Here is a 214,753-nt window from a genome sequence, read left to right as displayed (position 1 = left end):
CCATCATCGTGGTTTGGATTGTTCAGGATGTTCCTATCCTGGCCTTCCACACGGTGCATATAGTTATATTTTACCGTGTTATCCCAGCGAATGTTCAGGTCTGAATTGTCGACATTGATTACTGCTGCGCTCGCAGATGTTGCCACCAGAGAAGCCATCAACGTCACACTAAGACGCTGAAAATAGCGCAACTGGGGCAATGAGGCTGTTTTTATCTGCTTCATTGATCATATCCTTCTACCGGTCACAGCCGGCTGATTATTGTTATTACCGAAGCCCATGCCATCCATTCATGCATGGCGTGCACCTGAACATTACTGATTTTGTTTTTTGCATCCCCCCCCAACCAAGAGGGGGCATAGAGATATCAATGGGGGGGGGACGAAAAGGAATGGCAATGAGTGCATGCTCGCTACCAAGAAACAGGAAACTTTTAGACCCGGGTTCAGGCTCAACTGCCTACTCTATTCATGATCCGGTTGTGCACAACCGCGCGTTATGGTTTCCTTAGAAACTCCTTATAGGAATCTTCCAGCTGTACACCCAAAGAGTTGAGTGTCATAGATACCAGCTTGTAGTGTCCCGCCAGGAAAACAAGATCTATCATTTGCTGGGTATTGTATTTTCCTGAAAGCACCTTCCAAGTTTGATCGCTGATAAACGAGTCGTCATTCAGCTCATCCACAGCACGTATGAGAGCTGCATCGAAAGGAGGCAAGTTGGTCGCGTCAGCCCCAGAGACAATGCGATGAATGTCAGCATCACTGAGACCTACCTGCTTACCAATCGCCACATGATGAGCAAACTCATATTCCGACTGGCTGAGCCAGCCCATGCGCAAGACAATTATTTCACGGTCGCGAGCGGGCAATGTTGAGCCGAGTAACAACTGCTCGGCGAAGGGCACCCACCGCTGTACTAACTCCGGATGGTGCGCCAAGGTTGTAAAAATATTAGCTATCGTTCCTTCTACGCGAGCATGATCCATCAATCGCAGCGTACTCTCACCCAGCTCAGCTTCTGTCATAGGGGAAACTCGCGGCTGCGCCATGCGAAATGAGGGAGTCATGTACATATCAGCAGTGTGAGCTTGTGCGTCCAAAGCTGGCCCAGGCTCCACCTGAGCCTGAACACCGGCCACTTGCATTACCAAAAGACTCGCAGCCAATATGCTTATTTTTTTCATTATGTCTCCAAGGCTTTCGAAAGAAATTGGCAGCGCCTTCCGCTGCCAATCCAGACCGGCTCTCCTCTCAGCGCGTGAAGAGGTTGACCGTGACCACGGCTTCTTCATAGCCGATCGAACCACCGCCATTCTCCTGCAGCGCCACTTTGGCTCCTTCAACCTGTCGGAGACCGGCCTCACCACGCAATTGGGTTACCAACTCGTGAATCTGACCAAGCCCTGTCGCGCCAATGGGATGCCCCTTGCTCTCCAGACCACCTGAAGGGTTGACCGGAATACGTCCGCCAATCGACAAATCACCTGCCTCGGCAGCCGCCCCTGCAGTGCCCATCGGCACCAGGCCGAGGTATTCCACCGCCATGATCTCACCCACGGCACTGGCGTCATGCACCTCGACAACAGACACCTCATCAGGACCAATTCCTGCCTGCTCGTAGGCCCCATTGGCCGCGCGACGACATACAGCCTGATCAAAGGCATCCGGCGCCCGTGGAGTGGCGGTTGCGATAGAGGTAGCCGCAACGCGAATCGCACGGCGTCGGTCGATAGACAACCGCTTCAAACCCGCCTCGGTGCATACAATCACAGCCGCCGCCCCATCAGACAGCGGTGAACACATGGGTAGAGTCAACGGATAGGTAATGGGTGGCGCAGCCAGCACTTCATCGATGGTGAAAGACTGGCGGTACTGCGAAAAGGGGTTATGTACCGAATGGTGATGGTTCTTTGCAGACACCGCAGCAATCTGCCGCTGCGTCGTACCAAACGACTTCATCCAGAACCGGCACATCGCTGCGTAGATTGCCATGAAGCGGCTGTAGGGGCGGTCTGATTCGCTACCTGGCGGCACCTCAATGCCGTTACCCAACTCCAACAGTCTTGTCGCGTTTTCATCAGCAGTGAGCACATCCCATCCACCTTCGAACAAGGCCAACGCCCTGCTTTTGTCTGGAATATTCATCTTCTCGGCACCCAGCGCCAATGCTATATCGCAAGCCCCAGAACGCAGTGCCTGCACTGCCAGCTGAAATCCACTGGTTCCGGAAGCACAAGCATTCTCGACGTTCCAGACCGGCAAGCCGACCAAGCCAAGCTTGTGCAGCAGAACCTGACCGGGAACGGCTGTCTGCCCCATGAAGGGCCCTTGTGTTACGCCTGTATAGAAAACCTGTTCGATATCATCTTGAGCGGCACCGGCATCCCGGAGCGCGGTCGAAAGCGCCTCATCAGCCAATGATTGAAGGGAACGTTCTATATGACGCCCGAACTGGGACATGCCGACGCCAACGACATAAACGGGGATGCTCATCTTATTGTGATACTCCATGCAGGGTATTGAAAATCCTGGAAACCGTCATGGCCATCCCGACAGCTTCTGAAAATGCATGGAGATCAAGGTACGAGATCAGCTACATTATCTCCCCCCTCTTCAAGAGTGGGGTCACCTTTACCTCAGTCAATCAGCCCCAGCATGCGTGCACGAGCGACAACGTGCTTGCGGTTAGCGGCATTGAGCTTACTGAAGAGGTTTTTCATGTGCCACTTTATGGTTTCCTCCCCAACCTCCATCGCCCGGGCTATTTCCTTGTTGCTCATGTTCCGGTTCAGCAGCGCCAGGACTTCACGCTCTTTAACCGTCAATAACGCTGTCCCACGCACGTAAGACTTGTCTGCAGTGGGGGGCGGTGCCTGATCGCGCCTGTTGCGCTCAAGCTCAACCTCTAGCTCATGCTCACGCGTCGGATGTAATTCCTGCAGAACCCTCAGCATGCCGTTAGCGCGAGCCAGACTTACAGCCTCAAGCCGCAGCCTGTGTGCATCGCTTCCCCCTTGCCGCCGACATGCTTCCGCCTGCAGCAAGCGTGCCTCCGTCTCTTCGCCGCCACGCTTGAGCCCCTCCGCCAGACGTATGGCGGATTCTGCCGCAGTCAGAGCCGTGACCAATGAGGCCTCATCTTGATGAGCAAGCATCGCATGCGCCCGTGCCAAATCAGCATGCAAATCTGCCCAGGGTATGAAGGGGACGGGAATATGGGCGCGACAATCGCGAATCAACTGATCCAGCCCCCTGCTGAGAGCAAGAGCCGACTCTGCCCGCCCATGTTGTGCATGCAGCCGTACCAGCTCAAATTTAGCCAGAATCTGAAAGCGCAATATCGCACGGCCCTGACCAATTGCGCACAGCGACTCGAGAAGATTCAGTGCCTGATCCTGGCGCCCTTCCCGCACAGCAACACGCGCCAGCACCCTGTAAGCTGCAAGAAGAGCGTCCGGCAAGCCGTTCCGTTCAAGTGCAACCAAACGCCCCGCCAGAAGCGCGCTTGGCTCATCTTCTCTTCCAGCATCCCAACAGGCTTGCGCCAGCAAGGTCGCTAGCATACAGGTAACAGGATTCATGCGACCGAGACGCCCTTCCGCACGGGCTAGGGCAGGCCGTAGTACCTGTTCTGCAAGAATATATCTGCCTTCCCACAGGTAGCTCAGCCCAAGAGCATAGTCCGCCAGACCGTATGATACCGGCGAATAGACCACCTCCTGGTCGAGGCTGTCTATTTGAGCGAGCGTCAGGCGCGCCTGTTCCGGCTGTCCGCGATACAAGGCCACAAAGGACGTGCTGATAAAGTAGATCGGCACATGAGTCGGGTGCGCATCTGAAGGCGGTTCTGGCCAGCGGTCCAACCTTTCAGAAATATCATCTATACGATCCGAGAATCCTGCAGCTGTCATTTCAATCAAGGCCGCTTCAAACTTCTCCCCAGGCGCAATTCCGGGCTGCGCCAGTATCAGATCCACCAACACTTGGGCTTCTCCATTATATTGGCTCATCGCCAACGCCCAAGCGGTCGGCGCCCAGAACCCCGGATGCTGGTGAAGCTCCTCTTCAGGCAGCCGCCGATACCAGGAGAGCACCGTCACACTCTTGCCTTGAACCGTCATCTGGTACGTGCTGCGCTCGACCAGATCGAAAGCAGTGGTGACATCCCCCGCCAAAAATGCCTGCTGCGCAGCTTCTTCATATAGTTCATTGGCGGCGTACCAAGCAGACGCTTTTTGCGCTATCAGTTTACGCTCTGCAAGCGGTAACTGGATCCAGCGCTCACGCAACACCTCATGGGCAAGCGGGTGCAGCCGCATCCATTCATTGCCTTCTACCTGCGATAATAACGGCGTCTCATCCTGAATCCTGAGAAGCTCATCGACGAGTTCTACTTTATCGAGAACAGCCAGGCATAGATCCGGATGAATCAGATCGAAACCGGCCAAACGCTCCATCATATAAACTGCATCGGCAGACTGGCTGTTGATGACGGTATCGATAAAGTAATGCCGAATGTCGGCAGTTGCCGCTCCGATGAGCCCCTCCAGGTCGCCACTACGGTAGAGCGCGGCAGCGACCAGCTGAATGCCAAAAGGCCAGCCTTCGGTCAAATCATGCAGCGCCGCCGCCGTATCCAGGTCCTCCCCTCCTTTCAACACCGATGACAATACAGCCAGGGTTTCATCAAGACGAAAACGCAAGTCGGAGGCGGTCAGACGAACCATTCTAGCCATCCGCAGTGCTCCACTCGCAACCAATGCGCCGGCAGGTCGCGCAGCCAGGGCAACTTGCAGATTGGCAGGAGCGTTATTCAGCAAATAGGTCAGTATCTCGTTCCGACTGGGCATGGGCAGGCGATCAAGCTCATCCAGCAGTAAAACCACCTCAACTGCGAGGTTGGCAACTTCAGCCAACCAGCCAGTAATGGCTTCGCGGGGATCAGAACAGTCATCGATCCACTGCAGGAAGTGCTCATCAAAACCATGCTTCCCACAGGACAACTGCGCAGAAAATGCCAAACCGCGAACTAGACTCAGCGGCTCATCATTGCTATCCACAGTGAGCCAGAAAGCCAGCCCACCGCGGGCAAGCACCTCCCTACGCCAATGATTCAGCTGGGCAGTCTTGCCGAACCCGGCAGGCGCAAGAAGAGCGATCACTTGAGCTCCGCTCGCTTCGATACGGCCCAGCTGCAGCCGTTCACGATCAAGGAAGCCCCGAGTAGCCCGCGGGGGCATGGATTTAAGTAGAAGAGAGGGAGCTCGCTTAAATGCCATCATTCTTCTCCATGGTTGCTGCACCCAGTCGTCACCCCTCCCTGGATGGCTACACCTGGATCACCCCGAAGGAGTCTTATCGGGGTCAGCTGGTTGTTATTGTTTTGGCATGTGCCGAGTACAGGAGCCATAGCTTTAAAGCGGCTACCCTTCCTGCATCAGTCTACAACGTCTCATGGGTGCTGGCTCTTTGCCCTTGAGACGCTTGCCTATCAAAGGCCCCTTGCATTTTGGCCATACCCTTTGCTCAGCACTGTATAGAAAACTGTGAAAGCATGAAACCACTTAACATTAACAAGCTTTCCCGGAACAGAAAGAACAACAGCCCATTTGCGTGCGGCACAATGTAGTTTTTCCGGTCTGGTTCCGCTTACGAACGACCAGAATCACTATTTTCAATGTGTCGCGGGGTTGTAAAAGCAAAATGGCTGGCATCGATTTTTTTGCATTGACGAGTCAGAACGTATGTCATAGCATCTTGAAAATTAGTTAATTATGTTAATCATAATGAAATCCAGTGGCGCCGCCGCACTTGGGTAAATTAACCAGAAAACGAGGTATTGTAGTAGCCATGAACTCTCGCGGACTGTTCTGCGCATTCGAAGACGCGCTCCTTGTTGATGCGGTCCGCTCCCCATGGGTCGATTATCGCGGAGCCCTGGCCGCTGCCTCACCAACAGACATGGGCATCAAAGTAGCCAGGGAGCTACTCAAGCGTACCGAGTGTACTCCTGACCGTATTGATAGCGTGGTAGCTGGCAGCGTTGCTCAGGCCAGCTTCGACGCCTATATGCTACCGCGCCATATAGGTCTCTACACCGGGGTGCCGCAGACAGTTCCGGCACTCGGCCTGCAGCGCATCTGTGGCACCGGTCTGGAGCTTCTACGGCATGCTGCCGAGCAGGTCGATCGCGGCCAGGCCACCAGCGTCCTGTGCGTTGCAAGCGAGTCGATGTCACGTAACCCTATCACCAGTTACAGCCACCGCAGCGGCTTTGCCCTCGGACAACCGGTAGAGTTCAAGGACTTTCTCTGGGAGGCTTTGTTTGACCCTGCGGTGAACTTGAGCATGATGCAAACCGCAGAAAACCTCGCCCGCCGCTATGCGCTCAGCCGCGAGGAAGTGGACAATTATGCATTGCGCAGCTTTGAGCGGGCGCTGGCCGCCCAGCAGCAGGGTTGGTTCGCTGACGAAATCGTCCCTATTGAAAGGGAGTGTTTCGAGCAGCCCGGCCTACAGCCGCGCACTCTAGCTCTCAATGGCCGCCAAACCCGTGTCTGCGAAGACACCCACCCACGCCCTACTTCAGCTGAGGCCCTCGCCCGCCTGACCGCCCTTTACCCTGAAGGCGTGCAGACTGCTGGTAATAGTTGTGCCGTAGTCGATGGCGCAGCCGCTGCACTTGTCATGTCCACCTCAACTGCTGGCTCACGTCCAGTTCTGGCCCGGTTACGAGCGGCTGCGGTAGTAGGCGTACCTCCGGACATCATGGGCATTGGGCCTGTTCCAGCGATATGCAAACTGCTGGAGGGAAGCGGACTGCGCATGGAGCAAATAGGTAGTTTTGAGATCAATGAGGCTCAGGCCGCTCAACTCCTCGCGGTTCAACGTGAGCTTGAGATCGAAGATGATCAACTTAATCGCCATGGGGGAGCAATTGCCCTGGGCCACCCTCTGGCGGCTACCGGATTACGCCTGGCCCATACTCTGGCCCGGCAGCTGAAAGCCAGCGGTCAACGTTATGGTATCGCCGCCGCCTGCATTGGTGGCGGCCAGGGTATGGCCCTACTGCTGGAAAACCCACGTCCACACTGAAAACCTTCGGAGTAAATCCATGCCGTATTACCAAGCGCCCTTACGCGACATGCGCTACGTCATCGAAGACTGGTTGCAGGCGCCCAACGCATGGCAGCAAATGCCAACCCTGGCCGGTCTCGACAGCAAACTCGCCGAACAGATTCTGGAAGAAGCAGCACGCTTTGCAAGTGGTATTCTGGCACCACTTAATGCCCCTGGTGACCAGCAGGGCTGCCGCTACGAGGACGGCAGAGTGTACACACCTGACGGCTTCCCGGCTGCCTATCGAGCTTTCACTGACGCGGGGTGGCCAGCGCTGACAGCACACCCGGACGATGGTGGTCAGGGCTTGCCACAATTGCTCAATGTCGCGCTGCTGGAGATGCTCTATGCCTGTAATCATGCCTGGTCGATGTACACCGGCATCGCCCATGGCGCTTATGAATGCCTGCGGCACCATGCCCCGGAGTGGCTTCGCGAACGTTATCTCCCAGCCATTGTCAGCGGTGAAATATTGCCCACCATGTGCCTCAGTGAGCCCCAGGCCGGTAGCGATGTCGGCCTGCTGCGTACCCGGGGTGAACCTGCCAGCGACGGCAGTTATCGCATAACAGGCAACAAGATCTTCGCGTCCGGTGGCGAGCATGATCTGACCGATAATATCCTCCATCTGGTATTGGCCAGATTACCCGATGCTCCAGCCGGCAGCCGCGGCATCTCCCTGTTCGTAGTACCCAAGCTGCTGGATGATGGCAGTCACAACGCGGTGCACTGCGATGGGCTTGAGCACAAGATGGGAATTCACGGCAGTGCTACCTGCGCTCTGCGCTTCGACGGTGCCAAGGGCTGGTTGCTGGGTGAGGAAAATCAGGGCCTGGCTGCCATGTTCGTCATGATGAACTCAGCGCGACTGTATGTCGGCATGCAAGGGTTGGGGCATACCGAGGCAGCGTGGCAAAGTGCTGCCGGCTACGCAGCTGAACGGCATCAGATGCGGGCAGCGAAACGTCCAGCCAACGCAGCCATTGCAGAGGCTGACCCAATCCATTTTCATCCGGCGATGCGCCACACTCTGCTTGGTCTGCGCGTAAGCAGTGAGGGCATGCGCATGCTGGGATACTGGGTCGCCCACATGCTGGATGAATCCGAGCATGCGGCAACACCAGAGCAGCGCTCAAGCGCTAACGAGCTATCCATGCTGCTGACTCCGTTGGTCAAGGCGCACTTCACAGAACAGGGTTTTCAGCAGGCCAGCGCAGCTCTGCAGGTTTTTGGTGGATACGGTTACAGTCAGGAATACCCTATCGAGCAAACGCTCAGGGATAGTCGTATCGCCATGATTTATGAAGGAACCAACGAAATTCAGGCCAACGACCTACTGCTACGCAAGATTCTGCGCAACCCTACCGCCCTACCCGCTCTACTGACGCAGTACAGCCAGGAGGCGTCGCTCAGCTCAGCAAATCCGACATGGTCCGGCGCAGCTGACTCACTGAAAGAGCATTGCTCCAGAATAGAGGAAGCGGTAGAGGCGATACGCCGGGCAGAAGTCGAAGACGCCGAAGCCCCCTATCGGGTCGCGGGATCTTTCTTGCGCTGGATGGCGCTGGTAAGTATGGGGTACGTCTGGTTACGCGCAGCACGTATCAGTAATGGACGTAATGATGACCCCGTGCATAGCCAAAAACAGGAGTCCGCCGGCTATTTCTTTGATTACTGCCTGCCACAGGCAACGTCCCATGAGGCTCTGGTTCAAGCTGGACTAACCGCCTGCCTACCTTTTATCGATATCTGACGAGCAAACAATGCTTCGATAACAATACAAACGGCCACCCAGCTATACCGGATGGCCGTTTGGAAGATTCAAGGATTCAGCTCCCCCTTACCTTGAGCATATCCTCTTCAAGATACAAACGATTGATCAGGCTTGCCCTAGCATTCAGAATTGCCCGCTGATTCAACGACCCCTTATCCGTAATCTCGCCCCTATCAAGAGAAGGCCCCTCCTCCGCCAATGCAGCCCAGGTAATATAGCTCGCGCTTCCCGTGGACTCGCTGTTGATCTGCCGCAGCCACTCCGAAAACCAGGCACGTACCGGCTCACTGGCCAGAACCTGAGCATCGCTGGCCTGCTCCCCAAGCTCCGAAAGGAGCCGACATTCAGCCATCCGAGGAAAGACCAGTAGCGCCAGAGCCGGGCGCTCGGGTGCCAGCACTACCACATCCTGCACATAGCGCGAGCCCATCAGAACCGCACTGGTACGCAGCGGACCGACATTGATGAAAACGCCGGAAGACAGTTTGAAGTCCTCAGCCAAGCGGCCATCGAACATCAGGCCCAACTGCGGATTGGCCTCGTCTACCAGACGCAACGCATCACCGGAGCAGTAGAAGCCCTCCTCATCGAAGGCCTCGATGTTCTGTTCAGGGCTGCGCCAGTAGCCCTGCATCAGGTTCGGTCCGCGGTAGCGCGCTTCCAACTTGCCATCCTGAGGCACCAGCTTGACCTCGCAGCCCGGCGCCGGGAGACCGACGTAGCCCGCGACAGATACAGGCCCAGTGGTAAAAGTGCAGGACGGCGCGGCCTCGGTCATGCCCAGGCCTGCCATCATCCGGATGCGTTCACCACAATGGGCCTCGGCCAAGTGATCAAGGCGATCCCAGATATCCTGGGAAAGCCCGGCAGCAGCAAAAAAGAATAGGCGGATGCGAGCGAAGAAGCGCTCACGCAGCTGCGCGTTCTGCTCCAGCGCGCCTACCAGCTCCTCCCAGCCACGCGGTACGGTAAGGTAAGCGGTGGGTGAGATTTCTTCGAGGTTGCACAGCGTCTCGGCAAAGCCTTGGGGTGTAGGGCGACCGCCGTCGATATAGAAGCTACCACCGTTATAAAGAACGATACCGAGGTTGTGGCTGCCGCCGAAGGTGTGATTCCACGGCAACCAATCAACCAGCACCGGCGGCTCCCTGGCAAACTCGGGAAAAGTCTGCAGCAACATCTGCTGGTTAGCGCAGAGCATACGCTGGGTGGTCGGCACTGCTTTCGGCAGTCTGGTCGAGCCGGAGGTGAAAAGGAACTTGGCGATGGTGTCACCATCCGTGGCGGCGAAGGCAGCGTCCGCCTCACCGCAGTCCGGTGCAACCAGCAGTTCGGCAAAAATACGGTGACTGCGACCGGACACTTCTCCACGCTCGAATACCAGCGACACATCAGCACCGATCACCGTTTCGATGGCACGGCAGAACGGGCCAGCATCGGTGGCAAATACCAAGCCCGGCTTCAGCAAGTCGACGATATGACGCAGCTTAGCCAGATCTTTGGAAAGTAATGAGTACGCTGGCGACACTGGGCAATAAGGAATACCCGCATACAGGGCGCCGAAGGCCAGTTGCAGGTGCTCCAGATCGTTGCCTGAAAGAATCAGCAAGGGGCGCTCGGCACTGAGCCCATAGCCCAGCAAATTCTGAGCGATACGCCTGGTGTTATCAAGCATCTGCGCGTAACTGATACGGCGCCACTCACCATGCTCGTCACGAGCTGCGGCGAAGGTCTGCTGCGGTCGCTCAACAGCCCAATGCAGCAAGCGCTCCAACAGGCGTTCAGGTAACGGCGCCAAAGCCTCGCGAGCATGCATATAAATGGTGCCATCGGCCTCACGGCGTATCTCCACCTCGGGATGGCCAATGGCAACCCGTCGATAACGTGCCCGTGGATAACGCTCTGACGCCAAAGGGTATTTTTTAGCACCTTTCATCTGAAAGCCCCCACCCATAAATTATTATCATCATTAATTATAAAAACACATCCCAAAGGGATAGCAGAGTCAACCACATCGGAATTATCAGCGCAATACGGGACGAACAGCGCGTAAAATTGACCGACGAACTGCATGGAAACCCAAAATAAGTTAATTGACATAACTAATTTGAGGCGATAGATTTTACCCACTATCAAAAAACGCAAGGGTACGCTTATGAGCAAGTACGAAGATCGTTGGCAGACTGTGAAAGTGGATGTAGATGGCGGCATAGCCTGGGTAACCCTAAACCGTCCAGAGAAGCGCAACGCGATGAGTCCCACTCTCAACCGCGAAATGCGCGACGTGCTGGAAACTGTAGAGCAGGACGCCGACGCCAAGGTGCTGGTTCTTACCGGCGAGGGTTCCGCCTGGACTGCCGGTATGGATCTGAAGGAATACTTCCGTGAGGTCGATGCCGGTCCGGAAATTCTTCAGGAACGCATTCGCCGTGACGCTTCAGAATGGCAGTGGAAGTTGCTGCGCATGTACACCAAACCGACCATCGCCATGGTCAATGGCTGGTGCTTTGGCGGCGCCTTCAGCCCGCTGGTAGCGTGCGATCTGGCAATCTGTGCCGACGAAGCCATCTTTGGCTTGTCCGAGATCAACTGGGGTATTCCTCCGGGCAATCTGGTCAGCAAAGCCATGGCCGATACCGTAGGGCATCGCGAATCGCTGTATTACATCATGACCGGAAAAACCTTCGACGGACGTAAAGCCGCAGAGATGGGACTGGTTAACCGCAGCGTACCGCTGGCGGAACTGCGTGATGCAGTACTGGAACTGGCTGCTGACCTGCTGGATAAAAACCCGGTCGTCTTGCGTGCAGCGAAAAACGGCTTCAAGCGCTGCCGCGAGCTGACATGGGAGCAGAACGAGGACTATCTGTACGCCAAACTCGATCAGTCGCGCCTGCTCGACACCGAAGGCGGACGCGAAGAAGGGATGAAGCAGTTCCTTGACGACAAGAGCATCAAACCCGGTCTGCAGGCCTACAGCCGCTGACCGGAACAGCCACGAGGCCAATAACCTCGTGGCTGCAGCAGGGAAGAAAGTAGCCTCTCTACCTTCTCGCCAGACACAATCCGAAACGAAGTTCCGCAGCATCCTGCAGACTGTATCTCGGTCGAAATGCACGGAAATCGTCTGTCTTCGAACCTGAATGAATGCACCGAAGCGGTCAGCTCCAGGCCGCTCGCAAGGAGAATAAAATGACCAGCTCACACACTCCCCCTTATGCGGTTTCCGGATCCCAATTCATTGCTGGTGGCTGGCGACCGGGCCGCTCAAAAAAAAAGCTCGATGATATCGACCCATTCACTGGCAAACAGTTACTGAGCATGCCTCTGGCATCTGCCGCAGATGTTAACGACGCTTACGAGGCGGCCCAGAAATCGCAGAAGGATTGGGCCAATACAGCGCCAGCAGAGAAGACCGCGCTACTCAACAAACTGGCCGAGGTAATGGAGCGCAGGGCAGACGAGATTACCTCATGGCTAATCAAGGAATCGGGTAGCACTCGAATCAAGGCCAGCTTCGAGTGCCACAGCACCCTCGGCCTGGTACGAGAGTACGCAACCATGCCATTCCAGGTCGAAGGACGAATCCTCACCAGCTATAAACCCGGTGAGCAAAGCTTCGTGTTTCGTGAGCCGCTCGGTGTAGTCGGTGTCATCAGCCCGTGGAACTTTCCTCTTTTCCTCAGCATGCGCTCGGTCATCCCTGCCATTGCATTAGGAAATACTGTTGTACTCAAACCCGCCAGCGATACCGCAGTCACCGGCGGCTTGCTCATTGCTCACTTATTCGAAGAGGCGGGCTTTCCGGCCGGAGTCTTCAACGTAATCGTGGGTGCTGGCTCAGAAATTGGTGACGCCTTCGTCGAGCACCCTATTCCCAGCTTTATCTCCTTCACCGGCTCGACGGATGTCGGCAGGAATGTAGGACGCATTGCCACTGGCGGAAAGCACATCAAACGAATTGCTCTGGAGCTTGGCGGCAATAGCCCCTTGGTGGTCCTGGACGATGCTGACCTCGAAGTAGCAGCCCATGCAGCAGTTGTAGGTCGATTCCTGCATCAGGGACAGATCTGCATGAGCGTCAACCGCGTCATCGTCGATCGCTCGGTCTATCGCGAGTTCAGTGCACTGGTCACTGAGCGCGTCAGCAAGCTGAAAGTTGGCGACCCGAATCAACCCGATACCGTTATCGGCCCAGTGATCAACCAGTCCCAGCTCAGCGGCCTATTGCGTAAAATAGACAATGCTCGCAGCGCCGGACTGACGGAGTTGGCTGGTGGCTCCGCCTCCGGTCTGGTGCTGCCGCCCCATGTATTCGGTGACGTTGAATTCGATCAAGAACTGGCCGCCGAGGAAACCTTTGGCCCAATCCTGCCACTGATCGTCGCGGACAACGAGCAGCATGCCCTCGACCTGGCCAACGCTGGCGAATATGGCCTTTCCAGTGCCGTATTCACAAGGGATATGGCCCGTGGTCTGGCCTTCGCACGCAACATTGTTGCCGGCATGACACACATCAACGATATAACAGTTGACGATCAACCCAACGCCCCGTTCGGCGGCGAGAAAAACTCGGGGCTGGGCCGGTTCAACGGGCACTATGCTTTGGACGAATTCACCCGCGCCCATTGGGTTACCTGGCAGGAAGGCGGCCACCATTACCCGTTCTGAGTTCTCTTTTCAGGATCGGTTTTCAAGGCAGAAGATAAGGTTCCAAACGGCGGCGCCAGTGACAAAACTGGCTCCTCCTCCAACAGATACAAGGACTATACAATGACGCTATGGCTACAACGCCCCAGCCTCGATGCGCTCAACAACTCGCTAAAAGGCAGCATTAGCGAGGGCTTGGATATTCGCTTTGAATTCATTGATGACGAATCGATCAGCGCCAGTATGGTTGTTGATTCCCGCACCCATCAACCTTTTGGCCTACTGCATGGAGGCGCCTCGGTGGTACTCGCCGAAACACTGGGCTCCACTGCCAGCTACCTTTGCATCGACAACAGCAAGTTCTACGCTTTGGGCCTTGAGATCAATGCCAACCACCTCCGCGGTCTGAGTAGCGGGCGAGTCTATGCCGTGGCACGAGCAGTACATGTGGGCCGTACGACCCATGTCTGGGATATCCGCTTGAGTGGCGAAGATTTCAAACTCAGCTGCATTGCACGCCTGACCATGACCATCGTGCCATGGGGCGATCAGCCAGCGAGATCGCTTATCTGACTCCCCTGCTTGCACCAGCCAACCGGGTTGATCGTACATAAGTCGCATCAAGAAAGTGCAAAAAAACAACAAGGAGACCCGCCATGATTCGTACACAGCCTCTAGCGGGCCGGGCCGCCCTGTGTGTCGCACATTGCGCAGGCCTGGTTGATCTGGTCGCGCTCCCCCTATGAGTGGGCGCACTGATCCAGCACTACCGCTTCGATTCGCAACAAGCCGGCCTGCTCGTGACGCTGTTTCTGGCTGGCGGCATGCTGGCCAGCCTGGCCGTTGCGCCCAGTTTCCACCGATTCACATCAGGACGTTGGCTGGCACTGGCTGGCTTTACCGTCGCGGCGCTGGCCTTCCAGCGCATGGCGGGCGCCGAAGGTTTCAGCGCCATGGCCCTGCTGCATATCGTGGGTAGCGCGGCCACCGGCATCGCTTTGAGCATGACGCATGGCACTGTGGCTCGCAGTGCCAACCCCCACCGCCTATTCGCTTGGTGCGGCACGGCCCAAGGGGTGTTTGCGCTGATATTCCTATCCACCATGCCCGGAGTCATGAGCCGCCTGGGCGCGCCTAGCGTGTTTTTGGCTTTCGCAGCCGTGATAGCGTTCGGCGCATTCGTGACCTTGTTCATGTTCCCAGCGCCGGAGTCGGCGGTTGTCCGGACCCCAAACCCCAACGTGTCTAGCCGCATACCTCGCATGTTCTGGGCAGGTGTACTTGGCGTGTGCTGCATGAGCATGGTGCAGTCCATGGCCTTTGGTTTTCTGGAGCGCGCTGGAGCCGACCGTGGCTTCGGTGCCGAGCGCATCACTATCGTGCTGGTAGCGCTGGGGCTGGTCAACCTGTTCCCGACTGCCATCGCCGCGTTACTGGAAAAGCGGGTGGCCGCGCGCAGTGTTCTAATGGTCGGACCGGTGGCACAAGCAATGGTAGTTATCGTCATATTTGCCTCCAACAATTACCTGCCCTATGCGATGGCGGGCTCGCTGTTGGTGGCCACTCTCCTGTTCACGCACGTATTCGCCTTCGGGCTGTTGGCTCGGCTGGATCTATCTGGCCGCGCACTAGCGGCCACGCCGGCGATGATGATGGCCGGCGCAGCCATCGGGCCGGTACTTGGCGGCACACTTATCAAGTTCTTTGGCTATCCGGCGCTGGGGGCCGCAGCAGCAGTGGCGGCGCTGATGGCGGTAATGTGCTTTCGTCTGTTGCCGGAAGAAGCACCTGCGCGGCTACAGGTGCCGGCCCTGGAGTAATCAGCCCATGGAAGTAACTGGTCGCAAGGCTATCCGGCGGCCAGCACCAGCATTTGCTGGCCACCAGTGGTGGCCGCTCATGACGTCACTTTTTCTTTACAAGTACAGTAATCGGTGAAGATCAGCGTTTAAGCAGATCCAGCGCCACATCCACAATCATGTCTTCCTGGCCGCCGACCATGCGGCGTTTGCCCAGTTCGACCAGTATGTCCACGGTCTTCAGACCGTATTTGTCCGCCGCCACCTCGGCGTGGCGCAGGAAGCTGGAATACACCCCGGCATAGCCGAGGGCCAGGGTTTCCCGATCCACCCGCACCGGCCGGTCCTGCAATGGCCGGACGATGTCGTCGGCCGCGTCCATCAGCGTGTACAGATCGGTACCATGGTTCCAGCCCAGGCGTTCGGCAGCGGCGATGAACACTTCCAGCGGCGCATTGCCCGCCCCGGCGCCCATGCCCGCCAGGCTGGCATCGATGCGGTCACAGCCCTCTTCCACCGCGACGATGGAGTTGGCCACGCCCAGGCTCAGGTTGTGGTGCGCGTGCATGCCGGTCTGGGTCTCGGGCTTGAGCACATCCTTCAGTGCCCGGAAGCGGTCACGGATATCCTGCATACCCATGGCACCGCCGGAATCGACCACGTACAGACAGGTGGCACCGTAGTCTTCCATCAGCTTGGCCTGCTGGGCCAGGCCCTGCGGGGTCTGCATATGGCTCATCATCAGGAAGCCGACGGTGTCCATGCCGAGCTTCCTGGCATGTTCGATATGCTGCTTCGACACATCCGCCTCGGTGCAATGGGTAGCGACTCGCACGATGCGCGCACCGGCACTGTAGGCGTTGTCCAGGTCGTGGGTAGTGCCGATGCCGGGCAGCAGCAGGGTGGCGATCTGCGCATGGCTGATGATATCCGCCACCGCCTCGATCCACTCCAGGTCGGAGTGAGCGCCAAAGCCATAGTTGAAGGAGGAGCCCTGCAGGCCATCACCGTGGGCCACTTCGATGGAGTCGACCCGGGCCTTGTCCAGCGCACGGGCAATGTCCTGCACATTCTGGATCGAATACTGGTGACGGATGGCGTGGCTGCCATCGCGCAGGGTCACGTCGGAGATATAGAGTTTGCGTTGCGGATCGAAGCTCATGCGGCACCTCCAGCAGTGAGCATGGACTGGGCCATACACTCGGCGGTGGCCAGCGCTGCCGAGGTCATGATGTCGAGGTTGCCGGCGTAGGCTGGCAGGTAGTGTGCGGCGCCTTCGACTTCGAGGAACACCGAGGTCTTCAGCCCGCTCATCCGGCCCACGCCGGGTACGTTGACCGGGGCGGATTCAGGAATCACATCGAACTGCACCTGCTGTTTCAGGCGGTAACCGGGCACATAGCGCTGCACCGCGGCGGCCATTTCCTCGACCGAGGCGGCGATCTGCTCCTGGTCGGCCAGCTCCGACAGCACGAACACGGTATCGCGCATGATCAGCGGCGGCTCGGCCGGGTTCATGATGATGATCGCCTTGCCCTTCTGTGCCCCGCCGATCACTTCAATCGCCTTGGAGGTGGTCTCGGTGAACTCGTCGATATTGGCCCGGGTGCCGGGGCCAGCGGATTTACTGGAGATCGAGGCGACGATCTCGCCATAGTGGACTTTTGCTACCCGGGACACCGCCGCGACCATGGGAATGGTCGCCTGGCCACCGCAGGTGACCATATTGACGTTGGTCTGGTTGAGGTGTTCTTCCAGATTGACCACCGGCACACAGTAGGGACCGATGGCCGCCGGGGTCAGGTCGATCATCCGCAAGCCGGGTTTCAACTCCCGCAGCAGCGCATCGTTACGCACATGGGCGCCAGCGCTGGTGGCATCGAACACGAAGTCGATATCGGCGAACTCCGGCATCTGCGCCAGCCCATCCACGCCCTGGTGGGTGGTGGCCACACCCAGGCGGGCGGCGCGGGCCAGGCCATCGGATTCAGGATCGATACCGACCATCACGGCCATCTCGATATGCTGCGCGTTGCGCAGGATCTTGATCATCAGGTCGGTGCCGATATTGCCCGAGCCGATGATCGCGGCTTTGAGTTTCTTCATGCTGTGTTTCTCCGTGGCGCGGCTCAGGCCGCGCTGAATTCGACGCCCACCTGACCGATGCCGCTGATGACGGCTTCAAAGCGGTCACCGGCCTGCACAGAAGCCATCGGGCCCAGGGCGCCGGTGAGAATGATGTCGCCGGCCTTCAGAGGATCGCCCAGGGAGGCCATCATCCGCGCCAGCCAGACAGCGGCATTCAGCGGGTGACCCAGGCATTCGGCGCCGCTGCCGCTGGAGACTTCTTCGCCGTTGCGGGTCATGTGCATGCTCGCCTGGCGCAGGTCAATGCCATCGAGACGGCGCGCCGGACCGCCCAGCACAAAGCAGCCGCTGGAGGCGTTGTCAGCAACCGTGTCGACAAAACGGATATCCCAGTTCTGCACCCGGCTACCGACGATTTCCAGTGCCGGCAGCACCCAGCCGGTAGCCGCCAGCACGTCGGCAAAGCTGGTATCAGCGCGCGGCAGATCGGCATCGAGGATCAGGGCGATTTCCGCTTCGATCTTCGGCTGCAGCACCCGGCTGATCGGCACTACTTCGTTATCGCCGTAGCACATATCGGCGAATAAGGTACCGAAGTCCGGCTGATCGACACCCAGTTGCGCCTGCACCTTGGGGTTGGTCAGGCCGATCTTGCGCCCGACCACGCGAGCCCCGGCCGCCACCGCATGGGCCACGTTGAGACGCTGGATGGCATAGGCGGCCTCGGTACCGATCTGTTCACGCAGCGGGGCAATCGCCTCGCCGCTCAGCTCGGCCTGCCGCAGCGCGGCGGCCAACTGTTCAAGAGTCTGTTGGTTGACGCTCATCATTCACCTCGCAACCGTGGCTGGATCAGTGGGTCAGGAAATCCAGTACCAGGCGGTTGAACTTGTCGGCATGTTCCCACTGGCACCAGTGCCCGCACTTGTTGAAGACGTGCAGCTGCGAGTTGAGAATGCCGGCGTTCAGGCGGTAGCCGGTATCGACCGGTACAAAGCGGTCATTGCGACCCCAGACGATCAGGGTCTCCGCCTTGATCTCGCCCAGGCGGGGGCCCTGATCCGGGAACTGCTTGAGGTTGGCTTCCAGGCTCTTGACGAAGTTTTCCAGGTGGTCCCTGCGCGCCAGCACGTTATCCAGCCGCGCCTTCATCAGGTCTTCAGTCAGATCGCTGGGGTCATAGACGAAGACCTGCATCATGCGATTGAGGTTTTCCAGCGTCGGCTCGCGGTACATGCCATTGAGCAGCTTGATGCCTTCGGTAGGCATGGACACGAACGGCGATACACCACCGGTGCCGCCACCCATCAACACCAGCTTGTCGATATTGCCGGGATTGTCGAGGGCGAAAGCCACTGCGGTATGTCCACCCATGGAGTTACCCAGGATGGAGATTGTCGGGATATCCAGTTGATCAATTACGGCCTTGAGCACCCGTGCATTCAGCTCCGAGCGCGACTGGGTGGAGACGATCGAGTCGCTCTTGCCCCAACCCGGGCAGTTGACCAGCAGTACCCGGAAGCCGGCATCGACCAGCGGGTCGATATTGCGGTTGAAGTTGGCCCAACCGGTCGCGCCCGGACCGGAGCCGTGCAGCATGACCACCACCCGCTCACCCTGACCGACGTCGTTGTAATGAATGTTCAGCTCAACGCCGCCTTCTTGCACTGTGACGAAATGGCTGGTGCTTTCTTCTGTGTACGTGTTCATCTGATTACTCCTGTTGACTCTCAAGAACCCGTCGCGGCACTCAGCAGCTGCGCGCACTCAGGCCACCGAAGCCGGCGATCCATTCGGGAATTTCGCGGTAATAGCGATGTGAGGTTTGATAAGGGCCAAACTCGGACAGCGCCGCGAAGGCGGCCAGCCAGCATTTGACCTCGTGGGTAGACTTGCCGGCGATGCGCGACAGCTCATCGTTGGGCAGGTTATCGAGTTCCTCGAGGTTGCCTTGCTCCAGCAGATCGAGGAACTGGTTGTCCCATTCCGGGTTCAGCGGATACAGACTGTTCTGGTCTTCCACGAACCGGGCAGCACCGGCAATGGTGCGCTGGGTGCGCAATTCGCGCTCCTCGGGCGGCAGGTTGAAACCCGACCCCAGCAGCCGGTCCCGCATATGTGCGTTGACGGTAGCCAGCTCCGGCACCGGTGGCTGATGCGACAGGCCACCGGAACCGAGGATCAATACGCGCTTGTTCAGTGAGCGGGCAAACCGGCCGACCGCCTCGCCCAGCAGCCGCGTACGCTGGAAGGTTGGCAGCGGCACCGCCACCGAGTTGATGAATATCGGAATCACCGGGCATACATCCAGACCGCCGACAAACTCGTCCAGCGGTTGACCGAAGCCGTGATCCACCTGCATGTCATAGGACACGGCGGTATCGATACCCTGTTCGATCACGTAGTTGGCAAACTGCTCGGCCAACTCCGTCGGCACCGAAATGCGGCCCTTGGCGGTGCCGAAATCGCCGATGGTGTAGGCATTCATGCCCATGCAGAAGGCCGGCATGATGTTGTAGAAGAAGCCGTTGAAGTGATCCGGCGAAAACAGCACCACCAATTCCGGGTCAAAGGCCTTGATCCGCTCATGGGCGGCGGCGACCTGCGCATCCACCTCGGCGCGAATCGCCGGGGCCGGGTCGAAATGGCCCTTGACCGGACTGTGCGACATGCAATGCAGATAGGCAGTCATATCAGGCCACCTGACGCACAGACGACGATGCTGGCTGCGCCACATCGGCCGCCAGTGCGGTGGCCAGCGCATCGGACACCTGGCCCAGCGTCTGCGGGATGGCGACCGCCGCGACAAAACGATCCGGGCGGACCATCGCAATCGAGGCCGGGAAGCGCCCGAACCACTCCTTGAGCCGACCGCTGCTGTCGCCGACCCGGATGACCCCTGGGCTCACGTCAGACGCCGCCTTGAGCTGAACATCGGGCAGCACCTGGATGAAACGGGTTCCCAGATCCGTCCAGAAGCGGACCTGCTCGGGACTCAGCCCCCGGCTCGGATCGGAGCCCCAACCGATCACGGCAAAACCGTCACCGATGATATCGTCGAGCAGCTTTGTCTCACCGGCTTCGGTGAGCACCTTCGGCTGGATGAACATCTTGCCCACTGGCGAGTGCTTAGCCTTGGGCTGCATCGGCACCAGAGCACCGGCGTTGTATTGCGGCATGGGCTTGAAGCGCATTTCCAGGAAGTAGCGCTTGACCGGCGGCAGATAATTCAACAGCCAGGAAATGCCGTCACGCAGGGTACCCTGCCAGCGCTTTGGCGGAGCCAGTACGTGGCCTGCCAGCACCGAGAGGCCAATCATCGACCTGGCATGTTCGCGGCGTTCCTGCTCATAGGTATCCAGCAGTCTCGGATCAGCCAGCTTCTTCGCCACCAACGCCAGTTTCCAGCCCAGGTTGGAGGCATCGCGCATGCCGCTGTTGTAGCCCTGCCCCTGCCACACCGGCATGATATGCGCGGCGTCGCCAGCCAGAATGATCCGCCCGTCGCGGAACCTGTCTGCCAGTCGGGCATTGTGGGTATAAACGCGGCTACGGATCAGATCCACCTTGTCCGGATCGGGCAATACCTTGGCCAGCAGCTTGCGCATGTTTTCCGGACGGCTCAGCTCCTCTTCCGTCTCGCCGGGCATGACCATGAACTCGAAGCGGCGCACGGCGTGCGGCAGCGCAGCCGACACATAGGGCCGCACCGGGTCACAGCACAGGTAGACATGCGGCGTGCTCAGCGGGTCATTGGCCAGATCCACCACTATCCACTGGTTCGGCGCGGTCTTGCCTTTAAAGCCGATACCCAGGTTCTTGCGCACGATACTGTTACCGCCATCACAGGCCACCAGATAGTCGGCGCGGATGCTTTCGGTGGCGCCGCCGGGCGCCTCAACCTGCAGCGTCACGCCGGCGTCATCCTGGGAAAAGCTCATCAGCTCCCGGGAAAACACCGTGCGCACGTTGCTGAAACGGCTCAGCCCGGCGAACAGCGCGGCGTCAACCTGGGGTTGGATGAAGGCATTGCGCCGGGACCAGCCGAACTCGTCGGTCATCGGCTGGATATCGGCAAAGCAGCGCCCCTTGGGGGTCAGAAAGCGCATGGCGTGCCAAGGCGTTGTATGCGGCAGGACGTTGTCGATCAGACCGATGGCCTGGACGGTACGCAGCGACTCGTCATCAATGCCGATGGCACGGGGATAATCGATCAGCTGGTCGAGCTTCTCGATAACCAGGACATCGATACCGGACTGGCCAAGGTAATTGGCAATAGTCAAACCTACTGGGCCGGCTCCCAGAATAACTATCTGGGCAGAGAGATCCGTCGAAGCTGTAGCGCTGGTTGCATTGTTATTCATTGAAAACCTCACGGCTTGATCGCGTGCAAACGTCAGGGTGTTTGCCGGAATCGCCATCCTGCTGAAGATGGCTGTGCTCTTTTGTCGCAGTGAGTATATGAATGGGTTTTTTGACCTACAATGAAAATCAGCCCTCATGTGCACCCAGTGCACAGACATGATTTACATGGAAATTTCGCTGAAAATGACTGAAACAAGCCGTTCCGGCTACAAAACCGTACGCGGACTGACACGCGGTCTAGACCTGCTCAACATGCTCAACCGGATAGATGGAGGGGCCAGCACCGCCCGTCTGGCAGAGTTGACCGGACTGCATCGAACCACCGTTCGACGCCTGCTGGAGACACTCCAGGCCGAGGGGTATGTCAGGCGCAGCGAGTCGGATGACAGTTACCGGCTGGAATTGAAAGTCAGGGAGCTGAGCGAAGGCTTTCGCGATGAACAATGGATTTCCGCCACGGCAGCGCCGCTGCTGGCCGAACTGCTACAGAAGGTAGTCTGGCCATCCGATCTGACCACCCTGGATGTGGACGCCATGGTGGTCAGGGAAACCACCCACCGTTTCAGCCGCCTGTCCTTCCACCGCTCCATGGTCGGGCGCCGCCTGTCCCTGTTGCAGACCGCCGCCGGCATGACCTATCTGGCCTATTGCCCGGATACCGAGCGGGAACAGCTCATCGATATGCTGGCCCGCCGGGCCGATGAGGAATACCAGCTCGCCCGGGAACCAGCCCGGCTGGAAAACCTGTTGCTGCGCACGCGCCACAAGGGCTTTGGTGAAAACTACAAGAACTGGAACCAGGAAGAGAAGGTAGCAGCCATTGCCGTACCCGTGCATAGCGGAGAGCGTCTGCTCGGCTGTCTGAGCCTGGTCTATATGGCCTCTGCCATGAGCATTGAACAGGCCGCCGAACGCCATCTCGGAAGCCTGCAACGCACTGCAGAGCGACTGGAAACTGAACTCTGCCACACTGCCGGCCAGTTCTGACTCTCTCTGGGTTATCGGCCACCGGCTCAACGACAGGGTTGGAGTAGCCCCCCAGCAGGGGGCCAACCCTGGTATAAGACCATCAGGGTAATACTTCAAATAATCCGGCTGCGCCCATACCTCCACCGATGCACATTGTCACCACTACAAAGCGAACTCCGCGGCGCCGACCTTCAAGCAACGCGTGACCGACGAGACGCGATCCACTGACGCCGTAGGGATGGCCTACTGCAATGGCTCCACCGTTTACGTTGAGCCTATCGTCAGGTATACCCAGGCGATCACGACAATAAAGAACCTGAACAGCAAAGGCTTCGTTGAGTTCCCATAGGCCGATATCCTCCACTTTCAGCCCAGCCTTACTGAGTAGCTTAGGCACAGCAAACACCGGGCCGACGCCCATCTCATCAGGCTCGCAACCTGCCACCTGAAAACCACGGAAGATGCCCAGCGGACTCAACCCACGGCGCTCAGCAACCTGCGAGCTCATCACCACGCACGCTGAGGCACCGTCAGACAGCTGGCTGGCATTACCTGCGCTGACAACGCCCTGTGGCAGCACAGAACGGATCTTAGCAACCCCTTCCAGCGTAGTATCGCTTCGTATACCTTCATCATCTGCGACAGTCACTGGCTGTGCACGGATGCTGCCATCTGCCTGCACAACCGCCATCCGTGTAGCCAGCGGCACGATTTCGTCATCGAATAGTCCTTCGGCGCGCGCCCGCGCAGCATTCTGCTGGCTACGCACCCCATACTCGTCCTGCCGTTCGCGGGATATGCCATAGCGCTTGGCGACTATTTCGGCCGTTTCCAGCATGCCCCAGTACACTTCCGGACGGTGTTCCTTGATCCAGTCTTCTTTCATGCTGAAGGTGTTAGCGTGCGACTGAACCAGGGTAATGGACTCGACGCCGCCAGCCACGTAGATATCGCCTTCACCAGCGATGATGCGCTGGGCGGCCAGGGCGATGGATTGCAAGCCTGTAGCGCAGAAGCGGTTGATACTGAACCCGCTGGTAGCGACTGGACAGCCGGCACGCAACGCTGCCAGTCGAGCCATGTTGGTACCTGCAGCCCCTTCCAGGAAGGCACTGCCGAGAATCACATCCTCGACCTCTGCCGCTTCGATTCCCGCACGCTTGATAGCATGGCCGACCACGTGCCCTCCCAGTGTCACTGGATGGGTCATATTGAAGCCGCCTCTGTAAGATTTGGCCAGGCCAGTACGGGCGGTTGAGACGATGACTGCTTCGCTCATGATTTCTCCGATTGATTAAGGGCGCTGGAGGATTGCTCACGCTCGGCAAGCTGGCAAAGCAGTGCAGATGGGCGCCAGAAGTCTTCGCAGCGCTGATAGTCATGTCCCCCGGCGAAATGCCGCATTCTTGCGAACACGTACTTCAGACCGAGCTGATCAGCACAGAACATGGGGCCACCACGCCAGCGGGGGAAACCGTAGCCAGCCGTGTACACCACATCGATATCAGATGAGCGCTGGGCAATTCCCTCTTCGAGAATTTTTGCGCCTTCGTTGATCAGCGCGAACAGCAGCCTTTCGACGATTTCTTCATCGCTGATGATGCGCCGCTGAATACCGAGTCGGCGGGATTCAGCCTCTATAGCGGCGTTCACCTCCCCGCTGGGCTCCGGGGCGCGCTGACCTGGAACATAATCGTACCAACCACGGCCAACCTTTTGACCGAAACGGCCCATACGGGTAATGGCATCGAAGTTTCTGGAATAAACCAGATTCGGATTCTGCGTCAGACGCTGCTCACGAATCTGCGCTCCCAGATCATTCCCCGCGAGATCGCTCACACGGAATGGCCCCATAGCCATACCCCAGCGCTCAATGGCACGATCCACTTGGTGAGGCAACGCTCCTTCGTCCAACAGCAGACCTGCCTGCATCATGTAAGGCTGGAGCATACGATTACCGATGAAGCCTTCGCACACGCCCGACACCACCGCGGTTTTACCTATGCGCCGAGCGAATGCCATGGCGGTTGCCATGACTTCCGGGGCAGTGCGTTCGCCCTCCACGACTTCGAGCAGCTTCATCACCTGGGCTGGACTGAAGAAGTGCAGGCCGAGCACGTCCTGCGGACGTCCGGTGAAGGCTGCGATCTGATTGATATCGAGCATCGAGGTGTTGCTGGCCAGCAATGCTCCCGGGCGGGCCAGCGCATCGATCTGCTCGAACACCTCACGTTTGGCCTGTAAGTCTTCAAATATCGCTTCGATCACCAGATCCGCCTCGGCTACACCCTGGTAGTCGAGTGCTCCCTTGATCAGGCTGAGCTGCTGTTCTGCCTGTTGCGCCGAAAGCCGACCCTTTTTCTGCGCCCCCTCGTAGTGCTGACGCACAGTCATGAGGCCACGATCGAGCGCGTTCTGATCACGCTCCACCATGGTGACTGATAAGCCGCCATTGGCCAGGCTGATGGTAATCCCTGAGCCCATGGTACCGCCGCCGATGACCACAGCACGCTCGACTGGGCGCGGGCTCGTCGCTGACGGCAGGCCCTCCACTTCCAGCGCCTTTCGTTCAGCCAGGAAGACATGACGCAACCCGGCAAACTGCGCAGTGGTGCGCAAGCGGGAGAAGACCTCGAACTCACCCTCCAGACCCTGTTGAAATGGCAGCGTGGTGGCGAACTCGACGCAGTCGACACCGGCTTCCGGCGCAGGCAACCCACGCGACTGCGCTTTGGCTGTCGCTCTGGCATAAGCAAAGAAAGCCGCCGCGTCGTGCATGTGTACGCTCAACTGCCCCGTGCGCCGCAGTGCTGAACCAGACCCCACCTGATCGGCTAGCTTCAGAGCCAATGCCTGAGCCGCATCCAGAGGTGAATCGCTGGTAAGTTGGTCGAACAGCCCGCTGTCACGCATGGTATATGCCTGACAGGTTCTCCCCTGAACAATCAGGTTGAGTGCCGTTTCGACGCCCACCAGGCGGGGTAAACGTTGAGTGCCGCCAGCGCCGGGGATCAAGCCCAGATGCACTTCGGGTAAACCGACCAGGGCCTGCTCATGCGCCACCCTCGCATGGCAAGCCATAGCCAGCTCCAGGCCACCGCCCAGAGCCATGCCGTGTATCGCAGCAACAACCGGCTTTGGACTATCCTCAATCAGACCGAACAGAGCCATAAGCGACGGGGACTGGGTTATGGCTGGCAGATCGAATTCGGTGATATCGCCGCCAGCACAGAAACCACGGCCTGCACCGGAGAGAACAATCGCTCGAACAGCCCGGTCTGCGATGGCGACGCGCAGAGCCTCCTCCAGGCGCAGACGCAGCGCAAGCCCCAATCCGTTGACCGGCGGGTTGTCCAGGGTTATCACCGCAACCCCAGCCACTAACTGATAAGGTGACAATGCTTGTTGGCTCATAATGATTTCACCAGATCAGGTACTGCCGTAAAAAGATCAGCTACCAGGCCATAGTCGGCCACCTGGAAGATCGGTGCTCCCTCGTCCTTGTTGATCGCAACAATGACCTTGGAGTCCTTCATACCGGCCAGGTGCTGGATCGCGCCGGAGATGCCGACGGCGATGTACAGCTGGGGAGCGACGATCTTGCCGGTCTGACCGACCTGCATGTCGTTCGGCACGAAGCCGGCATCCACCGCAGCGCGGGAGGCGCCCACGGCAGCCCCCAGCTTGTCAGCCAGGCTGTACAGCAGCTGGAAGTTGTCGCCGTTCTGCATGCCGCGACCACCGGAGACCACGATCTTGGCACCGGCCAGTTCGGGGCGGTCGGACTTGGCCAGTTCTTCGCCAACAAAGGCGGAGATGCCGGCGTCCTGGGCCGAGGCAACGGCTTCGATGGCGGCGCTGCCACCTTCGGCAGCCACGGCGTCAAAGCCGGTGGCACGTACGGTGATCACCTTCACCGCGGCGTCGGACTTGACGGTGGCGATGGCGTTACCGGCATAGATCGGACGCTTGAAGGTGTCCGGGCTCTCGACGCTGATGATCTCGGAGATCTGGTCAACGTCCAGCAGGGCAGCCACGCGCGGCAGGTAGTTCTTGCCGTTGGTGCTGGCCGGGGCCAGGATGTGGCTGTAACCCTTGCCGATCTCGGCGATCAGCAGAGAGACGTTTTCCGGCAGCAGGTTGGCGTAGGCGGCGTTGTCGGCCACCAGCACCTTGGAAACACCGGCGATCTTGGCAGCGGCTTCCGCTACTGCGCCACAGCCGGCACCGGCAACCAGTACCTCGATGTCGCCACCGATGGCATGGGCAGCAGCCACGGTGTTCAGGGTGGCGGCATTCAGTTCGGCGTTGTTGTGTTCAGCAATAACCAGAATCGTCATGTCAGATCACCTTGGCTTCGTTCTTCAGTTTGTCGACCAGCTCATCAACGGTCTTGACCTTGATGCCGGCGCTGCGGGCGGCCGGGGCTTCGACCTTGACGGTGCTCAGGGTGGAGGCGGTGCTCACGCCCAGTTCTTCCGGCTTGAGGGTTTCCAGCGGCTTCTTCTTGGCCTTCATGATGTTCGGCAGCGAAGCGTAGCGTGGCTCGTTCAGGCGCAGGTCGGTGGTGACGATGGCCGGCAGTTTCAGGTCAACGGTCTGCAGACCGCCGTCGATCTCGCGGGTAACCTTGACCCGGTCGCCTTCGACGTTGACCGCGGAGGCGAAGGTGCCCTGGGCGTAGCCGGACAGCGCCGCCAGCATCTGGCCGGTCTGGTTGTTGTCGGAGTCGATGGCCTGCTTGCCGAGGATCACCAGCTGCGGCTGTTCCTTGTCGACCACAGCCTTGAGCAGCTTGGCGATGGCCAGCGAGTTCAGCTCATCGGCGGACTCGACCAGCACGGCGCGGTCGGCACCCAGGGCCAGGGCGGTACGCAGCTGCTCCTGAGCAGCGGTCGGGCCGACGGAGACCGCAACGATTTCGGTGGCAACGCCTTTTTCCTTCAGGCGTACGGCCTCTTCCACGGCGATTTCGCAGAAGGGGTTCATGGACATCTTGACGTTGGCGAGGTCGACACCGCTGTTGTCCGCCTTGACGCGAACCTTGACGTTGTAGTCAACAACGCGCTTTACGGCCACCAATACTTTCATGGAAATATTGCTCCTTCTTGTTTGTACGTAGCACTCACTACTCTGGTATTGAATAATCCACCGGAGTCTATGAAGAGCAACTTTCCATTTCCATCGCAGGTGCCGTCACCCCCTCTTCGTGGGTGGCCTTTACCCCCTCATAAATGAATAATTTTTCCACGGGCAACCTACCCAACCGCAGAGTACCCCTCTTTGATGGGGGGGTGCTGGCTGCTTCCACTCCTTACTGTGCTCCATATCGAGCATTTGGCGATGGCCACTTGCAGTATGCGATCCCACATAACGGGCGCACGGCCAGCCACGCCGACAAGAATAAAAAGTAAGGAGTACAAATATGAGTACGCGCTATGAAGTTCTCCTGCCACAGGTAGAACTGTCGGGCTTCGACATCACACTCAGCTCTACTTCATAGGGGTGGACTTTATTGCCTGTCTCCCTCGAAGTCCGGTGGGCAAGGTGCTCAAGAAAGAAATCCGGGAACCCTACTGGTGCGCTACCCAGCGTCACATCTAAAGCAAGGATTCTGTATGACAACAATAAGAGTGAATCGCCAGTGGTTACTGGCCCGCCGTCCAGTTGGCAGCGTACGCCCCGACGACTTTGAATACCATGAAGGCCAGATCCCCTCCCCCGGTGCTGGCGACGTGCTGGTACGTAGCCTCTACTTCGGCTACGACGCCAGCCAGCGCATCTGGCTCACCGAAGACGGTGGCTACATGCCCTCGATCCAGATCGGCGAACCGATGCGCAGCATGGGCATCGGCCAGGTGGTGGAGTCCGGCAACCCGGACTACGCCGCCGGCGACCTGGTGGAAGGCTTCATGAGCTGGCAGGACTATGTGATCATGCGCACCGATGGTCCCATGCCGCTGCGCAAACTGCCCAAGGCCGACTATCCCCTGTCCTGGAACCTCGGTGTATTTGGCGTTGGCGGCCTGACGGCCTATTTCGGCGTCAGCGACGGGCTCAGGATCAAGCCGGGCGATACCGTCGTGGTTTCCGCCGCTACCGGCGCCACTGGCTCACTGGCCGGTGGCATCGCCAAGGCACTCGGTGCCGGCAAGGTCATCGGCATCGCCGGCGGACCCGAAAAATGCCGCTGGATCAAGGAGAAGGCCGGCTATGACGAGGCCATCGACTATCTCAACGATGACCTCGCCGAGCGCTTGCGCGAGCTGTGCCCCGATGGTGTGAACGCCTATTTCGACAATGTCGGCGGGGACATGTTGGACACCCTCCTGCTGCACATGGCCCCGCGCGGCCGCGTGCTCATCTGCGGTGCCATGTCGTCGGGTTATACTGACGTCAAGCTGCAGGGTCCGAGCAACTACATGCGCATCTGCACGCACATGCTGACGGTTCAAGGCATCCTTCTGTTCTTCTATCGCGACCGTCTCGAGGAAGGTGCTGCGCAGATGGCGCGTTGGATCTCCGAAGGTAAACTCCACGTAGAAGAGAACGTGTTCGAAGGCTTCGAGAAGGCCCCCGAGCTGTTACCAACCGTTTTCGGCGGCAAAAATCCGGGCAAACTTTTGCTCAAGGTGGCCGACCCATCATGACGCACTCCATAAATACTAAACCAACAGTGCTGGTCACCGAGGTCTCCAGTGGTATCGGTCTGACTATCGCCGAAGATTTGCGTCAGCGCGGCTATCGGGTCTTCGATAGTGCGCGCTGCGCGTCGGATGTCGAGAGCCTCAGTAAGCGTTGAGACATAGCTTGCACCGCTGATATGGTGTCGAACACAACGAGACTACTGCACCCACATATCAGGTACACCGGGATCCGTGAATCGCACCGGGTTTCGTGGAGGCCTCAACTCTTGAGAGAATGAGGCATGAAGAAATCTAATAGCTATTCCCCTGAAGTCCGTGAACGTGCTGTGCGCATGGTTCTGGAGAACCTGAAGGACTACCCCTCCGAATGGGCAGCCATCGAATCCATTGCGCCCAAGATTGGCTGTGTCCCCCAGACGCTGCATGGCTGGATACGCAAACACCAGACTGATATTGGCCACCGCCCCGGCCAGACGACCGAGGAACGAGAACGCATCAAGGCTCTGGAACGCGAGAACCGGGAACTGCGCAAAGCGAACGAGATTCTGCGCCTGGCCAGTGCGTATTTTGCCCAGGCGGAGCCCGACTGGCCGGCACCCCGGCGCCGCAACAAACCCTGAACGCCTTCGTTGACGAGTACCGTGACCGCTACGGAGTCGAGTCGATCTATCGGGTAATCCAGATCGCTCCGTCCGGTTATTACGTGCATGCAGCCAAAGCCCGTCAACCCGAACTGCGAAGCGCTCGTGCCAAACAGGACGAGCTGTTGAGCGATAAAATCCAGCGAGTCTGGGATGACAATATGCAGTGCTATGGCGTCGTGAAAGTTTGGAAGCAACTCAAGCGTGAGGGCATTGATATTGCTCGCTGCACGGTACAGCGGCTGATGCGTCAACTGGGCCTGCAGGGCGTTCGTCGCGGTCATGTGATCCACACCACCATCCCGAATGAGAACGCGATTTGTCCGCTGGATAGGGTCCAACGCCAGTTCCATGCGGATCGACCCAATCAGCTATGGGTGTCCGACTTTACTTATGTTCCAACGTGGCAAGGCTGGCTCTACGTCGCCTTCGTGGTCGATGTATTTGCCCGGCGTATCGTTGGCTGGCGGGTGAGCAACAGCATGCGAACAGACTTCGTTCTGGATGCCCTGGAGCAAGCGCTGCACGCTCGACAGCCGAGCCGCATGGACGGCCTGATACACCATAGCGACAGGGGCAGCCAATACGTCTCCATCCGATACACCGAGCGTCTCGCTGAGGCCGGCATAGAGCCCTCTGTAGGCAGCAAAGGCGATAGCTATGACAACGCTTTGGCTGAAACCATCAACGGGTTATACAAAGCGGAGCTGATCTATCGGCAGTCCTGGCGTAGTCGCGAAGCCGTGGAAATCGCCACTTTGAAATGGGTTCACTGGTACAACCACCAGCGGTTGCTGAGCTCGATTGGGTATATACCCCCGGCAGAAGCTGAGGCAAACTTCTACCAGCAACAATCCGGTCAGACCATGGCGGCCTGACTTAAACGAAATGGCCTCCATAAAACCCGGTACGATTCAGTTACCGTAGCGAGCATCCTTACCTAAAGGGGGGTGTCCAGTTTCACTAGACCGGTGCAAGTACCCCTCTTTGATGGGGGGGTGCTGAGCGCTCCCACTCCTTACTGTGCTTCATATTGAGAATCTGGCGATGGCCGCTTGCAGCATGCGATCCCATATAACGGGAGCACGGCTATTCACGCCGACAAGAATAAAAAAGCGAGGAGTAAAATATGAGTACGCGCTATGAAGTTCCCCTGCCACAGGTAGAACTGTCGGGCTTCGACATCACACTCAGTGAAGAGGAGCAAGGCGTTCAACAGACCATGCACCGCTTTGCCCGTGATGTGATGCGCCCCCTTGGCCAGGAGATTGACCGCCTTCCTGCAGAGCAAGCCTATCTGCCAGGCTCCCCGTTCTGGGAATACCACGCCGAAATGCAAAAGCTCGGTTTCGGTCCTGAAGCCATGGAGGGGCTTGAACCAGCCGCCGCCGCCCGGCTGGAAGGCATAGTGATAGAGGAGCTGGGCTGGGGTGACGCAGGCCTTACCGTCTCTACGGGTGCTGGTGGTTTGCCGATGACGATGGCCCGAGCCAGTGGCCAACAGGAGTTGATAGACCTGTGTGAAGGTAAGCTGGGCTGCTGGTGTGCTACTCAGCCTGACCGTGGCTCAGATGGGCTGATTCTCTATCCTGAAGAGCGTCACCCCGGGTCGAAAGGTAATAAGGGTAACCTGCATGCGACTTTCACCCCCGATGAAATCATCATCAATGGGCAGACCTCGGCATGGGTCTCCAATGGTGCTGTAGCTCAGGTAGCTCTAGTCGATATCGTGGCCGATTATGGCGACGGTTTTTACGATGAACATGGCAATACCTTTGGAACCAACATCATTGTACCGCTGGACATCAAGGGAGTGTCACGCGGTAAGCCGCTGGAGAAGCTTGGCAAGCGTGCATTACCGCAAGGTGAGGTTTACTTTGACAATGTACGCGTACCCAAGCGATTCGCCATCGCCACACGCGACGACTATGAACTCAAACATGCCTATGCCTGGGCCCATGCTGGCACTGCCATGAGCCATATCTCCGCTGGACTGGCTCGCGCAGCGTTCGAGCTGGCCCTGGCTTATGTGCATGAGCGCAAGCAGGGCGGGACTTTGCTCGCCAACCATCAGCTCACTCAGTATCGGCTGGGCGGCCTTGGCATAAAAGTGGAATCCATCCGTGCCATGGCTCGTCATGTAGCGCTCTACACAAAATGCTCTCCGCGACCACATCCTTACTTCACCGCCTCCGGGAAAACATTCTGTACCAATGAGCTGATGGATGTAGTGAACGAGTCGCTGCAACTCTTCGGCGGCGCTGGCCTGACACGTGAATACCCTATCGAAAAGATGATGCGTGATGCCCGAGCAATGCAAATAGAGGATGGCGAAAACAACATCCTGCAGATGCATTACGGCCATCTGCTCAGTCGCCTGCACCAGCAAGAAGGCTGGGGCCGCGCCTGAGGCGTAACCAGTCATTGAATTCGTCTAGCTACAATAAATAATAGGAGTTTCATCTTGAATACCGATTATCCAGTCGTCATTTATGGTGCCAGCGGCTATACCGCTCGCCTGATCGCTGAGCATCTTCGTGATATGGGCGTGCCTTTCATCGCTGCCGGGCGTAATCGCAAGCGCATTGAGGAAGCCATGGCCATCGTCCCGGGGATAGAGAACGCCCGGTATGAAATTGTCGAGATCGAACACAACGTGGAAGCCTTGACCAAGCTGCTCACCGGACGCAAGGTCATATGTAATACGGTAGGCCCCTTCATGCGCTACAACCTGGAGGTCGCGGAGGCTTGTCTGCGTAGTGGGGTGCATTACCTGGATACCACTGGCGAGCAATCCGCAATTCTGCAGCTTGACGAGCATTTCGGTAAGGAGTTTGCCAAAGCTGGGTTGGTCATGGTGCCCTCAACAGCTTATATGTATGGACTGAGCGAGATCGGCGCGCAATTCTGTCTGGAAACCCCTGGTGTTGATTCCCTGCGTCTGCATGGCATAGGCAACGCTGTCCCCACCGTAGCCTCGGCACAAACTATTCTGGATGCCGTACGCCGCCCCAGCTATTACCTCAAGGATAATGAACTAGTTCGCTATCCCGGTATTGAAAACGGCAAGGTCTGCACCCCTTCAGGCGAGGTTCTCATCACCTCCAACTGGGGCGGCTCCTCCAATCCGATCTGGTTCAGCCGCGACGGTCGTGTGCGCAATTGCAAGATGGATGTCGCTATCTGGAACCAGGAACTTTATAAAAAAGAACTGGAAATTGAACGCGCTTACAAAGTGCAGCTGCAGTGGCTACCAGAAGATCAATTGACCCAGGTAATGGATCATATGGCCAAAGGAGTCACGCCTGACACCCCTCCTCGTGAGTCTCGCCAGGTGCATCGCTCAATCGATATCTGTCTAGCCACAGGGAATAACGTAGCAGTTAAAAGCACCATTTACAGCACTGGTGGCTACCTCACGACGGGCCTGTTGCAGGCCTACGCAGCTCGACGGCTGATGTCGGAAACTCCGCGTGTCACAGGTCTACGTTCCCCAAGTTCAGTGTTCGGCCATCGCGAACTGATGGGCGCGTTGCAGAGCTGGGGCTATGCCTCCATTAAGGTCGAACAGCTTGCTGCTCCCGGACAACCACTCTAACCCGAACCTGAGGATCCAGAATATGAATTTCGCCACCCTTTCCGTGAAGCAGGAAGGTACTCTTCTGCATGTCACAGTCAATAACCCTCCCATCAACCTGATGAATGGTCAGATGGTAGGAGAACTGTTCCAACTGGCTGGTTATCTGCATACCGCCCCAGATGTCCGGGTCGTTCTCCTGGATAGCGCCGACCCTGATTTCTTCATAGCGCATTTTGACCTGGAAGATCTGGTTGCGCATGCATCAGACCCATCGAAAGCCAGCAAGTACCCTGACATCAATGCCCTACAAGCCTTAGCGCTATCCTGGCAAGCACTACCACAGGTCACTATCGCCAAGATCAATGGTCGTTGCCGTGGCGGCGGATTTGAATTCGCTCTAGGCCTGGATATGCGCTTTGCTACCCAGGAGTCACTGTTTTGCCTGCCGGAGACCAGCGGTGGGTTTCTTGCCTGCGGCGGCGGCACCACTCGTACAGCGCTGGCGGCTGGACCGAGCCGCGCTCTTGAAGTATTGCTCAGTGCACGTGACTTCAGTGGCATGGAAGCCGAGCGCTACGGATTGATCAACCGCGCACTACCAGCTGATGAAATCAATTCTTACCTGGAAGATTTGGTAGGCCGTCTGATCAAACGCTCGCCAGAGGTAGTAGCAATGGTTCGCGAAGCGCTGCGCCAGGCTTACGCACCAATGGTTGAACCGATGTTCGCAGGGCTGGCGGCCGAAAATGACGGGCTGCGTATCGCCCTGGCTGGTCAGGAAATGCCGGACGGAATCAAAGCGCTGCTCGCTGCGGGCCAGACACGTGAGAACGAACTGGATCTGCCGGCAACACTGGCGCGAGTCCAGTCACCAACACAATAAGCGCATCAGGTAAGCATTATGGCTATTACTGACTTTTTCGATCGCGGCCGCAGCCTTGCCGGCCAAGCTCCAGCATTTGTAATGAATGATCAACAATGGAGCTTTGATGAAGCTTACGACATAAGTTGTCAAGTGGCGCAGGGGCTGACCGCACTGAAGTACCCCAAGGAGACAAAGGTTGCGGTACTGTCGGCCAACCACCCTTTATCATGGATATGCGTACTGGGGTTGTGGCGCGCAGGATTCACCTGGGTGCCGTTGAACCCACGTAGCAGCTTAGAAGAGCAGCAGCATTTACTGCACGGCTTTGATGTTGAAATACTCTTCTTTCAGCAGAGTTTCCTACCCATCGTAGCGCAGCTGCGAGAGTTGTGCCCGCAACTACGCAAGCTCATATGTATCGATGGCGCCGGGCAAAATCACGAATCGCTGCCATCCTGGATTGCCAATCACCCGAAAGCTCCGCCTGCTGTCATCCCCGACTCTGATGACCTTGCGGCTATCATGCCTACCGGCGGGACTACCGGATTGCCCAAAGGCGTGATGCTATCCCATCGTAATCTTGGCGTTTCTATCGCGTTCTCCATCATAAACAACCACTACGAGCCTCATCAGCCGATAGTCAACCTCGCCGCTGCACCGATGACTCATTCAGCTGGTTTCCTGTCTCTGCCAGCGAGCGCACGCGGCGGCACTGTGGTGGTTCTGAACACGCCCGACCCGGAGGCTCTGCTCAACACCATCGAACAGCATGGCGTGACGGAGCTTTTCCTACCGCCTACTGTGATTTATCGACTGCTCGAAATGCCTGGTATTCGTCAGCGCGATTTGTCATCACTGCGCTACTTCATGTATGGCGCTGCCCCCATGGCAGTAGAAAAACTCAAGCAGGCACTTTCCCTATTTGGCCCTGTGATGCTGCAGGGGTATGGACAAACTGAGGCTCCTGGTGGCATCGCCTCTCTGCTCCCAAGTGATCATTTTATAGATGGAGAATTGGCTCCTAACGAGCGTCTCGCCGCCTGTGGCCGCCCTTCTGTGCTCAACACACTGGCCATCATGGACGATGCCGGTAATATTCTGCCCCAAGGCAGCAACGGCGAGATCTGCGTGCGTGGCGACATTGTCATGAAGGGTTACTACAAACAGCCCGACAAGACAGCTGAAACCATTATCGACGGTTGGCTACATACCGGCGACGTTGGTCATCTGGATAAGGAAGGTCTGCTACATATCACCGACCGCAAGCGTGACATGATCATCAGCGGGGGCTTCAATATCTACCCCAGTGAAGTAGAGCAGGTACTGTGGTCTCACCCAGCCGTACTGGATTGTGCAGTAATTGGTGTGCCAGACGATCAATGGGGCGAAGCAGTAAAAGCTGTCATTGAGCTCAAGCCTGACACCCAGGTAAGCGCCGAAGAACTGATCCAGCTATGCAAGCAGAAGCTCGGCTCAGTGAAAGCACCTAAAAGTGTAGACTTCATTGCCTGCCTCCCGCGAAGCCCAGTGGGAAAGGTTCTTAAAAAAGAGATTCGGGAACGTTATTGGAATAATGTAGAACGTAAAATTTAAATAACACTGATCTGCCGTCGGCGCTGAATATACGCCGACGACAGAAAACCAAGCTCACTCTACAGCCATATCCAAGGCGCAGCCTACTGTTTTCAATAAAAAATAAAACCCAGAAAATATAAAAAGGACAACTACAATGTCGATCAGAGATAGGTTTTCTTATTTCCTATTGATCACTCTAATTCCTGTACTGGCCACAACAGCACATGCTAAGGATAGCCGACCAAATATTCTGCTAATAATGGCTGACGATCTAGGTTACTCAGATATAGGTGCGACCGGAAGCGAGATAAATACACCTAATCTTGATGAACTAGCCAGGGAAGGCATGATGCTGAGCAACCTCCGTGTTGCTCCCAATTGTTCGCCAACCCGTGCTATGTTGATGTCTGGCGCTCCGGCTCATCAAGCCGGATTGGGCGCGATGGCAGAAGCCCTGCTGGATAATCAGAAAGGCCAGCCCGGATACGAAGGATACCTGAACTTTCGTGCCGTCTCATTTGTCGAGCTGCTGCGGGATAGTGGTTACCGTACCTACATGGCAGGTAAGTGGCACTTGGGTATGGAGTCCGATCAAAGCCCCAGAGCCCGAGGCTTTGATCAATCCTTTTCCTTATTACAAGGAGGCGCCCACCATTTTGACCAAACAACGGCATATCCAACTACTCCCAAAGCAGTTTATCGTGACAACGGGCGTCTTGTTGAAAAGCTACCAGAAAACTTCAAATTTTCCAGTGATTTCTTTACCGACAAGCTGATCGAGTATATCGAGCGTGACCGTGCTACCGCACAACCATTTTTTGCATATGCAGCCTATACTGCTCCTCACTGGCCAATTCAAGCTCCCTCTGAATATACGTCGCGCTACAAGGGTGAATACGACGTTGGTTACGAGGTCATCCAAGAAAACCGTATCAACAGAATGAAGGAGCTTGGCTTATTACCATCGTCTTTTCCCGTTCAGCAACTTCCTAGTCAATCGCTGTGGCCAAGCTGGGATAAGCTGACACCAGCCCAACGCGAACGTGAGTCGCGCAGGATGGAAGTATACGCAGGAATGGTTGATAACCTCGATTACAATATCGGAAGGATAATTTCCTATTTAAAATCAATAGGTGAGTATGAAAACACCTTTATCGTATTTCTTTCCGATAATGGGCCTGAGGGCAATACGTTCAGTTCGCAGCATCCTGAAGTTAAAAGATGGCGAAAATGGATAGATGATACATTTGATAACAGTCTCGAGAACATAGGCCATAAAAACTCCTATGAGTTTCAAGGACCAGGCTGGGCCAGTGTAAGCGCCACACCCCATCGGCTTTTCAAAGCATTTCCGGCAGAAGGCGGAGTACGTACACCTGCCATCATGACACACAAAGGAGTGATCTCTGAAGGCCAGCGCTCCCACGCCATGATCAGCGTCATGGACCTGGCTCCCACCTTCCTGGACTTGGCTCAGGTTGACTTCCCTCAGGACCGCTATCGCGATCAGGAAGTACTACCAATGCAAGGCAAATCAATATTGCCTCTTGTCCTGAAAGAAACTCAGAGGATACACGACTCCGACTATGCGCTAAGCACCGAACTATGGGGTAGCCGCTCAGTCGTTCAGGACGGTTGGAAAATCCTCTGGATGCCAAAGCCATTTGGACATGCTCGCTGGGAATTATTCAACCTGACAGACGATCCTAGCGAGAGCATTGATTTAGCTGAAGAACACCCTGAAATATTGCAAAAAATGCTAGCACAGTGGGAAAGATACGCTGAAGAAAACGGGGTCATCCTGCCTGAAGTACCTGCCGGCTACTAACCAAAAGAGGCTTTCAACTCATGACTACAGCAACAACTAACCGCCAGTGGTTGCTGGCTCGCCGCCCATCAGAAGCAGTGAAGCCCAGTGATTTTGAATACCAGGAAGGCCCGATCCCCACATTGGCAGACGGTGAGATTCTGGTACGAACTATATATTTCAGCTATGACGCCAGCCAGCGTATCTGGCTCACCGAAGACGGTGGCTATATGCAACCTATCCAGATCGGCGAAGCCATGCGTACTGTAGGTATCGGCCAGGTTGTCCAGTCCCTTAATCCAGAGTATCCCATCGATAGTCTGGTGGAAGGATTTATGGCTTGGCAAGACTATGTGGTTGTCCGTGCGGACGGCCCGATGCCGCTGCGCATACTGCCTGTCGCTGATTATCCTCTATCCTGGCATCTGGGCGTATTCGGTGTGGCCGGACTGACCGCCTACTTCGGTGTTACCGATGGGTTGAAAGTCAAACCAGGCGACACTGTAGTTATTTCAGCAGCGTCCGGCGCTACCGGCTCACTAGCCGGTAGCATCGCCAGAGCTATGGGTGCAAAAATTGTCATCGGTATTGCAGGCGGTGCCGATAAGTGCCAGTGGCTTGAAGAAAAAGCTGGTTATGACGCGACCATTGACTACAAGAACGACAACCTCACCGAACGTCTAAGCACATTGTGCCCCGAAGGGGTTGATGCCTACTTCGACAATGTTGGCGGTGATATGCTCGATACTCTTTTATTGCATATGGCTCCCCAGGGTCGAGTACTCATCTGCGGTGCCATGTCATCCGGATATACTGACGTGCAACTACAAGGGCCAAAAAACTATATGCGCATTTGCACACATATGCTGACAGTGCAGGGCATTCATCTCTTTTATTATCACGACCGGCTTCAGGAAGGTATTGAAGAGCTTGCAAGACTGGTTAAAGAAAACAAGCTGTATGTTGAAGAAAACCTGTACGAAGGCTTTGAGAAGGCGCCCGAGTTGCTGCCGACCATCTTCAGCGGTAAAGCCCCAGGCAAACTCGTGCTCAAGGTGTCCGACCCATCATGACAAAAATAATCGATATCCAACCTGCCGTACTGGTAACCGGCGTTTCCAGTGGCATTGGCCTGGCCATTGCCGAGGATCTTCTACATAAAGGCTACCGGGTATTTGGTAGCGTACGGCGGGCAGAAGATACTGAAAGTCTTGAGGCACGCTGGGGTAAGTCATTTACCTCTCTGGTATTTGATGTCACTGACAAGACAACCCTGGAAAATGCCGTATCCCTGGTTGAATCCGAACTCGACGGGCAGAACCTGGCAGCATTGATCAACAATGCCGGCGTGAGTTTCGCTGGGCCATTGATACACCAACCGCTGGATGAGATACGCCAGACTTTTGAAGTCAATGTATTTGGCGTTCTCACGGTAACACGTGCTTTCCTGCCTTTACTGGGAGCACGTTCCGGCGCAGTCGGTTCACCGGGGCGAATCGTGAACATCAGCTCTGTATCAGGAGCCATTACTGTGCCGTTCATGGCTGCCTACTCTGCATCCAAGCACGCAGTCGAGGCGTTCACACAGGGTTTACGGCGAGAGCTCAAACCCTACGGCATAGAAGTGTCAGCTATCGAACCAAGTTTCATTCGCTCGCAGCTTTTCGAAAAAGCTGCTTTAGCCAAGCCTTTGGAGCGCTATACCGAAACTGATTATGCGGCGGTATGGCAACAGTTCAATAAGTCGCTGTCGGAGCAAGAGAGCAAGGCCAAGCCACCTGAAATCGTAATCAGAGCAGTGTGGCACGCCATCCAGGCTAAAAAGCCTCGCACCCGCTACCCTCTGGATGGCATCTGGTACGTTGGTAAAATATTGCCTGACCGAGTCTTCGATCAGCTAATTTTCCGGGCGCTAGGTATCACCAAGCTTATAAGTAATCGTTTTGGCAGATAGCGGTTGTAGTGGCCTAATAAAATCCGGCACCCCTTAGGCGACAATGCTCGCTGGTTAGCTGGCTGGGCCATGTCCGATGTGGCGGATGCAGAGCTGGCTGTCAAGGCGCGGGATTACGCTTGAGCGCGGGCGCCATGAGAAGCTCATGCTCCACTCGCATCAGGGTTGTCAGGGTGATTCAGCCGTGCGTTCCGGCAAAGACTCTGGCGTTACCGTATGGTCCAAAGCATGAGTCGCCGCGGCAACTGCCGGAATATTGCACTGATGGAGCGACTGTTCCGCAGCTGCGGAATAAACAACAATAATCAAGGATCGTTAAAAATGAAAACAGCAGTGTTGTTTTGCCTGGTATACCTGTTGTGTCCACTAGCCTCGGCGGACGCACGCAGCGTCCAGCAACTGAGTGAAATCAACAGCCGCAGTCAACTACTGAGCGCCAGTGCCCTGCTCTATTTCAACCCGCATGATCGCACGCCCGACCCTCGCGCCCTGACCGCGGTCTTTCACCACCTCAACACTCTGGATACCTATGTCTTGCAGCTTGGTCAGCCAGCTCTGCTGATGCAACCGCTGCTTGCCATGAGCGATCTATTCAATGAGCTGGATGGCCTGCCCCGCGACCAGCGTGAACGTTATCCGCAGCTGGTTCGGCAACTGTTGATAGAACAGCAAAAACTGCAACAGGCTGCCGACGACCAATTCGCTCGCATCAGTACTACCCCATCATTGCAGCCTCTCAATATCCAGAGCCAAGCCCTAGCCCACCTGCTGCTGGACTACCAACTGCGTCGCTACCCGATGCCGGACAAAGCTGACTTCATCCTGCCCCCGACACAGCGACAAACCCTTGATAGCGCCATTGAACAACGTTTCGACGACCTGCTGGCCGAATATGCGGAACATGCCGCAATACTGACCCAGACCAAGAGCAGCTACCAGTTCGTGCGCGTAGCGTTGCAGCAGGAGAAGGGCCGCACGCATGGCGGAGCCGAATTCTATCTAAGCCGCGCCGTGCTTGATCTCGATGAGCTGGCAATGATGCTAGTAGAAGAAGTGCCTGAGGAATGATCCACCTGGTGCGCTCAAGATCGAACTGATCAGAAAAAACGCTGCACACCAGCCTTAAGGCTAGGGTTTCGACAGAGCGATCTCACCATTCAAGCGTATCGAAGCATCCTTCCGGCCTCGTTAGCTCGTGCCCATCCAGAAACTAATAAGCGGCTGATTTACGGGTAAAAATTCTGGGGATAGGTAAAAGAATCCTCTTGGCTCTGGTATGTTTTAGGTGCGAACAAAAAACGCCAGCAACCAGGAGGATCCAGCATGCGAGAGACCCGCAATGCGCAGGCCAGTATATTCGAACATTACTCGAATCACGAGTATGGCAGCAGACTCCAGAAGCTATCGGAGGTCCTGGACAGGCACCCCGAGATACTGGATCTGGTTGCCGCAGACTTAGTAGACGCGTCCGTTTCAGCCGTTGGGCGAACGGGTCTCAGCGCAGAGAGCGTTTTGCGTTGCCTGCTGTTGAGGTGCGTATTCCGGCGAGCGTGACCGGTCATTCCGGGCATCGTGACCGGTTTGCACACGGCCATCGCGCTGGAGTGGGTTTTGTACTTTAAGCGGTCACGATAGGTCAACTGCCGCCGGTGTTTCAGCCCTGGTTTTTCTCAGTGATTCCCCCTTCAGATTGAGTCGGTGGGCACCGTGGAGGAGCCGGTCCAGGATGGCGTCGGCCAGCGTGGCGGAGCCGATGTAGTCATGCCAGTGCTCGGTCGGCAGCTGACTGGCTATCAGAGTTGAGCCCCGGCCATGCCGGTCTTCGATGACCTCCATCAGGTCCTGTCGCTGCTGCGCGGTCACCTTCTGCATGCCCCAGTCATCCAGGATTAACAGGTCGGTTTTCAGTAGCTGGTTCATCAGCCGGGCGTAGCTGCCATCACCGTGGGCGATGCGCACCTGATCGAACAGCCGTGGCACCCGCAAGTAGCGTACGGACAAGCCTTGCCGGCAAGCCTGGTTACCCAGAGCGCACGCCAGCCAGGTCTTGCCGCAGCCGGTGGGTCCGGTTATGCACAGGTTCAGCGACTGCCTGACCCAGTCGCAGCTGGCCATTTCCGCCATACGAGAGCGCTCCAGTCCGCGTGGGTGGCGATAGTCGATATCTTCAACACAGGACGGCACCCGCAGGTGGGCCGCCTTGAGTAGCCGGTCCAGCCGGCGGTTTTCCCGGTGCAGCACTTCCCGATCCACCAGTAGGGCCAGGCGTTCCTCGAACGCCAAGTCGTGGGTGTCGGGCTGGATGCGCTGTTGCTCCAGGGCATCGCACATGCCGGTTAGTTTCAGTTGGCGCAGGGTATCGAGCGTGTTTTGAGTCAGCATGAGTTTCTCCGGTATCAGTGGTAGTAGTGAGAGCCGCGCACATTGGTGTGGCTGGGCAATTCGGTCATCTCAGTCTCGTCCTCGGATAGGGGCAGAGGCAGCTGATCCAGGCCCTGTTTCAGGATCGACGTAATGCTCTGGTAGCTGGTCGAGTTGATGGCCAGAGCCCGCGCACAGGCCTGCTCCAGACGATCACGGCTGTAGCGACGGCTGAGGTTCAACAGGCCCAGACAGGCGCGGTAACCATGCTCTGGATGGGGGCGGTCCCGGAGCTGCATCTGGACGACCGCCTGCGTGCTGGGGCCGATGTCCTTGCCCCAGTTGAGGAAGCGTCCGGGCGACCAGTTCTTATGGGCCTGATGCGACTTGGGCATGTGCTCGGTCAGGGTGACGAAGCGGTCCTTGCCGTGGCGGGGGTGCAGCGCCACCCGCTGCCCCTTGTGCATGACCTCCACCGCGTTATGGGTTACTCGCACGTCCAGCACCAGACCCACCAGGGCGTGGGGCACGCTGTACAGCCGCTTCTCCACGTCGATGTGGTAGTCGATGCCTGGCCGCGCTTTGCGCCATTCAGCGTAGACGTAAGGGGTTGCCGGCAGCGGTCGCAGGGCTGGCCGGTCAAGACCTTCGAACAGGCTCCGACGGCTCTCGCTCCGCCCTTGGAACGGACGCTGGTTCAGCGGCGGTAACAGGTCGGCAATGGCCTTGTTCAGTTCGGCCAGGGTGAAGAAGGTCTGGTGCCGCAACCGGGCCAGGATCCAGCGCTCGACCAACAGCACGGCGGCTTCGGCTTTTGCCTTGTCCTTGGGCTTGTAGGGTCGTGCAGGCAGCACCGCAGTTCGGTAGTGCGCGGCCAGATCCGCGTAGGTCTCATTGATCGAGGGGGTGTATCGGTCTGCCTTGGTCACGGCAGCCTTGAGGTTGTCCGGCACCAGCAGCTCTGGCACCCCGCCGAAGAAGGCGAACATCCGCAGGTGCGAGGCAATCCAGTCCGGCAGGCGCTGACTCCAGGTGGCCTCGGAGAAAGTGTAGCTGGAGGCCCCCAGCACGGCGACAAAGACCTGTGCCTTGCGGATCTCGCCCGTAGCCCGATCCACCACCGGCACGGTAGGCCCGCAGTAGTCGATGAAGATCTTCTCACCAGCCCGGTGAGCCTGACGCATGCTGCGCCGCTGCCGTTCACGCCAGACCCGGTAGTGATGACAGAACTGGCTGTAACGGTAGGCTTTATCGCCGTGACGCTCCACGTACTCGGCCCAGAGCAGTTGCAGGGTGACACCCTTGGCCTTGAGCTCCTGATGGGCCTGGAAATAGTCCGGCTCGGCAAAGCGTGTGGGTGGTGTTGTGGCCGGGAAAAGCAACGCCTCCAACCGGGACTCGTCAGTGCCCTCAGGCAACGGCCAAGTGACGCCCTGAACCTTAGCCAGGCTGACGTACTTGCCAACCACCCCCTTGGAGATGCCGCAGGCCCGAGCGATGCGCTCATGACTCAGACCTGATTCGTACTTGAGGCGCAAGACCTCGATTATCTGTCGCATGGAAATCCTCGCAACCGGCATCCGCTCTTCCCCGAAGTGAAAAAGAACCGGTATGCCGAATAAAGTTGAAGAATTCCAGCAGGTTGGCGGTGATTCCGGGAGCGTGACCGAGGATTCCGGCATCGTGACCAGTGATTCCGGGGAACCACCCAAAATCGGTCACGATAAAGCGGAATCAACGGTCACGATCGCCCGGAACAGGCGGTCACGTTGAAACGGAATGGGTGGTCACGATGGCGCGGAATACGCATGAGGCAGCAACAGGGTTTCAGCTATGAACAACTGGCCTTTCATTTGTCGGATTCGGTGACCTACCGAACGTTTACCCGATTGCCGGCTCACCTGTCACCCAGCCGATCCTGCCTGCAGTCCACGATTCGCAGCATCAAGCCTGAGACGCTGGAGCAGGCGCACCAAGCGCTTACAAAGCGGCTGCTGGACACAGGGGTTGCTTCGCTGGATAAGCTCCGCATCGACAGTACCGTGGTGGCCAGTCATATTGCTGCGCCCAGTGACAGCCAGTTGTTGAATGATGGTGTTCGTGTGATCAGTCGGCTGCTGGCAAAAAGCAAAGCCGAAACTGGCCTGAAGATCCGTTTTACCGACAAGCGCAAAGCGGCAAAGTCTCTGGCCTTTCGTATATTCAATGCGAAAAAGGCGGTGAGGCAGGCGGATCGGGGACATCAGCAGGTCGTTGACGGTACCGAGGCTTGCGCCTCCACACGGAAATGGCTGGACGCTCTGGTGCACTACAGGGATCTGACATCGCGGGTAATCGAGCAAACGGAACGTCGCGTCATCCAGGGTGAACGGGTTCCATCCGGGGACAAGATTGTCAGCCTGTTCGAGCCGCACATATCGCGCCGCGCTACATCCAACCAGCTGAAAATGAATACCGGTTTTCTAGGGGGAGCAGTCACGATTTGGTCACGCCTTGGTCACAAAGTCAAAATCATTCGCAGGCCAACACCATAAAACCAAACCTCAAGAACGAGAAAAGCCCTTAGCTTTCAACAAGCTAAGGGCTTTCTGATATGGCGCAGCGGACGGGACTCGAACCCGCGACCCCCGGCGTGACAGGCCGGTATTCTAACCGACTGAACTACCGCTGCGCGTCGGTTTGACAAACGTGTTGTCGAAACAGGCGCGCATTGTAATCGTTCAGCGGCTCAAGTCAAGCAGCGACGTTTATTCCCTGTCTCGCCAGCGCATTGCCATACCGCTGGCTATCGCCCATGCTTGGACTGTGCCTATCAATCGGGAGCTGGATAATGCCCACTATCGGCTGGATATTTGTACTCATCATCATTGCTACCGTCATCGGCGGTCTGTACATGCTGCGCAAGACGGCGAACAAGATGCCGATCGGCGAGGAGCAGATGAAAAAGATCAAGGAACGTCAGGCGGAACTCGAGGCCCAGGAGCGCGGCGAGGATCGCTGATCGGGTGCAATGCCCCTGCGGCTTGTTCCTGTAACCTGGAAACACCTAGAATGCGCCTTCTGTTAACTGCTGTCACAGGTGCCACCCCGCATGCTCAATTCACTGCAAGCCCAGCTGCTGAAGGCTGGCCTGGTCGATGAGAAGAAAATCAAGCAGGCCCAGCGCGCCAAGAAGAAGGCTGCCAAGAATACCCCTGAGAAGGTGCAGGATACCGCTGCGGCCGTCGAGCGTGCCCGTGCGGAGAAGGCCGAGCGCGACCGTCAGCTGAATCTGCAGCGCCAGGAGGAAGCCGCGCGCAAGGAGCGCGAGGCCCAGGCCAAGCAGATCATCGAGCAGGCGGTGATCGACCGCAGCACCGGCGATGTGCCCTATCAGTTCGTCGTGAAGAACAAGATCAAGAAGATCCACGTCACCCAGGAGCAGTTCGATCGGCTAAGCCGTGGCCGGCTTGCCATTGTGCGCCTGTCGGGCCAGTTCCAGATCATTCCGCTGGAGGCCGCCGAGAAGGTGGCCGAGCGCGCGCCGCACTGGCCGGTCATCATTGCCAAGGTGGAAGAGCAGCCGGCAGATGAGGACGACCCTTACGCCGCCTACAAGATTCCCGATGACCTGATGTGGTAACTCGGGCGTCTCCGTGAAACAGCCGCCTGCCCCCCTGCCCCGTGACGATCGCAGTCCCTGGGCAGTCTTTCTGGTTTTCCTGCGTCTGGGGCTGACCTCCTTCGGTGGCCCCATTGCTCATCTGGGCTACTTCCGTGATGAGTTTGTGCTGCGCCGGCAATGGCTGTCGGAGCGGGCCTATGCCGATCTGATCGGGCTTTGCCAGTTTCTTCCGGGTCCGGCGAGCAGTCAGATAGGTATTGCCCTGGGCCTTGGCCGGGCGGGCTATGGCGGTGCGCTGGCGGCGTGGCTGGGTTTCACCCTGCCCTCGGCCATTGCGCTGATCCTGTTCGCCAGTCTGCTGGCGAGTCATGGCAATCTGGCGGCTGGCGCCCTGATGGGGCTGAAGGTGGTGGCTGTGGCAGTGGTGGCCCAGGCGGTCTGGGGCATGGCCCGGACCCTGTGCCCGGATCGCCTGCGGGTAACCATGATGGCTGTGGCAGCGGCGGCGGTGCTGTTGATGTCCAGTTACTGGGGCCAGTTGCTGGTGCTGCTGGGCGCGGGCGTGGTCGGTATGTTGCTGATCCGACCGCAGCCTGCAGCCGAGTCGGACTCCACCCCTGCCCCGGTAAGCCGCACGGCGGGCATGCTGGCGCTGACGCTGTTCTTTTCCCTGCTGCTGTTGCTGCCCCTGCTGGCAGCATTGCACCCAGAACCGCTGCTGGTGGTGGCGGACACCTTCTACCGTGTCGGTTCACTGGTGTTCGGTGGCGGCCATGTGGTGCTGCCGCTGCTGCAGGCCGAGACGGTGGATACCGGCTGGGTGGATGTGGAGGTGTTTCTGGCTGGTTACGGGGCAACCCAGGCAGTACCCGGCCCACTGTTCACCTTCAGCGCCTTTCTTGGCGCTGCGATGGATAACGGACTGCCGGGCTGGCTGAACGGCCTGTTCTGCCTGGTCATGGTGTTCCTGCCGTCGTTTCTGCTGGTGATTGGGGTGATGCCGTTCTGGGATCGGCTGCGCCGCCGGCAGCGCATCAGGTCGGCGCTGGCGGGGGTGAATGCAGCTGTGGTGGGACTTCTGCTGGCGGCGCTGTATCAGCCGATGTGGACCACTGCCATTCGCGGGCCGGCGGATTTCGTTCTGGCCCTCGCGGCACTGGTCGCGCTGGTGTTCTGGAAGCTGCCGCCGTGGCTGGTGGTGCTGGCCACGGCAGCGGGTGGTTGGGCGTTATCTCTTTGAGCTTTCCTGCTCGCCACCTTCCTGCTCGTCATCCTCTTCCTCCGGCTCGGAGGGCTGATCGATCTGGCTCTCGTCGATCAGGCTGGGATCTTCCTTGAGCTTCTGCTGACGCTGGCGCTCCTCCTCGCTGGCCTGCTCGGGGCATTCCAGGGGCAGCAGGAAGGTGCTGGACACGTCGATCAGTCCGATATGCTCGATGGTACGGCGACCCAGCAATACCGGATAGGTCATGTCGCTGCGGTCCCGCAGGGAGAACTGCTCTTCGTAGATGCGGTTGCCGATGCACATGCGCATCTTGACCACCGGGCGGTAGTCCTCCCCGCCGGCACCGCGCACGGTGATCTGACGGTAGACCGGTCGCTCGAAATGCAGGGTGGTCATCTCGCCGGTATCGGCGTCCTTGACCTCGACGTCGTAGCGCACCCAGCGCTTGCCGTCGCGGCGGAAGCGTTCGAGATTGATAGCGTGCATGGAGGAGGTCAGTGCCCCGGAGTCGACCTTGACCTTGACTGCGGTCTGCTCCGGAAGGATCAGCCCCTTCTCAACCCAGCCGACAATGACCTTGCCTTCCACGTCCTCGGTCATGACCGCATCAGCCGGCGGTTCTACCTCAGCTGTTTCAGCAAGCAATGCAGTGGAGATGGCGGACAGCCCGAACAGGGCGGTGAAGGACAGGCTTTTGATAGATAGCTGCATATGAGATCCCATGAGAAACAAACGGGTAGACCCGGCCAGCAGCGGAAAGTGCCCGCCAGCACATGGAGCGGCGGCAATGTATCACGCTCCCCGTTGCAGCGGAAGGCAGCATTGGGGCGCTTTTATGCCATTCATCAGCCGGCGGGCGCGCTGGCGATTCAGCATACAAATGATGGCCATGTGCATTTGCGCAGAAAGATAAAAAATGCTCCAGTAACCACCCTTCCGGCCGATAAGGTTCGGTAGATCGCCTACAGAGCAGATCGCAATAATCAATAACACTAAAGCGCGGAGATCAAAATGGAGTTCTTACGCCGAGTCAGGATCAATCAACGACTGTGGCTTATCCTCGTGGTGGCCCTGATCAGCCTGTTGTTGCTGACCTACATTTCCCTGGATCACCTACGCAAGGAAATCCACGCTGCGGAGATCACCAAGGCAACCCACCTGGTAGAAACCGCCCACAGTCTGCTGGCTGGATACCACAAGCGCGAGCTCAGCGGGGAGCTGACTGGCGAGGAGGCGCGCCGGCAAGCCCTGGAAGCCCTGCGCCAGCTGCGCTACGACGGCAACGAGTACTTCTGGGTCAATGACATGAACTACGTGATGCTCATGCATCCCATGGCGCCGGAAACCGAAGGCGTCGACCTGAGCACGCTGGGACGTCCGGGCTCGGTGAATGTGATCAAGGAGATGGTCGACCTGGCCCGCGTCCAGGGCACCGGCCACTATGAATACAACTGGGTCAAACCCGGCGGACAGATCGACGTGGATGACCCGGTTCGTCGGCTGTCAGCCTTCACCCACTTCAAACCCTGGGACTACATGATCGGCAGCGGTATCTATCTGGACGAGATGGAGGCGCGCTTCCGTGACCAGATGGTGTGGGCCCTGTCCGTAGTGGCCTTGATCGTGCTGTTCATGGTCGCCACCATCTACCTGATCGGCCGCAGCATCACCCATCCGCTGAACGTGGTAGTCCAGGCCATGGGCAATATCGCCCAGGGCGAAGCGGACCTGACCCGCACCCTGGACAGCAACGGGCGGGACGAGCTGTCGCTGCTGGCCTACCACTTCAATACCTTCACCGGCAACCTGCGCAATCTGGTGACCCAGCTGGGCGATGGCGCCAATCAGATGATCAGCGCCAGCCAACAGCTGGACCAGATCAGCAATGCGACGCTGAACGGCATGAACCGGCAATCCGAGCGCATGGATCTGATGGCTACGGCAATCAACGAGATCACCTATGGTGTGCAGGACGTGGCGCAGAACGCCAATGCCGCCGCACGGGAGGTGGAAAACGCCAGTGAGGGCGCCGAGTTCGGCCGGCAGCAGGTAAGGAAAACCATCGAACATATCGATCGCCTGTCCGCCAGCGTCGGCACAGCCGTGGGGCACATGGAGACGCTGTCGACCGATGCGGATGAGATCGCCACGGTACTGGATGTAATCCGTGCCATCGCCGAGCAGACCAACCTGCTGGCCCTGAACGCGGCTATCGAGGCAGCGCGGGCCGGGGAGATGGGTCGCGGCTTCGCCGTGGTGGCGGACGAGGTACGCAACCTGGCCCAACGCACCCAGAAGTCCACCGAGGAGATCCACAACATGATCACCCGGCTGCAGAACAACACCCAGTCGGCGGTTCATGTGATCAACGAGAGCAGCCAGTATTCGGAGCAGAGTGTCGAGCAGGTGAATGCGGCGGGCCGGGCGCTGGAGCAGATCAGCCAGGCCATGCAGCAGCTGGTGGCTCTGAACGCCTCCATCGCCAGCGCCACAACACAGCAGTCAACCGTGGTGGAAGATGTGAACCGCAACGTGACGGAGGCCGCTGGGCTGGCCCAGGAAACCACCGAAGGCGCTCAGCAGACTGCCGAGGCGAGTCAGCATCTGGCACGTATCGGCGAGCAGATCAGCGCCCTGCTCGCTCGTTTCCGCGTCTGATGTCCGAGGGTTGCCGGTCGCGGCCGGCAACCTCCCTTCATCCCCGACTGCCGACCTGCTGCAGCCGCTCCACATCGATATCCACCAGCAACAAATGTCGCCCCTCGTCAATGAACAGGCCGGAGGTCATGCACTGGCGGTGGCTGCTCGCGTCGCGGTAGCGACTGGACAGCAGAACCCGACTGTCTTCCCCCGCCGCCGCCAGAATACGGTAGAAGTACGGACGCCATGACCAGTTATGGTCCAGGTAGCGCGGGTCCTGCCGCCAGCGCTGACCGGTCCACTCATAGTTCGGCGAGATCTGCGTACCGTAGGCGTCGCACAGAAAGAAGCGCAGCAGCCAGGGGTATTCCGTCGGCGGGCGCAGGGACTCGGGCTTGCCGCCCTGCTCCAGCCAGATGCGCAGTTCGGCAAACAACTGGCCGAGGGATCTGCGCAGTTCCAGAAAGCGGCCACGTTCGGCGAGCTTGGCCTGCACGTACTGGTCGCGCAGGTGGGAAAACAGCGGCTGCAGCGCGTCGGGCTGGAGGAAGCTTTCCTCGGCTGCACCAAAAAGGTATCCCTGCACATAGCGCGCGCCACAATCCAGTGCAAAGTGCAGGTGTTCTTCGGTCTCGACACCCTCGGCGATGATCCAGCAGCCGCTCTTCTCGGCCACCAGCGCCAGTGATTTGACGAACTCCGAGCTGCTGCTGTTTTCCCGGGTGACCTGATGCAGCAGCTGGATATCGAGTTTGAGGAAGTCCGGCTGCAGCGCAATCACCTGATCCAGCATGGAATAACCGGTACCGAAGTCATCCACTGCCACGCGGATGCCGGCGTTCTTGTAGCGAGCCACCACCTGGCGCAGGCGATCCGGATCCCCCTGCAGGCCGGAAATCTCGAACACCACACGCTCAGGTGCCAGATCCAGCTCCTCAAGCAGGGTCAAGCTCGGCAGCGGCGCCTCAAGACTGACCTGGGCCAGCCACTTGGGCGAAATGTTCAGACTGATGAAGCCGGTAGGCGTGGCCTTGAAGTGCTCCAGCGCCATGCGGCGGACCGCTCGATCAAGGTGCAACAGCTCGGTCTGGTCGACATCCGGATCGTTGAACAGGGGGCCGGCGCTGACTACCTCGCCGTCGTCCCGACGCAGGCGGGCCAGGACTTCATAGCCGGCGACCCGGCCGGTGGCGGTGTCGATCAGCGGTTGGTAGTACGGCAGCGGTTGTCCTTCGATCACAACAGAGTCTCCAGGTCAGGTGGCTGTACAGATTATGCAAGATTGTCGCCAGAAAGATACCGATCTGCGTCAGCTTTCCATCATCCATGGCTAGGCCCTGCCCGCTTCGGGTATCCTTGGCTGTTTTTCGAGCCCCTGACAGGAAGCTACCCCATGAATGCGGTTGTTCTAGCAGTAGGCGTGATGCTGGCGCTGAGTCTGTGTCGCGTACACGTTGTTGTTGCACTGATTGCAGGTGCTGTGGCCGGAGGTCTGGCCGGTGGCCTGACTCTCGATGATACCCTGCAGGCCTTTCAGGCTGGTCTGGGCAAGGGTGCGACAGTCGCCCTGAGCTATGCCCTGCTCGGCGCCTTTGCCGTGGCCATCGCCAAGTCCGGTACTGCCCATGCTCTGGCCGACCGGGCTCTGGGCATGATCAACAGCGGGAGCAAAGCCGGTGCCGGCAAGCTGCGTCTGATCCTGCTGGCACTGCTGCTCGGCGCGGCGATCGCCTCGCAGAACATTCTGCCCATCCACATCGCTTTCATCCCACTGCTGATCCCGCCGCTGCTGTTTGTCATGAACAAGCTGCGTCTGGATCGCCGTCTGGTGGCCTGCGTACTGACCTTTGGCCTGATCACGCCGTACATGTTCCTGCCAGTGGGCTTCGGTGCGATCTTCCTCAATGACATCCTGCTGGCCAACATGCGTGACGGCGGGCTGGATACCACCGGCATCAACGTGATGCAGGCCATGGCGCTGCCGGCTCTGGGCATGGCGTTCGGCCTGGCGGTGGCCTTCGTCAGCTATCGCCGCAAGCGCGATTACGCTCCGGCACAGATCGGGGGCGGCGACAAGCCAGAGGACAAGGTCGTCTACAGTCCCAAGACCCTGCTGGTGGCACTGGTGGCGGTGGTAGCGGCCTTTGCCGTGCAGCTGTGGCTGGACTCGATGATCATGGGCGCGCTGGCCGGCTTCATCGTGTTTTCCATGTCCGGTGTGGTGCGCTGGCGCGAGGCCGATGACCTCTTCACCGAGGGCATGAAGATGATGGCCATGATCGGCTTCATCATGATTACCGCCAACGGTTTTGCCTCGGTGATGCAGGCCACCGGTCATATCGAAACCATGGTAACCACCTCGGTGGAGTACATTGGTGACAACAAGGCGCTGGCTGCCCTGCTCATGCTGGTAGTGGGTCTGCTGATCACTCTGGGCATCGGCTCGTCTTTCTCCACCGTACCGATCATCGCCGCCATCTATGTACCCCTGGCCATGCACATGGGTTTCAGCCCGCTGGCGATCGTTTCCCTCGTCGGCACCGCCGCCGCCCTGGGTGACGCCGGCTCCCCGGCCTCCGACTCCACCCTGGGCCCGACCGCAGGCCTGAACGTGGACGGCCAGCACAACCACATCTGGGACACCGTTGTGCCTACCTTCCTGCACTACAACCTGCCGCTGATTGCCTTTGGCTGGGCAGCGGCGATGGTGCTCTGAGCCATCACCGGAGGGGTTATCGGTTGTAGGGGCACCCGTGTCGGGTGCGATTGGGGGTTGGCTCGGGGTGCTGGCTGGGCTCCGCTTCGCACCGAGGGCGGTGCTCCTACATAAAACTTTCGCACCGAGGGCGGTGCTCCTACACAAGATGCCCCTTGGGTTGTAGGAGCACCCGTGTCGGGTGCGAAGGGGGTTGGCGCGGGGTGCTGGCTGGGCTCCGCTTCGCACCGAGGGCGCTGCTCCTACAACAAAGCCAATCCCAACTCCGACCCGTAGGAGCACCCGCCCCGGGTGCGAAAACGTACTCCCGGTCGCGGAAATGTGCCCGCCCTGTTCGCACCGAGGGCGGTGCTCCTACATCAAAACCGGGACCCTCCCCGAACCGTAGGAGCACCCGCCCGGGGTGCGAAAACGTACTCCCGGTCGCAGAAGTGTGCCCGCCTGTTCGCACCGAGGGCGGTGCTCCTACATCAAAACCGGGATCCTCCCCGAACCGTAGGAGCACCCGCCCGGGGTGCGAAAACGTACTCCCGGTCGCAGAAATGTGCCCGCCTGTTCGCACCGAGGCGGCGCTCGTACATGAAAAATTTCGCACCGGGCGGTCCGGCGGTCCGGCGATCCGCCGATCTGCGGTGCTCGTCAGGGTTGGTGGGGGTAAGGGAGGCAAACCTGGACGGCGAGGCCGCCCAGTGGGCTTTTCCGGAGCTGGAGGTCGCCGTTGTATACTTCGACCAGGTCGCCGACGATATCCAGTCCCAGTCCGTGCCCGGTGACTGCCTCATCCAGACGGACCCCGCGCTGCAGTACCCGCTGCCGATCGGCTTCGCTTATTCCCGGGCCATCGTCCTCGACACTCAGCAATAACTCCTGCTCGGTCACCTGCCACTCCAGCCGGACCCGGCTGCGGGCCCATTTGCAGGCGTTGTCCAACAGGTTGCCGAGCAGCTCGAGCATGTCCTCGCGCTCGAATGGCCAGGGCGCCTTACCTTGTAAATCAGGGTATTCGATACGCACCCGTTCGTCATGGGACTGCTGCACCGAGGTACACAGCCAGGGCAGGTCCTCCGCTGCGCTGAAACGTCGGGTCAGCTGGCGCTCCGGCGCCAGTCGTGCGCGCTGCAGAGCGCGCTCGAGCTGACGGCGGATCTGCTCGATTTGCTGCCGCAGGACCTCCCGATCCCCGACATCCAGCACCTCTTTGGTGAGCAGCCTTTCCACCACCGCCAGAGGCGTCTTCAAGCCGTGGCTGAGATCACCGACGCCTTTGCGTGCGCGCTGGATGAGGCGTTCCAGTTGCGCTCCGAGATGGTTGACTTCCTGTACCAGCGGCAGCAGTTCCTGCGGAACCTGATCGGACAACTGCAGACGCTGCCCGGCCTGCCACTCGGCCAGTTCCTGCCGGGCTTGGCGCAGCGGCCGTAGTGCCTTGCGCAGCAGCAATTGCTGCACCGCGAGGCTGATCAGCACCGCCAGCCCGCCCAGCCCCCAGAGCCAGACACGGGCACGCGCAAAGGCCTCGAGCAGTGGCTGATAATCCAGCGCCACACTGATCTGCACTGACTGCCCCAGCTTGTTGAACCGCTCGGAGCGCACCAGCAGCTGCTGTCCGGAGGGGCCGGGTTGCAGGGTATGGTCAGCGCTGTCCAGCGGCATGGGCAGACGCTGGTCCCATAATGAACGCGAGCGCCAGCGATGCGGGCCCGCCTCGACAATGAAGTAGCGCCCGGAATACAGCCGCATGTAATCCGGACTGACGCGCCCGGTATCCAGGTAGAGCCCCTGCGGCCCGTTGCTGACCGCAGCCAGCAGCGCATCGGCTTCGCGCTGCAGGTCGCGGCTCAGGTAATCGCGCAGCGCCCGGTCAAAGACCCACACCGCCCCCTGCCCGACCAGGGTAACCGTCAGCAGCAGTACCAGCAGCAGTCCGCCACCCAGGCGGCGGCTGATGGAATTCACGTCTGCCGCCCGACCAGCACGTAGCCCTGACCACGGCGGGTCTCGATGGCGTCGCGGCCGATCTTGCGGCGCAGATGATTGATCTGCACCTCGATGACGTTGGATTCCCGCTCGGCTTCGTTATCGTACAGGTGCTCCATGAGCCGGGACTTGGACACCAGCTTGCCCGCGTGCAGCATCAGGCAGCGCAGCAGGCGAAACTCACTGGCCGACAGATCCACCGCCTCCAGTCCGGGCCCGGAGACCTGCTGGGTGCTTTCATCCAGCGTCAGGCCGGCGGCCTGCAGGGTCGGTCTGGGCTCATGCCCATGGCTGCGACGCAGCAGACCCTGAACCCGCAACAGTAATTCCTCGGGATGAAAGGGTTTGGTGAGATAGTCATCGGCGCCGGCGCGCAGGCCATCGATCCGCTCGGCCCAGCTGTCGCGTGCAGTGAGGATCAGCACCGGAAGATTCATCCCCCGGGCACGCCAGGCCTGCAGGACCTCCAGTCCACTTCTGCCGGGCAGCCCCAGATCCAGAATGCACAGGTCATAGGGCTCGATCTCGGCCAGCTGCTGCACATCACGCCCGTCGGCACGCCAGTCGACGACATACCCCGCCTGCCGCAGATCCTGCATCAGCCCTTCCGCCAGGGCCACGTTATCCTCGGCAAGCAACAGCCGCATCAGTCATCCTCGTCGATATCCACATCCAGCAGTCTGCCAGTGACCGCATCATACTCCAGCTCGACAACCCGGCGATCCCGGGTGACCAGTTCCAGCTCATAGATGTACCGACCATCATCGCGTTCCAGCTCGGCGCCGAGAAAGCGCCCGGGATAGCGCTGCAGCGCATCTTCAATAAGAGCGTGCAATGGCAGAATACGCCCCTGCTCGGCCAGGCGCAGGGCTTCGTCCTGATCAATGTCATGGGCGAACGCGAGGTTGGCCCAGAGCCCAAAAAACAACCAGCCGCACAGGGCGGCTGGTTTCAGGCGACGGTGAAGATCAGTCATCCTGCTCGGTCTTGATGACGTCGCCGGTGGCTGCATCCAGGGTGATATCCCAATCGGTACCATCCTCGCTGCGGATATCCAGCTTGTACTCATAGCGACCATCGTCCAGCTCCAGATCGCGGTCGGTGATCTGGCCCGCCTTGATCGACAGCGCCTTCTGCTCCAGGCTCTCCAGCGACTGGATGGTGCCCTGTTCGACCAGACGGGCCGCCTCCTCGCGGCTGATATCATCATCAGCCATGGCGGCAGCAGAACCAACACCCAGCAGTACGGCGCAGGACAGTGCAATGTAGTTTTTCATATCAGGTAACTCCGTTGTTTGAACACAAGGATAGCCTATAGGACCAAACTGAATTCAGGCTTAAAACAACCTGAAGCCAGACTTAAGACCATCAGATCGGCCGCTCCGTTCTACCTATCGCTCCATCCATGCCCCCACTACACACCGACGCTACGTCACTTTTCAGACGTTGAGCTGCCCTGCGCTGACAAGCGACATTGATCCTGAGACAATATGACAACCTGCTTCGCTCTGATGGATGTTTCATGGTCGCCATTCATGTTCCCGAACCCGCTCTGACGCTCCGCGCCGGCGCCCGCGCCCTTGCCCGCATTCGTGAATCGGGCCTGCAACCAGCCGATATCCACGTCATACCCGGCGCTGCCGGAGGCCCCAAGGCACTGGGTATCCAGGGTCTGGACATGGCCATCTTCGGTCAGTGGCTCCCCCAGGCGCCGCAACCGCGCAGTCTGGTGGGCGCCTCGATCGGCAGTTGGCGCTTCGCCAGCGTGTGCAAGCCGGACCCGGTGGCCGGCCTGCAGCGTCTGGGTGAACTCTATACCACCCAGCGCTTCCCCAAGGGCATCACCGTGGCGGAGATCAGCCGGCGCTGCGCGACCATGCTGGATGAACTGCTGGAAGGCCAGGATGAAGCCATCCTGGCCAATCCTCTCTACCATCTCAACATCATGGTGGTGAAGTCCCTGCGTCTGCTGCAGCTGGACCACCCCAGAGCACTGGGGCTGGGGCTGGGCGGCGTGATTGGCAGCAACCTGCTGGGACGGCGCCACCTCAAGCGGTGGTTCGAACGGGTCATCATCCACGATGCCCGGCTGGCTCCGCCCCTTGGTGATCTTGACGACTTCGTCACCAGCTACGTGAGCCTGAGCACGGACAACCTGCGACCGGCACTGCTGGCCTCGGGCTCCATTCCCATGGTGATGGAGGCGGTGCGGGACATTCCCGGCGCCAGCGAGGGCGTGTACCGCGATGGCGGCTTGCTCGACTACCACCTGGATCTGCCCTGGAAGGCTCCCGGCGTGGTGCTCTACCCGCACTTCATCGACCGGGTGGTGCCGGGCTGGTTCGACAAGGCGATGCCCTGGCGCCGGGCCTGCGCTGATCGCGCGGGGGATGTGCTGCTGGTGGCGCCCTCGCCGGCCTATCTGGCGCGCCTGCCCTACGGCAAGCTGCCGGATCGCCGGGACTATCGCCGGTTCGGCGCCGACGATGCGGGTCGAGAGCAGTACTGGCGTCAGGCCATGGCGGAAAGTCAGCGACTGGGCGACGAGTTCATGGAGCTGGTGAGCGAAGGACGCCTGGAAGCGAGGCTGCAACCCCTGCGCTGAACACAGTTGCTGCTGCAGTACTGCAGAGAATCAGTGATCGAGCACCCGCCGGGCGCTGATGTAACTGCGCTGCCAGTAACTGGCCTGGAGATCGTCGAGGCGCACTCGTCCCCCACTGCTGGGCGCATGCAGGAAGCGTCCATCCCCGACGTAGATACCGGCATGGTCCACCCGCTTGCCACGGGTCGAGAACAGCACCAGGTCACCGGGTTGCAGTGCATTGGTCGCGGCCTTGCGCGGCAGTTCGCTGAGGCCGGCGGTGGTTCTGGGCAGCGTGACCCCAGCCGTCTCGCGGAACACGTAGTTGATCAATCCGCTGCAGTCGAAGCCGGTTTCCGGGGAGCTGCCACCCCAGCGGTAGGGTGTACCGACCAGGCTGAAGGCGTGGAACAGGATCTCGTCATGGAAGGAGGGCTTGGTGGGCGCTTCGATTGCAACAGGGGGCGGCGGTGGAAGAGGCTGTGGCGCAGTGGCACAGCCAGCCAGAACGGCCAGCGCGGTCAGCAGCGGCAACAGGAACAGGCGCATACCACACCCTCGGATGGAAGATGCGATTACCTTGCCAAGACAATGGGTTGAGGTCAAGTTCTGAGATACCGCCTGAGCGCTGAAACGTAACTCAATGATTCACCGTGAAGGCCAGCATGACTGACAACTGACACAGTGGCCGACCGCTCTGCTCGACCAGCTGATTGAATGCCTGCTGCACCGTGGCCAGGTCCCGCTGACTGGTCGCCACCGCCCTGTCCAACACACCCATTGCCACCAGCGCTGCCAGGACATCCGCAGTGGTAACGAAGGTATCCTTGCCGATCATGCGCAAAAAGCGCGGTACCGAGAGCCCGCCCAGCTGGTTGCCCCGCCGGGCCAGCAGACGCCACAGGCCGACGATATCCTCAGTGGGCCAGTCGGCTATCAGCGCGCCCATGCTGCCGTACTCGCGACTCAGGTCCAGCACCATCTGCGCATTGCGCGGCACGCTGCGCATCTTGGAAAGATGCCGGATGAGCCGCTTGTCGCCCATGAGCCGTTCGATATGCTCGGCACTCATCAGCACCACCTTCTCGGGGTCGAAGCCGAAGAATACTTCCTCGAACGCCGGCCAGCGGGCATCCACCACGCTGTGCTTGAGTCCCGCCCGGAACACTCTCAGGGCAATCTGCGACAGGTAGCGGTCATCGGGCATGGCCCTGAGCTGCTCCGGATCACGGGGGATCGGCAGACGGGACTCGAGCGCCTGACGGGAGCCGAAGCGGTTAAGGCAATACTCTTCCAGCCACTGGTAGTTGCGCATGACCGCTCCTTGCCGGGGTCAGAGATTCATGATGTTGACGAAGCGCGGCGTGGCGCTGTCATCCACCCTGAGGCTGGCGAAGTCGAACAGCGCGGTATCGGCCAGCTGAGACGGCTGAACGTTGCGCAGGGCGCGGAAGATGTTCTCCACCCGGCCGGGGGTTTCCCGCTCCCAGCTGCGCAGCATCTCCTTGACCACCTGGCGCTGCAGGTTCTCCTGGGAGCCGCAGAGGTTGCAGGGAATGATGGGAAACTCCTTGAATGCCGAATAGGCTTCGATGTCCTTCTCGTTGCAGTAGGCCAACGGGCGTATCACCACGTTGCGACCGTCATCGGAGCGCAGCTTGGGCGGCATGGCCTTGAGGTTGCCACCATAGAACATGTTGAGGAAGAAGGTCTCGACGATGTCGTCCCGGTGGTGCCCCAGCGCCATCTTGGTGGCGCCGATCTCGTCGGCAAAGGTGTAGAGATTGCCACGACGCAGGCGCGAACACAGGGAACAGGTGGTCTTGCCCTCGGGCACCTTCTCCTTGACGATGGAATAGGTGTCGCGTTCGAGGATGTGGTACGCAATGCCCAGGCCATCAAGGTAAGCCGGAAGCACATGCTCCGGGAAGCCGGGCTGCTTCTGATCCATATTCACCGCTACGATCTCGAAGCGGATGGGCGCGACCTTCTGCAGATACAGCAGCATGTCCAGCATGGTGTAGCTGTCCTTGCCACCGGACAGGCAGACCATGACCTTGTCGCCGTCCTCGATCATGTTGTAATCGGTAACCGCTTCTGCCGTCAGACGACGCAGACGTTTCTGCAATTTGTTCTGGTTCACGCTAAGGCTGGACATGGTGGGGAACCCGGATGTACTCAAAACCGGGCATTCTACCGGGAATCGACCACCAGAAAAACAGCGGAGCATGCGGAGGGCGCCGGTCGGCACCCTCCGCGTTCAGGGATGTCAGCGCAGGTAGACAGGGCCGATACCCAGCCCCCAGAAGATGACCGCTGTGGCCATCATGCCGACAAGAACCACCAGTCCAACCGCCAGAATGGAGCTGGCGAACAGGAAGCCTTCCTCCTCCGGGATGCCCATGAAGATGGGGATGCCCTGGTACAGGAGGTAGGTGGTGTAGCAGATGGCGATGGTGCCTGCGATCATTGCCAGCCAGAGGTCCGGATAAAGGGCCGCCAATCCGGCGATGAACAGGGGAGTTGCGGTGTAGGCGGCGAAGATAACGCACTCGCTGATGGTCGGGTTGGCATCATAGGTACGCGACATCCAGTGGATGAAGGCGCCCATGACCGCCACGCCGGCCAGCATCGCCAACCAGGTGAGCGCCGTCATCTGCAGCGCACTGGCCTGGGTCAGCTTGACCGGTTCCAGGGTGCCTATGGTCCAGCCTACCTGGGTTGTGCCTATATAGGCAGATACCGCAGGAATAGCCGCCAGAACCAGTACGTGCACCAGGTAAATCGGCCCGAGAGTCATTTCACCGGCCTTGATGCTTCTCCACGCCTTGTCCGGATTGGTGAACAGCCCCACAACATTCTGGATCATGGTCTGACCTCCTGATTTATTCTTGTACCGGGCCTTTGGGGCGCCGGGCAGCAGATGCGACATCGTGTCGCACACCTGCCTTGACTATAGCCAAACTTGCGGAGAAACAAGTCGACCGCTTTAGAGAGTTTTGCGGTTAAGCACCTGCGGGTGATAGCGAAACTGCATTACGCCCTTTACCCTTCATTGCTGTCTTCGTTTCGCAGCAATTTCGTCACCGCTCCGTAACCGGCCGGGGTTATCAAGTAGGCGCCCATTTCAATTAACGGAAGCCCCTGATGAAAAGATGGATGATGAGTGCAACTGCCCTGGCGGTTGCGGCCGGCCTGAGCGGCTGTCTTGGTGGCAGTGGCGGCGGCAGCAACGACGGCGTTGCGGCACCCCCAGCTGCTGGACCACAGGATATCGAGCTGAGCCTGCTGGGCCGCTATTCCACCGGTGCCTATGAGGTCAGTGCGGCGGAGATTCCGGCCTTCGACCCGGTGAACCAGCGCATTTTCATGGTCAACGCCCGGTCCGGTGCGGTGGATGTGCTGGATGCCAGCAACCCTGCGACCCCGACCCTGCTTGGCTCCCTGGCCACCGAAATTTCCGCCGCAACCATCAACAGCGTGGCCTGGCGTGACGGCCTGCTGGCGGTGGCTGTGGAGGCCTCACCCAAGACCAGCCCCGGCAGCGTGGAGCTGTATGACGCCACTACCCTGACGCTGATCGACCGCGTGCAGGTAGGTGCCCTGCCGGACATGGTCACCTTCACTCCTGACGGCCGCTATGTCCTGGTCGCGAACGAAGGCGAGCCCAGCAATGACTATTCCGTCGACCCGGAAGGCTCCATCAGCGTGGTGGAAGTACTGGCCGATGGCAGCGGCTTCGGCACGGCTCGGGTTGCCGGCTTCGGTCATTTCGAAGCGCAGAAACAGCAGCTCATCGAGCGTGGCGTACGCATTTACGGCCCCGGGGACAACCGCGAGGTCTACGGCCCCGACAACCTGGCCAGCGTGGCCCGGGACGTGGAGCCCGAGTACATCACCGTCTCCCCCGACTCCAGCACTGCGTGGGTTTCCCTGCAGGAAAACAACGCACTGGCACGCCTGGACATCGCCAGCGCGACCATCACCGACATCCTGCCCCTGGGCTACAAGGATTACGGTCAGGCGGGCAACCAGATCGATGCCAGCGACGAAGATGGTCCTGCTGGAGCTCCGGCACTCAACTTCCAGAGCTGGCCGGGGGTCGTAGGCATGTACCACCCCGATGCCATCGCCAGTTACAGCGTCGAGGATCGCACCTATATCGTCTCGGCCAACGAGGGCGATGCCCGGGCCTGGGGCGAGGATGATGATGCCTACTGGGGCTCGGACGACTCCCTGCCAGGCGATCGCAGCAAGGGCTTTGTCGAGGAGATACGCCTGAAGCATCTGGTTCACCATAATGGCTTCAGCCGCCGTTACGCTGACGACATGCCGCCGCAGCTGGCTGAGCTGGCCAGGGGTGCCCTGCTCGATCCGGCCGTGTTCTCCTATTGCGGTGCCGGTCTGGATCCGAGCAGGCCTTCGGGGTCCTGCCGCGAGGACGAGGCCGATCCGGCGAGCGGTGCCGGTCTGGGCCGGCTGAACGTCAGCTGGGTGCAGGGCTACAAGACCCAGGCCGATGGCAGCCCGGTCTACCACGATGCGGCGGGCAATCCCGACCCGACAGCGGATGCCAGCAACGGCTATCTGATGTACCACACCCTGCATTCCTATGGGGCCCGTTCCTTCTCGATCTGGGATGAGGACGGTGAACTGGTGTGGGATTCCGGGGATTTCTTCGAGAAGTTTCTCGCCGGTCAGACCGATTACCAGTGCCTGTTGGGTGAGGATCGCAGCATTCCCTGCCTGGAGTACTTCAACTCGGGTCATAACGAAGCCAATGGTTTTGACAGCCGCAGCGACGCCAAGGGGCCCGAGCCGGAAGGGATCGCCCTGGGCCGTATCGGTGAGCAGGCCTTTGCCTTCATCGGGCTGGAGCGTATGGGCGGCATCATGGTGTTCGACATCACTGACCCCAACCAGCCGCTGTTCCAGGATTACCTGAACACCCGGAACAATTGGGTGGACGAGCCGGAGGAGCTGGCCGCTGCCGGGCGCCTGGATGAGGCTGGCGATCTGGGCCCCGAAGGCCTGGCCTTTGTCAGTGCTGAAGACTCCCCCACCGGCGAGCCCCTGCTGATTGTCGGTAACGAGGTCAGCGGCACCACTGCCATTTTCCAGATCCACCCAAGCGAGCGTAAGTAACAGCTCATCGGGCGACCTCCGGGTCGCCCGCTTCCTCATCCGGCTTCTGCTCGTCCACCACCATCTCCAGGGCTTCGGCCGACACCGTATTTGCCATGCTGACCTGACGCGCCGCAGCTGCGACGATGCGGTCACGGGTGTGATACCAGCTCCACAGGCTGTACAGGCCACAGACACTGAACATGGCCAGGAAATACAGGGGCAGCAGGGTTGCCGAGCCGGCCATCAGCCAACCGGCAATGGCCGGCCCGACTGCCGAACCCACGCCATGCAGCATCAGCATGCCGGCACTGCCGGACAGCACGTCTTCCTTGCGCAGGTGATCGATGAGGTGAGCCACCACCGTGGGATACACCGAAAAGGAGCCTGCACCGAAGAGAGCGGCGCCAATCAGCAACCCTGCCCTTACGCTGCCGAACATGGCCATCACCAGCCCACCCAGCGCCGCCAGACCAGCCACCACCATCAACGCCATGCGCCGGTCGATGCGATCGGAGACCATTGCCATCGGCCACTGGGACAGGGCCCCGGCTACCACTACCAGGGACATGAAGCTGGCGATCTCCCCGGTCTCCAACCCCATGCGCCCGGCAAAGAGCGCGCCCAGGCCCCAGAATCCACCCATGGCCAGGCCCGACAGAACCGCGCCGGCGCAGGCGACGGGTGCCGCCCGCCACAAGGCTGTGAGCCGCAGCCCGGGGGCGTCGGCTATCTCCGGCTGGGGCAAGCGCGTGGCCACCACCGGCATTATGGCCACGATGACGAAGAAGGCCGAGACGCCGAACATCAGGTTGGCCAGCGGATTGTTCACCTGCAGCAGCTGCTGTGACAGCGCCAGCGCGCCCAGGTTGACCGCCATGTAAACCGAGAACACCCGGGCACGGCGCTCTTTGGGCGCTCCGGAGTTGAGCCAGCTCTCGATGGACGCGGATACCCCCACCAACATGGTCCCGGCCACCAGCCGCAGGAGCAGCCAGAAGAGCATGTTGACGAACATCACATGGAGAATGATGCAGCCCGCCGCGGCTGAGGCGAAAAAGGCAAAGGCGCGGATATGCCCCATACGACGGATCAGCCGGGGGCACAGCCAGGTACCGAGCATGAACCCGGCAAAGTAGGCGGATCCGAACAGACCCAGAACCTGATCGGAAAAGCCTTCAGCGTCACCGCGCAGTGGCACCAGTGTATTGAGCAGTCCGGTGCCCATGAGCATGAGGGCAACGCCCGTCAACAGGGCACTGATGGTGGTCACTATGCGTAGCATGCAAGGCCTCTGGCAGAATGATTCAGAAGGTATGGCACCCCATCCAAGCTAAGACAGGATCGGCGATCCCGCCACCGCGCCGAGTAAAACCGCTACACTGGCCGCAAGCCCCTGAACCCGCACCGGAGGGAATGTGCATGCCCGAACGGCATCTGTTGATCGTCGCCCACGCCCCGTCTGAAAACACCCGTCTGCTGCGCGATGCCGCCGTACGTGGGGCCAGCGCGGACACCATCGAGAATGTGCAGGTGCGCTGTGTGGCACCGCTGGAAGCCACCCCGGAGGATGTGCTGCAGGCCGACGGCATCCTTCTCGGCACCACGGAAAACCTGGGCTACATGAGCGGGGCGCTGAAGGATTTCTTTGATCGCTGCTACTACCCGGTGCTGGAGAAGAAGCAGGGCCTGCCCTGCGCCCTCTATATCCGGGCCGGGCATGACGGGACAGGCACCCGCCGGGCGGTGGAGACCATAGTCACCGGCCTGCGCTGGACCTGGGTGCAGGATCCACTGGTACTGCGCGGCGAATGGCAGCCGGGGTTTGTCGGCAGCGTGGAAGAGCTCGCACTGTATATGGCCGCCGGTCTGGATGCCGGCATCTTCTGAGCGCTGGGCGCCTCAGGCCAGCAGCAGCGCGGCACCACCGGCCAGCAGGGCCAGCAGCAATATGGAGCTGGCCCATCGCGCCAGAGGCAGTCCGCCGACCACCAGCACCATGACCGCCTTGACCGCTGTATTGGTCAGCGCCGCCAGCAGTATGCCGCGCACCGCCACGGTCTCGTCCAGACCATCGCGCGCCTGCTGCGCCAGGGCAATGGTGACCGCGTCCACATCGGCAACGCCTGCCAGCACCGACAGCACATAGACCCCCTGGCTGCCGAACCAGTGCTCGGCACCGCTGGAGAGCATGAAGATCAGGGTCAGCAGCCCGGCCATGACCAGCGCCTGCTGCAGATCCAGCGGGTTGTGCATCGGCGGGGCGTGCCGCACCGGCTGCTCGCCGCGGTGGCGCCAGATGATCCAGCCCAGCGCCAGCAGGGGTATCAACGCCAGTGCCAGCACGCCCGGCAGCAGAGGCATGACCAAAGCACGGTTGACCACTGCCACCTCGATCAGCAGACGTACCGCCATGGTGCCACAGGCCAGGGCAATCCCGGCGCCAAGCAATGCACTGCGCCTGCTATCTACACGGGCCATCCGCGAGAAGGCCAGGGTCAATGCGGTACTGGAAGCCAGGCCGCCGAGCAACGCGGTCAGCACCAGACCGACCCGATCCCCCAGCAGCCGGACGGCGAAATAGCCGGCGAAGCTGATGCCGGCAATGAGAATGACCAGCCAGCCGATGACCTGGGGATTGATGCTGTCCCAGGGGCCCATGGACTGATTGGGCAGCAATGGCAGCACCACCAGCACTATCACCAGCAGCTGCAGGGACGCATTGAGCTCCAGCCGCGACAGATTGCGCAGCAGCGCGTGAAGACGTTCCTTGGAGCCGAGCAGCACGGCGGTGACCACGGCCGCCGTGGCCGCCTCCAGATACAGGCCGTGTACTGCCAGGGCCCCCAGCAGGAAGGCCAGCAGGGCTGCCACTTCGGTGGTCGCACCGAGATCGCCGGTTGCCCGGCTGGTGTGGATGTAGCCGGCGATAAGCAGAGCGGTAACGCCGGGCAAGGCCGCCGCCAGCACCCAGTGGCTGCTGAGCATACCCAGCTGGGCCACTACCCCGCCGGCCAGTCCCAGCAGACCAAAAGTGCGGATACCGGTCACCGTCTGGTCATCTATCTCTTCGGGGCGGGCACCGTCCAGATTCTGCGACTGCCAGCCCCTTTCGAAGCCGATGATCAGCCCGACCGCCAGAGCGATCAGCAGTCCTGTGAGCTCGATGTCATAACCCAGTCCATTCATCGCCTGTCCGTATCCTTTTCCCGTCCGGCCCTGCGGCCCGTATAATGCGCACCATGGAACTCATAATGCACCGACTCGAAGAGTGCTACCAGCTCGCCGAGCGCCATTTCAACCGCTCCTTTCCCCGCCCGCAGGTGACCCTGGACCTGCGCGGGCAGAAGGCCGGCGTGGCCTATCTGTATCGCAATCTGTTGCGCTTCAACGGGCAATTGTATCGGGAAAACGCCGAGGATTTCCTGCGGCAGACGGTGCCCCATGAGGTCGCCCACCTGTTGGCACATACTCTGTACGGCGAGCGTATCCGGCCCCACGGGAAGGAATGGAAGGGGCTGATGACCGGCCTGTTCGGGCTGCCGGCGCTGCGCTGTCATGACTATCAGGTACCCCGGAGGCGCAGTACCCGCTATCTGTACCGCTGCTCCTGCCCCGAGCACATGCCCTTCACTCCGCAGCGCCATGCTCTGGTGGCCCGGGGGCGACGCTATTCTTGCCTGCGCTGCGGGAGCATGCTGCGTTTTACCGGCCAGCAGCAGTCGGTCTAGTCGGCCGGGGCGACGACATCCGCCGCCCGGTGCAGATTGTTGATGTAGGGCTGCAGCGAGTAACCCAGCCGCTGTTGCAGACCGGCAGCCCAGTCATGCATCGCCGGGCGGTCCAGGTTCAGGGGTGGCTGACCGGCGGCGGGGATGAACAGCAGTATGTTGCCCTCCTCCACCTGTACCTGCAGATACTGGTCACCAAACAGCTCGTTGAGCAGGCTGGCACCATAGGGCAGCCCGCTTTCGCCCATCTGCCACTGGTTGATCACCAGCACGCCACCGGGGCGCAGGGCCTGCTGGCATTTGCGGAAGAAACCGGACTGCAGTTGCAGCCGCGACAGCCCGCCTTCCATGTACAGATCGACAAACAGCAGGTCGCAGCTGGCAGCGGCGGAGTCGATGTACCGCTCGGCACAACCGACTCTGACCTGCAGACGGGGATCCTCACTCAGGCCGAGCCATTCCCGCGCCAGGGTCACCACCTCGCGACGCAACTCCACGGCGGTCACCTGCTGCGGATCGAAATGCCGCAGCAGACTGTTGGCCAGGGCGCCGCCGCCCAGCCCGAGCAGGGTCATCTGCGCCGGCGCCGGGACCCAGAAGTTGGCCAGCTGCATGGCGCGGGTGTAGTCGTACTCGAGCCATGCCGGGTCCGGCATGAACACGCAGCTCTGCTCGGTCAGCGAGCCGAAATAGAGAAACCGGTAACCCTCACTGTTCTCGGTGATGCGCAGTGCGCCGTAGTCATCCCGCCGCTGTACCACCAGCGTTTCGCGTCCCGTCATCAAGAATCTGTATACCCTTGTCCACCACAGCCAGAACCAGGTCATGGATCACCCGCACCTGAATCGATGCCTGCCATTGTGGAGCAATTCGGCGCCCGCGTCATGGCTGCACGTCCGGGATCCGGCCGCTTCACTTGAGCCGGACGCGGATCAGCGCGCATAATGCCCAGCCTTCGCTGTTGCCATAGGCCTGCCCATGTTCCGCTGGTTCGAACGACGTCTGGACCCCTTTCCCACCGAGCCCCCTGCCCAGCCACCCCGCGGGTTGCTGGCGTTCTGCGTGCATTACACCCGGGGCGCCTGGCCATTCCTGGTCATCTCTGCCCTGCTGACCGCCTCGGTTGCCATCACCGAGGTCTGGCTGTTCAGTTTCCTCGGCAACATAGTCGACTGGCTGTCCCATCAGGACCGCAGCACCTTCGTGCAGAACGAGGGCTGGAAGCTGGCCGGGATGTTCCTGGTAGTCATGGCCCTGCTGCCGCTGCTGGTGCTGACCAGCTCCCTGTTCAACTTCCAGACACTGATGGGCAACTACCCGATGCGCATCCGCTGGCTGGTGCACCGTTATCTGCTGCGCCAGTCGATAAGCTTCTTCCAGGACGAGTTCGCCGGTCGCATCGCCACCAAGGTGATGCAGACGGCGCTGGCGGTCCGCGAGTGCGTGATCAAGCTGATCGACGTGCTCAACTATGTCGCCGTATATTTTGTGGGCACCGTGCTGGTGGTGGGGCTGGCCGACTGGCGCCTGATGCTGCCCCTGTTGGGCTGGGCGCTGGGCTATACGCTGATGATGCGCCACTTCATTCCCCGGCTGGGCAAGGTGGCCGAGGAGCAGGCGGATGCCCGCTCGGTGATGACCGGGGGTATTGTCGATGCCTACACCAATATCCAGACGGTCAAGCTCTTCTCCCATGCCCAGCGCGAGGCGCGGCATGCCCGTGAGGGCATGACCGAGTTCATGACCACGGTCTACCGTCAGATGCGCCTGGTGACCCTGGTGAACGTGTCGCTCTACCTGCTCAATGGGTTGCTGCTGGCCAGCGTGACCGGACTGGCCCTGTGGCTGTGGCTGCAGGCGAGTATCGGTGTGGGCGCGGTGGCCGTGGCCGTCGGTCTGGTGTTACGCCTGTGGAGCATGTCCCAGTGGATCATGTGGGAGATCTCGGCCCTGTTCGAGAACATCGGCACAGTCCAGGACGGGGTGCAGACCATTGCCCGACCGCAGACGGTAACCGATCATGAGGATGCGAAGGAGCTGGTGGTCAGCCGAGGCGAGATCCGCTTCGAGCAGGTCAGCTTCCACTACGGCAAGGGCAGCGGCGTGCTGGAGGATCTCAACCTGCATATCCGCCCCGGTGAGCGCATCGGTCTGGTCGGCCGCTCGGGCGCGGGCAAGTCCACCCTGGTCAATCTGCTGCTGCGTTTCCATGACGTGGAGCGGGGCCGGATCCTGATCGACGGGCAGAATATTGCCGAGGTCAGTCAGGACTCCCTGCGTCGTCATATCGGCATGGTGACTCAGGATACCTCCCTGCTGCACCGCTCGGTACGGGACAACATCCTCTACGGACGCCCGGATGCAACCGAGGAGATGATGCTGGAGGCGGCGCGCAGCGCCCACGCCGACGGTTTCATCCCGGAACTCAGCGATGCCCGCGGGCGCCGCGGCTATGAGGCCCATGTAGGCGAGCGCGGGGTCAAGCTGTCAGGCGGCCAGCGCCAGCGCATCGCCATTGCCCGGGTAATGCTCAAGGATGCCCCCATCCTGATTCTGGATGAGGCGACCTCGGCGCTGGACTCGGAGGTCGAGGCGGCCATTCAGGAAAACCTCAATCAACTGATGCGCGGCAAGACGGTGATCGCCATTGCCCACCGCCTGTCCACCATCGCCGAGATGGACAGGCTCATCGTCATGGACCAGGGCCGCATCGTCGAGGACGGCAGCCACGCCGAGCTGATCAGCCGTGGCGGCCTCTATGCCCAGCTGTGGGCGCGACAGTCCGGGGGCTTCCTCGGCGAGTAACAGCGCCCTGCCCTAGCTGCCCGCCAGCATCTGGCGCAACACGTAGTGCAGGATGCCGCCGGCCTTGAAGTAGTCCACTTCGTTGCGGGTATCGATACGGCAGAGCACCTTGAACTCCAGCGGCTCGCCGGTCTCGCGCCGCGCGGTCACCCGCAGCTGCTGACCGGGCCTGATATTGTCGTCGATGCCGCGGATATCCAGCACCTCATGACCGGTCAGCTGCAGGGTGGCGGCGTTCTGTCCGTCGATGAACTGCAGTGGCAGCACGCCCATGCCCACCAGGTTGGATCTGTGGATCCGCTCGAAGCTTTCGGCGATCACCGCCTTAACCCCCAGCAGCTTGGTTCCCTTGGCGGCCCAGTCGCGACTGGACCCGGTGCCGTACTCCTTGCCAGCCATCACCACCAGGGGCGTTCCCTCGGCCTGATAACGCATGGCCGCGTCGTAGATGGACATGCGTTCTTTGCTGGGCACATGGATGGTCAGCCCGCCCTCCTCCCCGCCCAGCATGCGGTTGCGGATTCGGATATTGGCGAAGGTACCGCGCATCATCACTTCGTGGTTACCGCGCCGTGACCCGTAGGAATTGAAGTCGTCAGGGCTGACGCCCAGGGACTGCAGATACTGACCAGCCGGAGAACTGGCCTTGATGTTGCCCGCCGGTGAAATATGATCGGTGGTGATGGAGTCACCGAATACCGCCAGCACCCTGGCGTTCTCGATGGGCTGCAGCGGCTGCAGGGGCTTGTCGATGTCGTCGAAATACGGGGGGTTCTGCACATAGGTCGACCGGCTGTCCCAGGCATAGGTGTCGCCATCGCTGGTGGCGATGGCCTGCCAGTGCTCGTCGCCGGTGAAAACGTCGGCGTAGCGGTTGCGGAACATGCTGTCCTCGACCAGGGCAACGGCGGCGGCGATCTCCGCATTGCTCGGCCAGATATCCCGGAGAAATACCGGCTTGTTGTCCCGGTCCAGACCCAGCGGCTCGCTCATCATGTCGATACGGATGTCCCCTGCCAGGGCATAGGCCACCACCAGCGGCGGCGAGGCCAGCCAGTTGGCCTTGACCTGCGGATGGATGCGGCCCTCGAAGTTGCGGTTGCCCGACAGCACCGCGGAGACCGCCAGATCATGCTCGGCAATGGCGCGACTGACCTCATCGGGCAACGGACCGGAGTTGCCGATACAGGTAGTACAACCATAGCCCACCAGGTTGAACCCCAGCTGATCCAGGTAGCTGGTCAGCCCGGCGCGCTCCAGATAGTCGGTGACCACCTTGGATCCCGGTGCCAGAGACGACTTGACCCAGGGACGCCGCTGCAGCCCCTTTTCGATGGCTTTGCGGGCCAGCAGTCCGGCAGCCATCATCACGCTGGGGTTGGAGGTATTGGTGCAGGAGGTGATGGCAGCAATGACCACCGAGCCATTGCGCAGCACATGGGACTGACCACCCAGGGTGACTCTGGCCTCGTTGACACTGCCTCCGACTGCGGTTCCGCCGCCCCCTTCGCTTTCCAGCCGGGCCACCTCTCCGGCGGGGCTCAGCTGCAATGCCAGCAGCTCCTCGAAAGCGGCAGGAACGCCAGCCAGGGGCACCCGGTCCTGGGGCCGGCGCGGGCCGGCGAGACTGGGTTCCACATCGCCCATGTCCAGGTGCAGGGTATCGGAGAACAGCGGCTCATGGCCGGGTTCACGCCACAGCCCCTGGGCCTTGCTGTACGCCTCGACCCGGGCCACCACCTCGGCCGACCGGCCGGTCAGGCGCAGATAGTCCAGTGTCACCTCATCCACCGGGAAGAAGCCGCAGGTGGCACCGTATTCCGGCGCCATGTTGGCAATGGTGGCCCGGTCAGCCAGCGGCAGATCGGCAAGGCCATCACCGTAGAACTCGACGAACTTGCCGACCACACCGCGCTGACGCAGCATCTGAGTCACCGTCAGCACCAGATCGGTGGCGGTCATCCCTTCGCGCAGCTTGCCGGTCAGCTTGAAGCCCACGACTTCGGGGATCAACATGGACACCGGCTGACCAAGCATGGCGGCCTCTGCCTCGATACCACCGACACCCCAGCCCAGCACCCCCAGTCCGTTGACCATGGTGGTATGGGAATCGGTGCCGACCAGGGTGTCCGGAAATGCCCACTGCTCGCCGTCGCTCTCAGCTGCCCAGACACTCTGGGCCAGATACTCGAGGTTGACCTGGTGGCAGATGCCGGTGCCAGGGGGCACGACGCGGAAGTTGTTGAAGGCATGCTGCCCCCAGCGCAGGAAGGCATAGCGCTCGCCATTGCGACGGATCTCCATTGCCACGTTGTCCCGGAAGGAAGCATCATCACCGAAGCGGTCCACCATCACCGAGTGGTCGATCACCAGGTCTACCGGGGACAGCGGATTGATACGCTGGGGGTCGCCGCCGGCGCGGACCATCGCATCCCGCATGGCAGCCAGGTCCACCACCGCCGGCACGCCAGTAAAGTCCTGCATCAGAACCCGCGCCGGCCGGAACTGGATCTCCCGGTCCGAGCGACGTTCGCGCAGCCAGTCCGCCATGGCCTGAATGTCATCGCGGGTGACTGTTTCCCCGTCCTCATGACGCAACAGATTCTCCAGAAGAACCTTGAGAGATACCGGCAGTTGCTGTATATCACCCAGGCTCTCGGCCGCGCGGGGCAAGGAATGGTAGCGGTAGACACTGCTGCCTACCTGCAGCTGGCTGACCGTCTGCAACGAATCGAGCGATGACATCAGTAACCTCCCAAGAAAACAGTCCAGAATGCGGGTAAAGCAAGATCACCCGCAGCCGATAGCTATCAGCATAGTTCAGGTACCACCCAAGTTCAGGTAAGCCATGCGCAAGAATCTGCCCGTTACACAAAAAGAAATACAACTTCGGGACGACCAGCGTCTCATCACCGCCACCGATCTGAAGGGGTAATTACCTATTGCAACGACACCTTTGCCGAGGTGTCGGGCTTCACCCGTGAGGAGCTGCTGGGCCAGGCGCATAACCTGATCCGCCATCCGGACGTCCCCCCGGCGGTATTTGCCCACCTCTGGAGCTATCTGAAACAGGGCCGCAGCTGGATGGGCATAGTGAAGAACCGCGCCAGGAATGGGGACCACTACTGGGTGAATGCCTAAGGCGACCCACAGCAGGGAACTGTCACACCAGTCCAGCGAGCAGCTGGAGCGTCAGCGGGCGGAAACCGACATGGTCGCCGCCGCCATCAACGAGATGGCCGCGGCCAGCCAGGAGGTAGCCGGCAACGTCGTCCGCACCGCCGAAGCGACCCAGATGGCCAACCAGCAGGCCGAACAGGGCAAGCAGGTCGCCAGTGCCGCAGAAGAGCAGAGCGCCGTTGCGGAGGAGATCAACCGCAGCATAAGCAACATCGCCCTGCTCTCCGACCAGACCGCCCCCCAGGCCCGGCAGAACGCCCGTCTCAGTGACGAGCTGGCCGGCACCGCCAACAGCCAGAGCGAACTGGTGGCACGCTTCAGAATCTGAGCCGAGGCACGTCGTCTGTCCGAGGCCGCACAAGATAAAATCTGTGCCGGCCAGCGGCCGGTGATAAAATGCCGACCTCGCATCCCACAACAGGACTCTACGCATGTGCGGAATCGTCGGTGCCATCGCTCAGCGCAATATCACCCCCATCCTGCTTGAAGGTCTTCGCCGCCTGGAGTATCGCGGTTACGACTCCGCCGGCGTCGCAGTGATGAGTGCCACCGAGCAGATCCACCGGGTGCGGGCCGCCGGCAAGGTGGCGGAGCTGGAGGAAGCCCTGAAGAACGCGCCGGCCACCGGCACTCTGGGCATTGCCCATACCCGCTGGGCAACCCATGGCAAACCGGCGGAACACAATGCCCACCCCCATGTCTCGGACAAGCTGGCGATAGTGCACAACGGCATCATCGAGAACCATGCAGTCCTGCGCAGCCGGCTCAGTGACATGGGTTATGTGTTCACCTCGGAAACCGATACCGAGGTGGTGGCGCACCTGATCGCCGCATATTACCGCCAGAGCGGATCACTCCTGGCTGCCTTCCGCGCTGCGTTGAAGGAGCTGCACGGCGCTTATGCACTGGCGCTGATCCACGAGGATGAACCCGAGACCCTGTACTGCGCGCGGATGGGCAGTCCGCTGGTTATCGGCGTGGGCAGCGAAGAACATTATCTGGCATCCGATCCGCTGGCCCTGCTGCAGGTCACCGACCGTTTCCGCTATCTGGAGGAAGGCGATCACGCCCAGCTGACCAGCAACGGCTGCAGCATCTGGGATGCCCGGGAGCAGATCGTCGAGCGTCCTGTCCAGCAGTACGAACATGCGGCCCTGAGTATGGACAAGGGCGAGTACCGCCACTACATGCTCAAGGAAATCTTCGAGCAACCGCAGGCCATTGCCGATACTCTGACCGGCACACTGGGAGACAACCATGTGCTGACTGCCATCCTCGGTCCTGATGCCGAATCGCGCCTGGCCGATGTCCGTCATATTCACATTGTCGCCTGCGGCACCAGCTTCCACGCCGGGCTGGTGGCCCGTTACTGGATCGAGTCTCAGGTCGGCCTGCCCTGCCAGGTGGAGGTGGCCAGCGAGTACCGCTACCGCACCGTGGTAGTGCCGGACAACACCCTGCTTATCACCATCTCCCAGTCCGGGGAAACCGCTGACACCCTGGCCGCGCTGCGTTTTGCCAGAAACCAGGGCTACCTCGCCACCCTGGCCATCTGCAACGTCGCCGGCAGCTCTCTGGTGCGCGAGGCCGACTGGCGCCTGCTGACCCATGCAGGACCGGAGATAGGCGTGGCCTCCACCAAGGCCTTCACCACCCAGCTGGTGGCGCTGCTGTGGCTGACCACAGCGCTGCTGCAGGTCAGGGGCAAGGCCCCGGAACAGGTTGCACGAAACGTGTCGGCCCTGCGCAACCTGCCGGGGGTGATCGGCGAGGCGCTGAAACTGGAACCCGCCATTACCCAGCTGGCCGAACGGTTCGCCAGCAAGCACCATGCCCTGTTCCTGGGCCGCGGGCCACATTACCCCATTGCCATGGAGGGAGCCCTCAAGCTCAAGGAAATATCCTATATCCATGCCGAAGCCTACGCTGCGGGCGAGCTCAAGCATGGCCCGCTGGCGCTGGTGGATGAGGATATGCCGGTGGTCAGTGTGGCGCCCAGCGACAGCCTGCTGGAGAAACTGAAATCCAATCTGGAGGAAGTGCGCGCGCGGGGCGGCCAACTGATCACCTTCGCCTGCGAGAGCATCGAACAGGACGGCGATCAGCAGGACACCATTGCCCTGCCCCAGGTGGACGAGGTGATCTCGCCCGTTCTCTACACCATTCCCCTGCAGCTGCTCAGTTACCATGTGGCGCTGGTCAAGGGAACCGACGTGGACAAGCCGCGCAATCTGGCCAAGTCGGTAACCGTGGAGTAGACCGGTGAAGCTCCCGCACCGGTGGCCTTCAGGCGGGAGCAAGTGCCGCGTTAACGGCCGAGCTCTGCCCGCCCCCGGTCCAGATAAGCCTGCATCTCTTCCTCAGGCACCATGCTGCCACCGGTGGCCCAGACCAGATGGGTTGCTCCGGCCAGCCGCTCAGGCGTCAGCTGCAGGCGCTGGTGGTAGCCCGGCTGGCCGTTGAGTACTCTGACAATGCCGGGCATGCCGGCCAGTGCCGAGGGTTCCAGGCGCAGCCCTTCCTGCTGCTCCAGCAGGGCAAGCAGCGCATAGAGCTCCTCGTCAGTGACTGTGTAGTAGCCGTCGATCAGCCGCTGCATGGCCTTGCCGACGAAACCCGATGGGCGTCCTACCGCCAGGCCATCGGCGGCGGTGATGTTGTCGATGCCGAAATCCTGCACTGATATCCGGTCATGCAGGCCGGTGTAGACACCCAGCAGCATGCAGGGTGAATGCACGGGTTCGGCAAAAATGCAACGCACTGCATCGCCGAACACCAGCTTAAGGCCGAAGGCCACACCACCGAGACCGCCACCCACACCGCAGGGCAGATAGACGAACAGCGGGTGCTCGGCATCGACGGGAACAGCGGCAGCGGCCAGCTGAGGGCGCAATCGCTCGGCGGCGACGGCGTAACCCAGGAACAGGCTGGTGGAGTTCTCATCATCGATGAAGTGGCAATCCGGGTCCTGTTCGGCCTGCCGCCTGCCCTCCTCCACCGCGACACTGTAATCCGATGCATGCTCGACCACGGTCACCCCGTGGGAGCGCAATCTGTCTTTCTTCCACTGGCGGGCATCGGCGGACATGTGCACCGTCACCTGAAAGCCGAGGGTGGCGCTCATGATGCCGATCGACATGCCCAGATTGCCGGTGGAACCTACAGCGATCCGGTAGCGACCGAAGAAGGCTCTGGCCTCATCGCTGTCGAGCCTGGCATAGTCATCTTCCAGACTCAGCCAGCCCGCCTCCAGCGCCAGCTTCTCCGCATGCTGGAGGACCTCATGAATGCCACCACGGGCCTTGATCGAACCGGATATCGGCAGATGACTATCGAGTTTGACCCAGAGCTTTCCAGGCAAATCCACAGAGTAGCGCTCGCTGAGTGCCTGCTGCATGCGCGGGATAGCACGCACCGGCGACTCGATGATGCCGGCGCTGTCACTGGTCTGCGGAAATACGCGGGCAATATAGGGAGCAAAGCGCGCCAGGCGGTCGCTGACCTCGCGCACGTCCTCAAGGGTGAGCCCGACGTCCTGGAGCCCCTGCGTTACGGGTGCAATTGCCGGGTTGAACCAGGCCACTTCCCGCAGCGCTACCAGCTCCTGAATCAGCGGATGATCCTGTATCCACTGCGCTGTTGATATGTCTGCGACCATGGGCGACTCCTATTGCTGTATGCGAAAGGTGAGCATAGTAGCCCGAATGTGCGGGAGGGGCGATGAACCAAAAAAAGGGGCATCCGAAGATGCCCCTTAAACCCAAACGGAAGAGTTCCGACCTGTCAGCGTACCCCAGCAGCCCGCAGTGCGGCCGGAGTGAACTGGTTGTAAGTCGGAGGAGTGGTAACGAACTGCGGTGCAGAAGCCTCCTCGGTGTACATGCCCAGAGCGATGTAGCGGCCTGCCAGCAGGTCGTACAGGGTCTCCAGCGCGTAACCCGGGATCTTCTGCTTGTAGTTGAAGGACAGATGGCCTTCGCCCACACGCCACAGGGTGCCACGGCCGTCGTAGTGGTCGGCCAGGGCGATCATCCAGGAGTCCTCGTCCACGAAGAAATTACGCTGGGCGTAGATGTGGCGCTGACCCTGCTTGACGTTGCCCTGCACTTCCCAGGCACGGTGCAGCTCGAAGCGGGTGTGTTCCGGGTTGACGTGACCGGCCTTCAGCACATCGGCGTACTTCAGGCCCGGCTCGGTCAGCTTGCCCGAGTTGTAGGGCAGGAAAACTTCCTTCTTGCCGATCAGTTTCCAGTCGTAACGGTCCGGAGCACCGTTGTACATGGAGAAGTTGTCGGAGGTACGCATACCGTCGGAGGCGGTACCCGGACCGTCATAGGCGACCTGCGGAGCACGGCGTACACGACGCTGACCGGCGTTGTATACCCAGGCCATGCGCGGTTCCTTCAACTGGTCGAGGGAATCGTGTACCAGCAGCACGTTACCCGCCAGACGGGCCGGGGCGTTCACCCGCTGTTTGAAGAACAGCAGGGTGTTGGGCATGCTGGCCGGATCGATGTCGGGCATCAGGTTCGGATAACCGACTTCCTCTTCCATCTTGATCAGAGTGAAGGAACCGTTGGTCTGCGGCATGGCCTGCATGTACCAGCGATGCACGTTCAGACGATAGCGGGTCATGTGGTTCCAGATCACCTCGGCCCCGCTCTTCGGAATCGGGAAGATGAAGGAGGAACCCGGCTCGACGTTCTCCACGCCGTCGCCACCGTTGACCAGTCGGGCCTGGCCAGCGGTGCGCTTGACCTGGTCATAGACCGATTGCGGGAAGCCAACTGTCCGGCGGCTCTGGTACACCGGCATGCGGAAGGTTTCCGGGTAGCGCTCGAACAGGGCGATCTGACCGGGGGTCAGGTTGTCGCGATACTGCTGGTAGTTCTGGGCAGTAATCACGAACTCCGGCTGATCGTTCTTGAACGGGTTTTCCAGGAAGTTGTTGGCCAGGCTCTGACCGGCATCGGTCGGCAGACCGCCGGTCCACTCGGGGATGGTACCCGCGGCGTTACCGGCCTTCTCCGCGCCGATCGGAGTCAGGGTGGTCCCCAACTGATTGATCTCGGACTGGGACAGGCTCTGCGCCGCAACGGCACTGGCCAGCAGGCTCAGCGCCAGACCGCAGGCACCTACAAAGACTTTCTGCATCTGCATATTGTTATTCTCCAAAACCTGATTAGAAGCTTACGCCGAAGCTGACAGCGGCGAAGTCGCGATCAACCAGGGTGTTGTACTTGCCATCAAAGAAGTTCGTGTAACTGATGCTGGCGTTGTACTTGTTGGCGTAATCGGCGTTCAGACCCACGCTGATCGACTTGGCATTTTCGTTGAAGTTGGGGCTGTAACCCTCAACGTCATGGGACCAGGCGATGTTCGGGCTCAGGTTGATACCGGCAATCACGTTGCTGTAATCCAGGGACGCACGCATACGGTAGCCCCAGGAGAAGTCGGTGAAGTAACCGTCGTTCTCACACCAGCTGTCTGCCTTGGGTGTGGTGCCCTGGGACGAGCAGGTGCCATCCGCATAGGGGCTCTGACCGAACAGCGAGTCACGACCGAACTTGGTAGTGCCATTGCCGGTACCCAGGCCGCTGATGTAATTGAAGCCCACCTCACCGATCAGGGACAGACGGCTGGCGCCCAGGATGCGGTCGATGAAGTGCACGGCGCTTACCGAGCCCTGCCAGAACTCCTTGCGCTCGTAACCCTGAATGTAGTCGCCAGCCTGGATCTCGCCCGGCCCATAGCGGTGAGTGTTATCCGGAACGCCGGCTGCCACCAGCAGCGCCGCACGACTCATGTCGCCGGAGTTGATCTGCAGCGGCATGTTCGGACGGTAGCTCAGCTCGCCCGCCACCGAGGTACCCCCGATGTTGGTACCGAAGCTGACGCCGTACAGACGGATGTCCTCAGGATGCTCGAAGAAATAGCCGGCTCCACCGAAGGTCACACCGTCATAGCCGGGCGTAAGGGGGCCACCCACCGCACCCAGGCCTGCCTCGTTTGAGTAAAGCGGGTTGCGACTGTGGTAGTTCATGGCATAGAAGCCGAACTCGGTATTGTTCAGCGCCGGAGCAAACCAGCGGAAGGCCACGCCGAACTGACCGCTGTCACTGGCTTCCTTGTCCTTGCGTACGCGGGCGATATATGTGCCCAGGGGCTGTTCGCCGTGGGGCAGATCCACGCCGGCAAAGACCAGACGATCATTACAGTTGCGGCCTACCACATCGGAAGTGGAGAAGAAGGTGCCGCAGTTATCAGCAATGGTGCCGCGCCATTTCAGCTGGTAAAAAGCTTCCACGGTGAGGTTTTCGGTGAGGCCCTGAGAGAGATACAGCATCTCGACAGGCAGAAGACCTTCCTTCAGCTCGGCGCCCGGACGGCGGAAAGCGGAGGCATCGATCGGGTTGATGGAGTTGATGCCGTTCTGGATGAAGACACCCTCACCCCAGCTGACCACCTGGCGACCCAGACGGACGTTACCCGGGTTCTGACCGATGAAGTAGTTGTGGTAGACGAAGGCGTCAAGCAGCTGGACACCGGCCCCTTTCTGGAGCGGATGACGTCCCGAGTCGTCGATATCGTAGAAACGCTGACTTCCGTCCTTGGTCTCGAAGTCATACCAGTAGTTGCCACGCAGGAAGGCACCGGAGTTACCGTAGCGCAGTTCAAGGTCATGGGAACCCTTGAAGATCTTGGAGAAGAAATCGCCTTTCTCGTAGTTCAGACGACCATCATCCGATGTCCGGGCTGTTGCCTGCCCCCCCTGATTCACCCCGTCAATCGCTGTATCCACATGGATGAAGCGCTTGTCCGGGTTCGCCATAGACATGCTGGCCCCGATGGACATCTGGGAATCGAGCTGCCCTTCGATTGCACCGATATTGAAGTTTACTGCGTGTGCCGTGCCACTGAAGCTGGCCAGCCCGACTGCGAGAGGCAGTGCGGCCAGCGCCCAAGCATGCTTTGTTTTTGTCATTGTGCTGCTCCATTAGGTTGGATCCAAACCCCCGGCTGTCTTGGGAGCCAGACGGTCGCAATTAGTGTGTCATGGAGCATTTGCCCGGTTTGTCTTCATCGGACCGATCACTTGGCCGGGCCGGACATTCAGGGATTGAATGTGATGGATTTATCGCCGCTATATTCCTGCAATTGTCTGTTGTGAATTTTTGCATAATGGCCGGCATTCATCTATCTTGGCCTGAACAGAAAACTGCCGTTACAAAAATAATAAATAAGGACGACTGGCATGCCCGCTACCCATCCTCCACTGCCGTGTCACCGCCTGAAGGAAAGAGCCCTATGGGCCAAAGGCATCATCGAAGCCCTGCGTGGTTATGGCAGGAATCTGGTTGAACAGCTGCCCGAAGATCTGCGCAGCTATGCAAGCCCGAGCGATTTCAGCCTGGGCCATATCAGCCAGACCGACATGAACCGACTCTGGTATTGCGCGGTCACGCTCAGCGGTGACGAATGCTTCGGTCTGCGCATGGGCGGCAACTTCTCCACTCCCACCATGCAATTGCTCAACCTGGCTGCCCATTCCAGCCCGACCGCCGGGGATGCCATCCACCGAGTCATGCGTTTCATCCAGGTATTCAGCACCCAGATACAGCTGTACTCGGTGGAGGACGAGCATTACCTTACCGCCTACTTCGAGCCCAAGGGAGCCGCCCACCCGCTGCAGATCGAGGCGCTGGTGGCACGTTGCGTCGCATCCTGGCGGGAGCTGGGCAGCGACACCCTGCCCCTGATTACCGAGGTCCGTCTGAACCGGGAAAACGACGCCCGCCTGCAGTGCGAAGACATCCTGGGTACCCGGGTGCGCCTGGGCAGCAAGCGGGTATCCATACGCATGAGTCGCCTGGCCCTGCAGTCGCGCCTGCCGGACAGCGATGCCTTTCTGCTCAAGCGACTGGACGCCTCCCTCGAGGACATGCTTGAGGATCTGCCCAATGTGGACTTTGCCGAACAGGTCAAGCAACGCATTCGCGTGCTGCTGTCGGAGAAGGACATTTCCGAAGAACTGGTCGCCCAGCCGTTCAACGTCAGTCCGCGTCACCTGCGACGCAAGCTGAGCGAAGCCTGTACCACCTACGAGAAGCTGCTGGACGAGGTGCGCATGGAGCTGGCAATCAAGCTGATTCAGGAGAACCGCCTGAATCTCGGGCGCATCGCTTTCGAACTCGGCTTTCTCGATCCGAGCAGCTTCACCCGCGCCTTTCGCCGCTGGACCAACATGAGTCCGACGGCGTTTCGCGAGCACTCATTGCGGCTGCAGGACCCGGTTTCCGGTTGACACCGGGCGTGTCCCTCAGAGGAAACGTTGCACCGCGAACGGCGCCATGTCGATGGCCGGCGTCTCCCCATCCATCATCTGCGCCAGCAGCTCGCCGGTAGCCGGTCCCAGGGTAAAGCCCTGGTGACCATGTCCGAATGCCAGCCACAGGCCCTTCTGGGGCGCCGGCCCGATCACGGGCTTCATGTCCGGCAGGCAGGGACGCGCGCCTTTCCATGGGCTGGGGTCCAGTCGCTCGCCCAGTGCCGGGAAGAGTGCCCGCGCCGCCTTCTCCGCCGCGGCCAGCTGCCCGTATTTCGGCGGCGCATCCAGGTCCGCCAGCTCGGCGCCGGTGGTCAGGCGGATGCCGGCACGCATGGGCTCCATCATGAACCCCCGTTCCGCATCCATCAGCCAGTGATTCAGTTCGGCGCCTTCACCCGTGCTGTAGTGCATGTGGTAACCGCGCTTGACGAACAGGGGCACGCGGATGCCCACACGGGCCAGCAGCCGACTGGACCACGGCCCCATGGCCACGACCACCTGATCTGCCTGCAGCTCGCCTTCTGAGGTCAGGATTCGCCAGCGGCCGCCCTCCTCCAGGACATCCTCGACGCTGGCTTGCATCAACTCTCCCCCCTGCTCGACGAAGTTCCGGGCATAGGCCTGCACCAGCGCACCCGGATCGCTGACCACCCAGGGCTGAGTCCAGTGGATGGCGCCGATCAGGTCCTTTGCCAACCATGGCTCGCGGGCACGCAACCGTGGTGCGTCGAGCACGTCGAACTCGATACCGAAACGGCCTCGGTCCTCATGGGCCTCGGCAACGCGCTCTTCCAGCGCCTTTCGCGTCCGGTACAGCTCCAGCCAGCCGCCCTTGCGTACCAGATCCCAGGCACCGGCGGCCTCGATCATGGGACCATGGGCGTGCTGGCAGCGCTGGATCAGCGATGCCCATTCCCGCACGATACGCTGGTAGCGCTGGCCACCGGAATTGAGCCAGTACTGGAACAGCGGAACCGCGGCATTCAGCATGCCCGTCGGCCGGTAGCGGATATCCACCTGGCGATTGGGCAGAACCCGCAGCAGAGTGCCTATGTCCCGGGGAAACCCGTAAGGGCGAACAGCCTCGCGCTGGATGACCCCGGCATTGCCGAAGGAGGTTTCCCGTCCCGGTTCGCGACGGTCCACCAGCGTGACCCTGTGCCCTCTGCGGATCAGGTGCCAGGCAACGGACACGCCGACCATACCAGCACCCAGAACGACTATATTGCGCGACATCGATTTTCCCCGTGCAGTCCAACGAAACAGATCTTCTTCCGTGTTTGAGGTGCGTCCCTGAGCCGGCCGGTTGACCAGAAAAAACACGCGCAGTATAGAGGGCGAGACATTCGCGTAACAGGCCGTTCGGACTGATCCGGGCAAATTCGATGGACCGCCACGGCGTGTAAAGCGACGCGCTTTCCGGTAGCATGGCAGCATCGAAACATTCTGGAATCATCCCCCCATGACCGATCGCATCACCCTGCTCCGGCCGGACGACTGGCATATCCACCTGCGCGATGGAGCAGTCCTGCAGCACACCGTGCCCGATGCCGCCCGTCACTTCGGCCGTGCCATCATCATGCCCAATCTGGTCCCGCCGGTGCGCAATGGCGAACAGGCCGGGGAGTATCGGGAGCGGATCCTGGCGGCTCGCCCGGCGGGCAGACCCTTCGAACCGCTGATGGTGCTCTATCTGACCGACCAGACCACCCCGGAGCTGATCCGTCAGGCCCACGGACAGGGGCAGGCCATTGCCGCCAAACTGTACCCGGCCGGCGCCACCACCAACTCCGATTCCGGAGTGACCGCGCTGGAGAAGATCTGGCCGGCGCTGGAGGCCATGGCCGAGGTGGGCATGCCCCTGCTGGTGCATGGTGAGGTGACCCACGCCGAGGTGGATATCTTCGATCGGGAGAAGGCGTTCATCGACCAGCAGCTGGTGGCTCTGACCGAACGCTTCCCCACGCTCAAGGTGGTGTTCGAGCACATCACTACCGCTGATGCCGTGGACTTCGTGCGCAGCGCGCCCGGCAATATCGCCGCGACCATTACTGCCCACCATCTGCTGTACAACCGCAACCACATGCTGGTGGGTGGCATTCGTCCGCATTTCTATTGCCTGCCCATTCTCAAGCGTCAGCGTCACCAGCGGGCGCTGGGCGATGCGGTGGTTTCCGGCTCGAACAAGTTCTTCCTCGGTACCGATTCCGCGCCCCACGCCCGCCATGCCAAGGAAGCCGCCTGCGGCTGTGCCGGCTGCTATAGTGCCCATGCAGCCATTGAGCTGTACGCCGAAGCCTTCGAACAGCTGGGCGTGCTCGACAAGCTGGAGGCCTTTGCCAGCATGCATGGTCCGGATTTCTACGGTCTGCCGCGCAACACCGACACCATCACTCTGGTGCGCGAGCCCTGGACGGTTCCGGAGACGCTGCAGTTCGGAGACCAGCAACTGGTACCCCTGCGGGCCGGTGAAAGCATTCAATGGCGGGTCCTGTGACCCTTTCGATTTAAGGACGCTGTGTGAGCGAGTTCGACTACGACAACGATGCAATTGAAGGGGCGGGTGCCGGTGGTGGCCACAGGTCGCCGATGGCCTATCGCTTCCGGGGCTTCTTGCCCGTGGTGGTGGATGTGGAAACCGGCGGGTTCAACGCCGCCACCGATGCCCTGCTGGAAATTGCCGCCACGCCGATCCTGATGGATGACGACGGGCAGGTCTACCCGGATCAGACCTCCTTCTTCCGCGTCGAGCCCTTCGAGGGAGCCAATATCGAGCCGGCGGCGCTGGAGTTCACCGGCATCAAGCTCGATCATCCCCTGCGCATGGCGGTGAGTGAATCCCATGCCCTGACCGAGATCTTCAAGCATGTACGCAAGGCGGTGAAGTCGGCCGGCTGCAAGCGTGCGGTACTGGTGGGACACAACGCCTTCTTCGACCTGGGTTTCCTGAACGCGGCGGTGGAGCGCAACGACATCAAGCGCAACCCCTTCCACCCTTTCTCCTGTTTCGACACGGCCACCCTGGGTGGCCTGGCCTACGGCCAGACGGTACTGGCCAAGGCCTGTGCCGCAGCAGATATCGAGTTCGACGGGCGCGAGGCCCATTCGGCACGTTATGACACCGAAAAGACCGCCGAACTCTTCTGCACCATAGTCAACCGCTGGCGGGAAATGGGCGGCTGGCCGCCGGTCTGAGCCGCTCCGGGCATTCAGGGGCGCGCTGGGCTACACTTGGGCTGGATGGACCGCAGCGGTGCTGCGGTCAGAACAAGAACAAGGAGCTACCGCATGCGATTGAAAGCACTTACCTACCTTTTCTCCGCCGCTCTGTGTTACGCCGCTACCGCCTCGACACCCGCCGTTGCCCAGCAGGGCTTCATCACCATAGGCACCGGTGGCCAGACCGGGGTCTACTACGTGGTGGGCCAGTCCATCTGTCGCCTGGTCAACCGGGGCACCGACAGCCATGGCCTGCGCTGCAACGCCCCCTCCAGCGGCGGCTCGGTGGCCAACGTGAACGCGATCCGCGGCGGCGAGATGGATATGGGCGTGGTGCAGTCGGATATCCAGTACAAGGCCTACGAGGGACTGGAGAACTTTGCTGAGGCCGGTGCCTTCACCGACATGCGGGCCATGTTCGCCCTGCACGGCGAGCCCCTGACCATAGTCGCCCGCCGCGATGCCAATATCGCCCACCTCAAGGACCTCAAGGGCAAGCGCTTCAACATCGGCAACCCCGGCTCGGGCCAGCGCGACACCATGGATGTGGTGATGAACGCACTGGGCTGGACCATCAAGGACTTTGCCCTGGCCTCGCAACTGTCAGCCGCCGAGCAGGCTGCAGCTCTGGGCGACAACAACGTTGACGCCCTGGTTTACGTCGCCGGCCATCCGAACGGCTCGATCCAGGAAGCCACCACCACCGTTGATTCGGTGATAGTGGCGGTCAATGGCGAGGAAATCGACGGTATCATTGCCGAGCATCCCTATTATGCCAAGGCCATCATCCCCGGCGGCATGTACCGGGGTAACGACAGCGATGTGGAAACCTTCGGTGTACGCGCCACCATGGTGACCTCGGCCAAGGTGTCCGAGGAAGCGGTGTACCAGACGGTCAAGGCAGTGTTCGACAACTTTGATCGCTTCAAGCGTCTGCACCCTGCCTTTGCCGAACTCAAGGAAGAGGAAATGATCAAGGAAGGCCTGTCCATTCCTCTGCACGATGGCGCTGTGCGCTACTACCGGGAACGCGGCTGGATGTAATGCAGCCGGTACCGGGCCGCGCAGTGAGCGGTCCGGTGTTCTCTGGGTGATGAACGGGAATACTTGATGAAGAGATCGGGCACGGACGTCAGGCTGGCCGAGCAGCTTGAGGAATTGGCGAGTACGGATATCGGCGGACGCCGTCCCCATGGACTCACTGGAAAACTGCTGCTCGGGATCGCCGGCGGCTGGTCACTGTTTCAGCTCTGGATAGCTTCTCCACTACCCTATATCGCGGGTTTCGGCGTATTCAACAGCACCGAGGCGCGCTCCATCCACCTCGCCCTGGCCGTCTTTCTCGCGTTCATGGCGTTTCCGGCATTGCGCCGCTCGCCACGGGATAGGGTGCCGCCGCTGGACTGGCTGCTGGCGCTGCTGGCCGCCTTCTGCGCCGGCTATATCTATCTGTTCTACGACCAGCTGGCCACGCGTCCCGGCAGTCCCACGCCTGTGGATGTGGCGGTAGCCCTGGCCGGGCTGGCGCTGTTGCTGGAAGCCACACGCCGAGCACTGGGCCCGCCGCTGATGATAGTGGCGCTGGTGTTCATGCTCTACTCCCTGGCAGGCCCTTATATGCCCGGCATGCTGGCGCACCGGGGAGTGAGCTGGGTGTCTCTGGCCAATCACCAGTGGCTCAGCACCCAGGGGGTATTCGGCATTGCCCTGGGGGTCTCGACCAGCTTCGTTTTCCTGTTCGTACTGTTCGGCTCGCTGCTGGAGAAGGCCGGCGCGGGCAACTATTTCATCAAGCTCGCGTTCTCGGTGCTGGGGCATTATCGTGGCGGTCCGGCCAAGGCCGCCGTCGTCGGCTCGGGGATGACGGGGCTTATTTCCGGCTCCTCCATCGCCAACACCGTGACCACCGGGACCTTCACCATACCCATGATGAAGCGCGTGGGTTTCAGCAAGGAGCAGGCGGGCGCCGTTGAAGTGGCCGCCTCGGTCGATGGTCAGCTGATGCCGCCGGTGATGGGCGCCGCAGCCTTCCTGATGGTGGAGTATGTCGGCATTCCCTACACCGACGTCATCCGTCACGGCTTCCTGCCGGCGATGATTTCCTATATCTCGCTGTTCTACATTGTCCATCTCACGGCGGTGAAGGCCGGCATGCAGGGCTTGCAGAGCGCCAACCCGGATCGGCCACTGCTGCGCAAGCTGCTCGGCTTTCTCACCGGCCTGCTGCTGATCATGGGCCTGTCGATGGCGGTCTACCACGGCCTGGGCTGGCTCAAGCCCTTGCTCGGTAGCGCTGCCGGATGGGTCATCGCCGCCGGCCTCGGTGTGATCTACGTTGCGCTGCTGGGTGTAGCTTCCCGCTACCCGGACCTGGAGATGGATGACCCTGAAGCTCCGACCATGGTCATGCCGCAGACCCGCCCTACCCTGATGACCGGCCTGCATTACATTCTGCCGGTGGTGGTACTGGTCTGGTGCCTGATGGTCGAGCGTCTGTCACCCGGCCTGTCGGCCTTCTGGGCCACCCTGTTCATGATGGTCATCATAGTCACCCAGAAACCGCTGCTGGCCGTGTTCCGCAGCCAGAACCATGTAGTTGCGAGCCTCGGACGCGGATTCGCAGATCTGGGCGACGGCCTGGTGACGGGGGCACGCAACATGACGGGAATCGGGGTAGCCACGGCCGCCGCCGGCATCATCGTCGGTGCGGTATCCCAGACCGGTGTGGGTCTGGTGTTTGCCGATCTGATCGAGATGCTGTCGCTGGGCAACCTGATGTTGATGCTGATCTGGACCGCAGTGCTGTGCGTGATCCTCGGCATGGGTCTGCCTACCACCGCCAATTACATAGTCGTATCCACCCTGCTGGCACCGGTTCTGGTCGCCCTGGGCCAGCAGAACGGACTCATAGTGCCGCTGATAGCCATCCATCTGTTCGTGTTCTATTTCGGGCTCATGGCCGATGCCACGCCCCCGGTGGGACTGGCGGCCTTCGCGGCTGCCGCGATATCCCGTGGCGACCCGATACGCACCGGGGTTCAGGCGTTCTATTTCGGTATTCGCACCGCCGTCCTGCCATTCCTGTTCATCTTCAACACCGATCTGCTGCTGATCGATGTCTCCCTGTGGCACGGGGTAGTCATCTTTCTGATTGCCACGGTTGCCATGCTGATTTTCGCCTCGGCCACCCAGGGCTGGCTGATCGTACGCAGCCGCTGGTATGAGAACCTGATACTGGTGCTGGTCGCCTTCATCCTGTTCCGCCCCGGCTTCTGGATGGATCTGTTCTTCGATCCCTATCGCACCGTACCGCCGGCGGAGCTGGCACAGGCCCTCGAGCAGTCGGCAGAGAGCGACAATCCACTGCGCCTGCAGATAGCCGGCGAAGACGGTGTCGGCAACCCCCGGACCTTCTATGTTCTGGTCGCAGTACCCAGCGGCGCCAGCGGCGAGGAGCGGCTGGAGAACCTGGGGCTGAGCCTGATGCAGGAGGGGGAGCGTACCCTGATCGACATGGTGAGTTATGGCAGCCAGGCCGCCGAACTGGGACTGGACTTTGATCAGGAGATCCTGACGGTAGAGGCGCCGGTGGACCGACGCCGCAAGGAATGGATGTGGTTGCCCGGCGGGCTGCTGCTGGCGCTGGTGGTCGGCCTGCAGTGGCGCCGTTACCGACGCGGGGAACCGCTGACCGGGCGCCGTACACCGCCCGGGTCGGCCAGCTCCCCGTAGGCCATCGGAAACTCAGCTGCGCCGCTTCGGCGGCGCCAGTCCATCTCCACCGTCCAGCACTACCTGCCCTTTGGGAATCGCCGGCTTGCGCCTGGCCGCAGGTTTGGCAGTCTTGGGGCGCTTCACCTTCTTCTTGTCGTCTTTCTTCTTCTTGGCACCGACCGGCTTGCCCGAGGCCTTCACCTTCTTCGGTCCCTTGAAGCTGCCCGCAAGCTCCTTGATCTCGCGGCGCTCGAACTGCCGACGCAGATAACGTTCGATACTGGACATCAGACTCCACTCGTGGGGAGCCACCAGGGACACCGCCAGCCCCTCTGCACCGGCCCGGCCGGTCCGGCCCACGCGGTGCAGATAGTCATCACCGCTGCGCGGCATGTCGAAGTTGATCACCAGATCCAGTTCGCTGATATCCAGACCGCGGGCGGCCACATCGGTCGCAACCAGCACACCCTTGCCACCCTGCTTGAATCGCTCGATGGCCAGCTTGCGCTCCTTCTGGTCCTTCTCCCCGTGCAGTACATACACCCGCAGCCCCTCTACCGCGCGCAGCACGCCATTGAGTCGGTCAGCCATGACCCGGGTGTTGGTGAACACGATGGCCTTGCCTTCGCACTCGTTGAGCAGCAGCCACCTGGTGAGTTTTTCACGGTGGGTGTTGTCATCTACTGGAATCACCTGCTGACGAATCGCCGGGGTATCGGACTTCACGCTGTCCAGCTCGAGCCAGCGCGGCTCATTCAGGATCTGCTCGACCATGCGGCGGATGCCCTGATTGCCGGTGGTGGCGGAGAACAGCATGGTCTGACGCTGCTCGGGGCAGGCGCTGGCGATACTCAGCACATCTTCGCTGAAGCCCATGTCCAGCATGCGGTCAGCTTCGTCGATAACCAGGGTCTGAACTTCGGACAGGTCCAGCCCGCCGGCTTCCAGTTGCTCCAGGGTACGACCAGGGGTGGCAATGACGATATCCGGATTCTTGCGCAGCTTGGCGGCCTGCACCTTGAAGTCTTCACCACCGATAACCAGCTCGGCCTTGAGGAAGGTGAAACGCGCCAGCGCCTGAACGTCCTTGAGTATCTGCTGGGCCAGCTCCCGGGTGGGCGACAGCACCAGCGCCCGCGGGGCCAGGGCCTTGCTGTCATCATCCAGCAGCCGCTGCAGGATCGGCAGCACATAGGCGGCGGTCTTGCCGCTGCCGGTCTGGGCAATGATGTACAGGTCTTCGCCGGCAATGGCCGGGGGAATGGCCGCTGCCTGGACGGGGGTCGGCTTTTCGAAGGACAGCTCGGCCAGGGCCTTGAGCAGACGCTCGTGCAGGGATAGTTCTGTGAACACGGGTTTTCCTTATGGAAACGGCTGGGACTGACGAATCATGTCGCTAGTGTATCACCGCTTGGAGAAACCCCGATGGCCTTTGCGGCGGGACAGGTGTAGGGCACCGGCGCTACGCCTGCGTTGTCTGTGCGCATACGTCGGCGAGCGGGTGCTCGCCAACCCGGTGTATTCCCGGGTGGGACCAGCACCAGCTCGTCCGGTGGGCTGGGCCGCAGGTAAACCCGCGGCCCTGGCCTGCGTCAGGAGGTCGCCTCCACCTCGACCACCCGCGCCTCTGGTGCGTGGTTCTTGACCGATTCAATGCCCTTGTCCCGGGAGGCAGCGGTCTGATACTGCTGGCTGGTGCCTATCACCTGATGGTTGGCCGCCTTGAGATTGAACATGAACTTGCCTGAACCGCTCTCCTTCTTCTCGTAACGGGCATCATCCGGCGCGTTGGTCTTGACCGACTCCACGCCATTGAGACAACTGGCCTTGGTCTTGTAGCCCTCGCTGGCAAGAATGTTCTGCCCATTGGAAGCCTTGAGCCTGAAACGGTACTCGCCCCCCTTGTCCTGATATATCTCGAATGTCCCAGCCATGCCGCGCTCCTTGGTGGCTCCTCGTGGCCCACCGGAAAGTTGATCGGAATGCCATACAGCACTCTGAGTAAAGCGCAACGTCTGCCGCTTCGCTAGTCGCCACCAGGACAACTCATCCACTCCGTGTCCGGACACCCGGACATCCCTGTTACAATAGGCGCCCCAGTCACCCCAGCCTCACCAGGATTCGCTCACCCGATGCTGCAGCCACCTGCCCTCAGTCGTCCCGGCCCGTCCCGTCGCTTCTCCGTGGCGCCGATGATGGACTGGACCGACCGTCACTACCGCTACTTTGCCCGGCTGATCAGTCGGCACACACTGCTGTATACCGAGATGGTGACCACGGGTGCGGTATTGCACGGTGACCGTGCGCGCTTTCTGGGTTACCACCCCGCCGAGCAACCCCTGGCGCTGCAACTGGGTGGCAGCGATGCAAGCGAGCTAGCCCAGTGTGCCCGGCTGGCCGAACAGGCCGGCTATGCCGAGGTGAATCTCAATGTCGGCTGTCCCAGCGACCGGGTTCAGAACAACCTGATCGGCGCCTGCCTGATGGGTCATCCGGAGCTGGTGGTGGACGGGGTGAAGGCCATGCTCGATGCCTGCAGCATCCCGGTGACCGTCAAGCACCGCATCGGCATCAATGGCCGCGACAGCTATGAGCAGCTGGTGGATTTCGTCGGCCAGGTCCATGAGGCCGGATGCGAGACCTTCATAGTGCATGCGCGTATCGCCATTCTGGAGGGCCTGTCACCCAAGGAAAACAGGGAGATTCCCCCGTTGCGCTACGAGGTGGTGCATCAGTTGAAGCGTGACTTCCCGCAGCTGGAGGTCATTCTCAACGGCGGGCTGACCGATCTCGACGCCATGCAGCAACACCTGCCCGAGCTCGATGGTGTGATGGTCGGCCGCGAGGCCTATCACAATCCCTACCTGCTGGCGGATGTAGACCGCCGTTTCTACGGCGACAAGACCCCGGTCCGCAGCCGAATCGAGGTACTGCAGGCCCTGCGCCCCTACATCGCCAGCCACATCGAGGCCGGGGGCAGCATGCATCATGTCACGCGGCATATCCTGGGGCTGTTCCAGGCGCTGCCCGGTGCACGACATTTCCGCCGCCAACTGAGCACCGAGGTGCACCGCACCGAGCAGCCGCTGGCGCTCTACGATCAGCTTCTCGAGGATATGGCCGCACGTCTGGCAGTGCGGGATTGCTCCCTGTAACAGGCTTAGGGTAAGGTCGGAAGCTCATTCCTTTCCTGCCTCGGACCACCATGACAAGTACACCAAGCAAACTGGACAGTCTCCGGCAACACACGCTGATTGTTGCCGACACCGGCGATATCGACGCCATTCGCACCCTGCAACCGGTGGATGCCACCACCAACCCCTCCCTGCTGCTCAAGGCGGCGCAACAACCCGAGTATGTCCATCTGCTGGACCAGGCGCTGGAACAGGCGTCGGGCAGCTATCAGCAGATCGAGGAAGCCTGTGACCACTTCGCCGTCGCCGTGGGCAGGGAAATAGTCCAGCTGGTTCCCGGTCGCGTCTCCACCGAGGTGGATGCCCGCCTGTCCTTCGATCGCCAGGCCACCCTGGACAAGGCACAACGTCTGATCGAGCTCTACGAGGCCGCCGGTGTGACTCGGGACCGGGTGCTGATCAAGATCGCCGCCACCTGGGAGGGCATCCAGGCCGCAGCCGAGCTGGAGCGCCGTGGCATCCAGTGCAACCTGACCCTGCTGTTCTCCTTCGCCCAGGCCCAGGCCTGTGCCGATGCGGGGGTGTTCCTGATCTCGCCCTTTGTCGGTCGCATTCACGACTGGTACAAGGCGCAGGAGGGTCGTGACTACCAGGGCGCGGACGACCCGGGCGTGCAATCGGTGTCACGCATCTTCCGCTATTACAAGCAGCACATGTACGCGACCGTGGTGATGGGCGCGAGCTTCCGCAATCTCGGTCAGATCGAGGCGCTGTGCGGGTGCGACCGTCTGACCATCAGCCCCGCCCTGCTCCAGCAACTGGCCGCCGAGCCGGGGCCCCTGGCGCCCGCTGCGCAGCTGAGCGCGCAATGCGATGACAGTCGTCAGGTACTGGATGAAGCCGCGTTCCGCTGGGCGCACAACGAGGACGCCATGGCCACCGAGAAACTGGCCGAGGGCATTCGGGCCTTCGCGGTGGATCAGCGCCGCCTCGAACAACTGCTCAAGGAGCGGGCCGGTTCAGCAGTCGTCTGATTCGGTATCGCCTTCGAGGCTGGTCACCAGATCGACAAAGGCGTTGCGGTTATGCTCGTTGAGGTCCATCAGCAGACGATGGGCCTCCAGCACGCGGGCGCGGACCTGCTCCTCGGACAGCGTCTGGGGTGGCAGGTCCTGAAGCTCGGCATCGGTAGGGGTGGTTTCGGCCACTATGTTGAATATCTGCTCGAAACCCATGCTCTGCAGCAGGCGAAGCATGTCCTGCTGGGTGGACACCAGGGTGGGCAGCAGGCCGACCCTTTCCCGGGACAGGATCGACAGCTTGGCCAGTAACCCCAGGGAGGTACTGTCGATGTTATCGGTCTCGGTCAGATCGATGACAATCGACTTGAAATGCAGTGCACTGACGATCTTCTCGATGTAGGCGTCCAGCGCGGCGCACAGGGTCAGGCGCACGTCACCAAGAAACTTGAGTACGAAAGTACCATCGGATTCGGCAAACTGAATCCTGCCAGTGGTCATCATTCCGGGTTCCTGCTCAACAGCAAAACTGAGATATCGTCCGGCATCACCTTCGCCTCTGCCATGCCCAACAGCGCCATGAGTCTGGAGAGGTCACCGCCAGCCTGCTCCACCAGCAGCGGCAGATTGTCTTCCTTCTCCTTCAGGGTAGTCCCTGCCACACAATCCAGCACGCCATCGGAACAGAGCGTCAGGGAGAAGCGACTCGGCAGCGGTATCTCGTGGTTCTCGTATTCCGCGTCGTCGAACAGACCGACCGGACGTCCTTTTCCCTGGAGATAGCGGGCCTTGCCATCAGCCACCAGAATGGGCAGCGGCAGATGCCCGCCGATGCTGTAGGTCAGGGTCTGGCGCTGCTCGTCAATGACGCCACCGAGCATGGTGACGTGCTTGCCCAGCCGGCAACTGATCAGACTGCGGTTGATGTGATCCATCACGTCCGAGGGCCGGAAAGCGATGGGGCCCTGCTCCTGCACCTTGCGCTGCTCGTACAGCAGGCGGGTGGTCATGAACTTCAGCAGAACGGTCACGAAGGCGGAGGAGGCCCCATGCCCGGATACGTCCGCCAGATAGAAGCCCAGCTGGGTATCGGATATGCGGAAGTAGTCGACGAAGTCACCGGACAGGTAGAGGGAGGGGATGATGCGGTGCTCGAACAGAAACTCGCCGCTGGACCAGGGGGTCGCCGGGAGCATGTTCAACTGGACCTGGCGCCCTGCGGCCTGGTCATCGCGGAGCTCTCGCAGGTGGTTCTCCAGCTCCAGGTTGGCCTGCTCCAGGCGTTCGCGAATGCGCTGGTTCTCGTTACGCAGACGTGCGCGATCAAGCGAGCGGCGAACCGCGTGCTCGAGCACCTCGAGGTCATCCTGGGGGCGTATCAGATAGTCACTGGCGCCCTGACGCAGGGCCTGCACCACTTCGCTCATCACCCCGTTGGCGGATATCACTATGGCGGGCGTTTCCGGCCCCTGCTCGCCAATGCGGGTCAGCAGGTCGATGCCGCTCATGCAGGCATCCTCGATCTGCAGGTCGCAGAGCACCAGTGCCGGGCGCTGACGCGCCATCAGCGCCAGCCCATCCCGTGCGGTGCTGGCCTGCAACACCTCAAAGCCGCACTGTTCAAGATGAATCGCTATGCTGTGACGAACCTTGTCGTCGTCATCGATAACCAGCAAAGTAGTGCCGGGACGCTGCATATATTCCCTACGTCTCTACCGCAAGCCTGGCTGAGCTCGTCGGCCACAGGGGTTTATCAGAAGTCAGGACGGCCTGACTTTGCCAAGGGGCAGACATTACTCCCATCCGCCCCGGCAGGCAACCTGCCTAGAAGTCATCCTCGACCAGCCCGTCCCTGACCTTGAACTCGCGGTTCTGCAACCAGGCATTGCGGATGAAACGGTACTTGTCCCCACGAATCAGACGTTCCTGGGACAGCAATCCGGCCCGGGTATCCACCACATCCACGCCGGTTGCGGTGTTGCGGCTGGGCACATGATCCATCTGACTGCGGTAGCTGTAGCCAGCCAGGCCGTCCGCCGTCCGTCCGCCGGCATCGCGAACCGTACTGGGGCCGAAGAACGGCAGCATGACAAAGGGGCCGCTGTCCACGCCCCAGGCACCGAGCGTCTGACCGAAGTCCTCGTCGTTGCGCTGCAGCCCCATGCGGGTGGCGACATCGAAGACGCCGACCACGCCAATGGTGGTGTTGAGCAGGAAGCGCGCCGTATCGATACCGGCATCGCGCATCTTGCCCTGCAGAAGGTTGTTGACCAGGTTTTTCGGCTCGCCCAGGTTGTTGAAGACGTTGGTCACGCCATCATTCAGAAACTGCGGCATGACCCTGTCGTAGCCCCTGGCGACGGGCCTCAGGGCATAGGTGTCCAGGGTATCGTTGAAACGGAAGACCGCACGGTTGACCGGCTCCCAGGGGTCCGGGTTGTACAGCTCCTCTGCATCATAGTCATCTTCGACTGCCGCCACCGAGGTGGCCATGGACAGTGCGAGCATCCCGGCCAGCAGACTGCTGGCAGTGGCGTGCAGTATTCTCATTGTTCAGTACCCTCTGGTTATGGGATGCGGGCCGGACACCGCTGGCCGCCAGTATAAAGCAAATCCTGCCCCGCAGAAGGGGCCGGCCCATTGTCAGGGAAGCGATTGCCGCAGACAAGCCACTGGCACTGCGGGCCCCGGGGAAGGTCTATAGTGTATTCAAAGGTATCAGAAGGAGCAGTACATGCCGGAACAACAGTTACGCGCCCAGTTGGAGGCTTTGCAGCAGACGCTGGACGACCCGGAGTTCGATCTGTCTGCCGAGGAACGTCGGTCTCTGGAGGAGCTGGCCAACAATCTGGAGGCCCGCCTGCTGGTCAGCGAGGCCAACGAGGAGAGTGTGGCCGATCCGAGCTTGGCCGACGGTATCAATCTGTTGGTGGAGGATTTCGCCGAACGCTACCCCACCCTCTCTGCCACCCTGCGCAACGTGGTGCAGACCCTGTCGAACATGGGTATCTGAGACGCGACTATTGCCGCGCAAGCCGCAGATTGTCGGGCATGCCCGGCTGGGTGGAACGCCACGGGTTGATGTCCAGCCCGCCACGACGCAGATAGCGTGCATGGACGCTCAGCTCGCAACCCTCACCGAGCAGCCGCTGCAGGTCCAGAAAGATCCGCTCCACGCACTGCTCGTGGAAGTCGCGGTGCTGACGGAAGGAAACCAGGTACCGCAGCAGGCTGGCCCGGTCGATCGCAGGGCCGCTGTAACTGATCATTACGCTGGCCCAGTCGGGCTGCCCGGTGACCGGGCAGTTGGATTTGAGCAGGTTGCTGTTGAGGGTCTCGCGCACCTGGCGCGCCCCCGGCAGCAGCCGCAGGAGGCCGGGATCATATTCGTAACTGCTGATCCGCACATCCATGTCATCCAGACATTCCCCCGGCAGTCGGGCAATGCCCAGCTGCTGGATCCGATGGGTGTCCTGCACACGCACCAATACCGGCGCCTGGGCTGTCACACTGAGGTCGGACTCCAGAGTGCGCAGCACTTCGGCCCGATCGCTGAACACGGTCTGGTTGAAGGAATTCAGATACAGCTTGAAGGATTTCGACTCGACAATGCGCGAGGTCGGGGTCAACGGGAACACGAACTCCACCACCGCCACTTCCGGCTTGCCCGAGGGAGTCAGCCAGGACACCTCATAGCTGTTCCAGACATCGGCACCATGGAACGGCAGACGCTGCGGGTCCAGCCCCAGTCCTTCCCAGATCGGCTGACGCGGGATCGGGTATAGAAGAGAGGGGGTGTAGATTCCACTGTATTCGCTGGTCTTGCCGAGCGGCGACTGTTCTGCCGGATGCATCTGCGGGTCTCCTTCCTGTGAGCCCGCAAGCATACCCGTCCCCCGCCCCGAGGCCAACCGCGGGGGCGTCAGTTCCGCAGGCCGACGCCGCGTACCAGCAAGCGATAGCTGAACAAGTACAGGCCCACCACGAATACCGCCATCAGCCCCAGGGCGATCCCGATATTGATGTCCGATACCCCCAGAATCCCGAAGCGGAAGGCGTTGACCATATGCAGGATAGGGTTGATCAGTGACACGCCCTGCCAGAAGTCGGGCAGCAGATTGATCGAATAGAACACCCCACCCAGGTAGGTCAGCGGTGTCAGCACGAAGGTCGGGACGATGGAGATGTCATCGAAACTGCGGGCGTAGACCGCATTGATGAAGCCGCCCAGGGAAAACACCAGCGACGTGAGGAAGACCACCCCTATGGTCAGGGCAATGTGCTGCACCTGCAGACGGGTGAAGAACAGCGACATCAGGGTCACTATCAGTCCCACCGCCAATCCGCGAGCGACGCCGCCGAGGGTATAACCCAGAAGAATCATGTGGGGTGAAACCGGCGCGACCATCAGCTCCTCGATGGAACGCTGGAATTTGGTGCTGAAGAAGCTCGATACCACGTTGGAGTAGCTGTTGGTGATCACCGCCATCATGATCAGACCAGGCACTATGTAATCGATGTAGGCGAAACCGCCCATGTCGCCGATGCGGTTGCCGATCAGATTGCCGAAGATCACGAAATACAGCGCCATGGTGATACCCGGCGGCAGCAGCGTCTGCGGCCAGATCCGGGTGAAGCGACGGATTTCCTTGATCAGTATGGTGCAGAATGCTACCCAGCTGTGCCGCCAGTAATTCATGCGCGTACCGCCTCCTTCTCCGAATTGCCTTCCACCAGTCGAAGGAACAGCTCCTCCAGGCGGTTGCTCTTGTTGCGCAGGCTGAGCACCTCGACGCCGCGGGCTGACAGCTCGGCAAACAGCCGGGTCATGCCCTGCTCCCGGTCGACCTGGACCTCCAGGGTATGCTCGTCTATCAGTTCGCAGGGGTAGCCCTCGAGCTGGGGAGCACCGACCAGGGCCTCCTTGCAGTCGAGCAGGAAGGTCTCCACCTGCAGCATCTTCAGCAGCGAACGCATGCTGGTGTTATGGATGATCTGACCCTTGTCGATGATGGCGATATTGCGGCACAGCTGTTCCGCCTCCTCCAGATAGTGAGTGGTCAGAATGATGGTCACGCCCTGGGCGTTGATCTCTTCCAGAAACTGCCACATGGAACGGCGGATCTCGATATCCACACCGGCGGTGGGCTCGTCCAGAATCAGCAGCCGGGGTTCGTGGATCAGCGCCCGGGCAATCATCAGCCGGCGCTTCATGCCCCCCGACAGCATGCGCGAAGGTACATCGCGCTTGTCCCACAGGCTCAGACGGCGCAGATAATGTTCGGCGCGTTCCCTGGCCTCGGAGGCCGGAATGCCATAGAACCCGGCCTGGGTGACGAGGATGTCCAGGCACTTCTCGAACTGGCTGAAGTTGAACTCCTGGGGCACCACTCCGATGCAGCGCTTTGCCGCCATCAGGTCGGTGTCCAGATCATGCCCGAAGATACTGACCTGACCTTCGCTCTTGGTGACCAGCGAGGACAGGATGCCGATGGTAGTGGACTTGCCGGCCCCGTTGGGACCCAGCAGCGCGAAGAAGTCGCCCTGCTCCACGTCCAGGTCCAGCCCCCTCAGGGCCTGCATGCCGTTGGGATAGGTTTTCCTCAGCCCGCGAATTGTGATTGCTGCCGTCATGCCATGCCTATACACGATTGATCAACCTTGGGATATGGGGGCGAACCCCCCGGTTTCAAGCCGCCGGAGCAATTACAAATCCACTACAAATGTGACCCGCCAGTCGATTGTGGTCGAGGTTGGCCATACGTATGCTTCGGGCTGACAAGAATAACCAGAGTATACGGAGACTCTCCATGTCGCATCTGCCTGATACATCGGCATCTGCCCGCGACGACTTTGCCAGTCGCATCACGCCACGCTACCGGCGTTGGGCCCTGTTCCTGCTGGTACTGGCCTACACATCCAGCCACGTTGACCGCAATATCGTGGGCATTCTGATAGAACCGCTGAAGGCGGATCTTCTGCTGTCCGACACCCAGCTGGGCTTCCTGTCGGGAATTGCCTTCGCCCTGTTCTACGCGACTCTGGGTATTCCGATTGCCGTCTGGGCCGACCGTTCCAACCGTCGCAACATCATCGCCTGGGCCATTGCCATCTGGAGTCTGATGACCGCCCTCTGCGGCATGGCGCAGAACTTCTGGCAGCTGGCGATCGCCCGGGTCGGCGTGGGTATCGGTGAAGCCGGTTCCAGCCCGCCTTCCCATTCGATGATTTCCGATCTCTATCCCAAGGAAGAACGCTCCAGCGCCATGGCGCTCTACGCCCTGGGCGTGTACTTCGGCATCATGATCGGTTTTCTGGTCGGCGGTTTCGTCGCCGATGCCTGGGGCTGGCGTGCCGCTTTCTTCATCGTAGGTATTCCCGGCCTGCTGATCGCCCTGCTGGTGCGCTTCACCATGATAGAGCCGCCGCGCGGATTCGCGGACGGCGTGGCTCCGCCACCCAAGGGCAAGATCAATATCCGCGCCGGCATGGCCGTACTCTGGCGAGTGCGCACTACCCGTCACGTGGTGATCGGCGTGACCCTGACCGCACTGGTCGGCTATGGCACCATCGTCTGGAACCCGGCATTCCTCATGCGCAGCCACGGCCTGAGCCCCACCCAGGTTGGCGTACTGCTGGGGCCGCTGCTGGGCGTTGTAGGCGGTCTGGGTGCCTGGATCGGCGGTATCCTCGCCGACCGACTGGCGGCGAAGAACCAGAGCTGGAATGCCTGGATTGTCGGCCTGGCCAAGATCCTGGCGATCCCCTTCATCATCGCCTTCTACACCATCGACAACACCTATCTGGCCCTGGCTGCCTATATCCCGGCGGTCTTCCTCGGTGCCTTCTATCTCGGGCCGAGCTTCGCCATGATCCAGAGCCTGACGCCCCTGCGCAGTCGCGCCCTGGCGTCGGCGGTGATGTTGCTGGTTCTGAACCTGTTCGGTCTGGGCTTCGGCCCACAGCTGATCGGCCTGACCAGTGACCTGATCGGCGGCCTGTATGGCATGGAAAGTCTGCGCTATGCGCTGATTGCCGCTGCCCTGGTGAATATCTGGGCCTGCTGGCACTACTATCTGGCTGGCCGCACCATCAAGCAGGATACGGCCAACATGGAACCCTGAGGTACCCGGCGGGGCAGCACCGTCTGCCCCGCCGACTGTTGTGCTCTCCCTTCCCTTCTGCCGCTTCTCCCTTCCGTCCTAGCCCAGCGCCGTATCCAGGAACATCATTACCGCAAACCCGAGCATCAGACCTATGGTGGCGGGTGTCTGATGGCCGTTGCGGTGGGTCTCGGGAATGACCTCATGGGATACCACGAAGATCATCGCCCCGGCGGCCAGCCCCATGCTGACCGGGTAGGCGATGGCAAAGGCGCTGGACATGCCGACGCCGATCAGCGCGCCCAGGGGCTCCATGAACCCCGACAGCGCGGCCACCAGCACTGCCCTGCCGTGGGTCAGGCCTGTCGCCCGCAGTGCCAGGGCCACAGCCAGCCCCTCGGGGATATCCTGGATCGAAATGGCGGTCGCCAGGGGCACACCGACGTGCATGTCGCCGGCGGAAAACCCCACGCCTATGGCCATGCCCTCGGGAATGTTGTGCAGGGTGATGGCCAGCACAAAGAGCCAGACCCGGTTGATGCGCGCAAATACCGGCCCATGGGCCCCACTGACTTCATGCTCATGGGGAATGAAACGGTCCAGCCCGAGCATCAGCACCACGCCCAGCCCCAGCCCCAGCACTACGGTGGCGGCACCGGCCATGCTGTTGCCGAAGATGGCCTCCCCTGCCTCCACGCCTGGCAGGATCAGGGAGAAGGCGCTGGCGGCGAGCATCATGCCGGCGGCAAAACCCAGCATGCTGTCCTGTCGGACACCCGAGATATCCCGGAAGACCAGCGCCAGGCAGGCCCCTGCGGTTGTGGCAAGAAACCCCGCCGAACCGCCCACCAGGGCGTAACGCATGTTCAGCACGTTGTCCTGACTGATCGCACTCAGGGTGCTCAGCACCACCGCAAGCAGGATCAGCAGCAGGGAGCCGGCAAGACCGGCAAAGATGAAGGGACTGCGCTGCGCCTGGGTGATCCAGGCGGTGCGCAGCTCTACGGCGAGTGATGTTTGCTTGGTCATGGCCACTTCCTGTCCGGACTCATGGAAAGTCTAACAGATGGACACAAAAAACCCCGGCCGGGGCCGGGGTTTTCATGGGCTCGGAATGCTCATGCGAGCATCCCGGACGGTCGCCGATCAGCGCACGCCAGCGGCACGCAGTGCGGACGGAGTGAACTGGTTGTAGGTCGGCGGAGTACCACCATACTGCGGAGCAGAGGCTTCTTCGGTGTACATGCCCAGAGCGATGTAGCGGCCTGCCAGCAGGTCGTACAGGGTCTCCAGGGTGTAGCCCGGAATCTGCTGCTTGTAGTTGAAGGCCAGGTGACCTTCGCCCACACGCCACAGGGTGCCACGGCCGTCGTAGTGATCAGCCAGGCCGATCATCCAGGAGTCCTCGTCCACGAAGAAGTTACGCTGGGCGTAGATGTGGCGCTGACCCTGCTTCACGTTACCCTGTACTTCCCAGGCACGGTGCAGTTCGAAGCGGGTGTGCTCGGGATTGACGTGACCGGCCTTGAGCACATCAGCGTACTTCAGACCAGGCTGGGACAGCTGACCGGCGTTGTAGGGCAGGAAGACTTCCTTCTTGCCGACCAGTTTCCAGTCATAGCGGTCCGGAGCGCCACTGTACATGGCGAAGTTGTCGGAGGTACGCATACCGTCGGAGGCGGTACCCGGACCGTCATAGGCGACCTGCGGAGCACGGCGTACACGACGCTGACCAGCGTTGTATACCCAGGCCATGCGCGGTTCCTTCAGCTGGTCGAGGGTATCGTGTACCAGCAGAACGTTACCCGCCAGACGGGCCGGGGCGTTCACCCGCTGTTTGAAGAACAGCAGGTTGTTCGGCATGCTCGACGGATCGATATCGGGCATCAGGTTCGGATATCCGACTTCCTCTTCCATCTTGATCAGGGTGAAGGAGCCGTTGGTCTGCGGCATGGCCTGGACATACCAGCGATGCACGTTCAGGCGGTAGCGGGTCATGTGGTTCCAGATCACTTCCACACCGGATTTCGGAATCGGGAACACGAAAGAAGAACCCGGCTCGACGTTCTCCACGCCGTCGCCACCATTGACCAGCCTGGCCTGACCGGCGGTACGCTTGACCTGGTCATACACGCTCTGCTGGAAGCCTACCGTCCGCTTGCTCTGGTACACCGGCATGCGGAAGGTTTCCGGGTAGCGCTCGAACAGCGCAATCTGGCCCGGGGTCAGGTTGTCGCGATACTGCTGGTAGTTCTGCGCAGTGATCACGAACTCCGGCTGCTCGTTCTTGAACGGGTTTTCCAGGAAGTTGTTGGCCAGGCTCTGACCGGCATCGGTCGGCAGACCGCCGGTCCACTCGGGGATGGTACCCGCAGCGTTACCGGCCTTCTCGGCGCCGATCGGAGTCAGGGTAGTGCCCAGCTGGTTGATTTCGGACTGGGACAGGCTCTGCGCCGCAACAGCGCTGGCCACCAGGCTCAGAGCCAGACCGCAGGCACCGATGAATGTTTTCTGCATTTGCATATTATTTTCTCCAAAAACCGGCTTAGAAGCTTACGCCGAAGCTGACAGCGGCGAAGTCGCGATCAACCAGGGTGTTGTACTTGCCATCAAAGAAGTTGGTGTAGCTGATGCTGGCGTTGTACTTGTTGGCGTAGTCGGCATTCAGACCGATGCTGATCGACTTGGCGTTTTCGTTGAAGTTGGGGCTGTAACCCTCAACGTCATGGGACCAGGCGATGTTCGGGCTCAGGTTGATACCGGCAATCACGTTGCTGTAGTCCAGGGACGCACGCAGGCGGTAGCCCCAGGAGAAGTCGGTGAAGTAGCCGTTGTTTTCGCACCAGCTGGCAGCGTTGGGCGAACGGTCAGCAGCAGTACCCTGGAAGTGCGAGCATTCGCCCACAGGTTGGCCGTCACCGGGTTGCCACGGGCTCTGACCGAACAGGGAATCACGACCGAACTTGGGTCCGCTGTTGCTCATGCCACCGATGTAGTTGGCGCCTACTTCACCGATCAGCGACAGGCGGCTGGCGCCCATTACGCGATCGATGAAATGGACGGCACTCAACGACGCCTGCCAGAATTCCTTGCGCTCATAGCCCTGGATGTAGTCACCCGGGTTGAGGTTGGTCAGACCGCGGTGAGTGTTGTCCTGCCCGGTGCCGGGGAAGCCAACACCGGCAGCCATCAGAGCGGTACGACTCATGTCACCGGTATTGATCTGCAGCGGCATGTTCGGACGGTAGCTGAGCTCACCAGCAACAGACGTGCCACCGATGTCGGTGCCGAAGCTGATGCCATACAGGCGGATGTCTTCCGGATGCTCGAAGAAATAACCGGCACCCCCCAGATCACCCTCGTAGCCTTCAACCGGCACGATCAGACCAGGCTGTTGGATGGCAGCCGGGCCGGCCACGCGGCCGGCGATGTTGGAATACAGCGGATTACGACTATGGTAATTCATCGCATAGAAGCCGAACTCGGTGTTGTTCAGCTCCGGTACGAACCAACGGAAGGCTACACCAAACTGGCCGCTGTCACTGGCTTCCTTGTCCTTGCGGGTACGGGCGATGTAAGTCAGCTGCCGCTGCTCGCCATGGGGCATGTCCGCGCCGTTGAATACGAGACGGTCGTTACAACCACGGCCGGCAACGTCAGTGGTGGAGAAGAAGGTGCCACAGTTGTCCGCCACGGTGCCATGCCACTTGAGCTGGTAAAAGGCTTCCACGGTCAGGTTTTCGGTCAGACCCTGGGACAGGTAAAGCATCTCGACCGGCAGCAGACCTTCCTTCAGCTCTGCGCCCGGACGGCGGAACGCGGAGGCGTCGATCGGGTTGATGGAGTTGATGCCGTTCTGGATGAAGACACCTTCACCCCAGCTGACTACCTGGCGACCAAGACGGATGTTACCCGGGTTATTGCCGATGGAGTAGTTGTGGTAGACAAAGGCGTCCAGCAGCTGAATGCCCGCACCTTTCTGCAGCGGGTTGCGGCCAGAATCGCTGATATCATAGAAGCGCTGGCTGCCATCCTTGGTCTCAAAATCGTACCAGTAGTTACCACGGATAAAGGCACCGGAGTCACCGTAACGCAGCTCCAGGTCGTGGGAACCCTTGAAGATCTTGGAGAACACATCGCCTTTCTTGTAGTTCAGACGTCCGTCGTCCGAAGTACGTGCGGCGGCTTCACCACCCATACCGCGATGCCAGTACAGCCGCTTGTCCCGCCCTGCGGTGGACATGCTTGCACCGATCGACATCTGCGAGTCCAGTTGCGCTTCGATTTCCCCGATATTGAAGTTAACTGCGTTTGCAGAACCTGAGAAACTGGCCAGTCCGATAGCCAGGGGCAAGGCCGCGAGCGACCAAGCATGCATTTTTTTTGTCATTGTGTTGCTCCGTTTGGGTGACATGAACCTGTGTATCAGTCGACACGTTCAGGACACTGCCGAGTCTGTCATGAGCGCCGGCAAAACAACCTGCCCCTGACGGCCAATTCACTTGTCCTGCACGGCCATTCACCGGAGAAATAAGCCTTATAAATACAGTGAAGCCAATATGCCATCCCGCCCGAAAATCCCCCTTCGCTCAGATTGCATGCCGTGGAGATGTCTGCTAAAACAGCCCTGCCTTGGGCCTTTGTAACAGCCGTGCGGCCTGGTGCCGATCTTTTCTGTCTTCCCCAGTTGACCATCCCCCAAAGGGGTCAGGCCGGTGATTCCGGGAAGACAGGAATAACGCCTAATTTTGCACAGCGAAACATCATTTTACAGTTCCTGGCGCAGCTCTGCGCCCACCCGAGATGACTCCAGAGACAGAACGAGCTTCTGTCACCACAGAATAATGGGAGCTCTATGCTGGGAAGCAGTATGGACAACAAGAGAAGTCGGATTCGTGAGCACGCCCACTGGGTGTTGATCATGGAGCGAGCATTGGCCCAGTACGGCCTGAGCCTCAGTCATTCCAGCCTTGCACAGGAGCTGACCAGAAGCCCGCTGCCCGCCTCGCTCTTCATCGAGCAGGCCAATGCCAATCTGATCTGGAGCGAAGCGCTGCGGCTGGCCGGGGACGACCTGTTCGGCCTGCGCCTGAACCGGATTCATTCGCCCTCGGCCATGGGCCTGCTGGCCCTGGCCGCCAGCACGTCCGCCAGCATAGGCGCCGCGCTGGAACATCTGACTCGCTTCTTTCCCATCATGAGCACCCAGGTACGCGTGGAACTGCGTCGGGACATTGGCGAATCCCATCTGTTGCTGACACCGGTCGGCGAGCCCCACCCCCAGCATCTGGAGGCGGTGATCGGCTATCTGGGCCAGATCCTCCGACAGCTGGACGACTCGGGCAAGGGTCTGTTCCGCCGTGCCACCCTGCGCCGTCCTCCCGAGGAACTGGCGGAGTGTCACCGTCTGCTGGAATGTGATGAGGTGGTTTCCGGTCCGGCCTGTTCGCTGACCATGCCGCTGGGCCTGCTGGAGACGCCACTGGTAACCGCGGATGCCTTCATCTGCTCGCGGCTGATCGATACCCTGCAGGACATCCTCGCCAGCCAGCCTTCCCATGATCTGGTGGAGCAGGTCAAACGCCGCATTCAGCTGCTGCTCGGCTCCGGCGATATCAGCGTGGAACGGGTGGCCAGTCCGATGAACATCAGCCCACGCCATCTGCGTCGCAAGCTGAGCCAGGAAGGGACCTCCTACGAACAGCTGGTAGACGAAGTGCGCCGGGAAACCGCCATTCGCATGATCGGTGAGGGGGAGCTGTCGCTGACCAGCATCGCCTATGAGCTGGGGTTTCTCGACCCGAGCAGCTTCACCCGGGCCTTCCGCCGCTGGACCGGCATGAGCCCCACCGCCTTCCGTCAGCAGGTGCTGGACGGCGCCGCGAGCAGCTGAGCTGCACTGCCCTGCTCCAGCAGCTCAGCCACCTGATCGGCACAGGTCTGCCGGCGGATCTGATCGAAGAGTATCCGCGCCTGGGGATAGACGCCCGCCAGCATGGCCAGCCACTGCTTGAGCCGACCGGGCACGTGGCGATCGACCACCCGTTCGCGTACCTGGGCATAGAAATCCACCAGCCAGGGATGCAGGGATTCCCAGCCCATCGCCGCTGCCGCTTCCCCTGAACAGCTGCGCTGGATGACCAGCGCCAGATCCGGACAGGCAACCAGGCCTCGGCCTATCATCACCTGCTCGCAACCGCTGACCCGTCGTATCTCCCGGTAGGTCTGCAGATCGACGACATCGCCGTTGGCCACCACGGGCACCGACACCGCCTCGCGTACCCGGGCCAGCCAGGTCCAGTCCGCCGGCGGGCGATAGCCCTGTTCACGGGTGCGAGCGTGAACGGCAATCTCTGCAGCCCCCCCGTCAGCCAGGGCCTGGGCACATTCGAGGGTCTGACTGGTATCGCTGTAGCCCAGGCGCATCTTGGCCGTGACCGGGACACGGGCAGGGAGCGCCGCGCGCATTGCCGAGACGATACGGTAGAGGGTTTCCGGCTCGCGCAGCAGGGTGGCGCCGCCACGGTGACGGTTGACTGTCTTGGCCGGGCAACCGAAGTTCAGATCCACCGCCGGCGCACCCAGATCGGCCAGCCAGGCGCCATTGTACGCCAGCCAGTCCGGATCGGAGCCAAGCAGCTGCGGATGCACCGGCACTCCCGCTGCAGTACGCCAGCCTTGACGGCTTTCAGGGAGGATACGGTGCAGGGCCGCCGGGTGCAGCGGGCCATCGGTCACCCGGATGAACTCACTGACGCAGCGATCGATACCACCGATGCGGGTGAGAATATCGCGCATGGGCGCGTCCACCAGACCCTCCATCGGGGCCAGGATGACCCTGTGCATCAGGGTGTGATTCCGTGGTCGGCCAGCAGCTGCAGCAGGCCGGCCTCGTCCAGCACCGGAATACCGAGCTGTTCGGCCCGCGCCAGCTTGCTGCCAGCGCCCGGCCCGGCGACCACGCAGTGGGTCTTGCTCGATACACTGCCGGCGACCTTGGCGCCCAGGCGCTCCAGATACTCCTTGGCCACGTCCCGGGAAAAGGCTTCCAGGGTGCCGGTCAGCACCCAGGTCTGGCCGCCCAGAGGCAACTCGCCGCTCTGACTGCGGGGACTTTCCCAGTGCATGCCGAAATCCCGCAGCTGTTGCTCGATATCCAGCACTCGCTGACGCGTGCTGGCATCGGCGAAATAATCGCGCAGACTCCGGATCGCCTTCTCGTTGAGCCGCTCCACCTGTTTCAGGTCCAGCCAGTCGGCTTCGATAATCGCCAACAGGCTGCCGAAACGTTCGGCCAGGCGCTGGGCACTAGTGGCGGCGACCGAGGGAATTTCCAGCCGGGCGAGGAACTCACCCAGGCTGACACTGGCGGCGAACTCCGGCGCCAGATCGCCCTCCTCCTGCAGCTGCACGCCGCGTTCGAGCAATTGGCGGATCACCTTGCGGTTGTGTTCATCCTCGAAGAAGGCGGTGATCTCGTGGGCGACCTCGGCACCGATCTCGGGGAGGAACTGCAGCACCTCGGGGCGCGCCTGGCTGATGCGCTCCAGTGATCCCAGGGCGCGGGCCAGCAGCTTGGCGGTCTCCTCCCCCACATCGGGAATGCCCAGGGCGTAGATGAAGCGGGCCAGGTTCGCCTGTTTGCTCTGCTGGATGGCCAGCAGCAGATTGTTGGTCGACACCTCCGCGAAGCCATCCAGGGTAACGACCTGATCATAGGTCAGCGCATAGAGGTCGGCAGGCGAGGCAATCATCTCCCGCTCGATCAACTGCTCGACGATCTTCTCGCCGAGCCCGTCGATGTCCATTGCCCGACGGGAGACGAAATGGATGATCGCCTGCTTGAGCTGCGCCTTGCAGGCCAGTCGGCCGACACAGCGGTACACCGCGCCTTCGGTAACCGTCTGCCTGCCCCGCCCGCGCTTGACCAGCTGGGTACGTTCCACCGCCGAGCCACACACCGGGCAGTGTTCGGGAATCTGCACCGGGCGTGCATCGGCGGGTCGCAGGTCGGTCACCACCTGCATGACCTGGGGAATGACATCGCCGGCACGGCGGATGATCACGGTATCGCCGATCATCACACCGAGGCGCTGCACTTCGTCCATGTTATGCAGGGTGGCATTGGATACCGTCACCCCGGCCACCTGCACCGGGCGCAATCGCGCTACCGGGGTAACCGCGCCGGTGCGGCCGACCTGGAATTCCACATCCAGCAACTCGGTCATCTCCTCGCTGGCGGGAAACTTGTGGGCGATGGCCCAGCGCGGCTCACGGGCGCGGAAGCCGAGCTCGCGCTGCCAGCCCAGATCATTGACCTTGAACACCACACCATCTATCTCATAGGGCAGACTGCTGCGTCGCTCGCCGATGTCCCGGTAGTAGTCCAGACAGCCGTCAATACCCTCGACCAGCTTCAGCTCCCGGCTGATCGGCATTCCCCAGTCCCGCAGCCGATGCAGTATGCCGACCTGGGTGTCCGGCAGCTCCCCCTCGAACCGGCCTATGCCGTAACTGCAGAATTCCAGGGGACGACGGGCAGTGATGCCCGAGTCCAGCTGACGCAGGGAGCCGGCCGCCGCATTGCGCGGGTTGGCGAAGGTCTTGCCCCCGGTTTCCCGGGCCTCGGCGTTCAACCGCTCGAAGCCGGCCTTGGGCATGTAGACCTCACCCCGCACCTCCAGAACAGCCGGCCATCCTTCACCGCGCAGCCGCAGCGGAATGTTGCGCACGGTACGCACATTGGCGGTAATGTCCTCGCCGGTGGTGCCATCACCCCGGGTGGCTCCCCGAGTGAGCACGCCATCCTCATACAGCAGGCTGATGGCCAGACCGTCGAGCTTGGGTTCGCAGCAATAGGCCACACTGCTGCCTGCGGCAAACAGGTCACCCTCAGGCAGGTCCAGGGTGCGGCGGATGCGACGGTCGAAGTCCAGCAAGTCCGATTCGGCAAAGGCATTGCCCAGGCTGAGCATGGGCACTTCATGGCGGACCTGGCCGAAGGCGCCGGAGGCCAGGCCTCCCACCCGCTGCGTCGGGGAGTCCGGCGTCACCAGATCCGGGTTGGCCTCTTCCAGCGCCCGCAGCTCCGTGAACAGACGGTCGTACTCCGCATCGGGCACGGTGGGTTCATCGAGCACGTAGTAGCTGTAGTTGTGCTGGTCGATAAGATCGCGCAGTTCTTTGACGCGCAGGGCCGGATCGGGTTGTACGGTCATGATGTTTTGTGGCACCGGGGTGGAACAGGGCCAATGATTGTAGCAGGGATGACGGGGGAAATTGCGCCCGGGCCTCAGCGCGCAGGGGGACACGGGCGGGTGGACCCGCCCGGATAGAACTCAGCGGCGATGGCTCATGCGCTTGCGCTCGAACTCGGCGATGCGCTGGCGGTAATGCTCTATGGTCTGGGCGGTGAGCACGCTGCGGTGCTCATCCTTGAGGTCGCCTCCCAGCTCCTGCCCGACCTTGCGTGCGGCGGCAATCATCAGATCCAGAGCCTGCTTGGGATGACGGGGACCGGGGAGCCCCATGAAGAAGCTGACGGCCCGTACGTGACCGGTTTCCAGGGCATCCGGATCGAAGGTGCCGGGCTTCAGGGCGTTGGCCATGGAGAACAGCACATCCCCGTACCCGGTCATGCTTTCGTGGCGGTGAAAGATATCCATGTCGCCGAAGCGCAGGCCGCTCTCCATGATGCTCTGCAACAGAGCCGCACCCGGGAAGCCCTCCTCACTGCGCGAGACCACATGGATGACCAGCACCTCATCCACGGGTGCCGGCTCGCTGGCCGCCGCGGCTCCGGATGCTGCAGAGGAAGCGCTGGCGGACGCGGTCGCCGGCTCCTCATCCTCCACCCGGGATTTGCGCGCGCCACGCCAGGCCTGCGGTTGCGAAACCGGAGCCTCCTCGGGCTCGTCCAGATCCAGTCCGACCTGCTGGGGCTGGCGCGGCTGCTCGGCAACGTCGACGTCGGTAGCCAGACCGAACTCCTCGCTGAGGGATGGCTCTGCCCTGTCGGCGCGGGAAACGATGCGGGCCGGACCGAGCAGCTCATCGTGATCAGGAGCATCAGAGAGGTCTCGCAGATTGCGCTCCAGCTTCAGGCGTATGCGCGAGCGTCCACCCATGCGCCGCCAGCCGTCGAAAAGGATCCCCGCGATAACCAGAAGGCCGATGATGATCAGCCATTCACGCAAACCAAAATCCATGAATAATGTGTTCCCGTCTGTTTTGCCGTAACCGTTGGGCAGTGCACTGGCGGGCACCGCACGACATCCCGGAGCCCGTCATTTCCACAACATACTTTCACCCATGCAAGACAGTAACATGCTCGCAGGGGAGTTTGCACCGGGCGATTCTATACTTCCGCCAGTGCCGCCGCCTCCTCGACATTCACTGAGACCAGGCGTGAACATCCGGGTTCATGCATGGTCACCCCCATCAGCTGATCGGCCATCTCCATGGCTATCTTGTTGTGGGTGATATAGATGAACTGAACCCGATCGGACATCTCCTTGACCATGCGCGCGTAACGCCCCACGTTCGCATCGTCCAGCGGGGCATCGACCTCATCCAGCATGCAGAAGGGTGCCGGGTTGAGCTGGAAGATGGAGAACACCAGGGCGATCGCGGTCAGGGCCTTTTCACCACCGGACAGCAGGTGGATGGTGCTGTTCTTCTTGCCCGGCGGACGGGCCATGATGGTGACACCGGTGTCCAGCAGGTCGTCCCCGGTCAGTTCCAGCCAGGCACTGCCGCCGCCGAACACCTTGGGAAACAGATGCTGCAACCCGCCGTTGACCTTGTCGAAGGTTTCCTTGAAGCGATTGCGGGTTTCCTTGTCGATCTTGCGGATCACCTGCTCCAGGGTCTGCAGAGCCTCTTCCAGATCCGCATTCTGGGCATCGAGATAACGCTTGCGCTCGGACTGCTGCTCGTACTCCTCGATGGCGGCCAGGTTGATCGCGCCCAGGCGCTGGATCTGGGCGTCCAGCCGTGCCAGCTGCTGTTCCCAGTCTGCCTCGGTGGCCCCTTCCGGCAGGGTTGTCAGTACCGTGCGCAGATCGTACCCGGCTTCCAGAAGCTGTTCCTGCAGCCCCTGGCGACGGGTCTGCATGTCCCGGGTCAGCAGGCGCCGATCATCCAGCTGGGTCCGCAGTACCTGGGCCTGCTGCTCGGCCTGACTGCGCCTGCGCTCCTGCTCGCGCATCTGCTGGTCCACCTGTTCCAGTGCCTGGCGGGCAATACCCAGATCCTCTTCGGCCTGGACCCGGCGTTCCAGCAACGCCTCCAACTCCATGCGCTGATCCTCTTCCGGATCCCGGGCTTCCTCCAGCTGCATCTGCAGCTGTTCCCGGCGCTCGGCCAGCCGCTCGGTCTGGGCATGCAGACGGTCCAGCCCCTGGCGGGTGGATTCCAGTTGCGCGCGCAGCGACTGCACGCGCAGCGCCAGTTGATGCGCCCTGTCCCGGTTCTGCCGTGACTGTTCCCGGGCGGCCTCGAGCTGACCCCGTACCTGCTCGCGCTGCTGCGTCAGCTGCTCGCGCTGCTCGGCGTCGGCCGCCATGAGATCGAGCGCTTCCTGCAGTACCAGCCGTGCTTCGGCCAGTTGCTCAAGCTCTTCGCTGCGCTGGGCGCGGATGTCCTCGAGGTCAGCGGCAATGCGCTGACGACGGGCGTGCATCTGCTCGAGCCTGACCTGCAGCGCCGAGTTGCGCGCCTTGATCTCACCCTGCTCCCGGCCGAGCCTGGCCAGCCCCTGTTGCAGTGCATCACGCTGCTGTTCATGGTGCTGTATTCGCTCGCGATGCAGGGCCAGCTGTTCCTCACCTTCGGCCAGCCGAGCCTCCTGCTCCTCCAGACTGGCCTGCAGCTGCTGCATCTCCTGCTGACGGGCCAGCACCCCCGCTTCCTGGTCATCGCCCGCGCGAAAGCGCAGCCAATTGGGGCCTATCCAGTGCCCGGCAGGCGTGACGATGGATTCGTGGCTGGCGAGGCTGTCGCGCAGAGCCAGCGCCTGCGGCAGATCCGCAGCGGTACGCACGTGACCGAGCCAGGGCTCCAGCGCCAGCGGCGAGGAAACCCGGGCCAGCAGACTGTCCCCGGCGGCGGGCGATCCGTCAGCGGGAAGGGCATCCACCAGACGCAGTTGCCCCTGGGTAAAGCTGCCCAGCATGTCCTGCACAGCGTCCAGGGAGTCAAGGCTGATCGCCTGCAGATCGGCGGCGAGCACGGTTTCCACCGCTCGTTCCCAACCGGGTTCCACCTGCAGGCGCGTCGCCAGTACCTGTGCATCTTCCAGCCCCTGCTCGCGCAGCCACTTCTGCACCCCCGCCCCCTGGTCCAAGGCTGCCTGCTGCAGGGCTTCGAGCGAAGCCAGACGTCCGCCGCTGCGCTGATATTCTCCGCGGCGGATATCCAGTTCCTGGGCGGCAGCATCCAGCGCCTGGCGTTCACGCTGCAGGCTGTCTGCAACCTCGTCGAGCTGCTGCTGATCGGTTTCGGCACGCAGCTCGAGCTCAGCCAGCTGCTCTGCCAGAGCAGCCACATCCTCCTCCAGGCCGCCCGAGTCGAGGCCGCCACCCTCCTCTTCCAGGCGCCGCAGGCGGTCACCGAAGCGCTCCACGCTCTGCTCCAGATGGCGGATCCGTGACTGGGCCACTTCCGCCTGCTGGCGGGTAGCACTGGCCCGCTGGTTGAACTCGTCCCAGCGAGCCTGCCACTGTTGCATGGCCTCTTCGGCGGCAAGGCTCGCCTGAGCGGTATCCTCATCCGCCATACCGGCCATTTCCAGCTCGGGTTCGATACGCGCCAGCTCTGCGGTCAGATCGGCAAGCAGCGCCTGATCCTGGCTCAGGTGACTCTGCGCCTCTGCCCAGGCCTGGTCGGCCTGCTGCAGGTCCTCCTGCAGCTGCCGCTGGCGGTCCCGGTTGAACTGCAGCGCCTGCTCGATGCGGCTGATATCGGCACCGATGCTGTAATAGCGCGCCTGCACCTGATTGAAACTGTCGTTCAGCTCGGTGTGCTGATCGCGCCACTTCTCGATCTCGCTGTCGGCGTTGCGCTGCTCGGCGATCACCGCCTCCAGCGCAACCTCGAGACTGCGTACTTCCTGCTCCCGCTCCCGGGTCTGGGTATCCAGGCTCCGCCAGCGCAGGGCCTGCAGCTGGGCCTTGAGCTGGCGTTCCTCGGCCTTCCAGGCCTTGTACTTCTCGGCAGCCTGCGCCTGACGATGCAGGTGCGCCAACTGACGCTCCAGCTCCTCGCGCAGGTCGGTCAGACGCTCGAGGTTCTCATGGGTACGGCGGATGCGATTCTCGGTTTCGCGCCGGCGCTCCTTGTATTTGGAGATGCCGGCGGCCTCTTCGATGAACAGGCGGAGCTCGTCGGGCTTGGCCTCGATGAGCTTGGAAATCATGCCCTGTTCGATGATCGAATAGCTGCGCGGACCCAGCCCGGTACCGAGAAAGATGTCGGTAATGTCCCGGCGGCGGCATTTGGTACCGTTGAGGAAGTACTGGTTCTGCCCTTCCCGGGTCACCTTGCGGCGGATGGAGATCTCGTTGTAGCCTGCATATTCGCCCTGGAGGGTACCGTCGCTGTTATCGAACACCAGCTCGATGGAGGCCTGACCGACCGGCTTGCGGGTGTTGGAGCCATTGAAGATGACGTCGGTCATCGACTCCCCACGCAGGTTCTTGGCTGAACTCTCGCCCATGACCCAGCGCACCGCATCAATGATGTTGGACTTGCCACAGCCGTTGGGCCCGACCACGGCCGCCATGTTGCTCGGGAAGTGAACAGTGGTCGGATCCACGAAGGACTTGAAGCCTGCCAGTTTGATGCATTTCAATCGCATGGATTAAGCCTGTCCTTGCCAGGGCAGTAATAAAAGAGCCTTTTTACCCCCTACGTACCACAATGAGAAGCCCCGCATAAAAACGTCCCTGTGTCTACTAGACTAAAAGCGCGGCGCCAGAGTGGTTTTCCATCAAGCCAGTCCGGCACAATTTCCGGCTTGCCGAAAATTGCAGCTCGGGACCCCGGCTCCCACTGCGATGGACGTCACCGGTTTTCAATCCCTGACACGGAAAAAAAAGATGCTTGAACTCGATAATACCCATCCCAGCGGCATTCCCGTTTCGCGGATCGTCGGCCTGCTGGTGGGCATTGCCCTCCTCGTGGCCACTCTGATACTACCTGCCCCCAGCGGCATGAGCGAGCCCGCCTGGAAGGCGGCAGGTCTGATGTTCCTGTTGGCAGCCTGGTGGTCAACCGAAGCGATTCCGATCCCGGCCACCTCCCTGCTGCCGATCGTACTGGTCCCCGCGCTTGGCCTGGGCACTGTTGCCCAGGCTACAACCCCCTATGCCAACCCCACGATTTTCCTGTTCATGGGCGGCTTTGTTCTGGGACTGGCCATGCAGCGCTGGAATCTGCACAAGCGCATCGCACTGAGCGTATTGCTGGCGGTGGGCAGCAAGCCCAGCCACCAGATCGGTGGTTTCATGATCGCCACTGCCTTCCTCAGCATGTGGGTAAGCAACACGGCGACCGCCATCATGATGCTGCCCATTGGCCTGTCCGTGGTCAGCATGTATGACGGCGATCAGCCCGAAGCGGTGCGCAAGTACGCAGTCGCCCTGCTGCTGGGTATTGCTTATGCAGCCAGCATCGGCGGTATCGGCACCCTGATCGGCACGCCGCCCAACGCATTGCTCGCCGGCTTCCTGTCCAGCGAATACGACATCCAGATCGGCTTTGCCCAATGGATGCTGATCGGCGTGCCGATTGCCCTGACCATGCTGGTGGTTGTCTGGTACATGCTGTCCCGGAAGGACTTCGGCCTGACCTCCAGCAACAGCCGGGATCTGCTGCGCCAGCAACTGGTCGACCTGGGGCCGATGAGCCGCGGTGAGAAGCTGGTTGGCATCATGTTCCTGCTGACCGCCGCCGCGTGGATCTTTCAGCCGGTGCTCGGCAAGAGTCTGCCCTGGCTGAACGACACCGTGATCGCCATTGCCTCGGCCATCATCATGTTCATGATTCCGGTTGACCTGAAGAAACGTCAGTTCCTGATGGACTGGGAAACCACCACGACCATGCCCTGGGGCGTGCTGCTGCTGTTCGGTGGCGGCCTGTCCCTGGCCGCCGTCATCAGCTCCTCCGGACTGGCAGTCTGGATCGCGGAAAGCCTGGGCATCTTCGGCACGCTGCCGGTGCTGGCCATGGTCCTGCTGATCACCACGGTCATCCTGTTCCTCACCGAGGTCACCAGCAACACCGCCACTGCCGCAGCCTTCCTGCCTCTGGTGGGTGCTCTGGCCCTGGCCCAGGATGTATCGCCGATCCTCTTCGCCGTACCCGCGGCAGTAGCCGCCAGCTGCGCCTTCATGATGCCGGTGGCCACGCCGCCGAACGCCATCGTGTTCGGTACCGGCCACATGAAGATCAGCGACATGATCAATGCCGGCTTCAAGCTCAACCTCGCCGGCGTCGCCATTGTCGGCATCATGGCCTACTACCTGATGTTCTGGGTGTTCGGCCTCTGAGACTCTCAGTGTGACAAGGAACCGCCGCCTGGCAACGGGTCGGCGGTTTTTTGTTGCTCGGCCCACAGCCGGGCATAGGCGCCATTGGCAGCGAGCAGCTGCTGATGGCTGCCGCGTTCGACAATGCGGCCCTGATCCAGCACCAGAATCTGCTCGGCATGGACTATGGTCGACAGCCGGTGGGCAATCGCCAGTGTCGTACGCCTTTGCGAGACCAGATTCAGGGCGTCCAGGATGCGCCTTTCGGAATGGGTGTCCAGCGACGCCGTGGCCTCGTCCAGAATCAGCACCGGCGGATTCTTCAGCAGCACCCGGGCGATGGCAATACGCTGCTTCTCGCCGCCGGACAGTTTGAGCCCACGCTCACCCACCTGGGTTTCCAGCCCCTGGGGAAGGCGCTTGATGAACTCCTCCAGCTGGGCCAGACGCAGCGCCTCCCAGATCTCCTCCTCGGTTGCTCCCGGGCGCCCGTAGGCGATATTGAAACCGATGGTATCGTTGAACAGCACGGTATCCTGGGGCACCACGCCGATGTGGGCGCGCAGGCTCTGCTGGGTCACCTCGCGGATATCCTGCCCATCGATGCGGATGCAGCCCTGATCCACGTCATGGAACCGGAACAACAGGCGCGCCAGAGTCGATTTGCCGGCCCCGCTGGGGCCGACCACGGCCAGGGTATGGCCGGCGGGAATGGTAAAGCTGACCTCATGCAGTATGGGCCTGTCCGCCTGATAGGCAAAGCAGACGCCTTCGAAACGGACGTCGCCCCCCGTCACCTGCAGCGCTGGCGCCTGGGGCAGGTCCTGCACCTTCACCGGCGCCTCCAGCAGACCGAACAGGCGCTCGATGTTGATCAGGGCCTCGCGGATCTCCCGGTAGATGAAGCCGAGGAAGTTGAGCGGGATGAACAGCTGAATCATGTAGGCGTTGATCATCACAAGCTCCCCCAGGGTCATGGCGCCGCTGGCCACCTGGCTGGCGGCCATCACCATGAGCAGGGTCACCGAGCCGGCAATGATGAAGGCCTGACCGGAATTCAGTGCCGACAGCGACAGCCGCGTCTTCATTCTCGCGGTCTCCCACCCGGCCAGATGAGCATCGTACTGGCGCGCCTCGAACGCCTCGTTGCCGAAGTACTTCACCGTCTCGTAGTTCAGCAGGCTGTCCACCGCCCGGGTATTGGAACTGTTGTCCAGCTTGTTGCTCTCGCGCACAAAGCGGTTTCGCCACTCGGTGAAACTGATGGTGAACAGCCCGTACACCAGCACTGACCCCAGCACCGCCAGGGCGTACATCGGGCTGAAGTTGACCAGCAGGATGCCGGCGATCAGGGCGATCTCCAGTACCGTCGGGATGATGTTGAACACCATGAATCGGAGCAGGAAGCTGATGCCGCTGGTGCCCCGTTCGATATCCCGGGCCAGTCCGCCGGTACGTCGGGACAGATGGAAGCTCAGGTCAAGCCGGTGCAGGTGCTCGAAAACCCTGAGGGAAATGCGACGCATCGCCCGCTCGGCTACTCGGGCGAATACCGCGTCGCGCAGCTCGGAGAAAAACACGGTGGCAAAGCGCAGCAGACCATAGCCGATCAGCAGGGCCACGGGCACCAGCATCAGCGACTCGGGGCTGTTCTCGAAGTGCTCGACGATCAGCTTGAGCACCCAGGGGACCGCCACACCAGCCAGCTTGGCCAGCACCAGGCAGGCCATGGCGAGCAATACCCGGCCCCGGAACTCGCTCAGATAGGGCAGCAGACTGCGGATGATCCGCCAGTTGACCGGACCAGCGGAATATTGACTATCGCTACGGGGGCGCACGCATTACCTCGGGAAGCCATTTTGCCGAGCCGGCAGTCTAGCATTCCCGAGGTGGCACGGGGGCAGTGCGGATTCAGCCCTCCTGCTCCAGGCCTGCACGGCGCGGATCGACGACCTTGAGCTCGTCCGCTGTCGGTGCCGGCGCCGTGTCCCAGCCCACCAGCAGCAGCGTCGTGGCGACCCCGAACAGCAGCCCTACCCAGGGCTCGAAGAAGGCCAGACCGGCACCTATCATCAGTACCGCGCCGCGGGAGGCGTTGTTGGTGGGAATGCCCATGGCGATATAGGCACAGGCAAAGCCGGTAAGCACCAGGGTCAGAGACAGGGCAATGCCCAGCAGCGGCTGCAGACCGGTCAGCAGCGGCAGCAGGAAGAACAGCACCGGAATGCCCATCCCGTAGTAGGAGATGAGTCCGCTGTGCAGACTGTCCATGGCTTCACGCCCCTGCTTCCAGCGCTGGACGATGATCACGTGAACGCCGGTCCACATGGCACCCTGGGTCGGGAACACCGGGGCGATGACCCCCATCAGTGCGTTGCGGATCGCCAGGGCCAGGTGAGAACGGGTCGGGTTGATATCGATGTGATCATCGGGACGACTCTTCTGCCCTTCGAGAATGACCTCGTTGCCGGTGACCAGATCACCGAACAGGATGATGTAGGTGATCAGCGCCAGCGGCATGGCCTGAAGCATCAGACTGACACTCGGAAAACCGATGGAGAACGGCGACATCTTGGCCCACATGTCGCCAACCGGCGGAATCAGGATGCCCCACTGGACGTTGTAGTCCACCTCGCCGACCAGCGGGCCGACAACGGCCGCCACCAGAAAGCCCGGCAGCAGCCCCAGCGCGGCGATCAGCGCTACCCAGCGATATTTCTCGCGCCAGCGCTGCATGGGCAGCGAGAAGGCGAAGATCAGGCAGACCGCACAGGCCAGGGCCGTGGCAATCGGCTGCTGCAGCAAAAATCGCTCCGCATCATCGATGAATACCCGCTTGAGGGCCGCCAGCGCGGCGCCGAGAATGATGCCGGCCTTGAGGGTGTCCGGCAGCCAGACAATGAAGCGTCGGCCCAGCCCGGTGACACCCAGCACGAACAGCAGCAGAGCGAAGTCCAGCGACAGTGCGGCCATGGCCTGCAGGCGCAGACTCGGGTCCTCGCCTATGCCGATGGCGAAGGCCAGTACCAGCGGCAGCGCCGGAGTCAGCCAGCCCGGCGCGTAGGGTTCGCCGAACACGATCAGGGCACTGCTGATGAGTATCGAATGGATCATGGAGGCCGCCACCGCCTCCTCGAAGGTCAGACCGAAGAACATGGTCATGATGGGAATCAGCGACAGCCCGGTGGCAGCGGCGATGAAGATGCCCTGCAGCAGCTCCGGCCAATACAGCCGGGTGTGGTAGAAGGGCATGCGGAAGGTGAAAGGCCCCCAGCGCCAGCCTGGCAGCTCAGGTCTAGACATGTGTAACTCCCTGGTTGTTGTTATTGGTCTGTTGCCAGTATCCGTCGGCGGCGCAGCGGACTCCAGCCACCGCCACCGTTATCCATGCGCTGAATATCACCCGTTATGGTCATCCCTGCCCTGCCCCGCCGACCCTATCGGAAGACCTCTGGCCGGGGCCTCAGCGCGAGGTGTCCGGCACAGGCAACGCCATGGTTTCGGCGAAGAACAGCCGCATCTGGCGGAAGGCGCGGTCGGCCACCCGCGCATCATACATGGCCTGTCCGGGGAGATTGGCGGTGGGATCGGTGAAGGAGTGTACCGCGCCGCCGAAGCTGAGCAGCTGCCAGTCATCTGTCCTGGCATTGCGCATTTCCGCCTCGAAGTCGACCACCTGCTGCGGCGGGACATAGGGATCGTCCGCACCATGCAACACCAGCACCGGAGACTTCACTGCTCCCGGCTTGGTCGGCAGGCCGGTATCCAGGTTGCCGTGGAAGGACACCACGCCGCTGAGGGCTGTGCCGGACCGCGCCAGCTCCAGCACCGAAGTGCCACCGAAACAGAAGCCGATGGCGCCCATGCGGGAGGTATCCAGCAGCTCGGCCGCCTCCCGACGGAACACCTCCAGCGCGGCATTGACCCGGGTGCGCATCAGCTCGGTGTCACCCTTCACCGCACCGGCGGCGGCACCGGCCTGGGCAGCATCCGCCGGGCGGATGTGCCTGCCGTACATGTCGGCGATGAACACCACATAGTCGCTGCCGGCAGCGCGCCAGGCCTTCTTCGCGGCATTCTCGGTGACCCCCATCCAGTTCGGCACCATCAGCAATCCCGGACGGGGCGCGGTGACGCTGTCATCGTAGACCAGCAGTCCCTGGAAGACTTCGCCGTCGATGTGGTAGTCCACCGTGCGGGTGGCCATGTCCGCCTGGGCCAGGGACGCGCTGCCGGCCAGTATCAGAGTGGTAAGTAACCTGTTCATGTGTGGTCGCCTGCATTGCAAGGGGAAATGCCAGACAGCATAGACGATGCAGGGGGGATATGGGGCGGGCCCGGATGGGGGAGCCGTCAGTCGCGCTGACCGTGCAGCTTGAGCATGAGTTCGGCTTCGCTGCGACTGAGTCCACAGGCCTGCATCAGGTCATCGGTACTGGCGCCCATCTGTACCAGTCGACTGGCCTGGTTGTAGGGCATGCCCTGGACATCCTGCTGCTCCACCCGCTGCTGGCGGTTTTCCAGCTGACCCAGCTTCTCGCGCAGGCTGAGCAACTCCTCGCCCATGCGGATATTGCTCTGCTGGTACTCCGCGAGTTTCTGTCCCAGCTTGTCGATACGGGCATCCAGCCGGGCCTGCTGCTCGTGCTGGAGGCGGGCCAGCCGTCGCTGGCCGAGGAGGCTGGCAATCAGCAACGACACCAGTGTCCCCAGCAGCAGCCCCGCACCCAGAAGCAGCCAGCGTTCATCCATGGGCGTCAGATATCCTGCAACTCTGCCCACTCGTCATCGGTCATCATCTTTTCCAGATCGACCAGAATCAGCAGCTCGTCATTCTTGTTGCATACGCCCTGGATGAACCTGGCCGCCTCGTCAGTACCAACATGCGGCGCGGTCTCGATCTCGGACTGTCGCAGGTAGACCACCTCGGCGACACTGTCGACCAGAATGCCGACCACCTGGCGGTCCGCCTCGATGATCACGATACGGGTCTGCTCGGTCACCGGTGCCGGCGCCAGGCCGAAGCGCTGGCGGGTGTCGATCACAGTGACCACATTGCCACGCAGGTTGATGATGCCCAGCACATACTCGGGGGCGCCGGGAACAGGAGCAATTTCGGTGTGGCGCAGGACTTCCTGCACCTGCATCACATTGATCCCGTAGGTCTCGTTATCCAGGCGGAAGGTCACCCATTGCAGAATCGGATCTTCGGCGGTCTGTGCGGTGTTGTTCTTCATCGTTCTCGTATCTCGACGTCAATGCCCCGTTCCCGGCCATGCTCGGCTTCGAAGGGTGGCGATAGTTGCATCCTAAACGGGCCCCGGTGTCTTTACCAGCGCGACTCAACTGCTGTGGCTGATGAGCGCAGCCAGGGCTCCGACATCCAGCAGGGCGCACATGTGGTCGATGACGATTCCGGCCAGCCACGGCCGTTTACCCGCCCCCGAACGCCATTTCACCTGGGCCGGATCCAGACGGACGGACTCGCTGACGCTGTGTACCGCCAGCCCCCAGTCGAATCCCTGTATGGAGATCACGTAACGCAGCTCTTCACGCAGCTCGGGATGGTACCGCTCGGGCATCACCCAGCGGGCGGTATCCACTACCCTGAGACTGCCCTGCCCGGTCGGCAGCAGGCCGAGGAACCAGTCCGGCTGACCGAACAGCGGAGTGATGGGGCCATCCAGAGGGTGAATGCTGCCAAGGGAAACCAGCGGGACCGCCAGGGTCAGGCCGCCCACATCGAACAGCAAGGCATCGAAGGGCTGCTCACGCCAACTGCCGCCGGGCACCGGAGCAGCCGCCTGCGGGGTGGGCTCGGGTTCTGCCGGTGTTGCCGGGGTCTCCACCGGGGACAGCGCCTGCGGCGTGCGTGCCTCGGCTGCGGGGGACACCGGCACATCGGGCACACTCTGCTCGGCCAGCGCCAGATCGGCGGCCGCCTCCTGCAGCAGCGAGTCCAGATAGCATTGCAGCGTCTGGGCAGGTACATAATGCTGAACAGCCAGCGAATCGCTCATCAGGCAGTCTCCTCGGATCGGGCCACACTCTGCACCAGCAGATACCGCAGCAACGCCCGGTATGCCAGCACCCCCCTGGCGTTGGGCTCCAGCTGTGACGGTACAACGCCCGCCAGGCTGGCGTCTCGCAGCTTGGTGTCAATGGGGATGTAGGCCTGCCACATCTGTTCGGCATAGTCGTTGCGCAGTTTGCGCAGGGTGCTCAGGGACGCCTGGGTCCGGCGGTCGAACAGCGTCGGCACTATGGTATAGGGCAGCGCCCGGCGCCGGGACCGGTTGACCATGGTCAGGGTGTGCACCATGCGTTCCAGCCCCTTCAGCGCCAGGAATTCCGTCTGGACAGGCACTATCAGTCGCTGGCAGGCGGCCAGGGCGTTGATCATCGAGACACCAAGCAGCGGTGGGCTGTCGATGATGACGAAGTCGAACTCCCCCTGCAGCTGCTCCAGGGCGCGTGACAGAACCAGGCCGAAGCCGCCCTGGGTGGCCGACTGACGTTCCAGTGTAGCCAGCGACGTGCTGGAGGGCAGCAGCCTGATGCTGTCGTGGGACGTCGTCAGCAGCAGGGCCGCCGCCAGCCCATCGGGCACGCTGCCCTGATGCTGGAACAGGTTGAACACGCTGCTGGTCAGCTGGTCGGGGTCATGTCCGAAGTAGCTGGTCATGGAGCCATGGGGGTCCAGATCGACCACCAGCACGCGCTGGCCCTGATCGGCCAGCAGACCGGCCAGGGCCACGGTCGAGGTGGTCTTGCCCACGCCGCCTTTCTGATTGGCCACAGCCCATACCTTCATCGCACTGCTCCCGTTGTCCGTCGCATCAGCCCGGTCCCACATCCTGCGCCGCCTCGCTGCGCGCCTGGCGCATGCTCGGCAGGTCACCTTCCGGGCCCTGGTGGCGCCGGTCGGTATAGCGTGATACCAGCAGCACTACGCGGCGGTTGGCGCGGCGACCGGCTTCGGTACTGTTATCGGCAATCGGTCGATGTTCTCCATAGCCGACCGCAGCCAGGCGCCCGGCTTCGATGCCGCCGGCGCTGAGCATGCGCACGACAGTGGCAGCCCGGGCGGCAGACAGCTCCCAGTTGGTGGGATAGAGCCGCGAGCGGATCGGCAGGTTGTCGGTGAACCCCTCCACGTGGATGGGATTGTCGTAGGGTGCCAGGATGCCGGCGATACGTTCGATCAGGTCGAAGGCGCTGTTCAGGGGCAGCGCATCACCGCTGGGAAACAGCAGGCTGGAGCTCAGTTCGATCTCGATCCACAGCTCGTTGGCGTGCACCCGCAGGTCGCCGACGCTGATCAGCTCGCCGAAGGCGGCCTGCATGGCGTCGGCAATATCCTCGAGCGGATCCTGACTGCCGCTGCCGCTGGTGCCGCCTTCGCTGGCGACGGACTCCGCCACCTGGGTTGGCGTGGGTGAGCGCGGAATGACCTCCCCCAGCTGTATCGGATCCAGGGTTTTCGGGGCCTGGCTGAACACCCCCATCAGCGATTCGGTCAGGACCTTGTACTTGCCCTCGTTGACCGAGGAGATGGAGTACATGACCACGAAGAAGGCAAACAACAGGGTGATGAAGTCCGCGTAGGACACCATCCAGCGTTCGTTGTTGGCGTGCTCTTCTTCCCGATGCCTGCGCATGGATCAGTCCAGGAAGCCTTCGAGCTTCATTTCGATGGAGCGGGGATTCTCGCCCTCGGCAATGGACAACAGACCCTCGAGGATCATTTCCTGGTATCGGGACTGTTCGAGCACCACCGCCTTGAGCTTGGCGGCCACCGGCAGCAGGAAGAGGTTGGCCAGGGCCACCCCGTAGATGGTGGCCACGAAGGCCACGGCAATGCCGCTGCCCAGCATGGACGGATCGGCCAGGTTGCCCATGACATGAATCAGGCCCATGACCGCCCCGATGATGCCAATGGTAGGAGAGTAGCCGCCCATGCTTTCATAGACCCTGGCCGCCCGCAGGTCGCGGTTCTCCCGGGTGATCAACTCGACTTCCAGGATACTGCGCAGGGTATCGGCCTCGCAGCCGTCGGCAAGCAGCTGCAGCCCCTTGCGTGCGAACAGATCCGGCTCCATATCCGCGGAGGCCTCCAGACCCAGCAGACCTTCCTTGCGAGCCATGTTGCTCCAGTTGACCACCTGGCCTATGCCCTCGCGAAATGGCGCACGGGGTGCACGGAACACCCAGCCGAGCATGGCCAGGGCCCGTTTGAAAACCGCCAGCGGGGTCTGGATGAAGGCTGCCCCCAGGGTACCACCGACCACGATGAGCGCCGCCGGGCCATTGACCAGCGCGCCGATATGCCCCCCCTCCAGGTGGTTGCCACCTATGATGGCGACCAGCGCCAGCAGCAGCCCGATGACACTGAGGATATCCATCAGCCCAGCTCCGTCAGATAACGGGCGATCTCGTCCAGATCGTACACGCCGTCTGCCAGGTTGGCCTTGACCACCGCCATGGGCATGCCGTAGATCACGCAGCTCGCCTCGTCCTGGGCCCATACGGTGCTGCCGGCCTGCTTGAGCATGCGTGCCCCTTCCCGGCCATCGGCACCCATTCCGGTAAGTACTATCGCCAGCACCTTGTCCTGCAGGGCGCGGGCGGCCGAGCCGAAGGTCACATCCACGCTGGGCTTGTAGTTGAGACGCTCGTCCCCGGGCAGAATGCGTACGGTACCGCGCGCGTCGATCATCATCTGCTTGCCGCCCGGTGCCAGCAGAGCCACACCCGGGCGCAGCATGTCACCGTCCACCGCCTCCCGGACACTGATCTGGCAAAGCTTGTCGAGGCGTTCGGCAAAGGCCGTGGTGAAGGTCCCGGGCATGTGCTGGATCAGCAGTATGGGGGCGGGAAAACTGGCAGGCAACCGGGTCAGAATCTTCTGCAGGGCAACCGGCCCGCCGGTGGAGGTGCCTATGGCCACCAGCTTGTAGCTGCGCTTGCGTGGCGCCGCACTGCGCCGGACGGGCTCGGCCGGGGCCGGCGCCCGAGCCGTTGCAGCAGCCCGTGGAGCCAGGGGCTGACGCGCCGCTGGCGCAGGGGCAGCGGACGCCACCGGTGCCGCAGCCGCGCCCAGTCCCAGGGAGCGCCGGTTGCTGCGCGCCAGCGCGTGGACGCGCTCGCAGAGCAGCTGGCGAACCTTTTCCGGGTGGCGGGAGATATCCTCGAAATTCTTCGGCAGGTAGTCCGCGGCACCGGCGTCCAGGGCATCGAGACTGACCCGCGCGCCCTCATAGGTCAGCGAGGAGAACATGAGCACGGGTGTGGGCTGACGCTGCATGATCTGGCGCACGGCGGTAATGCCGTCCATCACCGGCATCTCGTAGTCCATGGTGATCACGTCCGGATGCAGGGCCAGTGTCTGCTCCACCGCCTCCTGGCCGTTGGTGGCTGTCCCCACCACCTGAATCTGAGGATCGGCACCGAGGATCTCCGCTACCCGCCTGCGGAAGAAGCCCGAGTCGTCCACCACCAGTACCTTGATCAATGCGCTCTCCTAGCCCTTTCGCGCATAGCGCTTGAGCAGTCCCGGGATGTCCAGGATCAATGCGATCCTGCCATCACCGGTGATGGTCGCCCCGGCCATGCCGGGCGTTCCCTGCAGCATTCCGCCCAGGGGCTTGATGACCACCTCTTCCTGTCCTACCAGTTGATCCACCACGAAGCCCACGCGCTGGGTACCGACCGACACTATCACCACACTGGCCGCGGTCCGGTCGATCTCCTCAGAGGCCCCGGGCATCAGCCAGCGCTTGAGCCAGAACAGCGGCAGCGCCTTGTCCCGCACCAGGATCACCTCCTGCCCGTCAACCACATTGGTCCGCGACAGATCCAGATTGTAGATCTCGTTGACGTTCACCAGCGGCAGGGCAAAGGCCTGACGACCGAGCATGACCATGAGGGTCGGCATGATGGCCAGGGTCAACGGCACCTTGATCGAGATACGGGTGCCCTGCCCCTTGGTCGACTCGATGGCGATGGTGCCGTTGAGCTGGGAGATACGGGTGCGCACCACATCCATGCCGACACCCCGCCCGGAGACGTCGGATACCTCGGTCTTGGTCGAGAAACCCGGCGCCAGGATCAGGTTGAAGCATTCGGACTCGCTCAGGCGTTCCGCAGCATCCCGATCCATCATGCCCTTCTCCACCGCCTTGGCACGCAGCACCTCGGCGTCCATGCCCTTGCCATCGTCGCTGATGGTCAGCAGGATGTGATCGCCTTCCTGGCGGGCGGCCAGCACCATCTGACCGACCCGCGGCTTGCCGGCTGCCTCGCGCTCCTCGGGGGATTCGATGCCGTGATCGACCGCGTTGCGCACCAGGTGCACCAGCGGATCGGCGAGGGCCTCCACCAGGTTCTTGTCCAGATCGGTTTCCTCACCGACCAGTTCGAGATCGATTTCCTTTTTCAGGCTGCGCGAGAGGTCCCGTACCACCCGGGGGAAACGACCGAAGACCTTCTTGATCGGCTGCATGCGGGTCTTCATCACCGAGGCCTGCAGGTCCGCAGTCACCATGTCCAGATTGGCCACCGCCTTGGTGAGTTCCTCATCCTCGCTGGTCAGCCCCAGACGGGTCAGTCGGTTGCGCACCAGTACCAGCTCGCCGACCATGTTCATGATCTCGTCCAGCCGGGCGGTATCCACCCGCACTGTGGTTTCGGCCGCAGCGCCATGGTCGGCGCCGGCTTCGCTGCGTCGGGGGGCGGGTTTGGGCGCCGGCTTTTCCTCCGCTGCCGGAGGGGCTGGCGGTTGCGGCTTCGCCGCTTCCGGCGCAGCGGGCGCGGGGGCGCTTACCGGCGTCGGCGTGGTCGCCGCCCCCGGCCCACGGCCGGGACCGTGCAGTTCATCCAGCAGGGATTCGAATTCGTCATCAGTAATGAGATCCTCATCTCCGGCCACCGGCGTGGCCGGGACGCTCGGGACGGCGGTCGGCTGACTGCCGGGTCCCTTGCCGGTGCCGTGCAGCTGGTCCAGCAGGGCTTCGAACTCGTCATCGGTGATCTCGTCGCCGTTGGCATGACCGTCAGCAGCGGCGGGCGCTTCACCGGCCTCCGGGCCGACATGCAGAGCCTCGAGCAGCAGCTCGAACTCGTCATCGGTAATATCGCCATCTGCCTCCAGCACCGGCTCGGCCATCGTGGCCACCACAGGCGCAGCCGGAGCGGCTGGAGCGGCCACGACCTGCTGGGCAGGCTGGGCGAGCGCGGACAGGGCTTCAAGCAGCGCTGGAGCGGCCGGCGTCGGCTCCTCACCATCGCGCACCTGGGCAAACATGCTGTTGATGCTGTCCAGCGCCTGGAGCACCACATCCATCAGCTCGGCGTCGACCTGACGCTCGCCCTTGCGCAGGATGTCAAAGACGTTCTCCGCAATGTGACAGCAGGTTACCAGAGCCTCGAGCTGCAGGAAGCCGGCGCCGCCCTTGACGGTATGAAAGCCACGGAAAATGGCGTTGAGCAGATCGCTGTCGTTGGGGCGATTCTCCAGTTCCACCAGCTGTTCAGATAACAGCTCCAGTATCTCTCCGGCCTCGACCAGAAAGTCCTGGAGAATCTCTTCATCCGCATCAAAGCTCATTCCACGCTCCCTCAGAACCCCAGACTGGACAGGAGGTCATCCACCTCATCCTGCCCCGACACCACATCATCCCTCTTATCGGCATGAATCTGCGGACCTTCAGCCTGCGAAGCAGATTTTCTCTCCTCGGGGTCGGGCAGCTCATGCTGGATACCGGCGATGCGGTCGACCTGCCCCGCCATGCGCACCAGGTTGAGCAGGCTCTCCTCGACGTCATGGACCAGTGTGATGACCCGCTTGATCACCTGCCCGGTGAGATCCTGATAATCCTGGGCCATGAGAATGTCATTGAGGTTGCTGGATACCTCGGCGCTATGCTTCTCGCTGCGCTCGAGAAAGTCCATGATGCTGCGGGACAGGTTGCGGAACTCCTCGGCGGTCATTTCCCTGCGCTGCAGGCGCTTCCATTCCTCGCGCAGGGCAGCCGCTTCCTTACCGAGCTGACTGACCACCGGCGCGCTGCTCTCCACCAGGTCCATGGTCCGGTTGGCGGCCTTGTCGGTGAGCCTGACGACGTAGTCAAGGCGATCGGAGGCGTCGGCTATCTTCGAGTGCTCGCCATGCTCGGAGCCGAAGGAGCGTGCGGTATCCAGCTGAAAGCTGATGATCGAGTTGTGCAGTGCCCGGGTCAGCTTGCCGACTTCGTAGTACAGCCCCCGGTCGCGGGCCTGATTGATCGCATGGATGACCATGACCGCTTCCTTGTAGTCACCCTCCTCCAGATGCTCTACAAGCTTCTGCGCGTTCGTCTTGAGCGATTGCTCGAATTCCTCGGCGGTCGTCTGACCGGCGTTCCCGCTCAATACCATGTCAGTCCCCTTGCTACTTGGCTTCGATGCGCTCGAAGACCTTTTCGATCTTCTCCTTGAGCGCCTGGGCGGTGAAGGGTTTGACCACGTAGCCGTTGACCCCGGCCTGGGCCGCTTCGATGATCTGGTCGCGCTTGGCTTCGGCCGTGACCATCAGCACCGGCAGGGTCTTGAGGCGCTCGTCGGCACGCACCGCACGCAACAGATCGATGCCGCTCATGCCCGGCATGTTCCAGTCGGTGACCAGAAAATCGAAATTGCCATGCTGCAGCATCGGCAGCGCCGTGGTGCCATCATCCGCCTCGGCAGTATTGGTGAAGCCGAGGTCACGCAACAGGTTCTTGATGATGCGCCTCATCGTCGAAAAGTCGTCGACGATGAGAATTTTCATGTTCTTGTCCAATTACCGCCTCCATATAAACCGAGCAGGGGCATCCGGCGTGCACCCCACGAAAACTGCCACCTCAGCAAAGGGTGAGATATGAATTCAATCGTCCCGCCAGTCGGCCATGCGGGCCCGCAGGCGCGCTGCGCACTGGCTGTGCAGTTGACTGACCCGGGACTCGCTGACGCCCAGCACGGCGCCGATTTCCTTGAGATTCAACTCCTCGTCGTAATACAGCGACAGTATCAGTCGCTCCCGTTCAGGCAGCTTGTCGATTGCCTCGGCCAACGCCTCGCGAAATCGCGCATCCTCCAGCCCCTCAAAGGGCGAAGCCTCCGCTTCGGCTTCGCCGGGGGCACCGGCTTCCAGCAGTTCGTCGAAGCTGAACAGCCTGCTGCCCGCGGTGTCGCCGAGAATCGCATGATATTCCTCGAGGCTCATATCCAGTTCGGCCGCCACCTCATGATCTTTAGCGTCACGGCCAACACGGGCCTCGACGGCACGAATGGCGCTGCTGACCAGGCGCGTGTTGCGATGGACCGAGCGGGGGGCCCAATCGCCCTTGCGTACATCATCCAGCATGGCGCCACGTATGCGTATACCGGCATAGGTCTCGAAGCTGGCACCCTTTCCATGGTCGAACTTGCGAGCGGCCTCGAGCAGGCCGAGCATGCCGGCCTGAATCAGATCCTCCACCTGCACGCTGGCCGGCAGCCGGGCCAGCATGTGGTAGGCAATGCGCTTGACCAGGGGTGCGTATTCCTCAACCAGCCGATCCTGGGTGCGGGCGGCGGCCGCAGCGCTGGCGTACATCCTGGCGCCACCACCGGAAATGTTACTCATCCTCTGGCCCTGTGGCAGGGTCATTGCGCTGCACCAGGCGTTCCAGGAAGAACTCCAGGTGCCCTCGGGGCGTCGATGGCAGCGGCCAGGCGTCGACCTTGCGGGCTATGGTGCGGATAGCCAGGGAGACCCGGCTGCGGGGGAACAGATCGAAGGTCGCCCGCTGCTTCTGCGCCGCCTTGCGCACCGACTCGTCATAGGGCACCGCACCGACGTACTGCAGGGCCACATCCAGGAAACGGTCGGTGACCTGCAGCAGCTTGTTGAAGACGTTGTGCCCTTCCTGCGGGCTGTGGACCATGTTCGCCAGCACCCGGAAGCGCGTCACCCCATGGTCCCGGCTGAGCAGCTTGATCAGGGCGTAGGCGTCGGTGATGGAGGTGGGCTCGTCGCAGACCACCACTATCACCTCCTGGGCGGCGCGCACGAAACTGACCACGGAGTCGCCGATGCCGGCGGCGGTATCGATCAGCAGTATGTCCAGCTCGTCACCGATGTCGCTGAAGGCCTGGATCAGCCCGGCATGCTCCCGCGGCCCCAGATTGACCATCTCGGCTGCGCCGGAGGCCGCCGGTACGATGCGGATGCCTCCTGGGCCGTTGACCATGACCTCGCGCAGCGAACAGGTGCCGGAGAGCACATCGGCCAGGGTCGCCTGGGGTCGCAGACCCAGCTGCACATCGACATTGGCCAGTCCGAGGTCTGCATCCATCAGCACAACGCGGCGTCCCAGCTCGGCCAGTGCCAGGGCAAGGTTGACCGACACGTTGGTCTTGCCAACGCCGCCCTTGCCTCCGGTGACTGCAACTACCTGAACCGATTGATTGCCCATCTGTACGCTGCCCTTATCCAATCGTTAACTTGCGCGCTGTGCGTGAAGTATACCGGCAAAAACATCCGCCATGGTCTGATCCTCGGCAACCTCATTACCGATCAGACCGACCGCCCGGCTTACCAGCTGATGACCGACGCCGCGGGCCAGATCATCGGGAATGCGCTGGCCATCTGCCATATAGGCTACCGGCAGTCGCTGCTCGATGGCCAGACCGAGGGCTTCACCCAGACTGCCGGCCTCGTCCACCTTGGTCAGAATGCAACCGGCCAGCGCACAGCTGCTGTAATTGTGCCATGCCGCCTTGAGCACCCGGTACTGACTGGTTGCGGCCAGCACCAGCAGCGTGCTGACCCGGTCACCCAGCGCCGCCAGCTCCTTGAGCTGACCCCGCAGCTGCGGATCCTGGGCCTGCAGGCCGGCGGTATCCACCAGCACCAGGCGCTTGTTGGCAAATTCGTCGAGCACGTCCTGCAGACTGTGCTGCTCATCCACCACACGCACCGGCACATTGAGGATGCGCCCCAGGGTGCGCAGTTGCTCATGGGCGCCGATACGGAAGGTATCCATGGTCACCAGGGCGACATGCTCACTGCCGTGCTTGAGCACATAACGTGCAGCCAGCTTGCCCAGGGTGGTGGTCTTGCCGGCGCCGGTCGGGCCGACCAGGGCAATCACCCCGCCCTGGTCGATCGGCTCGCTGCGCATCACCGGAATACTCTGCGCCAGATGGGCCAGCAGCAGGCGCCAGGCCTGGCGGATGTCCGTCACCTCCTCCACCTTGCTCAGCAGCGACCGGCAGAGGTCGGCCGGCAGGCCCAGATGAACCAGACGCCGCCACAGGCTGGCCTGGCGGGGTTGCTGCTGATTGACCTTGCCCCAGGCCAGACTGCCCAGCTGGGATTCCAGCAGATCGCGCAGACCGGCGATTTCTGCCCGCATGACATCCAGGCTGTCGGCAGCGGGCGCTGCGGCAGCCGATGCTGCGGCGGCCGCCGGGGCTTCCGCAGCCGGCGCGGCACGCTCGTTGTTCAGGCGATCGAGCAGCTCCCGGGCAACCGGCGAGCCTCGCTCGGCGGCCTGACGCATGCTGTCTCCAAATAATTGACGGTTGACACTGGGCCCGGCCGCTGGTGTTTCTCCCGCCTGCAGGCTGGCCCGGGCGCTGAGAATACGCTCCTGGGTCTTCTTCAGCTCGGTGTCCAGGCCAGGCGTCGGCGGGGTCAGGCGCGGCGCTTCGTAATCCAGCGCCGCGGTCAGTTCGATACCGCCGGCAACACGTCGGTTGGCGATGATGGACGCGTCCGCCCCCATCTCGTCACGGACCAGTTTCATGGCCGAGCGCATATCAGCGGCAAAAAAACGTTTTACTCTCATGGCCTGACCTCACCCTGTAATCAATTCTGTCCGACGGTGGCAACGATGGTGACCTGTTTGCTGTCCGGGATTTCCTGGTACGACAGCACATGGGCGCCGGGGGCGGCATAGCGAACGAACTTCGCCATCATGTTGCGGATCGGTCCGGCCACCAGCAGGATTGCCGGCTTGCCCTGCATTTCCTGCCGCTGAACCATGTCCGCCAGGGAGCGCTGCAGCTTCTCCGCCATACCCGGTTCCAGAAGAATGCCGTCATCGTTGCCCTGCCCGGCCTTCTGCACACTCTGAAGCAATATCTGTTCCAGCTTGGGATCCAGGGTAATCACAGGCAGCTCGGCCTCAAGTCCCACAAGGCCCTGGACAATGGAACGGGACAGCGCCACGCGCACGGCGCCGATCAGCGCGCCAGTATCTTGACTCTTGCCCGACTGGTTGGCGATGGCTTCGGCAATGGTCCGGATGTCGCGCACCGGCACCTGTTCCTGCAACAGTCCCTGCAACACCTTGAGCAGCCCGGACAGGGAAATGATGCCCGGCACCAGCTCCTCGGCCAGCTTGGGCGAGGCCTTGGCCAGCACCTTGAGCAGCTGCTGCACTTCCTCGTGGCCGATCAGCTCGTGGGAGTGCTTGTAGAGAATCTGATTCAGATGGGTTGCCACCACGGTACTGACGTCAACCACCGTGTAGCCCAGGGACTGGGCCTGATCCTTCTGCGCCGGCTCGATCCACACCGCATCCAGACCGAAGGCCGGATCCTTGCCCGGGATACCCTTGATCTCGCCGAACACCTGCCCCGGGTTGATGGCCAGCTCGCGGTCGGCATGGACCTCGGCCTCTGCCACCCCGACGCCCATCAGTGTGATGCGATAGACGTTGGGCGCCAGGTCCAGGTTGTCGCGGATATGCACCGAGGGCATGAGAAAGCCCAGATCCTGGGACAGCTTCTTGCGGATGCCCTTGATGCGCGCCAGCAGCTGTCCGCCCTGACTGCGGTCGACCAGGGGGATCAGACGATAACCGACCTCCAGGCCGACCATGTCCACCGGAGTCACGTCGTCCCAGCCCAACTCCCGGGTCTCCGGACGCTGCAACGCCGGCAGCTGCGCCTTCTGCTCCTCGGCGGCCCGATCCTCTTCGGCCTTGATCTGCTGCCGGTGATGGATGAACCAGGCGCCGGCAGCGGCCAGCGCGCCGAGGCTGAGGAAGGAAAAGTGCGGCATGCCCGGAATCAGCCCCATGACCACCATGATGGCAGCGGCAATGGCCAGCGCCTTGGGCGAGGCAAACATCTGGCGCTTGACCTGGGCACCCATGTCCTCCGAGGTGGATACCCGGGTGACCATGATGGCGGCGGCCGTGGACAGCAGCAGGGAGGGAATCTGCCCAACCAGACCATCACCTATGGTGAGCAGCACATAGATGTGCCCGGCCTCGGTGAAGCTCAGCCCGTGCTGCCCCATGCCGATGATCAGCCCGCCGATGACGTTGATGAACAGGATCAGCAGGCCGGCCACGGCGTCGCCGCGCACGAACTTGCTGGCACCGTCCATGGAGCCGTAGAAATCGGCTTCCTGGGCCACTTCCAGACGGCGACGCTTGGCCTCCTCCTGATCGATCAGGCCGGCATTGAGGTCGGCATCGATCGCCATCTGCTTGCCCGGCATGGCATCCAGCGTGAAGCGCGCACTGACCTCGGAGATGCGCCCCGCGCCCTTGGTGACCACCACGAAGTTGATCACCATGAGGATGATGAAGACCACCAGACCGACGATGAAGCTGCCGCCGACCACCACCTGACCGAAGGCCTGGATCACCTTGCCCGCAGCCGCTGGCCCCTCGTGTCCGTAGAGCAGCACCACCCGGGTCGAGGCTACGTTCAGCGCCAGGCGCAGCAGGGTTGCCACCAGCAGGATGGTCGGGAAAGCGGCGAAGTCCAGTGGTCGCAGTGCATAGGCGCAGACCAGCAGCACCACCAGCGACAGGGCTATGTTGAAGGTGAAGAACACGTCCAGCAGGAAGGGCGGCACCGGCAGCATCATCATGCCGAGCATGGCCAGCAGAAGAATCGGCACCCCCAGGCTGCCATGGCGCAATCCGGCGAGGTTGCTGCGCATGCTGGTTAAGACTTGACTCTGATTGACGGCCATTCCCGGTCGGTCCCCGAAAACAATAAATTGACGTGTTAGTTCCCTTGAAGATCGATAAAGCAAGAACTGTTCCACAATTTCCGCGTCACTTCCCCGACGACCTGTGGGTTTGCCGTAGTATCAATGCACTGCCAGACTGCAGTGGTGCCAGCACTTTGAGATTGCCATGCGTGCCGTTTACGTATTCATCATGATGAGCCTCATGGCTGGCTGTTCAGTCCTGCCGCAGGCTGGCGACGCGCCCGATTCCAGGCCCGGACAACTGCACCTGGAAGCCGAGCAGCTGCTGGACCAGCCCCTGATCGATCCCCTGACCGCCTTTCTCGAGCAGTACGCCGACACCCATGCCCAGGCGCCGGAATTCCGACGCATCGCCCGCGAGCGTGACAGCCGCTGCCGTGCCATAGGTACCCGTTATGCCCGGCGTGCGCCGACGCCCGAGACCCTGGATGCGCTGCGGATCGGTTATCAGCGCTCCTGCCCGGCCCAGGTCGAGGCCTTCGCTCGCCGTGTTCCGCCAGCGCCAGCACCGTCACCAGCAGCCCCCGCCGCCCCCAGTCCTGCTCCGGAGGCGCAGGGAACCAGCGACTGCTATCTGCTGTATGCCATCCGCAATACCCAGCAAGCACTGCCCGCCTGCACCCGCGCCGCCGAAGCCGGCGATGCCAAGGCCCGCCATCACCTGGCCAGCCTGCTGCGCGCGGATCAGGCCGTCACCGAGGCACGCCACTGGGCCCGGCTGGCGGCGGAGGCGGGTTACCCTCCGGGTCAGCTGCTGTATGCCGAACTGCTCCAGCTCGATCGTACCGATCAGGGCGATGAACAGGCGCTGCAACTGATCGAGGCGGCTGCCGAGGCAGGTCTGGCCGCGGCGCAGTATCAGGCCGGCATGGCCTGGCTCAACGGCGTCGGCGCGGAGCCGGATCGCACAAAGGCCATGCGCTGGCTGGAGCGGGCCGCCGGGCAGGACGAGATAGCGGCCCAATTGCAACTGGCACAGCTGCATGCCGAGCGCACCGCCGAAGCACCCGAGGTCAGGCAGTGGCTGCGGCGGGCCGCCTCCCTCGGCTCCGGCACGGGCCAGTACCTCCTCGGAATGAGCTATCTCGAAGGTGACGGGGGCCCGGCGGACCCGCTGGAGGCCTACGTGTGGCTCAGTCTGGCACTGCTCAATGGCGAGGTGCAGGCACAAAGTGCGGTCAGCCAGCTGGCCGCCCGACTGTCTCCCAGCCAACTGGCCATTGCCCGCCAGCGCATCAACGACGGCCGCCCCGGCCGCCTGCCCTGAGGTATCGCCATGGGCAGTCGCAAGAATTCCATCATGCTGGTGCTGCTGCTGTTGATCAGCCTGTTCGTGGCCGGCATGTGGCTGATCTCCAGCCTCAATCTGAGCTTCGCCGAACGGACCATGAGCGAGCAGCGGGAACGCCAGATTGCCGACACTTTCCATGCCAGCCTGGCCCGCATCAATGCCCATCACTTCCTGCTCGAGCGCAATGTGGCGACGCTGGTCCGCACGGGGGAGTTTCTGCTGCGCAATCAGCAGACCGCCGCCCTGCGCGAAGCAGAACGCAATCTGCTCAGGGTGCTCGACGATTTGCCCGAGGCCCGCGGCGGCGGCCTGCTGTTCCATCCCGGCAGCTATCGCGCCAGCGCCTTCGCCGTGCATGCCCGGCGGGGGCCGGCGGAATTGCGGTTGCTCACTGAGGCCGGAGACTTCGCCGACCCGTCACGCTACCTGCAGGCCCGTGAGCTGCTGGCCACGCCCCAGCCGCGCAGGGACTTTCACTGGAGCGAGGCCTATTACAAGCCCCAGCTGGACGAGGCGGTCATCAGCATCAGCGCCGCCATGCAGGATGAACGGGGGCGTTTTGCCGGGGTAGCCCTGCTGGACTGGCAGGCCAGCGAGATCATCCGGCTGGTCAGCTCCATCCGGGTCACCCCGGGCAGCTTCGCCTTTCTGCTGGATAGAGAGAACCGCAAGCTCTCCAGTCTGGCGAGTGCAGAGAATGATGCCCGTGCCCAGCAACTGATCGACGAGGTCATTGCCCTGCAACTGCCGGGCGGAGAAGCCAGCCCACCTCCGGCCGAACTGGTCAGCCGCTATCCCGCCTCCCCCATGCAGCATCGGCACTTCCAGGTTGACGGTGTCGACTACGCCCTGCTCCACGCCCCTACCGAGGCGGGCATGGTGTTCGGGATCGGCATCCCCCAGACCGAGATCGACGCGGTACTGGCGCCGATGCGCGAGAGCAACCTGCGCATCATGCTCGGTACCGTCAGCATCATGCTGCTGCTGTCCTGTGTGATCCTGTATCTGGTGGCCAATACCCTGCGCCAGCTCAGCAGCCTGTACACCGACGCGCTGACCGGGCTGCCCAACCGGGAGCGGCTGCTGCAGGACCTGGCCGGAGACGATCCCGCTACGCTGATACTGCTGAACATCGACGCGTTCCGGGAGATCAATGACTTCTTCGGCAGCAGCTGCGGCGATCATGTGATCCGTGAGGTAGCGGCCAGTCTGCTGGAACATCTCGCCCACTGGCGCCTCGGGCAGGCGCGCCTGTACCACATGCATGCCGACGAGATGGCCATACTGCTGCCCTCCGGCCACCCGCGGCAATTCGCCCCCTGGCTCGACAGCCTGCACGAGCGCATCGCCAGCCTGCCGGTGTACTGGCAAGGCCAGGCCATTACCCTGCAGGCCACCCTGGGGCTGGCCAGCACCAGCGCCTGCGACACCGCGCCCCTGAGCCGGGCACAGCTGCTGCCCTCGGCCAACATCGCGGTGAAGATGGCCCGACTGCAGAAGCTCAACTACCTGATCCATGACCCGGCCCACGACCTGCGCGACAGCTACGAACAGAACCTGCTGTGGGCCACCCGTCTGCGCCAGGCGCTCGAGGAGGGACGCATGGTGCCCTTCTTCCAGCCGATCCTGAATCTGGCCACCAATCGGATCGACAAGTACGAGTGCCTGGTGCGCATGCTCGATGAACAGGGCAACCCCATCAGTCCCATGGCCTTCCTGCCGGTTGCCCGGCGCATCCGTCTGTACCGCCTGATCACCCGCAGCATGATCGACCAGTGCCTGGCCCGCTTCGCCGACAGCGAGCTGCACTTTTCCCTCAATCTGGCCTGCGACGATCTGCTGGACGAAGAGCTGAGCGAGTACCTGCTGTCACGCCTGCAGGCCCCCTCGCTGGCGCGGCGGGTGATCTTCGAGATCCTCGAGTCGGAAGGCATAGAGAACTACCAGCAGGTACGGCGCTTCATCGACCGGGCCAAGCACCTGGGCTGCCGCATCGCCATCGACGACTTCGGCACCGGCTACTCCAACTTCGAGCATCTGCTGCGCCTGGATGTGGACCTGATCAAGATCGACGGCTCCCTGATCAAGCGCCTGGACCGGGACCCCACCGCCCGCGCACTGACCGAAGGGATAGTGCGCTTTGCCCGGGAGCTGGGCCTGCAGACGGTCGCCGAGTTCGTGCACAGCGAAGCCCTGCTGCAGCGGGTGCGGGAGCTGGGCATCGACTTCGCCCAGGGCTCCCACATCGGCATGCCGGCGCCGGTTGCCGCCGGGCTGTATTCAGCGCCGAACCCCGGTTAGCATGGACATCCATCCTGCTGTTCCGGAGCTGCCATGAAAACCTCTGCACTACCGCTTTCCATTCTGGATCTGTGCCCCGTGACCCTGGGTTCCACGCCCCGTGATGCCCTGCGCAACAGTCTGGATCTGGCCCGCGCCGCGGAGCAGATGGGCTATCACAGGTTCTGGGTAGCCGAGCATCACAACATGGTCGGTATCGCCAGTGCCGCCACCTCGGTGGTCATCGGCTATCTGGCGGCCGGAACCGAGCGCATTCGCATCGGCTCCGGGGGCATCATGTTGCCCAACCATTCTCCACTGCAGATCGCCGAGCAGTTCGGCACGCTGGAATCACTCTACCCCGGCCGTATCGATCTCGGACTGGGACGTGCACCAGGCACCGATATGCTCACCGCCCGGGCCCTGCGCCGGGGCCGCACCGACGGCGAGGACTTTCCGCGGATGCTCGAGGAGCTGAGGCACTATTTCGCCGAGCCCGAGCCTGGCCAACGCCTGGTGGCCGTGCCCGGCGCCGGACTGGACATTCCGATCTGGCTGCTCGGCTCCAGCACCTTCAGCGCCCAGCTGGCCGCCAGCCTCGGCCTGCCCTTCGCCTTTGCCGGCCAGTTCTCACCCGATTACATGCTCGCCGCAATGCAGGGTTACCGGGAAGCCTTCCAGCCCTCCGACAAGCTGCAGCAGCCGCTGGCAATGCTCGGCATCAATGCCTTTGTCGCCGAAACCCGGGATGAAGCCCACTACCTGGCGACCTCGCACCAGCAGTCCTTCCTCAACATGATCAGGGGCGAGCGCGGGCTGCTGCGCCCACCCGTGGAAAACATGGATGAACTCTGGCTGCCCCATGAACGGCACCAGGTACTTTCCACCCTGGCCGGCACGCTGATCGGTGACGAGCAGACCGTGGCCCAGCAGATTGCCGACCTCAGGGAGCGCTACGGGATGGACGAGCTGATCGTCAACAGTCCGATATTCGATCAGGAAAAGCGCCGGGACAGCTATCGCCGGCTGATGCGCGCCGCCGCCCGGCTGTAGAGGTTCGACAAGGCCCCTGCTTCGGGGCCCCTGTCACCACACCTTGCGCAAAACAGCGATTGCCGAGTCACGATCAACCTGCGTAAAATGCGCAGCGCTGCGGGTGTAGCTCAATGGTAGAGCAGAAGCTTCCCAAGCTTACGACGAGGGTTCGATTCCCTTCACCCGCTCCAATTGCTCGATATCCACTACGCAGCCACGCCATAGCGGATAGTCCGTTCCGCCAGCTTATCCTTGATCCAACGGTATACGTCACGCTCCCCTTTCCCCTTGTTTTCGAAGTGCTCCAGCACCACCGACCATAGAACTGATTCCTTGAGCTGGTCGAAAACCTTTTTTGCGCCGAGTCGCTCACGTGCAGCGAGGCTGATCAGGTTTCCCATGAACAAATCAGCGTTTTCCCGGTGAAGCCACCTGCGCATCATCACGGAATAGCCGCCCACAAGCGTTTCCTCGGACTCAGTAAGCAACCGATCAGAACGACAGTTTTGCTCCCGAACATGCCAGAACACAGCGCAATCATATGCGTCCCCCTTGCACTCAACCGGACGCTCATCAGCACACGCAACGTCCTTTACGAGATCCGTGCTATCTCGATCCTGCAACGGACTACCGCCGCCGGTATCGCCACCGCCACCCGATGGAGGCTCGTGCGAGTTAGAATGTTTTAAATACAATACAGGGTCGCGCTTTAGCTCTCATCTATAAGACTGGGCTGGACGAGCTGGTGAGAAAATCAGAGATCGGTTACGCGCGTTGGAAAAATGTGAGGCATAAGAACACGAGGATGAGCAGCGAAGAGCTGGATGTTCTTGTACAGATCTAATCCGCAATATGCCTTGTGGGTGGCAAGTGGAACAATTGCGCCGGAGATCGGTCAGACCAGCCCGCAATACGATGAGGCAAATCGAAACTTGTCCAATCACGAAGCAGGATAGCGATCACACAGGAAGCAGCTAGTCGCTGGTATGCCCGAAGAAACGACAGGGAGCGTTAAGTATGAAAATGGATTGGGACGATGCGCCCGAACACATCAAGAACAAGAAAAAGCCATCTGGCGGCGTGACAGCTGTGACGGTAATCGCCCTGATCGGCGGGATCCTGTTCATGGCCAACCGGAATGGCTGGGTAGACTACGCAAAAGATCTGGCAGCTCCACCGATACATAGCCCCGAGCATTTCACACAGCCCCCCAAGACGGAAAGCCCACAGATAGCGGAAATAGTTGAGCATTATCCAACGCGGGAACCACCTGCCGAGGCAACGTCAGGCATCAGACAGACCAGCTTTGACGATACCAACTATCGCCCCAAAACAATCGTGAACACGATACCACCACCGCCGGCGCAGTACGTCCAGGCACGACGCGAAAATAACGTGCGAGCAAGGGGATTAACAGGCAGCAATCGCACTACTCTGAGATGGGAGGATAACCGCCAGAATCGATTCCGGTGGGAAGGCCCATACAGCTGGTCAAACGGGATCCTGCGTTACGACGATCTATGTCGGAGCAATAGCTTCCCAAGAAAAGGCTCTATCGAATATCGGGGTTGCAGGCGCGCAGCGAAGGATTATCTGAAAACCGAATGCCGGGCTGGTAGAAGCAAAGATCAGGAAATGCGGCGGGTTTACTGCCATGCAGAAAACGCGTTCAGACACTAACTCACGCGTCGATAATGTGTCGAAAAAATAGCGTTACAATCGACGCGGATAAAATAGGGGTCGACTCCCTTACCCGCTCCACCAGGCACTCCCGCCCTTATTTTTATCGCATTGCTCCTGATCGTTTCACTGACTACCCCACTCCAGCTGCGGCTCTCCCGGGGCTGCGGCCAGCCATTGCCGCTGCGCGCCAGATCGACCGCGAAGATTGCCCGGCAATCCGGCGTGCACCATGACGGATATGCTCTGCCAGCACCTCATCGACGGTGGGCTCGCCATACAGCCGGGGCCTCTATGGTCTGATCAGCAGCGCAACCGTTACTCCCCTTGCATTTGCCCTTGCGCTGCCGCACAGACAACGAGGCTATTGGTGAAGCCGTGGAGGATCTTCCATCGTTTCCCTGCATTGCGCGATCGAGCAGGGGTATTCGGCAAGTCGGGCGAGGCCCGGCAGCCGGTGGAACTGAGCAGCCGGAAAGGTTAACATCCAGCGCTTTGCGCAATACCCGCCCTACCGCTTCAATACCCTCGAAGGCCCAATCGATGACCATGTCAGCCCGGCCCGCCGGTCCATTCAGCGACCGCCCCCTCATTGCGTCCCTCGCCGTTGCAGCTTTACTGCTGACCGCCGCCAATCTGCGTGGCGGGCTGGTGGTGGTCGGCCCGCTGGTGATGGAAATTCGCGACACTCTGGCTATCAATGCCAGTGCCTTCAGTCTGCTGACCACCCTGCCGCTGCTGTGCTTTGGTGTAGTGTCGATTGCCGTGCCCTGGTTGTCCCGCCGCTGCGCTCCCCAGCAACTGGCCATTACCGGCCTGCTGCTGATCAGCCTCGGTGTCGCCTTGCGCCTGCTGGAGCAGTATCCGCTGGTGATCCTCGGCACCCTCCTGCTCGGCTCGGCCATCGCCATGCTCAACGTGCTGATCCCCGGCCTGGTCAAATCCTTCTTCCCGCGCCAGGTGGGGCTGATGACCGGGCTGTATTCGGTCACCCTCAGCCTGGGGGCGGGCCTGGGGGTCTATCTGGCGGTCCCCTTGATGGAGCAGTTCGGCAGTTGGCGCCATCCGGTCGCGTTGTGGGCCCTGCTGCCGTTGTTCTGCCTGCTGTTCTGGCTGCCCATGCTACGAGTGAGCGGCGTGGAAAGGCTCGGCAACCTGGCGCGGATCAGTCTCTGGCGAGACAAGGTGGCCTGGGCCATCACCCTGTTCATGGGGCTACAGTCTCTCTACTTTTATTCCATGGCCACCTGGCTGCCGAAGATATTGCTGGAAAGCGGCCTGGATGCCCACCAGGCCGGCGCCGCCACTGCGCTCATCAACCTCGTGAGCATTCCCTTCAACCTGTTCGTGCCCATGCTGGCGGCGAGGATGCGTAACCAGCGCCTGCTGGTACTGGGAACCTTCACTTCCTCCTTCGTCGGCATCGCCGGGCTGTGGCTGCAGCCGTCAGCGGCGCTCTTGTGGGCCTCGCTGATCGGGGTGGGATGTGGCTGCGCGCTCAGCCTGGCACTGTCATTCTTCGTATTGCGCGCCGCCAATCCGATCCAGGCCACGGCGCTTTCGGCGATGGCCCAGAGCATCGGCTACCTGCTGGCAGCCCTGGGCCCCTTCTCCCTCGGACTGCTGCGCGATATCAGTGGAGCCTGGCACTGGGCGCTGGGCACCCTGCTGGTATTGCAGCTGCTCCAGCTCGGCTTTGGCTGGTATGCGGCCAGGCCGGTCAGTGTAGTGCCCGATCAAGAGCGCTAGGCTGCTCACGGAAAATTGGGCCGGAGAATAACCGGCCGCGCCCCGGGCCGGCCCTGCCAGCCCATCACCTCAGCTGCAGGTCTTGCAGCATTACCGCCAGCTGTTACCGCGCCCTGCCCTGCAGCGCCCAAATCGGTCTTCAATGGCTGGTAGGACAGGCGCCCACAACACCACCCACCAGCGGTAAACCACCAGTCCATTGCACTGCCAGCTCGGCGCTACGCCGCCCCACCTCGACCGTATTTACAAAACCCAGGACATACTACATTATGTCCTAGGACAAAATCAGATCCATCGTATTTAACTGTACCGAGGCTTGAGTTATGAGCACAGACGACAGCAGCCCCTACCGCGAGAGCCCACTTCTGCACGGCCTGCACAACCGCTGGTCGCAAGCTGAATCGATAGAAGATTTCCAGCGCAATCTGGCCGCAGTCCATGCTCGCATCGCCGCAACCTGCCAGCGGGTGGGCCGCGAGCCTGCAAGTGTGCGACTACTGCCCGTCAGCAAGACCAAGTCCGAGACCAGCCTGCGCCTGGCCCATGCCGCAGGATGCCAATGGTTTGGCGAGAACAAGCCCCAGGAGGCCTACCGTAAATGGGAGGCGATGCAGGAACTGAACGACGTGCGATGGTCAGTCATCGGCCACCTGCAAACCAACAAGGCCAAGCTGGTGGCGCGCTTTGCCAGCGAGTTCCAGGCTTTGGACAGTCTGCGCGTGGCTGAAGCGCTGGAGCGTCGTCTGCAGATCGAAGGCCGGACCCTGGATGTGTTCGTCCAGGTCAACACATCCGGTGAGGCCAGCAAGTTCGGCTTGCCTCCCGATGAGGTGGCGGCCTTCCTACGCAGATTGCCGGCATTCTCCGCACTGCGCGTACGCGGCCTGATGACGCTGGCGGTATTCTCGGGCGAAGCCGAACGAGTGCGCGACTGCTTTGTGCGGCTGCGCAATCTGCGCGACCAGCTGCGCCAGGATGCCCCTGCTGGTGCGTCCCTGAACGAACTGTCCATGGGGATGTCCGGGGATTTCCAGATTGCCATAGAAGAAGGCGCCACAGTAGTGCGCGTTGGTCAGGCCATCTTTGGTGCACGCGCCACGCCCGACAGTCATTACTGGCCGGCAGCGACCGGTACAGGGCCGGAACAGTGAACCCAGCCTGCTCTCCACAAGCCGGGCATGCCACGCCAGCACCGACGGCTGGCGCGTATTGCATTTCATCATCCATCTTGCAGAGTGAAACCATGCAGATCCATCGACTCATCATCCACCGCAATGAAAGGCTGCTGGGCCATTTCGACTCCGACGTGCCCTGGTCACGGGAGGCCGTGCAGGATATTGCGGCACGCCTGCCGGAAACGGACGGTTACCGTCTCGAGCTCCTCGTCGCCAGCGAACAGCAACGTGTCCTGGACAGCGGCCCCAACGGGGTGCGCCTGCTATACAGCACCCCGCTATTCGTCCCAGCCACCTTGCCGGAAAGTTCCTGAACATGCCTACAGCTTCTTCTTTTCTGATGCCTGTCTACACGCGGCAGCCGATATCCTTCGTTCGCGGGCTGGGCGCCACACTATGGGATGAGGATGGGATCGAGTACCTCGATGCCATTGCCGGCGTCGCCGTCACCAATATCGGCCACGCTCACCCCGAGGTCGCCAACGCGATTGCCGAGCAGGCCGGTCTGCTGCTGCATACGTCCAACATGTTCGGCATTCCCTGGCAGGAGCGCCTGAGCAAACAGTTGTGCGCGCTCTCTGGCATGCAGCGCGGCTTCTTCTGCAACTCCGGGGCGGAGGCCAACGAGACGGCGCTCAAGCTGGCACGCCTGCATGCCAACAAACAGGGAATATCCCAGCCGCAGGTGCTGGTGATGGAAAACAGCTTTCATGGCCGCACCTTCGCCACCCTGGCGGCCACCGGAAACCCCGCCGTGCATCGCGGTTTCGAGCCACTGATGCCCGGCTTCGTGCGGCTACCCTACAACGACACCGAGGCCGTACGCCGGGCTGCCGATTGCATGCCGAATATCGTCGCTGTGCTGGTCGAACCAGTGCAAGGCGAAGGGGGTGTACGGCCGGCCTCTGCCGCCTATCTGCAAGCCTTGCGCTCGCTCTGCGATGAACGAAACTGGTTACTTATGTTGGACGAGGTACAGACCGGCATGGGGCGTACCGGTGCCTGGTTCGGTTTCCAGCACACCGGCGTGGTACCTGACGTCATCACCCTGGCCAAGGGACTGGGCAATGGTTTTCCCCTCGGTGCTTGCCTGGCCAGGGATCAAGCCGCCGCATTGCTGGCCCCCGGCAGCCACGGCTCCACCTTCGGCGGCAATCCTCTGGCCTGTCGGGTCGGCTGTGCCGTCATCGAGGTGATGGAACGCGAACACCTGCCCGAACGCGCCGCACGGCTGGGCGAGCGCCTCCTGCACGGATTGCGTGCGAATCTGGATGGGGTGCCTGGCGTCATCGATATCCGCGGGCTGGGGCTGATGGTCGGCATCGAGTTGGACGGGCCATGCGATGACCTGGTGCATAAGGCACTGGTGCAGGAGCGCTTGCTGATCAGCGTAACCCGGGGCAGGACCATACGGCTGTTACCGCCACTGATTTGCAGCGAAGCGCAGATCGACGAAATCACCCGGCGCCTTACCCGACTGCTGCGCTGAGCATTGCCAGAAATGCCGTCAGCCGAGGCAGTCCCGGATATCCTGGGCAAGTTTCTGGCACTGCGCCGGCTCTATGTCGGCAATGGTGATCCGCAGCCCCCGCACAGGCTCCTGGACCGAGAAGGTTTCCCCGTGGCGGATCAGCCAGCCCCGTCGGGCCAGGGCCAGAGCCACGGTCTGATCATCCGTCTGCAATGGAATCCATAGATTGAGGCCATCGGCTTGCTCCATGAAACCGACACCCTGATCACGCAGGGCGCTCTCCAATGCCTGGCGCCGTCTGGCATAGTCATCACGCGCCCGGCTCAGCAGCTCCATGGTCTCGGGAGTCATGACCGCCGCCTCGACCAGGTCCTGCAACAGGTGGCTGACCCAACCCGTTCCCGATGCCAGACGCAGTCGTAACTGGCGGGCGGTCGCCCCGTCACAGGCGACCGCTGCCACCCGGATATCCGGCCCCAGGGCCTTGGTAAAGGACCTGATCAATGCCCAGCGGCTGGCATTGCGTGGAATCACCGAATGGTAAGGAGCGCTCGACAGCAGGGAGAAATGATCATCCACGATCACCAGCACCTGTGGATACCGGGCCAGCACCCGCGACAATGCCCGGGCACGCCTGTCGCTCAGGTTGCACCCGGTCGGATTGTGCGCACGCGGAGTCAGGATCACCGCCTGTACGCCCTTGGCCAGCGCTTCCTCCAGCTCGTCCTCGCGCATCCCTTGCTCATCGACAGGCACACCAACAGGCTGCAGCCCCATGCTGCGCAGCGTGTTGATGCTACTGAGGAAACAGGGATTCTCCACCGCCACCTTGTCCCCAGCCACCAGGTAGGCGCTGAGCAGGCGCTCGATAGCATCCACCGCACCATATGCCAACTCGACCTCGAACGATGCAGGGCAATCCGGCTCGCACCACTGACGGATATAGGCCGCCAGAGGAGCGTTGACGGTCGGCTCGCCATAGAGCCGGGGCCGGTAGGGCCTGGCCCGCAGCGCAGCGGTCACATCCGGCAACCAGGCCAGGTTGGGGTTGCCACTGGCGAGGTCAGTCAGTGGCGTACCTGGCAAAGCCCCTTCCTGCTCACCGGACAGGAAGGGATCACGGATGATAGTACCCAGGCGCCCCTGGGTGGTGGCGATACCGGCGGTGACGAGACGGCGGTAAGCCGCGGCAACGGTGTTCCGGTTGACTCCAAGCGCGACCGCCAGCTCCCGTACGGGCGGCAGGGATGCCCCCGGCTGCAACTGCTGGGACTGTACCAGTGCCCGTACAGAGTCGAAGATCTCCGCAGCGGTCTTGCCGTGGATATTCATTCAGTCCTGCCGGCTTCGCAGCAACGCCTTGCCCACCCACGACCGCGCGAACTGCCAGGCACAGCGTCCGTTGCGGTTGCCGCGGGCCTGGGCCCAGCGGATCGCTTCCTTCTGCAGCTCCTCATCCCACTGCCACTCCAGGCCCAACTCCTGCGCCATGTTGGTCAGCCAGTGGCGGACCACATCCAGGTAATGGTCCTGGGTGAAGGGATAGAAGGACACCCACAGACCGAAGCGGTCCGACAGGGCGATCTTCTCCTCGATCGCCTCGCCGGGATGCAACTCACCATCCACCATGCTGGCACCGAGGTTGTCGCTGCGCTGCTCTGGCAGCAAGTGCCGGCGGTTGGACGTCGCATACAGCAGCAGGTTGTCCGGAGTAGCCTCCACCGAGCCATCGAGTACGGTCTTCAGCGTCTTGTATGCGCTGTCGCCGGCTTCGAAGGCCAGGTCGTCACAGAACAGCAGGAAGCGCCACGGCTGCTCGCTGATCTGCGCCACCAGCGCCGGCAGATGCACCAGGTCGCCCTTGTCGATCTCGATCAGACGCAGGCCCTGGTCGGCCCAGGCGGCCAACAGCGCCCGTACCAGCGAGGACTTGCCGGTGCCCCGTGCGCCCCACAACAAAGCGTTGTTGGCGGGCAGTCCCTTGACGAACTGCTCGGTGTTGGCCTCCAGCAACTGCTTCTGCCGATCCACCCCCACCAGGTCACTCAGGCCATGTCCAGCGGTAATCTGCAACGGCTTGAGCCAGCCGCTGTCGCCCTGCCCGACCCAGCGCGCCGCCTGCACCCGACTCCAGTCTATCTGGGGCGCCACCGGCGGAAGATTCTGCTCGTAGCGGTCGAGAAAGCGCACAATGCGCTGCATGAAGTCGGCGGTGCTGATATCGGACATGGATCATTTCCTGAAAGGCGGAAGGGCAAGCTGTCACGCTTATGGAAGAGCAAAACCCATGACAGGTCAACCGCTTAGCGCGTATTGCCGGATTGGCAGTGCACTCGACCGACTCCGCTTTCAGCCACGGGGCTCCAGGCGCAGGCATACCGAGTTGATGCAGTAGCGCAACCCGGTCGGCGGCGGACCATCGGGAAAGACATGCCCAAGGTGGGCATCGCAGCGGGCGCACAGCACCTCGATCCGGTGCATGCCGTGGCTGAAGTCCTCGGCGGTGGCGATCGCTGCTTCGCTCACCGGCGCCCAGTAGCTGGGCCAACCGCAGCCGGCGTCGAACTGGGTGTCGGTATCGAACAGGGGGGCATCGCAGCAGACGCAGTGGTAGACGCCCGGGGGCCCCTTGCGGTAATACTCGCCGGTAAAGGGCCGTTCGGTTCCCTTCAGTCGACAGACCTGAAACTGGGCCTCGGTCAGCTGTTCACGCCAGGCCTGCTCGCTTTTTTCCAGTTTGTCCACATTTTCCTCCGAGAAGTTTGGCGCCCGGGCTTTCTTCGCCGCAGGCGCAGTCGTATGATGCTCGCTTTGCTTTCGCAGTCCCAGCCCACTTCTCATCATCGATGATTTACAGGTAAGTATCATGCAGGTTAGCAAGTCCAACAAATTGGCCAATGTCTGTTACGACATTCGCGGGCCGGTCCTGCGCCACGCCAAGCGCCTCGAAGAGGAAGGTCACCGGATTCTCAAGCTGAACATCGGCAACCCGGCGCCCTTCGGTTTCGAAGCACCCGAGGAAATCCTCCAGGACGTGATTTTCAACCTGCCCACTGCCCAGGGCTACAGTGATTCCAAGGGGCTGTTTTCGGCGCGCAAGGCGGTGATGCATTACTGCCAGACCAAGCAGTTCCAGGGCGTGGGTATCGAGGATATCTACCTGGGCAACGGCGTCTCCGAGCTGATCGTGATGGCCATGCAGGCGCTGCTGAACAACGGCGACGAGGTGCTGATCCCTGCGCCGGACTATCCGCTGTGGACTGCCGCCGTCAGCCTGTCCGGCGGCAAGCCGGTGCACTACCTGTGTGATGAGCAGTCGGACTGGTACCCGGATATCCAGGACATCCGCAGCAAGATCACCCCCAACACCAAGGCCATGGTGCTGATCAACCCGAACAATCCCACCGGTGCCGTGTATCCGCGCGAGGTACTGGAGCAACTGGCCGAAGTGGCCCGCGAGCACAATCTGCTGGTGCTGGCTGACGAGATCTACGACAAGATCCTGTACGACGGTGTGGAGCACGACTCCTTTGCCGCCGTCGCTCCCGATCTGCTGTGCCTGACCTTCAACGGTCTGTCCAAGTCCTACCGGGTAGCGGGCTTTCGCTCGGGCTGGATGGTCATAAGCGGACCCAAGCAGCGCGCCGCCAGCTATATCGAGGGCTTGGAGATCCTGTCTTCCATGCGTCTGTGCGCCAACGTGCCGGCCCAGCATGCCATCCAGACCGCACTGGGGGGCTATCAGAGCATCAACGACCTGATCCTGCCCGGCGGCCGTCTGCTGGAACAGCGCGATACCGCCTGGGAATTGCTCAACGAAATCCCCGGGGTCAGTTGCGTCAAGCCCAAGGGCGCCCTGTACCTGTTCCCCAAGCTGGACCCCAAGGTCTACCCGATCCACAACGACGAGAAAATGGTGCTGGACCTGCTGCTGCAGGAGAAGATCCTCATCGTCCAGGGCACTGCGTTCAACTGGCCCTGGCCGGACCACTTCCGCATCGTCTCCCTGCCGCGCAAGGATGATCTGGAAATGGCCATCGGGCGGATTGCCAACTTCCTGCGGACCTACAAGCAGTAGGCGCAGGCTGCCCACCCGTTCGCACCGGGGGCGGTGCTCCTACAGAAGGGGCGTGCTCCCGCGGTTCGGAGTCCGCGAAGAGCCGGTGCGCAGGGATTGGGCCCGGTGTCGTTGTGGGAGTCCCCGCCCGGGGGGCGAAGGGGCGCGTGGTAGACACGCTTTGATACAGAGTGGCCATTGAATCCGGCCCACGCAACCCCAACTATAAGCGCAGTTTTCCAGTTCTTTAGGAGTTTCATCTACATGATGCGCATTCTGCTTTTCCTGGCGACCAACCTGGCCGTGGTGCTGGTCGCCAGTATCACCCTGAGCCTGCTGGGCGTGGGCAGTATCCATGACGGTCAGGGCGGGATGAACCTGCAGGCCCTGCTGATCTTCTGTGCGGTGATCGGCTTTGCCGGTTCCTTCATCTCCCTGTTCATGTCCAAGTGGATGGCCAAGCGCAGCACCGGTACCCGGGTGATCACTCAGCCGCAGACCCGTCAGGAGCAGTGGCTGGTGGACACCGTGGCCGAGCTGGCGCGCGATGCCGGTATCGGCATGCCCGAGGTGGGCATCTTCCCCTCCCGGGCGTCCAACGCCTTTGCCACCGGCTGGAACAGGAACGCTGCGCTGGTAGCGGTATCCGAGGGGATGCTGCAACGCTTCAGCCCCAACGAGATCCGCGCGGTCATGGCCCACGAGATCGGCCACGTGGCCAATGGCGACATGGTGACGCTGACCCTGATCCAGGGCGTGGTGAACACCTTCGTCATGTTCTTTGCCCGCATCATCGGCAACTTCGTTGACCGTGCGGTGTTCAAGAACGAGAGCGATGGCCCCGGCATCGGCTACTTCATCGCGACCATCTTTGCCGAACTGGTGCTGGGTATCCTGGCCAGCATCATCGTCATGTGGTTCTCCCGTCAGCGGGAATTCCGCGCCGATGCCGCCGCCGCGCAGCTGACCGGCTCCGGCAACATGATCGCCGCCCTCGAGCGCCTGCGTGCCGAGCAGGGCATCCCGGTGGAAATGCCCGGGGAGATGACCGCCTTCGGCATCAACGGCAACCTGAAGAACGGCCTGGCCGGCCTGCTGATGACCCATCCGCCGCTGGAGCAGCGCATTGCTGCACTGCGTGCCGGCAACTATCGCTGAGCCAGTTTCCATCGGTCTCCGAACCCCCGCGCTGCGGGGGTTTTTCGTTCAAGGACACATGTCTGTGCAACCGCTGGGGATATTTTCTGTAATCCCGCAGTCACAACCCATGTCTATGCTTTACATGGCCAGGCATCGCAGAGTTGCCAACGCCTTACCGATGAGAACTGATTTGGAGAAAATCCATGCGTCAACAGGTACAGCAGAAGCCACGTTTACTGAGTGACAACCTGCCCCGCCCTTCTCTGCAGGCTCGGGGCTATCTGGTGGATGAGCAGGGTCGGGAAATCGCCATCACCGAGCGCATGATCCAGCAGGCCTGCATGGAGCTGGAACAGCAGTGGGTCGCACCGCAATCGCTGAAGGCGGTCTAGCCCCCGAGATCGAACCCTGCCGCCAGCAGTCTCCGGGCCAGTTGCGGCTCGGAAGCGGCGGTCACCACCCGTAACAGGTTGCACTCGCGCCGCAGCGGATATTCCTTGCGCAATCTGTCGAACCCCTCCCGACTCTCCTGCTCATCCTGCACCCTGTTCAACATGGCGCGCAGGCGGGCATCATCATCGCGCACGTCATAGACCAGCCGTAACGCGCGCGTCAGCGCCCAATCCGGCGGTGTTCCCGGCTCCAGCTGCCATTGTCCGGCGCCGCTGCGGGGCGCCAGCTGCTCCAGAGCCAGGCTGGCCGGCCGGTCGAGGAAGCGGCACAGGGCCTGGTAGATCTGAGCGGTGCCACGCAGCTTGCCGTCCAGGCTGTAGCCGGCAATATGCGGGGTAGCCAAGCGGCAGCGGGCGGCGAGCGCCGGATCCACCAGAGGTTCGGTTTCCCATACATCGAGCGCCACCAGCAGGTCGGGACGCTGCCCGAGCACGGCACTCAGCGCCTGATTGTCGATCACCGGGCCGCGGCTGCTGTTGATCAGCCAGGTCCCCGGCCGCAGCCTCTCCAGACGCCGGCCATCAAGCAGGTGCCAGGTCGGATGCGGACCCTCGCGGGTAAGCGGAACGTGGCAACTGATGACATCACTGTGCGCTATCAGCTCATCCAGCTCGATCACCCCCTCTCGACCCTGCTCGGCCAGGGGTGGATCACACAGCAGGGTCTTGCCCCCGAGCGCCTGCAGCACCGCGGCCAGCCTGCCGCCGACCTCGCCTACGCCGATGATGCCGACCGTCCTGTCCTGCCAGGGCGTGGCCGACTGCTCGGCGAAGGTCAGCAGGCAGCTCAGCACGTATTCCACCACGCCCCGGGCGTTGCAGCCGGGCGCACTGGCCACCTCGATCCCCGCCGCCGCAAGACCGGGCAGATCCAGATGGTCGGTGCCTATGGTGCAGGTACCGACGAAACGTACCGGCGTACCCGCCAGCATCGCCGCGCTGACCCGGGTCACCGAACGTACCAGCAGCACATCGGCATCCCCCAGGGCGGTCTGGTCGATCAATCGCCCGGGCAGGCGGGTGAGGCGGCCGAACTCACCGAAGAACTCGTCGAGCAGCGGTATGTTTTCATCGGCAACGATGTGCATGGCGATCCCCCTGGCAGTGTTGGGTTCATTGTTGAGGGCGCTGGCGATTCTGTCCACCTGCGCCGGGCCGCAGCTCAGAGCCGATCCAGAGTGAAGGCAGCCGGGTCCAGGCCACCGTCCGGCCGGTAATGGTTGAGCAGTGCATCAATGAAGCAGGCGGGGCGCTCGGGAATGCCCTCGCGTAGATAGGTCTGCACCTGCTCCACCACCCGGCGCTTGAAGGGAGCGGGGTCGGTGGTCTCGCCACTGAGGTTGTCCAGACTGACGCAGAAGGCATGGTCGGCCGCCGCGCAGAACAGCCATTCCAGCGCCTGCGGCTTGACCTCCACCTGTTCGAAGGCGGCCTGCTGCTCGGCCGTTCGACCATCCGGCGCATACCAGTAACCGAAATCCACCCGTTTCCGACGCTCGGCGCCTGCCACACACCAGTGGGCAATCTCGTGCAACGCGCTGCGGAAGTAATCACGGGTGAAAACGATACGGTGCATCGGATTTTCCCCGTCGGCCGGCAGGTAGATGGGCTCGGCGCCCCCGCCCACCAGCCGGGTGTTGTAGCGGTCGGCAAAGCAATGTTGGAACAGCTGAACCAGATCCTGGCTATCGTGCTTCATTGGGCAGGTAGACAATTAACGGCAAATTGATAGGATGGGTCGCTTTTCCCTCAGAAGTACTCTCCATGACAAGCAGCGAAATCCCCACCCGGTGGCGGCGCAGTGTAACAGAATTGCGGGCGCTGATCTGGCTCGCGCTGCCCATTCTCGCCGCCCAGCTGTCCCACACCCTGCTGGGCTTCGTGGATACGGCCATGGCCGGCCGTGTCAGTGCCGTCGATCTGGCCGCGGTGGCCCTGGGCAATTCCTTTTGGGTGCCGACCTTCCTGTTCATCACCGGGGTGCTGCTGATCATCACCTCCAAGGTAGCGGCCCTCAACGGGGCGGGACGTCTCGAACAGACCGGCGCACTGATGCGCCAGGCCGCCTGGCTCGGACTGGCACTGGGCAGCCTCGCCGGTCTGTTGCTGTGCGCGGTGGAGCCCGTGTTGCATTGGGCAGGCGTCGATCCGGCGCTGATCCCCAAGAGTGTGGGTTATATCCGTGCAGTAGCCCTGGGCTTCCCCGCCATCGGCCTCTATCAGGCCCTGCGCGGCATGACCGATGGGCTGTCCCGCACCAAACCGGCGATGGTCATAGGTTTTCTCGGTCTGATTCTCAATGTGCCGGCCAACTACGTGCTGGTCTACGGCAAGCTGGGTCTGCCCGCCATGGGTGGTGTCGGCTGTGGTGTGGCCACCACTCTGGTCATGTGGTTCATGCTGGCCTGCATGGTCCTCCACCTGAAACGCGCCAGCCTGTACCGGGCCTGTGGTCTGTTCGAGCGATTCGAGTGGCCGAACTGGCCGGTGCAGCGGAGCCTGCTTGGTCTGGGTCTGCCGATCGGCATCTCCCTGTTCGCCGAGACCAGCATGTTCGCCCTCATCGCTGTGCTCATCGGCAGCCTGGGCGCTGTGGTGGTGGCCAGCCATCAGGTCACCCTGAGCCTGAGCTCCCTGGTATTCATGGTGCCCTTCAGCCTGGGCTTGGCGATCACCGTCCGGGTCGGCCACAATCTCGGCATGCATGGTGCCAGGACGGCCCTGTTCTCCGCCAAGGTGGGCATTGCCGTGGCCCTGTTCTGTGCCACGGTGTCGGCCACCGCCCTGCTCCTGCTGGCCGAGCAGCTGCCGCATATCTACACCCGCGACCCGGCTGTTCTGTCGCTGTCTTCCAGCCTGCTGGCCTACGCGGCGCTCTATCAGTTTTCAGACTCGATCCAGGTGGCCTGCGCCGGTGCCCTGCGGGGCTATCAGGACACCCGGGTGCCCATGTTGCTGACCATGATTGCCTACTGGCTGATCGGGCTGCCCAGCGGGTATGTGCTGGGGCTGACCGACCTGCTTGGCGCGCCCCGGGGCCCGGCGGGGTTCTGGCAGGGTCTGATCCTCGGCCTGACTGCTGCGGCGGTGTTTCTCTCGCTGCGCCTGGCAGTGATCGGCGGGCGCTGCAAGCGGGTGCTCGGCGCTCCCATGGGATTGCCGGCGGGTACGCAGCACCCTCTCCCCGGCCCCCTCCCGCAAAGCAAGCAGGACTGAGTCGCCGATATCGCGTCTATCGCCGGGCGCCTCCCCCGGCGAACGAGTGGCTGTCCGGTTCGCGCCGAGGGCGACGCTCCCACAAAATCCATCCGACCCATTGAGCAGCCGCCGTCCCGGGCCCGCGTCGGCGGTATCGTCACCGCAAAAAAGCTTTCTGACTCAGCGGATCACCCGGCCTTGCGGATCAGGTAATGGAACTCGCCATCCAGTTCCTGCTGGCGCAGCAGCTGGTGACCGAGGAAACTGCAGAAGCGCGGAATATCCCGCTGGGTGGAGGGATCGGTGGCCAGCACCTCGAGACACTGGCCGACTTCCAGATCCCGCACGGCGTTGTGCAGCATCATGACCGGCTCCGGGCAGAACAGGCCGCGGGCGTCGAGCTGGGCATCGGGGGTAGGCAGGGTGTCGGACATGTACTGGGGATTTCCTGTATTGCGGAGCCGGGATTATCGGTAAATCCCGAAAGGGATGCCAGCGGGATGGACGAGCTGCTGCCCGTCCACTCGGAGACGCGTCGCTACTGCACCTTGTAGCTCCCCGCATGCAGCACGCGGACGTGGCAGGTCACTTCCTCCCGGTCGGTATACAGCTGCTTGCAGGCGATGCTGGCGCGGATGTCGGCGGCATCCAGTGCATCCTGCACGTGCGCCAGACACTGCATGACCTCCCGGTAACGCTGCTTCATCGGCAACTTGAAGTTGATGATCGCCTCCCGGCACCAGCCCCGGGTCAGCCAGCGCGCCAGCAACGCGCTGCTGCGGGCCGGCTTGTCGACAATGTCGCAGACCATCCACTGCACCGGCCGCGCCGGCTTGAACAGGTAACCATCCGCCTGCACATGCTCGACCTGCCCGCTGTCCATCAGGCTGCGAGCCATGGGACCGTTGTCCACCGCAGTGACCTTCATGTGCCGATTGACCAGCTGCCAGGTCCAGCCGCCCGGCGCCGCGCCGAGGTCGACGGCGGTCATGCCGGGTGCCAGGCGGCTGTCCCACTCCTCCCGGGGGATGAAGTGGTGCCAGGCCTCCTCCAATTTCAGTGTCGAGCGGCTGGGTGCTTCCCGGGGAAACTTGAGCCGAGGGATACCCATGGGCCAGGCGGCGGCGTTGTCCGCCCAGGACCAGCCGACGAAGATCCGCTGGCCGCTTTCCAGGAACACGTGCAGACGCGGCGCATCGACCTGCTTGGGTCGCACGAAGCGGGTCTTGAGCAGGGCACTCTCCAATGGCCGCTCAAGCTTGCGGATCAGCGCGGCCAGGGCCTTGCCATCATTGGTGTCGGCAGTTTCCAGCCAGAGTCTGGAAGCAATGGGACCGCTGGCGCAGGCGGTGATGATCGGCGAGATACGGTCCTCGGTGGATACGTCCAGCCAGCTGCCCAGGGCCCACTGACGGGCAAAGATCAGCTCGCGGAAATCTATCGCCCCCATCAGCCGTTCGGCGTCACCGGCGGCGGGGCAGACGAAGCGCACCACAGCGGCACCATCGCGGGTGACGACGTAGCCATTGACGCCCCGCTCCGCGGCCAGTGTCTGTATTTCCGTGGCGGCTTCACCTTCGAAACCCGGACGGCAATGCAATAGCAGTTCCAGCATGTTCACCCCCTGCGTGACAAGGGCGCTACTCTAACGCCGCCATGCGGCTGACACCAGCACCCTTGGTAACTGAAACAGACTCACCGACCATCGTGTTAAACTTCAATCCCACTCATATACAAGGACACCGTCATGCTCGAGCTCCGTCATCTGCGCACTCTGGTTACCCTGCGTGAGGCGGACAGCCTGGTGGAAGCCTCCGAGCGCCTGCACCTGACCCAGTCCGCGCTGTCCCACCAGCTCAAGGATCTGGAGCAGCGCCTGGGTGCTCCGCTGTTCCTGCGCAAGACCCGACCGGTGCAGTTCACCAGCGCCGGCCTGAGGCTGCTGCGGCTGGCCGACAATGTGCTGCCGCAGATCCGCCAGGCGGAACGGGATCTGCAACGACTCGCTGGGGGCCAGGCTGGACGACTGCACATGGCCATCGAGTGCCACAGCTGTTTCCAGTGGCTGATGCCGACCATAGACCAGTTCCGCAATGTGTGGCCGGAGGTGGAGGTGGATTTTGCCTCCGGGCACTTCTTCGCGCCCCTGCCCGCGCTGGCCCGCGGTGAGCTGGACCTGGTCATTACCTCCGACCCACAGGACATCAGCGGCCTGACCTATGTCCCGCTGTTCACCTACGAGGCCGTACTGGCCATCAGCAACCAGCACCCGCTGGGCAGCCGCAACTTTGTCGAGCCCGGGGACCTGGCCGGGGAAACCCTCATCTGCTATCCGGTCGAACGTGACCGGCTGGATATCTTCAGCCGCTTTCTCGATCCCGCCGGCATAGAGCCGGCCGCCGTGCGCAATGCCGAGCTCACCATCATGATGATGCAGCTGGTAGCCTCGGGTCGGGGGGTCTGCTGCCTGCCGAACTGGGCCATCACCGAATATCTGCAGCGCGGCTATGTCAGCGCCCGCCGTCTGGGACGTGATGGCCTGTTCGGTACCCTGTATGCCGCAATCCGGGAGGACATGCTGGAGATGCCCTACATGCAGGACTTCCTGCTCACGGCCAAGGACATCTCCTTCGCCACCCTCGAAGGGGTGAGTGCCCGTTCGCCGGCACAAGGCTGAGTCAGGGGTGATGCCTGAGGGGTTTCTCGTCTCACATATGGCACTATGACAGCAAACGACACTAATTTATGTGACACCCTTCACATACAGATATGTCTCGAAAACCACCCTTATAGGCGAGTGTCTCGCATAAAAAATCTGTTCAGGATCTGTCTCACCCTGGCGCTGTAGCGGTGGGTCTGCTGCCGGGGGCTATCCCTACAAGATAAACAAGAAGAGAGATCCCACAGATGAAAGCACCTGCAATCAAGCTGACCGGCATTGCCATGGGTATGCTGCTGTCTGCCAGCGCCCTTGCCGTCAACCCCGGCAACCCGGACCCGGGCACACCGCCAGGCACCGGCTTCCCGGCGGTATCCGATTTCGCCGCCAGCGGCCCCTTCTCGGTCACCAACAGCAACGTCAACACCACCTGCGCGGTCTATCGGCCCCGCACCCTGGGCGAGAATGGCCTCAAGCATCCGATCATTCTCTGGGGCAATGGCACCGGTGGCTCGCCGAGCACCTACGGCCGGTTGCTGGAACACTGGGCCAGCCACGGTTTCGTGGTCGCCGCCGCACGAACCTCCAACGCCGGCACCGGCGAGGAAATGATCTCCTGCCTGAACTACCTGATCACCGAAAACGGGCGCAGCACCGGCACCTTCGCCGGCAAGCTGGACGTCAACCGCGTCGCCACTGCCGGGCACTCGCAGGGTGGCGGCGGCAGCATCATGGCCGGCCAGGACAGTCGGGTGACCGTCTCCGCTCCCTTCCAGCCCTATACCCTGGGCTTGGGGCATGACCGCTCCTCGCAGCGCAACCAGAGCGGCCCCATGTTCCTGATGACCGGTGGCAGCGACACCATCGCCTCGCCGACGCTCAACGCCCTGCCGGTCTACAACAACGCCAACGTTCCGGTGTTCTGGGGCGAGCTGCGCGGTGCCGGGCATTTCGAGCCCGTGGGTAATGCCGGTGGCTACCGGGGCCCTTCGACTGCCTGGCTGCGTTATCACCTGATGGAAGACCAGAACGCCGAAAGCACCTTCTATGGCAGCAATTGCGGTCTGTGCTCTGACAGGAACTGGGACGTTCGCCGCAAAGGCATCAACTAGACGCCTGCGCGTGTCTGAAAAGGGCCGACTGCTCCCGGGCAGTCGGCCCTTTTGCGTTCGGCTGAAGGCATTGCTTCACCGCTTCGCTGTTTACAATTCTGACTCACTGATTAAACTGCCGCAGTGACCGTACAGTCGTTGTCGCCCTTGCCAATGCACGGGACACTTTCCACCTCGGTATCATTTCGCTACTATGCCATGAGAAAACAATATTGAAGGCCTAATCAGATGAGTACTCAACAAACCCCCCTGTCCATGGCCCTGTCCAAAAGCAAGGCCGAGGAGCGCGCCACTCCGCTCACCGCCTTTCGCATGGCACGCCGTTGGTGGCTCGAAGGTCGCCGACTGAATCTGTCGCTGCTGGCAGAGGAACTGGGCATCGGCCGTGCCACGCTGATGCGATGGGTAGGCAACAAGGATCTGTTGATGGGGGAGATTCTCTGGTCGCTGTACAAGGGAATCTACGATCAGGCGATAGAGAAGGCCCGGCAGGATCACCCTGAGCGCGGCATCGACTTTCTCGGGCAGATCTACAACGACGTCAACGTCGCTCTGATCAATGCCAGGCCCATGCACGACTTCCTCGCCGCCGAACCCCAGTGGGGGCTGCAACTGCTGACCTCCAACGTGTCGGGTCTGCAGCAGCGGCTGATCGATGAATGGGAAGCCCTGTTCAACGAGGAGATCAAGGCCGGTCGCATCAATCCGGAGATGGATGCCAACAGTCTGGCCTACTACATCATCCGTATCGGTGAGGGCGCCATCTACTGCGACCTGATCTGTGGTCGCACGCCGGAACCAGAGCGGGCTGCTCAGGCCTTCCGCCTGCTGGTCAACGGCCACAGCCGCTGACCGATCAGCGCCGCCGCAAAGGCCACTCGATGACGAAGCAGGCCCCGCCCAGGGCCTGCGAGTCCTCGATCCGGGCCCGACCACTGTGCCAGAACATGATCCGCCGTACGATCGACAACCCCAGCCCATACCCCCCCGAGGCCCGCGTCCGACTCATGTCCATGCGCATGAAGGGCGTGAACACCTTTTCCCGATAAGCTTCGGGGATACCCGGCCCGTCGTCCTCCACCGATACCCGACACATGCCGTGCTGCACCCGGGTGGTCACCCGCACCTGGCTTTCGGCATGCCGCATGGCATTGCTGATGAGGTTGGTGAGAGCCCGCTGCAGGTACCTCGGCTCGGCGTCTACATGCCGCCCGAGCCCCCAGGACTGGTCCACGTGCTCAAGTGCGATCCTCGCATTGAGGGGAGCCAGTTCGCCGATCACCTGCTCCACCATGCGCGGAACATTGGTGCCCTTCATGATGATGGCTGGCGCGCCCTGCTCGAGTCGTGCATAGGTGAGGATCTCGTCCACCAGTCGATCCAGTTCGGTGAGATCACCATCCATACCCTCGATAAAGCGCTTTCTGTCCGCAGGTGACGCTGCTGTTTCCAGCATCTCCAGCCCGAAGCGCAGGCGGGCCACGGGCGTGCGCAACTCATGGGATACCGCGCCCAGGGTCTCACGCTGGATGCGCATCAGGCGCTGCAGGTGCCCGGCCATCTCGTTGAATGCCCGCGCCAGCCGCCCCACCGAGTCCTGGCTGTCGATACCCACCCGGTAATCCAGATTACCGTTACTGATATTCACTGCGGCGGCCTCAAGGGTTCGCAAACGCTGCTCCAGCTGATGAACCAGCAGATAGATCAGCATGCCGATCAGCATCAGTGCCAGCAGGCCTACCGCCAGCAGCAGCTGGGGTGGATACAGGCTCATCTGGTACAGGGGGCCGAGCTGCAGTATCCACTCGGTGCCGGGAATCTTCAGATACAGCAGAATGGAATCGCCATCCGGTCCCAACGCCATGACCGTATCGCTCTCATCCAGCCGGCGCAGCTGGTCCTGATCCAGCCCCGACTCGCGGACCTGCATCAGCTGCAGCGGGTAGCCGAACCCCTTCTCGCGACGCAGCTGCTGCAATCTGGCTGGCATGTCGGCGGCCGGATAGCGCACCAGCTCGTCGGAGATCAGGAACAGGGTGGCCCGCCCGAGCTGTTCGGAGACGCGCTGGATGTCGGCCACCAGCACTGCCTCGCTGCGCGGGTCCACCAGGGCCATGACCCGCACTTCATCCGGCTCGGTGGGCCTGACCAGAACGGCCCCCTGCAGCAGGCGGGACCAGCTCGAGGAGTCCAGTTGTAGCGCCCCCAGTTCGTGAATCTCCAGAGGTACGCCCAGCAGGCGCTGCCAGACATTCATTACCTGGCGCCGCTCGGAGACTTCCATCGGTCGCAGGTTGTCGGCCATCAGGCGGAAGGTCCCGCTGGCGATACGCTCCCGGTAGTCCTCGGCGCGTATGCCGTTGATCTGCTGAATGACCAGCAGCGCACCCAGCAGCACGGCGATCAGCACCAGCAGCATGCCGCCATAGATGCGCAGAAATATCGAGTTCACGCGTCGTCCTGCTCGGGCGCGACGAACAGATAGCCCTTGCTGCGTACGGTCTTGATCAGCCGCGGCATGTCCGGGTCATCGCCGATCTTGGGCCGGATTCGGGAAATGCGTACGTCGATGGAACGGTCCTGGCCGTCGTATTCGATACCGCGCAGGGCAACGAAGGTTTCCTCGCGACTGAGAATCCGTCCGGCATTGCTGGCCAGCAGCCAGAGCAGATCGAATTCGGCCCCGGTCAGGTCGATGAGCTGACCGCTGAGCCAGGCCTCGCGGCGGCTGTTGTCGATCACCAGGTCGCCGAAGGTGAGGCGCGTCGCCGGTCGTTCGCTGCTGTCGCTCTCCACGCGCCGCAACAGGGCGCGTATCCGCGCCAGCAGCACCTGGGGGCGTACCGGCTTGTTGACGAAATCGTCCGCCCCCAGCTCCAGTCCGCGAATGTGATCCTGATCGTCGCTGCGGGCGGTGAGCATCAGGATCGGCCGGCTGAAACCCGCCTCGCGCAACTTGCGGCAGACCGACAATCCGTCCACGCCGGGGAGCATGAGGTCCAGCACCACCAGTGCCGGGGGGTTGGCCAGAATGGTGCCGACCGCACGGCTGCCATCTTCGATGAGTTCGACATCCAGGTCCTGAGACCGCAGGAACTCACCGATCAGTGCCGCCAGTTTGGCATCGTCTTCGACAATGACTATACGTTCTTTCTCTGCGTGCATTCCGTTACCCATGGGTTACAGCCGGAGGTGAACGCGGATTGTATCACTGCCATAAAAAAAGGCCGGCTGAACGCCGGCCTTTTGTTACCCCTGGATCAGGCTTTGTCTATCCGATCCTTGAGGCTGTCCTTTACCTTGCCCTTCACCTGCTGGGCTTCACCCTTGCGCTCCTGCATACGCCCTTCGGCGCGGGTGCTGGGTTTGCTGCTTGCCTGTTTGACTCGACCGGCAACTTCGTTGGCCTTGCCTTTCACCTTGTCTTTGGTGCTGCTCATGATTCTGCCTCCTCTTTGTCGGTTGCAGAAAATCTGACCAGGCGAGGCGCGAAATGTTGCATTTATTCAGCGGATCACTTCACCAGCAGCACCGGTACTGGCACATCGTGCACCACGCGGGTAGCCACCGAGCCCATCACCAGATTGCCCAGGCTGCCCATGCCGCGGGTACCCATGACCACGGTGTTGCAGCCGAGCCGCTTGACCGCCGCTACCACCTCGGTCACCACGTCGCCCACCGCCACATGGCTCTGGTGACTGATGCCGGCCTGCTCGAGCAGCAGCGCGGCTTCCCGGTTGACCTTCTCCGCGTGTTGTATGGCCCCCTTGCGCAGATCATCCAGCATGCTGGCGGGCACATAGTTGCCATACAGATTCGGTTCCCGCTGAACGTTCAGCAGATGCACCTGAATGTCCGGATAGACCTTGGAAAAGTCGACCAGATACTGCACTGCCCGCTTGGCCGACGCCGACCCATCGAATGGAACCAGTACGTTGTGCATAGCCACTCCCTTATGTTCGTTGAGGTTCGTATTGAGCATAGCCCTTAACCGCCCCGGCTGCATTTGACCTGCATCAATACAGTGCACCGCCCGAGCGAAGCGCGAACCGAGCGCACCGGAAACAGGCACGGGTTTTCGCCCCTGACCGCATTTGCACCTTCAACCAATTGAATATAAAGGACTTTCAGACTTGGCAAGCTGTATGCATAGGGTATTGTGCCAACCAACAGAATGGAGTCACCCCATGAAGAAATCGTTTCTGATCCCCGCTGCCTGCGGCCTCGCTCTGTGCGCTCAGACTCAGGCCGAGTCCTTCGATACAGCCATCGGCACGATAGAAACCAGCATGAACGTGACCCTCGCCACCGACTACATCTGGCGGGGTCAATCGCAGACCGATGGTGCCGGCGCCATCCAGGGCGGTCTGGATATCGCCCACGAGAGCGGTCTGTACATCGGCACCTGGGCCTCGAACGTGGATTCGGAGGACTTCGGCGGGTCGAGTGTCGAGGTCGACTACTACGTCGGTTTCGGCAATGCCATCACCGACGATCTGAGCTACGACCTGCAATGGGCGACCTATACCTACCCGAAAAACAGCGACGCGACTGTCGAGGAGCTGCTGGCCAGCCTCAGCTACAAGGCGCTGACCGTGGGCGCCAAGTACGCCTATGATCCGGGTGTGGGCCTGTACACCTACATCGACTACGGCTTCGACCTGCCGCTGGAGATGGTTCTGGGCCTGCACTACGGCCTGACCGATACCAAGGATCCGCTGGATGGCGTGAGCGGGGATGAAAAGTACGCTGACTGGGCGGTGACCCTGAGCAAGACCGTGCTGGGTCTCGACCTGGCCCTGATGTACAGCGATACCGATCTGGGCAGCGACTGCCCCTACCAGAGCCGCAGTTCCTGCGACTCCAATGTGACCTTCTCGGTATCCCGCTCGTTCTGATCAGCCGGCCGTACCCGCCCGGGTACGGCCTGATCATCAGGCCCGCGGCAGGGTGACGCCGCGCTGGCCCTGATACTTGCCACCCCGATCCTTGTACGACACCTCGCACTGCTCGTCGGATTCGAAGAACAGCATCTGTGCCACACCCTCGTTGGCGTAGATCTTGGCCGGCAGCGTGGTGGTGTTGGAGAACTCCAGGGTCACATGGCCTTCCCACTCCGGTTCCAGCGGGGTGACGTTGACAATGATACCGCAGCGGGCGTAGGTGCTCTTGCCCAGGCAGATGGTCAGCACATTGCGCGGGATGCGGAAATATTCCACCGTGCGCGCCAGGGCGAAGGAGTTCGGCGGAATGATGCAGACGTCGCTCTTGACGTCGACGAAGCTCTTCTCGTCGAAGTGCTTGGGATCCACGGTGGCCGAGTGGATGTTGGTGAACACCTTGAACTCGTCAGCACAGCGCACATCGTAGCCGTAGCTGGATACCCCGTAGGAAATTACCCGCTGGTTCTCGCTGCCACGTATCTGGCGCTCGACAAAGGGTTCGATCATGCCGTGATCCTGCGACATCTGACGTATCCAGCGGTCCGATTTGATAGCCATGGGTGAATCCTGATCCAGGGGGTTGAAAAAGACCCAGCATATTACCGGTTATTGGCGTCACACTGAAGCCTCGGCGCAGCCGGAGCACGCCGAGACGGCCGCAGGCTCTCAGTCGTCACTGATGCTGATGACAGGTGCAGCCCCACCAGCGGCGAGCGCGCTGACCCGGGCAGCCACATGCCGGGCCATGTCCTGATACAGCAGACTGAGCTGGGATTCCGGCTCGGCGATCACCGTCGGCCTGCCGCCGTCGGCCTGCTCCCGGATGGTCAGGGACAGCGGCATGGAACCCAGCAGCTCGACACCGTACTCGTCGGCCAGACGTACACCGCCACCCTCGCCGAACAGGTGCTCGGCATGCCCGCAGTTGGAGCAGATATGCACGGCCATGTTCTCCACCACGCCGAGTACGGGGATGTTGACCTTGCGGAACATCTCGATACCCTTGCGGGCGTCGAGCAGGGCAATGTCCTGGGGTGTGGTCACTATCACCGAGCCGGTCACCGGCGCCTTCTGCGCCAGGGTCAGCTGCAGGTCCCCGGTGCCGGGGGGCATGTCGACAATCAGGTAGTCCAGATCATCCCAGGCGGTCTGGGTCAGCAGCTGCAGCAACGCGCCGGAGGCCATGGGACCACGCCAGGCCATGGGCGTCTTGTCATCGGCGAGAAAGGCCATGGTCATGACCTGGACCCCGTGGGCACGGGGTGGCACAAACCACTTCTCTTCCTTGACGCCGGGCCGGGTGCCCGCCGGCACGCCCAGCATCAATCCCATGCTGGGACCATAGATGTCCGCATCCAGCACCCCGACCCGGGCGCCCTCCCCGGCCAGCGCCAGCGCCAGATTGACCGAGGTGGTGGATTTGCCCACACCACCCTTGCCCGAGGCAACGGCAATGATGTTCTTCACATTGGCCAGCCCGGGAATATTGCCCTGGGTCGGTGCCGAGCGGACTTCCCAATCCACCTGCACCCTGGCCGACTCTACACCCGGTACGTTTTCCAGGGCCACGGTCAGCATCTGACCGATACCACCGACGATCCGGCCCGCAGCGTAGTTCAGCCGCAGGGAGACGCTCACCCGGTCGCCATCGATATCCAGCGACCGCAGGCAACCTGCGGTCAGCAGATCGGTCTTCAGATAAGGGTCCTGATAACTGCTAAGTGCCTGCTCGATGGCAGTGCGGTCGATCGGATTCATATAAAGGCACATCCAAGATTGCTAGGAACCCCACCATGCTACTGCCTCGCCCATCCAATGGCCACGCCCGACCCGCGACGGGTAAGCACACAGCCGTTGCAGGGGCACCCTGATGTCCCACCCATGAGCCACCATGACTCGATTGATACAGCAGCATTCGTAATGGCAATCTGATGCAAAAGTGTATTGCACTGCGACATCATGCCCTTCAGTCTGCAAAGGTGTTGCCGATAAGAATTCGGACATCCCCAGCAATGGATAACAACAGGGATTCACACCCTTATCCGAGGAAGCCATGCAGAACATAACAATCACCCAGAACCAAATGGCCGCAGCTCCGCAGCGTCACTGGGGCCAGCATCGTCTGCTGCTTGCGCTTGTCATCATTGCCCTGAGCGCCCTGCTCGCCTGGCATGCCGAACTCGGGCTGCGCCTGGTGGCGCTGGCCCTGGGCGCAGGAGCGCTTGTGCTTCTGCACGACCAACCCGGTCAGCTCGAACCACGCGGGCGGGCGGGCTTCACCCAGATCGATTCCGTGCAGCTGGACCTGTCACCGGCGGCAGCCGAGGAGACCCGGGATACCGCCTTTGCCGCCTTCAGCGAGCGCCTGCGGGATATGCTGCTCGGCCTGCAGCAGCACAACCTGCGCATTGCCCTGGACTCGGCCAAGAACCGCGTGCTGGCCGAGCGCACAGCCAGCGCCGCTCGCACCCAGGAGGACCTGTCGGAACTGATATTTCAGGCGAGCGAGCAGACCAGCAGCGCCTTGCAGGATATCAGTGCGCGCACCAGCAATATCTCTGCCATGACCTCACGCAACCTGGACGCCGCCCGCGCCTCGCAGATTCAGCTGACCCAGGCCTGCCGGCACATGGAGCAGATCAGCGGCGTCATGAATGGTTTCCAGGGCAGCATGGAGGCACTGGAGGCCACCTCGGGGGAGATCCGCAAGATTCTCGGTACGGTGCAGAACTTTTCCGCACAGACCAACATGCTGGCCCTGAATGCCGCGATCGAGGCGGCCCGAGCCGGTGAGCAGGGCCGCGGCTTCGCCGTGGTGGCCGATGAGGTACGCAGCCTGTCGATTCAGGTGGGTGCTGCCGCTGATCAGATTGGCGAGCTGATGGAGCAGATGTTCGGCGCCGTGAGCGGTGCCGAACAGCAGGCCCGCGAGATGCAGCAGCAGTCCGGGGAAGCGGGTGAGGCGGTGCGCAATGCGGCGGATCAGTTCGGCCAGATGGTCGGCGACTTCCAGCAGTGCAACGACGACCTGCTGATGGTCAGCAGTGCCCTGGAGGAGCTGGCGGTGGGTAACCAGGAGACCCATCAGCACAGTATCGCCATTCGCGACAGCAGCCGCAGTATCAGCGCCAACATGGAACAGAATTTCGTACTGGCCGACCGCCAGCGCGATGACAGCAACCTGGTCCTGCAGACCCTCAGCCTGTTCCGCCTGGGCAATGGCCAGCTGGAAGCGGTCACTGACCGGCTGATGGGGCATCGAGCGGAAATCGAGCAGGAACTGGCGGCCCTGCAGGCCAGCGGCGTGGACATCTTCGACCGCCGCTACAAGCCGATCCCGGGGACCAACCCACCCAAGCACGATGTCAGCTGGGCGGACGCCGCACGCGCGCGCATCCAGCCGCTGCTGGACAAGTGGGATAATCAGGGGCGCGACGGCATCCTTTATATAGTGCCGGTGGATGACCACGGTTACATGGCGGTCAGTCGCAGTGCCGCCTCCCAGCCGGAAACCGGTGATCCCCGCGTGGATGCGGTAAAGAGCAACTTCAAGCGCTTCGTGGTGCCCAGCAAGATAGAGCTGGAGAACCTCAACAAGTGCAAGTACGTCAGCCTCGGCACCTTCGTGCTGCCCGGTACCGATACCGTCATCTTCGTGCAGTTCGTGCCGCTGGTGGTCAACGGCCGTCACTGGGGCAGCCTGAGCGCGGGCCTTCTGCCTCAGGCGCTGATGCAGTCGAGCTGATCCCGGATGAAGTCGGCGACCCGCAGGGCAGCCTGATCGATCAGCTGCTGCTGGGTCAGCCCGCTGCGTCTGAGCGGCTTGAAGTCATGGTCGCCGCTCTCCAGCCAGTGCACCCGGATCCGGGCAGACAGCGCATAGCCGTCGACCTCCTCGGGACGACCGAAGGGATCACGGGTGCCCTGAAGAATCAGCGCGGGCGTCGCCAGCTGTTCAAGGTGCGCGGTGCGGGTCCGCTCCGGTTTGCCCGGTGGGTGGAAGGGATAACCGAAGCAGACCAGCCCGGCGGGTTGCACCTCGTCAGCCAGCAGACTGGCGACCCGCCCTCCCATCGACTTGCCGCCGATGAACAGCGGCGCGCAGACGTCGGGCCGTTCAGTCAGGTACGCCCGATAACTGTCCAACAGTACCGGCATGCGGTCCGGCGGCCGGCGGGTCCCCGAGGCACGGCGCTCGGCCATGTACGGGAACTCGAAACGCAGTACCGCCAGCCCCTGTCTCGCCAGCGCCTGGCTGAGCAGATTCATGAAGTCGCTGTCCATGGGTGCGCCGGCGCCATGGGCCAGCATCAGCTGCGCCAGCGGCTTGCCTGGTGGTCGCGTTTCCAGTAGCCTCAGCCCGTCTGCCGTCATTGCTTCCTCTGTAATCAATCGGTTAGCACCTGTTGCGCGGAAGTGGATCAGCACCAGTGTCGCACCGCCTTGATCCAGAGCAACTGCGACATCATGCCACAGCCACCTCGGGAACCTACCCTTCACAGCGCTGCCGCGGAGGCTTATCCTTGCGTGCACCGGTAATCCGGCCTGCGGAGGCCATACGGAACCAAGCCGCGGAGCTGTTGTTGCCAGCGCATACAAACCGGCGCAACCTTTCCCAGTACCTGCCTTTCGGGCAGGCTCCGTCTGAACTCCCCCCGGGCCGGCCATTACATTGACATGTGTCATTGCAATCAGTGGGGGCTTTTCCCATACTGCGGCCGCTTTGACCCCCTTTAACCTTTGCTATCCGTGGGAATCTCTCGCATGAGCACAGCTACCACTCCGACAGCCTATAACTACAAGGTGGTACGTCAGTTCGCCGTCATGACGGTGGTCTGGGGTATCATCGGTATGGCTCTGGGCGTCTTTCTGGCTGCACAGCTGGTTTGGCCCGCCCTCAACTTCGATCTGCCCTGGACCAGCTTCGGACGCCTGCGTCCGCTGCACACCAACGCAGTGATCTTCGCCTTCGGCGGTTGTGCCCTGATGGGTACATCCTTCTATGTCGTGCAGCGCACGAGCCAGACCCGCCTGTTCTCCGACAGTCTTGCCTCCTTCGTGTTCTGGGGCTGGCAGGCCGTCATCGTGGCTGCTGTCATCACCCTGCCCCTGGGTCTGACCAGCACCAAGGAGTACGCCGAGCTGGAATGGCCGATCGACCTGCTGATCACCGCTGTCTGGGTGGCCTATGCCGTGGTCTTCTTCGGCACCGTCATGAAGCGCAAGATGAAGCACATCTACGTGGCCAACTGGTTCTACGGCGCCTTCATCATCACCATTGCGGTGCTGCACATCGTCAACAACATGGCGATGCCGGTCAGCCTGTTCAAGTCCTACTCCATGTACGCCGGTGCCACCGACGCCATGGTCCAGTGGTGGTACGGTCACAACGCTGTGGGCTTCTTCCTGACCGCAGGCTTCCTCGGCATGATGTACTACTTCGTGCCCAAGCAGACCGAGCGTCCGGTTTACTCCTACCGCCTGTCCATCGTGCACTTCTGGGCACTGATCGGTCTGTACATCTGGGCCGGCCCGCACCACCTGCACTACACCGCGCTGCCTGACTGGGCTCAGACCTTGGGCATGGTGATGTCGCTGATCCTGCTGGCTCCGAGCTGGGGCGGCATGATCAACGGGATGATGACCCTGTCCGGCGCCTGGCACAAACTGCGCACCGACCCCATCCTGCGCTTCCTGGTGGTAGCTCTGGCCTTCTACGGCATGTCCACCTTCGAAGGTCCGATGATGGCCATCAAGACCGTGAACGCCCTGTCGCACTACACCGACTGGACCATTGGCCACGTACACGCCGGCGCTCTGGGCTGGGTTGCCATGATCTCCATCGGTGCGGTCTACCACATGCTGCCCAAGGCCTTCGGTCGCGAGCAGATGCACAGCATCGGCCTGATCAACGCCCACTTCTGGCTGGCTACCATCGGTACCGTGCTGTACATCGTATCCATGTGGGTCAACGGTATTACCCAGGGCCTGATGTGGCGCGCAGTCAACGTGGACGGCACCCTCACCTACTCCTTCGTCGAGGCACTGGAAGCCAGCCACCCGGGTTATATCGTCCGCATGATCGGTGGCCTGTTCTTCGTGATCGGCATGCTGCTGATGGGCTACAACTCCTGGCGCACCATCCGTGCCTCCAAGCCGGCTGAAGCCCAAGCTGCCGCCCAGATCGCCTGAGGATTATGATCGATGAAACGACACGAGCTAGTTGAAAAGAACATAGGCCTGATGATCGTGCTGATCGTGGTTGCGATCAGCTTCGGCGGCCTGACCCAGATCGTTCCGCTGTTCTTCCAGGATGAGACCACCCAGCCGGTCGAGGGCCTGCGCCCCTACACCGCGGTGGAGCTGGAAGGCCGTGACATCTATATCCGCGAAGGCTGCGTCAGCTGCCACTCGCAGATGATCCGTCCGTTCCGTTCGGAAACCGAGCGTTACGGTCACTACTCCGTTGCCGGTGAAAGCGTCTGGGAACACCCCTTCCTGTGGGGCTCCAAGCGTACCGGTCCGGATCTGGCCCGCGTTGGCGAGCGTTACTCCGACGACTGGCACCGCGCTCACCTGATCAACCCGCGTGACGTGGTGCCCGAGTCCAAGATGCCTGCCTACCCCTGGCTGCAGGAGAACGTGCTGGACGGCAAGCACACTGCCCGCAAGATGGAAGTGATGCGCAAGCTGGGCGTTCCCTATACCGATGAAGATATTGCAGGTGCCCGTGAGGCTGTTCGCGGCGTGAGCGAGATTGACGCCCTGATTGCCTACCTGCAGCACCTCGGTACCGTCATCTCAGACCGCCGGTAAGTAAACATGGACATCAACACTCTCCGCGGCATAGCCACCATCTTCGCGATGGTGGCCTTTATCGGCATCGTGATATGGGCTTACAGCGCCTACAAGAAGAAGGACTTCGATGAGGCAGCCCAGCTTCCCTTCGCCGACGACGATAAAGACCAGCTAACGCGCGAGCAGAAAGATACCCGGAGTAAAGAAAATGAGTAATTTCTGGAGCTGGTACATCATTGTACTTACCGTTGTCTTCCTGGTGCTGATCACCTGGCTGCTGTTTGCCACGCGCAAGGGCCAGAAGCCGGACCAGACCACCCAGACCATGGGCCATGCCTATGACGGCATCGAAGAGTATGACAACCCCCTGCCCCGCTGGTGGTTCATGCTGTTCGTCGCCACCCTGGTGTTCACTGTCATCTACCTGATCCTGTATCCGGGCATGGGCAAGTTCCCCGGCGTGCTGGGCTGGACCCAGGTAAATCAGTACGAGCGTGAAGTAGAGCGCGCCGAAGCCCGCTTCGAGCCGATCTACGCCAAGTACCGCGACATGTCGATTGCCGACGTGGCACGTGATGAAGAGGCTCGCCGCATCGGTCAGCGCCTGTTCGCTACCAACTGCTCGGTTTGCCACGGTTCGGACGCTCGGGGCGCCTTCGGCTTCCCCGACCTGACCGACAATGACTGGCTGTGGGGCGGTGAGCCCGAGCAGATCCTGACCACCCTGCGTCAGGGCCGTCAGGCGACCATGGCCGCCTGGCTGCCGGTGATCGGTGAAGACGGCGTACGCGCCACTGCCGCCTATGTCCGCAGCCTGTCCGGGCTGGAGACTGAAGGTGCCGATCTGGAGCGCGGCAAGCAGATCTTTGCTACCAACTGCGTGGCCTGTCACGGTCCCGAGGGCAAGGGCAACCACCTGCTGGGTGCTCCCAATCTGACCGATGATGTCTGGCTGTACGGCTCCAGCACCATGCAGGTCGAGCACACCATCCGTGCCGGTCGTAACGGCAACATGCCCTCCCAGGCCCACCTGGGTGACGACAAGCTGCACATGCTGGCGGCCTACGTCTACAGCCTCTCGCTGGAAGACAAGTAACAGCCACGCGACCCCCTGTCGCATGGTCTACTCCGCCCGGTCGGGATATCCTGACCGGGCGGAGCCCGTTTTGGGCCCCTCGATCCTGACCTGCCATGGCCAGACTCACCCTCCTTCATAATCAAATGGCAGCCTGATATGAGCGATAAGATTCCCGTCAAAGATGTCACCACCGACAAGAATGAAGGCATAGACCTGTATTCCAAGCGTGAGGCTATTCACACGCGGTCATACAAGGGCTTCTTCAAGAACATCCGTCTGGCTGGTGTGGCGTTCCTGTTTCTGCTGTTCTTTGGCACCGCCTGGCTGAATGTGGGTGATCGTCAGGCGGTCCTGTGGGATCTGCCGGCCCGCCAGTTCCACATCTTCGGCGCAACCTTCCAGCCCCAGGACTTCTTCCTGCTGTCCTTCCTGCTGATCATCTGCGCTTTCGGCCTGTTCTTCATCACCACCTTCGCCGGCCGTATCTGGTGCGGTTACACCTGCCCGCAGACCGTCTGGACCTGGATCTTCATGTGGGCCGAGCGGGTGACCGAGGGCGAGCGCAACGCCCGCATCAAGCTGGACGCCGCGCCCATGAGCGCCAACAAGCTGCTGCGCCGCAGCGCCAAGCACGCCCTGTGGCTGGCCGTCTCGCTGGCCACGGCACTGACCTTCGTCGGCTATTTCACCCCGATCCGCGGCCTGGTGGTGGACCTGTTCACCTTGAACCTGAACCCCTGGGCGGCCTTCTGGCTGTTCTTCTTCACCGCGGCGACCTACATCAACGCGGGCTGGCTGCGCGAACAGGTGTGCTTCTACATGTGCCCCTACGCGCGCTTCCAGAGCGTGATGTTCGACAAGGACACCATGGTGGTGACCTACGATTACAACCGCGGCGAAGCCCGGGGTCCGCGCAAGAAAGGGGTGGATCCGGCCGAGCTGGGTCTGGGTGACTGCATCGACTGCACCATGTGCGTGCAGGTCTGCCCCACCGGCATCGACATCCGTGACGGTCTGCAGTTCGAATGCATCCAGTGCGCCGCCTGTATCGATGCCTGTGACGAGGTCATGGACAAGATGGGTTACGAGCGGGGGCTGATCCGCTATACCACCGAACACAACATGGCCGGGCAGAAGACCCGTGTCCTGCGTCCGCGCCTGATCGGCTACGGGGCGGCGCTGGCCATCATGATCGGCATGTTCATCGTCACCCTGAGCAATATGGCCCAGGTCGCCCTGGACGTGCAGCGTGACCGAAATGTCCTGTATCGGGAAGCCCGTGGCGGCAACATCGAAAACGTGTACATAATCAAGGTCATGAACAAGGGCCAGGAGCCGCGCACCTTCAACCTGTCGGTGGAGGGCCATCCGCAGCTCAGCCTGGAAATGCAGGCCAGTCGCCTGACCGTCGAGCCCAGCAGCCTGCTGCAGGTGCCGGTCAACGTCCAGCTGGCTCCCGAATACATGCAGGGCACCAACATGCCCATCACCTTCGTTGTAACCGCGGTTGATGATGAGGGCATATCGGCCCGTTCCGAAAGCCGCTTCATGGGCCCGACCCTGAGGTAAAGCAATGCAGCAACAAAACGGTATTCCACCCTGGTACAAGCAGTTCTGGCCCTGGTTCCTGATCGGCATTCTGGTGTTTGCCGTGGTGATCGGGCTGGGGCTGGTCTACGTATCGCTGCTCAACCCCGACAGCATGGTACGTGACAACTACTACAAGGAAGGCCGTGCCATCAACATGCACATGGGACGGGACCACCGGGCCCGGGATCTGAACCTGTCCGCCAGCTTCAGCATCGATGACGTCACCGGCGGGATCAGTCTGGAGCTGGACGGCGATCTCGATCCGCTGCCGCCCCGACTGCTGCTGGATATCATGTCGCCGACCCATGCCGAACGCGACCGCAGCGTCGAGCTGCGCCAGCTCTCCGGCAACCAGTATGCCGGCGAGCTGGAGTTCACCATCCAGGGTCGCCACTACATCGACCTGAGCGACCCCGCCCTGCCGGGGGAGGACGGCTGGAGGCTGACCGGCGAAGTGATTCTGGAAATGGGTCAGCAACACCAGCTTGATTCCCGCTGAGTCCATGAACCAACCTCTGCCCTGCTACCACTGTGGCGAGCCGGTTCCTGCCGGCTCGACCTGGCAGGTAAGCATTCTCGGCGCACCCCGCGCCATGTGCTGCCCCGGTTGCGAAGCGGTCGCCCAGGCCATCGTCAGCGGTGGACTGGAGTCCTACTACAGCCACCGGACCGAGCATTCGGTCAATCCCGAAGCCCTGCCCCGGGCCCTGCAGGACGAACTCGAGCTGCTCGACCGCAGCGAGGTGCAACAGCGCTATGTACGCAGTGATGGCGATCAGCAGCAGATCCAGCTGCTGATCGAAGGCATCAGCTGTGCGGCCTGCGGCTGGCTCATCGAACGGCGCCTCAAGCAGATGCCCGGTGTCCGGGAAGCCAGCCTCAATCTGGGCAACAACCGGCTCAACCTGAGCTGGGATACCAACCGCAGCAAGCTGTCGAGCCTGCTCGCCGAGATCCGCCGCATCGGCTATATCGGTCATCCCTACGAACCGGACCGGGCCAGCGCCCAGATCGCCGCTGAAAACCGCCGCCACCTGCGCCGACTCGGTCTCGCCGGGCTGATGTTCATGCAGGTGATGATGGCCACCATGGCCCTGTGGGACGGCTTCAACCAGGACATGACCCCGGAAATGGCGGCCACCCTGCGCTGGGCGGCGCTGCTGATGACCACCCCGGTGGTGCTCTACAGCTGCACACCCTTCTTCCGCGGCGCCTGGCGCGACCTGAAGAACCGCCAGCTGACCATGGATGTGTCGGTGTCCCTGGCCATTGGCGCCACCTATGTCGCCGGCATCTGGACCACCCTGACCGGGCGCGGCGAGATCTATTTCGACTCGGTGGTGATGTTCGCCTTCTTCCTGCTGGCCGGGCGCTACCTGGAACGCCGGGCGCGTCAGCGCACCGTGGAAAGTACTGCTCGCCTGGTCAACCTGCTGCCCCCCAGCACCCTGAGGGTGACCGTCGACGGCGGCACCGAGCGCATCCTGCTCGAAGAGGTACGTGAAGGCGATCTGCTGGAGGTCAAGCCGGGCGAGAGCATCCCCGCCGACGGCACCATAGTCCAGGGCGTCAGCAGCATCGACGAATCCGCCCTGTCCGGCGAGTATCTGCCGCTGGCCAAGCGGGCCGGGGACCGGGTCACTGCCGGCACCCTCAACGTGGAAGGCCCCCTGCAGATCCGCGTCAGCGCCATCGGCGAGCAGACCCGACTGTCGGCCATAGTACGGCTGCTGGAACGCGCCCAGTCGGAGAAGCCCCGACTGGCGCGCCTGGCCGACCGCGTGGCCCAGTATTTCCTGCTGATAGTGCTGCTGGCCGTGGTCATGGTCGGCGCCGCCTGGTGGTGGCTGGAGGGCGGTGAGCGGGCGTTCTGGATCATCATCGCCATGCTGGTTGCCGCCTGCCCCTGCGCCCTGTCCCTGGCCACCCCGACGGCCCTGACCACCGCCACCGGCAGTCTGCACAAGCTGGGCCTGCTGGTCACCCGTGGCCACGTGCTGGAAGTGCTGAACCACATCGACACCGTGATCCTGGACAAGACCGGCACCCTGACCGAGGGGCGCATGACGCTGGAGCGCGTCGAGCCCTTCCCCGGGCAGGATGCGGATCAGGCATTGCAGCACGCACGCATGATCGAGTCCTGCTCCGAACACCCCATAGCGCGGGCCTTCGGCCGCAGTGCCCAGCAGGCCGAGGAAGTCACCAACCACCCGGGCCTGGGCCTGCAGGGCCGCTGCGACGGGCGTCTGCTGCGCATCGGCAAACCCGGCTTCGTCGCCGAACTGGGTAGCTGGGCAGCGCCGGCGGTACCGAACGACGCCGGACAGTGGCTGCTGCTGGGCGACCAGACCGGCCCCATCGCCTGGTTCGTGCTCAACGATCGCCTGCGCAGCGATGCCGGTGCCCTGATCGATGCTCTGAAACGCCGGGGCATGCGCGTGGTGCTGCTGTCCGGCGACCATGCCCCGGTGGTGGAGCGCATGGCCGCCGAGCTGGGCATCAGCGAGGCCATCGGCAACGCCACGCCGTCGGACAAGCTGGCCTTCGTGCAGCAACAGCAGAACCGCGGAGCCCGGGTGCTGATGCTGGGCGATGGAGTCAACGACGTGCCGGTACTGGCCAGCGCCGATATCTCGGTGGCCATGGGTGATGCCTCGGATCTGGCCAAGACCAGCGCCGATGCGGTGCTGCTCAGCAGCCACCTGCAGGTCCTCGACGAAACCTTCGATGTGGCCCGGCGTACCCGGCGGGTCATGGTGCAGAACCTGTTCTGGGCCAGCGCCTATAATTTCGGGGTACTGCCGCTGGCCGCCCTCGGCCTGATCGGCCCCGCCCTGGCCGCCGCCGGCATGTCCGCCAGCTCGCTGCTGGTGGTCCTGAACGCCCTGCGACTGGCTCGCCTGCGCCGCCGTCGGCATCAGGCCACCGGCCCCACGTTACAGGAGCAGACAGCATGACCGTACTCTACATTCTCGTGCCCGTTGCCATAGTTCTGGTGGGCATTGCCATTCTGGTGTTCAACTGGGCGGTCAACAGCGGCCAGTACGACGACCTCGACGGCCCGGCCCACAGCATCCTGTTCGATGACGAGGAGCCGCTGCCCCCGTCGGACGAGCCGGCCGATCCCGAGGCGACCATCCCCCGCCGCAACCCGCCGGACGAACCGCGCTGACGATGGAACTGATTCCGCTCTTCTTCACCGCCCTGGCTCTGGGCCTGCTCGGCGGCGGTCATTGTATCGGCATGTGCGGTGGCCTCATGGGCGCGCTGACCATGGCCATTCCCGCGCAGCAGCGCCGCGGCTGGCCCCTGTGGCGGGTCCTGCTGGGCTATAACCTGGGCCGCATCACCAGCTACAGCATCGCCGGCGCCCTGCTCGGGAGTATCGGTTGGTTGATTCAGGATCTGGGACTGGGTCCTCTGCTGCGCACCCTGGCCGGTCTGCTGATGATTGCCATGGGGCTGTATCTGGCCAACTGGTGGTCCGGCCTGACCCGCCTGGAGCGGCTGGGGCGTGGGCTGTGGAAGCATATCGAGCCCATGGCACGCCGACTGCTGCCGGTCACCCGAATGCCCCAGGCGGTGCTGCTGGGTGCGCTCTGGGGCTGGCTGCCCTGCGGGCTGGTCTACAGCACTCTGGTCTGGGCCAGCAGCCAGGGCCAGGCAGGGCTGTCCGCCGCACTTATGGCGACCTTCGGCCTGGGCACTCTACCGACGCTGATGGCGACCGGCCTGCTGGCCCATCGTCTGACCACCCTGCTGCGGCGCCGTGCGGTGCGGATAGCCGCTGCCGTGCTAATCATCCTGTTCGGCGTGTGGACCATTCCCGGCCCCCATACCGCCTGGCTGGCAGGCGGCCTTCACGCGTCCACCGGCTCGCATCTGGCGCACTGAGCCGGCAGGAGTGTTAGAATGATTTTTCATTCAGCCCTCGAGCGTGCGCCAGGGAGCCGGTCACGCCGTCGCCATGAGGATCCTAGTCACGATGTCCAATGCCACAAACCTGCTTCAGCGTGAAGCCCATTGCAAGGACTGCAGTCTGGCGTGCATGTGTCTGCCGATCTCCCTGCATGCCGATGAGATCGACGCGCTGGACCGCATCGTCAAGCGTGGTCGCCCGCTGCGCAAGGGCGATGTCCTGTTCCGTCAGGGCGACGAGTTCTGCTCCATCTTTGCCCTGCGCAGCGGGGCCATCAAGACCTATGGTCTGTCCGATGAGGGCGATGAGCAGATCACCGGCTTCCACCTGGCCGGTGAGCTGATCGGCATGTCCGGCATGGACACCGAGCGTTACACTGTTACCGCAGTGGCGCTGGAAACCACCTCGGTCTGCGAGATTCCCTTCGACAATCTGGATGAACTGACGGCCGTGCTGCCGCAGCTGCGCAAACAGCTGATGCGCCTGATGAGCCGCGAGCTGCGCGAGGATCAGGAAATGATGCTGCTGCTGTCGCGCAAGAATGCCGATCAGCGCATAGCCACCCTGCTGATCAACCTGTCCGCCCGCTTCCGTGCGCGGGGCTATTCGGCCCGCGCCTTCCGCCTGGCCATGTCGCGTAACGAGATCGGCAACTACCTGGGCCTGGCGGTGGAAACCGTGTCCCGCGTATTCACCCGTTTTCAGCAGCAGGGCCTGATCACCGCCGAGGGCAAGCAGATCGAGATCCTCGACTATATTCAGCTCTGTGCGCTGGCCGGTGGCCAGACCGAGTAAACAGACCAGGAACACAACCCATGATTTTTGACGAGTTCACGATCAAATCCCTGATTCGCCCGGTACCGGGCTTTCCCCGGGACGGCGTGACCTTTCGTGACATCACCCCCCTGTACCAGTCTCCCCGGGCTGTACGCATGGTCACCGACAGCCTGATCCAGCGCTACGTCGAATCGCCGGTCACTCATATCGGCGCCATCGATGCCCGCGGTTTCCTGCTCGGGTCCGTGCTGGCCTACGAGCTGAACAAGCCTCTGGTGCTGTTCCGCAAGGCCGGCAAGCTCCCCGCCGACTGCGTCAGCGCCGCCTACAGCACCGAGTACGGCGAGGCACGCATCGAAGTGCATCGCGATGCCCTCACCGAAGGCGCCCAGGTGCTGCTGGTGGATGACCTGATCGCCACCGGTGGTACTTTCCTCGCCGCCGCGCAGCTGGTGGACCAGCTCGGTGCGCAGGTCTACGAGGCCGCTGCCATTATCGACCTGCCGGATCTGGGCGGGAGCCGCCTGATCCAGGACGCAGGGATCGCCACCTTCACCCTGTGCGCCTTCGAAGAGAACGAATGAACTGATGTCCGGCGAGCCACCCGCCCCGGAGCTGATTGCCCGGGGCACGCCTGCTTTCCGGCGTGCCAGCCTGGGCCTGGTGCTGGCCTCGCTGGTGATCTTCGGCAATCTCTACGCGATACACCCGCTGCTGCCACTGATTGCCGAGCAGTATCAGGTCAGCACCCTGCGGGCCAGTAATGCCTTCACCCTCACCAGCCTCACGCTGGGGCTCTCTCTGCTGATACTGGGCCCGCTGTCGGATGCCTTCGGTCGCCGGGCACCGCTGATCATCGGCATGGCCTGCACCAGCGTGCTGACCCTGTGCATCGCCTTCAGCGACAGTTTCACCACCCTGCTGTGGCTGCGGGCACTGCTGGGCATTGCGCTGGGTGTATTGCCCGCCACCGCCATCGCCTATCTCGGCGACAGCATGCAGCGCGGTGCGCTGATCAGCGCCGTGGGGCTGTACATCGGCGGCAACACCGTGGGCGGCGCCGGCGGGCGCCTGCTGGGCGGCTTCATCGCCGATCATGTCAGCCTCGACGCGGTGTTCCTGATCATCGGCGCCTCCAGTCTGCTGTGCACTCTGGTGGTTCTCGTGCTGCTGCCACCGGCCCGGGGCTTCAGTGCCCAGCCCCTGTCCCTCAGTGGCACGCTGCGCAACTTCGCCAGCCACCTCGGCAACCGGGCGCTGCTGCCGGCCTATCTGGTCGGCGGGCTCAACTTCATGGTGTTCATCAACCTGTACACCTTCGTCACCTTCCGCCTAAGCGGGGAGCCCTGGCAGCTGGGCGCCAGCAGCCTGGGCATGCTGTTTCTCACCTATCTGGCCGGCACCTTCTCCTCCAGTCTGTCCGGCCGCGTGGGCGCCGAGCGCGCGACCCTCGGCATGGCCACGGGCATACTGATCTTTGCCCTGGGCTGCCTGGTGACCCTGACCAGTCCGCTGTGGCTGATCATCGGTGGCCTGCTGCTCAACTCCTTCGGCTTCTTCCTGACCCACTCCCTGGCCAACAGCTGGATCAACCAGAACGCCACCCACGCCAAGGCGAGCGCCTCATCGCTGTATTCGGTGTTCTACTATCTGGGCGCCGCAGTGGGGATCTACTATCTCGCCCCCTTCTGGAGACTGGCCGGATGGCCCGCCGTGGTCGCTGGCAGCCTGCTGGTCCTGGTGGTCAACCTGGCGCTGACCGGCTACCTGCGGCGCCGATAACTGGACGTCACCGGCTGCCTTACTTAATATCGACTGTCATAACAAACAGGGAACCCTGCGCAATGACGTACAGGGCTCACAGAGACATCCTGTCAGAGGATGCAACAGTAGGAAACCGGCATGCCCATAGCTACCCTGCCCCCCGATACCCGCCTGTTGCTGATCGATGATCACCAGATCTACCTGGACGGCCTGACACTGACTCTCAACAGTCTCTGCCAGGGTATCACCCTCGATCACGCGCGTACCGCCGGCGAAGCCATGGAACAGGTCTCTCGTCACACCTATGACCTGATACTGCTGGATCTGCATCTGCCAGACGGCAACGGGCTGCATCTGCTGGAAAAACTGCATGCGGTGGACCCGCTGACACCGGTAGCCATCCTTACCGGCAGCAACAACCCCAGTGATATGGACGCAGCTCTCAAGCGCGGAGCCGCCGGGTTCATCAGCAAGACCGCTGACGGACCCACCCTGATCAACGCCGCCCTGCGGCTGCTGTTCGGCGAGCAGGTGCTGATCGCCGACGAGACCCAGATGCAGGATCGACGAGCGCTGGCCCGGGACATGGGCATCACGCCGCGCCAGCTGGAAATACTCGACCTGCTGGCCGAAGGACTGCCCAACAAGGTCATCTGCCAGCGCCTGTCGCTGTCCGAGGACACGGTCAAGACCCATCTGAAGGCGGTCTTCGCGGCCCTGGGCTGCCACAACCGCACCGAATGTGTGAACACCGCGCGCCGGCACGGGCTGATCAGCAGCTGACCGGGCTCAGCAGCCCCTGAACCGCCCGGCGCAGGCGCGCCGGCAGCACCGGCTTGTAGATCACCATCACGTCCGCCTGACGCGCGGCGTCCTCGAGGTCATTGCTGGTGTCGGCGGTAATCAGCGCCGTAGCGCCATCGTACATCCCCTGTTCACGCAGACTGATGATCAGCTCGAGTCCACTGGTCGGCCCCTCCAGGTGGTAGTCGGACAGCAGCAGGTCGGTTCCCGCGATACCTTCGACACCCAGCGCCAGCACGCTCTGCGCATCGGCATGACTGGTCACCGTAAGGCCCCAGTGACGCAGCAGCGTTTCCATCGCCTCGCGGTTGACCAGATCGTTCTCCACCAGCAGAACGCGCCCATGCAGCGGCGTGCCGTTTGCGGTCGGTACGGCCGCAGGTTCGGGATACCACTCGCCGAGGGGTACCCGGACCCAGAAGGTGGCACCCTGCCCCGGCTCGGACTCGACGCCGGAGGGATACTCCAGCAGATGCTGCAGCTGACGGCAGATGGACAGCCCCAGGCCCACCCCCTTCTCCAGGGTGCGGGCCGGATTGCGCAGCTGGGTGAACTCTTCGAATATGCGCTGCTGATCCTCGCGGCTGAGGCCGCAACCATCATCCACCACCTCGATACGGGCCTGCTCCTCGGCTTCACTGACGCGCACCAGTACCTTGCGGGCTCCGGAGTGCACCAGGGCATTGGTCAGGTAGTTGCGCACCAGCCGCTCCAGCAGCACAGGGTCGGTGAATACGGCGCTGCGGGGCGGGCATTGGAGGCTGATCTCGATGCCGCTCTCAGCGGCCGCGCTGTCCAGACTGCCGATAAGGCGCCGCAACCAGTCGTGCAGGTTCAGGTGCCGCAGCTGCGGCCGCACCATGCCCACCGACAGCCGGGAGATGTCCAGCAGCGAGTTGAGCATGGCCTGCAGCAGTTGTGATGATTCGGCCAGGCGCCCCAGGGTCCGGCGCGCCTCCGCCTCCTGGACCTTCTCCTGCAGATGCTCGATGAACAGGGACATGGCATGCAGCGGCTGGCGCAGGTCATGGCTGGCCGTGGCCAGAAAGCGTGTCTTGCCCTGGCTTTCCCGCTCGGCCCGCAGGCGCGCCGCCTGCAGCAGCTGCTCATTCAGATAGCCGCGGCGCAGCATGTACTCGGAGGCGTAGGCGACAATGCTGCCCATCAGGGTGAAACTGCCCAGATACAGGCTGCTGGTGAGGATGAGCTCCCGGGGCGTGCCGATCAGCACCTCTCCGGTCAGATAGCAGCCCAGAATGAGCCAGGAGCAGAGCACCGAATGGCGCGCCGGCAGGCCCAGCAGAAAGGTGCCCGACAGCAGCACCAGATACAGACCGTCATGGGTGACGGGCACCACCAGCGGCTGCGTACGGCACAGCAGGATGATCATCGCCACCATGGCCCCTACGCAGAAGTAGGCCAGGGTCGCCATCTTGAACGCCAGAGGCACCGCTACCCGTCCGGGCCGGTTGACGAACCACAGGGAGAAGCAGACCAGCACCAGCACCAGACTGCGCAGCGGTATGCTGATCTGGTGTATTTCCGGCGGCAGGTAGCGGTAGTCCACCCAGAAGAACAGCAGCATGAAGCCAAGGCTGGACAGGGTCACCGGCCACCGGCGTCCGCACATCTTGCGGTGCATGTAGTCCTGGAATCCGGTTTCGAGCGAAGAGCTGAAGCGCAGGCGTCCGAGACGGTGACGCTGGGCCAGCAGTGCCGGCTCGTCAAGCATCGCCTGGTTCAGGGCAGGAGTATCGATCATCTTGTTATTGTTCCTGTGTTCATCCGCTGCCTGAGAGCCTACGCCGATTCACCCGGGACGACCACCGGCAGGATAGCCCACGGTTGACCTCGTCCGGCGGGCTCTGCATGCTAGGGTTCATTCACAGCCAGTCAAATAACAACGGAGTTTTCCATGCCCCAGAGCCCAGACCGGAACCGTCAGATCCTGCTTGCCTCCCGCCCCGTCGGTGCACCGGTGCCCGAGAACTTCAGCCTGGTCGAAACGCCGGTGCCCACCCCCGGTCCGGGGCAGATGCTGCTGCGCAACCTGTGGATGTCACTGGACCCCTACATGCGCGGCCGCATGAGCGATGCCAAGTCCTATGCCGATCCCGTGCCGGTGGGCGGCGTCATGCCCTGCGGTGCGGTGAGCCGGGTAATGCAATCCAATCTGGACGGTTATCAGCCCGGCGATCTGGTGATGTGCTATACCGCCGGCTGGCAGGATTACAGTCTGTCGGACGGCACCATGGTGTTCAAGCTCGACCCCGACATGCCGGAGCCTTCCCAGGCCCTCGGTGTGCTGGGCATGCCCGGGTTCACCGGTTACATGGGATTGCTGGATATAGGTCAGCCCAAGCCCGGCGAGACGGTGGTGGTGGCAGCGGCCACGGGACCGGTGGGCAGCGTGGTGGGTCAGGTGGCCAAGCTCAAGGGCTGTCGGGTGGTCGGCATCGCCGGCGGAGCGGACAAGTGTGCCTACGCGGTAGATGAGCTGGGCTTCGACGTCTGCCTCGACCACCGCCTCGACAGTCTGGCCGACGACCTGGCCAACGCCTGTCCGGACGGCATCGATATCTATTTCGAGAACGTCGGTGGCAAGGTCTTCGATGCGGTCATGCCCCTGCTCAACCCCCACGCACGCATCCCGGTGTGCGGCCTGATCGCCCAGTACAACGCCACCGAACTGCCACCGGGTCCGGACCGCCTGCCGGCACTGATGCGCCTGCTGTTGAGCCAGCGCATCCGCATGCAGGCATTCATCATCTTCGACAACTATGGTCCGCATTACCCTGAATTCCTGGCGCAGATGACGCCCTGGGTGGCCGAGGGCAAGGTCAAGGTCAAGGAGCACCGTATCGAGGGTCTGGAGAACGCCCCCCAGGGCCTGATCGGCCTGCTCGAGGGCCAGAACTTCGGCAAGGTGGTCGTCCGGATCGCCGACTGAACAGCAGATGACACCGGCAACCAAAGTACTGGACAAGGCGCGGGTCAACTACAGCCTGCACCGCTATGAACACGATCCGCAGGCCGAATCCTACGGCGGCGAAGCGGCGGAGAAGCTCGGCCTGGACCCGGCCAGGGTGTTCAAGACCCTGCTGGCCAGCACCGAAACCGGCGAGCTGCTGGTGGCGGTGGTGCCGGTCAGCGGGCAACTCGACCTGAAACTTCTGGCCCGCGCGGCCGGCAGCAAGCGAATCGGCATGGCCGACCCGGCAGCCGCCCAGCGCAGTACCGGCTACCTGCTGGGCGGCATCAGTCCGCTGGGCCAGAAGAAGCGCCTGCGCACCTTCATTGACGACAGCGCCAGGCAGTGGCCGGAGATCTACGTGAGCGCAGGCCGGCGCGGGCTGGAGATCGCCCTGGCACCGTCGGATCTGGCCAGCCAGACCCATGCCACCTTCGCCCCCATCGGGCGCAACGACTGACGGATATTCCCATGCCAGACTACCTGCTTGCGATAGACCAGGGCACCACCAGCAGCCGGGCAATGATCTTCGACGAGCACTGTCGCCCGCTGCAGACGGCACAGCAGGAATTCGCCCAGCATTTTCCGCAGGATGGCTGGGTCGAACATGATCCGGAAGACATCTGGCAATCGGTGGTGAGCGTGGTGCGCAACGCACTGCAGCAGGCCGGACTGGCGGCAACCGATATCCGCGGCATCGGCATCACCAATCAGCGGGAGACCACCCTGGTCTGGAATGCCGAGACCGGGCAGGCGATCTACCCGGCCATCGTCTGGCAGGACAGGCGCACCGCCGCCTACTGCGACCAGTTGCGCGAGCAGGGTCACGAGGCGCTGATCAGCGAGCGCACCGGCCTGCTGATCGATCCCTACTTTTCCGCCACCAAGCTGCGCTGGATCCTGGACCAGGTGCCCGGTGCCCGCCAGCAGGCCGAACAGGGGCAGCTGCGCTTCGGCACCGTGGACAGCTTCCTGCTGTGGCGCCTGACCGGGGGCCGGGTGCATCGCACCGACGCCACCAACGCCTCGCGCACCCTGCTCTTCAATATCCATACCCAGCAGTGGGATCAACAGCTGCTTGAACTCATGGACATCCCGGCCAGCCTGCTGCCCGAGGTGCTGGACAACACCGCCGAGTTCGGCCACACCGACCCGAGCCTGTTCGGCGCTCCCATTCCGGTGGCGGCCATGGCCGGTGACCAGCAGGCGGCGCTGGTCGGGCAGGCCTGTTTCAGCCCGGGCAGCGTCAAGAGTACCTATGGCACCGGCTGCTTCATGGTGATGAACACCGGCGACACACCGGTGCGCTCGCCCCACCGCCTGCTGACTACCGTCGCCTACCGGCTCGATGGCAAGCCCACCTACGCCCTGGAGGGCAGCATCTTTGTTGCCGGCGCCGCCATCCAGTGGTTGCGCGACGGACTCAGGCTGATCAGCCATGCCGACGAAACCGAAGCCCTGGCCGAGCAGGTCGGGGATCAGAGTGGCGTCTATCTGGTACCGGCGTTCACCGGACTGGGTGCCCCCTACTGGGATCCCAAGGCGCGCGGGGCCATCCTCGGCCTGACCCGGGACACCGGTATTGCCGAGATCGTCACCGCCGGGCTGCAGTCGGTGTGCTTCCAGACCCGTGACCTGCTGGAAGCCATGCAGGCCGACGGCAACATGGCCATAACCTCGCTCCGGGTGGATGGCGGGATGGTGGTCAACAACTGGATGGTGCAGGCCCTGGCCAATACCCTGGGCGTGGCGGTGGAGCGTCCTCGCATAACCGAGACCACCGCCCTGGGTGCGGCCTGTCTGGCGGGACTGCAACGGGGCCTGTTCGGCAGTCTGCAGGAGCTTGCCGGCCACTGGGGCCGGGAGCGCAGCTTCGCCCCCCTGATGCCCGAGCAGCGCCGCCTGCAGCTCTATCAGGGCTGGCTGGATGCGGTGCGGCGGGTACGGGGAACCTGACCGCGCCGCGCCCCCCTCTCAGGGCCGGGCTGAATCCGGCAGTTCGCTGGCAGGCATCTCTTCGGCAGGCACAGCCGCCGCTGCTACCTCGGCCGATTCGTCAGGCAGCTCCTCGTCCTCGGCGGGTACGGCGAGCACGGCAACGACCTCCTGCTCCTCCCGCGCCTCGGCGTACAGACTCCAGGCCGCCATGAACAGCGCTGCAATCAGCGGGCCTATGACGAACCCGTTGAGGCCGAAGAGCGCAATGCCGCCCAGGGTGGAAATCAGCACCACATAGTCCGGCAGCTTGGTGTCCTTGCCCACCAGGATCGGACGCAGCACGTTGTCCGCCAGACCGATCACGACTGCGCCGAAGGCAGTCAGTACCGCCGCCTGCCAGATGGCACCGGTGGCCAGGAAGTAGATCGCCACCGGTCCCCAGATCAGACTGGCACCCACCGCCGGCAACAGCGACAGCACCGCCATGAGGACGCCCCAGAGCACCGCCCCCTGCAATCCGAGCACCCAGAAGATGAAGCCGCCCAGCGCGCCCTGGATCGCCGCCACGGCGATGTTGCCCTTGACCGTGGCCTTGACCACAGTGGTGAACTTGCTCAGCAGGTGCTGCTTGTACATCTGACCCAGCGGAATGGCGCGGCGGATCTGCGCTGCCACCAGCCGACCATCACGCAGCAGGAAGAACAGCAGGTATAGCATGATGGCGAAGCTGATCAGGAACTGGAAGGTGTTCTGACCTATGCTGAAGGCCTTGGTCGCCAGGAACTGACTGCCACTCATGGCAAATTCGGAGAGTCGCGCCTGCACGCCGGCCAGGTCGGCCAGGCCGAAACGCTCCAGCAGATCCCGGGCAAACTCCGGCAGGGCATTGACCACCTGCTGCAGATACCCGCCGACATCGAGGGTGCCGCTGCTGATGCGCTCGTAGAAGTTGGCACCCTCCTGCACCAGCGCACCGGCCAGAAGACTGAGGGGAAGTATGACTATCAGCAGGATGATCAGCAGGGTCAGCGCCGCCGCCCATCCCCGCCGCTGCCCCAGACGCGCTTCGAGGCGGCGCTGCACCGGCTGGAAGATGATCGCCAGTATGGTGCCCCAGAACACGGCACCGTAGAACGGCAGCAGTATCGTCGCGAAAGCGACCGAGACCAGTGCCAGCAGCAACAGAAAGCTCTTGTTTTCCATCTTGGTGTTGTTCATGGCTGTGCAGATTCGTCCATGCAGGGATGACGGTTGAAGAATACCAGCGAGCCCGGCCCGCAGATAGCGCAGGCTTGGACCCGCTCGAAGGCCGAACATTCAACCGGGGGAGTTCAAGACCCGAACAAGGGATGGGCAGTGCAGAAACGACAAAGCCCTGACCGGGGTCAGGGCTTTGTGCTGCTCATCCGAAGATGACCGTATTGGTCGGAGCGACTGGAATCGAACCAGCGACCTTCTCGTCCCGAACGAGACGCGCTACCAGGCTGCGCTACGCTCCGTGTTGGTGAGGCGGCATTTTACATAAACGTTTTATTTTCACAAGGCCTTGATGAAAAAAAATCCATTGCCGCCCGATGCTTAGATCCGCTGGCAGCCTCGCTCAGTCCTGCGCGGCCGCTTCCAGCATGGTCTGCAGCTCGCCGGATTCGGCCAGCTCCAGAATGATGTCGCTACCACCGACCAGCTCCCCCTTGACCCACAGCTGCGGGAAGGTGGGCCAGTTGGCGTACTTGGGCAGCTCGGCGCGGATATCCGGATTCTGCAGGATGTCCACGTAGGCGAATTTCTGGCCACAACTCATCAACGCCTGTACCGCGCGGGCGGAGAAGCCGCACTGCGGAGCATTCGGAGCACCCTTCATGTAGATCAGGATGGGGTGGCTGGCAATCTGGTCTTTGATGGTGTCGATAGTGCTGCTCATGGCAATCCTCTGAGGCGTTTGGGGCCGGAATGATGATCGCCATTGTATCGCAAACCACCCCGCCCTGCCCAACTGCACCGCGACCATTGGCGTCATTTGCCTTGCAACGGATTTTCCCTATAAGATGCCCGCTTCTCACCTTTCAAGATATGGCTTGTACCGAGCCACCGAGCTGCGGTAAGGGGTCCTGTTTCCCGCCAGCAGCCAATCCCGATCAGGTAACACAAGATGACAGTACGGCATTTTCTCTCGTTGATGGATTGTTCCCAGGCAGAGCTAACCAGCCTGCTCAAGCGCGGCATCGAGCTGAAGGATCTGCACCGCCAGGGGGTAGTCTACGAGCCGCTGAAGAATCGGGTGCTCGGAATGATCTTCGAGAAAGCCTCCACCCGGACCCGGGTGTCCTTCGAAGCCGGCATGATCCAGCTGGGAGGCCAGGCCATCTTCCTGTCCCCACGGGACACTCAGCTCGGTCGTGGCGAGCCGGTGGAAGACAGCGCCCGCGTACTGTCACGCATGTGCGACGCCATCATGATCCGCACCTTCGCCCACAGCACCCTGGAAACCTTCGCCACCCACTCCCGGGTTCCGGTGATCAACGGGTTGAGTGATGATCTGCACCCCTGCCAGCTGCTGGCTGACATGCAGACCTTCCTTGAGCATCGCGGCAGCATCAAGGGCAAGACGGTCGCCTGGATCGGTGACGGCAACAACATGTGCAATACCTATATCCAGGCCGCCATGCAGTTCGACTTCCAGCTGCGCGTGGCCTGCCCGGAGGGCTACGAACCGGATCAGGCGTGGCTGGATCGCGCGGGCGATCGTGTCACGCTGCTGCGCGATCCCCGCGAGGCGGTCGCCGGCACCCACCTGGTATGCACCGACGTCTTCGCCTCCATGGGTCAGGAAGACGAGGCCCAGGAACGGCTGCGGGTATTCACCCCCTATCAGGTCACCCGGGCCATGCTGGATCAGGCCGACCCCGAAGTCCTGTTCATGCACTGCCTGCCCGCCCACCGCGGAGAGGAAGTGTCCCATGACCTGCTGGATGATCCGCGCAGCGTGGTCTGGGATCAGGCCGAAAACCGCCTGCACGCGCAGAAAGCCCTGGTCGAGTTCCTGCTGGTCGAGTGAGCACCATGTCCCAGATCGTTCTGGAGTTGAACCACCTCAGCTGCGGCTATGACAACCATCCGATAGTCCAGGACCTGAGTCTGCATCTGCGGGCCGGCGACATCGGCTGCCTGCTGGGCCCCTCCGGCTGCGGCAAGACCACCACCCTGCGCAGCATTGCCGGTTTCGAGCCGGTTACCGCCGGCGAGATCCGTCTGCAGGGCCAGGTGATGTCCAGTCCGGGGCAGCGCGTTCCGCCGGAGCAGCGCCGCATCGGCATGGTATTTCAGGATTACGCCCTGTTTCCCCACCTGACTGTGGCGCAGAACATCGCCTTCGGCATCAGCAAGCACCCCGAACGCCGCCGGATAGTCAGCGAACTGCTGGAACTGGTCAATCTGGACCGTCTCGGCAAGCGCTATCCCCATGAGCTGTCCGGCGGACAGCAGCAACGGGTAGCACTGGCCCGGGCACTGGCTCCCGAGCCTGCCCTGCTGTTGCTGGACGAGCCCTTCTCCAATCTGGATGGTGACCTGCGTCGCCGCCTGTCCGCCGAAGTTCGCGACATCCTGAAGACCCGGGGCATCAGCGCACTGCTGGTCACCCACGACCAGAACGAGGCCTTCGCCGTCTGCGATCAGGTCGGCGTGCTGCGCGACGGTCGCCTGCAGCAGTGGGATACTCCGTTCAACCTCTATCACGAGCCGGCCACCCCCTTTGTCGCCAGCTTCATCGGCCAGGGTTACTTCATTCGTGGTCAGTTGCTGACCCCCGACACGGTACAGACCGAGCTGGGTGTGCTGCGCGGCGATCGCGCCTATCAGCTGCCTCCGGGCAGTGCTGTGGACGTGCTGCTGCGTCCTGACGACATTGTCGGCCAGGCCAGCAGCCCGCTGACCGCCACCATCACCGGCAAGGTCTTCCTCGGCGCCACCACCCTCTACCGCCTGCAGCTGCCCACCGGCAGCACCGTCGAGACCCTGTTCCCCAGCCATGATGACCACCCCCTCGGCGAGGTTCTGGGAATCAGCGTAGCCGCCGATCATCTGGTGATATTCCCGGCCCAGGGCAGCGTCAACGTCAGCGCGCAGCTGCCCCTGGAACAGATGCTCGAAGAGGGTGATTCGGACTGAATCACCCCACGGCTTGGCAAGCGGGCCGACGCTCCGGATAATGGCGGCTTTTCCATCCAGGACGAGTCGCAGCCATGCAGATTGCCAAAGATACCGTAGTCCAGTTCCACTACACCCTGTTCGACGCCGATGGTCAGGTCGAATCCTCCCGTGACCATGAGCCGGTGCTCTACCTGCATGGCCAGCCCGGCCTGCTCGAAGGCCTGGTAGAAGCCATGGAAGGCCGCAAGGCCGGCGACAGCTTCACGGTCGAGCTGCCGGTGGACAAGGCCTACGGCCCTGTCCAGCCCGATGCCACCCAGAAGGTCCAGGTAAAGCACCTGCAGGGCGCCAGGAAATGGAAACCGGGCATGCTGGCGATTGTCCAGACCGAGCAGGGTCCGCGCCAGGTTACCGTGGTTAAGGTCGGCCTGTCCCAGGCGGTGGTAGACACCAACCATCCGCTGGCCGGTCGTGATCTGAAGTTCGAGGTGGAGATTCTCTCGGTACGCGCCGCTACCGAAGAGGAACTGGCCCACGGCCATGCCCACGGCGTAGGTGGTCACCAGCACTGATCCGCCGGGATTTGCGGAAATCTTGCGGCGATTGGACGGGGATAAATGCCAGGGAAGGCACCGAAAAAAACAGCACAAGCTTTATTGACAGATAAAGTGTATTATGGTTGTTTTTATCGAAAGGGAGCAGATTCCATGTCAGCCAAACCCGCCGTCAAACCCGCCGCCAAGCCGACCCGCGCCGCCGCGCGAAGCAAGCCGGAACCCGCGGTTACCACCAGCGCCTCCATCGATGCTCAGGTTGCGGCCTTCCTCGCGTCCGGCGGCGAGATCCAGACCATCCCTACCGGCACCAGCGGCCAGACTTATGGTGGCCCCCGCGCCCGTGCGGCGGCGAAGAAAGCCTGATCCACGGCAGCAGCAGTATCGGCGACATTCAGCGCCGGTTGCTGCCCAGCAGCTGTAGCTGCCCATCATAGAGCCCGGCCAGCAAGGCCGTGCCATCATCGGCAACGCGAAAGCCTCCCCAGCGAGCCTGCTCATAGACATGTGCGGTGCCCTCCTGGAAGAAGAAGGCATTCGGCCCCACCGTCAGACGTCCACCCTCCCTGCGGATACGCATGGACACCACGCCCGGCTCGGAGCTGAGCTGGTCTCCCGTGCCAGCCAGCACCGCCCGGCCTTCCGCGCCTCGGTGCAGATAGGCATAGCCCGGTAGCTGCTCGCCGGAATCGGGCAGCTGGGCATCCACGGCAAAGCGCAGCGCCATGTAATCCCCCTGCATCAGTGAGCGCGGATCCACCGGGGCCAGCTCCAGCAGCACCAGCTGACCATCACGCAGAGTGCGCTCGAAGCCGTACACCAGATAGCAGGCCACCGCCAGCACCAGACACAGGGCAGCCACTATCGCAGCACGTTCAGCTCTCATTGTCAGCCTCCCAGAAGCGCAGCACCAGCCAGCGCAGCAGCAGAAGCACCACGCCGCTGAGCATCAACACCATCGACTTGTGCAACAGACTGAGATGCAGGCTGTAATACAGGTCGCCGAGATACAGGGTCACCACCAGTCCGACCAGGGCGCACCAGAGGCGCTCGCATGCCCGGAACAAAGCCAGCCACAAGGCACCTGTCACCAGCAGCCCCGGAGCCGCCCAGCCAAGTGCACCGACAACCAGGCAGGCAATACCCACCGATGCCACCCTCGCCAGCGACTGGCCCCGCACCAGCCAGAGCGCAACGCCCAGCAGCAGGGTGGCTGCGCCCAGGGGGTACAGCCACAGAACCCATGCGGCTTCGTCGGCCAGCCTGCCCAGCGGTAGCGTCCAGTCCCTGCGGGCTATCAGCGGCAGTGCCATGGCAGCAAGGGTCGTTGCCGCCGCCACCGCCCGCCAGACCAGCGCCTGCGGCGCCCCGGCCCATGCGCCCCGACGGAGCCAGAGCAGCAGTGCCAGGCCCGCCAGCAGCAGACCGTAAAGCGACAGCCAGCCATTGAAACCGATCAGCACCGCCACGCCGGCAAATACACCCAGGGCACAGAGCACCCTGTGCAGCGCGGGCGCCGGCACCCACAGCATGCCCAAGGCGACCAGTGCACCGCTCAGGGCGCAACTGCGCAGCTCATCAAATCCGGACAGTTCGCCGACCGCGTAGACCAGCATGCCCTGCCCCGCCAGCGACAGGGCCAGCCCCATCTGCGCCAGAAAGATGCCGGGCTGACGTAGCAGCCAGACTGCCAGTCCCAGCAGCATGGCGCCAATCAGGATGGCCCCGAAGAGGCTGTCGTGCGCCAGCGCCAGGGCACTGCTGAGAATCAGCATCAGCGCTGCCAACCAAGCGGCCAGACCGGCAAACAGATGAACGAACCAGGGTGCCGGGCTCTGCTGCATCACCGCCGCAGCGGCAGCCTCATCCACTATGCCGCGCTGACGCAGATTCTCCAGCAGCGCCTGCTTCCAACTCTCCCTCATGCGTTTGCCTCCCGGTACAGGCGGTGCAGCCACACCGACACTGCGGCACTGCTGGCCAGTAACTGGATGCCCACCAGCTGCAGCACGCCGAAACCGTCCAGCGGATCCAGCAGGCGGATCAGACCCGCAGCCGTCAGCACGACCAGCGAGTAGGCCAGGATGGCCACCATGAACAGGTCCGGGCGCCTGCGCAGGTAGACAGGCAAGCCGATCAGCGCTGCCAGCAGCAGTCCGACCAGCAGTTCCCGGTACTCATGCTGCCACCAGCCGATACAACCGCCGACGGTAAGCGCCGCTACCAGCGCCAGACCGCACAGGCGGTGCAGCAACCTGCCCGGCCGGAGCAGCAGCCAGCCCCCAGCCATCTCGAACACGAGCAACAACAGCAGATTGGTCAGCACCGCAGCCAGCAGACCCGACGCCGAGGTCAGGATGCTGCCCAGCCACCCGGCATGCACGGCGAAGTAGCGCAACACCGCCAGATTGACGACCAGCCACAGCAGCATCCAGCTGGCCGCGGAGCGCGACAACAGCACCCAGGGCAGCATCAGCGCACTCCAGCCGGCGAACAGCTGCCAGATATCGGCACCGGTCTGATATATCTGGCCGATCAGTGCCAGCAGGGCTCCCGTGGTCAGGGCCGCTCCGAACAGACAGGCATGCTGGAATGCCGAACCGGATTGCAGGATGAAAGCAGCCACGGCAAAGCCGCTGAGAGCGAGCGCCGCCGCCGCCAGCTTGTGCCCGCGATGCAGCTCGTCCCAGTTGAAGGCAAAGAAGAAGATCACGCCCAGCGCCAGCAGCAGGCAGCCGTAGAAGCCCAGCAACCGGTCCAGCGCCCAGCGCCATTGCGCAGCGGAAGCCGCTGATGTGGCTGGCGCCAGGGCGCGCTTCAGCTGCGTCGGCGTCAGCAGCCCCTGCTCGCCCCAGCTGAGCAGTTGGTCGCGCCGACGCAACTCGTCCATATGATCCATATCGACCCTCCCTGTGTCATCCGCCGGCGCCGCGCCACAGCCGCAGCCGCTGCAGGAATTCGGGGACAGTGAAAAACAGATAGCACGAAAAGGCAATATTGAGCAGCGACACCAGCAGGAACAGCTGGGGAATGCTGATGCCCACCACCCCCAGCATGAGCATGGCCAGTACCGCCGAGAGCACCATCAGCAGCGAATTGAGAATGTTGTTGGCGGCGATGACCCGGGATCGCTCATGGTCGTCGGTACGGGACTGGATCAGGGCATACAGGGGCACGATATAGAAACCGCCGAACATGCCCAGCCCGAGAATGCAGCTCATCACCCACCAGGCCGCCGGCTGATGCAGCAACGCGCGCCAGCTCAACTGTTCCACACCCACCGCCAACTGTCCGGCCCCGACCCACAACAACAGGCCGAACAGGGTCAGCCCTGCCGCACCGATCGGAACCAGCCCGAGGTTGACCGTACGCCCTGCCAGCCGCTCGCACAGCAGCGACCCCGCAGCAATGCCGATGGAGAACACCGCCAGGATCAGACTGACCACCGACTCGTCGCCGTGCAGGTAGTCATGGGTAAAACCCGGAATCTGCGCCAGATAGGTCGCCCCCAGAAACCAGAACCAGGAGTTGGCCAGCAGCGAGCGGGACACGGTGCGCGACTGCTTCACCAGCCCCAGGTGCAGAATGCGAGCTGACTGCCGGAAGATATTCCAGTCCAATGCCAGGCCCGGCAGCGCAGCCGTGGTCGCGGGTATGCCCAGACTGGCGAGAAAGCCGGCCAAGGCGAATCCCAGCACGGCCAGCGATACCCACCAGGCCCACTGCTCACTGCTCATCAGCAGGCCGGCGAACAGGGTGCCACCGAGGATCGCCAGAAAGGTGCCCATCTCCACCAGAGCATTGCCACCGACCAGCTCCCGCTCCGCCAGGTGCAGGGGCAGTATCGAGTACTTCACCGGGCCGAACAGCGCTGACTGCGAGCCCATGACGAAGAGCACGGCCAGCATCATCGGCAGATTGGCGAGCAGCACGCTTGCCGCGCCGAACAGCATGATCAGGATTTCGGCGAACTTGATCAGCCGGATCAGCCGGTGCTTGGGGTATTTCTCCCCGAGCTGCCCACCCAGCGCGGAGAACAGGAAGAACGGCAGGATGAACAGCAGCGCGCTGAAATTGATCAATACATTGGGGTCGGCGCTGGTGCCGACGCGAAACAGGATCGCCAGCACCAGAGCCTGCTTGAACACGTTGTCATTGAACGCGCCGAGAAACTGGGTAATGAAATAGGGCAGGAAGCGCCTGCTGCCCAGCAACTCGAACTGCGACCGTTCTGCCATTGCTGTCATCCTTCACTGATCTTGAAGGATGACAGCATAGCGGAAGCGCAGGTCAGATTCGCGCCTGGCAGTTCTCGGGCGCTGCGGCCGCCTGCAGGCGCAGATCCCGCCGTTCGATCCAGGACTGGATGCGCTCCTGGCGCGAGGAGGTCAGCGGGTAGCGCCGCGCCAGCACGAAGGCGGCCATGTACATCAGTACGGGGCCGACGATATAGAGCACCCGCAGGGACATCAGCGACTGGTCCGAATGCACCGCCTGGGTGGCATCGAAGCCGACCAGCGCCAGCAGCCCCAGCGACAGGCCCAGACCCAGCGCCATCGCCGATTTCTGCGCCATCCCCGACATGGCAAAGAACAGGCCGGTGCGGTGCTCCTTGCTGCGCGCGGTGTCCAGATCAACGATGTCCGCCAGCATGGACAGCGGCAGGAACTGGAAGGCAGCAAAGCAGAACCCCTTGATCGCGAACATCAGCGCGAAGGGCACCAGCTGGCCCGCCTGCAGGAAGAACATGCCCAGAATACTGGCGCTGGATACCGCCACGGCGACACAGAAGGCATTGTGCTTGCCGATGCGACGACCGAGGATCAACCAGAACGGAATGCCCAGTATTCCCACGCCGAAATACAGCAGATACATCATGCCGATATGGACCTGGATCTGGATCACGTGCTGCATGAAGAAAACGGACATGGCATTGCGGAAGGACTCGCCGGTGATCACGATCAGCAGAATCAGCATCAGGCGCTTGAAGGGACCGTTGTTCTTCATCACCCGCAGGCCCTTCTTCCAGTCGGTCTTCTGTACCGAGCGCGGAGGCGCCTCGCGCACCATGGTCACCACCATCAGCACGGTGACCGGCAACAGTATCAGCAGCAGCCAGCCCATGCCGGCCAGGATGGGGCCGTAGCCCAGGCCCAGCTGACCGTCCTTGCCGACCAGCCAGATCATCGCCTGCATGAAGGCGCCGTCGGTATCACCGGCGGCGTAACGCTTGCCCATGGCCTGCACCACTGCAGGGGCCAGCGCCGCAACGAACAACCCGACCAGCACGAACCCCTCCCGCGAGGCGGTAACCCGACTGCGCTGGTGGTACAGGGTCGACAACTCGGCTCCCCAGGCCCCGTAGGGCAGGGTCACCATGGTCCAGGCCAGATACATGAGCACTGTCCAGACCAGCAGATGCCACAGTCCGGCGCCCTCCGGCGGCATGAAGATCATCACCGTACTGACCAGCATCAGCGGCGTACCCAGTACCAGCCAGGGTTTGCGCCGGCCGAAGCGGGTCTGCCAGCGATCACTGATCATGCCCATGAGCGGGTCGGTAATCACATCGGTCAGGCGGGCGAGAACGAGCACCAGCGCCATCAGCGCCATGTTCAGCCCCATTTCCTGGGCGTAGAAGGGAGGCAGGTATACCGCCAGGGGATAACCGATGATGGCCAGGGGCATGCCCACGGAGCCATGGATCAGGATGGTGGAACGCTTGAGAATTCCGGGCTGACTCATTGATGCCACTCCCATTGTGACCGGCACAGCTGCCGCCGATCCTGTTGTAATTGTTATTGTCCGCCCGCAGGCAGCGGGCGCTTACGGCAGTCTACGTCAGGTTGGGGTCCGTGAACCCCGTGCCTTCGCCCTGCGCCGGCACCATCTCTTCGCCGCCTGTGTTCTGCCAAGCCAGAACCCAGAATTGGCGGGCCCTGGCGCGACCATAAAGCAGCAGGATGGGAGATATTCAGCTCGATGATGGGCCCAACGGCCCGGCAGTTGGTGGACAGCCACAGATGGAATGCGAATGGCATGGATAATTGTTTGACAATTATTCTCATTCACCTTACCTTATCGCCATCTTGACCTGCCGGGGGAACGCCCATGTATGTATGCCTTTGCAAGGGAATCACTGACACACAGATTCGCGACGCTGTAACCGAGGGCGCCTGCAGCATGCGCGACCTGCGCGAACGCTTGGACGTAGCCACCCAATGCGGCAAGTGCGGCCGCGAGTGCAAGTCGATCATCAACGAGTACCGTCAGACCAGCGTCAGCTTCATCAACGCCGCGCAATACGCGATGGCCTGAATGCGTCTCGCACACATCCGTAATACATTCCTATCTGTTTGATTTCCAAGGCGGATTTGACAGCATCCAGTACCGGTAGCACACTCAGTTGTTGAGGCCCACCCAGCATACTGAGGATTACCGTCATGAAAGGCGATGCACAGGCTATCCGCCATCTCAACAAGCTGCTCGGCAATGAGCTTGTCGCCATCAACCAGTATTTTCTGCACGCCCGCATGCTGCAGGACTGGGGGCTGGACAAGCTCGGCGAGCATGAATACAAGGAATCCATCGACGAGATGAAGCATGCCGATGCGCTGATCAAACGCATCCTGTTCCTCGAGGGCATTCCCAACCTGCAGGATCTGGGCAAGTTGCTGATCGGCGAGAACACCCGGGAGATCCTCGAGTGCGACCTGCGCCTGGAGATCTCCGGCATCCAGGATCTCAAGGACGCCATCGCCTACTTCGAGAGCATCGGTGATTACGGCAGCCGCGATCTGGCCGAAGAGATCCTCGAATCCGAGGAAGAGCACATCGACTGGCTGGAAACCCAGCTGGGTCTGATCGACAAGGTAGGCCTGGAAAACTACCAGCAGTCGCAGATCAGCAACTGATCAGTTGCCTAGATGAAAACGGGAGCCGATCGGCTCCCGTTTTCGTTACTGCCAGAGCGCTTCAGTACACATCGTGCTGGGTGTTGTGCACGTTGAACTTGCCGGTCGGTGTGATCAGCCGCGGGTCGCGGATGACGCGCTTGAGCTCCAGGGTCCTGTCGTCCACCACCACGATGGCCGATTCCTCCTCCTGACCACTCCACACCGAGAACCACACCTCGTCCCCGGCCCGGTTGTACTCGGGCTGGACTATCCGGCGCGGGCCCTCGGCGATGCCGGACCACTCGGCAATCGGCAGTACCTTGTAACCCGCCTCCAGGTTGTTGATGTCGAATACCGCCAACGACTGGGCGATCTCCGCAGTCGGGTTGAAGGTGGTATCCACGTAGAGGTGGCTGGATTTGGGGTGGGTCTTGATGAACAGCGAGCCACCGCCCTGCCCCTTCAGGGTGGCCACCACCTTCCAGGCATGCTCGGGATGGTTCACCGGATCGGTGCCGATCAGCGAGATGGTGTCGTCACCCAGGTGGCTGGTGCCCCACACCGGCCCGAACTGCGGGTGCACGAAGTTGGCGCCACGGCCCGGGTGCGGGATCTTGCCGACATCCACAATGGCCGCCAGCTTGCGGTCGCGGGAGTCGATCACCACCACCTTGTTGGAGTTGTTGGCCGCCGTCATGAAGTAGCGGTGCGAGCTGTCCCAGCCGCCGTCATGCAGGAACTGGGCGGTGCCGATACTGGTCACGCTGAGGTTCTCCAGATCCTCGTAGTTGACCAGCATGACCTGGCCGGTTTCCTTGACGTTGATGATGAACTCCGGATGCTCGTGGGAGGCGATGATGGCCGCCACCCGCGGTTCGGGGTGATACTCCTGCTCGTCCACGGTCATGCCCCGTGTCGAGACGATCTTCAGCGGCTCCAGGGTCTCGCCGTCCATGATCACGAATTGCGGCGGCCAGTAGTCGCCGGCAATCACATATCTGTCCTCGAAGCCCTCGAACTTGGAGGTTTCCACCGAGCGCGCCTCGATACCCACCTTGATTTCCGCGACCTTGACCGGCTCCTTGCCCCACAGGTCGATCATGTCGATCTTGGCATCGCGACCGATGACCAGCAGGTAGCGGCCGGAGGCGGACATCCGCGAGATGTGCACCGCATAGCCGGTATCTATGGTCTTGACGATCTTCTTGCTGTTGCCGTCGATCAGGGCGATCTTGCCATCGTCACGCAGGGTCACCGAGAACAGGTTGGGCAGGTCCAGGTTGTTCATCTGCCGGGTCGGCCGGTCCTCCGGCTTGACCAGCACGTTCCAGGTTTCGCGCATGGTGGCCATGCCCCACTCCGGAGGAGTCGGCGGCTCATGCTGGATGTAGTTGGCCATCAGGGTGATCTCCTCGGGGCTCAGCTCCCCCGACGTGCCCCAGTTCGGCATGCCGGCGGGTGAGCCGTAGGTGATCAGGGCTTCCAGATAGGCCTGGCCGCGCTGCTGGGTGATGTCCGGGGTAAGCGGCTTGCCGGTTGCCCCCTTGCGCAGCACGCCGTGGCAGCCGGCGCAGCGCTGGAAGTAGATTTCCTTGGCCCGATCGAAATCGGCCTCGGTAAGATCCGGCGCACCTGGGGTATGCACGACCCTGGCCAGCGTCGGGTCTATCGCCGACGCCTCGCCCTGGTAGGCAGCCGCGGCCTGTTCCGGGTTGGAGGTCTGGGCAAAGGCCGCCGCAGTGACTGTCAGGGCCAGCACACTCAATGCTGTGGTAAGCGAGGTGGTCATTCTCATGGCTGTTTTCCTTTCCGTGATTCAGATAGTGGCAAAGCGTTGACGCGCAGCTCAGAAGGTCAGTCGTATCTCCGTATCGATATGCCGTTGCAGGCCTGGCAGCTCATCAAAGGGTTGATATGAGCGGTTGAGCAGGTTGCCCAGCAGAACTCTGGCGCTGAGCCTGTCCTGGAAGTCGAAGGTCATCGCCAGATTGAGGGTGGCGTAACCGCATTGCCGTTCCTCCAGCTGGCGGTCAGCCCCCCGGCGCTCGGCGCCACTGGCGGTGCGGATGAACAGGTCAAACTCCCCATCCAGCTGCCCCAGCACCTGGTAGGAACGCAGCCCCAGGGTGCCGGTCGCCAGGGGCAAACCGCTGTCCCGGGTGGCATAGCCGTTGCCATAGTCGAATTTGCGACGGCTCAGGCTGATGGCCGCGTGGGGCTGCAGCAGCCAGTCCGGACGCCACTCCACAGCCAGCTCCAGTCCCGTGGTGCGGGCCTGACTGACGTTGACGTACTGCCATTGCTCCAGGGCCGGGTTGCTCGGCGGGACATAGCCGTCCGGGGTAGCAGTGACGCGCTGGCGATCGATGTAGTCCCGGGCGCGGGTGTGGAACAAGGCGATATCCGCGGTCACCCCGGGCACCTCGTAGCGCCAGCCGAGCTCCAGCACCCGGGCGCGCTCGGGGTCCAGATCCGGGGTGCCATAGAAGATGCGGTCCCGCGCGGCCGACACCGAGTACAGCTGGTTCAGGGTCGGATAGGAGTACCCCTCGGCCAGGTTGGCCCGCAGCGCCCAATGAGGCCGGGGGCTGTAGACCAGCCCGAGGGAGCCGAGCAGGCGGCTGTCGCTGCCATCCACCCCGGCCCGTTCGGTGCTGCGCTCCAGTTCCGACTCCACCCGGTAGTAGCGCCCGCCCAGGTAGGCGGTCCAGTCATCGGCAAACTGCCATTGCTGCTGGGCGAAGGCCGACAGCGTCTGCTGATTGGCTGTCTGACTCGCACTGCTGGGGATGACCACAGTGCCCATGGGGGTGACCCGGGGCGTAGTGCCGAGCTTGTCACTGTCCAGCTCATCAAGCATGAACTCCACGCCCAGCAGGCTGGTCTGGCCGGCCAGCAGTTCGAGTTCGGCCTGACCGGCCAGACCGCGGGTGCGCTGTTCATCCAGCGACTGGTTGGCGACAGTGACAGTGACCGGCATGGCACGGGTCACCACGGTGTTGCGAAAATCCCTGTCCACCCTGCGGGTATAGGCATTGGCGGACAGCTTGCTCAGCACCGGGCCGAGGTCCGTGGCCTCGTAGAACAGCGCATAGCGCTGCTGATCCCGGGTGGGAAACTCCAGATTGAATTCGGAACCGGGCTGGGGTTCGACCCAGGTGCCGGCACTCAGATCGAAACGCTCGGCCTTGAGTGCCAGGTAGTGATTGCCCTGGCGGTAGCCCAGATGCAGCGCCGCGGAGTGGTTGTCGTAGGCCGAGTTGTCCAGGGCGCCGTACTCCCGGGTGCGGCGGTCGCTGTGTTCACTGCGGGAAAGACTCAGGCGATAGTCGACGCGGCCACGGCTGCCCGCCAGTCCCGCGTTGCTGCGATAGCCCTGGGTAGCCGAGTAGTAGCCACCGCCGGCATAGGCTTCCAGCGGCCGATCGCTGCCGCGCCGGGTGATGATATTGACCACCCCGCCGATGGCATTGGAGCCGTTGATCACCGAAGCCGGCCCCCGGACCACCTCCACCCGCTCGATCAATGCAGGGTCGATCAACAGCGGTGTGCCGTAATCGGTGTGATCGGTGACCGTCTGCCCATCAATGCGGATGGTTACCCGCCGCGAGCTCTCGCCGCGGATGGCGATGCGTTTCATGCCGGGGGTATCGGCGTCAGTCAGCACTACCCCGGGGATATCCCGGAACAGTTCCGCCACATCCGCCAGCGTGCGCCCCTGGACCTGCTCCCGGCTGATCCGGGTAATGGAACCGGGGCTCATCAGACTGGCGACCTCGAACCCGGTGCCGCTCACCACGGTATCCTCCAGCCGCAGGGTCGGCTCGACGGAGGCCGCTGCCACCGACAGGCTGAGAAGGGACAGGGTTGCGACAAGTGCTGGCTTTTTCATGGCAATCACTCCACTGATGTGCCTTCATCATCGGTGAAGTGCCCGCAGGAAAATTTGATGGCCGTCAAGCCGACATGCGACATGCTGCCGCATTTTATGGTGCGACATACCATCGCACTGCAGATTAGGTAAATTAAACCATGCAAAGTATAAAAAACCCTGTTCAGCCAGGGTTCATATCACCATCACTGGCGTTATCCTTTACATTTCAATCACTTAGAAGTTGGCACATTCCTTGTTACAGGTTGAGCAAACGTCGCTCAGCAAGGAATTTCCAATGCATGCAACCCGATCCGAACTCCTGTCTCCGCAGCCTGCCCTGTTCTATCAGCGCAGCGGGAATGAGGTCGAGCTCTTCGAGCAGGCCGACCGCTTCGGCATGCCGGTGCTGATCAAGGGCCCGACCGGTTGTGGCAAGACCCGCTTCATCCAGTACATGGCCGAGCGCCTGGGCCGCAAGCTGTATACCGTGGCCTGCCACGACGACCTGACCACTGCGGATCTGGTCGGCCGCCACCTGATCGGTGCCAACGGCACCTTCTGGCAGGACGGCCCCCTGACCCGTGCGGTACGCGAGGGCGCCATCTGCTATCTGGACGAGGTAATAGAGGCGCGCAAGGACATCACCGTGGTCCTGCATCCGCTGGCGGACGATCGTCGCATTCTGCCGCTGGAAGCCACCGGTGAGGAATTGCAGGCCGCACCCGGCTTCATGCTGGTGGTTTCCTACAACCCCGGCTACCGCAACCTGCTCAAGGGCCTCAAACCCAGTACCCGCCAGCGTTTCGTCGCCATGGCCTTCGACTATCCGCAGGCCGCGGCGGAGAGCCACATAGTGCAGCGCGAGTCGGGACTGGATGCGACCCGTGCCGAACAGCTGGTGGCCCTGGGCAATGCCCTGCGACACCTCGGCGAACACGATCTCGAGGAGGCGCCCTCCACGCGCCTGCTGATCCATACCGCACGGCTGATCGCCGCCGGCATGGACCCGCGCCAGGCCTGTCAGGCCTGCATGGCGCAGCCCCTGACCGACGAGCCGGTGGCCCAGGCGGCCATCATGGACATCGTCCGCGTGCACTTTGCCGACCAGGCACAGGCACCGGCCAACAGAAGAATCGCCTGAGCGGCGACCCCGCTATCCGCATACACCCGAGGAGACAACTATGTCGGAGCGCTTTACCAAGGGCATGGCCCGCAACATCTACTACGGTGGCGGCATGTTTTTCATGCTGCTGTTCATTGGCCTGACGGTGGATACGGTGACGGCGATACCCGAACGGGAGAACCGCGACCAGCTCACCGCCGAAGTCGCCCACGGCAAGCACCTGTGGGAGAAGAACAACTGCGTCGGTTGCCACTCGCTGATGGGTGAAGGGGCCTATTTCGCACCGGAGCTGGGCAACGTGTTCAAGCGCCGGGGCATGGAGAACGAAGCGGCCTTCAAGGCCTACTTCAGCGCCTGGATGAAAGCCATGCCCACCGGTGTGGAGGGTCGTCGGCAGATGCCCCAGTTCAACCTGAGCGACCAGGAACTCAACGACATGGCCGAGTTCCTGATCTGGTCGGCGCGTATTGATACCAACGACTGGCCGCCGAACAAGGAAGGCTGAGTTCACCTGACCCGACTCTGACTGCATAAGGAATCACATCATGAAATACGCTTCACAGGCGGTGGCAAAACCCTACTTTGCCTTTGCCATGCTCTTGTTCGTCGGTCAGATCGTCTTCGGTCTGATCCTCGGCACCCAGTACATCATCGGCGACTTCCTGTTTCCGGAGATTCCCTTCAACGTGGCTCGCATGGTCCACACCAACCTGCTGATCGTCTGGTTGCTGTTCGCCTTCATGGGCGCCACCTACTATCTGGTGCCCGAGGAGAGCCAGACCGAACTCTGGAGCCCGAAACTGGGTTACGCGCTGTTCTGGATCTTCGCCGTGGCCGGCGTGCTGACCATTCTCGGCTACCTGCTGGTGCCCTACGCCCGGCTCGCCGAGCTGACCGGCAATGACCTGCTGCCGACCATGGGCCGGGAGTTCCTCGAACAGCCGACCGTCACCAAGATCGGTATCGCCCTGGTTGTCGCCGGCTTCATCCTCAATATCCTGATGACCGTACTCAAGGGCCGCAAGACCGTGGTCAACATGGTGCTGGTCACCGGCCTGATCGGCCTGGCGGTATTCTGGATGTTCTCCTTCTACAACCCCAAGTCCCTGGTGTTGGACAAGTACTTCTGGTGGTGGGTAGTGCATCTGTGGGTGGAAGGCGTATGGGAACTGATTCTGGGCGCTATCCTGGCCTTCATCCTGATCAAGACCACCGGCGTTGACCGCGAGGTGGTGGAGAAGTGGCTGTATCTGATCATCGCCATGGCGCTGATCTCCGGCATTCTGGGTACCGGGCACCATTACTTCTTCATCGGTGCACCGTCCTACTGGCTGTGGATCGGTTCGATCTTCTCCGCCATTGAACCCCTGCCGTTCTTCCTCATGGTGCTGTTCGCCCTGAGCATGCTCAGGCAGCGTCGCCGCGAACACCCGAACAAGGCAGCGGTTACCTGGGCGGTAGGTTGCACCATCATGGCCTTCCTCGGCGCCGGCGTGTGGGGCTTCCTGCATACCCTGGCTCCGGTGAACTACTACACCCACGGCACCCAGCTGACCGCCGCCCACGGACACCTGGCCTTCTTCGGCGCCTACGCCATGATCGGCATGGCCATCATCTCCTACGCCTGGCCGAAATTGCATGGCCGCGAGTGCAACAGCCCACAGGCCCAGCGCATGGAGATCTGGTCGTGCTGGGTGATGAGCCTCAGCATGCTGGCGATCACCCTGCTGCTGACCTGGGCTGGCTGGATCCAGATCGAGCTGCAACGCCTGCCTGGTGACGCCGGCGCCATCGGCTACATGCAGACCCAGGACGCCATCATGCATGTGTACTGGATGCGCCTCGCCGCCGGCGTAGCCTTCGCCGTCGGTCTGGGCATGTATCTGTACAGCTTCCTGGTAGCCCGCAACACCCGTGAAGAAGCACCGGCGCTGATGAGCGCCGCCTGAGCCCGGCGGCGTGGCCTGCGGGCCCGCCACCCAGCTCACCACCGCGCTGCCGCCGTCCGGCAGCGCCCCTTTCCCGCCTGCAGCCGCTGGCTGCAGGCATCTTCGGGAGACCTGCAATGGAAGAAGCCGTTGGCATCCGCTGGCACCGACTGATCACCCGTCTGGCCGGTGACGACTTTCCCCGGGCCCGAGTGCGCCTGGCGGATGAAGCTCCCCGCCTGGCCATGGTCTTTCGTGCCCTCAGTGGCGACCCCGGGCTGACCATCAAGGCCAGCACCGAGCGCAATATCAACGCCTGGCGCCCGCTGGCCCACCGTCTGGCCGGCAGTGGCCGGCGGCATGCCCTGGCCTGGCGCGAGGCCGACGCCCTGCGCGTGCCCGAAGCGCTGGCGGTATTTCCGCAGCCCGAACTCAATCGCGATCTCTACCTGTGGCTGACCGCCATGGCCAGCCAATCGGCAGCCTGCCCGGAGGGCGACTGGCTGCACAGCAACCAGCAGCTGATATTGCGCACCCTGGCGGCCTACCCCGGCCTCAACGACACCTACTATCGACTGGCACAGCAGCTGGTGGAACTGCGCCGGACCCGCCGCCTGCCCCCCGCCCAGAGCGCGAGGGAAAGCGCACTGCAGTGCGCCCTGCTGTCGCCCGGCAGCCAGCCCGCATTGCCCGCCGCGCCCGGCGAGCCCTGGCCGGTGCCCCTGTGGCTGTATCCCCTGCCGGAAGCCGCTCCGCGCCTGGCGGGAGCGGCCAATGATGAGGACGACCAGCCCGCTCCTTCCGCCCCCGGGAGAGTGCGCCAGAGCCGCCAGCGCAAGCAGGCGCAATACGTGGACGACAACCAGAACCGTCACGGCATGATGATCTTCCGACTGGAGAGTCTGTTCTCCTGGTCCGAATTCGTACCGGTCGACCGCTGCGAAGATGACAGCGACGACGATGACAGCGACAGCATCGCCGAGGACCTGGATTATCTGAGTCTGTCGCGCAGTCCCAGCACCAGCGCCTCACGCATCAAACTGGACCTGGACCTGCCATCGGCCGCCGAGGATGACATTCCCCTGACCGACGGCTGCCTGTTCCCCGAGTGGGACTGGAAGCAGCAGCGCCTGCGGGACAACCACTGCAGGGTCATCCCCATGCTGCCCCGGGATGCCGAGCCGGCTCCGCTGCCCGACCGCCTGCAACCACTGGCCCGCAGCCTGCGCCAGCGGTTCGAGGGTCTGCGCCCCCAGCGCGTCTGGGAAAAGCGCCAGCCCGCCGGCCCGCTCCTTGACCTGCAGGCCTGCCTGCATTTTGCCGCCGACCGCCGTCGCGGCGCCGCCAGCGCGCAGCCGGCGCTGTGGAAAAGGGAGGCCGCACGGCATCGCGACCTGGCCTGTCTGGTGCTGGCGGACCTGTCCCTGTCGACCGAGGCCTGGGCCGACAACGAGCATCAGGTGATCGACGTGATCCGCGACAGTCTGCACCTGCTCGGCGAGGCCCTGGACGCCGGCCATGACGACTTTGCCATGTACGGTTTTTCCTCCAGACGCCGGGAGCACGTGCGCTTCAATCTGATCAAGAACTTCGCCGAGCCCTGGGGCCAGGCCATCCACGGGCGCATCCGCGAACTCAAGCCCGGCTACTACACCCGCATGGGCGGCGCCATCCGCCAGGCCACCGAGATCCTCCGCGAGAAGCCCGCCGAGCAGCGCCTGTTGCTGTTGCTGACCGACGGCAAACCCAACGATCTGGATGTCTACGAGGGGCGCTACGGCATGGAGGATACCCGCCAGGCGCTGCTGGAGGCCCGCCGGGCCGGCATCCAGCCATTCTGCGTGACCATCGACCAGCAGGCGGCGGACTACCTGCCCTACCTCTTCGGCCAGCAGCGCTATCAGCTGATCCGCCACGCCTCGGAACTGCCGGGCCTGCTGCCGAAGCTCTACCTGCTGCTGACCGGGAGAAGCATCTGATGAACAGCTCCGAGCACAGTCTCACTGACCTGAGCGCACCGCAGACAGCGCGCATTCCCGGTGACCTGGCCATGTGGTGCTTCATCCTCGCCGAACTGCTGGCCTTCCTTCTGCTGCTCGGCAGCATGGCCTTTGCCCGGGGCCACTGGGAGCAGATGTTCAGTGCCGGCATCGCCACCCTGCACCCGGAGGCAGGCTTGATCAACACCCTGATCCTGCTCAGCGGCAGCTACTTCGCCGCCCGCGGTGTCCGCCTCAGCGCCCAGGGCCAGCCCCGGGCACTGGGGCGCGGCTTCAGCCTGGCTGCGCTGTGCGGGCTGGGCTATGTCGCAATCAAGCTCAGTGAATACGCCCTGCTGTTCGGCGCCGGCTACAACCTGCGCACCGACACCTTCTATTTCTTCTACTTCTTCACCACCTTCTTCCATCTGGCCCACGTGCTGATCGGCATGGTCATCCTCCTGGTGGTTGCAAGGCGCTACCGCACCGGCCAGTACCCGAACGCCGACAAGGCGCGCATGGCAGGCGAATCCGCCGCCAGCTACTGGCACATGGTGGACCTGGTCTGGCTGGTGCTCTTTCCCCTGCTCTATGTCCTGCCCTGAGGAGTCAAGATGAAAACCCACGCCCTTGAAATCGGCCTGGCCGGTCTGGTCCTGCTCACCCTCGCCGCCTGGCTGACCGGCCACAATGTGAATGCCAGCTGGGTAATCGGCTGCGTGCTGGCTGCGACCTTCATCAAGGGGCAATGGCTGATCGACGAGTTCATGGAGCTGCGCCACGCTCCGGCCTGGCTGCGCTGGGTGGTCAGTGGCTGGCTGGTACTGATCGTGGGAATGACTGCGCTGTTCAATATGTAGCTGCGTGTAGTGGCGTGCCCCCGGGAAGGACGAGCACCAGCTCGTGCAGCGAGCCAGAGCCCGACCACCTGATCGAGCTGCTGACTTTCCCTGGGCGGCCTAGCCCCGGGCCGGCTGTGCCGTTGCCACCTGTTCCTGCTCCCTGGCCGCCGCTCCCAGCCAGCTGATCAGCTGCCACAGGCGCGGCGGCATCAGTTCCGGGTCCAGGCTGTCCACCAGATTCTTGACCGCCAGACCCAGATCGGTATCGCCCTCGATCACCAGCCGACGGCGGAAGAACAGGGTATCCGGATCCTCCTGCCGGCTGGCCAGCAACAGAAATTCCTTCCAGTTGCCGCGGATGCACACATCCACCGGGGCACTGCGCGCCAGACGCAGACCTACTGCATCCCGGGTCAGGCACCAGGCAGCGCCCAGATCGCTGACCTCGATACGCAACCAGCGCCCCTCCAGCACATCGAACTCGCCGTCATTCAGCGGCTCGGCAAACAGCCGCTTCATCGCCTGCTCGATCACCAGCTTCTGTACGGCAAAGGGGATGTGTCTGCCCAGCGGCAGCACCGGCCCTCCGGCCTTCAACAGCAGATCAGCGAAGTTCAACACAGTCCCACCTCCTCCACGGTCAGCATGCCCGGCTCGCCGTGCCAGTAACCATTGCATCCATCCAGCGCCAGCGGCGGTGTACCACCGCGGCGCACCTGGTCAAACTGCTGAATAATCTCCGCCATATCGGTCGAGCGTGGACTCAGGCGTAGCGCATCAATACCCATCGCCTGCATCCGCGGGTACTCGGCCAGCAGATTGCTCACACCACCGGACATGGTCTGGATGCCGTTCAGGGTGAACAGCACCTGCCCTTCCTGGGTGGTCATGGGAATACCATCGGGGTAGTTCTGACAGATAAAGCCGCAGTCGTCCTTGGCCAGGTTCTCCGCCCGGGCGGTAAAACACCGCGCCGAGTAGGCCAGCGGCAGGTGCCCCCAGGCAAACACTTCGATCTCCGGCAACCTGATGTCATGCTCCCGGGCCTGCTGCATCAGTGCGCTGAGCAGTTCGGCAGAACACTCTACCGGCGGCACCCAGCGGCTCATGCCGCGGCGGACCAGCTCATCAAGGGTGAAGGCGTTGTAGATGTTCAGTGCCGGTCCGCCGACAAACTCCACCCCCTGCGCCGTGAGAAACTGCACGGCCGCCATGTCGTTGGCCTCGACCTTGATCTCACCGTTCTCGCACAGTCGCCGCAGGACGCCCAGCTCGGAGGCCGCCTCGATCAGGGTCAGACCGGACAGCACCACCTCGGCGCCGCTGGCCTCACGCACCTCGCGGGCCAGCCCTGTCCAGTCATCCAGCGACAGCGCCCGGCGCTTGGAGCACACCGTCTCGCCCATGTAGATCACATCCAGCGGCTGCTGGGCCATGTCGGCATAGAAGTCCATGATGCTCTGACGCTGCCAGTAGAACAGGACAGGTCCCAGGGTCAGTTTCATATGGCTCTCCTATTGCCAGGCACGATGATAGGCGCCCAGGGTGGTCTGGCTGCCTTCCGACACATTGCCCAGCACCTGATTCCAGGCAGGCTCCACGGCAAAGTTCTGCGGATCCCTGCGGTAGCTGTCCAGCGCCTTGCGCCAGACACCGACCACCTGCTCGACATAGGCCGGACTGCGCTGGCGCCCTTCGATCTTCACGGCGACCACACCGATCTCGCTCAGCTGCGGGATCAGCTCCATGGTATTCAGACTGGTAGGCTCCTCCAGCGCATGGAAGCGCTTGCCGTGCACCATGAAACGGCCCTTGCACAGGGTCGGATAGCCAGCGGCCTCCCCTGCCTGGTAGCGATCGATCAGCACGTCATTCAGGCGCGAGGTCAGACCGTCCTCCTCCTCGCTCCAGCGCACGGCGCTGGCCGGGGAGCAGACACCGCAGAGGTTCGGCGACTGCCCGGTGACATAGGAGGACAGATGGCAACGGCCCTCGGCCATGATGCACAGACTGCCGAAGGCGAAGACTTCCACCGGTACCGGGCTGGAAGCGGCGACCTGACGCACCTGCGCCAGCGACAGCACCCGGGGCAGCACCGTCCGGGCGATGCCGTACTGCTCGTGGTAGAAACGCAGGGCCGCCGCGTTGGTGGCCGACCCCTGTACCGACAGGTGCAGCGGTAACCGCGGGTGACGGCGGCTGGCATAGGCGAGGATGCCGGGGTCGGCGGCGATCAGCGCATCCGCACCCAGATCCGCAGCGCGGTCCACCGCCCTCTGCCAGCGCGCCCAACCATCCGGCAAGGCATAGGTGTTGACCGCAATGAACAGCTTGCGCCCCTGCTGGCGGATAAGCTCCAGTCCGGCTTCCAGTTGCTTGTCGGTAAAGTTCAGACCGGCGAAGTGACGGGCGTTGGTATCGTCACGAAAACCCGTGTAGACAGCATCGGCACCCTGCCGCACCGCTGCCTTGAGGGCAGGCAGACTGCCTGCGGGACAGACCAGTTGCATGGTAACTCCCTGTGCTCAATATCAGCCGGAGACTCTGCCCCCTGCGGCCGCAAAGGGCATTGATCAAGGTCAAGACGGAGCTTCAATGGGCCGGGAGGAAGCGCACCAGCTCGTCCAGGCGGACTGCCGGAGAGCATGGTGTCTGCTGCAAGGCCGCCCATCGAGCTGGTGCTCGACGTTCCCGGGGGCCAGACGTACCCGAGAGACTTGGTGCTCGCCCTGGGAGGGAGGAGCACCAGCTCGTCCAGGCGAACTGCCGGAGAGCAATGCGCCTGCTGCGAGGCCGCCCATCGAGCTGGTGCTCGACGTTCCCGGGGGCCAGACGTACCCGAGAGACTCGGTGCTTGCCCTGGGGGGGAGGAGCACCAGCTCGTCCACGCGGCAGCCGGAGAGCTCAGTGTCTGCTGCAAGGCCGCCCATCGAGCTGGTGCTCGACGTTCCCGGGGTCCAGACGTACCCGAGAGACTCGGTGCTCGCCCTGGGAGGGATGAGCACCAGCTCGTCCACCCATACGCTATCTGGCGCGCAACACCTCCGGCGGGGTCAGGTAGTCGCTGCCGCTACCGCGCCGTTCCTGGCCTTCGGCGATCTCCAGCCGGGCGATGCTGCGCAGATGCACTTCGTCCGGGCCGTCAGCGATGCGCAGGCAGCGGGAGCTGATCCACAGATCGGCCAGCGGGGTATCCGGGGTCAGTCCCATGGCGCCGAACACCTGCATGGCCCGGTCCACCACGCCATTGAGCATGCTCGGCACTACGGCCTTGATCATGGCAATTTCCTTGCGCGCCCCCTTGGCACCGACGTTATCGATCATCCAGGCCGTCTTGAGCACCAGCAGGCGGGCCTGTTCTATCTCCATGCGCGAGCGGGCGATCCATTCGGAAACGCTGCCATGCTGATGCAGATAGCGCCCGAAGGTCTTGCGCTCCAGGGCGCGTTCCACCATCAACTCCAGCGCCAGCTCGGCCATGCCGATGGCGCGCATGCAGTGATGCACCCGGCCCGGCCCGAGCCGCGCCTGGGCCATCATGAAGCCGTCACCTTCCGCGCCGAGCAGGTTACCCACCGGCACCCGGACATCGCGGAATATCAGCTCACTGTGCCCTTCGGGGGCCAGGTGATGCATGACCGGAATGTTGCGCACCAGCTCCACACCGGGGGTGTCGAAGGGGACGATGACCATGCTCTGCTGCCGACGCGGCTCGCCGTTCGGGTCGGTCTTGCCCATCACGATGAGGAAGGCGCACTCCGGGTGCGAGGCATTGGTGATGAACCACTTGCGGCCATTGATGACATACTCACCCCCTTCCCGGCGGATCAGCGTCTGGATGTTGCTGGCGTCCGAGGAGGCCACATCCGGCTCGGTCATGGCAAAGGCCGAGCGGATCTCTCCATTGAGCAGAGGATTGAGCCAGCGCTCGCGCTGCTCGTCACTGGCGAACATGTGCAGCAGCTCCATGTTGCCGGTATCCGGGGCATTGCAGTTGAACACTTCCGAAGCCCAGCTCACCCGCCCCATGATCTCGGCCAGGGGGGCATATTCGAGATTGCTCAGCCCCTGCCCTGGCTCGTCGGCCCCGAGGGAAGGGAGAAACAGGTTCCACAGCCCTTCGGATCTGGCCAGCGCCTTGAGATCCTCCATGAAGGAGACCGGGTAGGCTCCTGCGGCCACCTCCCGCTGCCACTGGCCGAGACGGGGTACTATGTGCTGATCGAGAAAACTGCGCACCTGCTGACGCAGCGCTTCGGTTCGGGGGCTGTAGGCAAAATCCATGATCTGCTCCTGAGAAAGTGATACCTCGATTTTCATGAAACCAACATGTGCGAGGCTTACTCTCAGCCTAGGTCTCAGGTAGGATTCTGACTATCTTGTATCAGCGGCTGAATCAGATCCATTCATGTTGTGAATCAAAAAATTGACTAGAATCAATTTCGGTGATTCCACTTGAAATAAACAGCCCTCGTCCCCATATAGCTGATGCCTATATAGTCATACCTTATATAGCTAAAACCTATCCGGCGCTTAGGCTAAATTTATTTTAAGTATCCTGGCTCAGGTCCTATCATGAGCCCTGTTTCCAACCCAAAGACTAAAGCTCAATAAGGAGTCTTGAATGTCCGTTATCAATACTGAAATCAAGCCGTTTACCGCTCAGGCGTTCAAGAACGGCGAGTTCATCACCGTTTCCGACACTGACGTTAAAGGCAAGTGGGCTGTATTCTTCTTCTACCCCGCCGACTTCACCTTCGTTTGCCCGACCGAACTGGGTGACGTTGCTGATCACTACGAAGAGCTGCAGAAGCTGGGCGTTGAAGTGTACTCCGTATCCACCGATACCCACTTCACCCACAAGGCATGGCACGACAGCTCCGAGACCATCGGCAAGATCAAGTACACCATGATCGGCGACCCGACCATGCAGATCAGCCGCAACTTCGAAGTTCTGCGCGAAGACGAAGGTCTGGCCAACCGCGGTACCTTCATCGTTGACCCGCAGGGCATCATCCAGGCTGTTGAAATCACCGCTGAAGGCATCGGCCGTAACGCTGCTGACCTGCTGCGCAAGATCAAGGCTGCCCAGTACGTAGCTGCCCACCCCGGCGAAGTCTGCCCGGCCAAGTGGGAAGAAGGCGAAGCCACTCTGGCTCCCTCGCTGGACCTGGTTGGCAAGATCTAAGTCAGCCTGAAACCCGGCCCGCTGCGGCGCTCGCGCCCAGTCGGCGGGCTGGGTTTCTTTTTTTTGACTGTCGGCCCGGCAGCTAAAGAAAAGAAACCCTCCCCATTCACCTTATTTTCCAGGACACGCACATATGTTAGATGCCAATCTGAAGAAGCAACTGGACACCTACCTGCAGAACATCGCCAAGCCGATCGAAGTCAGCGTGTCCGTAGACGACAGCCCCAAGGGTAAAGAGCTATACGAACTCGCGGCCGAGATCGCCGAGATGTCGAGCAAGATCACCCTGAAGAACGCCGCTGACAAGCGTACCCCGAGCATGGGCGTCGCCCCTGCCGGCGAAGAGGCCCGGGTCCGTTTTGCCGGCATACCGATGGGTCATGAATTCACCTCGCTGGTACTGGCGCTGCTGCAGGCCGGTGGCCACCCGTCCAAGGCCGATCCCGCGCTGCTGGAGCAGATCCGCAACCTGCAGGGCGAGTTCCATTTCGAGACCTATATCTCGCTGTCCTGTCAGAACTGCCCGGACGTGGTCCAGGCACTGAACCTGATGGCCACGCTGAACCCCAACATCACCCACGTGATGATCGACGGTGCGCTGTTCAAGGACGAGGTCGAGAGCCGCCAGATCATGGCTGTGCCCACCGTGTTCCTGAACGGCGAACACTTCGGTCAGGGCCGCATGACACTGGCGGAGATCGTCAACAAGGTCGACAGCGGCGCTGCCGAACGCAAGGCGGCCGAACTGAACGAGAAGGCTCCCTACGAAGTACTGATCGTGGGCGGCGGACCGGCTGGCGCTTCAGCGGCGATCTACGCTGCGCGCAAGGGTATTCGCACCGGACTGGTGGCCGAGCGTTTCGGCGGCCAGGTAATGGATACCGTGGGGATCGAGAACTTCATTTCCGTGCCCTACACCGAGGGTCCGAAACTGGTTGCCAGCCTGGAGCAGCACGTCAAGGAGTACGACATTGACGTGATCACCGAGCAGAGCGCAGCCAAACTGACCAGCAATGGCCTGATCGAGATCGAGCTGGCCAGCGGCGCTACCCTGCGCAGCAAGTCGGTGATCCTGGCCACCGGTGCCCGCTGGCGCGAAATGAACGTGCCCGGCGAGCAGGAATACCGCGGCAAGGGCGTGGCCTACTGCCCGCACTGTGACGGCCCGCTGTTCAAGGGCAAGCGTGTGGCGGTGATCGGTGGTGGCAACTCCGGTATCGAGGCGGCCATCGACCTGGCCGGTATCGTCGAACATGTGACCGTGCTGGAATTCAGCGACACCCTGCGTGCCGATGAGGTCCTGCAGCGCAAGGCCCGTTCGCTGCCGAACGTCGAGATCATCATGAACGCCGCTACCACTGAAGTGCGTGGTGATGGCACCAAGGTGGTGGGTCTGACCTACACCGATCGCAAGACCGGCGAAAGCCACCAGGTGGACGTGGCGGGTATCTTCGTCCAGATCGGTCTGATTCCCAACACCGACTGGCTGAAGGACAGCGAGGTCAAGCTGACCCGCTTCGGCGAGATCGAGATCGATGCCCGTGGTGCCACGTCGGTACCGGGTGTATTTGCCGCCGGGGACGTGACTACCGTTCCCTTCAAGCAGATCATCATCTCCATGGGCGCGGGCGCCACTGCTTCGCTGGCGGCCTTCGACCACCTGATCCGTACCTCTGCAGGTGCCGAGGAAAAGGCTACCGCCTGATCCCCGCCCGCTGAAACCGACAACCGCACCCTTGGGTGCGGTTGTTGCATTTCAGGCCGGTGAAAACCGCGAGCTTACATCGAGCCACTGTCCATAACGCAGCGGCTACTTCCGCCCTGTCAGCGATCCCAGCAATCCACGGGCCAGCTCCCGGCCTATCTGCCTGGCCAGGGTCTGTACCGCCGAGCGCACCGTGGTATTGATCACCCCATCGGTCACGCTCCGACTGGATGTACCCTTGCGGCCGTTGCGGGCCTCTGCCTTTTCCCTGGCTCGACTTTCAGCCTCGGCCTGTGCCTGCTTCGCCGAATGCTCGGCGCGCTGGGCGAGAATCTCGTAGGCGGACTCGCGGTCAATGCCACGCTCGTAGCGCCCTGCCAGCGGCGAGGCCTGGAACAGGGCTGCACGTTCCGTCTCGTTCAGGACACCGATGCGTGAGCGCGGGGGTGCCATGAGGGTACGCTCAACGACCGAGGGGCGGCCTTTTTCATCGAGCACGCTGACCAGTGCCTCGCCCACCGCCAGCTCCGTCAGTACCGCCCGGGTATCGAACGCGGGATTGCTGCGAAAGCCGTCGGCCACGGCCTTGAGCGCCTTCTGCTCCCTGGGGGTATAGGCGCGCAGGGCGTGCTGGATACGCAGGCCCAGCTGGGCCAGTACCGCGTCGGGAAGATCGCTGGGTGACTGGGTGACGAAGAACACCCCTACCCCCTTGGAGCGAATGAGCCGGACCACCTGCTCGATGCGCTCATGCAGAACCTTCGGCGTGCGGTCGAACAGCAGGTGCGCCTCATCGAAGAACAACACCAGGCGCGGCCGGTCGGCATCGCCCTGTTCCGGCAGCTGTTCATGCAGCTCCGAAAGCAGCCACAGCAGGAAGCTGGCGTAGACCCGGGGCGATTCCTGGATCAGCTTGCCGGCTTCGAGAAGATGGATATGGGCGCGGCCGGAGAGATCGCGCTGCATCAGATCCGCCAGCTGCAGGGCCGGCTCGCCGAACAGCCGCTCGGCGCCCTGCTGTTGCAGTATCACCAGCCGGCGCTGGATGGCCTGGATGCTGGCCGGGGAAATACCGCCACTGACGGTGGCCAGTTCCTCGGGGGCGCGCAGCAGCCAGTCCAGCAGCGCCTGCAGGTCCTTGAGATCCAGCAGCAGGAGGCCTTGCTGATCGGCCCAGGCGAATACGCCGTAGAGCGCGGCCAGCTGATTGTCATTGAGGTCCAGCAGGCTGGCCAGCAACAGCGGTCCCATCTCGCTGATGGTCGTGCGCAATGGATGGCCGCGGTCACCGAGGATGTCCCAGAACACCACGGGCACCGATTCGGGCTGCCACTCCAGACCCGGCATCAGCGCCCGTCGCTTGTCGATACCGGCAGAAGGCGCAGCGGCGGCAGCCACACCGGACAGATCGCCCTTGATATCGGCGGCGAATACCGGCACGCCGGCTCTGGCAAAGCCCTCGGCCAGTACCTGCAGGGTGACTGTCTTGCCGGTGCCGGTGGCCCCGGCGATCAGACCGTGACGGTTGCACATGCTCAGGGGCTGGCTGATCACACGGCCATCGGCGCCGCCCAGCTGCAGAGATGAAATCATGAAAGGTACGCCTCCCTGTGTGGCCGCGGCGGTCGTTATCGTCGGGGGGCGCCGTGGTCGTTGTAATTCTTCAGTACCCGCAGCAGATCCCGCCGACTGATCTGCCCGACCAACCGGCCCTGCTCGGTAACCGGCAGGCGCCGACGGCGGTGGGTGACAAAGTGTTCTGCAACCTTGAGGATATCCGCATCGGCATCGATGGTTTCCACCACCTCGCTCATCAACGAGCGGACAGTACCGCAACTTTCCTCGAAATAGGCTCCGCTGAGAATACCCCGCAGGCAGTCGCTCTCCGACAGCACCCCCACCAGACTGCCGGAGGCATCCACCACCGGGGCGCTGCACAGCCGGTTCGTCAGCAGAATGTCGATGGCCTGGAAAAGATGGGTTTCCGGGGACAGGGTGACTGCCTCCCGGTTCATGTAGTCACGGACCTTTATGGATCTGAACATGGTGCGTCTCCCCTGCCGTCATTGGCACCGGGCAGGGGTTCAGCAACAGACGGTCTCAGGCAAATACAACCGTCTTGTTGTCATGAACCACCACCCGGTCTTCCAAGTGATAGCGCAAACCACGGGAAAGCACCATTTTTTCCACATCCTTTCCGAGGCGGACCATATCTTCCACATTATCTCTGTGGCTTATACGCACCACGTCCTGCTCGATAATGGGACCGGCATCCAGCTCCTCGGTAACATAGTGACAAGTTGCCCCTATGAGTTTCACTCCGCGGGTCGCGGCCTGATGATAAGGCCGGGCACCAACAAAGGACGGCAGGAAGCTGTGGTGAATATTGATTACCCGACCGGCATATTCTTCACAGAGACTTGCGGGCAATATCTGCATATAGCGCGCCAGTACAATACAATCGGCCTGTTGTTCATTTACCAGGCGAGTAACTTCGTCGAAGGCCGGTGTCTTGTCCTTGGGATCAACTGGCACATGGTGGAAAGGAATACCGTGCCACTCCACCATACTGCGCAGATCATCATGGTTGGAAATGACGCTGGTAATTTCACAGTCCAGCTCGCCGCTGTGGAAACGGTGCAACAGATCAGCCAGGCAATGGGACTCGCGACTGGCCATCAATACGACTTTCTTGCGTTCGGCTGAATCACTGACGCGCCACTGCATGCCGAACTCCCTGGCGATGGGCGCAAACACGGTGCGCAGCCCATCGGCATCAAACGGCAGGGAATCGGCCCGGATCTCATGGCGCATGAAGAACCAGCCGGAGAGGTTGTCGGAATGATGGCTGGCCTCGGTAATCCAGCCGTTATAGGTTGCCAGCAGGTTACTGACCTTGGCCACTATCCCCACACGGTCGGGGCAGGCAATTACCAGACGAAAGGTTCGCATCAGGTCTCACTCCAGAGTCCGGTTCTGCGCCGCTGCCCGGATCAGGGCGCGGCGAAACCGATGGCGGATCGAAAGCCGCGTATTCTACTCGCCCCCGAGGAAAATTTCAGCAACCGGCCGCCCCGTCGAGCGCCCACCAGACACAAATGGAATTGCAGTCCGCGAAGCCGTTTTCTTGTACAACTAACGGAATATAAACTAGTATTAGTCCACTATTTCATGCACCCCATTAATGAGGCTGTTTACCATGTCCATGCTGCAACAGTATCGTCAGATTGAAGATACCATTCGCGAGCTGAGCGAAAAGCTCAAGTCGCTGTCCAACGATGAGAAACTGAAGAAAGAAATCGAGTTTGAAAAGAAACTCGCCGCATTGATGGAGCAGTACGGAAAAAGCGTTAAAGATGTCATCGCCATCATTGACCCTGACAACAAGATCAGCGCACCGGTCCGCACCACCAGCGCCCCTGCCAAACGGGCACGCCGGGTAAAGCAGTACAAGAACCCGCACACCGGTGAAGTGATCAAAACCAAAGGCGGAAACCACAAGGAACTCAAGGCGTGGAAAGAGAAATACGGCGCCGATACAGTGGAAAGCTGGGCGACCATTCTAGACTGACCCATAGTTCCGCGTGAACATGGAAAAGCCCCGCAAGTTAGTTGACGGGGCTTTTTTCATGCTTCTTTCATGCTCTTTTCATGAGTTCATCACCGGGCCGTCATCGGCCACCAGGCAGCTGCAGTCGCGTTGCCAGCGCACGGGCATAGTGCTCCCATTGTTCAAGCAGTTGCCGCTGCCCCTCCGAGGCTTCCGGTAACAACCGTCGAATTTCTCCCATGAAGCTGTCGAGGGTGATGCCGGCGCCCGGCAACTGCCCACTCAATTTGCGACGACAGAACGCCAGCCACTGATGGGTTTCCTCGGCATTCAGCGACTCGGGGAAGTTTCTGGCACGGTAGCGCGGCAGCATGTCGACCAGACGCTGATCCTCAAGCGGCCAGCGGGTTCGGGCCAGTCCGACCCCATCGGTCTCGCGGATGGCCTCCAGCAGGCGGCGGTCCCGATCCGACATGAAGCCGTCATACAGCAGGGTTTCCGCCTCCACGTCCGGTTCGGCCGGGCCGGGTTGCTCACTGTAGATGGTATCCAGCCGGCCCTTGAGCCCCTCACGCCACTGCCCCAGCTGCTCGGCACGCGACAGCAGCAGCGGCATGTCCAGCTGCAGGCGCTCGATGTCCACGGGTCGCAGTACACGGGCTTCGGCCAGCACCGGGCACTTGTTGATATGTACCAGTTTGAGACCGGGACGCTGCTCACCCGGCGCCAGCTCCTCGGTGCGCGTGTACAGCCGCTGACGCAGCTGCTCCGGAGACAGTTCCTGGAGCATGTCCGGTGCGACAGCCAGATCCCAGACGATCAGCGCATTGCGATTGCGCGGGTGCCAGGCCAGGGGCAGGACCAGCGCCAGGCCGCTGCGCTCGCGACCGAAGCGACCGGAAACATGGACCAGCGGGCGCACCTGCTGAAGATCCACCAGGGCCGATACCCGATGCTTGTCGCGCAGCTGATAGAGGTAATCGTAGAGCCGCGGCTGGGCCTGCCGGAGCAACCGTGCCATGGCGATGGTGGCCCGTACGTCGGCCAGCGCATCGTGGGCCTGACCGTGGTCTATGCCGTTGGCAGCTGTCAGCAGCTCCAGCCGGAAGCTGGTGAAGCCGTCCTGCTGGGGCCACTCGATGCCCTCCGGGCGCAGGGCGTGGGCAGTGCGCAGCGCATCGAGCAGATCCCAGCGGCTGTTGCCCCCCTGCCATTCACGGGCATAGGGATCG

Annotated in this window: 187 protein-coding genes, 3 tRNA genes, 4 pseudogenes and 1 other annotated feature (1 of these 195 running past the window's edge); of the genes and pseudogenes, 92 read left to right on the top strand and 102 right to left on the bottom strand. The window is 61.9% G+C overall.

The window, feature by feature from the left end; all coding sequences use genetic code 11:
• The 4 genes from VF673_RS09445 to VF673_RS09430 all read right to left on the bottom strand — a co-directional run.
• The coding region (locus tag VF673_RS09445) for a DUF1302 family protein (RefSeq protein ID WP_440291742.1) at nucleotides 1–224 on the bottom strand (224 nt) is incomplete at its 3' end.
• Nucleotides 225–496: 272 nt separating this feature from the next.
• Nucleotides 497–1,186, bottom strand: a complete 690-nt coding sequence (locus tag VF673_RS09440) for a carboxymuconolactone decarboxylase family protein (protein WP_440291741.1) — start codon at nucleotides 1,184–1,186, stop codon at nucleotides 497–499.
• 67 nt (nucleotides 1,187–1,253) lie between these two features.
• Nucleotides 1,254–2,495, bottom strand: a complete 1,242-nt coding sequence (locus tag VF673_RS09435; protein WP_440291740.1) for a thiolase family protein — start codon at nucleotides 2,493–2,495, stop codon at nucleotides 1,254–1,256.
• Between the two features lie 143 nt (nucleotides 2,496–2,638).
• Nucleotides 2,639–5,281 (bottom strand): LuxR C-terminal-related transcriptional regulator, encoded by a 2,643-nt coding sequence (locus VF673_RS09430; RefSeq protein WP_440291739.1) that lies wholly within the window; start codon nucleotides 5,279–5,281, stop codon nucleotides 2,639–2,641.
• Between the two features lie 571 nt (nucleotides 5,282–5,852).
• On the opposite strand from VF673_RS09430, the gene VF673_RS09425 reads away from it, so the two are divergent.
• Both VF673_RS09425 and VF673_RS09420 read left to right on the top strand, forming a co-directional pair.
• Entirely contained in the window at nucleotides 5,853–7,097 is a 1,245-nt protein-coding gene (locus VF673_RS09425) for a thiolase family protein (protein WP_440291747.1), read from the top strand.
• Nucleotides 7,098–7,116: 19 nt separating this feature from the next.
• The gene (locus VF673_RS09420; RefSeq protein ID WP_440291738.1) at nucleotides 7,117–8,874 is read left to right on the top strand and encodes an acyl-CoA dehydrogenase; all 1,758 of its coding nucleotides are present in this window, start codon (nucleotides 7,117–7,119) and stop codon (nucleotides 8,872–8,874) included.
• Nucleotides 8,875–8,950: 76 nt separating this feature from the next.
• Here the strand turns inward: VF673_RS09420 and VF673_RS09415 are convergent, their stop codons facing one another.
• Nucleotides 8,951–10,831, bottom strand: a complete 1,881-nt coding sequence (locus VF673_RS09415; protein ID WP_440291737.1) for a feruloyl-CoA synthase — start codon at nucleotides 10,829–10,831, stop codon at nucleotides 8,951–8,953.
• A 219-nt stretch (nucleotides 10,832–11,050) separates the two neighbouring features.
• Here VF673_RS09415 and VF673_RS09410 point away from each other — a divergent pair, with 219 nt between their 5' ends.
• The 4 genes from VF673_RS09410 (at nucleotide 11,051) to VF673_RS09395 (ending at nucleotide 15,365) form a co-directional block, all read left to right on the top strand.
• Nucleotides 11,051–11,881 carry a p-hydroxycinnamoyl CoA hydratase/lyase gene (locus VF673_RS09410; protein ID WP_440291736.1) on the top strand — a complete coding sequence of 277 codons (831 nt, stop codon included), beginning with the start codon at nucleotides 11,051–11,053 and terminating at the stop codon, nucleotides 11,879–11,881.
• Nucleotides 11,882–12,087: 206 nt separating this feature from the next.
• Nucleotides 12,088–13,566 (top strand): aldehyde dehydrogenase family protein, encoded by a 1,479-nt coding sequence (locus tag VF673_RS09405; RefSeq protein ID WP_440291735.1) that lies wholly within the window; start codon nucleotides 12,088–12,090, stop codon nucleotides 13,564–13,566.
• A 102-nt stretch (nucleotides 13,567–13,668) separates the two neighbouring features.
• Nucleotides 13,669–14,118 carry a hotdog fold thioesterase gene (locus VF673_RS09400; RefSeq protein ID WP_440291734.1) on the top strand — a complete coding sequence of 150 codons (450 nt, stop codon included), beginning with the start codon at nucleotides 13,669–13,671 and terminating at the stop codon, nucleotides 14,116–14,118.
• Nucleotides 14,119–14,291: 173 nt separating this feature from the next.
• Complete coding sequence (locus VF673_RS09395; protein ID WP_440291733.1) at nucleotides 14,292–15,365, top strand: MFS transporter; 1,074 nt, start codon at nucleotides 14,292–14,294, stop codon at nucleotides 15,363–15,365.
• A gap of 121 nt (nucleotides 15,366–15,486) precedes the next feature.
• On the opposite strand, the gene dmpG is transcribed toward VF673_RS09395, so the two are convergent.
• From dmpG to VF673_RS09365, 6 genes are read right to left on the bottom strand one after another with little or no spacing between them, the layout of a single operon-like run.
• Nucleotides 15,487–16,506 (bottom strand): 4-hydroxy-2-oxovalerate aldolase, encoded by a 1,020-nt coding sequence (dmpG, locus tag VF673_RS09390; protein WP_440291732.1) that lies wholly within the window; start codon nucleotides 16,504–16,506, stop codon nucleotides 15,487–15,489.
• The gene (locus tag VF673_RS09385; protein ID WP_440291731.1) at nucleotides 16,503–17,450 is read right to left on the bottom strand and encodes an acetaldehyde dehydrogenase (acetylating); all 948 of its coding nucleotides are present in this window, start codon (nucleotides 17,448–17,450) and stop codon (nucleotides 16,503–16,505) included. The genes dmpG and VF673_RS09385 overlap by 4 nt, the downstream gene beginning before the upstream one ends.
• 23 nt (nucleotides 17,451–17,473) lie before the next feature.
• On the bottom strand, nucleotides 17,474–18,259 hold the full coding sequence (gene mhpD, locus VF673_RS09380) for a 2-keto-4-pentenoate hydratase (RefSeq protein ID WP_440291730.1): 786 nt from the start codon (nucleotides 18,257–18,259) through the stop codon (nucleotides 17,474–17,476).
• Between the two features lie 25 nt (nucleotides 18,260–18,284).
• The gene (locus VF673_RS09375) at nucleotides 18,285–19,142 is read right to left on the bottom strand and encodes an alpha/beta fold hydrolase (RefSeq protein WP_440291729.1); all 858 of its coding nucleotides are present in this window, start codon (nucleotides 19,140–19,142) and stop codon (nucleotides 18,285–18,287) included.
• A 40-nt stretch (nucleotides 19,143–19,182) separates the two neighbouring features.
• Nucleotides 19,183–20,124 (bottom strand): 3-carboxyethylcatechol 2,3-dioxygenase, encoded by a 942-nt coding sequence (locus tag VF673_RS09370; protein ID WP_440291728.1) that lies wholly within the window; start codon nucleotides 20,122–20,124, stop codon nucleotides 19,183–19,185.
• Between the two features lies 1 nt (nucleotide 20,125).
• On the bottom strand, nucleotides 20,126–21,796 hold the full coding sequence (locus tag VF673_RS09365; protein ID WP_440291727.1) for a bifunctional 3-(3-hydroxy-phenyl)propionate/3-hydroxycinnamic acid hydroxylase: 1,671 nt from the start codon (nucleotides 21,794–21,796) through the stop codon (nucleotides 20,126–20,128).
• A 184-nt stretch (nucleotides 21,797–21,980) separates the two neighbouring features.
• Between VF673_RS09365 and VF673_RS09360 the strand changes: the two genes are divergently transcribed.
• The gene (locus VF673_RS09360; protein WP_440291726.1) at nucleotides 21,981–22,784 is read left to right on the top strand and encodes a DNA-binding transcriptional regulator; all 804 of its coding nucleotides are present in this window, start codon (nucleotides 21,981–21,983) and stop codon (nucleotides 22,782–22,784) included.
• An 82-nt stretch (nucleotides 22,785–22,866) separates the two neighbouring features.
• On the opposite strand, the gene VF673_RS09355 is transcribed toward VF673_RS09360, so the two are convergent.
• The 4 genes from VF673_RS09355 to VF673_RS09340 are packed head-to-tail and all read right to left on the bottom strand — an operon-like array spanning nucleotide 22,867 to nucleotide 27,857.
• Complete coding sequence (locus VF673_RS09355; protein WP_440291725.1) at nucleotides 22,867–24,045, bottom strand: acetyl-CoA C-acyltransferase; 1,179 nt, start codon at nucleotides 24,043–24,045, stop codon at nucleotides 22,867–22,869.
• Nucleotides 24,042–26,180: a 3-hydroxyacyl-CoA dehydrogenase NAD-binding domain-containing protein gene (locus tag VF673_RS09350; RefSeq protein ID WP_440291724.1), complete on the bottom strand. Its 2,139-nt coding sequence runs from the start codon at nucleotides 26,178–26,180 to the stop codon at nucleotides 24,042–24,044. Before VF673_RS09350 ends, VF673_RS09355 begins: the two co-directional genes overlap by 4 nt.
• Complete coding sequence (locus VF673_RS09345) at nucleotides 26,177–27,106, bottom strand: electron transfer flavoprotein subunit alpha/FixB family protein (RefSeq protein WP_440291723.1); 930 nt, start codon at nucleotides 27,104–27,106, stop codon at nucleotides 26,177–26,179. Before VF673_RS09345 ends, VF673_RS09350 begins: the two co-directional genes overlap by 4 nt.
• A gap of 1 nt (nucleotide 27,107) precedes the next feature.
• A complete protein-coding gene (locus VF673_RS09340; RefSeq protein ID WP_440291722.1) occupies nucleotides 27,108–27,857 on the bottom strand; it encodes an electron transfer flavoprotein subunit beta/FixA family protein in 750 nt (249 codons plus the stop codon).
• A gap of 527 nt (nucleotides 27,858–28,384) precedes the next feature.
• Here VF673_RS09340 and VF673_RS09335 point away from each other — a divergent pair.
• From VF673_RS09335 to VF673_RS09285, 11 genes and pseudogenes are all read left to right on the top strand, one after another.
• Entirely contained in the window at nucleotides 28,385–29,416 is a 1,032-nt protein-coding gene (locus VF673_RS09335; protein ID WP_440291721.1) for an NADP-dependent oxidoreductase, read from the top strand.
• A gap of 278 nt (nucleotides 29,417–29,694) precedes the next feature.
• A protein-coding gene (locus VF673_RS09330) for an IS3 family transposase (RefSeq protein ID WP_440291720.1) occupies nucleotides 29,695–30,932 on the top strand; the annotation gives its coding sequence in 2 pieces (ribosomal slippage) (nucleotides 29,695–29,980 and nucleotides 29,980–30,932; 1,239 coding nt in all).
• Nucleotides 29,973–30,104 (top strand) — a sequence feature (AL1L pseudoknot). (Overlaps the previous gene by 132 nt.)
• Nucleotides 30,933–31,183: 251 nt before the next feature.
• Entirely contained in the window at nucleotides 31,184–32,464 is a 1,281-nt protein-coding gene (locus tag VF673_RS09325; RefSeq protein WP_440291719.1) for an acyl-CoA dehydrogenase family protein, read from the top strand.
• A 54-nt stretch (nucleotides 32,465–32,518) separates the two neighbouring features.
• Nucleotides 32,519–33,652, top strand: coding sequence for a saccharopine dehydrogenase family protein (locus VF673_RS09320; protein ID WP_440291718.1), 1,134 nt, complete (start codon nucleotides 32,519–32,521; stop codon nucleotides 33,650–33,652).
• A gap of 22 nt (nucleotides 33,653–33,674) precedes the next feature.
• Complete coding sequence (locus VF673_RS09315; protein ID WP_440291717.1) at nucleotides 33,675–34,517, top strand: enoyl-CoA hydratase/isomerase family protein; 843 nt, start codon at nucleotides 33,675–33,677, stop codon at nucleotides 34,515–34,517.
• A gap of 18 nt (nucleotides 34,518–34,535) precedes the next feature.
• Nucleotides 34,536–36,092: an AMP-binding protein gene (locus VF673_RS09310; protein ID WP_440291716.1), complete on the top strand. Its 1,557-nt coding sequence runs from the start codon at nucleotides 34,536–34,538 to the stop codon at nucleotides 36,090–36,092.
• A gap of 136 nt (nucleotides 36,093–36,228) precedes the next feature.
• Nucleotides 36,229–37,902 (top strand): sulfatase-like hydrolase/transferase, encoded by a 1,674-nt coding sequence (locus VF673_RS09305; protein WP_440291715.1) that lies wholly within the window; start codon nucleotides 36,229–36,231, stop codon nucleotides 37,900–37,902.
• Between the two features lie 20 nt (nucleotides 37,903–37,922).
• Complete coding sequence (locus tag VF673_RS09300) at nucleotides 37,923–38,954, top strand: NADP-dependent oxidoreductase (protein ID WP_440291714.1); 1,032 nt, start codon at nucleotides 37,923–37,925, stop codon at nucleotides 38,952–38,954.
• Nucleotides 38,951–39,835, top strand: coding sequence for an SDR family oxidoreductase (locus VF673_RS09295; RefSeq protein ID WP_440291713.1), 885 nt, complete (start codon nucleotides 38,951–38,953; stop codon nucleotides 39,833–39,835). The genes VF673_RS09300 and VF673_RS09295 overlap by 4 nt, the downstream gene beginning before the upstream one ends.
• 42 nt (nucleotides 39,836–39,877) lie before the next feature.
• A pseudogene (locus tag VF673_RS09290) lies at nucleotides 39,878–40,120 on the top strand (IS3 family transposase); the annotation flags it as partial.
• Nucleotides 40,121–41,158: 1,038 nt separating this feature from the next.
• Nucleotides 41,159–41,368: pseudogene (locus tag VF673_RS09285) on the top strand (ISNCY-like element ISMaq5 family transposase); the annotation flags it as partial.
• Nucleotides 41,369–41,461: 93 nt separating this feature from the next.
• Here the strand turns inward: VF673_RS09285 and istB are convergent.
• Nucleotides 41,462–42,217 (bottom strand): IS21-like element helper ATPase IstB, encoded by a 756-nt coding sequence (istB, locus tag VF673_RS09280; protein ID WP_095624296.1) that lies wholly within the window; start codon nucleotides 42,215–42,217, stop codon nucleotides 41,462–41,464.
• A 14-nt stretch (nucleotides 42,218–42,231) separates the two neighbouring features.
• Complete coding sequence (istA, locus tag VF673_RS09275) at nucleotides 42,232–43,776, bottom strand: IS21 family transposase (protein WP_440291712.1); 1,545 nt, start codon at nucleotides 43,774–43,776, stop codon at nucleotides 42,232–42,234.
• A gap of 234 nt (nucleotides 43,777–44,010) precedes the next feature.
• On the opposite strand from istA, the pseudogene VF673_RS09270 reads away from it, so the two are divergent.
• A pseudogene (locus VF673_RS09270) lies at nucleotides 44,011–44,610 on the top strand (ISNCY-like element ISMaq5 family transposase); the annotation flags it as partial.
• Nucleotides 44,611–44,790: 180 nt separating this feature from the next.
• On the opposite strand, the gene VF673_RS09265 reads toward VF673_RS09270, so the two are convergent.
• Nucleotides 44,791–44,867 (bottom strand) — tRNA-Asp (locus tag VF673_RS09265).
• Between the two features lie 159 nt (nucleotides 44,868–45,026).
• Between VF673_RS09265 and VF673_RS09260 the strand changes: the two genes are divergently transcribed.
• The 3 genes from VF673_RS09260 to chrA all read left to right on the top strand — a co-directional run bounded on the left by VF673_RS09260 (nucleotide 45,027) and on the right by chrA (nucleotide 47,040).
• Nucleotides 45,027–45,197 carry a DUF2897 family protein gene (locus VF673_RS09260; RefSeq protein WP_090537234.1) on the top strand — a complete coding sequence of 57 codons (171 nt, stop codon included), beginning with the start codon at nucleotides 45,027–45,029 and terminating at the stop codon, nucleotides 45,195–45,197.
• Nucleotides 45,198–45,287: 90 nt separating this feature from the next.
• Complete coding sequence (locus VF673_RS09255; RefSeq protein ID WP_440291711.1) at nucleotides 45,288–45,818, top strand: DUF2058 domain-containing protein; 531 nt, start codon at nucleotides 45,288–45,290, stop codon at nucleotides 45,816–45,818.
• Between the two features lie 13 nt (nucleotides 45,819–45,831).
• A complete protein-coding gene (chrA, locus tag VF673_RS09250; protein ID WP_440291710.1) occupies nucleotides 45,832–47,040 on the top strand; it encodes a chromate efflux transporter in 1,209 nt (402 codons plus the stop codon).
• Here the strand turns inward: chrA and rloA3 are convergent.
• The gene (gene rloA3, locus VF673_RS09245) at nucleotides 47,029–47,736 is read right to left on the bottom strand and encodes a retropepsin-like aspartic peptidase RloA3 (RefSeq protein WP_440291709.1); all 708 of its coding nucleotides are present in this window, start codon (nucleotides 47,734–47,736) and stop codon (nucleotides 47,029–47,031) included. The two genes, chrA and rloA3, sit on opposite strands and share 12 nt — an antisense overlap.
• 300 nt (nucleotides 47,737–48,036) lie before the next feature.
• Here rloA3 and VF673_RS09240 point away from each other — a divergent pair, with 300 nt between their 5' ends.
• Nucleotides 48,037–49,683 carry a methyl-accepting chemotaxis protein gene (locus VF673_RS09240; protein ID WP_440291708.1) on the top strand — a complete coding sequence of 549 codons (1,647 nt, stop codon included), beginning with the start codon at nucleotides 48,037–48,039 and terminating at the stop codon, nucleotides 49,681–49,683.
• Between the two features lie 37 nt (nucleotides 49,684–49,720).
• Here the strand turns inward: VF673_RS09240 and VF673_RS09235 are convergent, their stop codons facing one another.
• Entirely contained in the window at nucleotides 49,721–50,905 is a 1,185-nt protein-coding gene (locus tag VF673_RS09235) for an EAL domain-containing protein (RefSeq protein WP_440291707.1), read from the bottom strand.
• A gap of 153 nt (nucleotides 50,906–51,058) precedes the next feature.
• Here VF673_RS09235 and VF673_RS09230 point away from each other — a divergent pair, with 153 nt between their 5' ends.
• Nucleotides 51,059–52,381, top strand: coding sequence for a Na+/H+ antiporter family protein (locus tag VF673_RS09230; RefSeq protein WP_440291706.1), 1,323 nt, complete (start codon nucleotides 51,059–51,061; stop codon nucleotides 52,379–52,381).
• Nucleotides 52,382–53,020: 639 nt separating this feature from the next.
• Here the strand turns inward: VF673_RS09230 and VF673_RS09225 are convergent.
• The 4 genes from VF673_RS09225 to VF673_RS09210 are packed head-to-tail and all read right to left on the bottom strand — an operon-like array spanning nucleotide 53,021 to nucleotide 55,635.
• Nucleotides 53,021–54,337, bottom strand: coding sequence for an ATP-binding protein (locus VF673_RS09225; protein WP_440291705.1), 1,317 nt, complete (start codon nucleotides 54,335–54,337; stop codon nucleotides 53,021–53,023).
• On the bottom strand, nucleotides 54,334–55,005 hold the full coding sequence (locus VF673_RS09220) for a response regulator transcription factor (protein WP_090537246.1): 672 nt from the start codon (nucleotides 55,003–55,005) through the stop codon (nucleotides 54,334–54,336). Before VF673_RS09220 ends, VF673_RS09225 begins: the two co-directional genes overlap by 4 nt.
• Entirely contained in the window at nucleotides 55,005–55,334 is a 330-nt protein-coding gene (locus VF673_RS09215; RefSeq protein WP_440291704.1) for a PepSY domain-containing protein, read from the bottom strand. The genes VF673_RS09220 and VF673_RS09215 overlap by 1 nt, the downstream gene beginning before the upstream one ends.
• Nucleotides 55,327–55,635 (bottom strand): PepSY domain-containing protein, encoded by a 309-nt coding sequence (locus VF673_RS09210; RefSeq protein ID WP_440291703.1) that lies wholly within the window; start codon nucleotides 55,633–55,635, stop codon nucleotides 55,327–55,329. Before VF673_RS09210 ends, VF673_RS09215 begins: the two co-directional genes overlap by 8 nt.
• Nucleotides 55,636–55,880: 245 nt before the next feature.
• Between VF673_RS09210 and VF673_RS09205 the strand changes: the two genes are divergently transcribed.
• Nucleotides 55,881–56,963: a patatin-like phospholipase family protein gene (locus tag VF673_RS09205; protein ID WP_440291702.1), complete on the top strand. Its 1,083-nt coding sequence runs from the start codon at nucleotides 55,881–55,883 to the stop codon at nucleotides 56,961–56,963.
• Nucleotides 56,964–56,993: 30 nt separating this feature from the next.
• Here the strand turns inward: VF673_RS09205 and VF673_RS09200 are convergent, their stop codons facing one another.
• The 4 genes from VF673_RS09200 to VF673_RS09185 form a co-directional block, all read right to left on the bottom strand.
• Entirely contained in the window at nucleotides 56,994–57,491 is a 498-nt protein-coding gene (locus VF673_RS09200; RefSeq protein WP_440291701.1) for a C40 family peptidase, read from the bottom strand.
• Between the two features lie 91 nt (nucleotides 57,492–57,582).
• Nucleotides 57,583–58,257, bottom strand: a complete 675-nt coding sequence (locus VF673_RS09195) for a DNA-3-methyladenine glycosylase I (RefSeq protein ID WP_440291700.1) — start codon at nucleotides 58,255–58,257, stop codon at nucleotides 57,583–57,585.
• A gap of 18 nt (nucleotides 58,258–58,275) precedes the next feature.
• Nucleotides 58,276–59,100, bottom strand: a complete 825-nt coding sequence (gene ttcA / locus VF673_RS09190; protein ID WP_440291699.1) for a tRNA 2-thiocytidine(32) synthetase TtcA — start codon at nucleotides 59,098–59,100, stop codon at nucleotides 58,276–58,278.
• Nucleotides 59,101–59,211: 111 nt separating this feature from the next.
• Complete coding sequence (locus VF673_RS09185; protein ID WP_440291698.1) at nucleotides 59,212–59,811, bottom strand: Yip1 family protein; 600 nt, start codon at nucleotides 59,809–59,811, stop codon at nucleotides 59,212–59,214.
• A 278-nt stretch (nucleotides 59,812–60,089) separates the two neighbouring features.
• Between VF673_RS09185 and VF673_RS09180 the strand changes: the two genes are divergently transcribed.
• Nucleotides 60,090–62,087, top strand: a complete 1,998-nt coding sequence (locus VF673_RS09180; protein ID WP_440291697.1) for a choice-of-anchor I family protein — start codon at nucleotides 60,090–60,092, stop codon at nucleotides 62,085–62,087.
• A gap of 4 nt (nucleotides 62,088–62,091) precedes the next feature.
• Here the strand turns inward: VF673_RS09180 and VF673_RS09175 are convergent, their stop codons facing one another.
• Nucleotides 62,092–63,351, bottom strand: coding sequence for an MFS transporter (locus tag VF673_RS09175; RefSeq protein ID WP_440291696.1), 1,260 nt, complete (start codon nucleotides 63,349–63,351; stop codon nucleotides 62,092–62,094).
• 137 nt (nucleotides 63,352–63,488) lie between these two features.
• On the opposite strand from VF673_RS09175, the gene VF673_RS09170 reads away from it, so the two are divergent.
• Nucleotides 63,489–63,956: a flavodoxin family protein gene (locus tag VF673_RS09170; protein ID WP_273125120.1), complete on the top strand. Its 468-nt coding sequence runs from the start codon at nucleotides 63,489–63,491 to the stop codon at nucleotides 63,954–63,956.
• 12 nt (nucleotides 63,957–63,968) lie between these two features.
• Here VF673_RS09170 and VF673_RS09165 read toward each other — a convergent pair whose 3' ends face one another.
• Entirely contained in the window at nucleotides 63,969–65,255 is a 1,287-nt protein-coding gene (locus tag VF673_RS09165; RefSeq protein ID WP_440291695.1) for an MgtC/SapB family protein, read from the bottom strand.
• A gap of 65 nt (nucleotides 65,256–65,320) precedes the next feature.
• On the opposite strand from VF673_RS09165, the gene VF673_RS09160 reads away from it, so the two are divergent.
• Nucleotides 65,321–65,797, top strand: coding sequence for a SprT family zinc-dependent metalloprotease (locus VF673_RS09160; RefSeq protein WP_440291694.1), 477 nt, complete (start codon nucleotides 65,321–65,323; stop codon nucleotides 65,795–65,797).
• Here VF673_RS09160 and VF673_RS09155 read toward each other — a convergent pair.
• The gene (locus tag VF673_RS09155; RefSeq protein ID WP_440291693.1) at nucleotides 65,794–66,579 is read right to left on the bottom strand and encodes a spermidine synthase; all 786 of its coding nucleotides are present in this window, start codon (nucleotides 66,577–66,579) and stop codon (nucleotides 65,794–65,796) included. The genes VF673_RS09160 and VF673_RS09155 overlap by 4 nt on opposite strands.
• Before the next feature lie 196 nt (nucleotides 66,580–66,775).
• Here VF673_RS09155 and VF673_RS09150 point away from each other — a divergent pair, with 196 nt between their 5' ends.
• Complete coding sequence (locus tag VF673_RS09150; protein ID WP_440291692.1) at nucleotides 66,776–68,602, top strand: ABC transporter ATP-binding protein; 1,827 nt, start codon at nucleotides 66,776–66,778, stop codon at nucleotides 68,600–68,602.
• A 12-nt stretch (nucleotides 68,603–68,614) separates the two neighbouring features.
• Here the strand turns inward: VF673_RS09150 and acnA are convergent, their stop codons facing one another.
• On the bottom strand, nucleotides 68,615–71,347 hold the full coding sequence (acnA, locus tag VF673_RS09145; RefSeq protein ID WP_440291691.1) for an aconitate hydratase AcnA: 2,733 nt from the start codon (nucleotides 71,345–71,347) through the stop codon (nucleotides 68,615–68,617).
• Between the two features lie 103 nt (nucleotides 71,348–71,450).
• On the opposite strand from acnA, the pseudogene VF673_RS09140 reads away from it, so the two are divergent.
• The 3 genes and pseudogenes from VF673_RS09140 to glmS all read left to right on the top strand — a co-directional run.
• Nucleotides 71,451–71,740 (top strand): annotated as a pseudogene (locus VF673_RS09140) (PAS domain-containing protein); the annotation flags it as partial.
• Nucleotides 71,736–72,110 (top strand): hypothetical protein, encoded by a 375-nt coding sequence (locus VF673_RS09135; protein WP_440291690.1) that lies wholly within the window; start codon nucleotides 71,736–71,738, stop codon nucleotides 72,108–72,110. The pseudogene VF673_RS09140 and the gene VF673_RS09135, both read left to right, overlap by 5 nt.
• Before the next feature lie 103 nt (nucleotides 72,111–72,213).
• Nucleotides 72,214–74,040: a glutamine--fructose-6-phosphate transaminase (isomerizing) gene (gene glmS, locus VF673_RS09130; protein WP_440291689.1), complete on the top strand. Its 1,827-nt coding sequence runs from the start codon at nucleotides 72,214–72,216 to the stop codon at nucleotides 74,038–74,040.
• A gap of 50 nt (nucleotides 74,041–74,090) precedes the next feature.
• Here glmS and dsdA read toward each other — a convergent pair whose 3' ends face one another.
• From dsdA to VF673_RS09115, 3 genes are all read right to left on the bottom strand, one after another.
• Nucleotides 74,091–75,440 carry a D-serine ammonia-lyase gene (gene dsdA, locus VF673_RS09125; protein ID WP_440291688.1) on the bottom strand — a complete coding sequence of 450 codons (1,350 nt, stop codon included), beginning with the start codon at nucleotides 75,438–75,440 and terminating at the stop codon, nucleotides 74,091–74,093.
• A 125-nt stretch (nucleotides 75,441–75,565) separates the two neighbouring features.
• On the bottom strand, nucleotides 75,566–76,942 hold the full coding sequence (locus VF673_RS09120; protein WP_440291687.1) for a DUF1329 domain-containing protein: 1,377 nt from the start codon (nucleotides 76,940–76,942) through the stop codon (nucleotides 75,566–75,568).
• 22 nt (nucleotides 76,943–76,964) lie between these two features.
• Nucleotides 76,965–78,767, bottom strand: coding sequence for a DUF1302 domain-containing protein (locus tag VF673_RS09115; protein ID WP_440291686.1), 1,803 nt, complete (start codon nucleotides 78,765–78,767; stop codon nucleotides 76,965–76,967).
• A 270-nt stretch (nucleotides 78,768–79,037) separates the two neighbouring features.
• Between VF673_RS09115 and VF673_RS09110 the strand changes: the two genes are divergently transcribed.
• Complete coding sequence (locus VF673_RS09110; RefSeq protein WP_440291685.1) at nucleotides 79,038–80,087, top strand: helix-turn-helix domain-containing protein; 1,050 nt, start codon at nucleotides 79,038–79,040, stop codon at nucleotides 80,085–80,087.
• Between the two features lie 15 nt (nucleotides 80,088–80,102).
• Here VF673_RS09110 and VF673_RS09105 read toward each other — a convergent pair whose 3' ends face one another.
• Nucleotides 80,103–81,347, bottom strand: coding sequence for an NAD(P)/FAD-dependent oxidoreductase (locus VF673_RS09105; protein WP_440291684.1), 1,245 nt, complete (start codon nucleotides 81,345–81,347; stop codon nucleotides 80,103–80,105).
• A 226-nt stretch (nucleotides 81,348–81,573) separates the two neighbouring features.
• Between VF673_RS09105 and pyrC the strand changes: the two genes are divergently transcribed.
• The 4 genes from pyrC to VF673_RS09085 all read left to right on the top strand — a co-directional run bounded on the left by pyrC (nucleotide 81,574) and on the right by VF673_RS09085 (nucleotide 87,062).
• A complete protein-coding gene (gene pyrC, locus VF673_RS09100; protein WP_273126863.1) occupies nucleotides 81,574–82,608 on the top strand; it encodes a dihydroorotase in 1,035 nt (344 codons plus the stop codon).
• A gap of 92 nt (nucleotides 82,609–82,700) precedes the next feature.
• Entirely contained in the window at nucleotides 82,701–83,306 is a 606-nt protein-coding gene (gene rnt, locus VF673_RS09095) for a ribonuclease T (RefSeq protein WP_407046224.1), read from the top strand.
• Nucleotides 83,307–83,399: 93 nt separating this feature from the next.
• A complete protein-coding gene (locus VF673_RS09090) occupies nucleotides 83,400–84,374 on the top strand; it encodes a TAXI family TRAP transporter solute-binding subunit (protein WP_440291683.1) in 975 nt (324 codons plus the stop codon).
• A gap of 66 nt (nucleotides 84,375–84,440) precedes the next feature.
• The gene (locus tag VF673_RS09085; RefSeq protein WP_440291682.1) at nucleotides 84,441–87,062 is read left to right on the top strand and encodes a TRAP transporter permease; all 2,622 of its coding nucleotides are present in this window, start codon (nucleotides 84,441–84,443) and stop codon (nucleotides 87,060–87,062) included.
• A gap of 12 nt (nucleotides 87,063–87,074) precedes the next feature.
• On the opposite strand, the gene VF673_RS09080 is transcribed toward VF673_RS09085, so the two are convergent.
• Nucleotides 87,075–88,397 (bottom strand): DEAD/DEAH box helicase, encoded by a 1,323-nt coding sequence (locus tag VF673_RS09080; RefSeq protein WP_440291681.1) that lies wholly within the window; start codon nucleotides 88,395–88,397, stop codon nucleotides 87,075–87,077.
• A gap of 239 nt (nucleotides 88,398–88,636) precedes the next feature.
• A complete protein-coding gene (locus VF673_RS09075) occupies nucleotides 88,637–88,978 on the bottom strand; it encodes a YegP family protein (protein WP_090537313.1) in 342 nt (113 codons plus the stop codon).
• A gap of 198 nt (nucleotides 88,979–89,176) precedes the next feature.
• On the opposite strand from VF673_RS09075, the gene dusA reads away from it, so the two are divergent.
• A complete protein-coding gene (gene dusA, locus VF673_RS09070) occupies nucleotides 89,177–90,199 on the top strand; it encodes a tRNA dihydrouridine(20/20a) synthase DusA (protein WP_440291680.1) in 1,023 nt (340 codons plus the stop codon).
• A 50-nt stretch (nucleotides 90,200–90,249) separates the two neighbouring features.
• Nucleotides 90,250–91,212, top strand: a complete 963-nt coding sequence (gene tal, locus VF673_RS09065) for a transaldolase (protein ID WP_440291679.1) — start codon at nucleotides 90,250–90,252, stop codon at nucleotides 91,210–91,212.
• On the opposite strand, the gene rssC is transcribed toward tal, so the two are convergent.
• The 3 genes from rssC to VF673_RS09050 form a co-directional block, all read right to left on the bottom strand.
• Nucleotides 91,198–91,698: an anti-sigma factor antagonist RssC gene (gene rssC / locus VF673_RS09060; RefSeq protein ID WP_090537736.1), complete on the bottom strand. Its 501-nt coding sequence runs from the start codon at nucleotides 91,696–91,698 to the stop codon at nucleotides 91,198–91,200. The genes tal and rssC overlap by 15 nt on opposite strands.
• Nucleotides 91,698–92,894: a PP2C family protein-serine/threonine phosphatase gene (locus VF673_RS09055; protein ID WP_440291678.1), complete on the bottom strand. Its 1,197-nt coding sequence runs from the start codon at nucleotides 92,892–92,894 to the stop codon at nucleotides 91,698–91,700. Before VF673_RS09055 ends, rssC begins: the two co-directional genes overlap by 1 nt.
• A gap of 127 nt (nucleotides 92,895–93,021) precedes the next feature.
• Entirely contained in the window at nucleotides 93,022–93,738 is a 717-nt protein-coding gene (locus VF673_RS09050) for an MlaA family lipoprotein (protein ID WP_440291746.1), read from the bottom strand.
• 193 nt (nucleotides 93,739–93,931) lie between these two features.
• On the opposite strand from VF673_RS09050, the gene VF673_RS09045 reads away from it, so the two are divergent.
• The gene (locus VF673_RS09045) at nucleotides 93,932–94,210 is read left to right on the top strand and encodes a DUF4404 family protein (RefSeq protein ID WP_090537438.1); all 279 of its coding nucleotides are present in this window, start codon (nucleotides 93,932–93,934) and stop codon (nucleotides 94,208–94,210) included.
• A 7-nt stretch (nucleotides 94,211–94,217) separates the two neighbouring features.
• Here the strand turns inward: VF673_RS09045 and queF are convergent, their stop codons facing one another.
• The 3 genes from queF to VF673_RS09030 all read right to left on the bottom strand — a co-directional run bounded on the left by queF (nucleotide 94,218) and on the right by VF673_RS09030 (nucleotide 96,831).
• Nucleotides 94,218–95,051 (bottom strand): NADPH-dependent 7-cyano-7-deazaguanine reductase QueF, encoded by an 834-nt coding sequence (queF, locus tag VF673_RS09040; RefSeq protein ID WP_273123577.1) that lies wholly within the window; start codon nucleotides 95,049–95,051, stop codon nucleotides 94,218–94,220.
• Between the two features lie 68 nt (nucleotides 95,052–95,119).
• A complete protein-coding gene (locus VF673_RS09035; RefSeq protein WP_440291677.1) occupies nucleotides 95,120–95,896 on the bottom strand; it encodes an ABC transporter permease in 777 nt (258 codons plus the stop codon).
• Nucleotides 95,893–96,831: an ABC transporter ATP-binding protein gene (locus tag VF673_RS09030; RefSeq protein ID WP_440291676.1), complete on the bottom strand. Its 939-nt coding sequence runs from the start codon at nucleotides 96,829–96,831 to the stop codon at nucleotides 95,893–95,895. Before VF673_RS09030 ends, VF673_RS09035 begins: the two co-directional genes overlap by 4 nt.
• A gap of 176 nt (nucleotides 96,832–97,007) precedes the next feature.
• Between VF673_RS09030 and VF673_RS09025 the strand changes: the two genes are divergently transcribed.
• A complete protein-coding gene (locus tag VF673_RS09025; RefSeq protein WP_440291675.1) occupies nucleotides 97,008–98,321 on the top strand; it encodes a spinster family MFS transporter in 1,314 nt (437 codons plus the stop codon).
• A 78-nt stretch (nucleotides 98,322–98,399) separates the two neighbouring features.
• Here the strand turns inward: VF673_RS09025 and VF673_RS09020 are convergent, their stop codons facing one another.
• The 3 genes from VF673_RS09020 to VF673_RS09010 all read right to left on the bottom strand — a co-directional run bounded on the left by VF673_RS09020 (nucleotide 98,400) and on the right by VF673_RS09010 (nucleotide 102,690).
• Entirely contained in the window at nucleotides 98,400–99,329 is a 930-nt protein-coding gene (locus VF673_RS09020; RefSeq protein WP_440291674.1) for a ZIP family metal transporter, read from the bottom strand.
• A gap of 117 nt (nucleotides 99,330–99,446) precedes the next feature.
• Nucleotides 99,447–100,823 carry a DUF1329 domain-containing protein gene (locus VF673_RS09015; protein ID WP_440291673.1) on the bottom strand — a complete coding sequence of 459 codons (1,377 nt, stop codon included), beginning with the start codon at nucleotides 100,821–100,823 and terminating at the stop codon, nucleotides 99,447–99,449.
• Nucleotides 100,824–100,845: 22 nt separating this feature from the next.
• Nucleotides 100,846–102,690, bottom strand: a complete 1,845-nt coding sequence (locus VF673_RS09010; protein WP_440291672.1) for a DUF1302 domain-containing protein — start codon at nucleotides 102,688–102,690, stop codon at nucleotides 100,846–100,848.
• Nucleotides 102,691–103,170: 480 nt separating this feature from the next.
• On the opposite strand from VF673_RS09010, the gene VF673_RS09005 reads away from it, so the two are divergent.
• A complete protein-coding gene (locus tag VF673_RS09005; protein ID WP_440291671.1) occupies nucleotides 103,171–104,193 on the top strand; it encodes a helix-turn-helix domain-containing protein in 1,023 nt (340 codons plus the stop codon).
• Here VF673_RS09005 and VF673_RS09000 read toward each other — a convergent pair.
• The 4 genes from VF673_RS09000 to smc all read right to left on the bottom strand — a co-directional run bounded on the left by VF673_RS09000 (nucleotide 104,160) and on the right by smc (nucleotide 112,158).
• Nucleotides 104,160–105,146 carry a tRNA dihydrouridine synthase gene (locus tag VF673_RS09000; RefSeq protein ID WP_440291670.1) on the bottom strand — a complete coding sequence of 329 codons (987 nt, stop codon included), beginning with the start codon at nucleotides 105,144–105,146 and terminating at the stop codon, nucleotides 104,160–104,162. The two genes, VF673_RS09005 and VF673_RS09000, sit on opposite strands and share 34 nt — an antisense overlap.
• Nucleotides 105,146–107,518, bottom strand: a complete 2,373-nt coding sequence (gene ligA / locus VF673_RS08995) for an NAD-dependent DNA ligase LigA (RefSeq protein ID WP_440291669.1) — start codon at nucleotides 107,516–107,518, stop codon at nucleotides 105,146–105,148. The genes VF673_RS09000 and ligA overlap by 1 nt, the downstream gene beginning before the upstream one ends.
• A 120-nt stretch (nucleotides 107,519–107,638) precedes the next feature.
• Nucleotides 107,639–108,508 carry a cell division protein ZipA gene (zipA, locus tag VF673_RS08990; protein ID WP_440291668.1) on the bottom strand — a complete coding sequence of 290 codons (870 nt, stop codon included), beginning with the start codon at nucleotides 108,506–108,508 and terminating at the stop codon, nucleotides 107,639–107,641.
• A gap of 149 nt (nucleotides 108,509–108,657) precedes the next feature.
• Entirely contained in the window at nucleotides 108,658–112,158 is a 3,501-nt protein-coding gene (gene smc / locus VF673_RS08985) for a chromosome segregation protein SMC (RefSeq protein ID WP_440291667.1), read from the bottom strand.
• A 241-nt stretch (nucleotides 112,159–112,399) separates the two neighbouring features.
• Here smc and VF673_RS08980 point away from each other — a divergent pair, with 241 nt between their 5' ends.
• Nucleotides 112,400–113,851, top strand: a complete 1,452-nt coding sequence (locus VF673_RS08980; protein WP_440291666.1) for an SLC13 family permease — start codon at nucleotides 112,400–112,402, stop codon at nucleotides 113,849–113,851.
• 5 nt (nucleotides 113,852–113,856) lie between these two features.
• Here VF673_RS08980 and VF673_RS08975 read toward each other — a convergent pair whose 3' ends face one another.
• The 17 genes from VF673_RS08975 to flhA form a co-directional block, all read right to left on the bottom strand.
• Nucleotides 113,857–115,668, bottom strand: coding sequence for an ABCB family ABC transporter ATP-binding protein/permease (locus tag VF673_RS08975; protein ID WP_440291665.1), 1,812 nt, complete (start codon nucleotides 115,666–115,668; stop codon nucleotides 113,857–113,859).
• A gap of 73 nt (nucleotides 115,669–115,741) precedes the next feature.
• The gene (locus VF673_RS08970) at nucleotides 115,742–117,133 is read right to left on the bottom strand and encodes a hypothetical protein (RefSeq protein WP_440291664.1); all 1,392 of its coding nucleotides are present in this window, start codon (nucleotides 117,131–117,133) and stop codon (nucleotides 115,742–115,744) included.
• A 160-nt stretch (nucleotides 117,134–117,293) separates the two neighbouring features.
• Complete coding sequence (locus VF673_RS08965) at nucleotides 117,294–118,097, bottom strand: dienelactone hydrolase family protein (RefSeq protein WP_440291663.1); 804 nt, start codon at nucleotides 118,095–118,097, stop codon at nucleotides 117,294–117,296.
• Between the two features lie 86 nt (nucleotides 118,098–118,183).
• On the bottom strand, nucleotides 118,184–118,582 hold the full coding sequence (locus VF673_RS08960; RefSeq protein ID WP_440291662.1) for a DUF2802 domain-containing protein: 399 nt from the start codon (nucleotides 118,580–118,582) through the stop codon (nucleotides 118,184–118,186).
• 5 nt (nucleotides 118,583–118,587) lie between these two features.
• Entirely contained in the window at nucleotides 118,588–119,067 is a 480-nt protein-coding gene (locus tag VF673_RS08955) for a chemotaxis protein CheW (protein WP_090537472.1), read from the bottom strand.
• Between the two features lie 105 nt (nucleotides 119,068–119,172).
• A complete protein-coding gene (locus VF673_RS08950; protein WP_440291661.1) occupies nucleotides 119,173–119,850 on the bottom strand; it encodes a CheW domain-containing protein in 678 nt (225 codons plus the stop codon).
• On the bottom strand, nucleotides 119,850–120,644 hold the full coding sequence (locus VF673_RS08945) for a ParA family protein (RefSeq protein WP_440291660.1): 795 nt from the start codon (nucleotides 120,642–120,644) through the stop codon (nucleotides 119,850–119,852). Before VF673_RS08945 ends, VF673_RS08950 begins: the two co-directional genes overlap by 1 nt.
• Before the next feature lie 25 nt (nucleotides 120,645–120,669).
• Entirely contained in the window at nucleotides 120,670–121,491 is an 822-nt protein-coding gene (gene motD, locus VF673_RS08940) for a flagellar motor protein MotD (protein ID WP_273123276.1), read from the bottom strand.
• Between the two features lie 3 nt (nucleotides 121,492–121,494).
• Nucleotides 121,495–122,235 (bottom strand): flagellar motor protein, encoded by a 741-nt coding sequence (locus tag VF673_RS08935; RefSeq protein ID WP_090537479.1) that lies wholly within the window; start codon nucleotides 122,233–122,235, stop codon nucleotides 121,495–121,497.
• A complete protein-coding gene (locus tag VF673_RS08930; protein WP_440291659.1) occupies nucleotides 122,235–123,344 on the bottom strand; it encodes a protein-glutamate methylesterase/protein-glutamine glutaminase in 1,110 nt (369 codons plus the stop codon). The genes VF673_RS08935 and VF673_RS08930 overlap by 1 nt, the downstream gene beginning before the upstream one ends.
• Before the next feature lie 9 nt (nucleotides 123,345–123,353).
• The gene (locus tag VF673_RS08925; protein WP_440291658.1) at nucleotides 123,354–125,438 is read right to left on the bottom strand and encodes a chemotaxis protein CheA; all 2,085 of its coding nucleotides are present in this window, start codon (nucleotides 125,436–125,438) and stop codon (nucleotides 123,354–123,356) included.
• 11 nt (nucleotides 125,439–125,449) lie between these two features.
• Nucleotides 125,450–126,247, bottom strand: coding sequence for a protein phosphatase CheZ (locus VF673_RS08920; protein ID WP_090537487.1), 798 nt, complete (start codon nucleotides 126,245–126,247; stop codon nucleotides 125,450–125,452).
• 13 nt (nucleotides 126,248–126,260) lie between these two features.
• Nucleotides 126,261–126,638 (bottom strand): chemotaxis response regulator CheY, encoded by a 378-nt coding sequence (locus VF673_RS08915; RefSeq protein ID WP_177197788.1) that lies wholly within the window; start codon nucleotides 126,636–126,638, stop codon nucleotides 126,261–126,263.
• A 96-nt stretch (nucleotides 126,639–126,734) separates the two neighbouring features.
• Nucleotides 126,735–127,475 carry an RNA polymerase sigma factor FliA gene (locus VF673_RS08910; protein WP_407046215.1) on the bottom strand — a complete coding sequence of 247 codons (741 nt, stop codon included), beginning with the start codon at nucleotides 127,473–127,475 and terminating at the stop codon, nucleotides 126,735–126,737.
• The gene (locus VF673_RS08905; RefSeq protein WP_273123972.1) at nucleotides 127,468–128,307 is read right to left on the bottom strand and encodes a MinD/ParA family protein; all 840 of its coding nucleotides are present in this window, start codon (nucleotides 128,305–128,307) and stop codon (nucleotides 127,468–127,470) included. The genes VF673_RS08910 and VF673_RS08905 overlap by 8 nt, the downstream gene beginning before the upstream one ends.
• A 24-nt stretch (nucleotides 128,308–128,331) precedes the next feature.
• On the bottom strand, nucleotides 128,332–129,684 hold the full coding sequence (gene flhF, locus VF673_RS08900) for a flagellar biosynthesis protein FlhF (RefSeq protein WP_273123969.1): 1,353 nt from the start codon (nucleotides 129,682–129,684) through the stop codon (nucleotides 128,332–128,334).
• Nucleotides 129,685–129,704: 20 nt separating this feature from the next.
• Nucleotides 129,705–131,831: a flagellar biosynthesis protein FlhA gene (gene flhA / locus VF673_RS08895; RefSeq protein WP_440291657.1), complete on the bottom strand. Its 2,127-nt coding sequence runs from the start codon at nucleotides 131,829–131,831 to the stop codon at nucleotides 129,705–129,707.
• 166 nt (nucleotides 131,832–131,997) lie between these two features.
• On the opposite strand from flhA, the gene VF673_RS08890 reads away from it, so the two are divergent.
• From VF673_RS08890 to VF673_RS08875, 4 genes are all read left to right on the top strand, one after another.
• On the top strand, nucleotides 131,998–133,119 hold the full coding sequence (locus tag VF673_RS08890) for a tetratricopeptide repeat protein (protein ID WP_440291656.1): 1,122 nt from the start codon (nucleotides 131,998–132,000) through the stop codon (nucleotides 133,117–133,119).
• 9 nt (nucleotides 133,120–133,128) lie between these two features.
• A complete protein-coding gene (locus VF673_RS08885; RefSeq protein ID WP_440291655.1) occupies nucleotides 133,129–135,444 on the top strand; it encodes an EAL domain-containing protein in 2,316 nt (771 codons plus the stop codon).
• A gap of 33 nt (nucleotides 135,445–135,477) precedes the next feature.
• A complete protein-coding gene (locus tag VF673_RS08880; RefSeq protein WP_440291654.1) occupies nucleotides 135,478–136,476 on the top strand; it encodes an LLM class flavin-dependent oxidoreductase in 999 nt (332 codons plus the stop codon).
• 99 nt (nucleotides 136,477–136,575) lie between these two features.
• A tRNA-Gly gene (locus VF673_RS08875) sits at nucleotides 136,576–136,649 on the top strand.
• Between the two features lie 15 nt (nucleotides 136,650–136,664).
• Here the strand turns inward: VF673_RS08875 and VF673_RS08870 are convergent.
• Complete coding sequence (locus VF673_RS08870) at nucleotides 136,665–136,919, bottom strand: hypothetical protein (protein WP_440291653.1); 255 nt, start codon at nucleotides 136,917–136,919, stop codon at nucleotides 136,665–136,667.
• Between the two features lie 556 nt (nucleotides 136,920–137,475).
• Between VF673_RS08870 and VF673_RS08865 the strand changes: the two genes are divergently transcribed.
• The 5 genes from VF673_RS08865 to VF673_RS08845 all read left to right on the top strand — a co-directional run bounded on the left by VF673_RS08865 (nucleotide 137,476) and on the right by VF673_RS08845 (nucleotide 142,551).
• Nucleotides 137,476–138,138 (top strand): hypothetical protein, encoded by a 663-nt coding sequence (locus VF673_RS08865; protein WP_440291652.1) that lies wholly within the window; start codon nucleotides 137,476–137,478, stop codon nucleotides 138,136–138,138.
• Between the two features lie 543 nt (nucleotides 138,139–138,681).
• Nucleotides 138,682–139,887 carry a CynX/NimT family MFS transporter gene (locus VF673_RS08860; protein WP_440291651.1) on the top strand — a complete coding sequence of 402 codons (1,206 nt, stop codon included), beginning with the start codon at nucleotides 138,682–138,684 and terminating at the stop codon, nucleotides 139,885–139,887.
• Between the two features lie 323 nt (nucleotides 139,888–140,210).
• Complete coding sequence (locus tag VF673_RS08855) at nucleotides 140,211–141,038, top strand: YggS family pyridoxal phosphate-dependent enzyme (protein ID WP_440291650.1); 828 nt, start codon at nucleotides 140,211–140,213, stop codon at nucleotides 141,036–141,038.
• Between the two features lie 92 nt (nucleotides 141,039–141,130).
• Complete coding sequence (locus VF673_RS08850) at nucleotides 141,131–141,376, top strand: cytoplasmic protein (RefSeq protein WP_440291649.1); 246 nt, start codon at nucleotides 141,131–141,133, stop codon at nucleotides 141,374–141,376.
• Nucleotides 141,377–141,378: 2 nt separating this feature from the next.
• Complete coding sequence (locus VF673_RS08845; RefSeq protein ID WP_440291648.1) at nucleotides 141,379–142,551, top strand: aspartate aminotransferase family protein; 1,173 nt, start codon at nucleotides 141,379–141,381, stop codon at nucleotides 142,549–142,551.
• 18 nt (nucleotides 142,552–142,569) lie between these two features.
• On the opposite strand, the gene ptsJ is transcribed toward VF673_RS08845, so the two are convergent.
• From ptsJ to msrB, 3 genes are all read right to left on the bottom strand, one after another.
• Nucleotides 142,570–143,865 (bottom strand): MocR-like B6 salvage transcription factor PtsJ, encoded by a 1,296-nt coding sequence (ptsJ, locus tag VF673_RS08840; RefSeq protein ID WP_440291647.1) that lies wholly within the window; start codon nucleotides 143,863–143,865, stop codon nucleotides 142,570–142,572.
• Nucleotides 143,866–144,762 carry an ATP-binding protein gene (locus VF673_RS08835; protein ID WP_440291646.1) on the bottom strand — a complete coding sequence of 299 codons (897 nt, stop codon included), beginning with the start codon at nucleotides 144,760–144,762 and terminating at the stop codon, nucleotides 143,866–143,868. It lies immediately after the preceding gene.
• Nucleotides 144,763–144,882: 120 nt separating this feature from the next.
• Entirely contained in the window at nucleotides 144,883–145,278 is a 396-nt protein-coding gene (gene msrB / locus VF673_RS08830; RefSeq protein ID WP_440291645.1) for a peptide-methionine (R)-S-oxide reductase MsrB, read from the bottom strand.
• Between the two features lie 121 nt (nucleotides 145,279–145,399).
• Between msrB and VF673_RS08825 the strand changes: the two genes are divergently transcribed.
• From VF673_RS08825 to VF673_RS08815, 3 genes are all read left to right on the top strand, one after another.
• Nucleotides 145,400–146,611, top strand: coding sequence for a pyridoxal phosphate-dependent aminotransferase (locus VF673_RS08825; protein WP_440291644.1), 1,212 nt, complete (start codon nucleotides 145,400–145,402; stop codon nucleotides 146,609–146,611).
• 243 nt (nucleotides 146,612–146,854) lie between these two features.
• Complete coding sequence (gene htpX / locus VF673_RS08820) at nucleotides 146,855–147,748, top strand: protease HtpX (protein ID WP_440291643.1); 894 nt, start codon at nucleotides 146,855–146,857, stop codon at nucleotides 147,746–147,748.
• Between the two features lie 185 nt (nucleotides 147,749–147,933).
• Nucleotides 147,934–148,122: a PA1571 family protein gene (locus VF673_RS08815; protein WP_273126634.1), complete on the top strand. Its 189-nt coding sequence runs from the start codon at nucleotides 147,934–147,936 to the stop codon at nucleotides 148,120–148,122.
• Here the strand turns inward: VF673_RS08815 and pdxB are convergent.
• Both pdxB and VF673_RS08805 read right to left on the bottom strand, forming a co-directional pair.
• Entirely contained in the window at nucleotides 148,119–149,270 is a 1,152-nt protein-coding gene (pdxB, locus tag VF673_RS08810) for a 4-phosphoerythronate dehydrogenase PdxB (RefSeq protein WP_440291642.1), read from the bottom strand. The two genes, VF673_RS08815 and pdxB, sit on opposite strands and share 4 nt — an antisense overlap.
• A 74-nt stretch (nucleotides 149,271–149,344) precedes the next feature.
• The gene (locus VF673_RS08805; protein ID WP_440291641.1) at nucleotides 149,345–149,881 is read right to left on the bottom strand and encodes an elongation factor P hydroxylase; all 537 of its coding nucleotides are present in this window, start codon (nucleotides 149,879–149,881) and stop codon (nucleotides 149,345–149,347) included.
• Between the two features lie 65 nt (nucleotides 149,882–149,946).
• Here VF673_RS08805 and VF673_RS08800 point away from each other — a divergent pair, with 65 nt between their 5' ends.
• Nucleotides 149,947–151,398 carry an MATE family efflux transporter gene (locus tag VF673_RS08800; RefSeq protein ID WP_440291640.1) on the top strand — a complete coding sequence of 484 codons (1,452 nt, stop codon included), beginning with the start codon at nucleotides 149,947–149,949 and terminating at the stop codon, nucleotides 151,396–151,398.
• A 170-nt stretch (nucleotides 151,399–151,568) separates the two neighbouring features.
• On the opposite strand, the gene tusA is transcribed toward VF673_RS08800, so the two are convergent.
• Both tusA and rlmM read right to left on the bottom strand, forming a co-directional pair.
• Entirely contained in the window at nucleotides 151,569–151,814 is a 246-nt protein-coding gene (gene tusA / locus VF673_RS08795) for a sulfurtransferase TusA (protein ID WP_090537516.1), read from the bottom strand.
• 104 nt (nucleotides 151,815–151,918) lie between these two features.
• Nucleotides 151,919–152,995 (bottom strand): 23S rRNA (cytidine(2498)-2'-O)-methyltransferase RlmM, encoded by a 1,077-nt coding sequence (gene rlmM, locus VF673_RS08790; protein ID WP_440291639.1) that lies wholly within the window; start codon nucleotides 152,993–152,995, stop codon nucleotides 151,919–151,921.
• A gap of 132 nt (nucleotides 152,996–153,127) precedes the next feature.
• Between rlmM and VF673_RS08785 the strand changes: the two genes are divergently transcribed.
• From VF673_RS08785 to VF673_RS08775, 3 genes are all read left to right on the top strand, one after another.
• Entirely contained in the window at nucleotides 153,128–154,057 is a 930-nt protein-coding gene (locus VF673_RS08785; RefSeq protein ID WP_440291638.1) for a LysR family transcriptional regulator, read from the top strand.
• A gap of 230 nt (nucleotides 154,058–154,287) precedes the next feature.
• Nucleotides 154,288–155,151: an alpha/beta hydrolase family protein gene (locus tag VF673_RS08780; protein WP_090537522.1), complete on the top strand. Its 864-nt coding sequence runs from the start codon at nucleotides 154,288–154,290 to the stop codon at nucleotides 155,149–155,151.
• A gap of 228 nt (nucleotides 155,152–155,379) precedes the next feature.
• Entirely contained in the window at nucleotides 155,380–156,003 is a 624-nt protein-coding gene (locus tag VF673_RS08775; RefSeq protein WP_090537524.1) for a QsdR family transcriptional regulator, read from the top strand.
• A gap of 4 nt (nucleotides 156,004–156,007) precedes the next feature.
• Here the strand turns inward: VF673_RS08775 and VF673_RS08770 are convergent, their stop codons facing one another.
• The 4 genes from VF673_RS08770 to VF673_RS08755 form a co-directional block, all read right to left on the bottom strand.
• Nucleotides 156,008–157,603 (bottom strand): ATP-binding protein, encoded by a 1,596-nt coding sequence (locus VF673_RS08770; RefSeq protein ID WP_440291637.1) that lies wholly within the window; start codon nucleotides 157,601–157,603, stop codon nucleotides 156,008–156,010.
• Nucleotides 157,600–158,316, bottom strand: coding sequence for a response regulator transcription factor (locus VF673_RS08765; RefSeq protein WP_090537528.1), 717 nt, complete (start codon nucleotides 158,314–158,316; stop codon nucleotides 157,600–157,602). The genes VF673_RS08770 and VF673_RS08765 overlap by 4 nt, the downstream gene beginning before the upstream one ends.
• Nucleotides 158,317–158,411: 95 nt before the next feature.
• Nucleotides 158,412–158,591 carry a CsbD family protein gene (locus tag VF673_RS08760; protein WP_090537530.1) on the bottom strand — a complete coding sequence of 60 codons (180 nt, stop codon included), beginning with the start codon at nucleotides 158,589–158,591 and terminating at the stop codon, nucleotides 158,412–158,414.
• A 74-nt stretch (nucleotides 158,592–158,665) separates the two neighbouring features.
• Entirely contained in the window at nucleotides 158,666–159,094 is a 429-nt protein-coding gene (locus VF673_RS08755) for a universal stress protein (protein WP_090537532.1), read from the bottom strand.
• Nucleotides 159,095–159,338: 244 nt separating this feature from the next.
• On the opposite strand from VF673_RS08755, the gene VF673_RS08750 reads away from it, so the two are divergent.
• On the top strand, nucleotides 159,339–160,049 hold the full coding sequence (locus VF673_RS08750; RefSeq protein WP_177197789.1) for a TorF family putative porin: 711 nt from the start codon (nucleotides 159,339–159,341) through the stop codon (nucleotides 160,047–160,049).
• Between the two features lie 36 nt (nucleotides 160,050–160,085).
• Here the strand turns inward: VF673_RS08750 and dcd are convergent, their stop codons facing one another.
• Both dcd and apbC read right to left on the bottom strand, forming a co-directional pair.
• Complete coding sequence (gene dcd / locus VF673_RS08745) at nucleotides 160,086–160,652, bottom strand: dCTP deaminase (RefSeq protein WP_090537535.1); 567 nt, start codon at nucleotides 160,650–160,652, stop codon at nucleotides 160,086–160,088.
• 108 nt (nucleotides 160,653–160,760) lie between these two features.
• Nucleotides 160,761–161,852 (bottom strand): iron-sulfur cluster carrier protein ApbC, encoded by a 1,092-nt coding sequence (gene apbC / locus VF673_RS08740; protein ID WP_440291636.1) that lies wholly within the window; start codon nucleotides 161,850–161,852, stop codon nucleotides 160,761–160,763.
• 295 nt (nucleotides 161,853–162,147) lie between these two features.
• Here apbC and VF673_RS08735 point away from each other — a divergent pair, with 295 nt between their 5' ends.
• Nucleotides 162,148–163,839: a methyl-accepting chemotaxis protein gene (locus tag VF673_RS08735; RefSeq protein ID WP_440291635.1), complete on the top strand. Its 1,692-nt coding sequence runs from the start codon at nucleotides 162,148–162,150 to the stop codon at nucleotides 163,837–163,839.
• Here the strand turns inward: VF673_RS08735 and VF673_RS08730 are convergent.
• Nucleotides 163,815–164,468, bottom strand: coding sequence for an alpha/beta family hydrolase (locus tag VF673_RS08730; protein WP_440291634.1), 654 nt, complete (start codon nucleotides 164,466–164,468; stop codon nucleotides 163,815–163,817). The genes VF673_RS08735 and VF673_RS08730 overlap by 25 nt on opposite strands.
• Nucleotides 164,469–164,858: 390 nt before the next feature.
• On the opposite strand from VF673_RS08730, the gene ccoN reads away from it, so the two are divergent.
• The 13 genes from ccoN to VF673_RS08665 all read left to right on the top strand — a co-directional run bounded on the left by ccoN (nucleotide 164,859) and on the right by VF673_RS08665 (nucleotide 176,803).
• The gene (gene ccoN / locus VF673_RS08725) at nucleotides 164,859–166,286 is read left to right on the top strand and encodes a cytochrome-c oxidase, cbb3-type subunit I (RefSeq protein WP_440291633.1); all 1,428 of its coding nucleotides are present in this window, start codon (nucleotides 164,859–164,861) and stop codon (nucleotides 166,284–166,286) included.
• 12 nt (nucleotides 166,287–166,298) lie between these two features.
• A complete protein-coding gene (gene ccoO, locus VF673_RS08720) occupies nucleotides 166,299–166,910 on the top strand; it encodes a cytochrome-c oxidase, cbb3-type subunit II (RefSeq protein ID WP_440291632.1) in 612 nt (203 codons plus the stop codon).
• A gap of 6 nt (nucleotides 166,911–166,916) precedes the next feature.
• On the top strand, nucleotides 166,917–167,108 hold the full coding sequence (locus VF673_RS08715; RefSeq protein WP_090537547.1) for a cbb3-type cytochrome oxidase subunit 3: 192 nt from the start codon (nucleotides 166,917–166,919) through the stop codon (nucleotides 167,106–167,108).
• The gene (ccoP, locus tag VF673_RS08710; protein ID WP_090537549.1) at nucleotides 167,101–167,988 is read left to right on the top strand and encodes a cytochrome-c oxidase, cbb3-type subunit III; all 888 of its coding nucleotides are present in this window, start codon (nucleotides 167,101–167,103) and stop codon (nucleotides 167,986–167,988) included. Before VF673_RS08715 ends, ccoP begins: the two co-directional genes overlap by 8 nt.
• Nucleotides 167,989–168,126: 138 nt before the next feature.
• Nucleotides 168,127–169,539, top strand: a complete 1,413-nt coding sequence (ccoG, locus tag VF673_RS08705) for a cytochrome c oxidase accessory protein CcoG (protein ID WP_090537551.1) — start codon at nucleotides 168,127–168,129, stop codon at nucleotides 169,537–169,539.
• A 4-nt stretch (nucleotides 169,540–169,543) separates the two neighbouring features.
• Nucleotides 169,544–170,059, top strand: coding sequence for a FixH family protein (locus VF673_RS08700; protein ID WP_090537553.1), 516 nt, complete (start codon nucleotides 169,544–169,546; stop codon nucleotides 170,057–170,059).
• A 4-nt stretch (nucleotides 170,060–170,063) separates the two neighbouring features.
• A complete protein-coding gene (locus tag VF673_RS08695; RefSeq protein WP_440291631.1) occupies nucleotides 170,064–172,517 on the top strand; it encodes a heavy metal translocating P-type ATPase in 2,454 nt (817 codons plus the stop codon).
• The gene (ccoS, locus tag VF673_RS08690) at nucleotides 172,514–172,732 is read left to right on the top strand and encodes a cbb3-type cytochrome oxidase assembly protein CcoS (protein ID WP_440291630.1); all 219 of its coding nucleotides are present in this window, start codon (nucleotides 172,514–172,516) and stop codon (nucleotides 172,730–172,732) included. Before VF673_RS08695 ends, ccoS begins: the two co-directional genes overlap by 4 nt.
• A gap of 2 nt (nucleotides 172,733–172,734) precedes the next feature.
• Nucleotides 172,735–173,454: a sulfite exporter TauE/SafE family protein gene (locus tag VF673_RS08685; RefSeq protein ID WP_440291629.1), complete on the top strand. Its 720-nt coding sequence runs from the start codon at nucleotides 172,735–172,737 to the stop codon at nucleotides 173,452–173,454.
• A 91-nt stretch (nucleotides 173,455–173,545) separates the two neighbouring features.
• A complete protein-coding gene (fnr, locus tag VF673_RS08680) occupies nucleotides 173,546–174,274 on the top strand; it encodes a fumarate/nitrate reduction transcriptional regulator Fnr (protein ID WP_440291628.1) in 729 nt (242 codons plus the stop codon).
• A 20-nt stretch (nucleotides 174,275–174,294) separates the two neighbouring features.
• Nucleotides 174,295–174,840 (top strand): adenine phosphoribosyltransferase, encoded by a 546-nt coding sequence (locus VF673_RS08675; protein WP_440291627.1) that lies wholly within the window; start codon nucleotides 174,295–174,297, stop codon nucleotides 174,838–174,840.
• A gap of 4 nt (nucleotides 174,841–174,844) precedes the next feature.
• Entirely contained in the window at nucleotides 174,845–176,038 is a 1,194-nt protein-coding gene (locus VF673_RS08670; RefSeq protein WP_440291626.1) for an MFS transporter, read from the top strand.
• A 120-nt stretch (nucleotides 176,039–176,158) separates the two neighbouring features.
• Nucleotides 176,159–176,803, top strand: a complete 645-nt coding sequence (locus tag VF673_RS08665) for a response regulator (RefSeq protein WP_090537565.1) — start codon at nucleotides 176,159–176,161, stop codon at nucleotides 176,801–176,803.
• On the opposite strand, the gene VF673_RS08660 is transcribed toward VF673_RS08665, so the two are convergent.
• On the bottom strand, nucleotides 176,793–178,586 hold the full coding sequence (locus VF673_RS08660) for a hybrid sensor histidine kinase/response regulator (RefSeq protein WP_440291625.1): 1,794 nt from the start codon (nucleotides 178,584–178,586) through the stop codon (nucleotides 176,793–176,795). The two genes, VF673_RS08665 and VF673_RS08660, sit on opposite strands and share 11 nt — an antisense overlap.
• Nucleotides 178,587–178,739: 153 nt before the next feature.
• Here VF673_RS08660 and VF673_RS08655 point away from each other — a divergent pair, with 153 nt between their 5' ends.
• Genes VF673_RS08655 through glpK form a run of 3 tightly spaced genes read left to right on the top strand, consistent with a single transcriptional unit; the run spans nucleotide 178,740 to nucleotide 181,751 of the window.
• Complete coding sequence (locus VF673_RS08655) at nucleotides 178,740–179,774, top strand: NADP-dependent oxidoreductase (RefSeq protein ID WP_320331156.1); 1,035 nt, start codon at nucleotides 178,740–178,742, stop codon at nucleotides 179,772–179,774.
• Nucleotides 179,775–179,781: 7 nt separating this feature from the next.
• Nucleotides 179,782–180,255, top strand: coding sequence for a Cys-tRNA(Pro) deacylase (ybaK, locus tag VF673_RS08650; protein ID WP_273123932.1), 474 nt, complete (start codon nucleotides 179,782–179,784; stop codon nucleotides 180,253–180,255).
• 11 nt (nucleotides 180,256–180,266) lie between these two features.
• Complete coding sequence (gene glpK, locus VF673_RS08645; protein ID WP_440291624.1) at nucleotides 180,267–181,751, top strand: glycerol kinase GlpK; 1,485 nt, start codon at nucleotides 180,267–180,269, stop codon at nucleotides 181,749–181,751.
• A gap of 18 nt (nucleotides 181,752–181,769) precedes the next feature.
• Here the strand turns inward: glpK and VF673_RS08640 are convergent, their stop codons facing one another.
• The 3 genes from VF673_RS08640 to grxD form a co-directional block, all read right to left on the bottom strand.
• On the bottom strand, nucleotides 181,770–182,951 hold the full coding sequence (locus VF673_RS08640; protein WP_440291623.1) for an AI-2E family transporter: 1,182 nt from the start codon (nucleotides 182,949–182,951) through the stop codon (nucleotides 181,770–181,772).
• Nucleotides 182,952–183,155: 204 nt separating this feature from the next.
• Nucleotides 183,156–183,232: transfer RNA gene (locus VF673_RS08635), tRNA-Pro, on the bottom strand.
• Between the two features lie 101 nt (nucleotides 183,233–183,333).
• Entirely contained in the window at nucleotides 183,334–183,654 is a 321-nt protein-coding gene (gene grxD, locus VF673_RS08630; RefSeq protein ID WP_090537578.1) for a Grx4 family monothiol glutaredoxin, read from the bottom strand.
• 228 nt (nucleotides 183,655–183,882) lie between these two features.
• Here grxD and argF point away from each other — a divergent pair, with 228 nt between their 5' ends.
• From argF to VF673_RS08610, 4 genes are all read left to right on the top strand, one after another.
• Nucleotides 183,883–184,788, top strand: coding sequence for an ornithine carbamoyltransferase (gene argF, locus VF673_RS08625; protein WP_440291622.1), 906 nt, complete (start codon nucleotides 183,883–183,885; stop codon nucleotides 184,786–184,788).
• A 5-nt stretch (nucleotides 184,789–184,793) separates the two neighbouring features.
• Entirely contained in the window at nucleotides 184,794–185,900 is a 1,107-nt protein-coding gene (locus VF673_RS08620; RefSeq protein WP_440291621.1) for an ABC transporter ATP-binding protein, read from the top strand.
• A 74-nt stretch (nucleotides 185,901–185,974) separates the two neighbouring features.
• Nucleotides 185,975–186,454, top strand: coding sequence for an FKBP-type peptidyl-prolyl cis-trans isomerase (locus tag VF673_RS08615; protein ID WP_440291620.1), 480 nt, complete (start codon nucleotides 185,975–185,977; stop codon nucleotides 186,452–186,454).
• Between the two features lie 135 nt (nucleotides 186,455–186,589).
• The gene (locus tag VF673_RS08610; protein ID WP_090537583.1) at nucleotides 186,590–186,802 is read left to right on the top strand and encodes a hypothetical protein; all 213 of its coding nucleotides are present in this window, start codon (nucleotides 186,590–186,592) and stop codon (nucleotides 186,800–186,802) included.
• A 28-nt stretch (nucleotides 186,803–186,830) separates the two neighbouring features.
• Here VF673_RS08610 and VF673_RS08605 read toward each other — a convergent pair whose 3' ends face one another.
• From VF673_RS08605 to VF673_RS08585, 5 genes are read right to left on the bottom strand one after another with little or no spacing between them, the layout of a single operon-like run.
• Nucleotides 186,831–187,322: a GDYXXLXY domain-containing protein gene (locus tag VF673_RS08605; RefSeq protein ID WP_440291619.1), complete on the bottom strand. Its 492-nt coding sequence runs from the start codon at nucleotides 187,320–187,322 to the stop codon at nucleotides 186,831–186,833.
• Entirely contained in the window at nucleotides 187,312–188,361 is a 1,050-nt protein-coding gene (locus VF673_RS08600; RefSeq protein ID WP_440291618.1) for a DUF4401 domain-containing protein, read from the bottom strand. Before VF673_RS08600 ends, VF673_RS08605 begins: the two co-directional genes overlap by 11 nt.
• Entirely contained in the window at nucleotides 188,358–189,335 is a 978-nt protein-coding gene (locus tag VF673_RS08595) for a DUF2157 domain-containing protein (RefSeq protein WP_273127127.1), read from the bottom strand. The genes VF673_RS08600 and VF673_RS08595 overlap by 4 nt, the downstream gene beginning before the upstream one ends.
• 16 nt (nucleotides 189,336–189,351) lie before the next feature.
• Nucleotides 189,352–190,683 (bottom strand): MFS transporter, encoded by a 1,332-nt coding sequence (locus VF673_RS08590; RefSeq protein WP_235818570.1) that lies wholly within the window; start codon nucleotides 190,681–190,683, stop codon nucleotides 189,352–189,354.
• 43 nt (nucleotides 190,684–190,726) lie between these two features.
• The gene (locus VF673_RS08585; RefSeq protein ID WP_440291617.1) at nucleotides 190,727–192,181 is read right to left on the bottom strand and encodes an MFS transporter; all 1,455 of its coding nucleotides are present in this window, start codon (nucleotides 192,179–192,181) and stop codon (nucleotides 190,727–190,729) included.
• A gap of 366 nt (nucleotides 192,182–192,547) precedes the next feature.
• Here VF673_RS08585 and VF673_RS08580 point away from each other — a divergent pair, with 366 nt between their 5' ends.
• A complete protein-coding gene (locus VF673_RS08580; protein ID WP_440291616.1) occupies nucleotides 192,548–192,754 on the top strand; it encodes a bacterioferritin-associated ferredoxin in 207 nt (68 codons plus the stop codon).
• 125 nt (nucleotides 192,755–192,879) lie between these two features.
• A complete protein-coding gene (bfr, locus tag VF673_RS08575; protein ID WP_090537599.1) occupies nucleotides 192,880–193,350 on the top strand; it encodes a bacterioferritin in 471 nt (156 codons plus the stop codon).
• 61 nt (nucleotides 193,351–193,411) lie between these two features.
• Here bfr and VF673_RS08570 read toward each other — a convergent pair whose 3' ends face one another.
• On the bottom strand, nucleotides 193,412–195,127 hold the full coding sequence (locus VF673_RS08570) for a cytochrome D1 domain-containing protein (protein WP_440291615.1): 1,716 nt from the start codon (nucleotides 195,125–195,127) through the stop codon (nucleotides 193,412–193,414).
• A 51-nt stretch (nucleotides 195,128–195,178) separates the two neighbouring features.
• On the bottom strand, nucleotides 195,179–197,224 hold the full coding sequence (locus tag VF673_RS08565) for a TonB-dependent receptor (protein WP_440291614.1): 2,046 nt from the start codon (nucleotides 197,222–197,224) through the stop codon (nucleotides 195,179–195,181).
• A 277-nt stretch (nucleotides 197,225–197,501) separates the two neighbouring features.
• Here VF673_RS08565 and VF673_RS08560 point away from each other — a divergent pair, with 277 nt between their 5' ends.
• From VF673_RS08560 to VF673_RS08535, 6 genes are all read left to right on the top strand, one after another.
• Nucleotides 197,502–198,347 carry a CbbQ/NirQ/NorQ/GpvN family protein gene (locus VF673_RS08560; RefSeq protein ID WP_090537606.1) on the top strand — a complete coding sequence of 282 codons (846 nt, stop codon included), beginning with the start codon at nucleotides 197,502–197,504 and terminating at the stop codon, nucleotides 198,345–198,347.
• A 40-nt stretch (nucleotides 198,348–198,387) separates the two neighbouring features.
• Entirely contained in the window at nucleotides 198,388–198,834 is a 447-nt protein-coding gene (locus VF673_RS08555) for a c-type cytochrome (RefSeq protein ID WP_090537608.1), read from the top strand.
• A gap of 40 nt (nucleotides 198,835–198,874) precedes the next feature.
• On the top strand, nucleotides 198,875–200,278 hold the full coding sequence (locus tag VF673_RS08550; RefSeq protein WP_440291613.1) for a cbb3-type cytochrome c oxidase subunit I: 1,404 nt from the start codon (nucleotides 198,875–198,877) through the stop codon (nucleotides 200,276–200,278).
• 116 nt (nucleotides 200,279–200,394) lie between these two features.
• Entirely contained in the window at nucleotides 200,395–202,236 is a 1,842-nt protein-coding gene (locus VF673_RS08545) for a nitric oxide reductase activation protein NorD (protein ID WP_440291612.1), read from the top strand.
• Nucleotides 202,236–202,841, top strand: coding sequence for a cytochrome c oxidase subunit 3 (locus tag VF673_RS08540; RefSeq protein ID WP_440291611.1), 606 nt, complete (start codon nucleotides 202,236–202,238; stop codon nucleotides 202,839–202,841). The genes VF673_RS08545 and VF673_RS08540 overlap by 1 nt, the downstream gene beginning before the upstream one ends.
• A gap of 9 nt (nucleotides 202,842–202,850) precedes the next feature.
• A complete protein-coding gene (locus VF673_RS08535) occupies nucleotides 202,851–203,096 on the top strand; it encodes a cytochrome C oxidase subunit IV family protein (protein WP_440291610.1) in 246 nt (81 codons plus the stop codon).
• Between the two features lie 99 nt (nucleotides 203,097–203,195).
• Here VF673_RS08535 and ubiT read toward each other — a convergent pair whose 3' ends face one another.
• From ubiT to VF673_RS08515, 4 genes are all read right to left on the bottom strand, one after another.
• A complete protein-coding gene (gene ubiT / locus VF673_RS08530; protein WP_440291609.1) occupies nucleotides 203,196–203,699 on the bottom strand; it encodes a ubiquinone anaerobic biosynthesis accessory factor UbiT in 504 nt (167 codons plus the stop codon).
• A complete protein-coding gene (locus tag VF673_RS08525) occupies nucleotides 203,693–204,583 on the bottom strand; it encodes a U32 family peptidase (RefSeq protein ID WP_440291608.1) in 891 nt (296 codons plus the stop codon). The genes ubiT and VF673_RS08525 overlap by 7 nt, the downstream gene beginning before the upstream one ends.
• A gap of 9 nt (nucleotides 204,584–204,592) precedes the next feature.
• Nucleotides 204,593–205,588 (bottom strand): ubiquinone anaerobic biosynthesis protein UbiU, encoded by a 996-nt coding sequence (ubiU, locus tag VF673_RS08520; RefSeq protein WP_440291607.1) that lies wholly within the window; start codon nucleotides 205,586–205,588, stop codon nucleotides 204,593–204,595.
• Nucleotides 205,589–206,102: 514 nt separating this feature from the next.
• Nucleotides 206,103–207,362 carry an acyl-CoA dehydrogenase family protein gene (locus VF673_RS08515; RefSeq protein ID WP_440291606.1) on the bottom strand — a complete coding sequence of 420 codons (1,260 nt, stop codon included), beginning with the start codon at nucleotides 207,360–207,362 and terminating at the stop codon, nucleotides 206,103–206,105.
• Between the two features lie 340 nt (nucleotides 207,363–207,702).
• Here VF673_RS08515 and ahpC point away from each other — a divergent pair, with 340 nt between their 5' ends.
• Together ahpC and ahpF are read left to right on the top strand one after the other, a co-directional pair.
• Complete coding sequence (gene ahpC / locus VF673_RS08510; protein WP_440291605.1) at nucleotides 207,703–208,266, top strand: alkyl hydroperoxide reductase subunit C; 564 nt, start codon at nucleotides 207,703–207,705, stop codon at nucleotides 208,264–208,266.
• Between the two features lie 133 nt (nucleotides 208,267–208,399).
• Nucleotides 208,400–209,971 (top strand): alkyl hydroperoxide reductase subunit F, encoded by a 1,572-nt coding sequence (gene ahpF, locus VF673_RS08505; RefSeq protein WP_440291604.1) that lies wholly within the window; start codon nucleotides 208,400–208,402, stop codon nucleotides 209,969–209,971.
• A 105-nt stretch (nucleotides 209,972–210,076) separates the two neighbouring features.
• On the opposite strand, the gene VF673_RS08500 is transcribed toward ahpF, so the two are convergent.
• From VF673_RS08500 to purU, 3 genes are read right to left on the bottom strand one after another with little or no spacing between them, the layout of a single operon-like run.
• Nucleotides 210,077–211,564: a helicase HerA-like domain-containing protein gene (locus tag VF673_RS08500; protein ID WP_440291603.1), complete on the bottom strand. Its 1,488-nt coding sequence runs from the start codon at nucleotides 211,562–211,564 to the stop codon at nucleotides 210,077–210,079.
• A gap of 35 nt (nucleotides 211,565–211,599) precedes the next feature.
• On the bottom strand, nucleotides 211,600–212,016 hold the full coding sequence (locus tag VF673_RS08495; RefSeq protein ID WP_090537635.1) for a CBS domain-containing protein: 417 nt from the start codon (nucleotides 212,014–212,016) through the stop codon (nucleotides 211,600–211,602).
• A 55-nt stretch (nucleotides 212,017–212,071) separates the two neighbouring features.
• Nucleotides 212,072–212,923: a formyltetrahydrofolate deformylase gene (purU, locus tag VF673_RS08490; protein WP_273125653.1), complete on the bottom strand. Its 852-nt coding sequence runs from the start codon at nucleotides 212,921–212,923 to the stop codon at nucleotides 212,072–212,074.
• Nucleotides 212,924–213,170: 247 nt separating this feature from the next.
• Here purU and mvaT point away from each other — a divergent pair, with 247 nt between their 5' ends.
• A complete protein-coding gene (gene mvaT / locus VF673_RS08485) occupies nucleotides 213,171–213,542 on the top strand; it encodes a histone-like nucleoid-structuring protein MvaT (protein WP_090537639.1) in 372 nt (123 codons plus the stop codon).
• A gap of 100 nt (nucleotides 213,543–213,642) precedes the next feature.
• Here the strand turns inward: mvaT and sbcB are convergent, their stop codons facing one another.
• Nucleotides 213,643–214,753, bottom strand: partial view of an exodeoxyribonuclease I gene (gene sbcB, locus VF673_RS08480; protein ID WP_440291602.1) — the 3' portion only. Its footprint extends 341 nt past the window's final position; the window shows 1,111 of its 1,452 coding nt (coding positions 342–1,452); its start codon lies beyond the right edge, outside the window; its stop codon occupies nucleotides 213,643–213,645.

Origin of the sequence: Halopseudomonas sp. Lyrl_26 (assembly GCF_051948695.1) — a bacterium.
Lineage (GTDB): Bacteria > Pseudomonadota > Gammaproteobacteria > Pseudomonadales > Pseudomonadaceae > Halopseudomonas > Halopseudomonas formosensis.
This window is presented reverse-complemented; position numbering and strand designations above follow the sequence as displayed.

Coding starts and splice junctions, on each gene's coding strand:
- pyrC (WP_273126863.1), top strand. CDS start 81,574: ATGACCGATCGCATCACCCTGCTCCGGCCGGACGACTGGCATATCCAC.
- VF673_RS08570 (WP_440291615.1), bottom strand. CDS start 195,127: ATGAGAATGACCACCTCGCTTACCACAGCATTGAGTGTGCTGGCCCTG.
- VF673_RS08835 (WP_440291646.1), bottom strand. CDS start 144,762: ATGTCCGATATCAGCACCGCCGACTTCATGCAGCGCATTGTGCGCTTT.
- VF673_RS08780 (WP_090537522.1), top strand. CDS start 154,288: ATGAAAGCACCTGCAATCAAGCTGACCGGCATTGCCATGGGTATGCTG.
- VF673_RS08730 (WP_440291634.1), bottom strand. CDS start 164,468: ATGACGGCAGACGGGCTGAGGCTACTGGAAACGCGACCACCAGGCAAG.
- VF673_RS09350 (WP_440291724.1), bottom strand. CDS start 26,180: ATGAGCCAACAAGCATTGTCACCTTATCAGTTAGTGGCTGGGGTTGCG.
- dmpG (WP_440291732.1), bottom strand. CDS start 16,506: ATGAGCTTCGATCCGCAACGCAAACTCTATATCTCCGACGTGACCCTG.
- VF673_RS08620 (WP_440291621.1), top strand. CDS start 184,794: ATGTCCCAGATCGTTCTGGAGTTGAACCACCTCAGCTGCGGCTATGAC.
- VF673_RS08815 (WP_273126634.1), top strand. CDS start 147,934: ATGCGTCAACAGGTACAGCAGAAGCCACGTTTACTGAGTGACAACCTG.
- rlmM (WP_440291639.1), bottom strand. CDS start 152,995: ATGCTGGAACTGCTATTGCATTGCCGTCCGGGTTTCGAAGGTGAAGCC.
- VF673_RS09355 (WP_440291725.1), bottom strand. CDS start 24,045: ATGAGCGAAGCAGTCATCGTCTCAACCGCCCGTACTGGCCTGGCCAAA.
- VF673_RS08540 (WP_440291611.1), top strand. CDS start 202,236: ATGAACAGCTCCGAGCACAGTCTCACTGACCTGAGCGCACCGCAGACA.
- VF673_RS09230 (WP_440291706.1), top strand. CDS start 51,059: ATGAATGCGGTTGTTCTAGCAGTAGGCGTGATGCTGGCGCTGAGTCTG.
- VF673_RS08500 (WP_440291603.1), bottom strand. CDS start 211,564: ATGATTTCATCTCTGCAGCTGGGCGGCGCCGATGGCCGTGTGATCAGC.
- VF673_RS08585 (WP_440291617.1), bottom strand. CDS start 192,181: ATGAGTCAGCCCGGAATTCTCAAGCGTTCCACCATCCTGATCCATGGC.
- VF673_RS08865 (WP_440291652.1), top strand. CDS start 137,476: ATGAAAATGGATTGGGACGATGCGCCCGAACACATCAAGAACAAGAAA.
- VF673_RS08910 (WP_407046215.1), bottom strand. CDS start 127,475: ATGAGTAACATTTCCGGTGGTGGCGCCAGGATGTACGCCAGCGCTGCG.
- VF673_RS09180 (WP_440291697.1), top strand. CDS start 60,090: ATGAAAAGATGGATGATGAGTGCAACTGCCCTGGCGGTTGCGGCCGGC.
- rssC (WP_090537736.1), bottom strand. CDS start 91,698: ATGACCACTGGCAGGATTCAGTTTGCCGAATCCGATGGTACTTTCGTA.
- VF673_RS09105 (WP_440291684.1), bottom strand. CDS start 81,347: ATGTCGCGCAATATAGTCGTTCTGGGTGCTGGTATGGTCGGCGTGTCC.
- pdxB (WP_440291642.1), bottom strand. CDS start 149,270: ATGCACATCGTTGCCGATGAAAACATACCGCTGCTCGACGAGTTCTTC.
- VF673_RS09420 (WP_440291738.1), top strand. CDS start 7,117: ATGCCGTATTACCAAGCGCCCTTACGCGACATGCGCTACGTCATCGAA.
- acnA (WP_440291691.1), bottom strand. CDS start 71,347: ATGTCATCGCTCGATTCGTTGCAGACGGTCAGCCAGCTGCAGGTAGGC.
- grxD (WP_090537578.1), bottom strand. CDS start 183,654: ATGAGCAGCACTATCGACACCATCAAAGACCAGATTGCCAGCCACCCC.
- VF673_RS08850 (WP_440291649.1), top strand. CDS start 141,131: ATGCAGATCCATCGACTCATCATCCACCGCAATGAAAGGCTGCTGGGC.
- motD (WP_273123276.1), bottom strand. CDS start 121,491: ATGCGCAGGCATCGGGAAGAAGAGCACGCCAACAACGAACGCTGGATG.
- VF673_RS08775 (WP_090537524.1), top strand. CDS start 155,380: ATGAGTACTCAACAAACCCCCCTGTCCATGGCCCTGTCCAAAAGCAAG.
- istB (WP_095624296.1), bottom strand. CDS start 42,217: ATGCTGACTCAAAACACGCTCGATACCCTGCGCCAACTGAAACTAACC.
- VF673_RS08845 (WP_440291648.1), top strand. CDS start 141,379: ATGCCTACAGCTTCTTCTTTTCTGATGCCTGTCTACACGCGGCAGCCG.
- VF673_RS08965 (WP_440291663.1), bottom strand. CDS start 118,097: ATGAACAGGTTACTTACCACTCTGATACTGGCCGGCAGCGCGTCCCTG.
- VF673_RS08605 (WP_440291619.1), bottom strand. CDS start 187,322: ATGAGAGCTGAACGTGCTGCGATAGTGGCTGCCCTGTGTCTGGTGCTG.
- ligA (WP_440291669.1), bottom strand. CDS start 107,518: ATGACCGTACAACCCGATCCGGCCCTGCGCGTCAAAGAACTGCGCGAT.
- VF673_RS09220 (WP_090537246.1), bottom strand. CDS start 55,005: ATGCGGCTGTTGCTTGCCGAGGATAACGTGGCCCTGGCGGAAGGGCTG.
- VF673_RS08945 (WP_440291660.1), bottom strand. CDS start 120,644: ATGAAGGTATGGGCTGTGGCCAATCAGAAAGGCGGCGTGGGCAAGACC.
- VF673_RS08695 (WP_440291631.1), top strand. CDS start 170,064: ATGAACCAACCTCTGCCCTGCTACCACTGTGGCGAGCCGGTTCCTGCC.
- VF673_RS08980 (WP_440291666.1), top strand. CDS start 112,400: ATGCTTGAACTCGATAATACCCATCCCAGCGGCATTCCCGTTTCGCGG.
- argF (WP_440291622.1), top strand. CDS start 183,883: ATGACAGTACGGCATTTTCTCTCGTTGATGGATTGTTCCCAGGCAGAG.
- VF673_RS08675 (WP_440291627.1), top strand. CDS start 174,295: ATGATTTTTGACGAGTTCACGATCAAATCCCTGATTCGCCCGGTACCG.
- VF673_RS08515 (WP_440291606.1), bottom strand. CDS start 207,362: ATGGATTTTGCCTACAGCCCCCGAACCGAAGCGCTGCGTCAGCAGGTG.
- glpK (WP_440291624.1), top strand. CDS start 180,267: ATGCCAGACTACCTGCTTGCGATAGACCAGGGCACCACCAGCAGCCGG.
- zipA (WP_440291668.1), bottom strand. CDS start 108,508: ATGGATTTTGGTTTGCGTGAATGGCTGATCATCATCGGCCTTCTGGTT.
- VF673_RS09015 (WP_440291673.1), bottom strand. CDS start 100,823: ATGCAAATGCAGAAAACATTCATCGGTGCCTGCGGTCTGGCTCTGAGC.
- VF673_RS09365 (WP_440291727.1), bottom strand. CDS start 21,796: ATGAATAACAATGCAACCAGCGCTACAGCTTCGACGGATCTCTCTGCC.
- VF673_RS09410 (WP_440291736.1), top strand. CDS start 11,051: ATGAGCAAGTACGAAGATCGTTGGCAGACTGTGAAAGTGGATGTAGAT.
- VF673_RS09210 (WP_440291703.1), bottom strand. CDS start 55,635: ATGAAAAACTACATTGCACTGTCCTGCGCCGTACTGCTGGGTGTTGGT.
- VF673_RS09360 (WP_440291726.1), top strand. CDS start 21,981: ATGACTGAAACAAGCCGTTCCGGCTACAAAACCGTACGCGGACTGACA.
- VF673_RS09240 (WP_440291708.1), top strand. CDS start 48,037: ATGGAGTTCTTACGCCGAGTCAGGATCAATCAACGACTGTGGCTTATC.
- VF673_RS08755 (WP_090537532.1), bottom strand. CDS start 159,094: ATGCACAACGTACTGGTTCCATTCGATGGGTCGGCGTCGGCCAAGCGG.
- VF673_RS08925 (WP_440291658.1), bottom strand. CDS start 125,438: ATGAGCTTTGATGCGGATGAAGAGATTCTCCAGGACTTTCTGGTCGAG.
- VF673_RS09045 (WP_090537438.1), top strand. CDS start 93,932: ATGCCGGAACAACAGTTACGCGCCCAGTTGGAGGCTTTGCAGCAGACG.
- VF673_RS08890 (WP_440291656.1), top strand. CDS start 131,998: ATGCGTGCCGTTTACGTATTCATCATGATGAGCCTCATGGCTGGCTGT.
- VF673_RS09200 (WP_440291701.1), bottom strand. CDS start 57,491: ATGCGCCTGTTCCTGTTGCCGCTGCTGACCGCGCTGGCCGTTCTGGCT.
- VF673_RS08590 (WP_235818570.1), bottom strand. CDS start 190,683: ATGACAGCAATGGCAGAACGGTCGCAGTTCGAGTTGCTGGGCAGCAGG.
- VF673_RS08765 (WP_090537528.1), bottom strand. CDS start 158,316: ATGCACGCAGAGAAAGAACGTATAGTCATTGTCGAAGACGATGCCAAA.
- VF673_RS09335 (WP_440291721.1), top strand. CDS start 28,385: ATGACAACAATAAGAGTGAATCGCCAGTGGTTACTGGCCCGCCGTCCA.
- VF673_RS08970 (WP_440291664.1), bottom strand. CDS start 117,133: ATGTCTAGACCTGAGCTGCCAGGCTGGCGCTGGGGGCCTTTCACCTTC.
- tal (WP_440291679.1), top strand. CDS start 90,250: ATGACAAGTACACCAAGCAAACTGGACAGTCTCCGGCAACACACGCTG.
- VF673_RS08560 (WP_090537606.1), top strand. CDS start 197,502: ATGCATGCAACCCGATCCGAACTCCTGTCTCCGCAGCCTGCCCTGTTC.
- VF673_RS08545 (WP_440291612.1), top strand. CDS start 200,395: ATGGAAGAAGCCGTTGGCATCCGCTGGCACCGACTGATCACCCGTCTG.
- VF673_RS08860 (WP_440291651.1), top strand. CDS start 138,682: ATGACCATGTCAGCCCGGCCCGCCGGTCCATTCAGCGACCGCCCCCTC.
- glmS (WP_440291689.1), top strand. CDS start 72,214: ATGTGCGGAATCGTCGGTGCCATCGCTCAGCGCAATATCACCCCCATC.
- tusA (WP_090537516.1), bottom strand. CDS start 151,814: ATGTCCGACACCCTGCCTACCCCCGATGCCCAGCTCGACGCCCGCGGC.
- apbC (WP_440291636.1), bottom strand. CDS start 161,852: ATGAATCCGATCGACCGCACTGCCATCGAGCAGGCACTTAGCAGTTAT.
- VF673_RS09155 (WP_440291693.1), bottom strand. CDS start 66,579: ATGACGGGACGCGAAACGCTGGTGGTACAGCGGCGGGATGACTACGGC.
- VF673_RS09295 (WP_440291713.1), top strand. CDS start 38,951: ATGACAAAAATAATCGATATCCAACCTGCCGTACTGGTAACCGGCGTT.
- queF (WP_273123577.1), bottom strand. CDS start 95,051: ATGCATCCGGCAGAACAGTCGCCGCTCGGCAAGACCAGCGAATACAGT.
- bfr (WP_090537599.1), top strand. CDS start 192,880: ATGAAAGGCGATGCACAGGCTATCCGCCATCTCAACAAGCTGCTCGGC.
- VF673_RS09120 (WP_440291687.1), bottom strand. CDS start 76,942: ATGCAGATGCAGAAAGTCTTTGTAGGTGCCTGCGGTCTGGCGCTGAGC.
- ahpC (WP_440291605.1), top strand. CDS start 207,703: ATGTCCGTTATCAATACTGAAATCAAGCCGTTTACCGCTCAGGCGTTC.
- dusA (WP_440291680.1), top strand. CDS start 89,177: ATGCTGCAGCCACCTGCCCTCAGTCGTCCCGGCCCGTCCCGTCGCTTC.
- VF673_RS09415 (WP_440291737.1), bottom strand. CDS start 10,831: ATGAAAGGTGCTAAAAAATACCCTTTGGCGTCAGAGCGTTATCCACGG.
- VF673_RS08525 (WP_440291608.1), bottom strand. CDS start 204,583: ATGAAACTGACCCTGGGACCTGTCCTGTTCTACTGGCAGCGTCAGAGC.
- dsdA (WP_440291688.1), bottom strand. CDS start 75,440: ATGGTCGCAGACATATCAACAGCGCAGTGGATACAGGATCATCCGCTG.
- VF673_RS09260 (WP_090537234.1), top strand. CDS start 45,027: ATGCCCACTATCGGCTGGATATTTGTACTCATCATCATTGCTACCGTC.
- VF673_RS09385 (WP_440291731.1), bottom strand. CDS start 17,450: ATGAAGAAACTCAAAGCCGCGATCATCGGCTCGGGCAATATCGGCACC.
- ttcA (WP_440291699.1), bottom strand. CDS start 59,100: ATGTCCAGCCTTAGCGTGAACCAGAACAAATTGCAGAAACGTCTGCGT.
- VF673_RS09170 (WP_273125120.1), top strand. CDS start 63,489: ATGCCCGAACGGCATCTGTTGATCGTCGCCCACGCCCCGTCTGAAAAC.
- VF673_RS09400 (WP_440291734.1), top strand. CDS start 13,669: ATGACGCTATGGCTACAACGCCCCAGCCTCGATGCGCTCAACAACTCG.
- VF673_RS09030 (WP_440291676.1), bottom strand. CDS start 96,831: ATGACGGCAGCAATCACAATTCGCGGGCTGAGGAAAACCTATCCCAAC.
- mvaT (WP_090537639.1), top strand. CDS start 213,171: ATGTCCATGCTGCAACAGTATCGTCAGATTGAAGATACCATTCGCGAG.
- VF673_RS09435 (WP_440291740.1), bottom strand. CDS start 2,495: ATGAGCATCCCCGTTTATGTCGTTGGCGTCGGCATGTCCCAGTTCGGG.
- ccoG (WP_090537551.1), top strand. CDS start 168,127: ATGAGCGATAAGATTCCCGTCAAAGATGTCACCACCGACAAGAATGAA.
- VF673_RS09010 (WP_440291672.1), bottom strand. CDS start 102,690: ATGACAAAAAAAATGCATGCTTGGTCGCTCGCGGCCTTGCCCCTGGCT.
- purU (WP_273125653.1), bottom strand. CDS start 212,923: ATGCGAACCTTTCGTCTGGTAATTGCCTGCCCCGACCGTGTGGGGATA.
- VF673_RS08640 (WP_440291623.1), bottom strand. CDS start 182,951: ATGAACAACACCAAGATGGAAAACAAGAGCTTTCTGTTGCTGCTGGCA.
- VF673_RS08565 (WP_440291614.1), bottom strand. CDS start 197,224: ATGAAAAAGCCAGCACTTGTCGCAACCCTGTCCCTTCTCAGCCTGTCG.
- VF673_RS08920 (WP_090537487.1), bottom strand. CDS start 126,247: ATGGTATTGAGCGGGAACGCCGGTCAGACGACCGCCGAGGAATTCGAG.
- VF673_RS09405 (WP_440291735.1), top strand. CDS start 12,088: ATGACCAGCTCACACACTCCCCCTTATGCGGTTTCCGGATCCCAATTC.
- flhA (WP_440291657.1), bottom strand. CDS start 131,831: ATGGCCGTCAATCAGAGTCAAGTCTTAACCAGCATGCGCAGCAACCTC.
- VF673_RS08855 (WP_440291650.1), top strand. CDS start 140,211: ATGAGCACAGACGACAGCAGCCCCTACCGCGAGAGCCCACTTCTGCAC.
- istA (WP_440291712.1), bottom strand. CDS start 43,776: ATGCCGGTTGCGAGGATTTCCATGCGACAGATAATCGAGGTCTTGCGC.
- ccoO (WP_440291632.1), top strand. CDS start 166,299: ATGAAACGACACGAGCTAGTTGAAAAGAACATAGGCCTGATGATCGTG.
- VF673_RS08610 (WP_090537583.1), top strand. CDS start 186,590: ATGTCAGCCAAACCCGCCGTCAAACCCGCCGCCAAGCCGACCCGCGCC.
- VF673_RS08535 (WP_440291610.1), top strand. CDS start 202,851: ATGAAAACCCACGCCCTTGAAATCGGCCTGGCCGGTCTGGTCCTGCTC.
- VF673_RS09300 (WP_440291714.1), top strand. CDS start 37,923: ATGACTACAGCAACAACTAACCGCCAGTGGTTGCTGGCTCGCCGCCCA.
- dcd (WP_090537535.1), bottom strand. CDS start 160,652: ATGGCTATCAAATCGGACCGCTGGATACGTCAGATGTCGCAGGATCAC.
- VF673_RS08595 (WP_273127127.1), bottom strand. CDS start 189,335: ATGGATCATATGGACGAGTTGCGTCGGCGCGACCAACTGCTCAGCTGG.
- VF673_RS08670 (WP_440291626.1), top strand. CDS start 174,845: ATGTCCGGCGAGCCACCCGCCCCGGAGCTGATTGCCCGGGGCACGCCT.
- VF673_RS08750 (WP_177197789.1), top strand. CDS start 159,339: ATGAAGAAATCGTTTCTGATCCCCGCTGCCTGCGGCCTCGCTCTGTGC.
- VF673_RS08550 (WP_440291613.1), top strand. CDS start 198,875: ATGAAATACGCTTCACAGGCGGTGGCAAAACCCTACTTTGCCTTTGCC.
- VF673_RS09025 (WP_440291675.1), top strand. CDS start 97,008: ATGTCGCATCTGCCTGATACATCGGCATCTGCCCGCGACGACTTTGCC.
- VF673_RS09055 (WP_440291678.1), bottom strand. CDS start 92,894: ATGCAGCGTCCCGGCACTACTTTGCTGGTTATCGATGACGACGACAAG.
- VF673_RS09185 (WP_440291698.1), bottom strand. CDS start 59,811: ATGATCCAGAATGTTGTGGGGCTGTTCACCAATCCGGACAAGGCGTGG.
- VF673_RS08655 (WP_320331156.1), top strand. CDS start 178,740: ATGCCCCAGAGCCCAGACCGGAACCGTCAGATCCTGCTTGCCTCCCGC.
- VF673_RS09325 (WP_440291719.1), top strand. CDS start 31,184: ATGAGTACGCGCTATGAAGTTCCCCTGCCACAGGTAGAACTGTCGGGC.
- VF673_RS09115 (WP_440291686.1), bottom strand. CDS start 78,767: ATGACAAAAACAAAGCATGCTTGGGCGCTGGCCGCACTGCCTCTCGCA.
- mhpD (WP_440291730.1), bottom strand. CDS start 18,259: ATGAGCGTCAACCAACAGACTCTTGAACAGTTGGCCGCCGCGCTGCGG.
- flhF (WP_273123969.1), bottom strand. CDS start 129,684: ATGAGAGTAAAACGTTTTTTTGCCGCTGATATGCGCTCGGCCATGAAA.
- VF673_RS08915 (WP_177197788.1), bottom strand. CDS start 126,638: ATGAAAATTCTCATCGTCGACGACTTTTCGACGATGAGGCGCATCATC.
- ptsJ (WP_440291647.1), bottom strand. CDS start 143,865: ATGAATATCCACGGCAAGACCGCTGCGGAGATCTTCGACTCTGTACGG.
- VF673_RS08715 (WP_090537547.1), top strand. CDS start 166,917: ATGGACATCAACACTCTCCGCGGCATAGCCACCATCTTCGCGATGGTG.
- VF673_RS09000 (WP_440291670.1), bottom strand. CDS start 105,146: ATGCACAGGGTCATCCTGGCCCCGATGGAGGGTCTGGTGGACGCGCCC.
- VF673_RS08580 (WP_440291616.1), top strand. CDS start 192,548: ATGTATGTATGCCTTTGCAAGGGAATCACTGACACACAGATTCGCGAC.
- VF673_RS08885 (WP_440291655.1), top strand. CDS start 133,129: ATGGGCAGTCGCAAGAATTCCATCATGCTGGTGCTGCTGCTGTTGATC.
- VF673_RS09035 (WP_440291677.1), bottom strand. CDS start 95,896: ATGAATTACTGGCGGCACAGCTGGGTAGCATTCTGCACCATACTGATC.
- VF673_RS09150 (WP_440291692.1), top strand. CDS start 66,776: ATGTTCCGCTGGTTCGAACGACGTCTGGACCCCTTTCCCACCGAGCCC.
- VF673_RS08960 (WP_440291662.1), bottom strand. CDS start 118,582: ATGGATGAACGCTGGCTGCTTCTGGGTGCGGGGCTGCTGCTGGGGACA.
- VF673_RS08760 (WP_090537530.1), bottom strand. CDS start 158,591: ATGAGCAGCACCAAAGACAAGGTGAAAGGCAAGGCCAACGAAGTTGCC.
- VF673_RS09425 (WP_440291747.1), top strand. CDS start 5,853: ATGAACTCTCGCGGACTGTTCTGCGCATTCGAAGACGCGCTCCTTGTT.
- ahpF (WP_440291604.1), top strand. CDS start 208,400: ATGTTAGATGCCAATCTGAAGAAGCAACTGGACACCTACCTGCAGAAC.
- VF673_RS09005 (WP_440291671.1), top strand. CDS start 103,171: ATGGACAACAAGAGAAGTCGGATTCGTGAGCACGCCCACTGGGTGTTG.
- ccoS (WP_440291630.1), top strand. CDS start 172,514: ATGACCGTACTCTACATTCTCGTGCCCGTTGCCATAGTTCTGGTGGGC.
- VF673_RS09340 (WP_440291722.1), bottom strand. CDS start 27,857: ATGAAAGTATTGGTGGCCGTAAAGCGCGTTGTTGACTACAACGTCAAG.
- VF673_RS09215 (WP_440291704.1), bottom strand. CDS start 55,334: ATGACTGATCTTCACCGTCGCCTGAAACCAGCCGCCCTGTGCGGCTGG.
- VF673_RS09195 (WP_440291700.1), bottom strand. CDS start 58,257: ATGCGCAACTACCAGTGGCTGGAAGAGTATTGCCTTAACCGCTTCGGC.
- VF673_RS09020 (WP_440291674.1), bottom strand. CDS start 99,329: ATGACCAAGCAAACATCACTCGCCGTAGAGCTGCGCACCGCCTGGATC.
- smc (WP_440291667.1), bottom strand. CDS start 112,158: ATGCGATTGAAATGCATCAAACTGGCAGGCTTCAAGTCCTTCGTGGAT.
- VF673_RS09370 (WP_440291728.1), bottom strand. CDS start 20,124: ATGACTGCCTATCTGCATTGCATGTCGCACAGTCCGGTCAAGGGCCAT.
- VF673_RS09315 (WP_440291717.1), top strand. CDS start 33,675: ATGAATTTCGCCACCCTTTCCGTGAAGCAGGAAGGTACTCTTCTGCAT.
- VF673_RS08700 (WP_090537553.1), top strand. CDS start 169,544: ATGCAGCAACAAAACGGTATTCCACCCTGGTACAAGCAGTTCTGGCCC.
- ubiU (WP_440291607.1), bottom strand. CDS start 205,588: ATGCAACTGGTCTGTCCCGCAGGCAGTCTGCCTGCCCTCAAGGCAGCG.
- VF673_RS08735 (WP_440291635.1), top strand. CDS start 162,148: ATGCAGAACATAACAATCACCCAGAACCAAATGGCCGCAGCTCCGCAG.
- VF673_RS08495 (WP_090537635.1), bottom strand. CDS start 212,016: ATGTTCAGATCCATAAAGGTCCGTGACTACATGAACCGGGAGGCAGTC.
- VF673_RS08935 (WP_090537479.1), bottom strand. CDS start 122,235: ATGGATATCCTCAGTGTCATCGGGCTGCTGCTGGCGCTGGTCGCCATC.
- rloA3 (WP_440291709.1), bottom strand. CDS start 47,736: ATGCAGCTATCTATCAAAAGCCTGTCCTTCACCGCCCTGTTCGGGCTG.
- VF673_RS09375 (WP_440291729.1), bottom strand. CDS start 19,142: ATGAACACGTACACAGAAGAAAGCACCAGCCATTTCGTCACAGTGCAA.
- VF673_RS08615 (WP_440291620.1), top strand. CDS start 185,975: ATGCAGATTGCCAAAGATACCGTAGTCCAGTTCCACTACACCCTGTTC.
- VF673_RS08660 (WP_440291625.1), bottom strand. CDS start 178,586: ATGATCGATACTCCTGCCCTGAACCAGGCGATGCTTGACGAGCCGGCA.
- VF673_RS08665 (WP_090537565.1), top strand. CDS start 176,159: ATGCCCATAGCTACCCTGCCCCCCGATACCCGCCTGTTGCTGATCGAT.
- ccoN (WP_440291633.1), top strand. CDS start 164,859: ATGAGCACAGCTACCACTCCGACAGCCTATAACTACAAGGTGGTACGT.
- ybaK (WP_273123932.1), top strand. CDS start 179,782: ATGACACCGGCAACCAAAGTACTGGACAAGGCGCGGGTCAACTACAGC.
- VF673_RS08805 (WP_440291641.1), bottom strand. CDS start 149,881: ATGAAGCACGATAGCCAGGATCTGGTTCAGCTGTTCCAACATTGCTTT.
- VF673_RS09175 (WP_440291696.1), bottom strand. CDS start 63,351: ATGCTACGCATAGTGACCACCATCAGTGCCCTGTTGACGGGCGTTGCC.
- VF673_RS08905 (WP_273123972.1), bottom strand. CDS start 128,307: ATGGGCAATCAATCGGTTCAGGTAGTTGCAGTCACCGGAGGCAAGGGC.
- VF673_RS09110 (WP_440291685.1), top strand. CDS start 79,038: ATGCCCGCTACCCATCCTCCACTGCCGTGTCACCGCCTGAAGGAAAGA.
- VF673_RS09160 (WP_440291694.1), top strand. CDS start 65,321: ATGCACCGACTCGAAGAGTGCTACCAGCTCGCCGAGCGCCATTTCAAC.
- fnr (WP_440291628.1), top strand. CDS start 173,546: ATGTCCAATGCCACAAACCTGCTTCAGCGTGAAGCCCATTGCAAGGAC.
- VF673_RS08600 (WP_440291618.1), bottom strand. CDS start 188,361: ATGAGGGAGAGTTGGAAGCAGGCGCTGCTGGAGAATCTGCGTCAGCGC.
- VF673_RS08950 (WP_440291661.1), bottom strand. CDS start 119,850: ATGAGCGATTCGCTGGCTGTTCAGCATTATGTACCTGCCCAGACGCTG.
- VF673_RS09165 (WP_440291695.1), bottom strand. CDS start 65,255: ATGAATGGACTGGGTTATGACATCGAGCTCACAGGACTGCTGATCGCT.
- VF673_RS08555 (WP_090537608.1), top strand. CDS start 198,388: ATGTCGGAGCGCTTTACCAAGGGCATGGCCCGCAACATCTACTACGGT.
- htpX (WP_440291643.1), top strand. CDS start 146,855: ATGATGCGCATTCTGCTTTTCCTGGCGACCAACCTGGCCGTGGTGCTG.
- VF673_RS09085 (WP_440291682.1), top strand. CDS start 84,441: ATGAAGAGATCGGGCACGGACGTCAGGCTGGCCGAGCAGCTTGAGGAA.
- VF673_RS08785 (WP_440291638.1), top strand. CDS start 153,128: ATGCTCGAGCTCCGTCATCTGCGCACTCTGGTTACCCTGCGTGAGGCG.
- VF673_RS08825 (WP_440291644.1), top strand. CDS start 145,400: ATGCAGGTTAGCAAGTCCAACAAATTGGCCAATGTCTGTTACGACATT.
- ccoP (WP_090537549.1), top strand. CDS start 167,101: ATGAGTAATTTCTGGAGCTGGTACATCATTGTACTTACCGTTGTCTTC.
- rnt (WP_407046224.1), top strand. CDS start 82,701: ATGGCCTATCGCTTCCGGGGCTTCTTGCCCGTGGTGGTGGATGTGGAA.
- VF673_RS09430 (WP_440291739.1), bottom strand. CDS start 5,281: ATGGCATTTAAGCGAGCTCCCTCTCTTCTACTTAAATCCATGCCCCCG.
- VF673_RS09090 (WP_440291683.1), top strand. CDS start 83,400: ATGCGATTGAAAGCACTTACCTACCTTTTCTCCGCCGCTCTGTGTTAC.
- VF673_RS09310 (WP_440291716.1), top strand. CDS start 34,536: ATGGCTATTACTGACTTTTTCGATCGCGGCCGCAGCCTTGCCGGCCAA.
- VF673_RS09255 (WP_440291711.1), top strand. CDS start 45,288: ATGCTCAATTCACTGCAAGCCCAGCTGCTGAAGGCTGGCCTGGTCGAT.
- VF673_RS09205 (WP_440291702.1), top strand. CDS start 55,881: ATGGTCGCCATTCATGTTCCCGAACCCGCTCTGACGCTCCGCGCCGGC.
- VF673_RS08800 (WP_440291640.1), top strand. CDS start 149,947: ATGACAAGCAGCGAAATCCCCACCCGGTGGCGGCGCAGTGTAACAGAA.
- VF673_RS09345 (WP_440291723.1), bottom strand. CDS start 27,106: ATGACGATTCTGGTTATTGCTGAACACAACAACGCCGAACTGAATGCC.
- VF673_RS09075 (WP_090537313.1), bottom strand. CDS start 88,978: ATGGCTGGGACATTCGAGATATATCAGGACAAGGGGGGCGAGTACCGT.
- VF673_RS09305 (WP_440291715.1), top strand. CDS start 36,229: ATGTCGATCAGAGATAGGTTTTCTTATTTCCTATTGATCACTCTAATT.
- VF673_RS08880 (WP_440291654.1), top strand. CDS start 135,478: ATGAAAACCTCTGCACTACCGCTTTCCATTCTGGATCTGTGCCCCGTG.
- VF673_RS08955 (WP_090537472.1), bottom strand. CDS start 119,067: ATGAAGAACAACACCGCACAGACCGCCGAAGATCCGATTCTGCAATGG.
- VF673_RS09440 (WP_440291741.1), bottom strand. CDS start 1,186: ATGAAAAAAATAAGCATATTGGCTGCGAGTCTTTTGGTAATGCAAGTG.
- VF673_RS09135 (WP_440291690.1), top strand. CDS start 71,736: ATGCCTAAGGCGACCCACAGCAGGGAACTGTCACACCAGTCCAGCGAG.
- VF673_RS08685 (WP_440291629.1), top strand. CDS start 172,735: ATGGAACTGATTCCGCTCTTCTTCACCGCCCTGGCTCTGGGCCTGCTC.